Source organism: Streptomyces durmitorensis (assembly GCF_023498005.1).
GTDB classification, from domain to species: Bacteria; Actinomycetota; Actinomycetes; order Streptomycetales; family Streptomycetaceae; genus Streptomyces; species Streptomyces durmitorensis.
This window is the reverse complement of record NZ_CP097289.1, coordinates 3188839-3419524: the sequence shown is the minus strand read 5'-3', so window position 1 is coordinate 3419524 and position 230686 is coordinate 3188839. Positions and strand designations below refer to the sequence as shown.

The 230686-nt window shown below is 70.0% G+C and carries 206 protein-coding genes, 1 tRNA gene, 1 pseudogene and 2 riboswitches (2 of these 210 running past the window's edge); of the genes and pseudogenes, 115 read left to right on the top strand and 93 right to left on the bottom strand.

Annotated features, from left to right (window positions below; all coding sequences use genetic code 11):
• The 4 genes in view from M4V62_RS15125 to M4V62_RS15110 are tightly spaced (at most 39 nt apart) and all read left to right on the top strand, a layout consistent with a single transcriptional unit that may run on beyond the window.
• Positions 1-161, top strand: partial view of a roadblock/LC7 domain-containing protein gene (locus M4V62_RS15125; RefSeq protein WP_249587788.1) — the final stretch only. It extends 346 nt beyond the left edge of the window; the window shows 161 of its 507 coding nt (coding positions 347-507); its start codon lies beyond the left edge, outside the window; the stop codon is at positions 159-161.
• Entirely contained in the window at positions 158-562 is a 405-nt protein-coding gene (locus M4V62_RS15120) for a DUF742 domain-containing protein (RefSeq protein ID WP_249587787.1), read from the top strand. Before M4V62_RS15125 ends, M4V62_RS15120 begins: the two co-directional genes overlap by 4 nt.
• Positions 543-1172: a GTP-binding protein gene (locus M4V62_RS15115; protein WP_249587786.1), complete on the top strand. Its 630-nt coding sequence runs from the start codon at positions 543-545 to the stop codon at positions 1170-1172. The genes M4V62_RS15120 and M4V62_RS15115 overlap by 20 nt, the downstream gene beginning before the upstream one ends.
• A gap of 39 nt (positions 1173-1211) precedes the next feature.
• A complete protein-coding gene (locus M4V62_RS15110; RefSeq protein ID WP_249587785.1) occupies positions 1212-2444 on the top strand; it encodes a styrene monooxygenase/indole monooxygenase family protein in 1233 nt (410 codons plus the stop codon).
• Between the two features lie 55 nt (positions 2445-2499).
• Here the strand turns inward: M4V62_RS15110 and M4V62_RS15105 are convergent, their stop codons facing one another.
• The 4 genes from M4V62_RS15105 to M4V62_RS15090 all read right to left on the bottom strand — a co-directional run bounded on the left by M4V62_RS15105 (position 2500) and on the right by M4V62_RS15090 (position 5853).
• Positions 2500-3666, bottom strand: coding sequence for a C40 family peptidase (locus M4V62_RS15105; RefSeq protein WP_249587784.1), 1167 nt, complete (start codon positions 3664-3666; stop codon positions 2500-2502).
• A gap of 171 nt (positions 3667-3837) precedes the next feature.
• The gene (locus tag M4V62_RS15100) at positions 3838-4116 is read right to left on the bottom strand and encodes a hypothetical protein (protein WP_249587783.1); all 279 of its coding nucleotides are present in this window, start codon (positions 4114-4116) and stop codon (positions 3838-3840) included.
• A gap of 10 nt (positions 4117-4126) precedes the next feature.
• Positions 4127-4855 carry a TetR/AcrR family transcriptional regulator gene (locus M4V62_RS15095; protein ID WP_249587782.1) on the bottom strand — a complete coding sequence of 243 codons (729 nt, stop codon included), beginning with the start codon at positions 4853-4855 and terminating at the stop codon, positions 4127-4129.
• A 59-nt stretch (positions 4856-4914) separates the two neighbouring features.
• Positions 4915-5853: an AurF N-oxygenase family protein gene (locus M4V62_RS15090; RefSeq protein WP_249587781.1), complete on the bottom strand. Its 939-nt coding sequence runs from the start codon at positions 5851-5853 to the stop codon at positions 4915-4917.
• Positions 5854-6070: 217 nt separating this feature from the next.
• Between M4V62_RS15090 and M4V62_RS15085 the strand changes: the two genes are divergently transcribed.
• The gene (locus tag M4V62_RS15085) at positions 6071-7183 is read left to right on the top strand and encodes a ferritin-like domain-containing protein (protein WP_249587780.1); all 1113 of its coding nucleotides are present in this window, start codon (positions 6071-6073) and stop codon (positions 7181-7183) included.
• A gap of 35 nt (positions 7184-7218) precedes the next feature.
• Here M4V62_RS15085 and M4V62_RS15080 read toward each other — a convergent pair whose 3' ends face one another.
• From M4V62_RS15080 to M4V62_RS15050, 7 genes are all read right to left on the bottom strand, one after another.
• Positions 7219-8679: a penicillin-binding transpeptidase domain-containing protein gene (locus M4V62_RS15080; RefSeq protein WP_249587779.1), complete on the bottom strand. Its 1461-nt coding sequence runs from the start codon at positions 8677-8679 to the stop codon at positions 7219-7221.
• On the bottom strand, positions 8676-10040 hold the full coding sequence (locus M4V62_RS15075) for an FtsW/RodA/SpoVE family cell cycle protein (protein WP_249587778.1): 1365 nt from the start codon (positions 10038-10040) through the stop codon (positions 8676-8678). The genes M4V62_RS15080 and M4V62_RS15075 overlap by 4 nt, the downstream gene beginning before the upstream one ends.
• A 63-nt stretch (positions 10041-10103) precedes the next feature.
• Complete coding sequence (locus M4V62_RS15070; RefSeq protein WP_249587777.1) at positions 10104-10466, bottom strand: SH3 domain-containing protein; 363 nt, start codon at positions 10464-10466, stop codon at positions 10104-10106.
• A 128-nt stretch (positions 10467-10594) separates the two neighbouring features.
• A complete protein-coding gene (locus tag M4V62_RS15065; protein WP_249587776.1) occupies positions 10595-11896 on the bottom strand; it encodes a sensor histidine kinase in 1302 nt (433 codons plus the stop codon).
• On the bottom strand, positions 11893-12648 hold the full coding sequence (locus M4V62_RS15060) for a hypothetical protein (protein ID WP_249587775.1): 756 nt from the start codon (positions 12646-12648) through the stop codon (positions 11893-11895). The genes M4V62_RS15065 and M4V62_RS15060 overlap by 4 nt, the downstream gene beginning before the upstream one ends.
• A 102-nt stretch (positions 12649-12750) precedes the next feature.
• Positions 12751-13404, bottom strand: coding sequence for a class F sortase (locus tag M4V62_RS15055; protein WP_249587774.1), 654 nt, complete (start codon positions 13402-13404; stop codon positions 12751-12753).
• 39 nt (positions 13405-13443) lie between these two features.
• The gene (locus M4V62_RS15050) at positions 13444-13737 is read right to left on the bottom strand and encodes a hypothetical protein (protein WP_249587773.1); all 294 of its coding nucleotides are present in this window, start codon (positions 13735-13737) and stop codon (positions 13444-13446) included.
• Positions 13738-13955: 218 nt separating this feature from the next.
• On the opposite strand from M4V62_RS15050, the gene M4V62_RS15045 reads away from it, so the two are divergent.
• Positions 13956-14759: an NERD domain-containing protein gene (locus M4V62_RS15045; RefSeq protein ID WP_249587772.1), complete on the top strand. Its 804-nt coding sequence runs from the start codon at positions 13956-13958 to the stop codon at positions 14757-14759.
• Positions 14760-14789: 30 nt separating this feature from the next.
• Here the strand turns inward: M4V62_RS15045 and M4V62_RS15040 are convergent, their stop codons facing one another.
• The 3 genes from M4V62_RS15040 to ligD form a co-directional block, all read right to left on the bottom strand.
• Positions 14790-15227: a nuclear transport factor 2 family protein gene (locus M4V62_RS15040; RefSeq protein ID WP_249587771.1), complete on the bottom strand. Its 438-nt coding sequence runs from the start codon at positions 15225-15227 to the stop codon at positions 14790-14792.
• A gap of 129 nt (positions 15228-15356) precedes the next feature.
• Entirely contained in the window at positions 15357-16238 is an 882-nt protein-coding gene (locus M4V62_RS15035) for an ATP-dependent DNA ligase (RefSeq protein WP_249587770.1), read from the bottom strand.
• Positions 16235-17170: a non-homologous end-joining DNA ligase gene (ligD, locus tag M4V62_RS15030; protein WP_249587769.1), complete on the bottom strand. Its 936-nt coding sequence runs from the start codon at positions 17168-17170 to the stop codon at positions 16235-16237. Before ligD ends, M4V62_RS15035 begins: the two co-directional genes overlap by 4 nt.
• 96 nt (positions 17171-17266) lie before the next feature.
• Here ligD and ku point away from each other — a divergent pair, with 96 nt between their 5' ends.
• From ku to M4V62_RS15010, 4 genes are all read left to right on the top strand, one after another.
• A complete protein-coding gene (ku, locus tag M4V62_RS15025; RefSeq protein WP_249587768.1) occupies positions 17267-18247 on the top strand; it encodes a non-homologous end joining protein Ku in 981 nt (326 codons plus the stop codon).
• A gap of 319 nt (positions 18248-18566) precedes the next feature.
• The gene (locus M4V62_RS15020; protein WP_249587767.1) at positions 18567-19250 is read left to right on the top strand and encodes a hypothetical protein; all 684 of its coding nucleotides are present in this window, start codon (positions 18567-18569) and stop codon (positions 19248-19250) included.
• Positions 19251-19372: 122 nt separating this feature from the next.
• Positions 19373-19642: a type B 50S ribosomal protein L31 gene (locus M4V62_RS15015; RefSeq protein WP_249587766.1), complete on the top strand. Its 270-nt coding sequence runs from the start codon at positions 19373-19375 to the stop codon at positions 19640-19642.
• Positions 19643-19785: 143 nt separating this feature from the next.
• Positions 19786-21132 (top strand): DUF1254 domain-containing protein, encoded by a 1347-nt coding sequence (locus M4V62_RS15010; RefSeq protein ID WP_249587765.1) that lies wholly within the window; start codon positions 19786-19788, stop codon positions 21130-21132.
• Here the strand turns inward: M4V62_RS15010 and M4V62_RS15005 are convergent, their stop codons facing one another.
• The 4 genes from M4V62_RS15005 to M4V62_RS14990 all read right to left on the bottom strand — a co-directional run bounded on the left by M4V62_RS15005 (position 21133) and on the right by M4V62_RS14990 (position 23413).
• On the bottom strand, positions 21133-21786 hold the full coding sequence (locus M4V62_RS15005; protein ID WP_249587764.1) for an Rv1733c family protein: 654 nt from the start codon (positions 21784-21786) through the stop codon (positions 21133-21135).
• 46 nt (positions 21787-21832) lie between these two features.
• Positions 21833-22633: a rod shape-determining protein gene (locus tag M4V62_RS15000; RefSeq protein WP_249587763.1), complete on the bottom strand. Its 801-nt coding sequence runs from the start codon at positions 22631-22633 to the stop codon at positions 21833-21835.
• A complete protein-coding gene (locus tag M4V62_RS14995) occupies positions 22630-23019 on the bottom strand; it encodes a TraR/DksA family transcriptional regulator (protein WP_249587762.1) in 390 nt (129 codons plus the stop codon). Before M4V62_RS14995 ends, M4V62_RS15000 begins: the two co-directional genes overlap by 4 nt.
• 61 nt (positions 23020-23080) lie before the next feature.
• Positions 23081-23413: a TraR/DksA family transcriptional regulator gene (locus M4V62_RS14990; protein WP_249587761.1), complete on the bottom strand. Its 333-nt coding sequence runs from the start codon at positions 23411-23413 to the stop codon at positions 23081-23083.
• Between the two features lie 297 nt (positions 23414-23710).
• On the opposite strand from M4V62_RS14990, the gene M4V62_RS14985 reads away from it, so the two are divergent.
• Together M4V62_RS14985 and M4V62_RS14980 are read left to right on the top strand one after the other, a co-directional pair.
• Positions 23711-24673 carry a HAMP domain-containing sensor histidine kinase gene (locus M4V62_RS14985; RefSeq protein WP_249587760.1) on the top strand — a complete coding sequence of 321 codons (963 nt, stop codon included), beginning with the start codon at positions 23711-23713 and terminating at the stop codon, positions 24671-24673.
• Positions 24670-25362 (top strand): response regulator transcription factor, encoded by a 693-nt coding sequence (locus M4V62_RS14980; RefSeq protein ID WP_249587759.1) that lies wholly within the window; start codon positions 24670-24672, stop codon positions 25360-25362. The genes M4V62_RS14985 and M4V62_RS14980 overlap by 4 nt, the downstream gene beginning before the upstream one ends.
• 67 nt (positions 25363-25429) lie before the next feature.
• Here M4V62_RS14980 and M4V62_RS14975 read toward each other — a convergent pair whose 3' ends face one another.
• Positions 25430-27043 carry a HEAT repeat domain-containing protein gene (locus tag M4V62_RS14975; RefSeq protein ID WP_249587758.1) on the bottom strand — a complete coding sequence of 538 codons (1614 nt, stop codon included), beginning with the start codon at positions 27041-27043 and terminating at the stop codon, positions 25430-25432.
• Positions 27044-27430: 387 nt separating this feature from the next.
• Between M4V62_RS14975 and M4V62_RS14970 the strand changes: the two genes are divergently transcribed.
• On the top strand, positions 27431-27661 hold the full coding sequence (locus M4V62_RS14970; RefSeq protein ID WP_249587757.1) for a hypothetical protein: 231 nt from the start codon (positions 27431-27433) through the stop codon (positions 27659-27661).
• A gap of 83 nt (positions 27662-27744) precedes the next feature.
• On the opposite strand, the gene M4V62_RS14965 is transcribed toward M4V62_RS14970, so the two are convergent.
• Positions 27745-27816: transfer RNA gene (locus M4V62_RS14965), tRNA-Arg, on the bottom strand.
• 200 nt (positions 27817-28016) lie between these two features.
• Here M4V62_RS14965 and M4V62_RS14960 point away from each other — a divergent pair.
• From M4V62_RS14960 to M4V62_RS14840, 25 genes are all read left to right on the top strand, one after another.
• Positions 28017-28532 carry a response regulator gene (locus M4V62_RS14960; protein ID WP_249587756.1) on the top strand — a complete coding sequence of 172 codons (516 nt, stop codon included), beginning with the start codon at positions 28017-28019 and terminating at the stop codon, positions 28530-28532.
• Positions 28533-28726: 194 nt separating this feature from the next.
• Complete coding sequence (gene nrtL, locus M4V62_RS14955; RefSeq protein WP_249587755.1) at positions 28727-29818, top strand: ArgS-related anticodon-binding protein NrtL; 1092 nt, start codon at positions 28727-28729, stop codon at positions 29816-29818.
• 44 nt (positions 29819-29862) lie between these two features.
• Positions 29863-31254, top strand: a complete 1392-nt coding sequence (lysA, locus tag M4V62_RS14950) for a diaminopimelate decarboxylase (RefSeq protein ID WP_249587754.1) — start codon at positions 29863-29865, stop codon at positions 31252-31254.
• A gap of 138 nt (positions 31255-31392) precedes the next feature.
• Positions 31393-32685 carry a homoserine dehydrogenase gene (locus tag M4V62_RS14945; RefSeq protein ID WP_249587753.1) on the top strand — a complete coding sequence of 431 codons (1293 nt, stop codon included), beginning with the start codon at positions 31393-31395 and terminating at the stop codon, positions 32683-32685.
• 6 nt (positions 32686-32691) lie between these two features.
• Entirely contained in the window at positions 32692-33750 is a 1059-nt protein-coding gene (thrC, locus tag M4V62_RS14940; protein WP_249587752.1) for a threonine synthase, read from the top strand.
• A gap of 268 nt (positions 33751-34018) precedes the next feature.
• On the top strand, positions 34019-34936 hold the full coding sequence (gene thrB / locus M4V62_RS14935) for a homoserine kinase (protein ID WP_249587751.1): 918 nt from the start codon (positions 34019-34021) through the stop codon (positions 34934-34936).
• Positions 34937-35309: 373 nt separating this feature from the next.
• Positions 35310-37385 (top strand): transcription termination factor Rho, encoded by a 2076-nt coding sequence (gene rho / locus M4V62_RS14930; protein WP_249587750.1) that lies wholly within the window; start codon positions 35310-35312, stop codon positions 37383-37385.
• A 343-nt stretch (positions 37386-37728) separates the two neighbouring features.
• A complete protein-coding gene (locus tag M4V62_RS14925; protein WP_249587749.1) occupies positions 37729-38850 on the top strand; it encodes an LCP family protein in 1122 nt (373 codons plus the stop codon).
• A gap of 160 nt (positions 38851-39010) precedes the next feature.
• Positions 39011-39232: a 50S ribosomal protein L31 gene (rpmE, locus tag M4V62_RS14920; protein WP_249587748.1), complete on the top strand. Its 222-nt coding sequence runs from the start codon at positions 39011-39013 to the stop codon at positions 39230-39232.
• Positions 39233-39379: 147 nt separating this feature from the next.
• On the top strand, positions 39380-40456 hold the full coding sequence (gene prfA, locus M4V62_RS14915) for a peptide chain release factor 1 (protein WP_249587747.1): 1077 nt from the start codon (positions 39380-39382) through the stop codon (positions 40454-40456).
• A gap of 48 nt (positions 40457-40504) precedes the next feature.
• The gene (gene prmC, locus M4V62_RS14910) at positions 40505-41350 is read left to right on the top strand and encodes a peptide chain release factor N(5)-glutamine methyltransferase (RefSeq protein ID WP_249587746.1); all 846 of its coding nucleotides are present in this window, start codon (positions 40505-40507) and stop codon (positions 41348-41350) included.
• 47 nt (positions 41351-41397) lie between these two features.
• Positions 41398-42045, top strand: a complete 648-nt coding sequence (locus tag M4V62_RS14905; protein WP_249587745.1) for an L-threonylcarbamoyladenylate synthase — start codon at positions 41398-41400, stop codon at positions 42043-42045.
• On the top strand, positions 42042-42683 hold the full coding sequence (locus M4V62_RS14900; protein WP_249587744.1) for an arsenate reductase/protein-tyrosine-phosphatase family protein: 642 nt from the start codon (positions 42042-42044) through the stop codon (positions 42681-42683). Before M4V62_RS14905 ends, M4V62_RS14900 begins: the two co-directional genes overlap by 4 nt.
• 118 nt (positions 42684-42801) lie before the next feature.
• Positions 42802-44073 carry a serine hydroxymethyltransferase gene (locus M4V62_RS14895; RefSeq protein ID WP_249587743.1) on the top strand — a complete coding sequence of 424 codons (1272 nt, stop codon included), beginning with the start codon at positions 42802-42804 and terminating at the stop codon, positions 44071-44073.
• Positions 44074-44203: 130 nt separating this feature from the next.
• Complete coding sequence (locus M4V62_RS14890; RefSeq protein ID WP_249587742.1) at positions 44204-45538, top strand: MraY family glycosyltransferase; 1335 nt, start codon at positions 44204-44206, stop codon at positions 45536-45538.
• A gap of 259 nt (positions 45539-45797) precedes the next feature.
• Entirely contained in the window at positions 45798-46235 is a 438-nt protein-coding gene (locus M4V62_RS14885) for a Cg1360 family ATP-synthase-associated protein (protein WP_249587741.1), read from the top strand.
• 228 nt (positions 46236-46463) lie between these two features.
• Positions 46464-47282 (top strand): F0F1 ATP synthase subunit A, encoded by an 819-nt coding sequence (gene atpB, locus M4V62_RS14880; RefSeq protein ID WP_486388579.1) that lies wholly within the window; start codon positions 46464-46466, stop codon positions 47280-47282.
• An 81-nt stretch (positions 47283-47363) separates the two neighbouring features.
• Positions 47364-47603, top strand: coding sequence for an ATP synthase F0 subunit C (gene atpE / locus M4V62_RS14875; protein ID WP_249587740.1), 240 nt, complete (start codon positions 47364-47366; stop codon positions 47601-47603).
• 36 nt (positions 47604-47639) lie between these two features.
• Entirely contained in the window at positions 47640-48188 is a 549-nt protein-coding gene (locus M4V62_RS14870; protein ID WP_249587739.1) for a F0F1 ATP synthase subunit B, read from the top strand.
• Positions 48185-49006 carry a F0F1 ATP synthase subunit delta gene (locus M4V62_RS14865; protein ID WP_249587738.1) on the top strand — a complete coding sequence of 274 codons (822 nt, stop codon included), beginning with the start codon at positions 48185-48187 and terminating at the stop codon, positions 49004-49006. The genes M4V62_RS14870 and M4V62_RS14865 overlap by 4 nt, the downstream gene beginning before the upstream one ends.
• Positions 49007-49133: 127 nt before the next feature.
• Positions 49134-50732 carry a F0F1 ATP synthase subunit alpha gene (gene atpA / locus M4V62_RS14860; RefSeq protein ID WP_249587737.1) on the top strand — a complete coding sequence of 533 codons (1599 nt, stop codon included), beginning with the start codon at positions 49134-49136 and terminating at the stop codon, positions 50730-50732.
• Between the two features lie 20 nt (positions 50733-50752).
• A complete protein-coding gene (locus M4V62_RS14855; RefSeq protein WP_249587736.1) occupies positions 50753-51670 on the top strand; it encodes a F0F1 ATP synthase subunit gamma in 918 nt (305 codons plus the stop codon).
• The gene (atpD, locus tag M4V62_RS14850; RefSeq protein ID WP_249587735.1) at positions 51670-53112 is read left to right on the top strand and encodes a F0F1 ATP synthase subunit beta; all 1443 of its coding nucleotides are present in this window, start codon (positions 51670-51672) and stop codon (positions 53110-53112) included. Before M4V62_RS14855 ends, atpD begins: the two co-directional genes overlap by 1 nt.
• A 109-nt stretch (positions 53113-53221) precedes the next feature.
• Positions 53222-53596, top strand: coding sequence for a F0F1 ATP synthase subunit epsilon (locus M4V62_RS14845; protein WP_160507238.1), 375 nt, complete (start codon positions 53222-53224; stop codon positions 53594-53596).
• 129 nt (positions 53597-53725) lie between these two features.
• Positions 53726-54175 (top strand): DUF2550 domain-containing protein, encoded by a 450-nt coding sequence (locus M4V62_RS14840; protein WP_249587734.1) that lies wholly within the window; start codon positions 53726-53728, stop codon positions 54173-54175.
• Between the two features lie 128 nt (positions 54176-54303).
• Here M4V62_RS14840 and M4V62_RS14835 read toward each other — a convergent pair whose 3' ends face one another.
• The 3 genes from M4V62_RS14835 to M4V62_RS14825 all read right to left on the bottom strand — a co-directional run bounded on the left by M4V62_RS14835 (position 54304) and on the right by M4V62_RS14825 (position 58181).
• Positions 54304-56139, bottom strand: coding sequence for a glycoside hydrolase family 18 chitinase (locus M4V62_RS14835; RefSeq protein ID WP_249587733.1), 1836 nt, complete (start codon positions 56137-56139; stop codon positions 54304-54306).
• A 192-nt stretch (positions 56140-56331) separates the two neighbouring features.
• The gene (locus M4V62_RS14830; protein ID WP_249587732.1) at positions 56332-56988 is read right to left on the bottom strand and encodes a response regulator; all 657 of its coding nucleotides are present in this window, start codon (positions 56986-56988) and stop codon (positions 56332-56334) included.
• Positions 56985-58181 carry a sensor histidine kinase gene (locus M4V62_RS14825; RefSeq protein WP_249587731.1) on the bottom strand — a complete coding sequence of 399 codons (1197 nt, stop codon included), beginning with the start codon at positions 58179-58181 and terminating at the stop codon, positions 56985-56987. The genes M4V62_RS14830 and M4V62_RS14825 overlap by 4 nt, the downstream gene beginning before the upstream one ends.
• Positions 58182-58327: 146 nt before the next feature.
• Here M4V62_RS14825 and M4V62_RS14820 point away from each other — a divergent pair, with 146 nt between their 5' ends.
• Positions 58328-58945: a hypothetical protein gene (locus tag M4V62_RS14820; protein ID WP_249587730.1), complete on the top strand. Its 618-nt coding sequence runs from the start codon at positions 58328-58330 to the stop codon at positions 58943-58945.
• On the opposite strand, the gene M4V62_RS14815 is transcribed toward M4V62_RS14820, so the two are convergent.
• The 3 genes from M4V62_RS14815 to M4V62_RS14805 are packed head-to-tail and all read right to left on the bottom strand — an operon-like array spanning position 58942 to position 61082.
• Positions 58942-59514: a cob(I)yrinic acid a,c-diamide adenosyltransferase gene (locus M4V62_RS14815; protein ID WP_249587729.1), complete on the bottom strand. Its 573-nt coding sequence runs from the start codon at positions 59512-59514 to the stop codon at positions 58942-58944. The two genes, M4V62_RS14820 and M4V62_RS14815, sit on opposite strands and share 4 nt — an antisense overlap.
• A gap of 13 nt (positions 59515-59527) precedes the next feature.
• Positions 59528-60283 carry an ABC transporter permease gene (locus M4V62_RS14810; RefSeq protein ID WP_249587728.1) on the bottom strand — a complete coding sequence of 252 codons (756 nt, stop codon included), beginning with the start codon at positions 60281-60283 and terminating at the stop codon, positions 59528-59530.
• 16 nt (positions 60284-60299) lie between these two features.
• Positions 60300-61082 (bottom strand): ABC transporter ATP-binding protein, encoded by a 783-nt coding sequence (locus M4V62_RS14805; RefSeq protein WP_249587727.1) that lies wholly within the window; start codon positions 61080-61082, stop codon positions 60300-60302.
• Between the two features lie 84 nt (positions 61083-61166).
• On the opposite strand from M4V62_RS14805, the gene M4V62_RS14800 reads away from it, so the two are divergent.
• The 4 genes from M4V62_RS14800 to M4V62_RS14785 all read left to right on the top strand — a co-directional run bounded on the left by M4V62_RS14800 (position 61167) and on the right by M4V62_RS14785 (position 65996).
• Positions 61167-61808 (top strand): TetR/AcrR family transcriptional regulator, encoded by a 642-nt coding sequence (locus M4V62_RS14800; RefSeq protein WP_249587726.1) that lies wholly within the window; start codon positions 61167-61169, stop codon positions 61806-61808.
• Positions 61809-61955: 147 nt separating this feature from the next.
• Entirely contained in the window at positions 61956-62804 is an 849-nt protein-coding gene (locus tag M4V62_RS14795) for a 3-hydroxyacyl-CoA dehydrogenase family protein (RefSeq protein WP_249587725.1), read from the top strand.
• Between the two features lie 163 nt (positions 62805-62967).
• Positions 62968-63291 carry an STAS domain-containing protein gene (locus tag M4V62_RS14790; RefSeq protein WP_160507247.1) on the top strand — a complete coding sequence of 108 codons (324 nt, stop codon included), beginning with the start codon at positions 62968-62970 and terminating at the stop codon, positions 63289-63291.
• A gap of 215 nt (positions 63292-63506) precedes the next feature.
• Positions 63507-65996, top strand: a complete 2490-nt coding sequence (locus M4V62_RS14785; protein ID WP_249587724.1) for an ATP-binding protein — start codon at positions 63507-63509, stop codon at positions 65994-65996.
• A gap of 64 nt (positions 65997-66060) precedes the next feature.
• Here M4V62_RS14785 and nucS read toward each other — a convergent pair whose 3' ends face one another.
• Complete coding sequence (gene nucS, locus M4V62_RS14780) at positions 66061-66732, bottom strand: endonuclease NucS (protein ID WP_249587723.1); 672 nt, start codon at positions 66730-66732, stop codon at positions 66061-66063.
• A gap of 212 nt (positions 66733-66944) precedes the next feature.
• On the opposite strand from nucS, the gene M4V62_RS14775 reads away from it, so the two are divergent.
• Entirely contained in the window at positions 66945-67337 is a 393-nt protein-coding gene (locus tag M4V62_RS14775) for an SCO5389 family protein (RefSeq protein ID WP_249587722.1), read from the top strand.
• 70 nt (positions 67338-67407) lie between these two features.
• Here the strand turns inward: M4V62_RS14775 and M4V62_RS14770 are convergent, their stop codons facing one another.
• Positions 67408-68460: an LLM class flavin-dependent oxidoreductase gene (locus tag M4V62_RS14770; protein WP_249587721.1), complete on the bottom strand. Its 1053-nt coding sequence runs from the start codon at positions 68458-68460 to the stop codon at positions 67408-67410.
• Between the two features lie 211 nt (positions 68461-68671).
• Here M4V62_RS14770 and M4V62_RS14765 point away from each other — a divergent pair, with 211 nt between their 5' ends.
• Positions 68672-69004, top strand: a complete 333-nt coding sequence (locus M4V62_RS14765) for an ATP/GTP-binding protein (RefSeq protein ID WP_249587720.1) — start codon at positions 68672-68674, stop codon at positions 69002-69004.
• Positions 69005-69007: 3 nt separating this feature from the next.
• On the opposite strand, the gene M4V62_RS14760 is transcribed toward M4V62_RS14765, so the two are convergent.
• The 8 genes from M4V62_RS14760 to mce form a co-directional block, all read right to left on the bottom strand.
• A complete protein-coding gene (locus M4V62_RS14760) occupies positions 69008-69844 on the bottom strand; it encodes an ABC transporter permease (RefSeq protein WP_425575229.1) in 837 nt (278 codons plus the stop codon).
• A 119-nt stretch (positions 69845-69963) separates the two neighbouring features.
• On the bottom strand, positions 69964-71163 hold the full coding sequence (locus tag M4V62_RS14755) for an ABC transporter ATP-binding protein (RefSeq protein WP_249587719.1): 1200 nt from the start codon (positions 71161-71163) through the stop codon (positions 69964-69966).
• A gap of 110 nt (positions 71164-71273) precedes the next feature.
• On the bottom strand, positions 71274-72071 hold the full coding sequence (locus tag M4V62_RS14750) for a hypothetical protein (RefSeq protein WP_249587718.1): 798 nt from the start codon (positions 72069-72071) through the stop codon (positions 71274-71276).
• Between the two features lie 19 nt (positions 72072-72090).
• Positions 72091-72861, bottom strand: a complete 771-nt coding sequence (locus M4V62_RS14745; protein ID WP_249587717.1) for an ABC transporter permease — start codon at positions 72859-72861, stop codon at positions 72091-72093.
• A gap of 3 nt (positions 72862-72864) precedes the next feature.
• Positions 72865-73857 (bottom strand): ABC transporter ATP-binding protein, encoded by a 993-nt coding sequence (locus M4V62_RS14740; protein WP_249587716.1) that lies wholly within the window; start codon positions 73855-73857, stop codon positions 72865-72867.
• A gap of 123 nt (positions 73858-73980) precedes the next feature.
• Entirely contained in the window at positions 73981-74916 is a 936-nt protein-coding gene (locus M4V62_RS14735) for a coiled-coil domain-containing protein (RefSeq protein WP_249587715.1), read from the bottom strand.
• Positions 74917-75098: 182 nt separating this feature from the next.
• Positions 75099-79016, bottom strand: a complete 3918-nt coding sequence (gene scy, locus M4V62_RS14730; protein WP_249587714.1) for a polarized growth protein Scy — start codon at positions 79014-79016, stop codon at positions 75099-75101.
• Positions 79017-79248: 232 nt separating this feature from the next.
• A complete protein-coding gene (gene mce, locus M4V62_RS14725; protein ID WP_249587713.1) occupies positions 79249-79689 on the bottom strand; it encodes a methylmalonyl-CoA epimerase in 441 nt (146 codons plus the stop codon).
• Between the two features lie 136 nt (positions 79690-79825).
• Here mce and M4V62_RS14720 point away from each other — a divergent pair, with 136 nt between their 5' ends.
• Both M4V62_RS14720 and meaB read left to right on the top strand, forming a co-directional pair.
• Positions 79826-81028: an acetyl-CoA C-acetyltransferase gene (locus M4V62_RS14720; protein WP_249587712.1), complete on the top strand. Its 1203-nt coding sequence runs from the start codon at positions 79826-79828 to the stop codon at positions 81026-81028.
• A gap of 52 nt (positions 81029-81080) precedes the next feature.
• Positions 81081-82037, top strand: coding sequence for a methylmalonyl Co-A mutase-associated GTPase MeaB (meaB, locus tag M4V62_RS14715; protein WP_249587711.1), 957 nt, complete (start codon positions 81081-81083; stop codon positions 82035-82037).
• Between the two features lie 271 nt (positions 82038-82308).
• Here the strand turns inward: meaB and M4V62_RS14710 are convergent, their stop codons facing one another.
• Positions 82309-83004, bottom strand: a complete 696-nt coding sequence (locus M4V62_RS14710) for a PepSY domain-containing protein (protein ID WP_249587710.1) — start codon at positions 83002-83004, stop codon at positions 82309-82311.
• A gap of 145 nt (positions 83005-83149) precedes the next feature.
• Between M4V62_RS14710 and M4V62_RS14705 the strand changes: the two genes are divergently transcribed.
• Positions 83150-83845, top strand: coding sequence for a response regulator transcription factor (locus M4V62_RS14705; RefSeq protein WP_249587709.1), 696 nt, complete (start codon positions 83150-83152; stop codon positions 83843-83845).
• Positions 83842-85278 carry a sensor histidine kinase gene (locus M4V62_RS14700; RefSeq protein ID WP_249587708.1) on the top strand — a complete coding sequence of 479 codons (1437 nt, stop codon included), beginning with the start codon at positions 83842-83844 and terminating at the stop codon, positions 85276-85278. Before M4V62_RS14705 ends, M4V62_RS14700 begins: the two co-directional genes overlap by 4 nt.
• 3 nt (positions 85279-85281) lie before the next feature.
• On the opposite strand, the gene M4V62_RS14695 is transcribed toward M4V62_RS14700, so the two are convergent.
• The 4 genes from M4V62_RS14695 to M4V62_RS14680 form a co-directional block, all read right to left on the bottom strand.
• Positions 85282-85758 carry a MarR family winged helix-turn-helix transcriptional regulator gene (locus tag M4V62_RS14695; RefSeq protein WP_249587707.1) on the bottom strand — a complete coding sequence of 159 codons (477 nt, stop codon included), beginning with the start codon at positions 85756-85758 and terminating at the stop codon, positions 85282-85284.
• A 120-nt stretch (positions 85759-85878) separates the two neighbouring features.
• Positions 85879-86667 (bottom strand): AIM24 family protein, encoded by a 789-nt coding sequence (locus M4V62_RS14690; RefSeq protein ID WP_249592836.1) that lies wholly within the window; start codon positions 86665-86667, stop codon positions 85879-85881.
• Positions 86668-86687: 20 nt separating this feature from the next.
• Positions 86688-87338, bottom strand: coding sequence for an AIM24 family protein (locus M4V62_RS14685; RefSeq protein ID WP_249587706.1), 651 nt, complete (start codon positions 87336-87338; stop codon positions 86688-86690).
• A gap of 1 nt (position 87339) precedes the next feature.
• Positions 87340-87978 carry an AIM24 family protein gene (locus tag M4V62_RS14680; protein WP_249587705.1) on the bottom strand — a complete coding sequence of 213 codons (639 nt, stop codon included), beginning with the start codon at positions 87976-87978 and terminating at the stop codon, positions 87340-87342.
• A gap of 168 nt (positions 87979-88146) precedes the next feature.
• Here M4V62_RS14680 and M4V62_RS14675 point away from each other — a divergent pair, with 168 nt between their 5' ends.
• The 7 genes from M4V62_RS14675 (at position 88147) to glxA (ending at position 95089) form a co-directional block, all read left to right on the top strand.
• Complete coding sequence (locus tag M4V62_RS14675) at positions 88147-88491, top strand: DUF3817 domain-containing protein (protein WP_249587704.1); 345 nt, start codon at positions 88147-88149, stop codon at positions 88489-88491.
• Positions 88488-88781 (top strand): MTH1187 family thiamine-binding protein, encoded by a 294-nt coding sequence (locus M4V62_RS14670; RefSeq protein ID WP_249587703.1) that lies wholly within the window; start codon positions 88488-88490, stop codon positions 88779-88781. Before M4V62_RS14675 ends, M4V62_RS14670 begins: the two co-directional genes overlap by 4 nt.
• A gap of 148 nt (positions 88782-88929) precedes the next feature.
• Positions 88930-89622, top strand: a complete 693-nt coding sequence (locus M4V62_RS14665) for a hypothetical protein (protein WP_249587702.1) — start codon at positions 88930-88932, stop codon at positions 89620-89622.
• Positions 89622-90305: a DUF4166 domain-containing protein gene (locus tag M4V62_RS14660; protein ID WP_249587701.1), complete on the top strand. Its 684-nt coding sequence runs from the start codon at positions 89622-89624 to the stop codon at positions 90303-90305. Before M4V62_RS14665 ends, M4V62_RS14660 begins: the two co-directional genes overlap by 1 nt.
• The gene (locus tag M4V62_RS14655; protein WP_249587700.1) at positions 90302-90934 is read left to right on the top strand and encodes a TetR/AcrR family transcriptional regulator; all 633 of its coding nucleotides are present in this window, start codon (positions 90302-90304) and stop codon (positions 90932-90934) included. The genes M4V62_RS14660 and M4V62_RS14655 overlap by 4 nt, the downstream gene beginning before the upstream one ends.
• 357 nt (positions 90935-91291) lie before the next feature.
• A complete protein-coding gene (locus M4V62_RS14650; RefSeq protein WP_249587699.1) occupies positions 91292-93121 on the top strand; it encodes a glycosyltransferase family 2 protein in 1830 nt (609 codons plus the stop codon).
• 3 nt (positions 93122-93124) lie between these two features.
• Complete coding sequence (gene glxA, locus M4V62_RS14645) at positions 93125-95089, top strand: radical copper oxidase GlxA (RefSeq protein WP_249587698.1); 1965 nt, start codon at positions 93125-93127, stop codon at positions 95087-95089.
• A gap of 7 nt (positions 95090-95096) precedes the next feature.
• Here glxA and M4V62_RS14640 read toward each other — a convergent pair whose 3' ends face one another.
• Together M4V62_RS14640 and M4V62_RS14635 are read right to left on the bottom strand one after the other, a co-directional pair.
• Positions 95097-96125 carry a glycoside hydrolase family 6 protein gene (locus M4V62_RS14640; protein ID WP_249587697.1) on the bottom strand — a complete coding sequence of 343 codons (1029 nt, stop codon included), beginning with the start codon at positions 96123-96125 and terminating at the stop codon, positions 95097-95099.
• A 91-nt stretch (positions 96126-96216) separates the two neighbouring features.
• Complete coding sequence (locus tag M4V62_RS14635; RefSeq protein WP_249587696.1) at positions 96217-97203, bottom strand: ArsR/SmtB family transcription factor; 987 nt, start codon at positions 97201-97203, stop codon at positions 96217-96219.
• A gap of 73 nt (positions 97204-97276) precedes the next feature.
• On the opposite strand from M4V62_RS14635, the gene M4V62_RS14630 reads away from it, so the two are divergent.
• From M4V62_RS14630 to M4V62_RS14610, 5 genes are all read left to right on the top strand, one after another.
• Positions 97277-98686: an MFS transporter gene (locus M4V62_RS14630; protein ID WP_249587695.1), complete on the top strand. Its 1410-nt coding sequence runs from the start codon at positions 97277-97279 to the stop codon at positions 98684-98686.
• A gap of 10 nt (positions 98687-98696) precedes the next feature.
• Positions 98697-99209 (top strand): MarR family winged helix-turn-helix transcriptional regulator, encoded by a 513-nt coding sequence (locus tag M4V62_RS14625; protein ID WP_249587694.1) that lies wholly within the window; start codon positions 98697-98699, stop codon positions 99207-99209.
• A 142-nt stretch (positions 99210-99351) separates the two neighbouring features.
• On the top strand, positions 99352-99684 hold the full coding sequence (locus M4V62_RS14620) for a DUF3817 domain-containing protein (RefSeq protein ID WP_249587693.1): 333 nt from the start codon (positions 99352-99354) through the stop codon (positions 99682-99684).
• A 223-nt stretch (positions 99685-99907) separates the two neighbouring features.
• The gene (icmA, locus tag M4V62_RS14615; RefSeq protein WP_249587692.1) at positions 99908-101608 is read left to right on the top strand and encodes a coenzyme B12-dependent isobutyryl-CoA mutase large subunit; all 1701 of its coding nucleotides are present in this window, start codon (positions 99908-99910) and stop codon (positions 101606-101608) included.
• 212 nt (positions 101609-101820) lie between these two features.
• Positions 101821-102879 (top strand): alpha/beta fold hydrolase, encoded by a 1059-nt coding sequence (locus tag M4V62_RS14610; protein WP_249587691.1) that lies wholly within the window; start codon positions 101821-101823, stop codon positions 102877-102879.
• Between the two features lie 32 nt (positions 102880-102911).
• Here M4V62_RS14610 and M4V62_RS14605 read toward each other — a convergent pair whose 3' ends face one another.
• Positions 102912-104300: a sensor histidine kinase gene (locus M4V62_RS14605; protein WP_249587690.1), complete on the bottom strand. Its 1389-nt coding sequence runs from the start codon at positions 104298-104300 to the stop codon at positions 102912-102914.
• The gene (locus M4V62_RS14600) at positions 104297-105001 is read right to left on the bottom strand and encodes a response regulator transcription factor (protein ID WP_249587689.1); all 705 of its coding nucleotides are present in this window, start codon (positions 104999-105001) and stop codon (positions 104297-104299) included. The genes M4V62_RS14605 and M4V62_RS14600 overlap by 4 nt, the downstream gene beginning before the upstream one ends.
• A gap of 132 nt (positions 105002-105133) precedes the next feature.
• On the opposite strand from M4V62_RS14600, the gene M4V62_RS14595 reads away from it, so the two are divergent.
• Positions 105134-106315, top strand: a complete 1182-nt coding sequence (locus M4V62_RS14595; protein ID WP_249587688.1) for a UDP-N-acetylglucosamine--N-acetylmuramyl-(pentapeptide) pyrophosphoryl-undecaprenol N-acetylglucosamine transferase — start codon at positions 105134-105136, stop codon at positions 106313-106315.
• Positions 106312-107328, top strand: a complete 1017-nt coding sequence (locus M4V62_RS14590) for an SDR family NAD(P)-dependent oxidoreductase (RefSeq protein WP_249587687.1) — start codon at positions 106312-106314, stop codon at positions 107326-107328. Before M4V62_RS14595 ends, M4V62_RS14590 begins: the two co-directional genes overlap by 4 nt.
• Before the next feature lie 361 nt (positions 107329-107689).
• Here M4V62_RS14590 and M4V62_RS14585 read toward each other — a convergent pair whose 3' ends face one another.
• Complete coding sequence (locus M4V62_RS14585) at positions 107690-108346, bottom strand: TetR/AcrR family transcriptional regulator (protein ID WP_249587686.1); 657 nt, start codon at positions 108344-108346, stop codon at positions 107690-107692.
• 409 nt (positions 108347-108755) lie between these two features.
• Here M4V62_RS14585 and M4V62_RS14580 point away from each other — a divergent pair, with 409 nt between their 5' ends.
• From M4V62_RS14580 to M4V62_RS14565, 4 genes are all read left to right on the top strand, one after another.
• Entirely contained in the window at positions 108756-109742 is a 987-nt protein-coding gene (locus M4V62_RS14580) for a tetratricopeptide repeat protein (protein ID WP_249587685.1), read from the top strand.
• Positions 109743-110370: 628 nt separating this feature from the next.
• Positions 110371-110988: a DUF6230 family protein gene (locus tag M4V62_RS14575; RefSeq protein ID WP_249587684.1), complete on the top strand. Its 618-nt coding sequence runs from the start codon at positions 110371-110373 to the stop codon at positions 110986-110988.
• A 143-nt stretch (positions 110989-111131) separates the two neighbouring features.
• On the top strand, positions 111132-111686 hold the full coding sequence (locus M4V62_RS14570; RefSeq protein WP_249587683.1) for a DUF6114 domain-containing protein: 555 nt from the start codon (positions 111132-111134) through the stop codon (positions 111684-111686).
• Positions 111676-113025 (top strand): hypothetical protein, encoded by a 1350-nt coding sequence (locus M4V62_RS14565; protein ID WP_249587682.1) that lies wholly within the window; start codon positions 111676-111678, stop codon positions 113023-113025. Before M4V62_RS14570 ends, M4V62_RS14565 begins: the two co-directional genes overlap by 11 nt.
• Positions 113026-113159: 134 nt before the next feature.
• On the opposite strand, the gene pyk is transcribed toward M4V62_RS14565, so the two are convergent.
• The 3 genes from pyk to pta all read right to left on the bottom strand — a co-directional run bounded on the left by pyk (position 113160) and on the right by pta (position 118043).
• Positions 113160-114590, bottom strand: coding sequence for a pyruvate kinase (pyk, locus tag M4V62_RS14560; RefSeq protein WP_249587681.1), 1431 nt, complete (start codon positions 114588-114590; stop codon positions 113160-113162).
• Positions 114591-114701: 111 nt separating this feature from the next.
• On the bottom strand, positions 114702-115940 hold the full coding sequence (locus M4V62_RS14555) for an acetate kinase (protein ID WP_425575225.1): 1239 nt from the start codon (positions 115938-115940) through the stop codon (positions 114702-114704).
• A gap of 18 nt (positions 115941-115958) precedes the next feature.
• On the bottom strand, positions 115959-118043 hold the full coding sequence (gene pta, locus M4V62_RS14550; protein WP_249587679.1) for a phosphate acetyltransferase: 2085 nt from the start codon (positions 118041-118043) through the stop codon (positions 115959-115961).
• Positions 118044-118355: 312 nt separating this feature from the next.
• Here pta and M4V62_RS14545 point away from each other — a divergent pair, with 312 nt between their 5' ends.
• Positions 118356-119381, top strand: coding sequence for a 6-phosphofructokinase (locus tag M4V62_RS14545; protein ID WP_249587678.1), 1026 nt, complete (start codon positions 118356-118358; stop codon positions 119379-119381).
• Between the two features lie 62 nt (positions 119382-119443).
• Here M4V62_RS14545 and M4V62_RS14540 read toward each other — a convergent pair whose 3' ends face one another.
• The 5 genes from M4V62_RS14540 to M4V62_RS14520 form a co-directional block, all read right to left on the bottom strand.
• Positions 119444-120184 (bottom strand): helix-turn-helix domain-containing protein, encoded by a 741-nt coding sequence (locus M4V62_RS14540; RefSeq protein WP_249587677.1) that lies wholly within the window; start codon positions 120182-120184, stop codon positions 119444-119446.
• Between the two features lie 217 nt (positions 120185-120401).
• Positions 120402-120875, bottom strand: a complete 474-nt coding sequence (locus M4V62_RS14535; RefSeq protein ID WP_249587676.1) for a hypothetical protein — start codon at positions 120873-120875, stop codon at positions 120402-120404.
• Positions 120872-125359 carry an RHS repeat-associated core domain-containing protein gene (locus M4V62_RS14530; protein WP_344646383.1) on the bottom strand — a complete coding sequence of 1496 codons (4488 nt, stop codon included), beginning with the start codon at positions 125357-125359 and terminating at the stop codon, positions 120872-120874. Before M4V62_RS14530 ends, M4V62_RS14535 begins: the two co-directional genes overlap by 4 nt.
• 149 nt (positions 125360-125508) lie before the next feature.
• Positions 125509-126546, bottom strand: a complete 1038-nt coding sequence (locus tag M4V62_RS14525) for a hypothetical protein (protein ID WP_425575224.1) — start codon at positions 126544-126546, stop codon at positions 125509-125511.
• Positions 126534-127184, bottom strand: a complete 651-nt coding sequence (locus tag M4V62_RS14520; protein ID WP_249587674.1) for a hypothetical protein — start codon at positions 127182-127184, stop codon at positions 126534-126536. The genes M4V62_RS14525 and M4V62_RS14520 overlap by 13 nt, the downstream gene beginning before the upstream one ends.
• 246 nt (positions 127185-127430) lie before the next feature.
• On the opposite strand from M4V62_RS14520, the gene M4V62_RS14515 reads away from it, so the two are divergent.
• The gene (locus M4V62_RS14515; protein ID WP_249587673.1) at positions 127431-127931 is read left to right on the top strand and encodes an HIT family protein; all 501 of its coding nucleotides are present in this window, start codon (positions 127431-127433) and stop codon (positions 127929-127931) included.
• A 17-nt stretch (positions 127932-127948) separates the two neighbouring features.
• Here the strand turns inward: M4V62_RS14515 and M4V62_RS14510 are convergent, their stop codons facing one another.
• Positions 127949-130210: a serine/threonine-protein kinase gene (locus M4V62_RS14510; RefSeq protein WP_249587672.1), complete on the bottom strand. Its 2262-nt coding sequence runs from the start codon at positions 130208-130210 to the stop codon at positions 127949-127951.
• Between the two features lie 75 nt (positions 130211-130285).
• Here M4V62_RS14510 and aac(3) point away from each other — a divergent pair, with 75 nt between their 5' ends.
• Positions 130286-131152 carry an aminoglycoside 3-N-acetyltransferase gene (gene aac(3), locus M4V62_RS14505; protein WP_249587671.1) on the top strand — a complete coding sequence of 289 codons (867 nt, stop codon included), beginning with the start codon at positions 130286-130288 and terminating at the stop codon, positions 131150-131152.
• 33 nt (positions 131153-131185) lie between these two features.
• Here the strand turns inward: aac(3) and M4V62_RS14500 are convergent, their stop codons facing one another.
• The 5 genes from M4V62_RS14500 to M4V62_RS14480 form a co-directional block, all read right to left on the bottom strand.
• Entirely contained in the window at positions 131186-132013 is an 828-nt protein-coding gene (locus M4V62_RS14500; protein ID WP_249592834.1) for a carbohydrate ABC transporter permease, read from the bottom strand.
• Positions 132014-132049: 36 nt separating this feature from the next.
• A complete protein-coding gene (locus tag M4V62_RS14495; protein ID WP_425575223.1) occupies positions 132050-132997 on the bottom strand; it encodes a carbohydrate ABC transporter permease in 948 nt (315 codons plus the stop codon).
• Positions 132998-133061: 64 nt separating this feature from the next.
• Positions 133062-134423: an extracellular solute-binding protein gene (locus tag M4V62_RS14490; RefSeq protein WP_249587670.1), complete on the bottom strand. Its 1362-nt coding sequence runs from the start codon at positions 134421-134423 to the stop codon at positions 133062-133064.
• A 217-nt stretch (positions 134424-134640) separates the two neighbouring features.
• Positions 134641-135327: a response regulator gene (locus M4V62_RS14485; protein WP_249587669.1), complete on the bottom strand. Its 687-nt coding sequence runs from the start codon at positions 135325-135327 to the stop codon at positions 134641-134643.
• The gene (locus M4V62_RS14480; protein ID WP_249587668.1) at positions 135324-137003 is read right to left on the bottom strand and encodes a sensor histidine kinase; all 1680 of its coding nucleotides are present in this window, start codon (positions 137001-137003) and stop codon (positions 135324-135326) included. The genes M4V62_RS14485 and M4V62_RS14480 overlap by 4 nt, the downstream gene beginning before the upstream one ends.
• A gap of 196 nt (positions 137004-137199) precedes the next feature.
• Between M4V62_RS14480 and M4V62_RS14475 the strand changes: the two genes are divergently transcribed.
• The gene (locus M4V62_RS14475; protein WP_425575222.1) at positions 137200-138612 is read left to right on the top strand and encodes a cation:dicarboxylate symporter family transporter; all 1413 of its coding nucleotides are present in this window, start codon (positions 137200-137202) and stop codon (positions 138610-138612) included.
• On the opposite strand, the gene M4V62_RS14470 is transcribed toward M4V62_RS14475, so the two are convergent.
• Entirely contained in the window at positions 138609-139247 is a 639-nt protein-coding gene (locus M4V62_RS14470) for a TetR/AcrR family transcriptional regulator (protein WP_249587667.1), read from the bottom strand. The genes M4V62_RS14475 and M4V62_RS14470 overlap by 4 nt on opposite strands.
• 127 nt (positions 139248-139374) lie before the next feature.
• Between M4V62_RS14470 and M4V62_RS14465 the strand changes: the two genes are divergently transcribed.
• The gene (locus tag M4V62_RS14465) at positions 139375-141084 is read left to right on the top strand and encodes an MFS transporter (RefSeq protein WP_249587666.1); all 1710 of its coding nucleotides are present in this window, start codon (positions 139375-139377) and stop codon (positions 141082-141084) included.
• A gap of 2049 nt (positions 141085-143133) precedes the next feature.
• On the opposite strand, the gene M4V62_RS14460 is transcribed toward M4V62_RS14465, so the two are convergent.
• Positions 143134-143370, bottom strand: coding sequence for a DUF397 domain-containing protein (locus M4V62_RS14460; RefSeq protein ID WP_249587665.1), 237 nt, complete (start codon positions 143368-143370; stop codon positions 143134-143136).
• A 4-nt stretch (positions 143371-143374) separates the two neighbouring features.
• A complete protein-coding gene (locus M4V62_RS14455) occupies positions 143375-144256 on the bottom strand; it encodes a helix-turn-helix domain-containing protein (RefSeq protein WP_249587664.1) in 882 nt (293 codons plus the stop codon).
• A gap of 230 nt (positions 144257-144486) precedes the next feature.
• Here M4V62_RS14455 and M4V62_RS14450 point away from each other — a divergent pair, with 230 nt between their 5' ends.
• From M4V62_RS14450 to M4V62_RS14440, 3 genes are all read left to right on the top strand, one after another.
• Positions 144487-144921 (top strand): ATP-binding protein, encoded by a 435-nt coding sequence (locus M4V62_RS14450; RefSeq protein WP_249587663.1) that lies wholly within the window; start codon positions 144487-144489, stop codon positions 144919-144921.
• Positions 144922-145069: 148 nt separating this feature from the next.
• The gene (locus M4V62_RS14445) at positions 145070-145555 is read left to right on the top strand and encodes an HIT family protein (RefSeq protein ID WP_249587662.1); all 486 of its coding nucleotides are present in this window, start codon (positions 145070-145072) and stop codon (positions 145553-145555) included.
• Positions 145556-145836: 281 nt separating this feature from the next.
• Positions 145837-146688, top strand: coding sequence for an SGNH/GDSL hydrolase family protein (locus tag M4V62_RS14440; RefSeq protein WP_249592831.1), 852 nt, complete (start codon positions 145837-145839; stop codon positions 146686-146688).
• A 37-nt stretch (positions 146689-146725) separates the two neighbouring features.
• On the opposite strand, the pseudogene M4V62_RS14435 reads toward M4V62_RS14440, so the two are convergent.
• A pseudogene (locus tag M4V62_RS14435) lies at positions 146726-147583 on the bottom strand (glycoside hydrolase family 16 protein); the annotation flags it as partial.
• A gap of 281 nt (positions 147584-147864) precedes the next feature.
• Between M4V62_RS14435 and M4V62_RS14430 the strand changes: the two are divergent.
• The 6 genes from M4V62_RS14430 to M4V62_RS14405 all read left to right on the top strand — a co-directional run bounded on the left by M4V62_RS14430 (position 147865) and on the right by M4V62_RS14405 (position 153206).
• The gene (locus M4V62_RS14430) at positions 147865-148470 is read left to right on the top strand and encodes a mycothiol-dependent nitroreductase Rv2466c family protein (RefSeq protein WP_249587661.1); all 606 of its coding nucleotides are present in this window, start codon (positions 147865-147867) and stop codon (positions 148468-148470) included.
• A 129-nt stretch (positions 148471-148599) separates the two neighbouring features.
• On the top strand, positions 148600-149511 hold the full coding sequence (locus M4V62_RS14425; RefSeq protein ID WP_249587660.1) for an NAD(P)-dependent oxidoreductase: 912 nt from the start codon (positions 148600-148602) through the stop codon (positions 149509-149511).
• Positions 149512-149581: 70 nt separating this feature from the next.
• On the top strand, positions 149582-149944 hold the full coding sequence (locus M4V62_RS14420) for a VOC family protein (protein WP_249587659.1): 363 nt from the start codon (positions 149582-149584) through the stop codon (positions 149942-149944).
• 68 nt (positions 149945-150012) lie between these two features.
• The gene (locus M4V62_RS14415; protein WP_249587658.1) at positions 150013-150405 is read left to right on the top strand and encodes a MerR family transcriptional regulator; all 393 of its coding nucleotides are present in this window, start codon (positions 150013-150015) and stop codon (positions 150403-150405) included.
• A 40-nt stretch (positions 150406-150445) separates the two neighbouring features.
• Positions 150446-150784 (top strand): thioredoxin, encoded by a 339-nt coding sequence (gene trxA, locus M4V62_RS14410; protein WP_283779157.1) that lies wholly within the window; start codon positions 150446-150448, stop codon positions 150782-150784.
• A gap of 172 nt (positions 150785-150956) precedes the next feature.
• Positions 150957-153206 carry a HelD family protein gene (locus M4V62_RS14405; protein WP_249587657.1) on the top strand — a complete coding sequence of 750 codons (2250 nt, stop codon included), beginning with the start codon at positions 150957-150959 and terminating at the stop codon, positions 153204-153206.
• On the opposite strand, the gene glgB is transcribed toward M4V62_RS14405, so the two are convergent.
• From glgB to M4V62_RS14380, 5 genes are all read right to left on the bottom strand, one after another.
• Positions 153181-155406 (bottom strand): 1,4-alpha-glucan branching enzyme, encoded by a 2226-nt coding sequence (gene glgB, locus M4V62_RS14400; RefSeq protein ID WP_249592829.1) that lies wholly within the window; start codon positions 155404-155406, stop codon positions 153181-153183. The two genes, M4V62_RS14405 and glgB, sit on opposite strands and share 26 nt — an antisense overlap.
• Before the next feature lie 116 nt (positions 155407-155522).
• Positions 155523-156941 carry a maltokinase N-terminal cap-like domain-containing protein gene (locus M4V62_RS14395; RefSeq protein ID WP_249587656.1) on the bottom strand — a complete coding sequence of 473 codons (1419 nt, stop codon included), beginning with the start codon at positions 156939-156941 and terminating at the stop codon, positions 155523-155525.
• Between the two features lie 119 nt (positions 156942-157060).
• On the bottom strand, positions 157061-158761 hold the full coding sequence (gene treS / locus M4V62_RS14390; protein WP_249587655.1) for a maltose alpha-D-glucosyltransferase: 1701 nt from the start codon (positions 158759-158761) through the stop codon (positions 157061-157063).
• Positions 158758-160914, bottom strand: coding sequence for an alpha-1,4-glucan--maltose-1-phosphate maltosyltransferase (locus M4V62_RS14385; protein ID WP_249587654.1), 2157 nt, complete (start codon positions 160912-160914; stop codon positions 158758-158760). The genes treS and M4V62_RS14385 overlap by 4 nt, the downstream gene beginning before the upstream one ends.
• Before the next feature lie 385 nt (positions 160915-161299).
• Positions 161300-162514 (bottom strand): S8 family peptidase, encoded by a 1215-nt coding sequence (locus tag M4V62_RS14380; RefSeq protein WP_249587653.1) that lies wholly within the window; start codon positions 162512-162514, stop codon positions 161300-161302.
• Between the two features lie 295 nt (positions 162515-162809).
• Here M4V62_RS14380 and M4V62_RS14375 point away from each other — a divergent pair, with 295 nt between their 5' ends.
• Positions 162810-163253 carry a nuclear transport factor 2 family protein gene (locus M4V62_RS14375; RefSeq protein WP_249587652.1) on the top strand — a complete coding sequence of 148 codons (444 nt, stop codon included), beginning with the start codon at positions 162810-162812 and terminating at the stop codon, positions 163251-163253.
• A gap of 241 nt (positions 163254-163494) precedes the next feature.
• Positions 163495-166128: an alpha-glucan family phosphorylase gene (gene glgP / locus M4V62_RS14370; RefSeq protein WP_249587651.1), complete on the top strand. Its 2634-nt coding sequence runs from the start codon at positions 163495-163497 to the stop codon at positions 166126-166128.
• Between the two features lie 74 nt (positions 166129-166202).
• Here glgP and M4V62_RS14365 read toward each other — a convergent pair whose 3' ends face one another.
• The 6 genes from M4V62_RS14365 to M4V62_RS14340 all read right to left on the bottom strand — a co-directional run bounded on the left by M4V62_RS14365 (position 166203) and on the right by M4V62_RS14340 (position 178897).
• On the bottom strand, positions 166203-167837 hold the full coding sequence (locus tag M4V62_RS14365) for a M4 family metallopeptidase (protein WP_249587650.1): 1635 nt from the start codon (positions 167835-167837) through the stop codon (positions 166203-166205).
• A gap of 285 nt (positions 167838-168122) precedes the next feature.
• Positions 168123-170180 carry a M4 family metallopeptidase gene (locus tag M4V62_RS14360; RefSeq protein WP_425575296.1) on the bottom strand — a complete coding sequence of 686 codons (2058 nt, stop codon included), beginning with the start codon at positions 170178-170180 and terminating at the stop codon, positions 168123-168125.
• 397 nt (positions 170181-170577) lie between these two features.
• Positions 170578-171270: a DUF4232 domain-containing protein gene (locus M4V62_RS14355; protein WP_249587648.1), complete on the bottom strand. Its 693-nt coding sequence runs from the start codon at positions 171268-171270 to the stop codon at positions 170578-170580.
• A 446-nt stretch (positions 171271-171716) separates the two neighbouring features.
• Positions 171717-174452, bottom strand: coding sequence for an AfsR/SARP family transcriptional regulator (locus M4V62_RS14350; RefSeq protein ID WP_249587647.1), 2736 nt, complete (start codon positions 174450-174452; stop codon positions 171717-171719).
• A 78-nt stretch (positions 174453-174530) separates the two neighbouring features.
• Positions 174531-176438 (bottom strand): ABC transporter ATP-binding protein, encoded by a 1908-nt coding sequence (locus M4V62_RS14345; protein ID WP_249587646.1) that lies wholly within the window; start codon positions 176436-176438, stop codon positions 174531-174533.
• Positions 176435-178897: an ABC transporter ATP-binding protein gene (locus M4V62_RS14340; RefSeq protein WP_425575295.1), complete on the bottom strand. Its 2463-nt coding sequence runs from the start codon at positions 178895-178897 to the stop codon at positions 176435-176437. Before M4V62_RS14340 ends, M4V62_RS14345 begins: the two co-directional genes overlap by 4 nt.
• Before the next feature lie 186 nt (positions 178898-179083).
• Here M4V62_RS14340 and M4V62_RS14335 point away from each other — a divergent pair, with 186 nt between their 5' ends.
• The 4 genes from M4V62_RS14335 to M4V62_RS14320 all read left to right on the top strand — a co-directional run bounded on the left by M4V62_RS14335 (position 179084) and on the right by M4V62_RS14320 (position 182693).
• Positions 179084-179986, top strand: coding sequence for an ABC transporter ATP-binding protein (locus M4V62_RS14335; RefSeq protein ID WP_249587645.1), 903 nt, complete (start codon positions 179084-179086; stop codon positions 179984-179986).
• The gene (locus tag M4V62_RS14330; RefSeq protein WP_249587644.1) at positions 179983-180768 is read left to right on the top strand and encodes an ABC transporter permease; all 786 of its coding nucleotides are present in this window, start codon (positions 179983-179985) and stop codon (positions 180766-180768) included. Before M4V62_RS14335 ends, M4V62_RS14330 begins: the two co-directional genes overlap by 4 nt.
• Before the next feature lie 67 nt (positions 180769-180835).
• Positions 180836-182071: a sensor histidine kinase gene (locus tag M4V62_RS14325; RefSeq protein WP_249592828.1), complete on the top strand. Its 1236-nt coding sequence runs from the start codon at positions 180836-180838 to the stop codon at positions 182069-182071.
• Entirely contained in the window at positions 182064-182693 is a 630-nt protein-coding gene (locus M4V62_RS14320) for a response regulator (RefSeq protein WP_283779083.1), read from the top strand. Before M4V62_RS14325 ends, M4V62_RS14320 begins: the two co-directional genes overlap by 8 nt.
• Positions 182694-182758: 65 nt before the next feature.
• Here M4V62_RS14320 and M4V62_RS14315 read toward each other — a convergent pair whose 3' ends face one another.
• The 3 genes from M4V62_RS14315 to glgX all read right to left on the bottom strand — a co-directional run bounded on the left by M4V62_RS14315 (position 182759) and on the right by glgX (position 187679).
• Complete coding sequence (locus tag M4V62_RS14315; protein WP_249587643.1) at positions 182759-184132, bottom strand: carbohydrate-binding protein; 1374 nt, start codon at positions 184130-184132, stop codon at positions 182759-182761.
• 168 nt (positions 184133-184300) lie between these two features.
• Positions 184301-185254, bottom strand: a complete 954-nt coding sequence (locus M4V62_RS14310) for a LysR family transcriptional regulator (RefSeq protein WP_249587642.1) — start codon at positions 185252-185254, stop codon at positions 184301-184303.
• Positions 185255-185342: 88 nt separating this feature from the next.
• Entirely contained in the window at positions 185343-187679 is a 2337-nt protein-coding gene (glgX, locus tag M4V62_RS14305) for a glycogen debranching protein GlgX (protein WP_249587641.1), read from the bottom strand.
• Positions 187680-187968: 289 nt separating this feature from the next.
• Here glgX and M4V62_RS14300 point away from each other — a divergent pair, with 289 nt between their 5' ends.
• The 7 genes from M4V62_RS14300 to M4V62_RS14270 all read left to right on the top strand — a co-directional run bounded on the left by M4V62_RS14300 (position 187969) and on the right by M4V62_RS14270 (position 195087).
• Positions 187969-189099 carry a L,D-transpeptidase gene (locus tag M4V62_RS14300; protein WP_249587640.1) on the top strand — a complete coding sequence of 377 codons (1131 nt, stop codon included), beginning with the start codon at positions 187969-187971 and terminating at the stop codon, positions 189097-189099.
• A 157-nt stretch (positions 189100-189256) separates the two neighbouring features.
• Positions 189257-190501, top strand: a complete 1245-nt coding sequence (locus tag M4V62_RS14295) for a L,D-transpeptidase (protein WP_249587639.1) — start codon at positions 189257-189259, stop codon at positions 190499-190501.
• 42 nt (positions 190502-190543) lie between these two features.
• Positions 190544-191314 carry an enoyl-CoA hydratase/isomerase family protein gene (locus M4V62_RS14290; protein ID WP_249587638.1) on the top strand — a complete coding sequence of 257 codons (771 nt, stop codon included), beginning with the start codon at positions 190544-190546 and terminating at the stop codon, positions 191312-191314.
• Positions 191315-191483: 169 nt separating this feature from the next.
• Positions 191484-192092: an ATP-binding protein gene (locus M4V62_RS14285; protein WP_425575297.1), complete on the top strand. Its 609-nt coding sequence runs from the start codon at positions 191484-191486 to the stop codon at positions 192090-192092.
• 390 nt (positions 192093-192482) lie between these two features.
• The gene (locus M4V62_RS14280) at positions 192483-193265 is read left to right on the top strand and encodes a polysaccharide deacetylase family protein (RefSeq protein WP_249587636.1); all 783 of its coding nucleotides are present in this window, start codon (positions 192483-192485) and stop codon (positions 193263-193265) included.
• Positions 193265-194452, top strand: coding sequence for a YncE family protein (locus M4V62_RS14275; protein WP_249587635.1), 1188 nt, complete (start codon positions 193265-193267; stop codon positions 194450-194452). Before M4V62_RS14280 ends, M4V62_RS14275 begins: the two co-directional genes overlap by 1 nt.
• An 83-nt stretch (positions 194453-194535) precedes the next feature.
• Complete coding sequence (locus tag M4V62_RS14270; protein ID WP_249587634.1) at positions 194536-195087, top strand: glycoside hydrolase family 25 protein; 552 nt, start codon at positions 194536-194538, stop codon at positions 195085-195087.
• A 27-nt stretch (positions 195088-195114) separates the two neighbouring features.
• Here the strand turns inward: M4V62_RS14270 and M4V62_RS14265 are convergent, their stop codons facing one another.
• Together M4V62_RS14265 and M4V62_RS14260 are read right to left on the bottom strand one after the other, a co-directional pair.
• Positions 195115-195861, bottom strand: a complete 747-nt coding sequence (locus tag M4V62_RS14265; protein ID WP_283779156.1) for an NADPH-dependent F420 reductase — start codon at positions 195859-195861, stop codon at positions 195115-195117.
• Between the two features lie 32 nt (positions 195862-195893).
• Entirely contained in the window at positions 195894-196907 is a 1014-nt protein-coding gene (locus M4V62_RS14260; protein ID WP_249587632.1) for a zinc-dependent alcohol dehydrogenase family protein, read from the bottom strand.
• Between the two features lie 101 nt (positions 196908-197008).
• Here M4V62_RS14260 and M4V62_RS14255 point away from each other — a divergent pair, with 101 nt between their 5' ends.
• The 3 genes from M4V62_RS14255 (at position 197009) to M4V62_RS14245 (ending at position 199803) form a co-directional block, all read left to right on the top strand.
• The gene (locus M4V62_RS14255) at positions 197009-197968 is read left to right on the top strand and encodes an AraC family transcriptional regulator (RefSeq protein ID WP_249587631.1); all 960 of its coding nucleotides are present in this window, start codon (positions 197009-197011) and stop codon (positions 197966-197968) included.
• 72 nt (positions 197969-198040) lie between these two features.
• Entirely contained in the window at positions 198041-198691 is a 651-nt protein-coding gene (locus tag M4V62_RS14250) for an RNA polymerase sigma factor (protein ID WP_249592826.1), read from the top strand.
• Positions 198688-199803 carry a CU044_5270 family protein gene (locus M4V62_RS14245; protein ID WP_249587630.1) on the top strand — a complete coding sequence of 372 codons (1116 nt, stop codon included), beginning with the start codon at positions 198688-198690 and terminating at the stop codon, positions 199801-199803. The genes M4V62_RS14250 and M4V62_RS14245 overlap by 4 nt, the downstream gene beginning before the upstream one ends.
• Here M4V62_RS14245 and M4V62_RS14240 read toward each other — a convergent pair.
• Positions 199767-200231, bottom strand: a complete 465-nt coding sequence (locus tag M4V62_RS14240) for an ABA4-like family protein (protein ID WP_249587629.1) — start codon at positions 200229-200231, stop codon at positions 199767-199769. The two genes, M4V62_RS14245 and M4V62_RS14240, sit on opposite strands and share 37 nt — an antisense overlap.
• A complete protein-coding gene (locus tag M4V62_RS14235; protein WP_249587628.1) occupies positions 200228-201244 on the bottom strand; it encodes a hypothetical protein in 1017 nt (338 codons plus the stop codon). Before M4V62_RS14235 ends, M4V62_RS14240 begins: the two co-directional genes overlap by 4 nt.
• A 151-nt stretch (positions 201245-201395) precedes the next feature.
• On the opposite strand from M4V62_RS14235, the gene M4V62_RS14230 reads away from it, so the two are divergent.
• On the top strand, positions 201396-202049 hold the full coding sequence (locus tag M4V62_RS14230; protein ID WP_249587627.1) for a MerR family transcriptional regulator: 654 nt from the start codon (positions 201396-201398) through the stop codon (positions 202047-202049).
• A gap of 214 nt (positions 202050-202263) precedes the next feature.
• Here M4V62_RS14230 and M4V62_RS14225 read toward each other — a convergent pair whose 3' ends face one another.
• Positions 202264-203613, bottom strand: coding sequence for an NsdA family TPR-like regulatory protein (locus tag M4V62_RS14225; protein ID WP_249587626.1), 1350 nt, complete (start codon positions 203611-203613; stop codon positions 202264-202266).
• Positions 203614-203764: 151 nt separating this feature from the next.
• Between M4V62_RS14225 and M4V62_RS14220 the strand changes: the two genes are divergently transcribed.
• Positions 203765-203959: a hypothetical protein gene (locus M4V62_RS14220; RefSeq protein WP_249587625.1), complete on the top strand. Its 195-nt coding sequence runs from the start codon at positions 203765-203767 to the stop codon at positions 203957-203959.
• 380 nt (positions 203960-204339) lie between these two features.
• Here the strand turns inward: M4V62_RS14220 and M4V62_RS14215 are convergent, their stop codons facing one another.
• On the bottom strand, positions 204340-205032 hold the full coding sequence (locus tag M4V62_RS14215) for a FadR/GntR family transcriptional regulator (protein ID WP_249587624.1): 693 nt from the start codon (positions 205030-205032) through the stop codon (positions 204340-204342).
• A 270-nt stretch (positions 205033-205302) separates the two neighbouring features.
• On the opposite strand from M4V62_RS14215, the gene leuA reads away from it, so the two are divergent.
• On the top strand, positions 205303-207084 hold the full coding sequence (leuA, locus tag M4V62_RS14210) for a 2-isopropylmalate synthase (protein ID WP_249587623.1): 1782 nt from the start codon (positions 205303-205305) through the stop codon (positions 207082-207084).
• Positions 207081-207872, top strand: a complete 792-nt coding sequence (locus M4V62_RS14205; RefSeq protein WP_249587622.1) for an ABC transporter ATP-binding protein — start codon at positions 207081-207083, stop codon at positions 207870-207872. The genes leuA and M4V62_RS14205 overlap by 4 nt, the downstream gene beginning before the upstream one ends.
• Positions 207873-207946: 74 nt before the next feature.
• Here M4V62_RS14205 and M4V62_RS14200 read toward each other — a convergent pair whose 3' ends face one another.
• Complete coding sequence (locus M4V62_RS14200) at positions 207947-208159, bottom strand: EF-hand domain-containing protein (RefSeq protein ID WP_249587621.1); 213 nt, start codon at positions 208157-208159, stop codon at positions 207947-207949.
• Positions 208160-208240: 81 nt separating this feature from the next.
• Here M4V62_RS14200 and M4V62_RS14195 point away from each other — a divergent pair, with 81 nt between their 5' ends.
• Positions 208241-208900 (top strand): GNAT family N-acetyltransferase, encoded by a 660-nt coding sequence (locus M4V62_RS14195; RefSeq protein ID WP_249587620.1) that lies wholly within the window; start codon positions 208241-208243, stop codon positions 208898-208900.
• A 180-nt stretch (positions 208901-209080) separates the two neighbouring features.
• Complete coding sequence (locus tag M4V62_RS14190) at positions 209081-209227, top strand: alpha/beta hydrolase (protein WP_249592825.1); 147 nt, start codon at positions 209081-209083, stop codon at positions 209225-209227.
• Between the two features lie 42 nt (positions 209228-209269).
• Here M4V62_RS14190 and M4V62_RS14185 read toward each other — a convergent pair whose 3' ends face one another.
• From M4V62_RS14185 to gcvT, 4 genes are all read right to left on the bottom strand, one after another.
• A complete protein-coding gene (locus M4V62_RS14185) occupies positions 209270-210655 on the bottom strand; it encodes an L-serine ammonia-lyase (RefSeq protein WP_249592824.1) in 1386 nt (461 codons plus the stop codon).
• A gap of 158 nt (positions 210656-210813) precedes the next feature.
• Entirely contained in the window at positions 210814-212076 is a 1263-nt protein-coding gene (glyA, locus tag M4V62_RS14180; RefSeq protein WP_249587619.1) for a serine hydroxymethyltransferase, read from the bottom strand.
• Positions 212077-212106: 30 nt separating this feature from the next.
• A complete protein-coding gene (gcvH, locus tag M4V62_RS14175; RefSeq protein WP_249587618.1) occupies positions 212107-212484 on the bottom strand; it encodes a glycine cleavage system protein GcvH in 378 nt (125 codons plus the stop codon).
• Positions 212485-212542: 58 nt separating this feature from the next.
• On the bottom strand, positions 212543-213676 hold the full coding sequence (gene gcvT / locus M4V62_RS14170; RefSeq protein ID WP_249587617.1) for a glycine cleavage system aminomethyltransferase GcvT: 1134 nt from the start codon (positions 213674-213676) through the stop codon (positions 212543-212545).
• A 35-nt stretch (positions 213677-213711) separates the two neighbouring features.
• Positions 213712-213823, bottom strand: a riboswitch (glycine riboswitch).
• Positions 213824-213937: riboswitch (glycine riboswitch) on the bottom strand.
• 141 nt (positions 213938-214078) lie between these two features.
• On the opposite strand from gcvT, the gene M4V62_RS14165 reads away from it, so the two are divergent.
• The 11 genes from M4V62_RS14165 (at position 214079) to M4V62_RS14115 (ending at position 226438) form a co-directional block, all read left to right on the top strand.
• Positions 214079-214765 carry an AAA family ATPase gene (locus M4V62_RS14165; protein WP_249592823.1) on the top strand — a complete coding sequence of 229 codons (687 nt, stop codon included), beginning with the start codon at positions 214079-214081 and terminating at the stop codon, positions 214763-214765.
• A gap of 63 nt (positions 214766-214828) precedes the next feature.
• Complete coding sequence (locus M4V62_RS14160) at positions 214829-215638, top strand: enhanced serine sensitivity protein SseB (protein ID WP_249587616.1); 810 nt, start codon at positions 214829-214831, stop codon at positions 215636-215638.
• 123 nt (positions 215639-215761) lie between these two features.
• A complete protein-coding gene (locus tag M4V62_RS14155; protein ID WP_249587615.1) occupies positions 215762-216535 on the top strand; it encodes an enhanced serine sensitivity protein SseB C-terminal domain-containing protein in 774 nt (257 codons plus the stop codon).
• A gap of 364 nt (positions 216536-216899) precedes the next feature.
• Positions 216900-217904, top strand: a complete 1005-nt coding sequence (locus M4V62_RS14150; protein ID WP_249587614.1) for an ABC transporter permease — start codon at positions 216900-216902, stop codon at positions 217902-217904.
• A 102-nt stretch (positions 217905-218006) separates the two neighbouring features.
• Positions 218007-219776 (top strand): ABC transporter substrate-binding protein, encoded by a 1770-nt coding sequence (locus M4V62_RS14145; RefSeq protein ID WP_249587613.1) that lies wholly within the window; start codon positions 218007-218009, stop codon positions 219774-219776.
• 119 nt (positions 219777-219895) lie between these two features.
• A complete protein-coding gene (locus M4V62_RS14140) occupies positions 219896-220897 on the top strand; it encodes an ABC transporter permease (RefSeq protein WP_249592822.1) in 1002 nt (333 codons plus the stop codon).
• Complete coding sequence (locus M4V62_RS14135) at positions 220894-221991, top strand: ABC transporter ATP-binding protein (RefSeq protein ID WP_249587612.1); 1098 nt, start codon at positions 220894-220896, stop codon at positions 221989-221991. Before M4V62_RS14140 ends, M4V62_RS14135 begins: the two co-directional genes overlap by 4 nt.
• A 35-nt stretch (positions 221992-222026) precedes the next feature.
• Positions 222027-223262: an ABC transporter ATP-binding protein gene (locus M4V62_RS14130; RefSeq protein ID WP_249587611.1), complete on the top strand. Its 1236-nt coding sequence runs from the start codon at positions 222027-222029 to the stop codon at positions 223260-223262.
• A gap of 108 nt (positions 223263-223370) precedes the next feature.
• Entirely contained in the window at positions 223371-224762 is a 1392-nt protein-coding gene (locus M4V62_RS14125; RefSeq protein WP_249587610.1) for a M1 family metallopeptidase, read from the top strand.
• A gap of 70 nt (positions 224763-224832) precedes the next feature.
• The gene (locus M4V62_RS14120; RefSeq protein WP_249587609.1) at positions 224833-225507 is read left to right on the top strand and encodes a trimeric intracellular cation channel family protein; all 675 of its coding nucleotides are present in this window, start codon (positions 224833-224835) and stop codon (positions 225505-225507) included.
• 61 nt (positions 225508-225568) lie between these two features.
• Positions 225569-226438, top strand: a complete 870-nt coding sequence (locus tag M4V62_RS14115) for a thioesterase family protein (RefSeq protein ID WP_249587608.1) — start codon at positions 225569-225571, stop codon at positions 226436-226438.
• Between the two features lie 101 nt (positions 226439-226539).
• On the opposite strand, the gene M4V62_RS14110 is transcribed toward M4V62_RS14115, so the two are convergent.
• The 3 genes from M4V62_RS14110 to M4V62_RS14100 all read right to left on the bottom strand — a co-directional run bounded on the left by M4V62_RS14110 (position 226540) and on the right by M4V62_RS14100 (position 229168).
• Positions 226540-227589: a YeiH family protein gene (locus M4V62_RS14110; RefSeq protein ID WP_249587607.1), complete on the bottom strand. Its 1050-nt coding sequence runs from the start codon at positions 227587-227589 to the stop codon at positions 226540-226542.
• Positions 227589-228158, bottom strand: coding sequence for a cysteine dioxygenase family protein (locus M4V62_RS14105; RefSeq protein ID WP_249587606.1), 570 nt, complete (start codon positions 228156-228158; stop codon positions 227589-227591). The genes M4V62_RS14110 and M4V62_RS14105 overlap by 1 nt, the downstream gene beginning before the upstream one ends.
• 104 nt (positions 228159-228262) lie before the next feature.
• Positions 228263-229168: a LysR family transcriptional regulator gene (locus M4V62_RS14100; RefSeq protein WP_249587605.1), complete on the bottom strand. Its 906-nt coding sequence runs from the start codon at positions 229166-229168 to the stop codon at positions 228263-228265.
• A gap of 97 nt (positions 229169-229265) precedes the next feature.
• Between M4V62_RS14100 and M4V62_RS14095 the strand changes: the two genes are divergently transcribed.
• Positions 229266-230255, top strand: coding sequence for a helix-turn-helix transcriptional regulator (locus M4V62_RS14095; RefSeq protein ID WP_249587604.1), 990 nt, complete (start codon positions 229266-229268; stop codon positions 230253-230255).
• Here M4V62_RS14095 and M4V62_RS14090 read toward each other — a convergent pair.
• On the bottom strand, positions 230215-230686 hold the 3' portion of the coding sequence (locus tag M4V62_RS14090; protein WP_249587603.1) for an alpha/beta fold hydrolase. 371 nt of this gene lie beyond the right edge of the window; the window shows 472 of its 843 coding nt (coding positions 372-843); its start codon lies beyond the right edge, outside the window; it ends in the stop codon at positions 230215-230217. The genes M4V62_RS14095 and M4V62_RS14090 overlap by 41 nt on opposite strands.

Genomic DNA, 230686 nt, shown 5'->3' with positions numbered 1-230686 from the left:
TGTCGATCAGCGACGGCTCGCTGCTCGGCGTGCACGCCACCCCGGACTGCGACATGAGCGTCGTCGCGTACCACATGGCGCTCTTCGTCGGCCGCGCCGGGCATGTCCTCACCCCCGAACTCCGCAGCGAGCTGCGCCAGTCGATGGAGAGCGTCCGATGAGCAGTAAGCCCGGCAAGCTGCCCCAGCGCGGCGGCGACCGCAAACCCGCCCGCGTACGGCCTTACTCGCTCACCGGCGGGCGCACCCGCTTCGGCCACGTCCTGCTCGTGGAGACGTTCGTCGCCGCCCTCGAAGCCCCCGAGGAGCGCCTCGAACTGCCGCAGGGCAATGCCACCGCGCGTGTCATGCCGGAGATGCGGGCCATCGTCGAGATCTGCCGCCGTATGCGTACGGTCGCGGAGATCGCCGCGCTTCTGAAGATGCCGCTCGGCGTGGTCCGCGTCCTGCTGAGCGACCTCGCAGACCAGGGAAAGATCCGCGTGTACGGAACGGGCCACGGCCCGGGACAGCCGGACCGCGCACTGCTGGAAAGGGTGCTGAGTGGACTCCGCCGTCTCTGAACTCCGCCACCCGGGCCCCGACCCGGACGAGAACCTCCAAGCCTGGCAGACGGACCGCACCCGGGCCCCGATCGCGACGAAGATCGTGGTGGCGGGCGGCTTCGGCGTGGGCAAGACGACCCTGGTCACCGCGGTCTCCGAGATCACGCCCCTCCAGACGGAGGCGCTGATGACGCAGGCGAGCGAGGATACGGACGACCTCACGTCGACCCCGGACAAGACCACGACCACGGTCGCCATGGACTTCGGCCGGATCACGCTCGACGACGACCTCGTGCTGTACCTCTTCGGTACGCCGGGGCAGCAGCGCTTCTGGTTCATGTGGGACGACCTGGTGCGCGGCGCGATCGGCGCCGTGGTCCTCGCCGACACCCGCAGGCTCTCCGACTGCTTCCCCGCGCTCGACTACTTCGAGAGCTGCGGTCTGCCGTACATCGTCGCCGTCAACCACTTCGACGGCACCGAGGAGTTCGAGCCCGCGGACGTCCGTGAGGCGCTGACGATCCCGCCGCACATACCGGTGCTGATCATGGACGCGCGGCAGCGGATCTCGGTCATCGAGTCGCTGCTCTCGCTGGTGGGCCACGCCCTGGCAGCAACCCCCGAATAACTCTTCAGTTCTCAGTACCCCCGTAGGAGAAGCAGCCGCATGCGGAAGATACTCGTCGTCGGAGCCGGTCAGGCCGGGCTCCAGATCGCCCTCGGACTCCAGTCGCAGGGGTACGAGGTCACCCTGATGTCCAACCGCACGGCGGACGAGGTCAGGTCCGGCCGTGTGATGTCCACGCAGTGCATGTTCCACACGGCGCTGCAGCACGAGCGGGACCTGAAGGTGAACTTCTGGGAGTCCCAGGCCCCGAAGATCGAGGGCGTCGGCGTCTCGGTCGCCGGGCCCGACTCCTCGCGTGTCATCGACTGGGTCGGCAAGCTGGACGGGTACGCCCAGTCCGTCGACCAGCGCGTGAAGATGGCGGGCTGGATGGAGACGTTCGCGCAGCGGGGCGGCCAGCTGGTCATCCACGGCGCGGCGGTCTCGGACCTCGACTACTTCTCCCGTACGTACGACCTGGTGCTCGTCTCCGCGGGCAAGGGCGAACTGGTCTCGATGTTCGAGCGCGACGCCGCTCGCTCCCCCTACGACACCCCGCAGCGCGCGCTGGCCGTCGCGTACGTCCACGGGATGGGCCCGCGGCCCGAGCACCCCGAGTTCGACGCGGTGCGGTGCAACCTGGTGCCGGGCGTGGGCGAACTCTTCGTCATGCCGACCCTCACCACGTCCGGGCGCGCCGACATCCTGTTCTGGGAGGGTGTGCCGGGCGGCCCGCTGGACGTGTTCCAGGGCGTCAAGGACCCCTCGGAACACCTGGCGCTGACCCTCGAACTCCTTGAGAAGTTCACGCCGTGGGAGTACGCGCGGGCGACCAAGGTCGAACTGACGGACGCGGGCGGCACGTTGTCCGGCCGCTACGCGCCGACGGTCCGCAAGCCGATCGGGCAGCTGCCGGGCGGCGGCCTCGTCCTGGGCGTCGCGGACGTGGTGGTCGCGAACGACCCGATCACGGGCCAGGGGTCCAACTCGGCGTCGAAGTGCGCGGCTTCGTACCTCGCCTCGATCATCGAGCACGGAGACAAGCCGTTCGACGCGGACTGGATGCAGTCGACGTTCGACCGGTACTGGGAGACGGCTCAGCACGTCACCAAGTGGACGAACGCGATGCTGTCGCCGCCGCCGGAGCACGTCCTGAACCTGATCGGCGCGGCGGGCCAACTCCAGCCGGCGGCAGACCGCTTCGCGAACGGCTTCAACGACCCGTCGGACTTCGAGAACTTCTTCTATGAGCCGGAGAAGACGGGCGCGTACCTGGCGGGTCTGGCGGGTTAGTCCGCGCTACGGGGCGTTCGGGCGGGTGGCCGGGCGGAAGTCTGTGCGGCAGAGGCTACGCACGGGGCGCGCCCGCCCTCCCGTATCCCTTGTCCCCGCCCTTCATCGCCCCGCGCGGCAGCTTCGGTGGGACGTAGTTCTTCATGGGGTCCGCCTTGGGGTCCGGGCGTACCGCGCCCAGGAGCGGGTTCGCCGCGATGGGGGAGACCTTGATCCGGGTCCCGGGGCGCGGGGCCTGGATGACCATGCCGTCGCCCAGGTACAGCGCCACATGCGTGGCCTTGGGGAAGTAGACGACCAGGTCACCCGGCCGCAGCTTCCGCAGCGAGACCCGCCGGAGCTGCGCCCACTGCTCCTGCGAGGTACGCGGGATCTCCTTGCCCGCCGCCGCCCACGCCTGTTGGGTGAGCCCCGAGCAGTCGAAGGACGCGGGGCCCTCCGCGCCCCACTTGTACGGCTTCCCGATCTGCCGCACGGCGTAGTCCAGCGCCTCGTCCCCTCGCCGGGACGGCGGCCGGGACGGCGCGGAGCCCGCGGAACCCGCAGCTCCGCTCAGTGCGCCCGACGCCAGGAACTTGCGCTGCGCCGCGGCCATCCCCTCCTCCTCGGCCCGCGCCAGTTCCGCAAGCTGCTCCGTGCTCAGCGAGGCCAGCAGCTCCTCGACCTCCTTCAGCTGCCCCTTGACCGTGTCGCGCGCCTCCTTCTGCCGTGCGGCGAGGGCGACTTGGGTCTCCAGGGCGCTCCTGGCACCGGCCGCGAGCGTGGCCGCCGTCTTCTCGCCGCCGACCAGACGCTGCACCGTCGCGGCCCGCTCCGCCGCCACCCGCCCGATCACATGCCCTTGGTCGAGCGCCTGCTGCGGGTTGCGGGCGAGCAGGAGGTGCACGTAGGGGGAGATGTTCGTCCTGCCCTGGTACTGCTGGCGCGCGAAGCGGCCCGCCGCGCCCCGGCTGTCCCGCACCGAGGTCCTCGCGCGCGCCAGGCTGCCGTTCAGGCGGGTGACCTCGGCGCGCTGTTCCTTCAGCTTCTCCGCGGTGGCGTTGTACGTCTCCGTCGACTCCTCGGCCTTCCGGTACAGCTCCTGAAGGTCCGTCAGGAGCTCGGAGACCGGGCGCTCCCCGGGTCCTGAGGGCTCCGGCACGGCGTACGCCGGTGAAGCCGTCGTCAGCAACGCCCCGACCGCCGCTCCCGTACCGACCCACCGCAGCAGCCTGCCTGACATGCCATCACCTCCGGCGCGCGGCGGCCCCTCCGCCCCGCACCGCGAGCATCAGCCGCCCCGGCGCGGCCCGCCTCCGGAGGGTGCGCGGGTTGGCGCAATGCGGTCACTCGTCCAGGGGCCCACGGCGCGCCGCCCTTGCCCCGGCGGCGACCGGGCGGGAGCCCGCGGAGCTCAGCCCGCTGCCCCGCCCGGCTTCGACCACGGCCACTTCAGTCCTGATCCGGCCTTGTCGCCCTCGGGGTCGTACGCGTACGTCCAGCCCTGGTGCAGCCCGAGCCGCTTCCCCGCCTTGGCCACCCGGCGGTAGACGAGCACGGTCGGCGGGCCGCCCGCCTCGTCCGGCACCGGGACCCGGTACACCTTCGGGGGGTGGCCGGTCGGGCCGAGCAGGATGGGCAGGACGCGGCCGTCCAGGGGGCCACCCTCGAAGGGGGTGTCTTCGCTCTTCACCCGGCCAGTGTCACAGCAGGTGCGCCGCGTCGCTCACCACGGGCAGCACACGCCGGGCGAGCGAGCCCGCTGGTCCATCGGCCGTCTCCAGGGCCAGCGCGCCCCGTACCGCCTCCGCGGTCTGCGGGTCGCGCCCTGCGGAGGCCACCAGGACCGCCATGAACTGCTCGACCAGCCAGTCCCGCAGCTCGTCGAGCGGCGGCTGCTTCTCCTCGTCCAGCCAGATCAGGGACGCCGCCTCGACGGAGGTGATCCACATCCGCACGGTCATCCTCAGCCGCGGGCCCCTGGCCCCCACGACCTCCAGGTGGGCGAGTATGTGCTCGGCGGCCGTCCTGCGCACCTCGTCCACTATGGCGGTCGTGCGCGAGGTCTCCACGACGCTGCCGCCCTGGAGCAGCGCGCTGAACCCCGCGTCGTGCTGGTCGACGAAGGCGAGGTAGCGGTCGAGCGCGTTCGCCAGGCGCTGGGTGAGCGGGCCCTCGGGCGGCTCGGCGAAGCACTGCTCCAGCTCGTCGGCGGCGGAGCGCAGCGCGGCCTCGTACAACTGCTGCTTGCCGCCGGGGAAGTAGCGGTAGACGAGCGGCCGTGACACCCCGGCCGCCTCCGCCACGTCGTCGAGGGACACCTCGTCGGGTGCGCGCACCGCGAAGAGGGACAGGGCGGCCTCTTTGAGCTGCCGCTGCCGCTCTTCGACACTGAGCCGCCGGTACGCGCGGGTGGGAGCAGGCGAGGTCATGCCTCGCAGCGTAACCGCCCTTTCGAACAAGCGCCCCGGAACCCCGCGCACCCTCTTAGCTACGCCAGCAGTCCCGAGCTCTTCCACAGCCGCCGCCCGGCGCCCCTCAGCACCCCGATGTCGTCCAAGAAGTCCGTCAGGCGCTTGGCTCCCGTCTGCATGATCTCGCGGCGGTGGGCGCTCGCCTTGACCTGGGCCATGGCCTCACGCCTGTCCAGGCCCACGTTCGTGTAGACCTCGGGGTTGATGAAGGCGATGGAGAAGACGCGGGCGAACTCGCCGGAGGTGAGGCGGGTGAACTCCTGGGACCAGCGCGGCGCGGTCACCATCTGGCGGCGCAGCTCCTCACGGGCGTACCGCACATGGCGCGCCTCCTCCACGACGTGGATCCGCGTGACGCCGCGCACCAGCGTCTGGACGCGCTCGTCCGGGAACGTCAGGCGCTGCATCCAGTCGAGGATCTCCTCGCCGAGCAGCGTCGCCGTGAACGAACCGGGCGTCGTCGAGATCGTCTTGAAGAGGCGGCCGAGGTTCCGGTGCACGGTGCTGACCGGGTAGTACGGCGTGTCCCCGCGCTGGATCAGGCGCGCGAACATCTTCGAGTGCCGGCACTCGTCCTCGATCTCCGTCAGGGCATACCGCACGTGCGCGCTCGTGGCCGGCTTGTCGTAGATGTGCCGTACGAGCAGCTGCATCAGGATCAGTTCGAACCAGATGCCCAGGGACGCGAGCGCGGCGGCCTCGTGCTGGGAGAGCGCGATGCGCTGCTCCTCGCTCATCCGCCGCCACATCGGCGTGCCGTACAGCGAGACGAGCTCCGGGGGCCAGAACCACTTGCCCTCCTCGAAGGGCGCCTCCCAGTCCAGCTCCTTGTCGGGGTCGAAGGAGTGCTTGGCGGAGGAGTCGAGCAGCCGCTCGGCCACCTGCTCCCGGTCCTTGAGCAGTCCCAGCGCGTCCCGCAGCCCTTCGATCGCCGCGTCCTCCGTGATGGTCGTCATGACTCTGCCCCTGCCTCGTGGTCACAGTTACCGGCGGTCACGACTTATGAGACTGCCTGTCAGCAAGGCAGTCAATCCCTTGCGCACGACTTGTTGACCCCGCATCTACGAACGTGTGAGCCTGCCAACTACCGACTGGTACAAGGCAGTCGAAGGCCGACGACAGCAGCACGAGGCGATTACGGAGAAGCTCAAGGCCAATTCTTAGGAGCCGTCAGTGTCCACGCACGAGCTGTACACGCACGCCCCCGACGAGACCATCTGGCAGATACCGGCGAGCGGCGCGGCCCGCTTCAGCTGGGAGTACGACGAGGGCCGCGCCCGGCTGCTCGCCCTCTACCAGAAGGGCAAGGACAAGCAGTGGGACGGTGCCAAACGCATCGCCTGGGACCTTGAGGTCGACCCGTACGACCCGCTCGGCACCCCCGACGAGTCCATGTCGCTCTACGGCACCCGCCACTGGGCGAAGATGACCGACCGCGACAAGGGTGAGCTGCGCAAGCACTACGCCTCCTGGCAGTTCAGCCAGTTCCTGCACGGCGAGCAGGGCGCGATGGTGTGCGCGGCGCGCATCGTGGAGTCGGTCCCCGACCTGGACGCGAAGTTCTATTCGGCGACCCAGACCATGGACGAGGCGCGGCACGCGGAGGTCTACGGCCGCTTCCTGCACGACAAGATCGGCATGCTCTACCCGATCAACGACAACCTCCAGTCGCTGCTCGGCGACACCCTGCGCGACTCCCGCTGGGACATGCCCTACCTCGGCATGCAGGTCCTGATCGAGGGCCTCGCGCTCGCCGCCTTCGGCATGATCCGCGACACGACGGACAAGCCGCTGCCGAAGCAGATCCTCGCGTACGTCATGCAGGACGAGGCCCGGCACGTGGCCTTCGGCCGCATGGCCCTGCGCGACTACTACAAACAGCTCTCCGACGCGGAACTGCGCGAGCGCGAGGAATTCGTCATCGAGGGCTGCTACTTGATGCGCGACCGCCTGCGCGGCGTCGAGGTCCTGGAGAACTTCGGCATCCCGAAGGCGGAGGCCGAGGAGGCCAGCGAGAACTCCGAGTTCCTCGCCATCTTCCGGCAGCTGCTCTTCAGCCGCATCGTGCCGTGCGTCAAGGACATCGGCCTGTGGGGCAAGCGCCTTCAGGAGGCGTACGTCGACATGGGCGTCTTCGAGATGGGCAACGCCAACCTCGACCAGCTGATGGCCCAGGACGAGGAGATCGCCGAGAAGCTGGACGCGGAGCGGTTCGCGGCGGAGGAGGGCGAGCGCGTCGCGGAGGTCGAGGACATGATCGCCTCGGGCGGTGCCCCGAACCCCTGACCCCCGGCCACGTGATGGAGACGGCTGTTGGCGCCCTACGGTCCGTCGAGCACCGCCTCCATCACCGCCTTCGCGATGGGCGCCGCGCTCCCGCCGCCGCTGATGTCGCCCCGGTCGGCCGCCGCGTCCTCGACCACCACCGCCACCGCCACCGAGGGCTGCGCCTCGCCGGACTTCTGGGCCCAGGAGATGAACCAGGCATAGGGCGTACCGGAGTTGTCGATGCCGTGCTGGGCCGTGCCCGTCTTGCCGCCCACCGTCACGTCCGGGATCGCCGCGTTCGAGCCGGTGCCCTCCTCGACCACGCCGGTCATCAGCTCCCGCAGCTGCATCGCCGTGGCCGGGTTCATCGCCTGGTGGAGGGAGTGGTTGCCGGTGTTCTCCACCACGTCGCCGTCGTCCGTCGTGGTCTCGTCCACCAGGTGCGGGGACTCGACCTGGCCGCCGTTGGCCACCGCCGCCGAGACCATCGCCATCTGGAGCGGAGTCGCCCTCGTGTCGTACTGGCCGATCGAGGAGAGTGCCAGCTGTGCGTCGTCCATCGCGGTGTCGAAGTTGCTCGCCGCCACCGACGACGGGATCTTCAGGCCGCTGTCGTTGAAGCCGAAGTTCCGTGCCGTGCCCAGCATGTCGCCCAGGCCGGTGTCCGCGCCCAGCTTGGCGAAGACCGTGTTGCAGGACCACTCGAAGGCATAGCGCAGGGTCGCGTTCGTACAGCCGTCGACCTCGTTCGTCAGCTGCGTGCTCGTGCCGGGCAGCGTGTAGGGGCTCGGCGACTTCGTGGCGGCGTCCAGGTCCGTGACCGTGCCCGCGTCCAGGGCCGCCGCCGCCGTCACCACCTTGAAGGTCGAACCGGGCGGATACGTCTGGCGGATCGCGCGGTTCAGCATCGGCTTGTCGGCGCTGGCGTTCAGCGCCGCCCAGGACCGCGCCACCGACCCACTGGTGCCCGAGAGCCGCTCGGGATCGTACGAAGGGGTGCTGACCAGGGCGAGGATCTTCCCGGTCGACGGCTCGATCGCGGCCACCGCCCCCTTCTTGCCGCCGAGCCCGGCGTACGCGGCCTGCTGCGCCGCCGCCCTGATCGTGGTCCGCACCTTGCCGCCGGGGTTCTGGGCGCGGCTGATGTCGTTCCACAGGGGGAGCGGGGCGAGCATCGGGTCGGTGCCGGAGAGGATGTCGTCCTCGGCGTTCTCCAGGAAGGTCGTGCCGTAGACCTGCGAGGCGTAGCCGGTCACCGGGGCGTACAACGGGCCGTTCTTGTACGTCCGTTCATAGCGGAGCTGCTCCCCGGTGTCCTGGGAGCCGGTCACCGCGCGTCCTTCGACCATGATGTCGCCGCGCGGCTGGCCGAAGCGGGCGATGGCCTGGCGGCGGTTGGCGGGGTTGTCGTCGAAGTGCCCGGACTGCACGACCTGGACGCGGGTCGCGTTCACAAGGAGGGCGATGAGGAGCAGCGCGCAGAACGCGGCGGCGTGCCGGATGTACCTGGTCACGCGTCCTCCTTCGGTGGGCCGACCGGCTGGCCGCGCGCCGAGTCGCTGAGCCGGATGAGCAGCGCCACGATGATCCAGTTGGTGACGACCGACGAGCCGCCCTGCGCGAGGAACGGCATCGCCATGCCGGTCAGCGGGATGAGCCCGCTCACGCCGCCCGCGATCACGAACACCTGGAGCGCGACGATCGAGGCGAGCCCGACCGCGAGCAGCCGCCCGAAGGCGTCCCGCAGCGCGAGCCCGGCGCGGTAGCCGCGCTCCACCAGGAGTGCGTAGAGAAGGAAGATCGCCGTCAGGCCCGCGAGGCCCAGCTCCTCGCCCGCCGTCGCCAGGATGAAGTCGGACTTGGCGGCGAAGCCGATGAGGATGGAGTGCCCGAGGCCGAGCCCGGTGCCGAGCATCCCGCCGGCCGCGAACGCGAAGAGGGACTGGGCCAGTTGGTTGGGCCCCTCGCCCGCGTCGATGGAGGCGAAGGGGTGCAGCCAGTCCTCGACGCGGCTGTGCACATGGGGTTCGAGCGAGCCCACCGTGTACGCCCCGACCCCGGCGAGCACCAGGCCGACGGCGATCCAGCCGGTGCGCCCGGTGGCGACGTACAGCAGGATCACGAAGAGGCCGAAGAAGAGCAGCGAGGTGCCGAGGTCCCGTTCGAGGACCAGGACCCCGACGCTCAGGAGCCAGATCGCGACGATCGGCCCGAGCACGCGGCCGGTCGGCAGCTGGAGCTTGGTCAGCTTCCAGACCGTGCGGCCGGTGTAGGCCAGCGCGTTGCGGTTGGCGGAGAGATAGCTGGCGAAGAAGATCGCGAGCAGGATCTTCGCGAACTCACCGGGCTGGATGGAGAATCCGCCGATCCTGATCCAGATCCGGGCGCCGTTCACGGCCGGGAAGAAGATCGGCACGATCATCAGGACAAGCGCGGTGACGACGCAGATGTACGCGTATCGCTGGAGCACCCGGTGGTCGCGCAGCAGGACCACGACGCCGATGAAGAGCGCCACGCCGACGGTGGACCAGACGAGTTGCGTGGGCGCCGCCTCGTCCCCGGGGGTCTCCAGGTCGAGCCGGTAGATCAGGACGAGTCCCAGGCCGTTGAGGAGCACGGCGATCGGCAGGAGCAGCGGATCGGCGTACGGCGCGCGGAAGCGGACCGCGAGATGGGCCAGGAGCGCGAGCACGCCGAGCCCGGCGCCGTAACCTGCGGCGCCGGGCGGGACGGTGCCGTTCTTGGCGAGGCCGACGTCGCAGTAGCCGTAGACCGAGAGAAGGACGGCCACGACGATCAGGGCGACTTCGGTGCCACGGCGCCGGGGTACGCGAACAGCGGGGACGGACGGGGGCGCCGCTGCTGTTCCGGTCATGCCCGGAACGTAGCAAGCGATAGGCCTCAATGTCCGTTTATGTCACCGTGTGCTTGTGGTGCGTCAGCACCAGCGCGGTGCGGGCCCGATGTTCGCGATGTAGTGCGCGGCACCCCATGCCCAGGTGCCGTTGGTGAGCAGGTACCAGCGGTTGTTGCCCTGCACGTGGTCGCCGGTCGTCTTGCAGTAGATCGAGACGATCTTGCCGTACGGCACGCTGCGGATCACGTGGCTGCCCCGGGTGGGGGCGGTGCGCAGCAGCAGTCCCGTCTTGGCCGTGACGCGGCCCTTGTAGATGTGCGGGTGGCTGCCCGCGCTCGTGTCGTCGGCCGCGAAGGCGGGGCCGGTGACGGTGAGGGCTGCGAGCGCGCCGCCGGCGGCGAGTATGCCGAGCCGGGTCCTGGTCGCGGTGGGCCGAAGGGACATGGGGCCTCCTCTGGAGAAGGGCGGGTGTGGTGCGACCCGCCGTCCCTGAAACCTGGGGCGTAGGCCGCAATTCACACTAAAATCGGCACGCTGTGCGCGCAAAAGCTCACGCGGCGTCAAACCGCCCGTCAAGCCGCCCCGTCGGAGCCTCTCGCGCCGTTCCCCGCGGTCTCCTCGTAGGGCAGCGTCAGTGTCGCCACCGCCCCGCCGTCCGCCGCGTTCGCGAACGTGAGCCGCGCGCCGAGCACCGCCGTCTGGCCCAGCGCGATGGTCAGGCCGAGCCCGTGCCCCCGGGTCGTGCCCTCCGTGCGGAACCGCTGCGGCCCGTGTTCCACCAGGTAGTCCGGGTATCCGTCGCCGTGGTCGCGCACCGAGACCACCGGCCCGTCGACGGTCAGCACGATGGGCGGCCGCCCGTGCTTGTCCGCGTTGGCGATGAGGTTCCCGAGCACCCGCTCCAGGCGCCGCCGGTCGGTCACCACGCAGACGTCGCGTACGACGACGAGCTCGGCACCGACTCCCGAACCCCGCACCGCGCGCTCGGCCAGTGGGGCGAGATGGTGGTCGTCCAGGTCGACGCGCTCGCTCTTCGCGTCGAGCCGGGAGATCTCCAGGAGGTCCTCGGTGAGGGTGCGAAGCGCGGCGACCCGGTCGCGCACCAGCTCCGTGGGGCGGCCCGGTTCGAGCAGCTCGGCCGCCGCGTGCAGACCGGTCAACGGCGTGCGCAGCTCGTGCGCCACGTCCGCGGTGAACCGCTGCTCGCTCTGGAGCTTGCCCTGCAGCGAGGACGCCATCGTGTCGAGTGCGCCGGCCACCGCCGCCACCTCGTCCTGACGGCGCGAGGGATCGCGGGTGCGCGGGTCGTTCACGCGGGCGTCGAGGTCACCCGCGCTGATCCGGCGCGCCACCGTCGCCGTCTGGTGCAGGCGCCGCGTCACGCGCGTCACGGCGAACGCCCCGACCAGGAGCGTCGCCCCGATCGCGAGCACGGACGAGCCGAGGATGGCCCGGTCGAGTCCGTCGATGGTGCGGGCGCCCTGGGCGTAGTCGACCCGTACGGCGATGGCGCGCCCGTCCGTGGCGGGACCCGCGGCCCACATCGTCGGCCGGGAGTCCCGCGTGTCGACCATCGTCCCGCGCTCCCCGCCCGCCGCGAGCTTCCGCAGCCGCTCGGGAAGGCCCGCCGGGTCGACGCCCGCGCCGGGGCCGAGGTCGTCGCCCGCCTCGAACGCCTCGGTGGCGTCGTCGAGCCGGGTGAGGGCGTGGTCGCGGGCCTGGCCCACGGTCTGGTTGGTCACCGAGACATGGACGAGCGCGCCGAGCAGCGCGGCGAGCGCGCAGCACATGACGGTGATGAAGACCGCTGCCTTCCAGGTCAGCGTCGCCGTCCAGGCGGGAAGCCGCGGCCCGCGCGGCAGCCGGTGGCTCATCGGCTCTCGTCCGGTGACGGCGTGGCGCGGGCACTGGCCGCCGGCTCGGGCTTGCGCTCGGGCTTCCTCGACGGCGCGTTCGGGGAGCGCACGATCTCGTCGGTCGTCGGCAGCATGGTCTTCTGGTGGGAGTCCCAGGACCACACGGTGCGGTACTCGTACCCGGGCATGCCGGAGACGGCGCGGACGATCACCTCGTGACCGGCGAGCTCGACGCCGAGCACCGCGTCCCCCATCTCCATGATCTGCGTCAAGTGCTGCTTCTCCACGGCGTAGGCGCGGATGTCGAGGTTCTCGGCGTGCCCCCGGGGCAGCCGGATGCCGACGATGAGGTCGTCCTTGCCGTCGCCGGTGAGATCCCGGTAGTAGGCGTCGAGGACGGGGCACTTGTCGTCGCCCGCGTGGCTGGTGTCGCAGGTGGCCAGCTGCTGGACGGTCTCCTTGTAGACGTCGTCCGAGCGGCTGTACATCCCCGGGTTCTCGTCGAAATCGGCCTTGGCGACGCTGACCGGATTCACCTTGCGCAGGTTGCCGCCCGGGACGTCCACGCCCTTGACCGGCACGCTCTCTATCGTTCCGTAGTCCTCGGCGGGCGCGGAGGGAGGCGGCAGCTTCGGCCACAGGCGCGTGGGTGCCTCGGCGGTGGGTGTCGATCCCGCGCCGCGCAGGTCGCCCGGGTCGCCGCAGCCGCCGGCCAGCAGGCCTGCGGACAGGACGAGGCCCGCGGCGAGCGCGAGACGGCTGCGGTGCACTGCACTCCTGCCTGCCGGGGGAGCGGCCCGGGGGGCTGCTCGACTGCGGCGCGAGGTTCGGTTGCGGCGCCGCAGGGTCCGGGTCCCGTTGCCCGGGTCCGGCTACGGCGCGAGGTCGGCGTAGAGAATGATGTTGTCGGTGCGGTGGCCGTCCTTGATCGGGCCGCCACAGGTCAGCAGGCGCAGCTCGGGCCGGTCGGTCGCCCCATACACCTTATGGGTGGGGAAGTTCTTTTTGTCCACCTGCTCGATCTCGCGCACCTTGAACGTCGCGGTACTCCCGTCCGCTCGCGGCACCTCGATCTCGTCCCCCATTCTCACCTTCGCCACGTTCTTCATCAGCGCGGGCCCCTTCGCGGTGTCGTAGTGCGCCACCAGAACGGCCGCCCCCTTCTCGCCCGGGGTGACACCTCCGGTCCACCAGCCGGGCTCCTCCGCCTTGTCCACGGGCGGCACCTCGAGCGCGTCGTCCGCGCCCACCCCGAGGTCGAGCATCGACGTGGCGTCGACGCCGGCCGCCGGGATCCGCAGGCCGGTGGGCCGGGACCTCTCCAGCGGGGCGTGGGGCTCGGCGGCCGGTGCGGCGGCGGCGTTGTGGACCTTGACGTCGGGTGCCGGGTCGCCGGAGCCCTGGCCGCAGGCGATCAGGGCGACGCCGAGGGCGGCGGTCAGCGTGGCCGCGGCCGCGATGCGGGTGGTGTGGCGGCGCTTGGCGGGCGCGGGGACGGGGGCTTCTTCGGCGGGGGTGGTGCTCACGGCGACTCCTGCGGGTGCGTGGGGGCGGGGGGCGGGGGCTCAGGCGTCGGTGCGGCCGCGGCGCAGCATCGCGTACCCGAGACCGGCCGCGCCGGCCGCCGCCATGGCCCCACCCGCGGCGATGAAGATCGGGTCCCCGCTGTGGAATCCCTCGGTGCCTGCCTTGACGCCGCCCTTGGGCGCGACGGGGGCGACGGTCCGCGTGCCCTCGGAGTGCGGGGGCCGCGCAGGTGAGTCCGCGACCGCGGCGACGGCCGGCGTGAGGAGCGCGCCGCCCGCGACGGCGGTCACGGCGGCGGTGCGGAGGAGGGAGCGGCGGCGACGGATGCTCACGGGCGGTCCTTACGGCTGGCGGCTGATCGCTCCGAGGAAGCGAAAGGGGCACCCCTCAACCTAGATGTCCGCCATTGCGGCAATTCATCGACTATGTAACAGCGGGCCATACCTGCGGAGGCGGTGCCGTTACGAGTGGCTCAACTTCCTTCCGCGTCGCCCAGGTTCTTGCCGTAGGCATGTCCTTGCTGCTCCCATGGTCGGTGGGGTGATGGTGCATGACCGGACTGCGCGTCATACCGGCCTGGCGGCACGGGCAGGAGCGGCTGTACGTCTGTCTCACGGACGGCAGGAACGTGGCGTGGTACGAGAGGGAGTCGTCCCGCGTGAACCTGCTCAGCGAGGATCACAGGGAAGCCGTCCTGAGGGCCCTCGCACCCTTCCTGACCGGCGGTTTCTCGGTCGGCCCACCACCCGTCCCGACCCCCGCCGAGCTGGCCCGCCTCGCCCTCCACCCGGACGACGACCTGGCGCCGAACCGCCCCGGCGAGGCCCTCCTGATCGCCCTGGACCGCGACCCGGCGCCCGCCCGCAGGCTGCGCGCCGACCCCAGGCAGCGGGCCCTCGCCGCCGAGCAGGCCATCGGCGCGGTGCTCGACGGACTCGAAGGCGCGGGCTGGCACACCCTGCACTCGGTGCCGCTGCCGGGCGGCGCCCGCATCCACCACCTCCTGATCGGCTCCGGGGGTCTCTTCAGCGTCCACACGCTCGCCGCCCGCAAGCAGCGGGTCCGCGTCGCCGACCCGATGGTCACGGTCGGCCGCGCGGACCCGCGTCCACTCCTGAGGGAGATCCGCGCCGACGCGGACCGGGCGTCCTTCGCGCTGACGGCAGAGATCCGCCCGGTGCTCGCCCTCTGCGGCCCGGCGGACCTCGACGTGACCGCCCCGCCGCGCGAGGTGCGGATCGTGCGTGACGGGGAGGTGTCGGCCGTGGCGGGCATCGGCGGCGTACTGAAACCGGCCGATGTGGAGGCGCTGCACGCGATGGCGCGCGACCGGCGCACGTGGCTGCGGGTGTAGTCCGTCAGGCCGCTCCCTGGGTGCCGCCGGTCAGAGGTTGTCGCCCCAGCCGCCCTGGATCATGGTCTGGAACGCCCAGGCCCCGCCGCGCCTCAGCAGGATGTCGGCGTACCGCAGCTGCTGCGTCTCGCCGTTCGCGGTCATCACCGAGTCGGTGAAGACCACGGCCATGGCGGGGGAGAGGAAGACGGGCGTGCGCGTGGACTCGAAGGTGATGTCCTCGCCGCCCTCCCCCATCACGTGCGTCATGGTCGCGACGAACTGCTCCCGGTCCCACTGCGCGGAGCGTCCGTCGCCCGCGGAGTCGTCGCTGACCAGGTTGAGCGGGAACACGGCCAGGTCGGCCATGCGCTCCACATCGCGCTTCGCGCTGTGCGCGTCGTACTCGGCGAACCAGGCGGCCAGGCTCGCCCGGTCCTCGTCGGTCGGGACGTATCCGGTCGCGGGCAGTACGGTCTCGTCGGCCACGTGGGCTCCTAATCAAGTTTGACTATTGGGTGTGTGCAGGAAAGGTATGCTCGATCCGTCCGCTAGTCAAACTTGATTAGATGTGATGCCGGTCACGCTGGCTGGGGAGGGGTGAGGGTCGGTCAAGGATCAGCGGAAGCGGACGACCACCGCGGTCGCGTGCCGGGTGGTGTTCTGCCGCACCTCCACCGTGACGGGCGGCGCGGCCGGCAGGGCGGCATAGGTGACCTCGCCGATCCCGATGGCGACCGCGGTCCCTTCCCCCTTGGCCTCCGGCAGCGCGGCCCCGGCCGCCGTGCGCAGCGCCGGGGTGAGCGGGGACGACACCACGGGCGTGCCGTCCCCCGGCAGGACGAGCACGAGCGCCTGCGGGCGCGCCCTGCCCCCGGTGAACCCGACGACCACCGCGTCCCGGGTGTCGCTGTGCCGCAGCTTCAGCCACGCGCGCGTGCCACCCCGGTAAGCCCCGTCGAGCCGCTTGACCACCAGCCCTTCGATGCCGGTGGCGGGCAGGGTCTCGTACCAGGTCAGGGCGAGGTCGCGGTCGGTCGTCATCGGTACGGCCTGGAGCGGCGGGCCGAGCGGTTCGAGGATGCGTACGAGGCGTGCGCGCCGTTCCTCGTAGGGCAGTGCGCGGCAGTCCTCGCCCCGGTCGGCGAGCAGATCGAAGGCGGCGTACGAAGCGGGGAGCGTGCGCGCGAGGTGCGTGGCGTGCGCGCGGGTGGCGGCGGCGCGCTGCTGGACCGCGCTGAAGTCGATGCGGCCGTCGGCCCAGACGACGACCTCGCCGTCCAGCACGGTCCCGTCGGGCAGCTGCCGCGCGGCCTCGGCGAGGTCGGGGAAGGCGGTGGTGACGAGGCGGCCGGAGCGGGCCTGGAGCCGCACGCGGTGGCCGTCGGCGAAGAGGATCAGGCGGTGTCCGTCGAACTTCGGCTCGTAGGCCCAGCCGGTGCCCTGCGGCAGTGCGGTGACGGATTCGGCGAGGGCGACCCGGAGGGGCGGGCCGATCACGGGCGGCCCTTGCGCTCGCCCTTGGCTTCGTTCTTGCGGGGGAGGAGGGGGCGGGCGCGGGTTCGGTCGGTGAGCGGGCCCAGGAGGTCGCCGTACCGCTGGAGGCGGGGCGCGATGTCGGTGGCGAGGAAGACGAGCTGTGACGGCTCGCTGCACGCTTCGATCTCCTCCCAGGTCACGGGCGTGGAGGCCGTCGGTTCCCGGCGGGCGCGGAGGGTGTAGGGGGTGGCGGTCGTCTTGGCCGCCGCGTTCTGGCTGAAGTCGACGAAGACCTTGCCGGGGCGCAGGCTGCGCGTCATCCGGTGGACGACCAGGGCGGGCAGCTCGGCCTCGGCCTCCTTCGCGAGTTCCTTCGCGTACGCGGTGACCTGCTCGGAGGGCGTCGGTTCCAGGGGGCAGAGCAGGTGCAGGCCCTTGGAGCCCGAGGTCTTCGCGTAGGCGTGCAGGCCGTCCGCCTGGAGGCGCTCGCGCAGCCAGAGGCCTGCCCGGCAGCACTCGACGATGGTGGCGGGGTCGCCGGGATCCAGGTCGAGCACGAGCTGGTCGGCCATGGCGGGGGCGTCGGCCTGCCACTGGGGGGTGTGGAACTCGGTCACGAGATTGGCCGCCCACATCAGGCTGGCCAGGTCGTCCACGACGATCTGCCGGGCGCTTCCGTCGGAGTGGGGTACGTCGGTGGTGTGCACCCAGTCGGGGGCGCCCGGGGGCACGTTCTTGGCGAAGAAGCGCTGGCCGTCGGGCCCGTCGGGGAAGCGGAGGAAGGAGACGGGCCGGTTGCGGAGATGGGGGAGGAGGGCCTCGGCCGTACTGGCGTAGTAGTGCAGCATCTCGCCCTTGGTGAAGCCGGGGGCGGATGCGGATGCGGTGTAGAGGACCTTGTCGAGGTTGCTGAGGGTCAGCCGCCGCCCCTCCACCTCGGTGATCGGCGTCATACGATGAGAATCCCACGAATGCGGACGAACCACCGTGAAACGGGGTTGGACCGGTAGCGGTCAACCCCGAGGTGTGGCTGCTGAGAGGTGCCTGACGTGCGATCCATATGGAACGGTGCGATCTCCTTCGGCTTGGTCAGCATCCCGATCAAGCTCATGAACGCCACCGAGAACCACTCGGTCTCCTTCCGGCAGATCCATACGGAGGACGGGGGCCGGGTCCGCTATCGCAAGGTGTGTGAGCTGGAGGAGCGGGAGGTGACGTCCGCCGAGATCGGCAAGGGGTACGAGGACGCGGACGGCTCGACGATCCCGATCACGGACGAGGATCTGGCGGCCCTGCCGATTCCGACGGCCAAGACGATCGAGATCGTCGCCTTCGTGCCGGCGGACGGGATCGACCCGATGCAGATGGACACGGCGTACTACTTGTCGGCCAACGGAGTGCCCGCGGCGAAGCCGTACACGCTGCTGCGGGAGGCGCTGAAGCGGAGCCAGAAGGTGGCGATCGCCCGGTTCGCGCTGCGGGGGCGGGAGCGGCTGGGGATGCTGCGGGTGGTGGACGACGTGATCGCGATGCACGGGTTGCTCTGGCCGGACGAGATCCGCACGTCGGAGGGGGTGGCCCCGGATTCCCAGGTCAAGGTGCGGGAGGCGGAGCTCGACCTCGCGGACGCGCTGATGGACACGCTGGGGGAGGTCGACATCACCTCCCTCCACGACGACTACCGCAAGGCGGTGGAGGAACTCATCGCGGCCAAGGCCGAGGGCAAGGGGCCCGCGGAGCCGGCGGCGGAGGCGGATGCGGGTGGGGGCAAGGTGATTGACCTGATGGCGGCGTTGGAGAGCAGCGTGCGGGCGGCGAAGTCGGGGCGGGGCGGGGGGAAGGGGGGCAAGGTGGCGGAGGTGACGCCGCTGGGGAGGGGCGGTGGCCGGAAGCGGGCTGCGGCGAAGACGGCTTCGAAGTCGACGCCGAAGGAGGTGGGGGGCAAGAAGTCGACGGCGGCAGCAAAGAAGTCCTCCGCGAAGAAGTCCCCGGCAAAGAAGACGACCGCGAAGAAGCGCACTTCGGCTTAGGTCGCGGACGCGGTGGCCGCGGTGGCGCGGTGCTGGTCGCGGTGCTGGCTGTCTTGGGGGCGGGGCCGCGCCGGTATGTCCGTCCTCGCTATCGTCCGGTGGCCGCCGGGCCACTTCGGCTCCGGAGCGCCGGGAACCGTGCTCCGGGCGGACATACCGGCACGTCCCCTCAGGCGCGCTGCCGACCGCGGGCGTGTGGGGCCTGAACTCGCGCGACAAGGGCGGCGGACTCCCCCGCAGAGCGGGGCTATGCCCTTGGGGGGCGGGTGGGACAGACTGGGCCGGCCTGGGCCAGCGACTACCACGGGGAGCACGTCGGATGAGCAGCAACGTACTGACCATGTACGGAGGGCCGAAACGAGCCGACGGACAGGGTCAGGCGCGGGTGGCGGACATGGTCAGCTTCTCCGACGGGTCGGGGCCGGCGCCGTCGGCCGTGTACGTGGAGCGCGAACTGCCGCCGGGAGGGACGTCCGCGTACCTCGCGGCCCGGCGCGGCGGGGCCCGTTCCTTCGCCTTGTGGGCCGACGATCAGCGCCGGGAGCGGGTGGCCACCGTGGTGACCCTGTCGGCCCGCCGCGGCGTCGCGAGGTTTCAGGTGCTCGGCGCGCACGGCGAGGTCATCGGCACGCTCATGCGCGAGAAGGCGCTCCGGGGCAGGCGCCTGCGCACCCGCTGGACCGTGCACCAGCCCGGCGGCGTGGAAGCGGTCGGCTTCAAGGGGAGGATCGTGTGGTGGTGGATGTGGTGGCTCCTGCTGCCCCTGATGACGGTGGTCCTCGTGGTCAGCGTCTTCGACAGCGTCCCTAACAACGAGGGTGGCTTCGCACGCGCACCCCGGCGCATCCGGTGGCGCGCGAACGGGCAGGTCCCGCTGGAGTTCAGGTCCAAGGGCGACAAACTGCACGTACACGCACCGGGTGTGGACTGGCGGCTCGCGGCCGCGATGATCGCTCTCCTGCGCAGCTTCCACGCCGGTGCGTGGGACTCGGCGAAGCGCTGACCCGGAGGACGACGCTCCGGCGTGGTGTGTGCTGTGGCGGCGGAGCCCGGTGGTGGGCCCTGCACCCCCCGCCTGGCGCCCCCAGGCTCGCCGGAGGTTGTCTCTCCGGTGAACCTGGGGGAATGACCCAGGACAAGAACGAAGACAGCAACTACCGCCCCGTGGTCTTCCGGGACCGCTCGGCGGGCTACGCCTTCCTCACCCGCTCCACCGCCGAGAGCGACCAGACCATCGAGTGGGACGACGGCCAGACGTACCCCCTGGTCGAAGTGGAGATCTCCTCCGAGAGCCACCCCTTCTACACGGGCCGCGCCCGCGTCGTGGACTCCGAGGGCCAGGTGGCCAAGTTCGAGCGCCGCTACGGCGATCAGCCCCCGGCCACACCGGAGTGACCGCGCCACGCCGCGTGAGCGGCAGGAGTGGCAGGAGGGCCACGGCGGCCCGACGATGTCCGTAGAACCTTGATCACGAACGACGCACGGCGAACGACGCACGACGATCGACGAACGAGCTTGATCACGAGAAGGCGGCGGGCATGACCGACGGCACGACCGATCTCCAGGCGCTGGCGGCCGAGGCGTACATCTACGGCTACCCGATGGTGTTCAACCTCGACGAAGTCGACCGCTTCTCCCGCAAGGGCATGGGCTCCCTCGCCCCCGCCCCGTTCAACGAGTTCAGCCACGCGAGCAAGCTGGCGGGCCCCGACGACCCCTTCGTGAGCGTCAACAACGACACCATCTACTCGGTGGCCCAGCTCGACCTCTCCGGCGGCGCCCTGCTCCTGACGGTGCCGGACACGGACGGCCGCTACTACGTCCTGCAGTTCGTGGACGCGTGGACCAACAACTTCGCGTACGTGGGCCGCCGAGCCACCGGCACAGGTGCCGCCAGCTACCTCCTCACGCCGCCCGGCTGGGACGAGGAGGTCCCGCTGGGCGCCACCCGGATCGCCGTGCCGACGGACGTGGCGTCGATCGTCGGCCGCTGGGCCTGCGCGGGACCGGACGACGTGCCGGCGGTACGCGCGCTCCAGGAGGACACGCACCTGGAGCCCTACTGGACGGCATCCGGCGAGCCCCGCGGGCTGCCGACCCACACGTACATCCCCGACGACCAACCGGAGCTCCTCTTCTACGAGAAGCTGCGGGCGAGGATGGCCGCCTTCCCGCCCGCGCCCGCGGACCTGACGTACCAACAGCAATTCGCCCCCCTGGGGCTGTTGGACCTCCAGACCCCCTACGCCCAGCCGGAGCCCGAGCTCGCCGCAGCCCTGCGCGCGGGATTCGCCGCGGGCAAGGAGAAGGTCGAGCACGAGTCGACCCACGGCGACAGCCCGGAGCAGAACGGCTGGAAGCTGACGTATCACGCCTTCGACTACAACGCCGACCACTTCGAGGTCGGCACCCTCAAGGATCCCCAATGGATCTACACCGACCGGGAGTTGGGCCGCATGGGCCGCGCCACATCGGCCCGCACCGCGCTCTGGGGCAACCACGCCTACGAAGCGGCGTACGCGATGGCGTGGAACGACGGCGACGGACAGCCCCTGGAGGGCGAGCAGTCGTACACCCTGCGCTTCGAGAAACCGCCGCCGGTGGACGCATTTTGGTCGATCACGATGTACGACCTGCCGGACTACTACCTCGTCCCCAACCCCATCGACCGTTACTCCATCGGCGACCGCACCCCGGGCCTGAGCTACGACGACGACGGCTCCCTCACCCTCCGCCTCCAGCCGCAGCGCCCCACGGACGACAAGACGGCGGCGAACTGGCTGCCCACCCCCACCGGCCGTTTCCGCCCGGTCCTGCGGATGTACACGCCCCACGCCGCGGTCTTCGACGGGACGTACGAGCTGCCGCCGATCCGCCGGAGTTAGTCAGGGAGAGGTGGACCATCGAGGGGCGGTACGGGCCCAAGCCGCGCCCCATTGGGCGAGGTTGTGCCGCTCGATCCTGCGATGGGCGCAGGCGTAGGCGGCGGCGCCCACGAGGGGGACGGCTATGGCGGCCAGGACGGCGTAGCCCTTGGTGTGGTCGCGTACCTCCTCCTTGGTGAGAGGCGGGCCGGTGAGCTTCCCCTCGTCGCTGACCCATACGGGGATGGTGTTCCCGGCGGTCAGGGCGGGTTCGACGTCCGCTTCCGCGGTGCGGGTGTGTCCGTGGCGGTCGGTGAAGCGGACGGCGACCGGGTAGAGGGACTTCTTCGCCTCGACCGACCCGGGCTCGGGGTGGCGAGGGGCGTCGTGGACGAGGACCGCGGTGGTGCGGTGCCGGGTGCCGGCCTGGTGCCGGGCGCTCTGTTCGAAGTGGCGGTGCGCCGCGTCGCCGACCAGGACGACCGCGGCCGGGGTGGCGGTCAGGACGGCCAGGAACAGACCGACGGCGATCCATGCCTGTACGAGGTCGGTGCGGCGGCGCAGGGGGTTGCGACGCCAGCGCCACAGCAGGGGATGGGTGTGGGGATGCTGCGGAACGCGCGGGGGTCGGGGTTCTTCGGGGGGCGGCTGCGCCGGGGGGATGGGGCCGGCCACGGGGGCTCTCCTTGGGGGTTGGCGGTGGGGGCGGGGCCAGCGAGGCCTATGGGTGGGCGGAGGGGTGGCCGTGGGCGGCCCGGAGAAGCTTCGCGGCGCCGCGGACCGCTGCGGTGTGCGGGGCGGGTACGGGCTTGACGGGAGCGTGCAGTTGGGCGGCGAGGCCGCAGCTGATGTCGGGGATCAGCGCGCCGCCTCCGGCGAGGAGCGCGCCCCGCCGGAGGGCTTCGCGGGTCCGGGGGCTGCGGTCCTGTTCGAGCATGGCGGTCACCATCGCGGCGACGCAGTCGGTGATGTGGCCGGACGGGGACGGGTCCGGGGACGGGGATGAGAGCGGGGGCGCGGGCGATGTGCGACGGTCCAGGTCGCTAGTGCCCAGGGCGGTGTGCCGGGCATCGACCACCGCGCCTTCGGCGAGGAGGGCGACCTCGGTGAGATGCGCCCCGATGTCCACGACGAGCAGGGGGCGGGCCAGATCGGCGTCCGCGGCCGAGGCGACGGCTCGCGCGGTGGGGACGGTCAGCACGGCGCGCGGGCGGAGGACCTCGACGGCGACGCGGGCCTCGGCCCGGTAGGCGACTCCGCCAAGGACGGGCGCGGTCAGGATGAGCAGGGGACGGCCGAAGCGGGGCAGACGGTGGCCGAGCAGCCGGTCGAGCATCCGGGCCGTTCCGGGGGTGTCGACGATCGCCCCGCGCCGGATGGGGTACACCGCGCCACCCCCGTGGAAGGTCACCGTAGGGACGTCGAGAATCATGCGGCGCCCGGACGTCCAGGCACGGCTCCGGGCGCTGCCCAGGTCGAGGGCGATGCCCGCGAAGAGGCGGCGAGACGGTGTCGGGATCATCGGTCGGCCCCCTGGACCTGCTGGCAGCGGGCGCAGTAGCGGGCCTGCGGCACGATCGTCAGGCGCTCGCGGTCGATGGGCCGGCGGCACAGGTGACAGGAGCCGTAGCCGCCGAGGTCCATACGCCTCAGCGCGGCCTCGACGTCGGCGAGGACCATGCGGGCCGAGGCGGCGAGCTTGACGCGGACCTCGGTCCGGGCGGCGCTCTGCCGGTCGAGTAGCGCGTCGGCGCGGGTCATCGCGGGGGCGGAGAGCTGCTGAAGCTGTTCCCTGCGGAAGAGGAACTGCTCGTGCAGGTTCGCGCGCAGGGCGGCGAGGTCTTCGGAGGACAGACGCGCGCTGTCCGTGGCGCTGCGATCGTCGATGGTCTGCTGCTGGTTCACCACTTCACCCCTAAGGCAGGGCGGGAGACGGAGGAGGGAGAGAGGGCGGGCGGGCGTGCGGCGGTCAGTCGGCCTTGCGCTGGCAGGGAACGCAGAACTTCGTGTAGGGCAGGATCTCCAGGCGCTCGACCGGGATGGGCCTCGAGCAGCCGGGGCAGGTTCCGTAGCTGCCGTCCCGGACACGGTCGAGGGCGGCCCCGATCTCTTTGAGGACCCGTTCAAGGGTGTCCTTCTGCGCCGCCATCACCTGCTCGTCCGCCTCATGCCCGGTCTCACCGATGGCCCGCAACTGCGCCAGCCGGGAGCCACGTTCGTGTTCCAGGCGGCGACGGGCCTCGCGCGGGGTCAGCCGTCCGGGGTGGGCTTCGGCCGGGGGAGTGTGGGTGGGGAGCGACATGGCGGGTCCTTCTTCAGAGGGCAAGGGGGCGGGGCTTGTACGACACCCCCACGGTCGCCGGTGGGCCGCGGGAAACCCATCGGGCGCGATACCCATCTGCGGCGGGGCAAGGACCGACGCCATCGCGGAAATGGGCATTGGACCCCATAGACGGACGGAAGGGCAGAGGGCAGGCTGGCCGGGAGGCCGATCAAGCTCCGGCAAGTGGCCGATCAAGCTCCAGCAAGTGGCCGACCAGGCCCAGCGACAAGCCGACCAAGCCGACCAGGCCCGGCAACAAGAGGAAGGCATCACCCGTTGTCCCTGTTCTGGCGGATCTTCGCGCTCAACGCGGTGGTGCTGGGGAGCGCCACCGCCCTGCTGCTGTGGGCGCCGGTGACCGTCTCCGTGCCGGTGGTGCTGACCGAGGCGGTCATCCTCATCGCAGGACTGGCCGTCATGCTGGTCGCCAACGCGGCGCTGCTGCGGATCGGCCTCGCCCCACTTGACCGCCTCACCCGCCTGATGACGACGGTCGACCTGCTGCGCCCGGGACACCGCCTGCCGGAACAGGGTTACGGCGAGACCGCCGAGCTGATCCGCACCTTCAACGCGATGCTCGAACGGCTGGAGCAGGAACGGGCCGCGAGCACCGCCCGAGTCCTGCTCGCGCAGGAATCCGAACGGCGCCGCATCGCCCAGGAACTCCACGACGAGGTCGGCCAGACCATGACGGCGGTCCTGCTGTCCCTGAAGCGGGCGTCGGACGAGGCGGACGAACCCCTGCGCGGCGAGCTGCAACAGGCGCAGGAGATCACCAGGGGGAGCCTGGACGAAGTACGCCGCCTGGTGCGCAGGCTGCGCCCGGGAGTCCTGGACGACCTGGGCCTGATCAGCGCTCTCACCTCCCTGACCACGGAGTTCGCGACGCACGCGGGACTGCGGGTGGTGCGCGGCTTCGACTCCGAGCTGCCACCGCTGGACCCACAGGCGGAGTTGGTCCTGTACCGAGTGGCCCAGGAGGCCCTGACCAACGCGGCCCGCCACGCCGAGGCCGACCGGGTCGAGCTGAGCCTGCGCCGGTCCGAAGGCGCGGTGGTGCTGACCGTCGTGGACGACGGCCGCGGTACGGGGGTGGCCCACGAGGGCGCGGGAATCCGCGGAATGCGGGAACGGGCCCTGTTCATAGGGGCAACGCTCGACGTCACCTCAAGCCCACGGACAGGCACACAGATCAGCCTCCAGCTACCTCCACCCCCCACCCCGGAAACCAACAAATGAGCACGACCACCACGACCACCACGACCAGCGAGAAACCAACGCCCAGGATCCGCATACTCCTGGCGGACGACCACGCACTGGTGCGACGCGGGGTGAGACTGATCCTCGACGGCGAACAGGACCTACAGGTCGTGGCCGAGGCGGGCGACGGCGCGGAAGCGATAGCCCTGGCCCGCACCCACGAGGTCGACCTGGCGGTCCTGGACATAGCGATGCCCCGCATGACGGGCTTGCAGGCCGCACGCGAACTGGCAGCGCTGAAGCCAGGCGTACGCGTACTGATGCTGACGATGCACGACAACGAGCAGTACTTCTTCCAGGCACTGAAGGCAGGCGCCAGCGGCTACGTACTGAAATCGGTGGCAGACCGCGACCTGGTAGCAGCCTGCAGAGCGGCAATGCGGGACGAGCCCTTCCTCTACCCGGGCGCGGTGACGGCCCTGATCCGCAACTACTTGGACCGGGTCCACCACGGCGAGGAGCCACCCGACCAGGTACTGACGGCACGCGAGGAGGAGGTCCTCAAACTGGTGGCAGAGGCCCACTCGTCAAAGGAAATAGCCGAGATGCTCTTCATCAGCATAAAAACGGTCCACAGACACCGAGCGAACCTGCTCCACAAACTGGGCCTACGAAACCGCTTGGAACTGACGCGCTACGCAATAAGGGCGGGCCTGATCGAGCCCTGATTCCGGACAGGTTCGAAGAGCTGGACCAAGGCGTTCGGGAGCCCCTGCTGCCGCCAAGGGCCCTCGGTCAGGTCTGTGGCCAACCTTGTTTCAGTGCCCGTGCGGCAATGGTCGGCAGCTTCCTCTCCTTGTCGTGGCAAAGGCGGACGACGGCCTCGCGCGCGACGGGGTCACCCCTCCATCCGTCCGGCAGCGACATCGCGGCACTGAGCCGGGTGAGGTAGCTGCTGTCCCGCGCGAGCGCGACGACGAGGTCCCGGGCGACGGGATCTCCGGTCCATCCACTCGCCAGCGTCCCAGGGAGGGTGCCCCGGACGTCCGCATCGGGATCATGCCCGAGAGAGGTCACCGCATCACGCGCGACCGTGTCCCGCGCCCACCCCCTGGCAAGGCTGCCGGCGGCCCGAGCCCGCAACGGCTGACGCCAGGTGTTCTCCTCATATGGCCACTCGCTGTGGTCACCCGCCACAACGACCACGGCGTCCCGGGCGACGACATCCCCCGCCCACCCGTCGGCGAGTGCCTCCACGACTGCGCAGCGGACGCGCAGATCGACGTCGTGGATGAGGCCGATGAGGGCGTCCCGTGCCTCGGCATGACCCGCCCACCCCTGGGCAGTCACCTCGGCGGCTGTTGCACGCACCCCTTCGTCGCTGTCCAGGAAGAGTGCCAGGACGGCGGTCAACGCGGTGAGATCTCCTGCCCAATGAACGGCCAGCGCTTCGGCGGCCGTCTGCCGGAGGTCCCGCTCCGGGTCAGCCGTGAGACGGATCACGACGCCCTGGGCTTCCGGGCGATGCAGCCACGTGGCTAGCAAGGTGGTCAGGGCGGACCGCCTGTTGTCCGGATCGGTGAGGTGAGTGGCCGCCACCAGCACAGTGAACTCGCCTCCCGCCGGAGCCATGCCCGCGGGTGTGACGTCGTGCTCGAAGCCGACGACGGCGAGTTCTTCTTGAGCGTTGACCATATGGACGCGATGCAACGCGGCGGCGATGTCGTCAAGGGCCGGCTGGGCGAGGAGCTCGTGCGGGATGACGATCCGCGACGGCCGGGACGGCTGGGGCGGATCGTCGGACGGTGCGGGCAGACCGGCTGCTTCGGGGTGGAGGGAGAGACGGCGCAACTCGGTGCCGGCCTGTTCCCAGAGCGTCTCCAACGTGCGGATACGGGACTCGACCCTGGTGGCTTCGGCGTCTGCGGACTGCTTGTGGCTGATGGCCAGTCGGGTCTCGTCGTGCAGCCGGGCGCGTTCGCCGGGACCGGCACCATCGCGCTGTGCACAGGCGGCGAGCACCGCATGATCGGAAATGATGTCCCGCAGCGCACTGATGATGGACCACAAGGTGGCCATCAGGAACTGAGCGTCCCGCAGCGCGTAGCGCAACCGCGTCTCGGTGTGGCGGGCGCGCTCCAGGTCGACTTCGAGACGCAGGGCCGCGACCGCTGCCTCATGTTCGCTCTCGGCGGGCGTGGCGCCGTCGTGTACGAGTTCGGCGGAGCGGGCGTTCTCGACGTCCTGTACCAGGGCTTTCGCCGTGCTCAGGCGTTCTCGGTGCTCCTCGGCCGTCAGCCCGGCGGCCCTGCTGGTGATCATCAGGAACTGCTGGGTGAACGGCCAGACCGGCGCGGGCAGGGTCTGCGCCTTGAGTACCCGGTCGATGTGGGACTTGGAGTGGGGCATACCGCTGACCGCACATCCGTCCGCCCTCCGTGACCGGCTCCCCCCGTGCCGGTCCTGCTCCTGCTGTGCCTGCGCGAAGCGCACAGCCAACTCCCTGGCTCCCAGACCAGCGTTGTGGGCCTGTCGCCGCAGGAACCGTGCGTACGCCTGACGCGAGTCGACCTCCGCCGTCATCCCCCCGGCCCTTCCGTCGTACGAAGTCCCACAGGAGCCCACCACGTCCCGCGGTCCGTGCTCACCCCGGTACCGGCGAACAGGAGCGCGTCCCCCTGCGTCCCAGGCTGTCCCGCGCCTGCTGGGCCACCGCCCCCGGGCAGCCCATTGTCTCCGCGACGGCCACCTGAAAACAGGACGGGACCGAAAGACCGAAAAGGGGAGGGGACCGTCATGGCACGACAGTCCAACTTTGGAGCACCATCACTCGACACTGCCGCCGCTCTCGACGTACCGAGCACGGTGCTGGACATCCTGGAAGCCGCGCTGCCCGAGTTCTGCGGCTCTCTGGCCGCGGCGCTCGTGATCGGCCTCATCCGGTGGGCGGTACGGCGCGGTTGGGGTCACCCACGAACGGGAGACCCAGCCCGCACCACCGACCGCTCACAGCCCGACGAACAGTGAACGGACAGTCGCCTGCACATACGCCAAGACCCCGCCCTCAGCGAAAGCGCTGATGGCGGGGTCTTGGGACACCTACTACAAGGTGCCCCCGGCAGGATTCGAACCTGCGCACACGGCTCCGGAGGCCGTTGCTCTATCCCCTGAGCTACGGGGGCGTATCGGCGCGGCTTGCGCGGCGACGTGTAGAACCCTACCAGCTCCTAACGGCTCCCCATGAACAGGTATTTCCCCACCTCCGTGCCGTACTCCGTGGCCCTAGCGCCGCCGCATCCGCACCCTGCGTCCCAGAGGTCACCCTTGGTCCGCCGGACGCTCTACGTCCGCCCCGCCGCACAGTCCCCCGCACGGGGCGGAAGTGGGGAAAACCCGGACGCGGTGGCGGGCGCGGACCTACTCTCGAGTTGTGTCAGGCGTGTCCGGCCGCGTGCTTGTTGTGGACGACAACAAGGTCATCCGGCAACTGATCAGGGTCAACCTCGAGCTGGAGGGCTTCGAGGTCGTGACCGCGGCCGATGGTGCCGAGTGCCTGGATGTGGTGAACCAGGTCAGGCCCGATGTCGTCACGCTCGACGTGGTGATGCCCCGCCTCGACGGGCTGCGTGCCGCCGCTCGGCTGCGCTCCGATCCGCGGACCCGGGATCTGCCCATCGTCATCGTCAGTGCCTGCACCCAGTACGAGGTGGAGGGCGGGCTTGAGGTAGGGGTGGACGCCTTCCTTGCCAAGCCCTTCGAACCTGCCGAACTGCTGGGGATCGTAAGGCAGTTGATGGAGCACGGCAGCGAGCGTGGCGGGTCTGGTGGGCGTGGCGCCCTCGGCAATGAGTGCGGGGCCACCGGCGAGGCCTCCCGCGCCGGCCGTTCCGGCGGCTGACCCGGCGGCTGGCCCCCAGCGACTGGCCCCCAGCGGCTGACCCAGCCGCCGATCTGCTCGTCCGCCGCGCCGACCTCGTAAGCCGTGCCCGCCTCGCCGGCGGAGGGGCCACATAGCCCTCTCCCCGTCCACATCCCGGACCATCCGGGAAACCGGGTCGCGTCCCCACCCCCCTCCTCCCATACGCTTGTCCCGTGACCCCCGTCGAGCTCTCCCGCACCGTGCTGCGCGCCATGCGCCGTGCCGTCGATGACGGGGAGCTCAGCGGCCTGGACGACCTCGATGACGTGGGCACGGCCGGGAGGGTCCTCGTCGAGCGGCCCCGGCCCGGCGGCTGCGGGGATTACGCCACCAACGTCGCCCTACAGGTCGCCCGCGCCGCAGGGCGCTCGCCGCTCCAGGTGGCCGAAGTGTTGTCCCCGCGCCTCGCCCGGGAGCCCGGCATCGCGGCCATCGACATCACCGGGCCCGGTTTCCTCAACATCACTCTCGACCAGAGCGGTGACAAGAGCGGCAAGAGTGGCAGCGCCTCCGCCGGTTTCGTAAGGGACGTACTCACCCGCGGCGTCTCCTACGGGCACGTCGAGGCCACCGGCGAAGCCCGACAGCTCCACTTCCCCCGCGAAGTCCGCGCCGCCGTGCTCGCCGACTCGCTGCGCCGGATCCTCGTATCCCAGGGCGTTCTCGCACGCCTCACCTGCGACGAAGCGCCCGACCCCGGCTGGGGCTCCCTGGGTGTCCACCTCGACGCCCAGGAAGAGCCTGCCGCGCAGACGGAGACCCTCCGCCCCGTCCCCGCCCCGCAGGACCCCACCCCCCTCGGCCGTGACGCCGCCCGCTGGGCCCTCCTGTACCCCGCCGCCCACGACCGGCCCCGCATCGGCGACGAGCACGAGCACCTGGTCCAGCGCGCCGCCAACCCCCTCTTCCGCGTGCGGTACGCCCACTCCCGCACCCGCGCCCTCACCCGCAACGCCGCCGCCCTCGGCTTCGACAGCGCCCCCGGGGACCTAGCCGGGCCAGAGGCCCAGGCCCTCCTCGACGCCCTCGCCGACCACCCCCGCGTCCTCGCCGCAGCCGCCCGCCACCGCGCCCCCGACCGCCTCGCCCGGCATCTCGTCACCACCGCCGATGCCTTCCTCGCCTTCAAGCCCGCCGTCCTGCCGCTTGGTGACGAGAAACCCTCGGCCGCCCACCGCGCCCGGCTCGCGCTCGCCGAAGCCGCCGGGACGGTGCTCGCAGGCGGCCTGTCCCTGCTCGGCATCAGTGCCCCCGAGTACTTGTGACACGTGAAGACAGACGTGAATGAAGTGAGAGAGACGACCGCGACATGAGCCGTTCCGCACACCCCGCCGGGCCCCGCCACGCCGACGTACTGCCCGAAGGGCACTACACCGCCCCGGCCGCCGATCTGAACTCCCTCGACCCCAAGGTCTGGTCGCAGACCGTCGGCCGGAGCGCCGACGGCGTTGTCACCGTCGGCGGGATCGAAGTGACCCGGCTCGCCGAGGAGTTCGGCACGCCCGCCTACTTCCTCGACGAGGCCGACTTCCGTGCCCGCTGCCACGCCTGGCGCGGTGCCTTCGGCTCCGACGCCGATGTCTTCTACGCCGGGAAGGCCTTCCTCTCGCGTGCCGTCGTGCGGTGGCTGCACGAGGAAGGGCTCAACCTCGACGTCTGCAGCGGTGGTGAGCTCGCCACCGCCCTCGCCGCCGGCATGCCCGCCGACCGCATCGCCTTCCACGGCAACAACAAGACCGAGGACGAGATCGAGCGGGCCGTCGAAGCCGGCGTGGGACGCATCGTGCTCGACTCCTTCCAGGAGATCGCGCGCGTCGCTCACATCGCCGAGCGGCTCGGGGTCCGTCAGCGTGTGCAGATCCGGGTGACCGTCGGCGTCGAGGCCCACACCCACGAGTTCATCGCCACCGCCCACGAGGACCAGAAGTTCGGCATCGCCCTCGCCGGAGGACAGGCCGCCGAGGCGGTGCGGCGGGCGCTCCAGCTCGACGGGCTCGAGCTCATCGGCGTGCACTCGCACATCGGGTCGCAGATCTTCGACATGGCCGGGTTCGAGGTCTCCGCGCGGCGCGTGGTGCAGTTGCTCGCCGAGATCCGTGACGAGCACGGCGTCGAGCTTCCCGAGATCGACCTCGGAGGCGGGCTCGGCATCGCCTACACCTCCGAGGACGACCCCCGCGAGCCGCACGAGATCGCCAAGGCGCTCGGCGAGATCGTGACGCGCGAGTGCGAGGCCGCCGATCTGCGGACCCCTCGTATCTCCGTCGAGCCGGGGCGCGCCATCGTCGGGCCCACCGCCTTCACCCTCTATGAGGTCGGCACCGTCAAGCCGCTCGAAGGACTGCGTACGTACGTCTCCGTCGACGGCGGCATGTCCGACAACATCCGTACCGCTCTCTACGACGCCGAGTACAGCGTCGCGCTCGTCTCGCGCGAGTCCGACGCCGAGCCCATGCTCGTCCGCGTCGTCGGCAAGCACTGCGAGAGCGGGGACATCGTGGTGAAGGACGCGTTCCTGCCGGCCGACCTCGCTCCCGGAGATCTGATCGCCGTGCCCGCGACCGGTGCGTACTGCCGTTCCATGGCGAGCAACTACAACCACGCCCTCCGTCCGCCGGTCGTCGCCGTGCGGGATGGTGAGGCGCGGGTCATCGTCCGGCGCGAGACGGAGGAAGATCTCCTGCGTCTGGATGTCGGCTGAGGAAAAATCGGCCGAGAAGCAAGGGCCGGCAAAGTATCGGCCAGTGAAATAGGTGTCTCACGATCCGGACAGTGGATAGAAACTGCGATCCGGTGGGTGAGACTGGTCCCACTGTAGATGTATGAGAAGTGAGGTCGGATGATGCGTACGCGTCCGCTGAAGGTGGCGCTGCTGGGCTGTGGGGTTGTCGGCTCAGAGGTGGCGCGCATCATGACGACGCATGCCGACGACCTCACGGCCCGGATCGGTGCCCCGGTCGAGCTCGCCGGGGTCGCCGTCCGCCGCCCGTCGAAGGTGCGGGACGGGATCGACCCCTCGCTGGTCACCACGGACGCGACCGCGCTGGTCAAACGTGGTGACATTGATGTGGTCGTCGAGGTCATCGGGGGCATCGAGCCTGCCAGGACCCTCATCACCACCGCTTTCGAGCACGGTGCGTCCGTCGTCTCCGCCAACAAGGCGCTCATCGCCCAGGACGGCGCCGCGCTGCACGCCGCCGCCCTGGAGCACGGCCGGGATCTGTACTACGAGGCTGCCGTCGCCGGTGCCATTCCGCTGATCCGGCCGCTGCGCGAGTCCCTGGTCGGTGACAAGGTCAACCGCGTCCTCGGAATCGTGAACGGCACGACCAACTTCATCCTCGATGCCATGGACACCACCGGTGCCGGCTATCAGGAAGCCCTCGACGAGGCCACCGCCCTCGGATACGCGGAAGCCGACCCGACCGCCGACGTCGAAGGCTTCGACGCCGCCGCCAAGGCCGCGATCCTCGCCGGTATCGCCTTCCACACGCGCGTGCGTCTCGACGACGTGTACCGCGAGGGCATGACCGAGGTGACCGGCGCCGACTTCGCCTCCGCGAAGCGCATGGGCTGCACCATCAAGCTGCTCGCCATCTGTGAGCGGGCCGCCGACGGCGGGTCCGTCACCGCGCGCGTGCACCCCGCGATGATTCCGCTCAGCCATCCGCTGGCGTCGGTGCGCGAGGCGTACAACGCCGTGTTCGTGGAGGCGGAGGCCGCGGGCCAGCTCATGTTCTACGGTCCCGGCGCGGGCGGCGCCCCCACCGCGTCGGCCGTTCTCGGCGACCTCGTCGCCGTCTGCCGGAACAAGCTCGCCGAGGCCACCGGGCCCGGCGAATCCGCGTACACCCAGCTGCCCGTGAACTCCATGGGCGCGGTCGTCACGCGCTACCACATCAGCCTCGACGTAGCCGACAAGCCGGGTGTACTCGCCCAGGTCGCGACGGTCTTCGCCGAGCACGGCGTATCGATCGATACGGTCCGTCAGACGGGCAAGGACGGCGAGGCCTCCCTCGTCGTCGTCACCCACCGCGCGCCCGACGCAGCCCTCACCGGCACCGTCGAGGCGCTGCGGAATCTCGACACCGTGCGTGGTGTCGCCAGCATCATGCGGGTTGAAGGGGAGTAGGCAGCAATGACCCACCAATGGCGCGGAATCATCGAGGAGTACCGGGACCGTCTTCCCGTCTCCGACACGACGCCGGTCGTGACGCTCCGCGAGGGCGGCACGCCGCTCGTGCCCGCGCAGGTGCTCTCCGAGCGCACGGGCTGCGAGGTGCATCTCAAGGTCGAGGGCGCCAACCCGACCGGGTCCTTCAAGGACCGCGGCATGACGATGGCGATCACGAAGGCCAAGGAGGAGGGCGCGAAGGCCGTCATCTGCGCCTCCACCGGCAACACGTCGGCCTCGGCCGCCGCCTATGCCGTACGCGCGGGAATGGTCTGCGCCGTCCTCGTACCGCAGGGCAAGATCGCGCTCGGCAAGATGGGCCAGGCGCTCGTCTACGGCTCGAAGATCCTCCAGGTCGACGGCAACTTCGACGACTGCCTGAACCTCGCCCGCGCCCTCTCCGAGAACTACCCGGTGGCGCTGGTCAATTCGGTCAACCCGTTCCGCATCGAGGGCCAGAAGACCGCGTCCTTCGAGATCGTGGACGCGCTCGGCGACGCCCCCGACATCCACGTCCTGCCGGTCGGCAACGCGGGCAACATCACGGCCTACTGGAAGGGCTACAAGGAGTACGCCGCCGACTCGATCTCGACGCGCACTCCCCGCATGTGGGGCTTCCAGGCTTCCGGTTCCGCGCCCATCGTGCGCGGCGAGATCGTCAAGGACCCGTCGACGATCGCCACCGCGATTCGCATCGGCAACCCCGCGTCGTGGCAGTTCGCCCTCGACGCGCGCGACGAGTCGGACGGCTTCATCGACGAGGTGACGGACCGTGAGATCCTGCGCGCCTACAAGCTGTTGGCCTCCCAGGAGGGTGTCTTCGTCGAGCCGGCGTCGGCCGCTTCGGTCGCCGGTCTGCTGAAGGCCGCCGAGCAGGGCAAGGTCGACAAGGGGCAGCGCATCGTCTGCACCGTCACCGGAAACGGCCTCAAGGACCCGGACTGGGCCGTCGCCGGCGCGCCGCAGCCGGTCACGGTCCCGGTCGACTCGGCCGCCGCGGCCGAGCGACTCGGTCTGGCCTGATCACGCCGTTCGGCGTTATCGCAGGCGGCAGGGCGGGCATACCCGTCCGGAAAACCCGCAACTCCGCATAGGGGGTGCACAGGGGGCTTACGACACGCATCGTGCGCCTCCTGTGCGCCCTATGTCGCCACAGAACCTTCCTTCGATAGGCTGTACCGAACCCGCCCCGCCGCATATGCCGCGGTGCTGCCGCAGAGCGGCCTTCGGGTAGTGCCTCATCACGTGGCAAGTCCTCAAAAGATCGCAGCTCAAGGAGAGTCATCGAGCGATGGCCGGTCCCGCGTTCCGCGCCGCCGCCGTCCGGGTGCGCGTCCCCGCCACCAGCGCCAACCTCGGCCCGGGCTTCGACGCCCTCGGCCTGTCGCTGGGGCTGTACGACGACGTCGTCGTGCGGGTGGCCGACACCGGACTGAACATCGACATCGCAGGTGAGGGCAGCGAGACGCTCCCGCGCGACGAGTCGCATCTGCTCGTACGTTCCCTGCGTACCGCCTTCGACCTGCTCGGCGGACAGCCGCGCGGGCTCGAAATCGTCTGCGCCAACCGCATTCCGCACGGCCGGGGCCTCGGCTCCTCGTCCGCCGCCATCTGCGCGGGCATCGTCGCCGCGCGCGCCGTGACGATAGGCGGGGACGCCCGTCTGGACGACAACGCCCTGCTTGAGCTCGCCACCGAGATCGAGGGCCACCCGGACAACGTCGCCGCCTGTCTGCTCGGCGGTTTCACGCTCTCCTGGATGGACGGCGGATCGGCGCGGGCGATCAGGATGGAGCCCGCCGGTTCCATCGTTCCGGTGGTTTTCGTACCGGGAAAGCCCGTCCTCACCGAGACCGCGCGCGGACTGCTCCCGCGCACCGTCCCGCACGTCGACGCGGCCGCCAACGCGGGCCGGGCCGCACTGCTCGTCGAGGCCCTGACCAGGCGCCCCGAGCTGCTGCTTCCCGCAACCGAGGACCGGCTCCACCAGGAGTACCGCGCACCCGCCATGCCGGAGAGCGCCGCCCTGGTGGAACGCCTGCGCGCGGACGGTGTCCCGGCAATGATCTCCGGCGCGGGACCCACGGTCCTCGCGCTGGCCGATGAGAGTGCGGCGGACAAGGTCGCACGCCTTGCGGGAGAGGGCTGGGCGGCCAACCGTCTGGCGCTCGACGCGACCGGCGCGAGCGTGCTGCCGCTTGCGCCCTGACAGCTGGTAGCCGGATGAGAAGAGGGGGAATGTTTGTTGGATCCGGTAGTGTTAACCTCAAGTCTGCACCCGACCCCACCATGGCGAGGTGCTTTGTGTCCCCGTCCGGGACATCCATCCTTCCGGGAGCCTCCCAAACTGCTCTGTGCCTCGCATTGAGCAGCGCCGAGCACGCTCCGGAACCGGCGTGACCGAGCCGAGTGACACCGCACCTCAGTGGCACCTCACCGGGACTCGCCATCACCAGTGAATTCTTCCGCCGCGCGTTGGCGGACCACCGCCCCGGCACGGTCCACACACCAGAGGACCTCCGGACAGCACAACCGGTCGCCGAGCCAGACAGGCCGACGTCCGCTCCAGGGAAGGACCCTTCGTGAGCGACACCACCGATCTGATGGGCGTGACTGCCGACACGCCCGCCACGGACGCCTCTGCGGCGCCTGCCACCGGTGCTTCGGCCGGGTCCCGGCGGCGCCGCGGCACCGGCCTCGATGGCATGGTGCTGGCGGAACTGCAGCAGGTCGCATCCGGCCTCGGTATCAAGGGCACCGCGCGGATGCGCAAGAGCCAGCTGATCGAGGTCATCAAGGAGGCGCAGGCCGGGGGCAGTGCCCCCGCCAAGAGTGCCGCGCCGTCCGCGTCCGCCACGGACGCCGAGACCAAGCCCAAGCGACGCGCAACCTCGAAGGCCCGGACGGGCGAGGACACCGCAGCGAGCACGGACAAGGGCACCAAGGCGAGCAAGGCCGACAAGGCCGAGCAGACCGCGGGCGCCAAGGCCGAAGAGGCCACCGCCCAGCAGCAGATCGACATCCCGGGCCAGCCCGCGGGTGCCGACAAGGGCGAGCGTCGCGGCCGTCGCCGTGCCACCGCCGACGCGGGCAGCCCCGAGACGGTCACCGCCGAGGCGAAGAGCGAGCCGAAGAACGACGCCAAGAACGAGGCCAGGACGGACGGTTCGTCCGAGGCCAAGGGCGACGGCTCGGGTGACAACGCCGACGGCCGCCGTGAGCGCCGTGACCGCGACCGTCAGGGCCGTGGCCGCGACCGTGACCGCCGTGGCAACAAGGGCGACGACCAGCCGCAGGGCGGCAACCGCCAGCAGGGCGGCGGCCGTCAGGACCGCCAGGACCGTGGCGACCGCCAGGACCGTCAGCAGCGCGACCAGCGGGACAACGGCCCGCAGGACGACTTCGACGACGAGGCGGGTGGCCGTCGCGGCCGCCGTGGCCGCTACCGCGACCGCCGTGGCCGTCGTGGCCGCGACGAGTTCGGCGGCGCCAACGAGCCGCAGGTCGCCGACGACGACGTACTGATCCCCGTCGCGGGCATCCTGGACATCCTCGACAACTACGCGTTCATCCGGACCTCGGGTTACCTCCCGGGCCCGAACGACGTGTACGTGTCGCTCGCCCAGGTCCGCAAGAACGGTCTGCGCAAGGGTGACCACGTCACCGGCGCCGTCCGTCAGCCCAAGGACGGCGAGCGCCGCGAGAAGTTCAACGCGCTCGTCCGCCTCGACTCGGCGAACGGCATGGCGGCCGAATCCGGGCGCGGGCGACCGGAGTTCAACAAGCTGACGCCCCTTTACCCGCAGGACCGGCTCCGTCTGGAGACCGACCCGGGCGTGCTCACCACCCGCATCATCGACCTCGTGTCGCCGATCGGTAAGGGCCAGCGCGGTCTGATCGTGGCTCCGCCGAAGACCGGCAAGACCATGATCATGCAGGCGGTCGCGAACGCGATCACCACGAACAGCCCCGAGTGCCACCTGATGGTCGTCCTGGTCGACGAGCGTCCGGAAGAGGTCACCGACATGCAGCGGTCGGTGAAGGGCGAGGTCATCTCCTCGACCTTCGACCGTCCCGCCGAGGACCACACCACGGTCGCCGAGCTGGCCATCGAGCGCGCCAAGCGTCTCGTGGAGCTGGGTCACGACGTGGTCGTGCTCCTCGACTCGATCACCCGCCTGGGCCGTGCGTACAACCTGGCGGCCCCGGCCTCCGGCCGCATCCTGTCCGGTGGTGTCGACTCGACCGCGCTCTACCCGCCGAAGCGCTTCTTCGGTGCGGCGCGCAACATCGAGGACGGCGGCTCGCTGACCATCCTCGCCACCGCGCTCGTCGACACCGGTTCGCGCATGGACGAGGTGATCTTCGAGGAGTTCAAGGGCACCGGCAACATGGAGCTCAAGCTCGACCGGAAGCTCTCGGACAAGCGCATCTTCCCGGCGGTGGACGTCGACGCGTCCTCCACCCGCAAGGAAGAGATCCTCCTCAACGCGGAGGAGCTCGCGATCGTCTGGAAGCTGCGCCGGGTGCTGCACGCGCTCGACTCGCAGCAGGCCATCGAGCTGCTTCTCGACAAGATGAAGCAGACGAAGTCGAACGCCGAGTTCCTCATGCAGATCGCGAAGACGACCCCGACGCCGGGCAACGGCAACGACTAGTCCTCGTGTAGTCCTCGCGCGACTCGCGCACGCAAAGGGCCGCCCCCGTCATCCGACGGGGGCGGCCCTTTGCGCTGAATGACCTTGGCCACACACCTAAGAGATTCTTACGGTCACGGGCAGTAGCCCCGTGACGGAAAAAACCGCAGGTGAGAAGCTGGAAGGGCGGGACGGGAGTGCACGATGCGTCACGAGCGCGCGCCGGGGCGCCCACAAAGCGCTGTGCAACCCTTCTTTCGGTTTCCACGTCTGACCAGTGACGACAAAACGCTGACTACCGACGCCAAACCGTGCCTGACCCTGAAAGCAGGGGGTAACCGACCCGACGAGGACTGAGGAGCACATGACCGACGAGAGCGCACCCGCGGATACGGCACCGAAGCGCCCCAAGGGCGGTGGCGGTCGTCGTCGCAAGCCCCGCGACAAGCGCAGCAAGGTCCTCGTCGTCACCGCGTGGACCGCGGCATCGGTGGTCGTCCTCGGCGGTGCGGGCCTCGGCTTCGTGTACTTCAAGCTCAACGGCAACATCAAGGGCGTCGACATCAACGCGGCGCTCGGCACGGACCGCCCCGAGAACGTCGACAACGGCTCGCAGGACATCCTCGTCCTCGGCTCGGACTCCCGCTCCGGCGACAACGCCAAGTACGGCAAGGACGAGGGCGCCGCCCGCTCGGACACGGCGATGGTCGTGCACGTGAACAAGGGCCACAAGACGGCCAGCGTCGTCTCGATACCCCGCGACACCCTCATATCCCGCCCCGAGTGCAAGACGAACGACGGCGAGACGGATCCCGGCGGCCAGCGGCAGATGTTCAACACGGCGTACGAGGTCGGCGGCCCCGCCTGTGCCGTCAAGACCGTGGAGAAAATGTCCGGCATCCGGATGGATCACTATGTGGAAGTCGACTTCACGGGCTTCAAGAAGCTGATCAACACCCTCGGTGGCGTCGAGATCACCACCAAGAAGGCGATCAACGACAAGGACAGCCACCTCAACCTCAAGGCCGGCACGCACCAGCTCACCGGCGAGCAGGCCCTCGGCCTCGTCCGCACCCGGCACGCCGTCGGCGACGGCAGCGACCTCGGCCGCATCCAGCTTCAGCAGGCCTTCATCAAGGCCCTGATCAACCAGGTCAAGGACGTCGGCGTCTTCAGCAACCCGAAGAAGCTCTACGACCTGGCGAACGACGCGACCAGCGCCATCACCACCGACTCCGAGCTGAACGACGTCAAGAGCCTCGCGGGCTTCGCGAGCGGCCTCAAGGGCATCGGCGCGGGCGACATGAAGATGGTGACCCTGCCCATCCAGTACGACCCCGCCGACCCCAACCGCGTCCTTCCCCTGGAGAAGGCCGACCGGCAGGTCTGGGCGGCGCTCAAGGCCGACAAGCCGATCCCCAAGTCCGCCACCGAGAAGTCCGCGGGCGACAAGGGCGACGCGAGCGATGTCGTGACCAGCGACTGACGGCGTTCCCGGCCCGCGGCACAGCCCGCCGGGAATAGAACAGGACCCACCCCGGTTTGGGCAGATGCGACCGGTCCTGGCAGACTGGTACGTCGGCCCCGGTTCACGTACGAGCAATCCGCGCGTACGACCCGGCGCCCTCCCGAAACTAGGAGACACCTTGAAGCGCGAGATCCACCCCGAGTACGTCGAGACCCAGGTCAGCTGCACCTGTGGCGCCGAATTCACCACCCGCAGCACGATCTCCAGCGGCACCGTCCGCGCCGAGGTCTGCTCCGAGTGCCACCCGTTCTACACGGGCAAGCAGAAGATCCTCGACACCGGTGGCCGCGTGGCCCGCTTCGAGGCCCGCTTCGGCAAGGCTGCCGCCGCCAACAAGTAGCGAGCCACTGCGCCGGTCTTCGGCCGCCCCCGGGAGGGGGCGGTTGGGACCGGCGCTTTGCCGTCTGATCGCAGCAGCCATGCCGCGTCGCCATGTCGCGCAGAACCTTCGCGCAGAACCTTCGTGCAGAAAACTCAGGAGACCCCGATGTTCGAGGCGGTCGAGGAACTGATCGGCGAGCACGCCGATCTGGAGACAAAGCTCGCGGACCCCTCGGTCCACGCCGACCAGGCCAACGCGCGCAAGCTCAACAAGCGCTACGCCGAGCTGACCCCGATCGTCTCGACGTACCGCGCCTGGAAGCAGACCGGCGACGACATCGCGACGGCCCGTGAACTGGCCGCGGAGGACCCGGAGTTCGCCGCTGAGGTCAAGGACATGGAGAAGCAGCGCGAGGAGATCACCGAGAAGCTGCGGCTCCTCCTGGTGCCCCGGGACCCCAACGACGACAAGGACGTCATCCTTGAGGTCAAGGCGGGCGCGGGCGGCGACGAGTCGGCGCTCTTCGCCGGCGACCTCCTTCGCATGTACCTGCGGTACGCGGAGCGCGTCGGCTGGAAGACCGAGATCATCGACGCCACCGAGTCCGAGCTCGGCGGCTACAAGGACGTCCAGGTCGCCGTGAAGACCAAGGGCGGCAACGGCGCGACCGAGCCAGGACAGGGCGTCTGGGCGCGGCTGAAGTACGAGGGCGGCGTGCACCGCGTGCAGCGCGTGCCCTCGACCGAGTCGCAGGGCCGGATCCACACCTCCGCGGCCGGCGTCCTGGTGACGCCCGAGGCCGAGGAGGTCGACGTGGAGATCCACGCCAACGACCTGCGCATCGACGTCTACCGCTCCTCGGGCCCCGGCGGCCAGTCGGTCAACACCACCGACTCCGCGGTGCGCATCACGCACCTGCCCACCGGCGTCGTGGCGTCCTGCCAGAACGAGAAGAGCCAGCTGCAGAACAAGGAGCAGGCGATGCGTATCCTGCGCTCCAGGCTCCTTGCCGCGGCTCAGGAGGAAGCGGAGAGCAAGGCTGCGGACGCCCGTCGCAGCCAGGTCCGCACGGTTGACCGCTCCGAGAAGATCCGTACGTACAACTTCCCGGAAAACCGGATCTCGGACCACCGCGTCGGCTTCAAGGCGTACAACTTGGACCAGGTGCTCGACGGAGACCTCGACGCGGTCATCCAGGCCTGCGTCGACGCGGACTCCGCAGCCAAGCTCGCGGCAGCCTGAGCCACGACCGCACCCGCCCATCGCTCAGCTCAGCCCCGGAGGACCAGCGTGAACCTGCTGCTCGCGGAAGTGGCCCAGGCCACCCAGCGGCTGGCCGACGCCGGCGTGCCCTCGCCGCGCAACGACGCGGAGGAGCTCGCCGCCTTCGTGCACGGCGTGAAGCGGGGCGAGCTGCACTCCGTCAAGGACACGGACTTCGACGCCCGGTACTGGGAGACGATCGCGCGCCGCGAGGCCCGCGAGCCGCTCCAGCACATCACCGGGCGTGCGTTCTTCCGCTACCTCGAACTGCAGGTCGGCCCCGGTGTCTTCGTGCCGCGCCCGGAGACCGAGTCGGTCGTCGGCTGGGCCATAGACGCCGTGCGCGCGATGGACGTCGTCGAGCCGCTCATCGTCGATCTCTGTACGGGCTCCGGGGCCATCGCCCTGGCCATGGCGCAGGAGGTCCCGCGCTCGCGTGTGCACGCCGTGGAGCTGTCCGAGGACGCCCTGAAGTGGACGCGCAAGAACGTCGAGGGGTCCAGGGTCAAGCTCTCCCAGGGCGACGCGCGCGACGCCCTGCCGGAGCTGGACGGCCAGGTCGACCTCCTCATCTCGAACCCGCCGTACATCCCGCTCACCGAGTGGGAGTACGTCGCTCCGGAAGCCCGGGACTACGACCCGGAACTGTCGCTCTTCTCCGGCGAGGACGGCCTCGACCTGATCCGCGGCATCGAGCGCACCGCACACCGCCTCCTGCGGCCCGGCGGAGTCGTCGTCATCGAGCACGCCGACACCCAGGGCGGCCAGGTGCCGTGGATCTTCACCGAGGAGCGGGGCTGGGCCGACGCGGCCGACCACCCCGACCTCAACAACCGGCCGAGGTTCGCGACCGCCCGCAAGGCGATGCCGTGAGCACACCCACTTCAAGCCAGCAGTACGTGTACGAGGAGGCCAGCTAGATGGCACGGCGATACGACACCAATGACGCGACCGACCGTACGACCGGTCTGCGCGAGGCCGCGTCGGCCGTCCGCCGTGGCGAGCTGGTCGTCCTGCCCACCGACACCGTCTACGGCATCGGTGCCGACGCCTTCACGCCGGAGGCCTGCGCCGACCTGCTCGACGCCAAGGGCCGTGGCCGCAATATGCCCACCCCTGTCCTCATCGGCTCCCCGAACACGCTGCACGGCCTGGTCACCGACTTCTCCGAGTCGGCCTGGGAGCTCGTCGACGCCTTCTGGCCCGGTGCGCTGACCCTGGTCGCCAAGCAGCAGCCCTCGCTCCAGTGGGACCTCGGGGACACCCGTGGGACCGTCGCGATCCGGATGCCGCTGCACCCCGTGGCCATCGAACTGCTCACCGAGGTCGGCCCCATGGCGGTCTCCTCGGCGAACCTCACCGGGCACCCCGCCCCGGAGGACTGTGACGCCGCGCAGGAGATGCTCGGCGACTCCGTCTCCGTGTACCTGGACGGCGGCCCGACGCCGGGCATCGTCCCCTCCTCGATCGTGGACGTCACCGGGAAGGTGCCGGTACTGCTGCGCGCGGGTGCCCTGGACGCGGAGGAGCTCCGCAAGGTGGTACCCGACCTCGAGGTGGCGAATTGACAGCCCCTGAGACGGGGCGTGGCATAGCGGCTTATCCCGGTTCGTTCCGCATCCTCCACGTCAGCACCGGCAATGTGTGCCGCTCGCCCATCACCGAGCGGCTGACCAGGCATGCCCTGGCCGACCGCCTGGGTGATCCCTTCACCGGCGGCCTGATCGTGGAGAGCGCGGGCACGTGGGGGCACGAGGGCGCCCCCATGGAGACCAACGCCGAGGCGGTGCTCGCGGACTTCGGGGCGGACGCCTCCGGCTTCAAAGGGCGCGAACTCCTCGACGAGCACGTCATCCGCGCGGACCTCGTCCTGACGGCGACCCGGGACCACCGGGCGCAGGTCATCTCGATGGGCCACTCGGCGGGTCTTCGCACGTTCACGCTCAAGGAGTTCACGCGGCTCGTGCGGGCCATAGACCCGGCGACGCTGCCCGACGTCGACGGAGGTGTCGTCGAGCGGGCCAGGGCCCTCGTGCGGGCCGCCGCGGCGCTGCGGGGCTGGCTCCTGGCGCCCACGGCAGAGGCGGACGAGGTGTACGACCCCTACGGGGCGCCGCTGCCCTTCTTCCGCTCGGTGGGCGACGAGATCAATGAAGCGCTTGATCCGGTGGTGACGGCGCTGACGGGCGTGCGGGCCAAGGCGTAAACCTTTCTCTTCCTGTCGCCTCGCATCTCGCGGAAAGATCGAGCCGACGCCGCGCGGGCACCGTGTGGCAGGCCTACATTGGAGGGACCCTCACCCCTCGCGAGGCCCGGAGCCCAAGATGCCGGTCAGCACCGCACCCACCGCCGCCGCGACGGCGCCCGCTGACTTCGCCGCGCTCCGCGGCGCGGACCCCCAGATGGCGGAGGTCCTCCTGGCCGAGCAGGACCGCCAGGCGTCGTCCCTCCAGCTCATCGCCGCCGAGAACTTCACCTCACCGGCGGTCCTGGCGGCCCTGGGCTCGCCGCTGGCCAACAAGTACGCCGAGGGCTACCCCGGCGCCCGCCACCACGGCGGCTGCGAGCTGGTGGACGTCGCCGAGCGCATCGCCATCGACCGCGCCAAGGCGCTCTTCGGCGCCGAGCACGCCAATGTGCAGCCGCACTCCGGCTCCTCCGCGGTCCTGGCCGCGTACGCCGCCCTGCTGCGCCCCGGCGACACCGTGCTCGCCATGGGCCTGCCGTACGGCGGCCACCTCACGCACGGCTCGCCCGCGAACTTCTCGGGGCGCTGGTTCGACTTCGTGGGCTACGGCGTCGACCCGGAGAGCGGCCTCATCGACTACGACCAGGTCCGCGTCCTGGCCCGCTCGCACCGGCCGAAGGCGATCGTCTGCGGCTCCATCGCCTACCCCCGGCACATCGACTACGCGGCCTTCCGCGACATCGCCGACGACGTGGGGGCGTACCTCATCGCCGACGCGGCCCACCCGATCGGCCTGGTCGCCGGGGGAGCGGCCCCGAGCCCCGTGCCGTACGCCGACGTCGTCTGCGCCACGACCCACAAGGTGCTCCGCGGCCCGCGCGGCGGCCTGATCCTGTGCGGGTCCGAGCTCGCCTCCCGTATCGACCGGGCGGTGTTCCCCTTCACCCAGGGCGGCGCGCAGATGCACACGATCGCCGCCAAGGCGGTGGCGTTCGGCGAGGCGGAGACCCCGGCCTTCACCGCGTACGCCCATCAGGTCGTCACCAACGCCCGCATCCTCGCCCAGGCCCTGGCCGCCGCGGGCTGCGCGATCACCACCGGCGGCACCGACACGCACCTGATCCTGGCCGACACCACGCCCCTGGGCCTCGACGCGCACACCGCCCGCGGCCGACTCGCCGCCTGCGGCCTCGTCCTCGACACGTGCGCCCTGCCCCACGCCGACGGGCGCGGCCTGCGGCTCGGCACCGCGGCCGTGACCACGCAGGGCATGGGGGACGCGGAGATGGTGCGGATCGCGGGGCTCTTCGCCGACGCGGTGGGCGAGCAGTCCAAGGAGGCGAACGACTCGAAAGTACGAGAGGAAGTGCGTGAACTGGTGGGCAGATTTCCGCCGTATACGGACTAGGTCGGGGTAGACGCGTCAGGGGAAGGCGCGTACTCGTGCAACCATCGTCGCTACCCGGAAGTCCCCAACCGTATGCACGCAGAGCTAGGGTGTGGGGCTGAGATGGCCAGCGATACCTGTGGGGAAGCCCGTGCGTGAATACCTGCTGACGCTCTGCATCACGGCCGCGGTGACTTACTTGCTGACCGGCCCGGTGCGGAAGTTCGCGATCGTGGCCGGCGCCATGCCGGAGATCCGCGCCCGCGACGTGCACCGGGAGCCAACGCCCCGGCTCGGCGGTATCGCGATGTTCTTCGGGCTGTGCGCCGGTCTCCTTGTCGCCGACCACCTGCCGAACCTGAACGACGTCTTCGAGCGGTCCAACGAACCGCGCGCCCTGCTCTCCGGTGCCGCGCTGATCTGGCTGATCGGTGTCCTGGACGACAAGTTCGAGATCGACGCCCTGATCAAGCTGGGCGGCCAGATGATCGCCGCGGGCGTCATGGTCCTCCAGGGCCTGACGATCCTGTGGATCCCGGTCCCGGGCTACGGCATGGTCCTCCTGGACCAGGGCCAGGGCACGCTCCTGACGGTCGCGCTCGTCGTGATCACCATCAACGCGGTGAACTTCGTGGACGGCCTCGACGGCCTCGCGGCGGGCATGGTGTGCATCGCGGCCACGGCGTTCTTCCTGTACGCCTACCGCCTCTGGTACGGCTACGGCATCGAGGCCGCGGCCCCCGCGACCCTCTTCGCCGCGATCCTGATCGGCATGTGCCTGGGCTTCCTGCCGCACAACATCCATCCCGCCCGGATCTTCATGGGGGACTCGGGCTCGATGCTGATCGGCCTGGTCCTCGCGGCGGGTGCGATCTCCGCCACAGGGCAGATCGACGGCGACGCCCTGAAGCTGAATTTCGGCGGCACCCGCGATGCCACGCACGCGATGCTCCCGGTCTTCATCCCGCTCCTGATGCCGCTGACGATCATCGCGATCCCGTTCGCCGACCTGGTCCTCGCGATCGTGAGGCGTACGTGGAACGGCAAGTCGCCGTTCGCCGCCGACCGCGGCCACCTCCACCACCGCCTCCTGGAGATCGGCCACTCCCACAGCCGTGCGGTGCTGATCATGTACTTCTGGTCGGCCCTTATCGGCTTCGGAACGGTGGCCTACTCGGTCCACTCGGCCAGCATGTGGATCTTGTTCGCGATCGTCGCCCTGAGCGCGGTGGGCCTCGTGCTGCTCCTGCTGCCGCGGTTCACCCCGCACATCCCGCGCTGGGCCGAGTCCTTCGTGCCGCCGCGCTACCGGCGGCGCAAGGGAGCGGCCTCGACCGCCCCCGCGGCCGACGAGGCGGATGCGACGGACGCGACGGACGCGGAAGCGGAGGACCGTCCGCCGGTCGGGTCAGGCGTCAACGGGGCGACGGCCGTTGGCACCCGCTCGCGCTTCGAGGATCGGCACAAGGCCGAGTCGTCGAGCTGACGCCTGCGTCAAACTCGCCCAATACCAGACAAGTTGCCTCGCTGCATGCACAGACGCGCGGGTTAACTCTCATGTGTGACAGCGAGCACACCTAGCAGGTAAAGACCTCATCAAATAGTTTGTGATACCGTTCACGAAACCAGGGGATAGAGCCGAAGGACCGTAGTGCGACGGTCCATTGGCCCGAGGGACACTCTCGACCCCGGACTACGCTCGTCCATGACGACACCCTGCCCCCATCAGTAAGCGGAGCGCCGCCATGCCGTCTCAAGACACCCGAACTCTTCTCCAGACCGCTGTGCCCACGGCTGCCGCCGGTGCGATTGTCGCCGTCGTCAGTGGTGTGGTCGCGGGCGGCAAGGGGGCGCTCGGTGGGGTCGTCGGCACGGTGGTGGTCATCGCCTTCATGGGGCTCGGGATGTTCGCGCTGCAGCGAACGGCGAAAGCGCTCCCTCATCTGTTCCAGATGATGGGACTGCTGCTTTACGTCCTCCAACTCCTGCTGCTTCTCGTCTTCGTGGCCCTTTTCAAGGACACCACGCTGTTCAACCCCAAGGCCTTCGCCGTGGGTCTTGTGGTGTCGACCGTCGTATGGATGGCGTCGCAGGCGCGCGCGCACATGAAGGCCAAGATCCTTTACGTTGATCCCGAGCCCGAGAACCACGACAAGCCCGAGAAGTCGGGGTCGTCGCAGTGAAGGGTAGGGCCGGGATAAATGCGCGTTCGAGATGCTGCTATCGTCCGGTGCCAACTGCGGCACTGCTGGCGCGGGCATCTGAGCTGACGCCTGCACGATCGCGAGGCTCGATGCCTGAACGCCGCGCCCACATCCGAAACACCAGTCTGGTGCCGAACCGCGGCTGCGCGCCGCGCCGACACGACAACGAGGTTGCCGTACCTATGCGTCACGCCGAAGGAGCCCGCGGTGAGTGCTGACCAAACTGAGCTCGCCTTTGACTGGAGCTGTCGGATCATGTCCGACAACGGCTGTGGCTTCCCGGCTCCTGGCCTGCACTCGTTCCTCTTCAAGCCGATCTTCGAGGTCGGCGGGTTCGAGTTCAACAAGGTCATGCTGCTCGCCCTGCTGACGACCCTCGTCGTGGTCAGCTTCTTCTATCTGGCGTTCGGCAAGGCCAAGGTCGTCCCGGGCAAGCTGCAGATGATCGGTGAGGCCGGCTACGACTTCGTACGCCGCGGCATCGTCTACGAGACGATGGGCAAGAAGGAGGGCGAGAAGTACGTCCCCCTGATGGTCTCGATGTTCTTCTTCATCTGGATCATGAACATCTGGTCCGTGATCCCGCTGACCCAGTTCCCGGTCTCGTCGATCTTCGCGTACCCGGTCGTGCTCGCCGCGATCGTCTACCTGATCTGGGTGCCCCTCACCTTCAAGCGGCACGGCTTCGTCGGCGGCTGGAAGAACATCACGGGCTACGACAACTCGCTCGGCCCGATCAAGTGGCTCGTGTCGTTCATCGAGTTCTTCTCGAACCTGCTGGTGCGCCCGTTCACGCACTCGGTGCGACTCTTCGCCAACATGTTCGCCGGTCACCTGATGCTGGTGATGTTCACCGTCGCCTCCTGGTACCTGCTGAACAGCTTCATGATCCCGGCGGCCGGCGTCTCCTTCGTGATGACGATCGCCATGATCCTCTTCGAGCTTTTCGTCCAGGCGGTTCAGGCGTACGTCTTCGTGCTCCTCTCCGCCACCTACATTCAGGGCGCCATCGCCGAGCACCACTGAGTGGCGGCCCCGGCTTTCAAGCCCCCCAGATCGCCCGGTGGCCAACCCCCACCGGTCCATGAAAGAGAAGGAAGTAACGGCATGTCCGCGACCCTCGAACTCGCCGCAGGCGTCACCGGCTCCCTCGGCTCCATCGGCTACGGCCTCGCCGCGATCGGTCCCGGCATCGGTGTTGGCATCGTCTTCGGTAAGGGCACCGAGGCCCTTGCCCGTCAGCCCGAAGCTGCCGGCCTGATCCGCTCCAACCAGATCCTGGGCTTCGCCTTCTGTGAGGCGCTCGCCCTTATCGGCATCGTTATGCCGTTCGTGTTCGGTCAGTAATTACTGCTTACCGACACTTCGACGAAAGGCACTGATGTGATCGCCAACCTGGTGCAGCTGGCGGCCGAGGAGAAGCAGAACCCGCTGATCCCGCCCGGCCCCGAGCTGCTCGTCGGCGCACTGGCCTTCGCCATCGTCTTCTTCTTCTTCTGGAAGAAGCTCCTCCCGAACATCAACAAGGTTCTGGAAGAGCGTCGCGAGTCGATCGAAGGCGGTATCGAGAAGGCCGAGGCCGCTCAGACCGAGGCCCAGAGCGTGCTTGAGCAGTACAAGGCTCAGCTCGCCGAGGCTCGGCACGAGGCCGCGCGTCTGCGCCAGGAGGCGCAGGAGCAGGGCGCCACGCTCATCGCTGAGATGCGCGCCGAAGGCCAGCGGCAGCGCGAGGAGATCGTCGCCGCAGGTCACACGCAGCTCGCTGCCGACCGCAAGGCCGCCGCGCAGTCGCTGCGTCAGGACGTGGGCCAGCTGGCCACCGACCTGGCCGGCAAGCTCGTCGGTGAGTCCCTCGAGGACTCCGCACGGCAGAGCCGCACCATCGACCGTTTCCTCGACGAGCTCGAGGAGAAGGCCGAGGCCGCTCGATGACAGCCCACGGAGCTAGCCGCGAGGCCCTGGCCGCCGCGCGCGAGCGTCTTGACGCGCTGACCGACAACACGTCGGTCGACGCCAAGCAGCTCGCGGACGAGCTGGCCTCTGTCACCGCGCTGTTCAACCGCGAGGTCTCGCTGCGCCGGGTCCTGACCGACCCGTCGCAGTCCGGTGAGGCCAAGGCCGAGCTCGCCGGGCGGCTGCTCGGCGGGCAGGTGGGCGGCGAGACCGCCGACCTGGTGGCCGGCCTGGTCCGCTCGCGCTGGTCGCAGTCGCGTGACCTGGTGGACGCCCTTGAGGAGCTCACCAACCTCGCCGAGTTGACCAGTGCGCAGAAGGCGGGCGCGCTGGACGACGTCGAGGACGAGCTGTTCCGGTTCGGCCGGATCGTCTCGTCGGACACCGGTCTCCGGGCCGCGCTGACCGACCGCGCCGCCTCAGGTGCGGCCAAGAGCGAGCTGCTGCGCAGCCTGCTCGGTGGCCGGGCCAACGCGGTGACGGAGCGGCTCGTCGAGCGCCTTGTGACCGCGCCCCGTGGACGTAGCCTGGAATCGGGACTCGAGTCCCTGTCCAAGCTGGCCGCGGACCGCCGTGACCGGATGGTCGCCGTCGTCACTTCGGCTGTGCCCCTCTCGGACCAGCAGAAGCAGCGCCTCGGTGCCGCCCTCGCGAAGTTCTACGGCCGCCAGATGCACCTGAACCTCGACGTGGACCCCGAGGTCCTCGGCGGGATCACGGTGCAGGTCGGCGACGAGATCATCAACGGCAGCATCGCGGACCGTCTTGAGGACGCGCACCGCCGCATGGCGCGCTAGCAGTAACGCAAAACGTTGTAATTACGGCCCTAGTTGGGCCGTGCAGAGGATTCACCTCTTACTTGGGGGGAGTCCCCAGACCCCCAAAGTGAAACTTCGGGCCCAACAAGGAGAGCAGGGAACCCAGATGGCGGAGCTCACGATCCGGCCGGAGGAGATCCGGGACGCACTGGAGAACTTTGTCCAGGCGTACAAGCCGGACGCGGCCTCGCGCGAGGAGGTCGGTTCGGTCACCGTTGCCGGTGACGGCATCGCGAAGGTCGAGGGCCTGCCCTCGGCCATGGCCAACGAGCTGCTGAAGTTCGAGGACGGCACCCTCGGTCTCGCCCTCAACCTTGAGGAGCGCGAGATCGGCGCCGTCGTACTCGGCGAGTTCAGCGGCATCGAAGAGGGCCAGCCGGTCACCCGTACCGGCGAGGTCCTGTCCGTCGCGGTGGGCGAGGGCTACCTCGGCCGCGTCGTCGACCCGCTCGGCGCCCCGATCGACGGACTCGGCGAGATCGAGACGTCCGGCCGCCGCGCCCTCGAGCTGCAGGCCCCCACGGTCATGGACCGCAAGTCGGTCCACGAGCCGATGGAGACCGGCTACAAGGCCGTCGACGCGATGACCCCGATCGGCCGTGGCCAGCGTCAGCTGATCATCGGCGACCGCCAGACGGGCAAGACCGCCCTGGCCGTCGACACGATCATCAACCAGCGCGACAACTGGCGCTCGGGCGACGTGAACAAGCAGGTGCGCTGCATCTACGTCGCCGTCGGTCAGAAGGGTTCCACCATCGCCTCCGTGCGCGGTGCCCTGGAAGAGGCCGGCGCGCTCGAGTACACGACCATCGTCGCCGCCCCGGCGTCCGACCCGGCGGGCTTCAAGTACCTGGCGCCCTACACCGGTTCGGCCATCGGCCAGCAGTGGATGTACGAGGGCAAGCACGTCCTCATCATCTTCGACGACCTCTCGAAGCAGGCCGACGCCTACCGCGCCGTGTCCCTGCTGCTCCGCCGCCCGCCGGGGCGCGAGGCCTACCCGGGTGACGTCTTCTACCTGCACTCGCGTCTGCTCGAGCGCTGCGCGAAGCTCTCGGACGAGATGGGCAAGGGCTCGATGACGGGTCTGCCGATCGTCGAGACCAAGGCGAACGACGTGTCGGCGTTCATTCCGACCAACGTCATCTCCATCACCGACGGTCAGTGCTTCCTGGAGTCCGACCTGTTCAACGCCGGTCAGCGTCCGGCCCTGAACGTCGGTATCTCGGTCTCCCGTGTCGGTGGCTCCGCCCAGCACAAGGCGATCCGTCAGGTCTCGGGCCGTCTGCGCGTGGACCTCGCCCAGTACCGCGAGCTGGAGGCGTTCGCCGCCTTCGGTTCCGACCTGGACGCCGCCTCGAAGGCCTCCCTCGAGCGCGGTCAGCGGATGGTCGAGCTGCTCAAGCAGGCTCAGTACCAGCCGATGGCCACCGAGGACCAGGTCATCTCCATCTGGGCCGGCACCACGGGCCGCATGGACGAGGTACCGGTCGTCGACATCCGGCGTTTCGAGCGCGAGCTGCTCGACTACCTGCACCGCAAGGAGCAGGGCCTGATGACCTCCATCAAGGAGGGCGGCAAGATGTCCGACGACACGATCACGGCCATCACCGACGCCGTCGCCGAGTTCAAGAAGCAGTTCGAGACCTCGGACGGCAAGCTGCTCGGCGAGGACGCTCCGGCTGCCGTCGACGCGTCCAAGTGACGACGGAAGGGACCTGACTCATGGGAGCCCAGCTCCGGGTCTACAAGCGTCGCATCAAATCCGTCACCGCGACCAAGAAGATCACCAAGGCGATGGAGATGATCGCCGCCTCGCGTGTCGTCAAGGCACAGCGCAAGGTGACCGCCTCCACTCCGTACGCGACCGAGCTGACCCGCGCGGTCACCGCGGTGGCCACGGGTGCGAACGACAAGCACCCGCTGACCACCGAGGCCGAGGCTCCGACCCGGGCCGCTGTCCTGCTCCTCTCGAGCGACCGCGGTCTGGCCGGCGCCTTCAACTCCAACGCCATCAAGGGTGCGGAGAAGCTCACCAAGAAGTTGCAAGACGAGGGCAAGGAGGTCGACACGTACATCGTCGGCCGCCGTGGCATCGCGCACTACAACTTCCGTGAGCGGAAGATCTCCGGGCAGTGGACGGGCTTCACCGATGCCCCTTCCTACGCGGACGCCAAGACGATCGCGGCCCCCCTGATCGAGGCCATCGAGACGGAGACGGCTGAGGGCGGCGTGGATGAACTCCACATCGTCTACACCGAGTTCATCTCGATGATGACGCAGGAAGCAACCGATGACCGGCTGCTCCCGCTCAGCCTCGACAAGGTCGCGAAGGAGGCGGGCACGACGGACGAGGCCCGCCCGCTGTACGACTTCGAGCCGTCGGCGGAGGACGTCCTGGACGCCCTTCTGCCGCGCTACGTCGAGAGCCGTATCTACAACGCGCTGCTCCAGTCGGCTGCTTCCAAGCACGCCGCCACGCGCCGCGCGATGAAGTCGGCGACCGACAACGCGGGTGACCTGATCAACGCTCTCACCCGTTCTGCCAACGCGGCCCGCCAGGCCGAAATCACCCAGGAAATCAGCGAGATCGTCGGTGGCTCCAGTGCCCTGGCCGACGCTTCTGCGGGGAGTGACAAGTAATGACGACCACTGTTGATACGGCCGTTGCCACGGGCCGCGTCGCCCGGGTGATCGGCCCGGTCGTCGACGTGGAGTTCCCCGTCGACGCGATGCCGGAGATCTACAACGCCCTTCACGTCGAGGTGGCCGACCCGGCCAAGGACGGCGAGAAGAAGACGCTGACGCTCGAGGTCGCCCAGCACCTCGGCGACGGCATCGTCCGCGCCATCTCCATGCAGCCCACCGACGGTCTGGTCCGCCAGGCCGCGGTGACCGACACGGGCTCGGGCATCACCGTGCCCGTCGGTGACATCACCAAGGGCAAGGTGTTCAACACCCTCGGTGCGATCCTGAACCACCCCGAGGCCGAGGCCGACGTCACCGAGCGCTGGCCCATCCACCGCAAGGCCCCGGCCTTCGACCAGCTCGAGTCCAAGACCGAGATGTTCGAGACCGGCCTGAAGGTCGTCGACCTTCTCACCCCGTACGTCAAGGGTGGAAAGATCGGTCTGTTCGGTGGAGCGGGCGTCGGCAAGACCGTCCTCATCCAGGAAATGATCATGCGTGTGGCCAAGCTGCACGAGGGCGTTTCCGTGTTCGCCGGTGTCGGCGAGCGCACCCGTGAGGGCAACGACCTCATCGACGAGATGGAAGAGTCGGGCGTTCTGGACAAGACCGCCCTGGTCTTCGGCCAGATGGACGAGCCGCCGGGCACGCGTCTGCGTGTCGCCCTCGCCGGTCTGACCATGGCGGAGTACTTCCGCGATGTGCAGAAGCAGGACGTGCTGTTCTTCATCGACAACATCTTCCGCTTCACGCAGGCCGGTTCCGAGGTCTCGACGCTGCTCGGCCGTATGCCCTCCGCGGTGGGCTACCAGCCGAACCTCGCCGACGAGATGGGCCTCCTCCAGGAGCGCATCACCTCGACGCGTGGTCACTCGATCACCTCGATGCAGGCGATCTACGTCCCCGCGGACGACCTCACCGACCCGGCCCCGGCCACGACCTTCGCGCACCTCGACGCGACGACCGTGCTGTCGCGTCCGATCTCGGAGAAGGGCATCTACCCGGCGGTGGACCCGCTGGACTCGACGTCCCGCATCCTGGACCCGCGCTACATCGCGCAGGACCACTACGACGCCGCCATGCGCGTCAAGGGAATCCTGCAGAAGTACAAGGACCTCCAGGACATCATCGCGATCCTCGGCATCGACGAGCTCAGCGAAGAGGACAAGCTGGTCGTTCAGCGCGCCCGTCGCGTCGAGCGCTTCCTGTCGCAGAACACCCACGCCGCCAAGCAGTTCACCGGCCTGGACGGTTCGGACGTGCCGCTCGACGAGTCGATCGCCGCGTTCAACTCGATCATCGACGGTGAGTACGACCACTTCCCCGAGCAGGCGTTCTTCATGTGCGGTGGCATCGAGGACCTGAAGGCGAAGGCCAAGGAGCTCGGCGTCTCCTGAGTCCGTGACTCACGGGAGGGGTGGGCGAGTCCCGCCCCTCCCGATACGCCCACTAGAATTTGACCCAACACCCGGCGAAGCCGCCGGGTGGTGACCCGAGGAGCCACCCTTGGCTGCTGAGCTGCATGTCGAGCTGGTCGCCGCGGACCGCAGTGTCTGGTCCGGCGAGGCCACCCTGGTCGTCGCGCGCACCACGTCCGGCGACATCGGCGTCATGCCCGGTCACCAGCCGCTTCTCGGTGTGCTGGAGTCGGGCCCTGTGACCATTCGTACGAGCGACGGCAACACTGTCGTCGCCGCAGTCCACGGAGGATTCATCTCCTTCGCGGACAACAAGCTGTCACTGCTTGCTGAGATCGTCGAGCTGTCGGACGAGATCGATGTCCAGCGTGCGGAGCGGGCGCTCGAGCGCGCGAAGTCGGAGGCCGACGCCTCCGCCGAGCGTCGTGCGGACGTCCGACTGCGGGCGGTGTCGTCGCGCTGAAACCAGCGTGTCGGCGTTGACGTGACTCAGCCGCGGCCAGGTCCGGAGCAATCCGGACCGGGTCGCGGCTGAGGCAATGCGGGTGCAATTCTGTTGGTCCGTTTCGAACAGGCGAGGAGGTCGGTGCCGATGATCCTCACTCTGCTCGTGTGCGGACTCGTATTGGTCGCGCTGGTGTTGGTGGGGCTCTTCGTCTTCGGACTGCGGCGCCGGCTCATCCAGCGGTCCGGCGGCACCTTCGACTGCAGCCTGCGCTGGAACGCCCCGGAGAAGGGCGACACCTCCGGCAAGGGCTGGGGGTACGGGGTTGCCCGCTACAACGGCGACCGGATCGAGTGGTACCGCGTCTTCTCGTACGCTCCCCGTCCTCGGCGGACCCTGGAGCGCTCGGCCATCGAGGTCGTCGACCGCCGCGCTCCGGACGGCGAGGAGGAGCTCGCGCTGCTCTCGGACGCGATCGTCCTCGGCTGTCTGCACCGCGGCGTCCGCCTTGAGCTGGCGATGGGCGAGGACGCGCTGACGGGTTTCCTGGCCTGGCTGGAGGCAGCGCCGCCGGGCCAGCGAGTGAACGTGGCCTAGCTGAGACGCCCCTTCAGGGGCGCGGGGAACTGCGCGACCAGCCACATACGGCCTGCGGACCAAGACAACAAGAAGCCGGGAAGACAAGGGGCGTACTCGTCTTCCCGGCTTCGTCTATGCGGGACGGGCTACTTCAGACCGTCATTGATGGCAGACACCAACTCACCGTTGGTTGTGTCACCGCTGAACTCCCAGAAGAAGGCGCCTCCCAGGCCCTGCTGCTTCGACCAGGCCATCTTGCTCTTGACCGTGGCCGGGGTGTCGTACGACCACCAGTTGTTGCCGCAGTGGGCGTAGGCCGTACCGGCGATGGTGCCGTTGGAGGGGCAGCTGTTCTTGAGGACCTTGTAGTCCTCGATGCCCGCTTCGTACGTCCCGGGCGCCGCGCCAGTCGCCGTCCCGCCCGGTTCCTTCTGAGTGACGCCCGTCCAGCCGCGGCCGTAGAAACCGATGCCGAGCAGGAGCTTGGCGGCGGGGACGCCCTTCGCCTTCAGCTTCGAGATCGCGTCGGCGGAGTTGAAGCCGTCCTGCGGGATGCCGGCGTAGGAGGTGAGCGGGGAGTGCGGGGCCGTCGGGCCCTTGGCCGCCCAGGCGCCGAAGAAGTCGTACGTCATCACGTTGTACCAGTCGGCGTACTGCGACGCGCCGCCGTAGTCGGCCGCGTCGATCTTGCCGCCGCTCGATCCGTCGGCGGTGATCGCGGCGGTGACCAGGGCGTCCTTGCCGAACTCGGTGCGGAACGCCTGCATCATGTTCTTCATCGACGCGGGGCCGCTGGTGTCGCAGGTCAGGCCGCAGGCGTTGGGGTACTCCCAGTCCAGGTCGATGCCGTCGAAGACGTCGGCCCAGCGCGGGTCCTCCACGAGGTCGTGGCAGGACTTGGCGAAGGCGGCCGGGTTCTTCATCGCGTCGGTGAAGCCGCCGGACCAGGTCCAGCCGCCGAAGGACCACAGGACCTTGAGGTTCGGGTGCTTGGCCTTGAGCTTGCGCAGCTGGTTGAAGTTGCCGCGCAGGGGCTGGTCCCAGGTGTCGGCCTTGCCGTCGACGGACTGGTCGGCGGTGTAGGCCTTGTCGTAGTCGGCGTAGGCGTCGCCGATCGTGCACTTGCCGCCCTGGACGTTGCCGAAGGCGTAGTTGATGTGCGTGATCTTGGAGGCGGAGGCCGAGGTGTCGATGTTCTTCACGTGGTAGTTGCGGCCGTAGACGCCCCACTGGGTGAAGTAGCCGAGCTTGACCTTGTCACCGGGCCCTGGACCCGGGTCGCCGCCGCCCGTCGTGTGCACCTTGACGGCGCCGGACGCCGGTCCTGTCTGGTCCGCGGTGTCGCGGGCCTGGACCGTGTACGAGTAGTCGGTGCCCGCGGTGAGGCCGCTGTCGGCGTACGTGGTGCCGGTGACCGTCGCGACCTTGGAGCCGTCGCGCAGGACGTCGTAGTTCTTGACGCCCTTGTCGTCGGTGGCCGCGCTCCAGGAGAGCTTCACCGAGGTGTTGGTGATGTCGGACGCGGTGGGGGTGCCCGGCGCCGAGGGAGGGTTGTCGCCGGGGACGCTGCCGCCGTCACAACTGCCGCCGTTGAGCGTGCAGTTGGAGGGCGAGCCGGGACCCGATCCGTTGAAGCCGAAGGAGACGGAGGCGCCGGGGGCGAGCGTCCCGTTCCAGCCGAGGTTCTTGGCAGTCCAGCGGTTGCCGGAGTTGGTGACGGTGGCGTCCCAGGCGGAGGTCACCTTGGTGCCGGTGGGGAAGTCCCACGCGACGTTCCAGGAGCTGATGGAGGTGGTGCCGGTGTTCTTGACGGTCCACTTGCCCTCGAAGCCGCTGCCCCAGTCCTGGGTCTTGGCGTACGTGGCGGTGGCCGCGGGGGCGGCTTCCGGTGCGGCTTCGGCGGGGGCGCCGAGCGCGACCAGGGTGGCGAGCGGGAGCAGCAGGGTGGTGAAGCCTGCCACGGCTCTGTGTCTGAAGCGCAAGGTGCGCAAGGTGTGCTCCTCGGGTGAGATCCGGGGGGTCTTAGGGGGTGGATCCCTGCGCCGCCCGTGAGCACGTGGAACACGTGGGGGAGTGCTCACCGCAGTGCGGTGAGAATAGAAAGGTCTGGACCAGCGGTCAAGAGGTCTGAACCATTGGCCGGATTGCGTCGGTCCGGCCCGCGATCTCGCGACTTATACGCCCAACTCCTGCGCCAGGACGGCGGCTTGGACCCTGCTGCGCAGCTCCAGCTTGGCGAGCAGTCGGCTGACGTGCGTCTTCACCGTCGCCTCCGCCATGTCCAGACGGCCCGCGATCTCCGCGTTCGAGAGCCCTTCGCCGAGGCACGCGAGAACCTCGCGCTCGCGGCGGGTGAGGGCGTCGAGGATGGCGGGATCGGGTCCGTTCTCGCGGCGGACGGGCCGCGTGTTCTTCGGGGCCGCGAACTCGGCGATCAGCCGCCGTGTGACGGCAGGGGCGATCAGGCCCTCGCCGCGGCCGACCGCACGGACCGCCTCCAGGAGATCCTTGGCCTCGGTGTTCTTCAGGAGGAACCCGGAGGCGCCCGCGCGCAGCGCCCCGAAGACGTACTCGTCGAGGTCGAAGGTGGTCAGGACGAGCACGTCCGAGAGCCCCTCGGTGACGACCTGACGGGTCGCCGACACCCCGTCGAGGCGCGGCATCTGGATGTCCATGAGCACCAGATCGGGCCGCAGTTCACGGGCGAGGGCGACCGCCTCCTCGCCGTCCGACGCCTCGCCGACCACCTCTATGTCGGGCGCGCTGCGCAGGATCAGGACAAGTCCCGCCCGTACGGCGGACTGGTCCTCGGCGACGAGCACTCGGATCATGCGGAAGCTCCTTGGTCTGCTGGGTCGACCGGCAAGGTGGCGCGGACGTTCCAGACCTTGCGGTCTGCGGTGCTCTCGGGGCCCGACTCGAAGGTGCCGCCGAGGAGTTCGGTGCGCTCCCGCATGCCGACGAGGCCGGCTCCCGAACCGGGAGCGCGGGGGCCGGAGGGTGAGCCGTAAGGGCTGGTCACCTGGACGTCCAGGGCGCGGGCGCGCCGGGCGAGGGCCACCGTGACCAGGCCGGGCGACGCGTGCTTGAGTGCGTTGGTCAGGGACTCCTGGACGATGCGGTACGCCGCGAGCTCGACGGGCGCCGGAAGCTTGGGGCCCTCCGGGTCGCGACCGTCGTCGAGCATGACGTCCAGACCATTGGTACGGGCGCCCGCGATCAGGGCGCCGAGGCCGTCGAGGGTGGGTGCGGCCGTCGGCTCCCGGTCGTCACTGGAGTCCCGGAGGATCCCGATGAGGCGGCGCATCTCGGCCAGGCCCTCGACGCTGTTCTCGCGGATGACGGCGAGCGCGTCGTGGGTGGTCTTCGGGTCGTCCAGGGAGAGCGCCGCCGTGGAGTGGATGGCGATCGCCGAGAGGTGGTTGGCGACCATGTCGTGCAGCTCGCGGGCCATCCGGGCGCGCTCGGCGGTGATGGCCTGCACGCGGTCCATCTCGGCGAGCAGCGCGGTCTGTTCGGCGCGCAGCCGGGCGGCGACGGCGGCCTCGCGGTGGTTGCGCACGAGAACGCCGGTGGTGGCGGGACCGAAGGACACGAGGCCGGTGACGACGCCGATCAGGATCGCCTCCGGCTCACGGAACCAGGCGAGGAACCCGATCGTCACGGCCACCGTGATCGCCCCCGTGGTGACCGGGATGCGGCGGGCGGAGGCGGGTGTCCCGTACACGACGGCCGCGTACACGATGTCCGTGAACATCATGACCGAGGCGAGATTGCCCGTCGTGAACTGGTCGGCGACCAGCGCGAGCGTGCCGAGGGTCAGCGCGGTCCGCGGCATGCTGCTGCGCAGCAGCTGGAGCCCGCCGAGGACGAAGAGCGGGATCAGTGCCCAGGTGTCGCCGAGCGGCCGGTCGGTCTGCATGCGGAGCCCGAGGCCCCACCACGCGAGTCCGGCGAGCACGCAGACCACGGAGATCTGTACGTCGACGCGCTGGGGGCGGGGAGGGGCGGGGCCATGCCTCAATACAACACGGCGCGCCGTGGCGATGCCTGATCCTGAGGGAGGAACCGCGCGCTACATCGAACGATGCAGTGCCACTTCGTCACTGGCGACGATGATCCGCGGCCGGTCCGGCGGGAGCCTGGAAAGGTGACCGAGAGGAGCGAACCGTGATCGTCACACTGATCATCATCTGCGAGGTCGGCTTCTGGCTGCTGCTGGCGGGCGGCCTCGCCCTGCGGTACTGGGCGAAGATGCCGCGAGCGAGCATCGCCGTACTGCTGTGCGAGCCGATCCTGGAGGTCGTCCTCTTCGTCGTCACCGCGATCGACCTGAGGAACGGCGCGGAGCCGGACTGGAAGCACGGTCTGGCCGCCGTCTACATCGGCTACTCCGTCGCGCTGGGCCACTACACGATCAAGTGGGTGGACGTCCGCGTCGCCCACCGCTTCGCGGGCGGCCCGCCGCCCTCGACCCCCAAGTACGGCGTGGCCCGCGCGATCCACGAGTGGAAGATCGCCGCCCGCTGGATCCTGGCAGGACTCATCGCGATGGCCCTGCTGCAGGGCGCGATCCTCTACGTCGGGGACGACGGCGACATCGGTTCGCTGCGGGGGTGGCAGCAGAGGATGCTGTGGCTGATCGGCATCAACATCATCATCGCCGGGACTTACACGCTCTTCCCGAAGAAGTCACCGCCGGTGGCGCCCCATAGGGGCGCGGGGAACGGCGCGATCAGCCACGACGCACCCGCAGAGGACCGACCGGCTCCTCAGCGGAGCGCCTAGCGCTCGCCGCCGGGCACCCACAGCACATCGCCGACGGCCTTGTTCGCCGTACGCGCCAGGATGAAGAGAAGGTCGGAGAGGCGGTTGAGATAAGTCGCCGTCAGAGGATTCATGACCTCGCCGTGCATCTCGAAAGCGGCCCAAGTGGACCGCTCGGCCCGCCGCACCACCGTGCACGCCTGGTGCAGCAGCGCCGCGCCCGGCGTGCCCCCCGGCAGGATGAAGCTGCGGAGCTTCTCCAGCTCCTCGTTGAAGCGGTCGCAGTCAGCCTCCAGCTTGTCGACGTAGAACTGCTCGACCCGCAGCGGCGGGTACTCCGGGTTCTCGGCGACCGGCGTCGAGAGGTCGGCGCCCACGTCGAAGAGGTCGTTCTGGACCCGGACCAGGACCTTCACGACCTCTTCGTCGAGCCCGCCGAGCGCGATCGCGGTGCCGATCGCGGCGTTGGCCTCGTTGGCGTCGGCGTACGCCGAGATCCGCAGATCGGTCTTGGCGGTCCTGCTCATGTCGCCGAGGGCCGTCGTGCCCTGGTCGCCGGTCCGGGTGTAGATGCGCGTCAGATTGACCATGGGGCCAGCCTAGTTACGCGCCCGCCTTCCGGAAGACACGTGTGCCCACCGTCACGGACCCGAGCGTGAGCGCGGCCGCCATCAGGACGCCGTACAGCATCGCCGTACTCGCGTAGTCGCCCACGAAGGCGGCCCGCACGGCGTCCACGAGATAGCGGAACGGCATGAAGTGCGAGAGCACGTCCAGCCAGCCCGGTGCGAGCGCCATCGGCAGCATCAGGCCGGAGAGGAGCATCGAGGGCATGCTCACCGCGTTGATGACGGGGCCGAACTCGTGCGGCTTGGAGACGAGCAGCGCGAGCGCGTACGAGAGGGAGGCGAGGACGACCGTCAGGACCCCCACGAACGCGAAGCCGATGAGGATGCCGGCCAGCGGCGCCCGCAGCCCCATCACCACGGCCGCCAGGACCAGCAGCACCGCCTGGAAGACGAAGAGCGCGGCATCGCGGAGCACCCGCCCGAGAAGGAGCGCGAGCCGGCTGACCGGCGTCACCCGCATCCGCTCCACCACGCCGAACTGCTTCTCGATGATGATCGCGAATCCGCTGTACGAGGCGCCGAACAGGCCGAGTTGGAGCAGCAGGCCCGGCACGAGCACCTGCCAGGAGTCGCCGCGCGAGCCGAGCGGCAGATCGGTCAGGAGCGGGCCGAAGAAGAGCAGGTAGAGCAGCGGCATCAGGACGCCGAAGAGGATCTGGAACTTGGAGCGCAGGGTCTGACGGGCGTACCGCCCGAAGATCAGCGCGGTGTCGGAGAGAAACGCAGACATAAGGGGGTCCTTTGGTTCAGACGGCGACGGGTGCCGTCTCCTTGGGGGCGAGGTCGCGTCCGGTGACGGCGAGGAACGTGTCCTGGAGCGAGGCGTCGATCGAGCCGCCGTACCGGAGCTTGAGCGCGCTCGGCGTGCCCTCGGCGACCACGACGCCCTTGTCGATGACTACGAGGCGGTCACAGAGCGCGTCGGCCTCGTCGAGGTAGTGCGTGGTCAGGACGACGGTGGTGCCGTGGTCGTCGCGCAGCCGCCGCACCAGCGCCCACAGGTCGGCCCTGCTGCCCGGGTCGAGGCCCGTCGTCGGTTCGTCGAGGAAGAGCACCTCGGGCCGGTGCATCAGGCCCATGGCGATGTCGAGCCGCCGCCGCTGGCCGCCGGAGAGGGTCGCGCACTTGCGGTCGAGGAGGTCGCCGAGGCCCAGGTCGGCGGCCAGCTCCACGGCTCGGGCCGTCGCCTGAGGCTTCGTCAGGCGGTAGAGGCGGCCCTGGGTGACCAGCTCCTCGCGCAGGGAGATGTTGAGGTCGACGCCGCCGGACTGGGCGACGTACCCGATCCTGCGCCGGACGGCGGCCGGGTCGCCCGCCAGGTCGCAGCCCGCGACGGTGGCGGCGCCGCCGGTGGGCGCCAGGAGCGTGGTGAGCATGCGCAGCGTCGTCGTCTTGCCCGCGCCGTTGGGTCCGAGGAAGCCGAGGATCTCGCCGGGGGCGACGGTCAGGTCGATGCCGCGCACGGCTTCGACGGTGCCGCGCTTGGTCCGGAAGGTCTGGGTGAGGCCTGCCGTGCTGATGATTGCCATGGCGACCACAAAAACAGAGTCTCTTAAATTTTGCAATGACACCAAGTTTTCAGTTGCCCTAGCCAGTGGTCGTAGGGTGGACCCATGGCTGAAGGACTCAGGGAGCGCAAGAAGCGGCAGACCAAGCAGCGGATCTCGGACATCGCGACGGGGCTCTTCCTGGAGCACGGCTTCGTCACGGTGACCGTCGCGGAGGTCGCGGAAGCCGCGGACGTCTCCGTGAACACCGTCTACAACTACTTCCCGGTCAAGGAGGACCTCTTCCTCGACCGGGGCGAGGCCGTCGTCGACCGGCTCTCCGGCTACGTACGGGGCCGGCGCGAGGGAGAGTCCGCCGCTGCCGCGGTCCTGCGTGCCCTGCGCCAGGACGTGGAGGGTGTGTCGCCCCATGTCGGCCTCTTCCCGGGCTGGGCCGACTTCATGAAGGTCATCACCGAGGCCCACGCCCTGCGCTCCCGGCTCTGGGAGATCCAGCAGCAGGCGCTCGGCCACCTCACGAAGACCCTCGCCGAGGAGGCCGGGGCCGCCGACGGCGACCCCATGCCCGGACTGATCGCGGGTCAGCTCTCGTGGGTCCACAGCACGCTCATGGCCTGGATCGGCGACGAGATGACCAAGTGCCGCAAGCCCGCCGAAGTCTCCCGCGACGTCCTCGTCCTGCTCGACGAGATGGAGGACCTGCTGGGCGAAAAGGTCCTCAACTACGCGGTGCGCGGCGCCGAATGAGGCGTACCAGTGTGATGTCCGTCATCTGAGACGTGACGCGCATCTCTTCACCGCCACAGGCGCGCTCACGACCGCTAATGTCCGCCGGAAGGGCAAACGTAAACAGCGTGTAAGCCAGGCGTGATAAGCGGTAGGGGAGTCGGAACAGTGGCACGGAAGCTCGCCGTCATCGGAGCCGGACTCATGGGGTCCGGCATCGCACAGGTCTCCGCCCAGGCGGGCTGGGACGTCGTCCTGCGGGACGTCACCGATGAGGCCCTGACCCGTGGCACCGACGGGATCAAGGCGTCGTACGACAAGTTCGTGAGCAAGGGCAAGCTCGCCGCGCAGGACGCCGAGGCGGCGCTCGGGCGCATCACGACGAGCACCGACATGGACGCCGTCGCCGACGCGGACATCGTCGTCGAGGCCGTCTTCGAGAAGCTCGAGGTCAAGCACGAGATCTTCCGTACGCTCGACAAGATCGTGCGCGAGGACGCCGTGCTCGCGTCGAACACCTCCGCCATCCCGATCACGAAGATCGCGGCCGTGACGGAGCGTCCGGAGCGTGTCGTGGGCGCCCACTTCTTTTCGCCGGTGCCGATGATGCAGCTGTGCGAACTGGTGCGCGGCTACAAGACCAGCGACGAAACCCTCGCCCGCACGCGTGAGTTCGCCGAGTCCGTCGGCAAGACCTGCATCGTCGTGAACCGCGACGTCGCCGGCTTCGTGACGACCCGTCTGATCTCGGCGCTCGTCGTCGAGGCCGCGAAGCTCTACGAGTCGGGCGTCGCCACCGCCGAGGACATCGACATCGCCTGCAAGCTCGGCTTCGGGCACGCCATGGGGCCGCTCGCGACCGCCGATCTGACGGGCGTCGACATCCTGCTGCACGCCACGAGCAACATCTACACGGAGTCCCAGGACGAGAAGTTCGCACCGCCCGAGCTGATGCGCCGGATGGTTGACGCCGGTGACATCGGCCGCAAGAGCGGGCAGGGGTTCTACAAGCACTGACGTCTGCTCCCTCCCTTGCGGGGTCACCCCTCGGAGTGAATTCGGTATCGGTTCGCTTACAGACGGCAACTTCCTTGCCCATGCGGCAGTCAGTTGCAGTGACATACGCAGACGCCTTACGGAACAGACGTCACAGGAAACTCAGCACTCTCGGGGAGCGCATATGCACATCAGGGGCGACCAGGCCCAGCTGGTCGTCGGGGGACGCCTCGACGTACGCAGCGCGGCGGACGCCCGAACGGTCCTGCACTCGGCCGTCGACGACGGAGCCGGAGACCTGGTGCTCGACCTGTCCGAACTCGACTCGTGGGACGCCACGGGACTCGGCGTCATCATGGGCGCACACCGGCGCGCGGGACGGTGCGGACGCCGCCTCGTGCTGCGCAGTGTGCCGCCCCAGATGCAGCGCCTGCTCGTGGCCACCCGGCTGCACCGGATCCTTGCCATCGAGGGCGGCATCGGGGTCGAATCGCTTCCCCGGGTGTGAGACACGTCTCGCGCACAATCCTCACGAAGCTGTGACGTCTCGGACGGCGCGGTACCCCGCCCGTTCGGAGATACTGAGCGAAGGTCTAGGGTTCGGTCGCCCACCGTCATGACGAAGACAGACGCCCGAGCGGGGGCACCGGACCAGAAGCGACAGCGCAGTGTGCACAAGGCCGGAGGGGGCTGTGTACACGACGCATCTGGGGGGCTTTGACCATGGACCCGATGAACCGGGGACCGGAAGAGTACGGCCATGACGGCATCAACGACGACGATTCGGCGCGTCCCGTGCGTCCACCGCGTGATCCTCTGACACCCGACTTCGGGCAGCCCACGCCCGTACTCGCCCGCACCGTCCAGCTCGTATCGGGCGACTTCCTGCTCACCGTGAACCCCGTCGACGGCAGCGAGATCGAAGCCTGCCCGCCGGGCGAGCTGCCCGCACGACCCGTCAAGCGCACCGCCGCCGAGCGTGCCGAGCTGCGCCGCGCCGCCGCGCCGCCCGTGCCGCCGGGGCCCGCACTGCCCCGGATGCCGCTCATCGAGCGGCAGGAGGATCGCGAGCGGCTCGTGCGCCTGCTCGCACGCGGGCGCTCGGTGCGGCTCACCGGACCCGCGGGCTCGGGGCGCACAGCGCTCCTGAACGCCGTCGCGGAGGACTGCGCGGACCTCGCACCGGACGGCGTCGTCCGGCTCTCCGGGTACCACAAGACGCCCGGCGACCTGCTCCAGGACCTCTTCGGGACGGTCTACAACGCACCCCTGCACCGCCCCGACCGTGCCCTGCTGCTCGAACTCGTCCACGAGATCGGCGCGGTCGTCGTCCTGGACGACCTGGAGTTCGGCGCGGCCGCCCTGGAGGAGCTCCTCGAGGCCACGCCCGAGTGCGCCTTCCTGATCGCCGCGACGCCCGACGTCGCCGCGCCGTCACCCGATTCGCACCTCGAAGAGGTCTTCCTCGGCGGCCTGGGCCGCAGTGGCGGCCTCGAACTCCTGGAGCGCGCCGTCGGCCGCGTCCTCACCGACGACGAGGCGAGCTGGGCGGGCGACCTGTGGTTCGAGTCGGAGGGGCTGCCCCTGCGCTTCGTCCAGGCGGGCGCCCTGCTGCGCCAGCGCGACCAGCTGCGCGCCGACCCGAACGCCTTCGACGAGTACGGCTACTACACCGAAGCCCCGGTCGACGCGCCCTTCGGCGCCGAGGGCCACGACGTCCCGCTGCCCTCGCTCGCCGACGGAGCGGCGCCCGCGGTGCTGCTCGCGTCCCGGCTGAGCCCGTCGGCGCGCACCACGCTGCGGTTCGCCGTCGCGCTCGGCGGCGAGCTGCCGCACCAGGCGCATCTGCCCGCCCTCGTGGGGGACACCCACGCGGACGCGGCTCTCGCCGAGCTCGTCTCCACCGCGCTCGTCACGGCGGTCGGCTCCCACTACCGACTCGCCGCAGGGGTGCGCACGCAACTGGAGGCGTCCGGGTACGCGGACGACGCCGCCGAGCGCGCCCAGAGCGCCGCCCAGCACTACGCCTGGTGGGCAGGGCACCCCTCGGTCGGCCCTGAGCGGGTCGTGGCCGAGGCGGACGCGGTGCTCGCGGCGCTGGGCGTCCTGGTCGCGGGGCAGTCCGCGTCGGGGGCTTCCGTCGCCGGTGAGGAGAGCGCCGCGGTGCTGCTCGCCCGCACCGTCGCGCCGGCCTTCGCGGGAGGGCTCGACTGGGGCGCGTGGGAGCGTGCCCTGCGGTCGGGCCAGGAGGCGGCACGGACCGCGGGAGAGGTCGCCGAAGAGGCGTACTTCCACCACGAGCTCGGCATCCTCGCGCTCTGCGGCGGACAGCTCGACCGGGCCCGCGTCGAGCTCGAGGCCTCCATCGGCCTGCGCGGCGCGCTCGCCGACAAGCGGGGCATGATCGCGGGCCGCAGGGCGCTGGCCCTGGTCGCCGACCGCTCGGGCGGCGTGCTGTCCGGCGGGAGCACGGCCGCGGGCGAAGAGGTGCCCGACGCGCGCTACGAGGAGTCGGCATCGCCCCCCGGCGGCGTACCGGCGGCGTTCGCGCTGCCCACACCGCCTCCGGAGCCCGAGACCCTGGTCACCCGCAAGGCCTCGCCCGCCGCGGGCGCGGGCGGCCCCGCACCGACCCGCCGCTCCATCGTGCACGGCACCCGGCGCAATCTCGTGGCGGCGGGCGCGGGAGCCCTCCTCGCCGCCGTGCTCGGCACGGTGGTCACGCTTGGCGCGACGTCCGACGGCAACGACGACCCGCCGGACAAGGTCAAGACGGAGCAGTCGGCGAGCGAGGACCAGGGCGACGACGGTCTGACCGCCGACAAGCCGGCGAAGGACTCGACGAGCCGCCCGGACAGCGACGGCCCGGACAACGTCCCCGGCACCGAGGACGACGGCACGCCGAGCGAGAGCGGCGAACCGTCGGACGAGCCGAGCGACAGCGGCAAGCCGTCCGACAAGCCCACGGACAAGCCGACGACGAAGCCGCCGACGACGAAACCGCCCACGACCAAGCCGCCGACCACGAAGCCGCCGACGACCAAGCCGCCCACGACGAAGCCGCCGACGACCCCGCCGCCGACGACTCCGCCGCCGAGCACGGACCCGACGCCGGACCCGCCGTCGTCCCCGGACACGTCGGACTCGGCGAGCGGACCGGCGAGCGGACCGGCGAGCGGCCCCGCGAGCAGCAGCCCGGCGTCGACGATCTGACGCCCGTACGGAAAAGTGAGGGCCGGGTCCACAGGACCCGGCCCTCACGTACGTAACCGAACTTCTAGAACAGCCGCAGCTTGTCGTCCTCGATGCCGCGCATCGCGTTGTAGTCCAGGACGGCGCAGCCGATGCCGCGGTCCGTGGCCAGCACGCGGGCCTGCGGCTTGATCTCCTGGGCGGCGAAGATGCCCTTGACCGGGGCCAGGTGCGGGTCGCGGTTCAACAGCTCGAGATAGCGGGTGAGTTGCTCGACACCGTCGATCTCGCCGCGCCGCTTGATCTCGACGGCGACGGTCTGTCCGTCGGCGTCGCGGCAGAGGATGTCCACCGGGCCGATCGCCGTCATGTACTCGCGCCGGATCAGTGAGTAGCCCTCTCCGAGCGTCTCGATCCGGTCGGCGAGCAGCTCCTGAAGGTGTGCTTCCACGCCGTCCTTGATGAGGCCGGGATCGACGCCCAATTCATGCGAGGAGTCGTGCAGGATCTCCTCCATCGTGATGATGAGTTTCTCGCCCGCCTTGTTCACGACGGTCCAGACACCTGAGTCGTCCCCCGTCCCCTCCTTCAAGGTGCAGGGCGGGGACATCCAGTTGAGGGGTTTGTAGGCCCGGTCGTCGGCGTGGATCGAGACACTGCCGTCCGCCTTCACAAGGATCAGGCGAGGGGCCGACGGGAGATGGGCGGTGAGCCGGCCCGCGTAATCCACGGAGCATCGGGCAATGACGAGACGCATGGGGCGCAACGCTACTCGACCCCAGGTGGTGCGCGCGATTCCTCCGGCGATGAACCTGTTCGATCCTGGCCGGTTATGTTCCCAATCTCCTGGTGCAGCGCGGGTCCGGTGCTTACCGTATAAGCAGGAGGTCGTCATGCGTGCACGCTGCGTGTGCGGGCTTCTTCCCTGTCCGGAAGCCCCCGCTCCCCGGGGGTGCGAGAGGAGAACCCATGTCGCTCGACGTCTCACCGGCGCTGTTGGAACAGGCCGAGCGAGGCGAGGTCGATGAAGCGGAATTCGTCGACTGCGTCCGGACCTCCCTGCCTTACGCATGGGAGATGATCAGCTCTCTGGTGGCCCAGCTGAAGGTTGACGGCGGCGAGTTCGCCGACAACCAGACGCCGCCGCCCAGCGAGCAGGCGCGCGGCCAGCTCCTGCGGGCGCTCGCGAGTGACGCGATTCGCGGTGCTCTGCAGCGCCACTTCGGAGTGCGTCTCGCATTCCAGAACTGCCACCGTGTGGCGGTTTTCCCGCTCGATGCGTCCGTGGACGAGAGGCTCGCCCGGTTCACCTCGATCCGGGGGCAGCTGCTCAACCAGTCGCCCGAACTGCGGGACTGCTGACGCTTCTTGCTGCCGCTCCGTACGCGGGAGGTGTTCTAGTACCGGAGCGGCAGCTCCCCGCCCCAGCGGCTCAGCCGAGCTGGGGCAGCACTTCGGCCCCCAGCCTTCGGACGTTCTCCTCCGTCGTCGCCAGGTCGCCCGAGCCCTCGACGAGCAGCGCGAAGCGTGTGATCCCGGTGCGCTCCGAGGTGGCCGCGATCCGGTCCGCGCACAGCTGCGGGGTACCCACCGGATGCAGTCCGCAGAGCAGTTCGGTGTACGCGAGCGGGTCCCGCATGGACCGCGCGCGGCCGTCGACCGTGACGTGAGCGTCAAGTCCCTGCTTGAGCCACCCCGGCATCGCCTTCTGCAGTGTCTCCGCCGCGTCCAGGCGCCGGTCCGCGATCTGCGCGACCCCCGCGGAGACGTGCGGCGCCCGGTGGACCTCCTCCGGCGTACGCCCCGCGGCGCGCGCGTGCCTGCGCCACAACGCCACCATTTCGGCCTTCTCCTCGTCGCCGACGTGCATGCCGAGCAGCATCGGCAGACCGCGTTCCGCCGCGAGCCGCACGCTGGACGGCGAGGTGCAGGCGACGATCACCTCCGGGCCGCAGGACGACTCCTCGGTGTCCGTGCCCGAGCCGGTCAGTGCCTCCTGCGGCCGTGGCACCACGGCGACCTCGCGGAAGGAGAAGCGGCCCCCTTCGCTCGCGACCCGGGGTTCGCTCAGCCACCGCAGCAGCAGGTCGAGGGAGTCCGGGAAGTCCTTCTCGTACGCGTCGAGACCGGACCCGAAGACCTCCAGGTCCACCCACGGACCGCCGCGCCCCACGCCCAGCGAGAAGCGTCCGCCGGACGTCAGGTGCAGCAGCGCCGCCTGCTCGCCCAGGGCGACCGGATGAACGGTCGGCAGGACGCTCACGGCGGTGCCGACGCGGATGTGCCGTGTGCGCCCGAGAAGGAGCGCGGCGAGGGTCACGGCGGACGGACACGTGCCGTACGGCACGAAGTGGTGCTCGGCGAGCCAGACCGAGTCGAGGCCCGCCTCCTCGGCCACCTCGGCGGACCGCACCGCTCGGTGCAGCGCCTCCCCCTGTCCCTGTCCCGGGAACTGGGCGGCCAGCACAAAACTACCTACACGCATCGTTCTCCTGCCTCCTTGGCGCCGACGCAGGCACTCCCCCTACGGGCAACAACGCATGACACGTGCCAAAGGCACGGCTTGGCATGAAGATTGACGGATTTTCTGCGGAATGCAGGGGGGATCTGTGGGGGTTGGTGACGTACGCCTACCCCTGCGCGTGCCGCGTAGGCTGGAGACACCCCTGGCCCCCGTACATCCCGTGAGGTGTCTCGTGTCCCCGCGTCGTAACCGCCCGAAGGGCGCCGGAGAAGACGGTCCGCGCCCGGACGGTGAACCGGCGGGCCGCTACGGCGGCTTCCAGTCCACCGAGAGCTGGCGGGGCGAGCAGTGGAGCATGCGCCACGTCGCGGGTGCCAGCTCGGTGGGCAAGACGTACCGCTGCCCCGGCTGCGACCAGGAGATCCCCTCCGGCGTCGCGCACGTGGTGGCCTGGCCCGAGCACTCGGGCGTCGACGAGCGCAGACACTGGCACAAGGCCTGCTGGAACGCGAAGGACCGCCGCACCACGCGGGTGCAGCGGTCCCGTAACGCGCCGAGGTACTGACGGCTACACGTCGCGCTTCTCCAGGAGGGCGAAGGCGCCGACGATCGCTGCCGCCGTCACGCCGACGAGCAGCAGCAGCTGCGAGGTGCCGCCGCCCGTCCCGTCCATCTCGAAGATCTTGGCGAGGGAATTGATGGCGTTGTAGTCCATCATCTTCTCGCCAAGCGGACGCGTGCCCTCGGAGATCATCAGGAACACGGGCAGGATCGCGGGCACCAGGACCACGCCGAGCATCGCGGTGATCGCACCCGCCGAGTGGCGCAGCATCGATCCTGCGGCGAGCGCGAGGACGCCCAGGAGCGAGACGTAGAGACCGCCCTTGAGGACCGTGCCCGACCAGTCGACGTCGCCCGCCTCGGGGCCGCTGTGCATCCCCGACGTCATCAGGCCCACGAGCAGGATGGAGCCCGCCGAGACGACGAAGGCGATCACGAAGAAGATCAGGATCTTGGCGGCGAGCACGCGATAGCGCTGGGGCGAGGCCGTGAACGTCGTACGGATCATGCCCGTGCCGTACTCGGACGACGTCACCAGGACGCCCAGCGTGATCAGGCAGATCTGGCCGAGCACGAGACCGAAGAACGCCGGGATCGTGAACGGCACGTCCGCGTAGTCGCGGTCCTGCGTGTTCCCGGCGACGAGCAGTCCGATGCCGACGACCAGCAGGAAGAAGACGCCGAGGGTCCACATCGTCGAGCGGACCGACTTGATCTTCGTCCACTCGGACGCCAGGGCGTTGCCGAGGTGGGTCTTCTTGACCGGGATCGGCGAGGTGTAGGCGTTGTTCATCGCCTGCTGCCAGGCGGAGGGCGGCGCGGGGGCGGCCGGCGGGGGAGCCATCGGGGCGCCTTGCGGCATCGGGGCACCCTGGGGAACGGGAGCGCCTTGAGGCACGGGGGCACCGGCCTGTGCGTACGCCTGCTGGGGCTGCGCCTGCGGCTGCGGAGTCGGAGGCGTGGTCATCGCGGGTCCTCGCTGTCGCGCTTGGTCATCTCGGGGGCGGGGGCGGAGGCGGGCGCCTGCGGGGCGGCGGCCGCGTACGGGTTGGGCATGGCACCCTGCGGTGCGCCAGGGGCCACAGGAGCTCCCTGCGGCGCGCCCTGCGGCATCGCGAACGGCTGGCCGCCCTGCTGGGGCGGCGGCGGTGCGTACCACCCGGGCTGGCCCTGTCCTGCCACCGGCATCGGCTGCTGCGGCATCGCACCCGGCGGCAGCTGCTGCTGGAGACCCGCGCGCTGGTCGACCGTCGAGCGGTAGTCGACGGCGCCCTGCGTCATCCGCATGTACGCCTCTTCCAGCGAGGCCTGGTGCGGCGAGAGCTCCCACACGCGGACGTCCGCGCCGTGCGCGAGGTCGCTGATGCGGGGGAGCGGAAGACCGGTCACGCGCAGCGCGCCGTCCTGCTCGGGCATGACCTGGCCGCCCGCCTCGGTCAGCGCGGCCGAGAGCTTCTCGCGCTGCTGCGGGTCGGTGTCCGGCGTACGCACCCGGGCGAAGTCGGCGGAGTTGTGCGAGATGAAGTCCTTGACGCTCATGTCCGCGAGCAGCTGCCCGCGGCCGATCACGATCAGGTGCTCGGCGGTGAGGGCCATCTCGCTCATCAGGTGCGAGGAGACGAAGACCGTGCGCCCCTCGGCCGCGAGCGACTTCATCAGGTTCCTGACCCAGAGGATGCCCTCGGGGTCGAGGCCGTTGACCGGCTCGTCGAAGAGCAGCACCTGCGGGTCGCCGAGCAGGGCGGCGGCGATACCGAGCCGCTGGCCCATGCCGAGCGAGAAGCCCTTGGAGCGCTTCTTCGCGACCTCCTGGAGGCCCACGACGCCGAGCACCTCGTCCACCCGGCGGGCCGGGATGCCGGAGAGCTGGGCGAGGCACAGAAGGTGGTTGCGGGCGTGCCTGCCGCCGTGCACCGCCTTGGCGTCGAGCAGCGCGCCGACCTGGCGGGGGGCGTTGGGGAGCTTGCGGTACGGGTAGCCGCCGATCGTCACCTGGCCCGTGGTGGGTTGGTCGAGCCCGAGGATCATGCGCATGGTCGTCGACTTGCCGGAGCCGTTCGGGCCCAGGAAGCCGGTGACCGTGCCGGGTCGCACCTGAAAGGAAAGGTTGTACACGGCTGTCTTGGCGCCGTAGCGCTTCGTCAGGCCGACTGCCTCGATCATTCTCCGCACCCATCGAATGGTTCAGGACGTCGGGGCACACGCCCCCGTAAGGGTTAGGAGGATATCGGGGAGCTGACGGTTCCAGCCAAGAGCGGGTAAAACTCTCCCCGTCAAGGGAAGCCCGGCTGCGGCAGCGCCCAGCCCGCGTCGGCGAAGGCGCGCGTCCCCAGCTCGCGCAGCGTACGGTCCCCGGCGGCCGTGCGCACCCAGTCGGCTGGACCGGGCCCGAGCAGGCGCCGCAGCGCGGCCGAAGCCCCGAGGAGCGAGGCGAGCAGCGCCGCCTGGTTGCCGCCGCCGGGGCGCGGCAGGCCGGTGTCCGGATCGACGAGGACGCCGTACGAGCTGACGTAGAGGTGGGCGCCGTCGAGCTTCTCGCCGGACGGCATGGCGAGCGCGAAGCCGTCGCCCGGGATCAGCGCCCGCCGGTAGTTGGGGAACTCGGTTTCGTCGACCGCCCGGAACTGGTCCTGATCGAGCCAGCTCACGACGAGGGAGGTTTCGGCCACCGGATCGAGATACGGGGCCGCCGCCACATAACCGGCGCGCCCGATGTGCGCCGAGCAGCCGACGGCGATGCCGCGCACCCGCACCGGCACCATCGGCACAGCGGCGGAGATGCCGCGCCGCATGAGCTTGTACGCGACCTGCGCGGGCGAGGCGTTCGACCCGACGGCGATGACGGCGTGGCGGCGGCCGACAGGGACCACGCCCCGCTCACCCAAGGCCTCGTCGAGCGGCTGCCCCGCCACGTGCCACTGACCGAGCGGCAGCGGACGTACATCGAGGGGGAGAAGCTCGTCGCCGGTCAGGAGCGAGGGGCCACGGACGGGCCGCCCCGGATAGACCAGCGGCTCCAGGGCGGGCACGACATCAAGCCCGAGCGCGGCCAGACTCCGGTCCTCCGCCATCGCGCTCCCCGTGGCGGGCCTAGGCGTCCCGCTTCTTCAGCAGCGTATAGCCACCGATCAGCGCCACCACGACCCACACCACCATGATCGCGAGCCCGCCCCAGGGCCCGTACGGGGTGTCGTCGTCCAGCGGTGTCTTCACCTGCATGATCTTGCTTCCGGCCTGGTCGGGCAGGAAGCGGCCGATCTTCTTCGTCGCCGAGACGTTGCCCAGGATGCTGGAGATCAGGAAGAAGAACGGCATCAGGATGCCCAGCGACAGCATCGGGCTGCGCAGCATCGTGGCGACGCCCATCGAGAACATCGCGATGAGCGTCATGTAGAGCCCGCCGCCGATCACCGCGCGCAGCACGCCCGGATCGCTGATCACGGCCTTGTGCTCGCCGAGCATCGCCTGCCCCACGAAGAACGCGATGAAGCTCGTGACCAGGCCGACCACCAGACAGAGCAGGGTGGCGACCGCGACCTTGCTCGCCATGAAGGTGGCGCGCTGCGGCACCGCGGAGAGCGAGGTGCGGATCATTCCGGTGCTGTACTCGTTCGAGACGACGAGCACCCCGAAGACGATCATCGCGAGCTGGCCGAGGCTCATGCCGGCGAAGCTGGTGAAGGTCGGATCGAAGACCCTGCGGTCCTGGGCGTTGAGACTGTCGTAGTCGTTCTTCGCCAGAATGCTGATCAGCAGGCCGAGCCCGACCGTGACGACCACGGCGAGACCCAGCGTCCACACGGTCGACGAGACCGAGCGGATCTTGGTCCACTCCGACTTCAGTACCTGCGTCGCGGCCATCGCTCAGGACCCCTTCTTCTGCTGCTGCCAGCTCTCGCCCCAGCCCTCGGCCTGCGTGGGCGGTGGCGGGGCGGCGCCGGGGGCCGCGTGGTCGGCGTGCGCGTGATACTCGACCGACTCCGCGGTGAGCTGCATGAACGCCTCTTCGAGCGAGGCCCGCTGGGGGCTCAGTTCATGGAGTACGAGCTGATGGCGGGCGGCGAGTTCACCGAGGTCCTCAGAGGTGGTGCCGTCGACCTCAAGGGTGCCGTTGCCCGCCTCGACGGCGGTGACGCCCTCCTGGTGCAGCACGTCGAGGAGGCGCTCGCGCTGCGGGGAGCGCAGCCGGACGTAGCTGCGCGAGTTCTGGTGGATGAAGTCCGCCATGGAGGTGTCGGCGAGGAGCCGCCCCTGCCCGATGACGACGAGGTGGTCGGCGGTCAGCGCCATCTCGCTCATCAGGTGGGAGGAGACGAAGACCGTACGGCCCTGCGAGGCGAGGGACTTCATCAGATTCCGGATCCAGTGGATGCCCTCGGGGTCGAGTCCGTTGACCGGCTCGTCGAACATCAGGATCTCGGGGTCGCCGAGCAGCGCGCCCGCGATGCCGAGCCGCTGGCCCATGCCGAGCGAGAAGCCCTTGGCCTTCTTCTTGGCGACCTGCGTCAGGCCGACGGTGTCGAGGACCTCGTGGACGCGGGCGCGCGGGATGCCGTTGCTCTGCGCGAGGCACAGAAGGTGATTGAAGGCGCTGCGCCCGCCGTGCATGGCCTTGGCGTCGAGCAGGGCGCCGATGTACTTGAGGGGATCCTTCAGCTGGGCGTAGCGCTTGCCGTCGATCCGCGCGGCCCCCGCCGTGGGGTTGTCGAGCCCGAGCATCATCCGCATCGTCGTGGACTTGCCCGCGCCGTTGGGCCCGAGGAAGCCGGTGACGATGCCCGGATGCACGGTGAAGGTGAGGTTGTTGACGGCCAGTTTCTCGCCGTACCGCTTGGTCAGCCCCTCGAGCTCGATCATGCGGCAACGCTAAAACGGGACAGAGCCCCCTGCCACTTGGACAGAGGGCTCTGAAAGCGTCCCGTGAGGGGCGCGGGGAACTGCGCGCTCAGCCACGACGCGCCCGCAGGTCTCCCCGGTGCTTCAGCGGGTCTGCTGAGCCGGAACCCCGCGGGAGACCGGCTCGTCCTCGGCGGGCGAACCGGCGGCAGCCACCGCCGCACCCGTGAGGGTGGCCAGCATCTCGCGCACGTTGGTGAGCTGAGCGTTGATCGAGTCCCGGCGGTTGGTGAGCGCCGCGAGCTCGCGCTCCGATTCCGAACGGATCCGGTCGGCCTTGGCGTTCGCATCGGCGACGATGTCCTCGGCCTGACGCTGAGCGGTCTCCACCGTCTGACGGGCGCGACGCTCGGCGTCGGTACGAAGCTTCTCGGCCTCAAGCCGAAGCTGCTCCGCACGGTGCTCGATCTCCGCGAGACGCTTCTCGGCCTTGGCCTGACGCGAGGCCAGGTCACGCTCCGACTGCTCGCGGCGCTTGGCGAGGTTCGTCTCGAAGTCGGCCGCGGCCTGGGCGGCCTTGGCGCGGGTCTCCTCGAAGAGGGCGTCCGCCTCCTCGCGCTTCTGCTGGGCGTCCTTCTGAGCCTCGCTGCGCAGCGTGCCCGCCTCGCCCTTGGCCTTCTCGACGATCCGGACGCCCTCGTCCTCCGCCTTGGCCTTGCGCTCGGCCGCGAACGACTCGGCGTCGTTGCGCACCTGCTGGGCCGCCGACTCGGCGAGCTCGCGGTGCTGCTCGGCTGCGCGACGGGCCTCCTCGCGCAGGTCCTTCGCCTCCTCCTCGGCGAGGCGGAGGATCTTCTCGACACGCGCGCCGAGACCCGCGTACGACGGTTCGGCGTCGGCTACCTGCGCCTGCGCGTTCTGCGTCTCGAGGTGCAGCTCTTCAATGCGCTTTTCCAGAGCAGTGATACGAGCAAGAGCGCTGTCACGGTCGGAGACGAGCTTGGAGATACGTTCGTCCACCTGAGCGCGGTCGTACCCACGCCGCACAAGCTCGAAGCCGTAGGGGGAAGTGTCGCTCATGGGGTTCCTGTCGAATGAGACCGGTGAGGTGATAGGGGGAATCCTAGGGGTCCAAGCGGCGTGTCATCGAGCGGATGCCCGTTTGATCTGGAGAATGACACCCCTTTTGAGTGGCTAACCGCCAGAGCACTTGCCAGCGACAGTGCCGAAGGTCCTTACAAAGCACGCGAGATGTTCTTTGGCTAGCCCTCAGACGGCTTGCCACCCGATCGAGTTGACCCTGCCGCCGCACCAGCCTTGACGCCACCGTCCTTCGCGCCGGGGACCGGTGGGGCCTCAAAAGACTCCAACGCCTCCAGCACGTCCTGGACACGGGAAATCTCGGCGTTGATGTCCTCACGGCGCCGGACCAGGACTTCGAGCTCCCGTTTGCCCTCGTCAACCGTACGCTCGGCTTCCGCCTGGGCCTCCGCCTTGACGCGCTCGGCGTCGCGCACCAGCTCGGCCACCTTCGTCTCGGCCTCCTTGAGCAGCGCCTCGGCCCGCTTCACGGCGGAGATCCGTACCTTGCCGGCCTCGGAACTCGCGTCCGACACCAGCTCCTTGGCCTTCGCCTCAGCCTCGGCGAGCTGCTCCTCCGCGGCCTTCACCAGGGCGTCGCAGCGCTCACCGGCGGTCTTCATCGCCTCGGCGGACTCGCGGCGCGCACGCTCGTGCAGCTCCTCGATCTCGGCGGTGAGCCGGTCACGCTGCTCCTCGGAGCGCTCCCTTATGGCCGTGGCGTCCCTGCGGGCGCCGATGAGCAGTTCGTCCGCGTCCGTACGGGCCTTCTCCACCAGGGAGTTGCCCTCGACCGTCGCCTCGGAGACAAGGCGGTCGGCCTCCGTGCGGGCCGCGCCGACCATCGTGTCGGCCTGCGCCTCCGCGTCCGTGGTGGCCTTGAGGGCCTTCTCCTGGGCGTCCTTCGTCAGCTTGTCGGCCTCGGCAGCCGTCTCCGAGATGAGCGTGTCGACCTGCTCGGCAGCCTCGGAGCGGCGCTTGTTGGCGGCCTGGCGTGCCTCGTCCTGGATCCGCTCGGCCTCCTCCCGCGCCTGCGAGGTGAGCCGCTCGGCCTCGGCCGCAGCCTCCGCCTTGACGCGCTCGGCGTCGGAGCGGATCCGCTCGGCGTGCTGCTGGGCGGAGCCGACCGTCTCGGCCGCGTCCGCGCGAAGCCGCTCGGCGTCGCCCGTCGCGTCCGAGATGAGCTTCTCGGCCTTGGCCACCGACTCCGCGCGCACCCGCTCGGCCTCGGCGGTCGTCTCGGCCTTGAGGCGCTCGGCTTCCGCGACCGTGTCGGCCTTGAGCCGCTCGGCCTCCGCGACCGTTTCGGTCTGCAGCCGTTCCGCCTCGCTGCGCGCCTCGCCGATCAACTGGTCGGCCTGGCTCGCCGCGTCGCTGCGGATGCGGTTGGCGTCCTCGCGGGCGTCGGCACGGGTGCGGGACGCGTCCTGCTCGGCCGAAGCGATCGCGTCCGAGGCCTCTGTGCGCGAACGCTGGGCGTACTCGGAAGCGTCCGAACGCAGCCGCTCGGCCTCCGCGATCGCCTCCGAAACGGTGCGCTCGGCAAGCGACTTGGCGGCCTCGGCTTCTTCGTTTGCCTCGCGCCGGGTGCGGCCCGCGTCCTCGGTGGCACGCTCCCGCTCGGCATACGCGTCGGCGCGGACGCGGTCCGCCTCCTCCTGTGCCTCGGTCCGGGTGCGCTCCGCCGCGTGCTCGGCGGCGCTGCGCAGACCCGCGATCTCCTCCTGCGCGGCCTCCTGAAGGCCCGACACGGAGTCCCGTACGGACTGGGCGGTCTGCTCGGCGCTGGAGACCATCTCGGTCGCCCTGCGGTCGGCCTCCTCGACGAGGCGGACGGCCTCGGCCTGGGCCTCCTCGACGCGCTTGCGGGCGGAGGCGAGGAGTTCCTCGCTCTGCTCGCGGGCCCGCTCGCGCTCCTGGTCGGCCTCCGCGCGCGCGGAGCTGAGGGTCTCCTCGGCCTCCCGGCGGCGCCGCGCGGCCTCCTCCTGGGCGGCGGACAGGGCCTCGGCGGCCTCCGTGCCCACGCGCTCGGCGGCTGCCGCGGCCTCCGAGCGGAGACGGTCGGCCGACTCCTGGGCCTCGGTCTTGAGCCGCTCGGCCTCGGCCGCGGCGTCCGAACGCAGCCGCACGGCGATGTTCTCGCCCTCGGCGCGCGCCTGCGAGGCGTCGGCCGCGGCCTCGGTGCGCAGCCGCTCGGCCTCGGTCTCGGCCTGCGACTGAAGGGTGCGGATCCGCTCGGCGGACTCCGCACGCAGGCGGTCCGTCTCGTCCGACGCCTCCTTGCGGATGCGCTCGGCCTCCGCGCGGGCGTCGGTCAGGGCCTGCTCGGCGGAGGCGACACGCTCCTCGGCCTCCGCGTGCAGGCGCGTCAGCTCGTCGGCTGCCTCGGCCTGACGCGCCGCTATGGCCCGCTCGGTCTCCTCGTGCAGGGCGCGCGCGGCGTCCTTTGCCTCGGACTTCGTGGCCTCGGCCTGCTCGGCGGCCTCCTCGCGGTGCCGCTCGGCCTCCGCGCGGGTGCGCTCCAGGGTCTCCTCGGCCTGCTTGCGCAGGCTCGTGGCGCGCTCGATCGCCTCGGTGCGCAGCCGCTCGCTCTCGGCGGTCGCCGCCGTCTTCAGCTCGTCGCCGTCGGCCTTCGCCTTGGCGAGGAGCTCCTCGGCGGACTTGGCCGCCTCCTCGATCTGCTGGACGGCCTCGCGCCGGGCCTCGCTGCGGATCCGCTCGCCCTCGGCGACCGCGTCGGCCCGCAGCTGCTCGGCCTCGCCGCGCAGCCGGCGCGCCTCCTCCTGCAGCTCGACGGTCTTGGCGCGGTACTCCTTGGTGTCGTCCTTCGCCGTGCCCTTGAGCTGCTCGGCGATGTCGTGCGCCTCGGCGCGCAGCCGGTCCGCCTCGGTCTCGGCCTCGGTGCGGATCCGCTCGGCCTCCTCCGTGGCGGCCTTCGTCGTCTCCTTGGCGTCCTTGGACGCCTTGTCCAGGACGTCCTCCGCGGTGCGCGCGGCCTTGGCGAGCTGGCCCGCGGTCTCCTCGGCGGTGATCGTGCGCGCCTTCTCGGCGGCTTCCTTGATCAGCTGCTCGGCCTCGGCGCGGGCGTCGGCGACGAGCTGCTCGGCCTCGGCCTTGGTGGCCTCGGCCTCCTTCGTGGCCTCGCCGACCAGGCGGGCGACCTGCTCCTTGGCGGTGCGCGTGCGCTGTTCGTTGGCGCCCTCGGCGGCCGAGAGCTGTTTGGACGCGGTGTCCTTGGCCTCGGAGAGGACCTTCTCCGCCTCCGCGCGCGCCTCGCGCAGAGCCGTCTCGGCCTCCGTCATGCGCTGCTCGGCGGCCCGGCTCGCCTCGGTGGCCTGACGGCGGGCCTGCTCGGACTCGGTGGCCGTGCTGGAGCGCAGCTGCTCCGCGTGGTCGGTGGCCTCCTGGGCCTGCGTGGACGCGGCGTTCAGGAGGCGCTCGGCGTCCGAGCGGGCCCGGCGCAGGATCGCTTCGGCCTCGGCTCGGGCGGCCTCGGCGTCGCTCGTCAGGCGCTGGCGGGCCTCTTCGGCCACGCGCTCGGCCTCGGCGCGGGCGGCGGCCAGGGCCTGATCGGCCTCGGCACGCGACTCGTCGAGCAGGCGGCGCGCCTGCTGTTCCGTGCGGGCCCGCAGCTGCTCGGCCCACGCCACGTTCTCGTTGACGTGCGACTCGACGGTCTGGCGGCGCTCGGACAGCTCCTGGTCGAGCTGCTGACGGCGTGACACCGCCTCGGAGTGCAGCTCGGACTGGAGCCTGGCCTGCTGCTCGGCGTGCTCCTGGAGGATGCGCTGGGTCTGCGCACGGGCCTCGCGCAGCTCGCGCTCCGCGTCCTGGCGCAGCTGGTCGGCCTGGATCTGGGCATTACGGAGCAACTGCTCGGCCTGGTAGCCGATGTCCGCGCCGTCGTAGGCAGGGCGGGACGCGAGGTTGCGGCGCGCCTCGTGAAGCTTGGCGCGCAACACCTCGACCTGGTAGCCGAGGTCTTCGGCGTGCTGAACAGCCTTCTCTCGTTCGGTCTTCAGCCGGTCCATCTCGGCCTCGAACCGCGAAAGATGGTCCGTCTCAGCCCGCGAGCTCTCTTGGCGTTCGTAGCCCCGCACTGCGCGGTCCCATCCGTCCCCTGGTCGCAAGTCTCTTCGTACGAGCCCTGTCCATCCGCCGAACGGGGCCCACGGGGAATGGTGTCAGATCAACAGCAGAGCATGGGCTGCTGCCCTGACGCTCGTCCCCCGAAACCCGGACCCCGGCAAGCGGCCGCCCAGCGTACGGACGACCGGCCGCCCCATACTTCGGACGGCCGACCCCAACCCTACCGGCCCAAGTATGCGGAGGTCAGTGCTCCGGTGACTCCTGAGCTGCCGAGGTGACGAGTTCGGTCAGTACGCCGTGGCAGTCCTTGGGGTGCAGGAAGGTGATGCGGGATCCCATGGAGCCGATTCGGGGCTCCTGATAAAGGACGCGTACGCCCTTGTCCTTGATGGCGGCGGCGTCGCCGTCCACGTCCGCGGTGCCGAAGGCGATGTGGTGCACGCCCTCGCCGTTCTTGGCCAGCCACTTGCCCACGGCGGAGTCGTCGCGAGTGGGTTCGAGGAGCTGCAGGTAGGAAGCGCCGCCGTCGCTCGTCTCGTTGATCTTGAGCATGGCCTCGCGCACCCCCTGCTCTTCATTGACTTCGGTGTGGAACACCGTGAAGCCGTACGTCTCCCGGTAGAACTCGACGGTCTTGTCGAGGTCGAAACAGGCGATCCCGATGTGATCGATTCGCGTCAGCATGTCTTAAGTCCAGCCCTTCCGGCGCTGATTACGCAACGTGCGCGCGATCACACCGAACTCCCGATGACGCCCGGCGTACCGCTCAGTACATTCAAGTAAACCCTCATTAACTCCTCCTCCCAAGGGGCCGTGGCACATGTCTGGAACGACCGGTACCACCTCAGTGATCGTCGCGGGCGCCCGAACGCCCATGGGCCGCCTGCTGGGCTCCCTCAAGTCCTTCTCAGGCGCCGACCTGGGCGGTTTCGCGATCAAGGCCGCCCTCGACCGGGCCGGGATCGGCGGCGACCAGGTGCAGTACGTGATCATGGGGCAGGTCCTCACGGCCGGGGCAGGGCAGATCCCGGCACGTCAGGCCGCCGTCAAGGCGGGCATCCCCATGAACGTCCCGGCGCTCACCGTCAACAAGGTGTGTCTCTCCGGGCTCGACGCGATCGCGCTCGCCGACCAGCTGATCCGCGCGGGCGAGTTCGACGTCGTCGTCGCCGGCGGCCAGGAGTCGATGACGAACGCGCCGCACCTCCTCCCGAAGTCGCGCGAGGGCTTCAAGTACGGCGCCATCGAGATGCTCGACTCCATGGCGTACGACGGCCTGACCGACTCCTTCGAGAACATCGCCATGGGCGAGTCCACGGAGAAGCACAACACCCGCCTGGGCATCGCACGCCCCGAGCAGGACGCGATCGCCGCCGCCTCCCACCAGCGGGCCGCAGCGGCGCAGAAGAACGGCATCTTCGAGGCCGAGATCACCCCGGTCGAGATCCCGCAGCGCAAGGGCGACCCGGTCCTGTTCTCCAAGGACGAGGGCATCCGCGCCGAGACGACCGCCGAGTCCCTCGGCAAGCTGCGCCCCGCCTTCACCAAGGACGGCACGATCACGGCGGGCACGTCCTCGCAGATCTCCGACGGCGCCGCGGCGGTCGTGGTGATGTCCAAGGCCAAGGCCGAGGAGCTGGGCCTTGACTGGATCGCCGAGATCGGGGCCCACGGCAACGTGGCGGGCCCGGACAACTCGCTCCAGTCGCAGCCGTCGAACGCGATCCAGCACGCCCTGAAGAAGGAGGGCCTTGACGTCGCCGACCTCGACCTGATCGAGATCAACGAGGCCTTCGCCGCGGTCGCGGTGCAGTCAATGAAGGACCTCGGGGTGTCCTCGGAAAAGGTGAACGTCAACGGCGGAGCCATCGCCCTGGGTCATCCGATCGGGATGTCCGGCGCGCGCGTGGTGCTGCACCTCGCCCTTGAGCTGAAGCGCCGTGGCGGCGGCGTGGGCGCTGCCGCGCTGTGCGGTGGCGGCGGGCAGGGCGACGCGCTGATCGTGAAGGTGGCGAAGGCCTGACGCGTTTCGCGCGTGCGAGCCTTCCCTACGTCTTGGAACGGAGCTGTCTGACATGCAGGACGTCCCCTCCCTGGTGGCACAGGCCCGCGAGGGCAGGCCACGGGCCGTGGCCCGGCTGATCTCACTGGTCGAGGGGGCGTCACCGCAGCTCCGCGAGGTCATGGCGGCGCTGGCTCCGCTGGCGGGCCATGCGTACGTGGTGGGCCTCACGGGATCTCCCGGTGTCGGCAAGTCGACTTCGACGTCGGCGCTCGTGTCCGCGTACCGCAGGGCGGGCAAGCGGGTCGGCGTCCTGGCCGTCGACCCCTCGTCCCCCTTCTCCGGGGGCGCGCTGCTCGGCGACCGGGTCCGGATGTCGGAGCACGCGTCCGACCCCGGGGTCTACATCCGCTCCATGGCGACGCGCGGCCACCTCGGCGGCCTCGCGTGGTCGGCCCCGCAGGCGATCCGTGTCCTGGACGCGGCGGGCTGCGACGTCATCCTGGTCGAGACGGTCGGCGTGGGCCAGTCCGAGGTGGAGATCGCCTCGCAGGCGGACACGTCGGTGGTGCTTCTCGCCCCCGGGATGGGGGACGGGATCCAGGCGGCGAAGGCCGGAATCCTGGAGATCGGCGATGTGTACGTCGTGAACAAGGCGGACCGGGACGGCGCGGACGCGACCGCGCGCGAGCTGAACCACATGCTGGGGCTCGGGGAATCGCGCGGCGCCGGTGACTGGCGCCCGCCCATCGTGAAGACGGTGGCCGCACGGGGCGAGGGGATCGACGAGGTCGTCGAGGCCCTGGAGAAGCACCGGGCGTGGATGGAGGAGCGGGGGGTCCTCGCGGAGCGTCGTGCGGCGCGGGCGGCGCGGGAGGTGGAGACCATCGCGGTCACGGCCTTGCGGGAGCGTATTGCTGATCTCCATGGTGATGCGCGGCTGTCCGCTCTGGCGGAGCGGATCGTTGCCGGGGAGCTGGACCCTTACGCGGCGGCGGATGAGCTGGTGGCCAGCCTGACCTCGGGGTGAGGGCCTGGATCGGCTCGGTGAACCGGTGGGTTCACGGATCCCCCGCTTCTGGTGGCCCCGCAGCCGAACGAGCCGCCGCTTCGCGGCGAATCTTTCCCGCCCACCCACCCGTTACTCCGGGGTAATCGGGTGGGTGGGCGGGAAAAATCGCCGCGAAGCGGCGGTTCAGGCTGTGACGGGCCGGCGAAGCGGCGGTTCAGGCACACGCACGACGCGAGCCGGCCCCGCAGGACATTCCTGCGGGGCCGGCTCTCCGGGGGGACGGGGCCAATTAGTCGTCGGAGCCGTCAGCGTCGTCGTCGTCCGAGTCGTGGTCCGAGTCGTCGTGGCTGTCCGACTTGTCGGCCGTGACCTTGCCCGACTGCAGGTCGACCTTCCAGTCGGACTCCGCACCCTTGGAGTTGGACGTCTCCGCCTCCCAGGCACCGGCCGCACCGTCGTCGTCCAGGTCCACGGACGTGACCGTGCCCTTGGCCGCAGCGGCCTCAGCCGCGTCCTGCGCCGAGGTGGACGCACCGTTCAGGGCGGCGGCCACGCGCTTCGCGTCGCCGTCCTCGTCCTGCTCGGTGTGCGAGCCAAGGACCTTGCCCGTGCCGGGGTCGACCTGCACGCTGTGCCAGGTGCTGCCCTTGCCGAGCACGTCGACGTCCCAGACCAGGCCGCCGTTGTCCTCGTCGTCCAGCTCGGCGGAGACCGCCGTACCGGACTGGTTCGCGAGGGCCGCCTTGATCGCGTCGGCCGCGGTCACCTTGGCGGCCTTCACCTCGGTGGTGTTCTCCTTGGCGTCGTCGCGGTCGTCGTACCGGTCGTCCCGGTCGTCGTCCCGGTCGTTGTCCTTCAGCTGAACGCTGGACTTCTTGGCGGCAGCCGACGACTCGTCGTCGCCGGAGGCGGCGAGCGCTGTCGCCGTGCCGCCCCCGACCAGGGCGATGGCCGCGACAGTGGCGATGACGATGTTGCGCTTCATAAGGGGTTCCTCCCGAGACGGTGGCTGTGCGGCCCGGGGGCCGCTGCCGTTCGCTTTCGACAAGAACCAATCTGGCTGAGCGATGCTGAAGCCAGCCTGAAGCCGCCTGAAGAACTCTTCAGGTTCGCTCTGTCACCCTGAACGCATGCGCCTGTTGATCGTGGAAGACGAAAAGCGCCTCGCGCTGTCCCTGGCCAAGGGCCTGACGGCCGAGGGCTACGCCGTGGACGTCGTCCACGACGGCGTCGACGGGCTGCACCGGGCGAGCGAGGGAACGTACGACCTGGTCATCCTCGACATCATGCTGCCCGGCATGAACGGCTACCGCGTCTGCTCCACCCTGCGTGCCGCGGGCCACGACGTACCGATCCTGATGCTCACGGCCAAGGACGGCGAGTACGACGAGGCGGAGGGGCTCGACACGGGCGCCGACGACTACCTGACCAAGCCCTTCTCGTACGTCGTGCTCGTTGCCCGTGTGAAGGCGCTCCTGCGCCGCCGCGGCAACGCGGGTCCTTCCCCGGTCCACACGCTCGGCGACCTCACGGTCGACACCGCGGCGCGCCGCGTCTTCCGCGGCAAGGACGGCAAGGACGGCAAGGACGGCGAGGGCAGTGAAGTGACGCTCACCGCCAAGGAGTTCGCGGTCCTGGAACAGCTCGTCCTGCGGGCGGGCGAGGTGGTCTCCAAGGGCGACATCCTGGAGCACGTCTGGGACTTCGCCTACGAGGGGGACCCCAACATCGTCGAGGTCTACATCAGCGCCCTGCGGCGCAAGCTGGGAGCGCCGCTCATCAAGACCGTGCGCGGCGCCGGATACCGCCTGGAGGCCCCCCGATGAGGCGCTTCTTCAGTTCCGTACGGGCCAGGGCGACCCTCGGCGCCTCCCTCGTCGTCGCCGTCGCGCTGGTCGCCGCCGGAGCCGCCGTGCTGCTCTCGCTGCGCGCCAATCTGGTGGACCAGGCGGGCGGTCAGGCCGAGTCCTCCGCCCGCGGGGTGGCCTCGCAGCTCGCCGCGAACAAGGCGTACGGCGAGCTGGACCTGGACGACGAGGAAACCCCGGTCCAGGTCGTCGACGGCGACAAGCGGCTCGTCGCAGCCAGCGAGGAGCTGGAGGCCATCAGCGGCACGGCGACCGACGCCGTCAAGCCCCGGCCCGCGTCCACCACGCCGCCCGCCAAGGGTGACGACGATGACGACGACGAGAGCGAGGGCGAAGCGCTCGAAGCCGGGGAGATCTCCGATGACCGGCCGCGCCTCACCACCGGCTCCGCCACCGTCGACGGCGAGACGGAGGACTACCGCTTCGCCGCCGTCGAGGTGAACGTCGAGAACAAGGGCGACCTCACCGTCTACGCGGGCGCGTCCCTCGCCGCCCAACAGAGCGCGGTGTCCACGGCGTTGACGTCCATGCTCATCGGCTTCCCGCTGCTCCTTGCCGTCATCGCCGGGGTGACCTGGCTGGTGACGCGGCGCGCACTGCGCCCGGTGGACGCGATCCGCTCCGAGATGGCGGCCATCACCGCGTCCGAGGACCTCGCGCGCCGCGTGCCCGAGCCGGACACGCACGACGAGATCGCCCGCCTTGCCACGACCACGAACGAGACGCTCGCCGCCCTGCAGAGCTCGGTGGAGCGCCAGCGCCGCTTCGTGGCCGACGCCTCGCACGAACTGCGCAGCCCCATCGCCTCCTTGCGCACACAGCTCGAAGTGGGCGCGGCCCACCCGGAGTTGCTGGATGTGGACGGTGCGGTCGAGGACACCGTACGACTTCAGGAACTGGCCGCCGACCTGCTTCTCCTGGCCCGCCTCGACGCGGGGGAGAAGCCGGGCGGGGGACACGTGGACCTGGCGGCGCTGGCCCGTGAGGAGCTCTCGCAGCGCACACGGGACCGTGCCGATGTCCGCATGGATCTGAAGAACGTCGAAGTCGTCGGCTCCCGGAGCCAGTTGGCGCGCGTGCTCGGCAACCTCGTGAACAACGCGCAGCGTCACGCGCGCTCGCACGTCACGGTCGCCACCCGCGCCGAGGGCCCATGGGCGGTCCTTGAGGTCTCCGACGACGGGGACGGCGTACCGGAGAGCGAACGCGACCGGATCTTCGAGCGCTTCGTCCGCCTCGACGACGCCCGCACCCGGGATGACGGCGGGGCGGGTCTTGGCCTCGCCATCGCGCGCGACGTCGCCGCACGCCACGGCGGGACCCTCACGGTCGAAGAGGCCCCCGGTGGGGGAGCGCTCTTCGAGCTCAGGATCCCTGCCGCTTCCCGGTGAGGGTCAGGGCTTGCCCCGCTGGGCGCGGAGGTGTTCCGCGATCGGCGTCAGGGCCTTGTGGAGTTCGCCGAGCGCCTCGGGTGAGATCAGGTCGACGAAGTGCTGGCGGACCGAGGCCACGTGGTGCGGGGCGACCCGCTGCATGGTCTCCATGCCCTCGTCCGTGAGGACGGTGTAGAGCCCGCGCCGGTCGGACTCGCAGTTCTCCCGGCGGACCAGGCCCGCGTTCTCCATACGGGTGATCTGATGGGACAGGCGGCTCTTGGACTGCAGTGTGGCGGCCGCGAGATCGCTCATACGCATCCGCTTCTCCTCCGATTCGGAGAGATGCACGAGGATGTCGTAGTCGTTCATGGTCAGGTTGAACGGCTGGAGGTCTTTCTCGAGCTGATATGTCAGCATCCTGTTGACCTCCACGTGGGTGCGCCAGGCGCACTGTTCCTCGTTGGTCAGCCACTGCGGGGCCGTATCGGTCTCCATGGAATCGATTCTACCTAAGAAGTTGAAAGGTGAACGAATGTCGGTGTGTGACACGCGCCTCTCACCCCCCAGGTGACAGAGGGGCACAGACGTTCGCCGTCACACTCCGCAGACTACCGCTCACAGGCCGAAGCGACGCTGGAGGTCCCCCAGTTGTCCGGGAAGGCGCGGTTGCCCCGGCTGCTGCCCGTGTTGACCCGGTGCGCCCTGGCCCCCCGGCACGCCCGCCTGCTGCGGCACCGCACCCATCGCCTGCTCGGCCATGAGCGCCTCCGAGGACTGCAGGAGCACCGTGCCCGCCCCCACGAACTCGAACTGGTGCTCCTCGCCCGAGGTGCCACCGATCCCGGTCAGCGCCCGTACGCCCCCGATGACTCCGGTCAGATATCCGTGGTCGTAGTGATGGCAGGGCGAGGGGCAGTCGGCCCAGCCCACCAGGGCCTGCGGGTCGACCCGGATCGGCGGCTCCATGAACACCACGGGGCCGTTCGAAGCGGCCACGAACTTTCCGGTCCCGATCAGGGTCAGAAAGCCCGGAACGATGGATTGCTTCAGCGCGAGAGTTGGCTGAAAAGCGAGGAGGTTGCCCGAGCGAATGGTGAGGTTGCCGTCTTCGAGGTCGTACGAATTCACGTCGAAGGCCCGGTCGGCGAGGAGCATCTTGCCCTGGCCGTCGGCCACGACCCAGTCGCTCGCGTGCAGGGGCGAATGAAAACTCGTGCGCACCAGGCGGTCCAGGCGGCCGTGCCCGATGCCGTTGAACTCGATCGACCCGTAATAGGCGATCATCTTCCCCTTCTGCAGGAACCACTGGCTCCCCTTGAGCTCCACGCAGAAGGTGTACGCGTTCACGCTGTCGTCGCTCGGCAGCGTCATCGGGTCGAGGGCCGCGGGCGCTCCCGCGGGCATCGAGGGGTTCACACCGGGATTCACAGCTTCTCCTCCGACGCCTGGACGTACACCGCACCGCTTCCGGACAGCTCCAGCTGGAAGGCCTCGCCCGAGCCCCGCCCCACCATGTCGCGCCAGCCGAGCGCGGTGGAGAGCTTGTTGCGTACGTCGCCGTGGTGCGCCACATACGCCTGCGGGTCCACATGGACCGGGCGCTGCGGGGTGATCGGCACCTCGATGACCCCGCCGTGCGCCATGACGGCGACCGCGCCCTGGCCCTTGAGGGTGGTCGTGAAGAGGCCCTGCCCTGTGACCTGGCCGCGCACCATGCCCATGACGCCGCCCTGCGAGCCCATGAACATCGTGCCCTGCTGGAGTGTGCCGTCGAAGGCGAGCAGTCGGTCCGCCTCCACATAGAGGGTGTCCCCGGCGAGGGTGATCACCTGGATGTGGTGGCCGCAGTGTCCGAACAGGACGGTGCCGCTGCCCTCGACGGTTATCAGGGGGGTCGCCTCATTGGCGATCCGGCGCCCGAGCATGGAGGCCAGGCCGCCCTGCCCGCCCTGGATGTTGGGGGTGAACGCGACGTCTCCCTTGTAGGCGAGCATGGCGCCGCGCTGGCTGAACAGGCGCTGGCCCGGAAGGACGGTCGCCTCGACCATCTTCGAGTTGATCTCTCGGAAGGGCATGTCAGACGTCCCCCGCGATCGTGGTCCGCTCGCTGGGCTGGACATAGACGAGTCCCTCGCCCTCGAAGCGGATCTGGAAGGCTTCGCCGCCGCCCTCGCCGAGCAACGTACGGAAAGTGACGCCCGACTGGAGGTTCTGGCGGAGGTCTCCTTGATGCGCGACATACGCCCCCGGGTCCACCGTGAGGGGATACTGCCGGCTCACGCGCAGGACCACCGCGGGGCCGTCGGACATGATCGCCGCCTGGCCCGAGCCCTCGACGGTCGTGGTGAACAGGCCGTTGCCCTGTGAGGCGCCGCGCACGCCCGTGAAGTGGGTGCCGGTGTGCAGGCCCGCGTCCGTGCACAGGAGATTGCCTGCCTCGACGAAGAGCTTCTCGCCGCGCAGCTCCACGAGGTTGATCTCCGTGGCGCGGTCGGCGAACCAGCATGTGCCGTGCCCCTTCACCTCCATCACCGTCATCTGCTCGCCGGTGAGGCGGCGGGTCACCATGCCCCGCACGCCCTCGCCGCCGCCGGTCATCTTTTTGAAGGCCATCTGGCCGTCGTACGCGACCATCGAGCCGTTCTTCGCCTTGACGGCGTCGCCGGACATGTCCACGGCGAGCACCCTGCTGCCTTGCAGTCGGAACGTTGCCACGTATCGACGGTAGCCGTCGGATATGGGGTCGGAACAGGGCATCGGCCCCTGAGCGAACCCGGAGAACACCCCGATGTCACAATGGGGGTCGCTTGTGCGCGCATTCACAAGATCGATGCCGTCGAGCGGCCCCGCCCCTCGCTCCCGCCCTCCCACCGAAGGTGATCCGTGGACATCAAGACCGCTTCCGCACTCCGCCGCCTCCGCCTGGTCTCGGCCCCCGAGGCCGTCTCCTTCCTGCTCCTGATCATCTGCTCGGTGCTCAAGCGGACCACGGACTTCAACGCCGTGCCGGTGATGGGCATGGTCCACGGCGTGCTCTTCATCCTGTACGTGCTGTTCTGGCTCGACGCCTGGAACCGCACGAAGTGGAACGTGAAGACGGCCGCTCTCTACTTCATCCTCTCCGTCCTGCCGGCCGGCGGTTTCTTCGCCGAGCGGAAGCTGAAGCGTGAGGCCGAGGCCGCCGTGATCGCGTCGCGCGCCCGCCGCGAAGGTGTCGTGAGCGCATGATCGTCGCCTTCTCCGTGACGCCGCTGGGCGTCGGCGAGGACGTGGGCGAGTACGTCGCCGACGCGGTCCGCGTCGTCCGCGAATCCGGCCTGCCCAACCGGACCGACGCGATGTTCACCTCCGTCGAGGGCGAGTGGGACGAGGTGATGGACGTCGTCAAGCGCGCCGTCGCCGCGGTCGAGGCGCGGGCGCCGCGCGTCTCCGTCGTCATGAAGGCGGACATCCGCCCCGGGGTGACGGACGGGATGACATCGAAGGTCGAGACGGTGGAGCGGCACCTTTCCGAGTAGCCGCGCACAGCCGCCTCCTGTACGGAGAGAAGCCCCCGCCGGAAGTCGGCGGGGGCTTCTTCTTGTACGCGGACTTGAGCGAGTGCTCAAAAGTATCTACGATCCTCTTGAGCACTCGCTCAAAACCGCACTGACATGGGGGTATGTCGTGAGCCTGTACGTCGAAGCGCGTATAGACGCCGACCTCGACGAGCTCTGGGCACGCACCCAGGAGCCGTCCCAGCACCAGCGCTGGGACCTCCGCTTCACCGAGATCGACTACCTTCCGCAGGTGCCCGGCGAGCCGCAGCACTTCCGGTACGGCACGCGCGTACTGCCCTTCCTCACCATCGCGGGCACCGGGATCTCCGCCGGCGAGAAGCGCCGCGAGGACGGCACCCGGACATCGGCGCTGCGCTTCTCCTCGCCGCACCCGCTCTCGTTCCTCCAGGAGGGCTCGGGCTACTGGCGCTACGTCCCCGCCCCGGACGGCGGCATCCGCTTCCTCACCGGCTACGACTACCGGCCGCGCTGGGGCCGCTTCGGCGCGCTCGCCGACCGGCTCGTCCTGCGCCCCCTGATGGGCTGGGCCACGGCCTGGTCCTTCGACCGGCTGCGCCTCTGGCTGGAGCGGGGGATCACGCCCGAGCGCCAGCTGCTGCACGGTCTCGCCGAGGTGGCCGTGCGCGTCGGGTGCGTGGTCGCGGCCGTCGTCGCCGCCCCGATGGTGGCACTGGCGACCCTGGCGCTCGCCTTCGTCCTGCCGCCCCTGCCGACGACACCGGCGGCGCGCCGCTGCCTGCGGAAGCCGCCGCCACGCGCGCGTGCACCGCGCGTCCTGACGACCCTCCAGGAGCGGTGATGCAGCCGTCGATCTTCCGCACGGTGATGGGATCCGACTTCGACCGCCTGCACCCCCAGCTGCAACGCCGCTTCTCCGTGGGCCTGGCGAGCGGCGAGGCATGCACAGGACGGGGGGTCATGGACCGGATCTGGCACGGCGCGGGCTTCGTGAAACCGTTCCTGGCGCTGGGCGGCACCCGCAACATCCTCGTCCCGCGCGCGGGACGCGATGTCCCCTTCACCATCGAGAACGTGCCGTACGCCGACACGTTCGGCCGTGAGACGGTGAGCTTCGTGCGCACCTTCGATCTTCCCGGCCGCTCGCGCCGCTTCGACGCCCAGATGGTCCTCGGTCCCCAGGGCGACCGGATCCTCGACTACCTCGGCACCCACCAGCACCTCGCGAGCGATCTCCACCTCCGGGCGGAGCCGGACGGTTCCCTGCTGATCCGCTCCGGAGAGCACCGATTCCGGGAGGGTCCTGTGGACGTCAGGGTCCCCGAACTGATCGGCGGGGACGCCGAGGTGCGGGAGTCGTACGACGACTCGACGGGCCGCTTCCGTATCCGGGTCCGTGTGGTGAACCGGTACTTCGGACCGCTCTTCGGGTACGAGGGTTCCTTCACGGCGGCGTACACGGACGTCCGTGGCTGTGGCGTGCGCCCGGGGCTGCGGCCCGTCCGTGAGGAGGCGAGGGCGTGAGCGCCGACACGAAGCAGAAACTCCTCGAAGGGGCCCTGCGCACGCTGACGGAGCAGGGCATCGCGAAGACGTCCGCCCGGACGATCGCGGCTGCCGCCGGGGTCAATCAGGCGCTGGTCTTCTACCACTTCGGATCGGTCGACGAGCTCCTCGCCGCGGCCTGCCGCCACGGCTCGGAGCAGCGGGTCTCCCGCTATCGGGAGCGGCTCGACGCGGTGTCCTCGCTGGCCGAACTCCTCGAATTCGGGCGCGAGATGCACGAGGAGGAGCGGGCCGCGGGACATGTGGCGGTCCTCGGCCAGCTCCTGGCCGGGGCGCAGACGCAGCCGCGGCTGGCGCCCGCGACGGCCGCGGGCCTCGCCCTGTGGATCGAGGAGATCGAGAAGGTCCTGGTCCGGGTCCTCTCGGCGACGCCGCTCGGGGAGTTCGCTGACCCCGTGGGGCTTGCGCGGGCCGTGGCGGCGTCGTTCGTGGGCATCGAGCTGTACGAGGGCGTGGACGCCGCCGGTGCGGGCAGGGCGCTGGATGCCCTGGAGCAACTGTCCGTCCTGGTGACGGCGGTTGAGAATCTGGGGCCGCTTGCGCAGCGGGCCATGCGGCATCGGCTGCGGCGGGCCAAGCAGTCCTGAGCCTTTTCCTCGGGGTGCCCTTGCCCGGCGGTGGGCCCTCCGGACGGGCCTCTCCCTCCCGCCCGCCCGATTGCCCCGCATCCGACTCCGGGCGAACAAGCTCTCCCGCCCACCCACCCGATTGCCCCGTGGTGCCAAGAGGGAGGCGCGGCAGTGGGGTGGGCGGGAGGGAGGGCGTACGTACCAGCCCCGCATCCCCCAGCGTCTCCCGCAACCGCAGCCAAACCGCTCACCCTAAAACCGCCCGCTCGGACGCACCCGGTTCGACACGCCGAAGAAACTCCCCTTTTGTGTGGGTATCGGCTTGTTCGCACCTGAACCTGCCATTACCAGATCACCCAAGACCTGGAGGGCGCTGTGCGGCCGGAGGGCTACGACTACGACACCCACAGCACACTCGCCGGACCGCTCACCGAGCCGGACGGCGACGGCGGCAGCAGTGATCGCTATCGGGTGCGGTACAGCAAGCTGCTCTCCCGTGAGCCCCACCGAATACGAGCCGTCATCCTCATGACGCTCGCGCCCGTCCTCACCGGTCTCCTCCTCGTCTACCTCGTCTGGCCCACCCACTGGACGCAGCGCGAGGGCGCCGACCGCTGGCTCATCGGACTCGACGTCACGATGCTCGTCGCGATCGGGCTCATCGAGCTCTTCATGCTCGTCAACGTCATCTCGATCGCCCACGCGACGATGGTGGCGAGGGACCCGATACCGGTCACCCCCGAGCCCGGCACCCGCGTCGCGTTCCTCACGACGTACGTCCCCGGCAAGGAACCCCTCAGCATGGTCCGCGCCACCCTCGAAGGGGCCAAGCGGATACACCACACAGGACCCCTCGACGTCTGGCTCCTGGACGAAGGGGACAGCGAGGACGCCAAGGCGCTCTGCGGCGAACTCGGCGTCCTCCACTTCACCCGCAACGGTGTCCCCGAGTGGAACCGCAAGAAGGGTGTCCACAAGGCCCGCACCAAGCACGGCAACTACAACGCCTGGCTCGCGATGCACGGCGGCGACTACGACTTCTTCGCCTCGGTGGACACCGACCACGTCCCCCTCCCCAACTTCCTTGAGCGGATGATGGGTTACTTCCGGGACGAGGACGTGGCGTTCGTCGTCGGGCCCCAGGTCTACGGGAACTACGACTCTCCCGTCACCAAGGCCGCCGAGTCCCAGCAGTTCCTCTTCCACGCCCTGATCCAGCGCGCCGGCAACCGCTATCGCGCGCCCATGTTCGTCGGCACCAACAACGTCGTACGCATCCAGGCGCTCCGTCAGGTCGGCGGCCTGTACGACTCCATCACCGAGGACATGGCGACCGGCTTCGAGCTGCACCGCCACAAGAACCCCCTCACCAGGAAGCACTGGCGGTCCGTCTACACCCCGGACGTGCTCGCCGTCGGTGAGGGGCCCGCCTCCTGGACGGACTTCTTCACCCAGCAGATGCGCTGGTCGCGCGGGACGTACGAGACGCTGTTCAAGCAGTACTGGAAGGCGCCGTTCACGATGCCGCCAGGACGGCTGTTCTCGTACACGATGATGCTCGTCTACTACCCGATGACGGCCGTCAACTGGCTTCTGGGTGTGTTGAGTTGTGTGCTCTTCCTCTGGTTCGGGGCCTCCGGGACCCAAGTCGCTGCCTCCGTCTGGCTTATGCTCTACAGCGACGCGGCAGCCCTCCAGGTCGGGCTCTACCTCTGGAACCGCCGCCACAACGTCTCCCCGCACGAACCGGAAGGCTCCGGAGGCCTCGCGGGCATGGCGATGTCCGCGCTCTCCGCGCCCATCTACGCCAAGTCGCTCGGCGCCGCCGTCCTGCGCCGCCCGAGCCGCTTCGTGGTCACGCCCAAGGGCGGCGACGCCAGTCCGGACCGGGTGATGACCTTCCGGATCCATCTCTTCTGGGCGGCGGTGCTCGCCAGTTCGCTGGCCGCCTCGTTCGTGCTCGGCCACACCCACGCGGCGATGCGCACCTGGGCCGTCCTCGCGATGGTCATCTCGCTCGCGCCGATCGCGATCTGGAGCTTCACGCTGGTCAAGGAGCGCAAGGAAAGCAAGGTGCACGGCGAGGCCCGCCAGAGGGCGCGGCAGCGCGGCAGGCAGGACGCGGAAGGCCTGGGCGCACCGGGCGGCGCGGACGGCGAGCCGGAGCCGGCGTTCGCCACCGGTACGACGACAGGAGGGAACTGACCCATGGCTTACCGGCCCTCTAAGCGGACCAAGAAGACGCTCCTCGGAGTCGGTGCGGGCGCTCTGCTCGTCGGACTCAACGCACCGGCGGCACTCTCCTTCGCCGAGGAGAGGTACTACGCGTACAAGATCGCCCAGCCCGGCTACAAGGCGAAGTACGGCTCCTGGAAGCAGATCGGCATCCCCGACGAGTACCGCACGAACGCCATCCACGCCGCGCTCCTGCACACCGGCAAGGTCCTGATCGTCGCGGGCTCCGGGAACGAGCAGAAGAAGTTCGACAAGGGGTCGTTCGACACGATCCTCTGGGACCCGAGGACGGACACCTTCAAGAAGGTCGCGACCCCGGAGGACTTCTTCTGCTCGGGGCACGCCCAACTCCCCGACGGGCGCCTGCTGGTGGCGGGCGGCACGGCGCGCTACGAACTCCTCGACGGAGAGATCAACCGCGCCGGCGGCGGCATGCGCGTCAAGAACGAGAACCCCGACAAGGCCATCGTCCTCAAGAAGGGCACCCGTTTCCGCTCCCCGTCGGGCGTCGAGTACGTGAGCAAGTTCGACGTCAACGTCCCCAAGGCCAAGCGGGACTACAAGATCACGTACAACAAGGCTGGTGTGATGCAGCCCTGGAAGACGACGGTCAAGGCGAGCGAGTCCCGCGTCTTCGTCGAAGCCGCGCAGGAGGGCGAGGAGTTCGTCAACGAGAAGTCCGCGCAGTACGAGATCGAGGGCCTCACCGGCAAGGACGCGGACAACGCCTACGGGATCGCCGAGAAGATCACCATGGACAAGCAGGACTTCCAGGGGATCAAGGCGGCGTACGAGTTCGACCCGAAGGCCGAGAAATACGTCCCCGTGGAGCCGATGGAGAAGGCCCGCTGGTACCCCACGCTCGTCGGTCTCGACGACGGCAAGGTGCTCGCCGTCTCCGGCCTCGACGACGTGGGCATGATCGACCCGGGCGACAACGAGATCTACGACCCGAAGACGAAGAAGTGGACCAACGGCCCCAAGCGCTACTTCCCGACCTACCCCGCGCTCTTCCTCACCAAGGGCGGCAAGCTCTTCTACCCGGCGTCGAACGCGGGCTACGGGCCCGCCGACAAGGGGCGTGACCCGGGCCTGTGGGACCTGAAGACCAACAAGTTCGAGAAGATCCCCGGCCTCGTCGACCTCGACCAGACCGAGACGTCCGCGTCCGTCCTGCTGCCCCCGGCGCAGGACCAGAAGGTGATGATCCTGGGCGGCGGAGGCGTCGGCGAGTCCGACAAGGCGACCCGGCGCACGGCCGTGGTGGACCTCAAGGAGGACAGCCCCGCCTTCAGGACCGGGCCCGAACTCCCGCAGGGCACGCGCTACTTGAACAGCGTGATCCTGCCGGACGACTCGGTGTTCACGTCCAACGGCTCCAAGGACTACCGGGGGCGCGGCGGCAGCAACATCCTCAAGGCGCAGTTCTACGACCCCAGGACGAACAGCTTCCGCGAGGCGGCGTCCCCCAAGGTGGGCCGCAACTACCACTCGGAGGCGCTGCTCCTGCCCGACGGACGGGTCGTCACCTTCGGCTCCGACCCGCTCTTCGACAACCAGGAGAACACCAAGCTCGGCCACTTCGAGCAGCGCATGGAGGTCTTCACGCCGCCCACGCTGCACAAGGCGGGCAACAACCGTCCGGTCCTGGGCGAGGGCCCCGAACAGCTGGCGGCGGACGGCCGCGCGACGTTCCGCACGAAGACCCCCGACAAGATCGCCTCGGCCCGCCTGATGCGTCCCAGCGCGGTGACGCACACGACGGACGTCGAGCAGCGGTCGATCGCGCTCGGCCTCACCAAGGGCAAGGGCGAGGTGACGGTGGACGTACCCAAGGGCGACACCGCTCTGGTGCCGCCCGGCTGGTACATGCTCTTCGTGACGGACCAGGACGGCACGTCGTCAGAGGCGAAGTGGATCCACGTCGGGCAGAAGTGAGTGCCGGTCAGGTGGCCTTGGCGTTGCGCGCGAGACCGAGCGCGTAGTCGGGCCACCACTGGCCCGCCGCCGGGCCGCCGCGGCACGGTCCGTCCGAGTCGCCGGGCCGCTTGATCCACAGGACCGCGTCGAGCAGCGCGTCACCGGTCTTGTCCGTGGGCGGGGTGCCGAGGCCGCGGCCCGGCGGATTGCACCAGGCGTCGGCGCGGTCCCCGGCGAGCGGGCCCTTGCCGTTGCGGCTGGTGTCCATCACGAAGTGCTTGCCGTCGACGATCCCCGAGAGGCTGCGGCCGTACGCCTTGATGGTCTCGTCGCTCTGGAAGTTCGACACGTTCAGCGAGAAGCCGTCGGCCTGGGCGATCCCGGCCTGCTGGAGCGGCTGCGCGAGCTTGCCCGCCTCGGTGATCCAGCTCGGGTTGCCCGCGTCCAGATAGACCTTCGTCCTTGGCTGCTCCTTGAGCCGTTGGATGCCTTTGGAGAGCAGTTGGTAGCGGTCGGCGTGGTACTCGGCGGGGGTGCAGCCGTCCACGATGTGCGGGATCGCGTCCGGCTCCAGGATGACGACGGCCGGGCTCTCGCCGATGGCGCCCGCGAACTTGTCGATCCACTGCCGGTAGAAGTCCGAGCTGTGCGCGCCGCCGGCGGAGTGCTGGCCGCAGTCGCGGTGCGGGATGTTGTACGCGACGAGTACGGCGGTGCGGTCGGCCTGCGCGGCGCCGTCGACGGCCGCCTTGATGTCCGGCACCGGGTCGTCGCCCGCGGGCCACACGGCCATGGGCTGCTCGGAGATCCGCTTCAGGGCGGCGGCGTCCTGGGTGCGGCCTTCCTGCTCCCACTGCCTGACCTGCCGGGCGGCGGCGCTCTGCGGGTCGACCCAGAAGGCGCTCTGCGTCTTCTTCGCGGCCTCGGTGGAGGGACCTGCCTCGGAGGCCGTCCTCTCCTTGCCCTGGGAGCCGGAGTCGGAGGAGCACCCTGCCGTGAGCCCGAGGGCCGTGAGGGCCGTGAGTGCGGTGAACGTACGGACCAGGCGGTGCATCCAGCCCCCTTGGGCGACGGTAACGACGGCAATCGTTACATAAGGGGCCAATCACCCTTGGTTACGACACCGGGCCGGACGCCGGGCGATGTCAGATGCCGCCGCCGCTCGCCAGCGCGATGCCCAGCGGGGTGCGTTCGTAGAGCACCTGGTGCCCGTACCGCCGCGAGACCAGCAGCCCGGCGCCGCGCAGGGCGCCGAGGTGCGCGGAGACGGACGAGGGGGCGAGCCCCAGGCGATGCGCGAGGGCCGAGGTGGTGGCCGGGTCGGTGAGCGCGGCCAGGACGTTCGCCCTGCCTCGCCCCAGGAGCCGTACGAGCGCTTCGGACGTACGGTCGCTCGGCTCGGCCCAGAGGCCGCCGATCCCGCGGGCGGGATAGACGAGGGTCGGCTGCCAGGGCGGCTCGTGGCCGCCCACCACGTCGGGCCAGGTGAAGACGCTGGGCATCAGGACGAGGCCCTGCCCCGCCAACTGCCTTACGTGGTCGCCCCTGCGCGCGACGGTCAGGGTCTCCGCGTCCCAGGCGAACCTCGGGTCGAGCTCGGCGACGAGCGCGCCGAGGCCGACCTCCGCGAGCCGCCGCGAATGGAAGGCGACGTCCGCCTCGAGGAGCGCGCGGAGCCGGGGCCAGTCCGGCTCGACGAGGGTGTGCCAGGCGGCCTCCATGGCGTCGGCGAGATCCCGCACCGCGCGCGCCGGATCGGCGAGCAGCGCGCGCCCCTGCGGCGATTCGGCGGCTCCCGCGGTGCAGGCGAGCGCCCGCGTCAGCTCCTCGCGCGCGGCTTCGGGGTCGGCGGCGCGCACGGCCGCGATCTCCTCCTCGAAGGTGGCGGCGGGGCCGATGGGGGGAGGGCCGATGAAGTCGGGGGAGTAGCCGCGCTGCGGCATCAGCAGCCACAGCGTCCGGAGTTCGAGCCCGGCACTCGCGTCGCGGATCCGCCGGAGCCACTGCGGGTGGTAGCCGTGCCGGTCGGGCCGCTTGAGGGTGCGTACGGCTTCCTGCGTCTCCCACAGCGGCGAGACGGCGAACCGGCACCGCAAGAGATCGTCGGGCCCGAAGTGCAACCGGTCCGGCACGCTCCCGCCCCCCACGATTCGCCTGGAGCCGAAACTCTAGGGCGACCGGCGCGGGCCCGTGCAGGGTGCGGACATGTCCGACGAGCACACCTCAGACAACTGCACCTCAGACAAGTGCACCCCCTGCCCGCACACCTCAGACAACTGCACCTCAGACAAGCGCACCCCCTGCCCGCACACCTCAGACAAGTGCATCTCCGAACCCCCGGGCTACCTCCGCCTCTTCAAGATCCGCGAGTTCCGTGCCGTCTTCCTCGCCCACGCCCTCTCGCTGCTCGGCGTCGTCGTCAGCGAGGTCGCGCTCACCGTGCTCGTGTACGGGCTCACCGGGTCGCCGCTGCTCAGCGCGCTCACCTTCGCGCTGGGGATGCTGCCCTACCTCGTGGGCGGGACCCTGCTGTCCGGGATCGCCGACCGGTATCCGCCGCGCCGGGTGCTCGTCGTGTGCGACGTCGTGTGTGCCGTGTGCGCCGCCCTCATGGCTCTGCCCGTCACGCCCGTCTTCGGGCTGCTCGCGCTGCGGTGCGTCATCGCCGTCGTCTCGCCCGTGTTCAACGGGACGCGGATGGCGACCCTCGCCGACATCCTCGGGGACGGCGACCTGTTCGTCCTCGGGCGTTCCCTGCTGCGGATCGTCTCGCAGAGCTCCGTGCTCGTCGGCTTCGGGCTCGGCGGCGCCCTGCTCACCGTCGTGTCGCCGCGCGAGGCGCTCCTCATCACCGTGGGCACGTTCGCCGCGTCCGCGCTGTTCCTGCGGTGCGGGACGCAGCGCCGGCCCGCGCGCGGGGGCGGCGGCTCCGCGCTGGTGAAGTACTCGCTCGGCGGCGCGCGGCAGGTGCTCGGCGACCGGCGGATCAGGGCGCTGCTGCTCCTCCTGTGGGCGCCGCCCATGTTCATGGTCGCCCCGGAGGCGCTCGCCGCTCCGTACGCCGATCAGATCGGCGTCGGTGTCGCGGGCGTCGGACTCCTGATGTGCGCGCTGCCGGTCGGCACGATCGCGGCGGAGCTGTACGCCGGGTCCGCGCTCTCCGCCACCACCCGGGCCCGCATCGCCCTGCCGCTCGCCTCCTTCACGCTCCTGCCGCTCACGGTGTACGCCGTCACCCCGGGCCTCATGTGGGCGATGCTCGCGCTCGCGCTCGCCGGCGCGGGATCCGCGTACACGCTGGGCGTCGACCGGTGGTTCGTCGACGCCGTGCCCCAGGAGCTGCGCGGGCGGGCCATGACCGTGCACACGGCGGGGCTCATGACGATCCAGGGGATCGGGATGGCGCTCGCCGGGCTCGCGGCGGAGTTCTTCGCGGTGAGCACCGTCGTCGCCGCGTCGGGGGTGCTCGGCACGGTCTGCTGCCTGGTCCTGGCCGCCGAGGTCCGCGCCACGCACCGTACGGACGGCGGAGGGGAAGAGGGTAAACCCGCCAACCTACGGGAACACGTGACCGAATCGCGAGACGGGGCTGACCACCATATGACCGGCGGGTAAGGTCTTTGGCGTGCCGAAGCCGCTCAGCCTCCCCTTCGATCCCATCGCCCGCGCCGACGAACTCTGGAAGCAGCGCTGGGGATCCGTACCGGCCATGGGCGCGATCACCTCGATCATGCGGGCGCACCAGATCCTGCTCGCCGAGGTCGACGCCGTCGTCAAGCCGTACGGACTGACCTTCGCTCGGTACGAGGCGCTGGTGCTTCTCACCTTCTCGCAGGCGGGCGAGTTGCCGATGTCCAAGATCGGCGAGCGTCTGATGGTCCATCCCACCTCCGTCACCAACACCGTCGACCGGCTGGTCAAGTCCGGCCTCGTCGACAAGCGCCCCAATCCGAACGACGGGCGCGGCACCCTCGCCTCCATCACGGAGAAGGGCCGCGAGGTCGTCGAGGCGGCCACGCGCGAGCTGATGGCCATGGACTTCGGGCTCGGGGTCTACGACGCCGAGGAGTGCGCGGAGATCTTCGCGATGCTCAGACCCTTGCGGGTGGCTGCGGAGGATTTCGAGGACAAGGGCTGAGCGGGCGCGTTAGCGTTTGCGCGGGTCAGTACGGTGCTCCCCACCGGTGTGGGGATGGCCCGCATGCGGGTGCAGAGCATGAGCAGCATGATGTGTGATCCCCGTGTACGCGGGGATTTTTCGGACGGTTACGCTCGTAGCCATGAAATCCAGCGTGCTGACCCGCTACCGGGTGATGGCTTACGTCACCGCCGTCATGCTCCTCATCCTGTGCGCGTGCATGGTGGCCAAGTACGGCTTCGACAAGGGCGAGGGCCTGACCCTGGTGGTCTCGCAGGTCCATGGCGTCCTCTACATCATTTACTTGATCTTCGCCTTCGACCTCGGCTCCAAGGCCAAGTGGTCGTTCGGCAAGCTTCTGTGGGTGTTGATTTCGGGGACGATCCCGACGGCGGCTTTCGTGGTCGAGCGCAAGGTGGCCCGCGAAGTCGAGCCGCTGATCGTCGACGGTTCCCCGGCCACCGCCAAGGCGTAAGCGCTCCGCTGGGAAGTGCGGTGATGGACCCGCGGGCCGGTGGGGGCCGGTCGCGCAGTTCCCCGCGCCCCTTACGGGGCGCGGTATCGCGCCCCTGTATGCGTCGAGTCCGCCTGGCCCCTCGCCTCGAAGTGCCGCCACGGACATACCCGTGGCCCCGCTGCGGAGCAGCTAATGTCGCAGCGCCTCGACATTTACTAGGACGTCCTAGTAAATTCGAGGTATGGACGCTGACGCCATCGAGGAGGGCCGCCGTCGCTGGCAGGCCCGGTACGACACCGCGAAGAAGCGCGACGCGGATTTCACCACGCTCTCCGGAGACCCGGTCGAGCCGGTCTACGGGCCACGGCCCGGGGACACGTACGAGGGTTTCGAGCGGATCGGATGGCCCGGCGAGTACCCCTTCACCCGCGGACTGCACGCCACCGGCTACCGCGGCCGGACCTGGACCATCCGCCAGTTCGCGGGCTTCGGCAACGCCGAGCAGACGAACGAGCGCTACAAGATGATCCTGGCCAACGGCGGCGGAGGTCTCTCCGTGGCCTTCGACATGCCGACCCTGATGGGCCGGGACTCCGACGAGCCCCAGTCACTCGGCGAGGTCGGGCACTGCGGGGTCGCCATCGACTCGGCCGCCGACATGGAGGTCCTGTTCAAGGACATCCCGCTCGGTGACGTCACGACGTCGATGACGATCTCCGGACCCGCCGTCCCCGTCTTCTGCATGTATCTGGTCGCCGCCGAGCGGCAGGGCATCGACCCGGCCGTCCTGAACGGCACGCTCCAGACGGACATCTTCAAGGAGTACATCGCGCAGAAGGAGTGGCTCTTCCAGCCCGAGCCGCACCTGCGCCTCATCGGCGACCTGATGGAGCACTGCGCGCGCGACATCCCCGCGTACAAGCCCCTGTCCGTCTCCGGCTACCACATCCGTGAGGCCGGTGCGACGGCCGCGCAGGAGCTCGCGTACACGCTCGCGGACGGATTCGGGTACGTCGAGCTCGGCCTGAGCCGCGGCATGGACGTGGACGTCTTCGCGCCCGGACTCAGCTTCTTCTTCGACGCGCACCTGGACTTCTTCGAGGAGATCGCCAAGTTCCGTGCCGCGCGCCGGATCTGGGCCCGCTGGATGCGCGACGTGTACGGAGCGAAGACCGACAAGGCCCAGTGGCTGCGCTTCCACACGCAGACCGCGGGCGTCTCGCTGACGGCACAGCAGCCCTACAACAACGTCGTACGCACCGCTGTCGAGGCACTCTCCGCGGTCCTCGGCGGCACGAACTCCCTGCACACGAACGCCCTCGACGAGACCCTCGCGCTGCCGAGCGAGCAGGCCGCCGAGATCGCGCTGCGCACGCAGCAGGTGCTCATGGAGGAGACGGGCGTCGCCAACGTGGCGGACCCGCTGGGCGGCTCCTGGTACGTCGAGCAGCTCACCGACCGCATCGAGGCCGACGCCGAGAAGATCTTCGAGCAGATCAAGGAGCGGGGGCGCAGGGCGCACCCCGACGGGCAGCACCCCATCGGGCCCATCACCTCCGGGATCCTGCGCGGCATCGAGGACGGCTGGTTCACCGGGGAGATCGCCGAGTCGGCGTTCCAGTACCAGCAGTCCCTGGAGAAGGGCGACAAGCGCGTCGTGGGCGTCAATGTCCACCACGGCTCCGTCACCGGCGACCTGGAGATCCTGCGGGTCTCCCACGAGGTGGAGCGGGAGCAGGTCAAGGTCCTGGGCGCGCGCCGCTCGGCGCGGGGCGATGAGCGGGTGCGGGGCGCGCTGGACGCGATGGTTGCGGCTGCGCGGGACGGGTCGAACATGATCGGCCCCATGTTGGAGGCGGTTCGGGCCGAGGCGACCCTCGGGGAGATCTGTAATGCCCTGCGGGGCGAGTGGGGGATCTACACCGAGCCGCCGGGGTTCTAGTTCGGTTGCCTGTGGTGCGTGGGGATCTGCGGATCTGTTTTGGCTGGTCGCGCAGTTCCCCGCGCCCCTACGGGGGCGCCCGTCGGGGTTCGGCTGAAAGTTGTTGGTGTCAGATGCAAGGAGCTGGGTAGGCGCGCGCTCGCGTCAGTCCCTCCTTCCCCTGGAGTCACCCTGTGTCACCCGTGAGCCTGCCCGGCCCCACTCGTACCGCTGTGATCGCCATTGGAGCCGCCACGCTCACGCTGCTCGGTGCGCTGACGGTGTACGGCTCCGGTGAGGTGAGCGCGAGCCCGCCGGCCGAGCCGAAGGTCCAGGACACCTTCGACTCGCTGGGCCCGGAGGTGCACGCGGCGAAGCTGTCGAACGGCCGGACGGCCCACTACTCCGACACCGGGAACAAGAAGGGCAAGCCCGTCCTCTTCATAGGCGGCACCGGCACGAGCGCCCGCGCCGCGCACATGACGGACTTCTTCCGCACGACCCGCGAGGACCTGGGTCTGCGCCTCATCTCCGTCGAGCGCAACGGCTTCGGCGACACGGAGTACGACGAGAAGCTCGGCAAGGCCGACTTCGCCGACGACACCCTCGAAGTCCTCGACAAGCTCGGCGTGGACGACGTGAGCGTGATCGCGATCTCGGGCGGCGGTCCGTACGCCGCGGAGCTCGCCGGGCGCGCCCCCGAGCGGATCTCGGCCCTGCACCTCGCGGCGGCCCTGCCGCCCTACGGCGCGAAGCCCGCGTACTGCTCGATGTCCGACGACGAGCTGGCCGACACCGTCAAGGACTCCATCCGGGACCCGCGCAAGTGGTGGGCCTTCCCCGACGACAGCCCCGTGAAGTCGATACCGGGCTTCGCCGACACGGCGTACGAGGAAGGCGCGCGCACCTACAACCAGCGCGGCCAGCAGGCGGACCCCGCGCCGCAGGTGCACGAGCAGAAGCTGTACTGCGGACGGCCGGGCCCGGACCTGAAGAAGCTCGACGCGCCCGTGTACCTCTACGGCGGCGAGAAGGACACGACGGTGCCGCCGGCGACGCTCAAGACCTGGCAGGACGCGCTGCCCGGCAAGGCGAAGGTGCGGACGTACGCGGACTCCGGGCACGACGTGCAGTACCGCCACTGGGACCAGATCCTGGTCGACCTGGCCGGACACGGTGACCGCACGGTCATCTGCCGTGGCAAGCACAGCCGCGTCCTGCCCGCGCGGGAAGCGGACAGCCTCGTTGCCAAGGAGCGGGCCACTCTTGGCAGTTGCGCCTGGTCTCGCTAGCGGTCACCAATGTCCTCAATCGCCGGACGGGCTTAATTCTGGCCCAGCGTCAGTCTGAACAGCGCGCCCCCGCCCGGCGCCCTCTCCGCCGAGAGCTCAGCTCCGTGCGCGTGGGCGATCTGGCGGGCCATCGCGAGACCCAGGCCCGAGCCCGGCAGGGCGCGGGCCTTCTCCGCGCGGTAGAAGCGGTCGAAGACGTAGGGAAGGTCCTCCTCCGCGATGCCGGGCCCGTGGTCGCGGACCGTCAGGGCGGTGGCCGTGAGGGAGGCCTCCACGGGGGTGCCCGGCGGGCTGAACTTGGCCGCGTTGTCCAGGAGGTTGGTGACCAGGCGCGAGAGGCGCGCGGGGACCCCGGGGATGCTCAGGTCCGCCGCTTCCGGGGTCACCTGGAGCGTGAAGGGCACCTGCGGCCAGTGGCCGCGCGCCGCGTCCACGACATGGGCGACCAGGGGAGCGAGCCGTACTTCCTCCAGGAGGGGCTGCGGCTCCTCGTCGCGGGCCAGCTCGATCAAGTCGTTGACCATGCCGGTGACTTCGCGCAGCTGGCGGGCGAGGGCGCCGGACGCCCGTTCGCGCTGGGCCTCGTTCAACCGGTCGGCGCGGGCGAGCAGTTCGGCGTTCGTACGCAGTGCCGTCAGCGGAGTACGCAGCTCGTGCGAGGCGTCGGCGACCAGGCGGCGCTGCGCGGTGACCGACTTCTCCAGCTCGGCCAGCATCGCGTTGAACGAGGCGGCCAGGCGCGTCACTTCGTCCTCGCGGCCCGGTGGCCCCGGCGGCAGCTCGATGCGGTGACGGGCGTCGCGGGTCGCCGCGATGCGTTCCGCCGTGGCGGTGAGGCGGGCGACCGGGGCGAGGCCGGTGCGCGAGACCCAGTAGCCGCCGAGCCCCGACAGGAGCACCCCGGCGCCGCCCACCGCCGACAGGAGCCCGGCGGCCTGCCGCACGCCGCGCTCGGCGATGTCGGCGCGCAGGGCGACCTGGACGGCGTCGCCCTTGCCGTAGTGGGTGGTGTACATCCGGGTCGGCCGCCCCTGGAGCGTGAGGCTCGTGTAGTACGGAGACGCCTTGCCGCCCGCGACCAGCCGCGTGGAGTGGGTGACCGGGAGCAGATAGGGCTTCGACGGATCGTCGGCCGGGTCGGCGGGGACGATCTGCGAGCAGGCGGGGGCGCCCAGGAAGCGGCACTCGCCCGTCACGACGCCCGGCTCGGCGTCGTAGTTCCGCTGCTGGGCGATGAGGGTCGCCGACTGGGCGAGGTTCTGGTCGAGCTGCTGGTAGAGCTTGTAGCGGATGACGAGGAACGCGGCCACGCACACCCCGACCGCGACCAGCGCGACGGCCGCCGCCGCGGCCAGCGCCAGCCGGGTGCGCAGCGGACGCCTGCGCCGCCACCGGGCACCGAGCCTGCGCCGGGCGCTCACGGGCTGCCGAGCCGGTAGCCGACGCCGTGCACGGTGTGCACGAGGCGGGGCTCGCCGCCCGACTCCAGCTTGCGGCGCAGGTAACCGACGTACACGGCAAGGGAGTTGGAGTCGGGCCCGAAGTCGCGTCCCCAGACCGACTCCTGGATGAGCTCGCGCGGGAGCACCTGTCCCGCGTTGCGCAGGAGCAGTTCGAGCAGGGCGAACTCGGTGCGGCTGAACTCGACCGCGCGGTGGCCGCGGCGGCCGGTGCGGGTCGCCGGGTCCAGGACGAGATCGGCGTACGCGAGGTCGTCGCCGTCGGCGGGGGAGCGCTGCTCGGGTGCGGCGCGGCGCAGGAGGGCGCGGACGCGGGCAACGAGCTCGTCCAGGGCGAAGGGCTTCACCAGATAGTCGTCGGCGCCCGCGTCGAGGCCGTCGACGCGTTCGCTGACGGAGCCGAGGGCGGTGAGGACGAGGACCGGGGTGCGGTCGCCGATGGCGCGCATCTGGCGGCAGACGGCGAGGCCGTCCATCACCGGCATCATCACGTCAAGGACCACGAGGTCCGGCTCCCACCGGGCGATGGCGCCGAGCGCGCGGCTGCCGTCGGCGGCGCCGCGGACGGAGTGGCCCTCGATCGTGAGGGCGTCCTCCACCGCCGCGCGGACTTCCGGGTCGTCGTCGACCACGAGGATCTTGGGCGCGGGGGGTGTGGTCACGCCGGACCTGCCTGGGTGCGACGGGGGCGGCCTGGCTGCCCGCAGGGCGAGCTCCTCGGAGATCTCATGGTCCAAAGGTGCCAAACGCGGCTCTTAAAACCCTCTTAGACCTGCTCGTGATGCTCCATTGCCATGCGAACACCCGATATGCGATCTCCCGAGTCAGGGGCCCGTGCCCCTCTCTCCGTCGTCATCGGCGCGGGCGGCACCGGTGGACACATCTATCCCGGGCTCGCCCTCGCCGACGCCCTGCGCCGTGCCGTGCCGGGCGCGGTCGTCTCCTTCGTCGGTACGCAGCGAGGTCTTGAGACCCGGCTGATACCGGACGCCGGGTACCGCCTGCACACCGTCGACATGATCCCCTTCGACCCGTCGCTCGGCGCCAAGCGGTATCTCCTGCCCGCCGCCCTGGTGAAGTCCGGCGCCCAGTGCCGGGCGATCCTGCGGGCGCAGGGCGCGCAGGTCGCCGTCGGGATGGGCGGCTATCCCAGCGCTCCCGTCATCGTCGGCGCCAGGATGGCCGGTCTTCCGAGCCTCATCCACGAGTCCAACGCCGTCCCCGGCCGCGCCAACCGGTTCGCGGCCCGCCTCACCCCGAACATCGCGGTGGCCTTCGACCGCAGCCGGGAGCATCTGCCGGGCGGCGAGCGCGCGTACACCACCGGGATGCCCATCGCGGCGCCGCTCGCCGTGCTCGACCGCAGGGCGCTGCGGGCCGAGGCCCGCCGGGAGTTCGGGGTGCCGGACGGGGCCCGGATGCTGCTCTTCAACGGCGGCAGTCTCGGCGCGGCCCGTCTCACCGAGGCGGCGGTGGGGCTCGCGGCGAGCTGGCGGCACCGCTCCGACGTCCATCTGCTGATCAAGACGGGGCCCGCAGCGCTCGACGAGACGCGGCGGCGGCTCGTGGAGTCGGGCGGGGACGCGGTCGCCAAGGCCGTGCCCTATCTCGACCGGATGGACCTCGCGTACGCCGCGGCCGACCTGGTGGTCTGCCGTGCCGGTTCGGCGACGGTGGCCGAACTCGCGGCCACCGGGGTCCCCGCCGTCCTGGTCCCCTACCCGCACGCACCCGGCGACCACCAGACGCACAACGCGCGGGTCCTCTCCGACGCGGGCGCGGGCCTGCTCCTGCCCGACGGCGAGACGACGGCGGCGCGGCTCGCCGAGCTCGTCGGGCCGCTCCTTGCCGATCCGGCGCGGCTCGCCGCGATGAGCGGGGCGGCCGATCCGGGCACGCATGCGCACGCCGCCGATCTGCTCGCCGAGCGGGTCATCCAACTCACCCACCACACAGCGCACTTGGAGTACGCATGAGTACGAGTACGAGCAGTAACAGCACCTTCGGCTGGGCCGGTCGCACGGTCCTCGTCACCGGGGCCGAGGGCTTCATCGGCTCGACGCTCGTCGACCTGCTCCTGGAGCAGGGCGCGAAGGTCCGCGCCTTCGTGCACTACAAGCCGTACGCGGAGAAGGGCCACCTCGCGCATCTCCTCGGGGACCCGCGGGTCGAGATGCTCGCGGGCGACGTACGGGACGCGGGGCGTGTGATGGACGCGGTGGAGGGCTGCGACACGGTCTTCCATCTGGCCGCGCTGATCGGGATCCCGTACTCGTACGACTCCCCGGGGGCGTACGTCCAGACGAACGTCGTCGGCACGGAGAACGTGGCGGAGGCGTGCCGGCGGCATGTGGTGCGGCGGCTCGTTCACACGTCGACGAGCGAGGTGTACGGGACGGCGCTGACCGCCCCCATCTCGGAGGAGCACCCGCTCCAGCCGCAATCTCCCTACTCCGCGTCGAAGATAGGCGCCGACATGATGGCGCTGTCGCACTGGCACGCCTTCGAGCTGCCGGTGACGGTGGTGCGCCCCTTCAACACGTATGGTCCGCGGCAGTCGGCCCGCGCGGTGATCCCCACGATCCTTGCCCAACTGCACTCCGGGGCGCGGGAGATCAAGCTGGGCTCGCTCACGCCGACGCGTGACTTCACGTACGTGACGGACACCGCGCGGGGTTTCATGGCGCTGGCGGAGTGCGAGGCGGCCGTGGGCCACGCGGTGAACCTGGGAGTGGGGCAGGAGATCTCGATCGGCGACCTGGCGGAGGCGCTGATCGAGGCGTCGGGGCGTGCGGCGAAGGTGGTCGTGGACCCGGCGCGGCTGCGTCCCTCGGGCAGCGAGGTCCAGCGGCTTCTGTCGGACAACTCCCGGGCGAGAGAGTGGGCCGGGTGGACTCCGGAGGTCTCCTTGGCGGAGGGCCTGAAGCGGACGTCGGAGTGGGTCGCGGAAAACCTCCGCCTCTTCGCGGCGGAGCGGTACCAGGTCTGAGGGTCACCTGCGGTGGGCTGGAGCAGTGCCTTCCTCTGACCGGTGGTTCGCCGCTGCGCGGCGCCCTTCCCGCCCACCCACCCGATTGCCCCGGGTCTTATGGGCGGGCTTCGGGGCTTGGCTGGTGACCTCGGCGTGCGGATCAGTTCGCCGCTGCGCGGCGGATTCCCCCACCCGCCCGCCCGATTGCCCGGCGGTGTGTGCTGCGGGGTGATCGGGTGGGTGGGTGGGGGGGACTCGCCGCGAAGCGGCGGCTCAGGGTTTGTTGCAGCCGCAGGCACGCTGCCCCGCAGGGCGGAGGAAGCCGTGGCCCGGGGTCAGCCGCAGTCGCAGGCACGCTGCCCCCGCAGGGGGGGTGACGTCAGGGGGTGGTGGAGGCCTCCGGCCCGGCCGCTGCCGCTGCCGCGGCCAAACCGCCCAGCAAGAGCAACGTGAAGCGCGCGGCCCAGTCCTCGTCGACCGGCTCCGCGCTGACCAGGGCGCGGTGCACCACCGCTCCGGCGATCACGTCGAAGATGAGGTCCGCCGTCCGCCCGGCAGCGGCGGGGTCCGGCTCCGGAGGGAGTTCGCCCCGCTCCTGCGCCCGCTTCCGCCCCGCGAGGACAAGCCGCTTCTGGCGGTTCACGATCGACGTACGGATCCGCTCCCGCAGCGGTTCGTCCGACGTCGACTCCGCCACCACCGCCATCAGCGCCGTTTTCGTCTCGGGACGGCCGAGCAGCGCCGCGAACTGGAGCACCACACCCTCGATGTCCGCCGCGAGGCTGCCGCGGTCCGGCAGCTCCAGCTCGTCGAACAGCTCCGCCACCGCGTCCACGACCAGCTCGCTCTTGCCCGCCCAGCGCCGGTACAGCGTCGTCTTGGCGACCCCCGCGCGCGTGGCGACATCGCCGAGCGTCAGCTTGGACCAGCCCAGTTCGACCAGGGCCTGGCGGGTCGACTCCAGGATCGCGGTGTCCGCCGCGGCGTTGCGGGGGCGGCCGCCGGTGCGGGCGTGAGGGGGGATGCGGCTCTGCATCCCGTGACCATACCGGCCAGTACGGAAGAGGCCGGAGCGGCGGCCGAGTGAGGCAGATCACCGAAGTTCGCGCAGGTCCGCCTCCCGCACGGCAGCGCACGGCAGTTACGCTACGACTCGTAGCGAAAGAGATGTGGGCGGGACGAACGGCAATTCCTCCTCGGCGCCCACGCTCCTTCGCCGAGCGGCAACCAGCGACACAGCACAGCGGCAAAGCACAGCAACACAGCACAGCAACACAGCACGGCGACAACCACAGCAGCGGCACCGGCACGGGGTGGGGACCCCGCGCCACAACCATCGGTCCTCCTCGGGACCTTGGCGCCACGGCCGTCCGCGGCCCCGCAATCCGGCGGGGGGGGGCTCCGGACGGGCGCGGTTCCCGCACGGCTTGGGGGAGGATGTACTCATGCAGCCACGGAACATGTCCATGAGCGGAGTCGTCGACCTCGCCGCCGTGAAGGCGGCCCAGGAGGCCAAGGCGAAGGCGGAGCAGGCGCGCGCCGAAGCGGCCAGGCAGGGCGGGGGCGCGGTCCCCGCGGTCTCCCCGTCGAGCCTCGTCATCGACGTCGACGAGGCGGGCTTCGAGCGCGAGGTCCTCCAGCGCTCCACCGAAGTGCCCGTAGTCATCGACTTCTGGGCCGAGTGGTGCGAGCCGTGCAAGCAGCTGAGCCCGCTGCTCGAAGGCCTCGCGCGGGAGTACAACGGCCGCTTCGTCCTCGCCAAGATCGACGTAGACGCCAATCAGATGCTGATGCAGCAGTTCGGGGTCCAGGGGATCCCGGCCGTCTTCGCGGTGGTGGCCGGACAGGCCCTGCCGCTCTTCCAGGGCGCCGCACCGGTGGAGCAGATCCGCCAGACCCTGGACCAGCTGATCCAGGTCGGCGAGGAGCGCTTCGGTCTCACCGGTCTCGCCGTCGACGCGGACGCCCAGGGCGGGGAGCAGCAGGAAGCCCCCGTCGCCGAGGTGCCCGCCGGTCCGTACGACGCCCTGCTCGAAGCCGCCGTCCAGGCGCTGGACGCGGGCGACTTGGCCGGCGCCGTGCAGGCCTACCGCAATGTGCTGAGCGACGACCCGGGCAACACGGAGGCCAAGCTCGGCCTCGCCCAGGCCGAACTGCTGCAGCGTGTCCAGGGTCTGGACGCGCAGCAGGTCCGCAAGGACGCCGCCGACCGTCCCGGCGATGTGGCCGCGCAGATCGCCGCCGCCGACCTCGACCTGGTGGGCGGTCATGTGGAGGACGCGTTCGGGCGGCTCATCGAGGCGGTCCGGCGTACGGCGGGCGAGGACCGGGACGCCGCGCGCGTGCGGCTGCTCGAACTCCTCGAAGTGGTCGGCTCGGACGACCCGCGGGTGACCGCGGCGCGCACGCAGCTCGCACGGGTGCTCTTCTGACACAGCCGTACGGCCACTCCGTGCGCCAGGCTGTTCGACCCCTCGCGAGCCGTTCGCTGACCAGTCGTTAAACACTGGGGCTTGTGATGCCCGAGTGAAAAAATCGCTTCCAAGGCGTCACAGTGGCCGCGCTTTACCAAATCTTGGTAAACGCGGCCACTGTTACTTGGAGTAAGCCCAGGCCAGCCTTCTGTCCTGTTGTGCCCTTCAACATCCCGGTCTGTTCCTGGTCATGGGGACACCGTCTGTGGCCGACCGATACCGCGCGGTCGTGGTTCGGTTATCGCGCCGTTACTAGCCAGTAACGAACCCCCTTGTGCGGGGGCCGAGAATGCACCACGATCGGCGACGCTCGGTCCAATAACCCGCAGCCCGAAAGCCAGTCGGGAGCGGGGTTTCTGGGTCCCCACCGAGCAGGCCGGAGACACCCCGTCACCGGTCTTGGACAGGGGGGTCTCTGCCATCCGGCAGGGCCTGTCCGGCAGGTTGTGCGTGTCGCGTGCGACCAGTGGTTGTCGCTCGGGGGTGATCTCCCGAGGACGTAGCGCTTCTCCCATCCCTGCCCGGCTGAGCCGCCCGAACGGCAGCAGCCAGGGCCGGAGATGTACGTCCGAGAAGGAGGAAAGTCATGGAGTCCGTGGCTCGTGGCGGAACCAGATGGAAGCGGTTCGCCGTAGTCATGGTGCCGAGCGTCGCGGCGACTGCCGCGATAGGCGTGGCCCTTTCGCAGGGTGCACTCGCGGCATCGTTCAGTGTGTCCGGTCAGCAGTTCAAGGTGACTGCCAAGCAGCTCGACGGTACGGGATTCGTCCAGTACGGGGCGCTTGACAGCGGCAAGTCGGGTAACCACCCGGTCGCCGTCGTCGGCCTCAACTCGGCCAAGATCACCAACCTGTGTCAGTCCGTCGTCGTTCCGGTCCCCGTCTTCGGCGATGTGTCGATGACCCTCAAGGCCGGCGGCGAGGGCGGCCCGAGGGTCGAGGCGAAGAAGCTCTACATCGACGCCGATGACCTGAAGGCGGATGCGACGTTCACCAACGTCGACATCGGTGTCTCGATCGACCAGACCACCAAGGGTCCCGGCCCGTCGAAGGGCGACAAGTACGCCCCGGACTCGTTCGCGCAGCAGGCTGACAAGGTGCGGTTCACCGACGTCAAGCAGCGCGCGTGGGCGACCACCGCCGGCACCTTCAAGCTCTCCGGTCTGGCCATGTCGGTCAAGAAGGGCAAGCACGAGTGCTACTGAGGCAATTGATGCCTTGACAGCGGTACTTGTTGCGCAGCACGGCCGGGCGCGGGGGCGCGACGGAATCTTGACCTCACACCGTCCCCGTGCCCGAATCCGCAGCACACACAGAACCAACGCCATTCCCCGAGGAGCTGTACGACATGAGCGCCGAAGCGCAAGTGGGACTGGGCGACAAGCTCGGTCGGATGCGCCAATCGTTCCGAGGGTGGCGCGGTCAGCGCCCGTTCTGGGGTGGTCTGCTGACATTGCTCGGCGGCATCCCGATCATGTACTTCCCGTACGCGAACCTCACGCTCGGCACGATGACGATCCGGATGGCGACGACCGCCGGTGCCGGCTCGCTGATCATCGGCGTCCTGCTTGTCGTGCTCGGCCTGACCATGTGGTTCCAGCCGCATTCCCGGATCTTCGCGGGTGTCGCGGCGATTCTGCTCGCCCTGGTCTCTCTGGTGGTCTCCAACTTCGGCGGCTTCGTCATCGGCTTCCTGCTCGCCCTGCTCGGCGGTGCCCTCGGCATCTCCTGGGCGGCGGACAAGCCCGCGAAGGGATCCGCGAAGGGACGGGCCGACAGGTCCGACGACGGGGCGCCGGAGCCCGCGGCCGCGGGGGCCGCGAACGGGGTGAGCGGCACTACGGACGATCTGTCAGGAACGAGCCCGGACAACGGGACGAACGGGAGGCACCGTGCCGGCTGACGAGGTGCACCAACTGGACTCCGCGGGTGAGCCCCGCGTGAGATCCGGGCCGCGCCACGCGGCACCCAGAAAGCCGCTCCTCACCCGCCTGCACGTGCCGGCGGGCAAGGCGATAGCCATCGCGGCCATGCCGACCGCCGTCCTCATGGGCATGGGCCTGACCCCCCAGCTCGCGCAGGCCAAGCCGCTGCCGAAGAACCCCTTCCAGGACGGCCCGTGCGTCACGGCGCCGGACGATGCATCCGAGGCCACCAAGGACGCAGAGAAGGAAGCCGACGAGGCTGCCGCTCAGAAGGCGGAGAAGGAGAAGGCCGAGCAGGCGGAGAAGGACGCCGCCGAGAAGGCCGACAAGAGCGGCAAGGACGACTCCGGCGAGGCCACCGCCGAGCCGACGCCCTCGCCCTCCGCCGGTGACGACGCGGGCTCGGACGGCGACAAGGCCGAGCCGGATTCGTCCGCTTCGAAGGACGACGAGGCCGACAAGGCCGAAGAGCCTGCTCCGGAGCCCTCCGAGACCAAGAACCCGCTGGACCCGCTGGGCGTCGGTCCCGCTCTCAAGGACCTCTTCACGCCCGACGAGAAGGAATCCGCGAGCCCCACGCCGACCCCCTCCGCCTCGGAGGAGGCCGAGTCTTCGGAGTCCGCCGAGGACACGGCGAAGGACACCGTCGACGACGTCACCAAGCCCGTCAAGGACACGGTCGACGGAGTCACTGACGGCGTCAAGGACGGTGCCGACAAGGCCGAGGACACGGTCGACAAGGCCAAGGAAGAGGCCGAGAAGGCAGCTGAAGAGGCTGCCGACAAGGCCGAGGCCGAGGAGTCCGCGGACCCGATGGCACCGGACGAGAACGGCAAGAAGCCGTTCCCGTGCGTGGTCGAGAAGAAGGTCGACGGAAAGGCCGAGCAGACGCCCGCGCCGATCCCGAACCAGCCGTGGAACCTGGAAGCAAGCTCGCTGACCCTCAAGGGCGCGGACTACCAGGGGGTCGTGAACCTGACGATGCCCAACGGCCAGTCCAAGCAGGCACTGAAGTACGTCGTCCAGAACACGGACATCGGCGACCTGCACCAGATCGTCGAGGGCCCGGCCGGCAAGAAGTACCACGTCCAGGCCGAGAAGGGCTCCACGTCCACGATCCGTGGCGGGGAGACGACGATGTACACCGAGTCGATCTCCGGCAAGCTCTTCGGCCTGATCCCGATCACGTTCGACCCGGAGCACCCGCCGCCCCTGAACATCCCGCTGATCTACTTCACGGACGTGAAGGTCAAGCAGGCGGGCCAGTTCGGCGGCAACCTGCACGTACCCGGCCTGAGCCAGACGATCACCGACTGACCGTCCTGCGATCAGCCGCCGGTCATCAAGACCCCACCGGGAGCTCAAACCCCACCGGGAGCCGCACAAGCGCTGAGGGCGCCCCCTGAACCAGGGGGCGCCCTCAGTGTCGTACCAGGTCGTACGGAGGAACCTCAGTCGCGCTCTCCGCCGCCCAGGTGGTGCACCCGGACCATGTTGGTGGTGCCGGGGACGCCGGGGGGCGAACCGGCCGTGATGACCACGGTGTCGCCGTCGTTGAAGCGGTTGAGACGGACCAGCTCGGCGTCGACGAGCTCGACCATCGCGTCGGTGTTGTCGACGTGCGGCACGACGTACGAGTCCACGCCCCAGCTCAGGGTGAGCTGGTTGCGGGTGGCCTGGTCGGTGGTGAAGGCCAGGATCGGCTGGGCCGCGCGGTAGCGGGACAGCCGGCGGGCCGTGTCACCGGACTGCGTGAAGGCGATCAGCGCCTCGCCGCCCAGGAAGTCCGCGATCTCGCACGCGGCACGGGCCACCGAACCACCCTGCGTACGCGGCTTCTTGCCGGGCACGAGCGGCTGCAACCCCTTGGCGAGCAGCTCCTCCTCGGCCGCGACGACGATCTTCGACATCGTCTTGACGGTCTCGATCGGGTAGGCGCCCACGGACGACTCGGCGGAGAGCATGACCGCGTCCGCGCCGTCCAGGATCGCGTTGGCGACATCCGACGCCTCGGCGCGCGTGGGGCGCGAGTTGGTGATCATCGACTCCATCATCTGGGTCGCGACGATCACCGGCTTGGCGTTGCGGCGGCACATCTCCACGAGGCGCTTCTGCACCATCGGGACCTTCTCGAGCGGGTACTCGACGGCCAGGTCACCACGGGCGACCATGACGGCGTCGAAGGCCGCGACGACGCCCTCCATGTTGTCGACGGCCTGCGGCTTCTCCACCTTGGCGATGACGGGGACCCGGCGGCCCTCCTCGTCCATCACCTTGTGGACGTCCTTGACGTCGCCGGCGTCGCGCACGAAGGACAGGGCGACCATGTCGCAGCCCATCTTCAGGGCGAAGCGCAGGTCCTCGACGTCCTTCTCGGAGAGCGCGGGCACGTTCACGGCCGCGCCGGGCAGGTTGATGCCCTTGTGGTCGGAGATGACACCGCCCTCGACGACGATCGTCTTCACGCGCGGGCCGTCGACCTCGACGACGCGCAGCTCGACGTTGCCGTCGTTGATCAGGACCTGGTCGCCCTTGGAGACGTCTCCGGGCAGGCCCTTGTAGGTGGTGCCGCAGATGGACTTGTCGCCGGGGACGTCCTCGGTGGTGATGGTGAACTCGTCACCGCGCACCAGCTCGACGGGTCCCTCGGCGAAGGTCTCCAGACGGATCTTCGGACCCTGCAGGTCGGCGAGGACGCCGACGGCACGGCCGGTCTTGTCGGCAGCGGCACGGACACGGTCGTACCGGCCCTGGTGCTCGGCGTGCGTGCCGTGGCTGAAGTTGAAGCGGGCCACATTCATGCCGGCTTCGATCAGCGAGACGAGCTGCTCTTCGGAGTCGACGGCGGGGCCCAGCGTGCAGACGATTTTGGAACGGCGCATGGGGGCGATCCTATCGGTTTGTTTCGCTTCGGAATATTCCGTCTGGTGGAATCTACAAATGGGCGGAAGGGCGCTCAGGCGTTGCGGTAATGAATTGCTGATGTATTGCGTTTATGACGGGTTTCCGACCAGTGCGTAGGTCTGCCGCGCGATCTCCAGCTCCTCGTCCGTGGGGACGACGGCGACCGCGACCCGTGCGTACTCCGGTGAGATCAGCCGAGCCTCGTCGGAACGTACAGCGTTGAGTTCTCCGTCGACCGCGAGCCCCAGCTCCTCCAGACCCGCGACGGCAGCCTCCCGCACCGGCGCCGCGTTCTCACCGACCCCCGCCGTGAACGCGATGGCGTCCACCCGGCCGAGCACCGCGTAGTAGGCGCCGATGTACTTCTTCAGACGGTGGATGTAGATGTCGAAGGCGAGCGCGGCAGCCTCGTCGCCCTCGTCGATACGGCGCCGGATCTCCCGCATGTCGTTGTCGCCGCAGAGACCGACCAGACCGCTCTTCTTGTTGAGCAGGGTGTCGACCTCGTCGATCGACATCCCGCCGACGCGGGCCAGGTGGAAGACGACCGCCGGATCCACGTCACCGGAACGGGTACCCATCACGAGCCCCTCAAGCGGCGTGAGCCCCATCGAGGTCTCCACGCACCTGCCGCCCCGTACCGCGCTCGCGGAGGCGCCGTTGCCCAGGTGCAGCACGATGACGTTCATGTCCTCGGGCGCCTTGCCGAGCAGCCCGGCGGTCTCGCGGGACACGTACGCGTGCGACGTCCCGTGGAAGCCGTAGCGCCGCACGCGGTGCTGGTCGGCGGTGGCCACGTCGATCGCGTAGCGGGCCGCCGACTCCGGCATCGTCGTGTGGAACGCCGTGTCGAAGACGGCGACCTGGGGGAGGTCGGGGCGCAGCGCCTGGGCCGTGCGGATCCCGGTGATGTTGGCCGGGTTGTGCAGCGGGGCCACCGGGACGAGCCGCTGGATCTCCGCGAGCACCTCGTCCGTGACGACCGTCGGCGCGGTGAACTTCAGGCCGCCGTGCACCACGCGGTGACCGATCGCGGCCAGCTCGGGGGAGTCCAGGCCGAGCCCGTCCGCGGTCAGCTCGGCGGAGACCGCCTTCAGGGCGGCCTCGTGGTCGGCGATCGGCTCCTCGCGCTCACGCTCCTCGCCGCCGCCCGTCAGCGGGGTGTGCTTGAGCCGCGAGGTCTCCTCGCCGATGCGCTCGACCAGGCCGACCGCGAGACGGGAGCTGTCGCGCATGTCGAGCAACTGGTACTTCACCGACGAGGAGCCGGAGTTGAGGACGAGGACGCGGGTGGCGGTCACAGGAGGAATGCTTTCTGTAGACGTCATACGGGAGGTGCGGGACTGCTAGGCGGAGGTGGCCGGGCCGCCCTGGGCCTGGATCGCGGTGATCACGACGGTGTTCACGATGTCCTGCACGAGAGCGCCGCGGGACAGGTCGTTCACCGGCTTGCGCAGGCCCTGGAGGACCGGCCCGACGGCGATCGCGCCGGCCGAGCGCTGGACGGCCTTGTAGGTGTTGTTGCCGGTGTTCAGGTCCGGGAAGATCAGCACGCTCGCCTGGCCCGCGACCTCCGACTCGGGCAGCTTCGTCGCCGCGACCGAGGGCTCCACGGCGGCGTCGTACTGGATCGGCCCCTCGATCTTCAGGTCGCCGCGGCTCGCGCGCACCAGCTCGGTCGCCTCGCGCACCTTGTCGACGTCGGCGCCCGAACCCGACGTACCCGTCGAGTACGACAGCATCGCGATCCGCGGCTCCACACCGAACTGCTCGGCGGTGGCCGCCGCCTGGACGGCGATGTCGGCGAGCTGCTCGGCGTTCGGGTCCGGGTTCACGGCGCAGTCGCCGTAGACGAGCACCTTGTCGGCCAGGCACATGAAGAAGACGGAACTGACGATCGAGGCATCGGGCTTCGTCTTGATGATCTCGAAGGCGGGCCGGATGGTGGCGGCCGTGGAGTGAACAGAACCCGAAACCATGCCGTCGGCGAACCCTTCCTGCACCATCAGGGTGCCGAAGTAGTTCACGTCCGCGACGACGTCGTACGCGAGCTCGACGGTGACGCCCTTGTGGGCGCGCAGCTCGGCGTACTTGGTGGCGAAGGCGTCCCGCAGCTCCGAGGTCTGCGGGTCGATGACCTGCGAGTCGGCGAGGTCGATGCCGAGGTCCGCGGCCTTCTTGCGGATCTGTTCGGCGGGGCCGAGCAGCGTCAGGTCGCAGACACCGCGGCGCAGGAGCACGTCGGCGGCGCGCAGGACGCGCTCCTCGGTGCCTTCGGGAAGCACGACGCGGCGCTTGTCGGAGCGCGCCTGCTCCAGGAGCTTGTGCTCGAACATCATCGGCGTGACGCGGTCGCTGCTGGGGGCCTGTACGCGGCTGCGCAGCCCGGCCGTGTCCACGTACCGCTCGAAGAGACCGAGGGCCGTCTCCGCCTTGCGGGGCGTGGCGGCGTTCAACTTCCCCTCCAGGGCGAAGAGTTCACCCGCCGTGGGGAAGGAGCCGCCGGTCACGGCGATGACCGGGGTGCCCGGCGCGAGGCGGTCGGCGAGCTTCAGGATCGCCTCGCCTGGCTGTTCGTTGAGGGTGAGCAGGACGCCCGCGATGGGCGGCGTACCGGCGCTGTGCGCGGCGAGCGAGCCCACCACGAGGTCGGCGCGGTCGCCGGGGGTGACCACCAGGCAGCCCGGGGTCAGGGCGTTCAGGAAGTTCGGCAGCATCGCGCCGCCGAAGACGAAGTCGAGCGCGTCACGGGCCAGGCCCGCGTCGTCGCCGAGCACGACGCGGCCGCCGAGCGCGTGGGTGATCTGGGCGACCGTGGGGGCGGCGAGCGCGGGCTCGTCGGGCAGTACGTAGCTGGGCACGGGGAGGCCGGACGCGAGGCCCTCGTGGATCTCGTCGCGGTCGGCGGGCGCCACGCGGTTGGTGACCATCGCGAGGACGTCGCAGCCCAGGGACTCGTACGCGCGGTAGGCGTTGCGCGTCTCGGCGCGGACGGATTCGGCGGTCTGGTCCTTGCCGCCGACGACGGGTATCACCGACGCCCCGAACTCGTTGGCGAGGCGGGCGTTGAGGGAGAGCTCGTCCGGGAGCTGGGTGTCGGCGAAGTCCGTGCCGAGCACGAGGACGACCTCGTAGTCCCTGGCCACCCGGTGAAAACGGTCGACGAGCTGGGAGACCAGCTCGTCGGTGCCCTGCTCGGCCTGGATCGCGGAGGCCTCGTGGTAATCCATCCCGTACCCGGAGGCCGCGTCCTGCGCGAGCCGGTAGCGGGCCCGCAGGAGGTCGAAGAGCCGGTCGGGCCCGTCGTGGACCAGCGGACGGAAGACCCCCACCCGGTCGACCTGACGGGTCAGGAGCTCCATGACTCCCAGCTCGATGACCTGGCGGCCGTCGCCCCGGTCGATCCCGGTCACGTACACGCTGCGCGTCACGCGTGCTCTCCCCTTCTTCGCTGCGGTGTCCCTGCGCGCCCGGTGAGACCGGGCGAGGTGCCTCAGGGCCGGACAAATGACCCGATATGGTTGCCGTGCCCTCTTGACAATACCTCTGTGGCTGGCTAGGTCGCCCGCCGGACGAAAGGCCTCGTGGAGCGGGCCCAAAGGCCTCCTCCCCAGGACCGGACGGAACAGCCGTGAGCGGTGTCGCTCGGTGCGACGCTTGATGTGTGAGCGGCGACCGGTTCGCGGCCGTGGAACAATCAGACCGGCTCACAAGCATCAACAGCGAGCAGGAGACACAGCGCGATGCGTATCGGAATTCTCACCGCAGGCGGCGACTGCCCCGGCCTCAACGCAGTGATCCGGTCGGTCGTGCACCGAGCCGTGACGCACTACGGCGACGAGGTCATCGGCTTCGAGGACGGTTACGCCGGCCTGCTCGACGGCCGCTACCGCTCGCTCGGCCTGAACGAGGTCAGCGGCATCCTGGCCCGTGGCGGAACGATTCTCGGCTCATCGCGCCTGGAGCGCGACCGCTTCCGCGCGGCCTGCGAGGACGCGCCCGCGCTCGCCAAGGAGATCGGCTTCGACGTCCTGATCCCCATCGGCGGCGAGGGCACGCTCACGGCCGCGAAGATGCTGTCGGACGCGGGTCTGTCGGTGGTGGGCGTCCCGAAGACGATCGACAACGACATCTCGTCGACGGACCGCACCTTCGGCTTCGACACGGCGGTGGGCGTGGCCACCGAGGCGATGGACCGCCTCAAGACGACGGCCGAGTCCCACCAGCGCGTGATGGTGGTCGAGGTCATGGGCCGCCACGCGGGCTGGATCGCCCTGGAGTCGGGCATGGCGGGCGGAGCCCACGGCATCTGCCTCCCCGAGCGCCCCTTCGACCCCGCTGACCTGGTCAAACTGGTCGAGGAGCGGTTCTCGCGCGGCAAGAAGTTCGCGGTGATCTGCGTGGCCGAGGGCGCGCACCCGCAGGAGGGCACCATGAATTACGGTGTCGGCGCGATCGACCAGTTCGGCCACGAGCGCTTCCAGGGCATCGGTACGGCGCTCGCGTACGAACTGGAGACCCGCCTCGGCAAGGAGGCCAAGCCGGTCATCCTGGGCCACGTCCAGCGAGGCGGCACCCCGACGGCGTACGACCGCGTCCTGGCGACCCGCTTCGGCTGGCACGCGGTGGAGGCGGCGCACCGCCAGGACTTCGGCCGCATGACGGCGCTGCGGGGCACGGACATCACGATGGTGCCGCTGGCGGAGGCGGTCACCGAGCTGAAGACGGTGCCGAAGGACCGGATGGACGAGGCGGAGTCGGTCTTCTAGGGGCTTTTCGGCAGCGGCTTGAGCGGCTTGAGCGGCTTTTCGGCGGGCCGGGGGGAGGGTGATTACCCCCCGGTGCTGCTGCCGCCACCGCCTCCCGTCCCCCGGACCTGAGCCCAGAAATGCTCAAGGATCTTGTCCAGGAAGTCCCGCCCGGCACTCCCTGACGCATCGGCCCCGGCACCGCCGCCCCAGCTGAGCGTGCGCACCATGCGGGCCTGATAGTCGGCGTGCAGCTGCTGGAGCACGTCCTCAAGGTGCCGCTTCGGCACCGGCAGCATCTTGCTGACGGGCCGGACGTACCCCTGCCAGCGCGAGGTCACGGCGCTGCGCAGCAGCTCGGCGAGGTCGTCGGCGCGTCCGGTGACGGTGATGAAGTCGGGCAGGGGGAGCTGCAGCACCTCGGCGAGGGCGGCGGACTGCCGCTCGTTTCCGCGCCAGGTGTTGGTCTCCTCCATGCGCAGATACGCCTGGAGCTCGACCCCGGACCCGCGGGCCACGTCGTCGGGAGCGAGCCCCCGGGCGATCCGATGCTCGCGCAGGGTGGTCGCGGCGCCCATGAGCTCCCCCGGCGAGCACCACAACGTCCCGGCGAGGGCGGTGAGCTCGGCGGAAGTGGGCGAGGCGAGCCCGCGTTCCCAGGCGGCGATGGTCTCGGGGGTGATGTAGGAGAGCCCATAGCTCGCCCGCATCCCGTAGGCGACGTGCCCGTGCGCCATCCCCAGCGCCTCACGAAGGCGCCGGGCGGCGGGGAAGTTGAACGGGGGTGTGGGCTGGTGCGGCGGTTGGCTCGGTTGCACGGGCACACGGTATGGGTGCGGGGGGCTGGCGACTACGGTGCGTTCATACGAGGTTGCGGATTGGTGCGAAGCTACGGGGGTGGTCCTGACGTGTGAGCCGTCCTGCGGACGGTTCCCCAGAGGTGGAAGTTCGACTCCTCCAGATGCACGACCTACCCGAGCCGCCCGTCCTGGTCGACCCTGGAGTTCACGGGTGACGTCGAAGGGCGTGATCCAGTTCGGGTCATGTGCCCTGGATTTCCGCCCAGGTCGCGGTCAGGTCCGCACAGTGCACCGTGATCGTTGCGTCGGTCAGTTCGATCTCATGCACGATGCCACCCTCGTGTGGCAGAACTTCATCGAGCAGTACCGTGATCGCTGCCGTCCAGTCGATCGACGACTCATAGTCGACCGAGAAGTGCGAGACGTCGGCATACTCGATGCGCAGACCGGCGGAGTGCTTCCACTGGTTCGGCCGGAAGTCGAGGGATGCTGTGCCGGACCGGCCCGCGGTGGTCGTGGGCAGGGAGATCTCCGCGAGCTCCAGGTCTTTGACGCACCGTTCGCTTGCGTAGTCGTAATGTCCGGCGTCGGACGCGAAGGCCATTGCTCCTGACGGAAGTGCGTCCTTCAGCTCCGGCAGGACCGCCAGGTAGTCGCGTGCGTCAGTCCGGAAACCGCGTAGCTCGAGGTCCCAGTCGACCTTCACGTACCTCATCCACAGGATCCCTTCAGGCGGGGCCGCTTCCATTTGTCGCCGGAGACGTCTTCAGTACCACGAGGACCAATGCGCCCGGTTCTGCGCATGAACTTTACCGCCTCACCCTTGAGCCGGTTCTCCACGCTCTGCGGCACTTCTACATTGGAATCCAAGCGGTGCTTGTCGAACCACCCGTTACTTCCGTAGAGGCCGACCTCGCGGCCGTTCTTGTCGTATACGTGCATCTCGAAGTCCGTGGCATGTCCGATGTCAAAGGTGTCCATCCGCCCCCGGTACCCGTCGCTCAGGTTGATCGGGTCCTTCGGACCCCGGCGGGCAAGGCCTAGCGGGTCCTGCCAGGTCAGCGGATTCGGTACGTAGGCATGGTGATTGGGCGCTGGTTCCAGGCCGAGCGGATCAGCTGATACATACCGGGCAGCTTCCGGATCGTAATGCCGGGCATAGTTGTAATTAAGCCCGGATTCCGAGTCGTGGTATTGACCCGGGAAGCGCAGTGGGCACTCCACGTCCGTCGTGCCCTCGTGCGGAATTTCCACGCCCCAGAGCGTGGTGCGCGCCTGCCATGCGATATTGCCATCAGCAGTGACGAGTTCTGTGGGCGTGCCCACCAGATCGGTGACGATGGCGTGGAACCGCGCGTCGTAGTCGGCTTGGGAGTGGTCGGTCTGGACCAGGGGACGGTGAGAGTCCGGCTCGTAGTCCCAGGTCGTCACCGTGCCATCGGTGGCGGTCCGCTCCGCCAGAATGCTGCCGTCCCAAGCGAATTCGGTCCGCTCCATGACCATCCCGTCGGCATCCAATAGATGCTTGGCGATGCGACGTCCCAAGGGGTCGTACAGATATCGCCAGGCCGCTCCGCCTGGAGTCGTCACACCGATGAGCCGGTCCTCGGCATCCCAGGTGTATCGCCACACCTGCCGCTGCCCGTTGAGGAGGCGGCGGCTGCGGCGAACGAGCCGTCCCTGGACGTCGTGCTGGTGACGGACACGTCCGGACCGATGCATGAGAGTCCCGGTGGCCTCCCAGGAGCCGGTACTCTCCGCGGCCGTGGTGTCGGAGTTGCTGCGCATGGCTGCCGCGGGGGTCACTTCGGCGTGGCTGAGATTGCCCGCGCTGTCATACGCGTATCGCTCGGTCCAGTCGCCGCTGTACACACCTGTGACCCGGCCGACTGCGTCGAGGTCGAAACGCCGACTGCTCGCATCCGACCCGCGGATCTCCTTGAGCTGTGCGTCGGCCCTGTAGGCGTATGTGCGGCGTCGCAGGACACGCTCGGTCGCGTCGGAGCGCGTGCTGATCGTCTGGTCGGCAAGCCGGCCGACGGCATCCCAGCTCTGAGCGAGTGTGACCCCTTCACCGTAGTGGCGACTCGTCTCGTATCCGGCGGAGTTGTGCTGGAACTCCATCCGGTGACGGCCCAGCACAAGCACCGTCGGCCGGTCGGCCGCGTCGTACTCCCACCGGGAGACTTTTCCGGACGGTGTGCTGCGAGTCGTCCGCCGTCCGGCAAGGTCGTAGGTGTACGACATCACCTCACCGTTCACGCTCTCGCGCACGACCTGGCCCTGTGCGTCGTAGGTCAGCTCGACCGATGCATCCCGATTGGTGGCACGGGTCAGACGGCCGTAGGCGTCGTAACTGTATGAGGTGACCGTGTCGTCGTCCGCCTGTGCCACCAGGGTCTGGCCGAAGACGTCCCGCTCGTAGCGGATGAACTCGCCCGCACCATTTGTACGTGAAGTGAGCCGACCCGATGCGTCGTGTGTGTAGGTGAGGGAACGCCCGTTGAAATCGTTCTCGGCAACGAGACGCCCAGCCGCATCGAATTCGTAACGCCAGGAAAGCTGCTGCGGGTTGACCACGGAAGTCAGCTGTAGCTCGGTGTCATACGTGAAGGTGTGGACCGTGCCGTCGGGGTCTTGCCGGCTCGTCGGCAAAGCGAAGTGCGTGTAGGCATGTTGCGTGGTGTGACCGGCTGGATCGACGTACTTGAGGATGTTGCCCTCGCCGTCCCACTCCCAGGACTCGACCGAGCCATTCGCCAATTCGCGTCGCGCGATGAGACCCTCGACCGTCCATGTCAGGCGGGTGACAGCGCCGGAAGGATCGGTGACGGTGCAGATCCGGCCGAAGGCGTCGCGTTCGGCCTCGGTTGTCTGTCCAAGCGGATCGGTGATCGCCACCGTAAGCCCGGCGGAATCACACACAGCGCGTTGGACCCTGCCCAGGGGATCGGTGACGGAGACCGGACGCCCCGCCTCGTCGTACGTGAAGTGTGTCTCGGCGCCCACCGGGTCGGTCACCGTCAGCCGGTTGCCGCGCTCGTCATAGGAGTGGTGCCAGACCAGGCCGTCGTGATCGGTGATGGTCAGCGGCTGGTGCAGTTCGTTGAAGACCGCAGTGGCGGCATTGCCGTCAGGCTGCGTGACCTTGGTCAGGTTCCCGGCCTCGTCGTATGCGTACCGGGTGGTGTGCCCGAGCGGGTCGGTCCACGACAGGAGCTGGTCACGGCTGTTCCACGCCGTGCGCGTGGTGTTCTCCAGCGGGTCGGTCTCGGCAGTGAGTTGCAGCCGTTCGCTGTACTCGTACCGGGTGGTGTGGCCGAGCGAGTCCGTGTAGAGGGTGGTGCGGTTATCAGTGTCGTAGTTGATGGTGCAGTCGAGGAAGCCGTCAGCGCCTTCGCCCTGTATGCAGCGGTCCTGGTCGTCGTAGGTGAATCGGTACCAGGAGCTGTTGCGGTCGGTCCAGGAGGTGATTCGGGCACGGTCGTCGTAGTTCAGCTGGTACGGCGTTTCGCTCGAGTTGTAGATCTCGGCGAGGTGACCTTCGGTGTTGTACTGATAGCGGACCAGTTCGGTGCTGGTGTCCTCAGGCCCAGGGGTGTGCAGCCGCAGACCTGTGATGCGGTCGCCGCCGGTTTCGACGCGCAGGTGGTATCCGCCGGAGTGCCGCACTGCCGTGGGCGCGCCGGACGCATCGCGCTCGAATGTCACCCGGTGGCCGTTGCGGTCACTGATCGCAGCGAGCGGCAGGACGGCGGGACCGTCGGTCGGTGGAATGCCCGGCAGGGGCATGAAGTGGCGGGTACGCCCGGTGACAGAGTCGCTGATCCGTATCTCCCCGCTTGCATCGCCGTCCCAGTTCAGTGGCCACAGTGGCCCTTCGACGGGCAGAATCGGCGTGCCGGGTCGCGGCACCGGATAAGTGAGGATCATGCCGTCCTCGGAGGCGAACAACACGCCCGCGCTGTCGATTTCCAGCCGCTCGTCGAGGGTGGACGCCCAGGAGTCCCCGTACCACTGGCCCCACCTGTAGGTGGACAGATGAGTACGCCGCAGGATCAGCGGAAGCAGCCCAGGCAACTCGACGTCGGTCTGCTCCATGAGCATTTCGCCGGAGACCATGTCGATGGGGTCGCCGTTCTTGCAGCGGCCCTTGGCCGGCTTGCTCTTGGCAAGGGCGTCGTCCGCGCCGCGCCGTAGCCCGCCCTTGCCGAGGCCCTTGAGCCCGGCCTTGAGGCCCTTCATGCCCTTGGCGAGGCCGCGGAGGCTGGTGAGGGCCTTCATGCCGGGGATGCAGTCGAGGGCGGCGAAGGCGACGTCGAGTAGGCCCGCTTCCCCGTTGGCGTATTTGTGGAGGGTGTCGGCGAGGACGACGAGGGCGGCGATGAGGACGATGGCGCCCAGGATCGGGCCACCGATGATCATGGCGATGATGCCGAGTACGGCGACGACGACCTTGCAGACGGCGACGATGGTGTCCCAGTTGTCGGTGACCCAGTCCCCGACCTCCTCCCACCACTTGCGATTCTGAATACCCGCGTCGGAAGCGTCTTCCAGCTTCTTCTTCGCGGTCCCGGCGGCGTCCTGGCGCATCTTGCGGGCGTCCTCGGCCATCTTCTTGGCGGCATCGAGGTTGCTTTTCGCGGCGGAGACGTCCGACTTGGCCGCCGTCTGCGCTTTTTCGGCGGAGTTGGCGTTGCGGGTGGCGGCCTTGACCTTGTCCGGGTCCGGCTTGGGGACGTCCTTGCCGGAGTCTTTGTCGTCCTTGTACTTGTCGGCTTCCTTGCCCGCCTTGTCCATCCAGGAGTCGGCGGAGGTCAGCCGGGTCTGGGCGGAGGACAGATCGCCCTGCGCCTCACGGCCCTTGACCAGGGCCTTGTCGGCGAGGGCCTGGGCGCGTTCCAGCTCGGGCCAGTAGGTGGAGAGGGCGTCGCCGGCCATCTCGTAGCTCTTCTTGAGCTTCCTCAGCTTGCCCGGCGCGTCCTCGAACTCCGCCGTGAAGGACTCCGCCGTCTTGCCCGCCCAGGTGAGGATGGCGTCCTCACCCGCCATCCCCTTGATGTCACGAAGAACCTTCGACACGTCGTCGGCGAAGTCATGCAGATTCTTCGCCAGGTTCCGCACCCGGTCCGGATCGCCGGGCGTCGGATCCTTGTCCAGGTCCAGGACATGCCAGTCTGCTGGGCGGTTGCCCCCCACTTCGTAACCCCCGTCACGTTCAACACTTCAAGCACCGTACGCGGGTGCGAATTTACCGGAAGTGACCGACTGACGTCATGGGGGACCCAGCCTCGCTGTGCTTCCGGCGGGCGGCTTCCACGACCACTGCTCTCCACCGGAGATGTCGGCTATCGGTTGATCGACTGGACCTCCTCGACCACCACGTCCTGATCCGCGCCGAACTCGCCGTCAGGTAGCGGCTTTTCGCCGTTGACTCCTGTGCCGGTCCAGTGGATCTTCCAGGTGACCGTTGCCTTGAGCGGGTACGAGCCGTCGCCCGAGGAGCGGAGGTACCTCACGCCGCAGGGCGGGTCCTGCTTGGACTTGCCCTTGGCGTACGGTTCGCCGATCTTGCCGTTCTTGATGGGGCAGGCACCGGAGGCGGGGTAGGTCTCCGCGTCCTTCGTGCCCGGGTCGATCTTGAGGGAGACCGGCTCCGCGGTTGTCGTCGCCTCGATGCCGATGTCGGGGACGGACGCCGTCACCGACACCGGCTTGAACTCCGTCTCGTCCAGCCAGGCCCAGGTCGGCAGATTGACCTTCGTCTCGCCTTCAGGGGCGAGGGTCACCTCGGTGCCGGGTACGCGGATCTCGGCGTACGCGAGCTTGGAGAGCATCTCCGGAGTTATCGCTTCGGGGATGTCGGCCGGGGGCGGGTCGCCCTTGTCCACCCAGAAGGTGGGCTCGTCGCAGCCGTCCCAGCCGGGTGGGAAGCTCTTGTTGGGGAAGGACGTCCACCAGAAGCCCTTGCCCGCCTTGTCCAGGTTGAAGTTCTTGTAGGGCTCGCCGTCCACGTACCGCTTCTTCTGCTCCAAGTCCCACTGGGGGCCGGTCGATTCGGCCTGCCAGATCGGCTCGACGTACTTCTTGAACTCCGCCGGCGAGTACGTGGGTGCGTACCAGCAGGGGGGCGGGGTCCAGTTCGTGGCGGGGGTCACGGCTCCGGTCTTGGGGCCGGAGCCGTTCTTGGAGCGGTCGTAGACGATGCCGGATGCGGTGGCGGACAGTTCGTCGCCGTCCGCGTTGCCCGAGGCGTCGCTGTCAGATCCGGGATTCTGGGCGCCGCCGCCGATCTCGTTGTCAGCCGCCGCCGGGACGGCGCTGAGGAACATGCAGCCGAGGGCCGCGACGGTCAGTACTTTCAAGCGGAGTTTCACGGTTGGCACTTGGCACTCCCCCGAGTGGAATTCAATTGTGTGGTGACCCAGACGCCCGCGTCGTTCCTTTGCAGCTTGGCTGCGTAGAGAACGTAGCTGTTCTTCGTCGCGGGAGTCTTGTTGACCTTGTCCTTCTTGAGGTACTTGTCGTAGGCCTTGCTCTGGTCCTCGCAGTAGACGAGGGAGGCGAAGGCGCCATCGCCGGATACGGCCGGGTTGTAGTACCGATAGGCGCCGGTGGTGCGCGCCTTGGCGTCGACGTAGGCCTTGATGAACTTCTGCGTCTGAGCGGCGGCTTCCCCTTCGTAGTAGAAGCGGTACGCCTTGTTCGCCGGGTCCTGCTCGGCGATGGCCATGTCGACGGCCTTGATGGACTGCTCACTGTCGGCCAGGATCGCGTCATCGGCCTTCTTGCCCGTCTTCGGCCAGTCGAAGGTGTACGTCAGGTCCGCGGGCAGCTCGATCTTCGGGCGGTCCGCACTCCCCGAGTCCGATGCGCTGGGCGAAGCCGATTTCTTCGCGCCGTCCTGCTCTGCCCCGGCGATCTTGTCGTTGTCCTTGGACTCGTCGCCGCTTCCGCAGGAAGTCAGCAGCAACGCTGCGGACGCGGTGAGGGCGACCGTCGCGAGACGGAGAGGGCGGTTCACTGAGCGGCTCCTGGTGAGGGTGAGAGTTGGCGCGAGCTAAGCACGCTAGTGGGCGCTGATCGGTGGCACCAGAGAGATATCTGGTGAGTAATGGGGCGCGCGGGGCTTATCCCGGTGAATCCGGACGACGTTTTCAATCCCCCCACGGCTCGCGAACCAGAGATGCTTGGTCTGCTCAATGCCATCGACGGCGCCAACGTCGACTGCGGAGCACCGGAGCGAGTCAGAAGTGGGGAAGGAGTGCTCATGGGGATCGGGCGGCGGAAAGCCATGGACCTTGAGGGGTATATGGAGCGGGCGCGGAACGGGCCCTGTTTTGTCTGTGCGTTCCTTGCCGGGGATCCCGGCTATCCGCATCACACCATCCACGAGGACGACGATCACGTCGCCTTTCTCGATCGGTGGCCCACCCTTCCCGGCAAAGTTCTCGTCGCGCCGAAAGCCCACGTCGAGCACGTCGTCCGTGATCTGGACGCGGCGGCGTACGCGCGGCTCATGCTCTTCGTGCGGGAAGTCGCCCTCGCCGTCGAGCAGGTCTTCGACTCCGAGCGGACCTATCTCTACTCCCTCGGCAGTCAGGAGGGGAACAGCCACATCCACTGGCACATCGCCGCCCTGCCGCCCGGAGTCCCGTACGAGGAGCAGCAGTTCCACGTCCTGATGACCGAGAACGGTGTACTGGACGTGGCGCCGGACGACATGGCCGACATCGCCGCGCGGCTCCGGCGCGCCATCGCCTCGCCGTAGCCCCCGACCGGGGCGCGCTACTGCCGCGTCGCCTCGAACTCCTTGTCCACCTTGCCGACTTCGGTCCACTTGCCGTCCTCACGGCGGTCGAACCACACCGGGCGCTCGCGAGCGGAACGGCGCTTCTCGAAGGAGACCTCGTCGAGTACGCCGTTGACGGAGACACCCTGGATCTCGCGGTCCAGGGTGTGCCGCAACGAACTCGCCGAGGTGGCCGAGCCCTCGGCCGGGAGCTTCTTGAGCGCCGTCGCAAGGGCCAGGGCGCCGTCGTACAGCTCCTGGTTGCCGCGCGCCGGGAGGTTCTCGTCGGGTTCACCGGAGTAGTTGCGGGCGCGCAGGACGCCGTCGGGGACGGTCTTGTCCCTCCTCTCCGCCGTGGACCGCTCCTTCGAGTCCTCGCAGACACCCTCCGGATCGCTCTGGGTCAGCACCGGTCCCTTGAAGCCGTCGGCCCACAGCTTCTTGGCCCACACGTTGATGTCCGCGCCCGTGGGCACCACCACCGCGTCCGCCCGTGCCCTGCCGACCAATGCCGGGATCTGCGACGTCTTTATCTCGTTGGGCGACGTGTCCAGCGACTTGGTGGTCACGCCTGCCCTGCGCAGCGCGGTGCCGATGCCGTCCTCGCGGTCCGTCCAGATCTTGTCCTCGGCCACGAACACCCGGCGCGCCTTGGTCCGCGTCAGGAGGTAGTCCGCCATCGCCTCGCCCTGCCGCGCCTCGTCGGCCGGGATTGCGAACGCCCCTGCCGCATGGGCGACTTCGGAGCACGTGCTGATCTCCGGCAGGAACGCCTCGTCCGTGTCGTGCACCCAGGAGAAGTCGACGGTGTCACCGATGACGGCGAGCATCTCCGGATGCTTGGCGAGGAGCTTGCGGGACGTCGTGTCCGGATTGGCGGACACGGGGACGACGCGGAAGCGGCTGCCGCCTTTCGCGCCGAGCGTCTCGGCGAACGCGGACTCGACGGTGCGCTTCTGCTGCGTCGTGAACTGCTTGAACTCCGACTTCTCGTACGTGTCCCCGGCGCCGGTCGAGCGTTCGGCGCCGACGTGGGTGTAGCTGTGTGCGACACCGATCGTGTAAACGGCGGCCGGAGTGTCCTTGGCGTCCGACGCGGACTCGGTGTCGGGTGCGGTGAGAGAACGTATGCCCAGGACCGCCGGGATGCCGACCGCCGCCAGGACGAGGGCCGTGGTCATCAATACGCGCTTGCGTGAGCGCCGTTGGCGGCCCGGCGCGTCCAGGGGCGTGGGTTCCTTGCGGACACCCGGCGAGTGGGATGACTGGGGGCGGGCGTCCTCGACGACCAGGGAGTCCGCCGCGGGGACGGAGTCCTGTACGTCCGGCGTCGGAGTGCCGTACGCGGCACCAGCCTTTGCCCCCTCCGCCTCCTCCGCCCCTGCTGCCCCCGCCGCCAGGATCCGCTCCAGCACCTTCGCCGCGTCCGCGGGCCGGTCTGCGGGGGACTTGGCCAGGAGGTCGAGTACGAGGCGCTCCACCGGAGGCGTCACCTCGGGCCGTGCCCGCGAGGGCCTCAGCGGTGCGTCGTTGACGTGGTTGTACATGACGCCGGCCGCCGATCCGGTGAACGGCGGTCTGCCGACGAGGAGTTCGTAGAGGACGCAGCCGAGCGCGTACAGGTCGGTACGTCCGTCGCCCGCCTCCTGGCGGAACCGTTCCGGCGCCAGGTACGGCACGCTGCCGAACGGCAGTTGCCCGGTCTGCGTGAGGCGGGCGTCTCCCGCGGCGCGCTCCATGAACGTCGCGATGCCGAAGTCGACGACCTTGGCGGTGCCGTCCTGCGCGATCATCACGTTGCCGGGTTTGATGTCGCGGTGCACGACGCCCGCCGAGTGCGCCGCGTCCAGGGCGCGGCAGATGTCCGCCGCCCAGCGCAGCGCGTCCGCCACCGGTACGCGGACGCTCCCGCGCAGCACCTGGTCGAGCGAGCGCCCCTGCACCAGGGCCATCACCAGGTACGGGGTGCCGTCGTCCGTGCCGTGGTCGTGGACGGCGACGATGTACGGGCTGTCCAGCGAGGCCGCCGCGCGGGCCTCCTGCCGGAACCTGGCCAGGAGTTGGTCCTGATCGTCCCCACCCGTTGATCCCGTTGATCCCGCTGATCCCGCCGTGCCCGCCGAGCCCGTCGCCGTGAGCAGCTTGACCGCCACCTCCCGGCCCAGGCTCCGGTCACGGGCCCGCCAGACCTGCCCCATGCCCCCGGAGCCGATCGGCGCCAGCAACTCGTACCGATCGTTCAGCAACCGCCCGTGCACGGCGTTCCCCCTTCGACGCCGATGATCCTAGCCACGGCCCTCCGGCGCCCGTCCGCCCCTGGGTAGGTTCGCCTAATGGACGAAATGGCCCTGCTCAAGCGTTCCGGCGGTCCTGTCACCCGTGGTCGGCTCAGGCGTGAGCTTGTGGACCTCGGCCTGCGTGCCGGGGACACCGTGATGTTCCATACCGAGATGTCGGCGATCGGGTACGTGGCGGGCGGTCCGCCGACCGTCATCGGCGCCCTGCGCGACGTCGTCGGCGAGCGCGGCACCCTCATGGTCACCTGCGGCTGGAACGACGCCCCGCCCTACGACCTCACCGCCTGGCCGCAGGCCTGGCAGGACGCCGTGCGTGCGGAACACCCCGCGTACGACCCCGTTCTCAGCGAGGCCGACCACAACTACGGTCGGCTCCCCGAGGCCCTTCGCCGCTGGCCGGGTGCCGTACGCAGCCGTCACCCCGATGCCGGCTTCGCGGCGCTCGGCCCGGCCGCGGACGCGCTGATGGCCGACCACCCCTGGGACGATCCGCACGGCCCCGACAGCCCGCTGGGGCACCTGGTCGCCATGGGTGGGCGGGTCCTCCTGCTGGGGGCTCCGCTGGACTCCCTCACGCTGCTGCACCACGCGGAGGCGCTCGCCGATGCGCCCGGCAAGCGGTTCGTAGAGTACGAGCAGCCGATCATCGAGGAGGGGAAGCGGGTCTGGCGGCGCTTCCGCGACATCGACTCGTCGGACGGCGCCTTCGACTACTCCTCCGTGGTGCCGGAAGGACTATGGCCCTTCGAGGTCATCGCGCGGGACATGCTCGCGGCCGGGATCGGCGTCGAAGGGGTGGTCGGGGCGGCCAGGAGTCATCTCTTCGAGGCCGGGGACGTGGCGAGCTTCGGTGTCGCCTGGATCGAGGAGAAGCTGGGCGGAGGGCGGGGCGTCGAGCGGTAGTACGCGGCGTCCACCCTTTCCGCCCTGGACGGATCACCCCTTCACCGCACCCCCCAACGCGAACCCGCCCCCCAGCCGGCGCGAGATCAGAACGTACAAGAGGATCACCGGCGTCGAGTAGATGATCGAGAAGGCCGCCAACTGGCCATACACGACCGTCCCCTTGTTGCCGAAGAAGTCGTTGATGCTGACCGACGCCGGCATCTGCTCCGGGGTCAGGAGCAGCATGAACGGGACGAAGAAGTTGCCCCACATCATGACGAACGAGAAGACCGTGACCACGGCCACTCCCGGGCCCATCAGCGGCAGCACGATACGGATCAGCGACTGGAAGGACGACGCGCCGTCCGTCCATGCCGCCTCCTCGAGCTCCTTCGGGACGCCGTCCATGAAGTTCTTCATCAGCCAGATGGCGAAGGGGAGTTGGGACGCGGCGAAGAAGAAGATCGTGCCCTGCATCGTGTCGATCAGGTCGACCTGGACGAACAGCGCGTACACCGGGACCATGATCGCCGTGATCGGCAGGCTCGTCGCGAAGAGGATCGTCAGCATGAAGGGGCGGTTCAGGCGGGACTTGAAGCGGGACAGGGGGTACGCGGCGAGTGCCGCGCAGACCACCGTCAGGAGCGTGCCCCCGCCGCACAGCAGCAGGCTGTTGAGGAGGGGCGTGAAGGTGATCTCCGGGGTCAGGACCGCGTCGTAGTTGTCCAGGGTGATGCCGTCGGGGACCTTCACCTTGAGGTCGGCCTTGGTGTCGAGCGAGGACAGGATCACCCAGGCCAGCGGCAGGACGAACGCGGCGGCGACCACGAGCAGGCCCGCGTCCGCCGCGAGCCGGCGCGTCGTACGGCGTGAACGCATGGTACGGGCAGGGGAGTTGACGGTGTTCGCGGACACTCAGACCTCCGTGCGGAGCAGGCGCATATAGACGAGGGAGAAGAGTGAGCCGACGACCAGGAGCAGAAGCGCCACCGCCGTGCCGTAGCCGATCATGCTCTTCTGGAAGGCCTGTTCGTACATGAACAGAGGGAGGGTCTGGCTGCGGTTTCCCGGGCCGCCTCGCGTCATCACCCAGATCAGACCGAAGACGGAGAGGGTCTGGAGGGTGTTCAGCATCAGGTTCGTGCCGATGGACCTGCGGATCATCGGCAGCGTGATGTGCCACATGCGGCGCCAGCCGCCCGCGCCGTCCACCTCGGCCGCCTCGGTGATCTCCTTGGGGATCTCGTTCAGGGCCGCCGAGTAGACCAGCATCGAGAACGCCGTCCCCCGCCAGACGTTGGCGAACGACACCGCCAGGATCGGCAGTGTGTACATCCAGTTCTGGGACGGGAGATGGAGGAAGTCGAGGACCGCGTTGAGCGTGCCCTCGCGGCGGAAGAACGCGTACAGGAGGAAGGCCGCCACCACCTCGGGAAGCACCCACGCCGTGATCACGATCGCACCGGTGAGCGTACGGACCGGCTTGGACGCCCGCTGCATCAGGGACGCGAGGGCGAGGCCGATGGTGTTCTGCCCGATGAGCGAGGACACGACCGTGAAGACCAGGGTCAGCCAGACCGCGTTGAGGAACGCCTCGTCGCCGAAGGCCTTACGGAAGTTGTCGAACCCGACGAAGCTCGACTCCGCCTGGCCGGTGAGCTGGAGGTCGGTGAAGGCGATGTACGCGCAGTAGCCGATGGGTCCTGCCAGGAAGAGGAGCAGCAGGATCACGGCGGGCGAGACGGGCAGTGCGCGGGACAGCGCCCGGCCCGTCAGCTTGCGGCGGGACGGTGGATGAGAGGAGGACGGGCCCGGCGCTGTCTTGACGATGTCGCCGGGCCCGGCGGGGGGTGCGGTGGTCACCTCGGGGCACTCACTTCCCTTGCGTATCCCTTGCGTACGGACGACAACTACCGCGCGCCGGCGGTCACTTCTCGACGACCTCGCCGTCCGTCGCCGCCTTGACCTCGTCGTCGTATCCGCTCGCCGCGTCCTCCACGGAGGCGTCACCCGTCGTGACCTTCTCCATGGCCTCCTGCACCGCGGTGGAGACCTTCGGGTACGCCGGGTACGCCGGGCGGTAGTGGGTCGAGGGCACCAGGTCGGTGAAGAACTTCAGGCCGGGCTGCGCCTTGAGGTACGCGGGGTCGGCGGCGACGTCCTTGCGGACCGCGATGCCCGAGTTGGCCACGTACCACTTCTGGGCGTTGGCCTTGGTCTGCATCTGCTCGATGAACTTGAAGGCCAGGTCGGGGTTGGACGCCTTGGTCGGGATGGCCCAGGTCCAGCCGCCGGACATGCTCACCTTGCCGGGAGCCTCGCCGTTCTGGGTGGGCATGTGGGCGAGGCCCAGCTTCTTCGACCACTCGGGCCACTCGTGACCCGCGCCCTTGCCCCAGTCCTGCGGCAGCCAGGAGCCGTCGAGGTTGATGCCGAGCTTGTCCTCGGGCAGGAGCTCGCCGCGCACCCGGGTGGCGAAGTTCGGGTCGAGGGCGTCGGTGACGTCAGGGCCGAGCTTCTCCTTGTAGACCGTCTCGACGAACTTCAGGGAGTCCTTGAAACCCTGGCTTCCCGTGACCCACTTCTTCGACTTCGGGTCGTACATCGGGTCCTGGCCCGTGCCGTACAGGAGCATCTCCATGCCCTGCATGGTGGCGGCCTCGCCCGCGGGCTTGCCGGTGTAGACGTTCAGGGGTGTGACGCCCGGGACCTTCTTCTTGATGGTCCGCGCGGTCTCGAGGATGTCGTCCCACGACTTGGGCTGCCAGTCCGCCGGCAGACCGGCCTTCTTGAAGATGCCCTTGCTGAACCAGAGACCGCGGGTGTCGGTGCCGTCCGGCACGCCGTACGTCTTGCCGTCCGCCGCCTTCGCCGCCGACTTGGACGTGCCGATGAACTGGTTCCAGTCCTCCCACTTGTCCAGGTACGGGTCGAGGGGCTTCAAGTACCCGCTGGTGATGTCCGAGTTGATGAGGAAGGTGTCCTCGTAGACCAGGTCGGGCGCGGTCTTCGGGGAGCGCATCATCTGCTGGAGCTTGGTGTAGTACTCGGAGTCCGGCGCCTTGATCGGCACCAGTTTCACCTTCTTGCCGGGGTTCGCCTTCTCGAACTGCTTCTTGATGTCCGCCAGATAGGTGTCCATGACCTTGACCTGGTTGTCCGTGGACTGTTTGAAGGAGACCTTCACGGTGTCCGGATCGTCGCCGGAGTCCCCGCCGCACGCGGTGAGGGTGCCGGCGGCGACCAGGGCGGTGGCGAGGAGCAGAGGGGTGGTGGGACGCACGGGCACGACCTCCTACTGGCCGACGCGGCTGGGTTACCACGCAGGGCGCAACGCGGGGCTGCCCGGTGAACGTAAGGGCGGGCTCGGAGCAAGGTCAATGCTCGTGCATCGCCGCTTGTCATCAACGTGACAACGTTGTTATGGGAGGCCGCATCGGGCGTTAATCGGCGTACGCGGGTGGGGACTTGGGGCGCCAGGTGGCGTCGGGTGGCGCCAGGTCGCGTCAGGTGCCCGACGTCAGCCAGCGGTAGGCGTACTCGGGGCGGCCGACCTGGCCGTACTGCGGGGTGCGGGCGGCGCGGCCCGTGGTGACCAGGTGTTCCAGGTAGCGGCGCGCGGTGATGCGGGAGATCCCCACGGTCTCGGCGGCGACCGCGGCGGTGACGCCCTCGGGGGGTGCGTCGCGCAGGGTGCGGGTCACCCTCTCCAGGGTGGGGCCGCTGAGCCCTTTGGGCAGGGCGGCGGGGCTGGGCGCACGCAGGGTGGCCAGGGCGCGGTCCACCTCGTCCTGACCGGTGGCCTCGCCCGCGGCGGTGCGGAACTCGGCATAGCGGGTGAGGCGGTCGCGCAGGGTGGCGAAGGTGAAGGGCTTCAGTACGTACTGGACCACGCCGAGGGAGACACCCTCGCGTACGACCGCGAGATCGCGGGCCGATGTGACGGCGATGACGTCCGCGCGGTGGCCCGCGGCGCGCAGGGTGCGGGCCAGCTGGAGGCCGTGGCCGTCGGGCAGGTGGAGGTCGAGGAGGAGCAGGTCCACCTCGGTCCGGTCCAGGGCGCGTTTCGCCTCGGCGGCGCTGTGCGCCTTGCCCACGGCGTGGAAGCCGGGGATGCGGTTCACGTAGAGGACGTGGGCGTCCGCGGCGACGGGGTCGTCCTCGACGACCAGGACCCGGATCGGCTCTGTCACTTGGTGCCTCCGTCTGCTGCGTCCGGCGCACGGGACGCCTCGTCATCGGCACCCGGCACCGGGGAGTGCGCCCGGCGGCCCGCGCCGACGGCGGCCGTCCACAGGTGGACCTCGAACTCCGCGCCGCCCCCCGGCGCCTCCCGCACCGCGAGTGTCCCCTCGTGCTTGGTCACCGTCTGGTGGACCAGGGCCAGGCCGAGCCCCCGGCCCGCCGTGGCCTTGGTCGACCAGCCGCGTTCGAAGACCGCCTCGGTGTGGGCCGGGTCGACCCCGGGGCCGGTGTCCGACACTCGCAGCGTAAGGCCCGCCTCGTCGGCCCGCGCCGTCACCGTCACACGGGCCGCCGGTGAGCCCTGGGCCGCGTCCACCGCGTTGTCGATCAGGTTGCCGAGGACGGTCACGAGGTCGCGCGCGGGCAGGTCCGCGGGCAGCATGCCGTCGTCGATGCTGCTGTCGGGGGAGACGACGAGCTCCACGCCGTGCTCGTTGGCCTGGGCCGCCTTGCCCAGGAGCAGGGCCGCGAGGACCGGCTCGCTCACCGCGGCGACCACCTGGTCCGTCAGCGTCTGCGCCAGTTCCAGCTCGGCCGTGGCGAAGTCGACCGCCTCGTCGGCGCGGCCCAGCTCGATGAGGGACACCACCGTGTGGAGCCGGTTCGCCGCCTCGTGGGCCTGCGAGCGCAGCGCCCGCGTGAAACCGCGCTCCGAGTCCAACTCACCGGTCAGGGCCTGGAGTTCGGTGTGGTCGCGCAGGGTCACCACCGTGCCCCTGCGCTCACCGCTCGACACGGGGGACGTGTTGACGACGACCACGCGGTCCGCCGTCAGGTGCAGCTCGTCCACCCGCGGCTCGGCAGCGAGCAGCGCGCCGGTCAGCGGCGCGGGCAGTCCGAGCTCGGCGACGTTCCGGCCGACCAGGTCGCCCGATACGCCGAGCAGCTCGCGCCCTCCGTCGTTGATGAGGGCGATCCTGCGCTGTCCGTCCAGCATCAGGAGTCCCTCACGCACCGCGTGCAGCGCCGCCTCGTGGTAGTCGTGCATGCGGCTCAGCTCGGCGGCGTTCATGCCGTGGGTGTGGCGGCGCAGGCGGGCGTTGATGACGTACGTACCGAGTCCGCCGAGCGCGAGCGCCCCGGCCGCGACCCCGAGCAGGGCGAGGAGCTGGCCGCGCGCCTTCTGGCTGATCTCCTCGATGGTGATGCCCGCGCTGACCAGACCCGTGATGCGGTCACCGTCCCTGATGGGGGTGACCACGCGCACGGAGGGGCCGAGCGTTCCCGTGTACGTCTCGGTGAAGGTCTGGCCCCGCAGGGCGTCCGCCCGGTGGCCCAGGAAGCGCTCGCCGATCTGGTCCTCGTCGGGGTGCGTCCAGCGGATGCCGTCCGGGTCCATGATCGTCACGAAGTCGACCCCGGTGTGCAGGCGTACGTCCGTCGCGTACGGCTGGAGGGTCTTCGTCGGATTCTCGCCACGGGCGGCCTCGCGCACCGAGGGAGAGTCCGCCACCGCCCGCGCCGCGGCCGTCGCCTGGCGGCGCGCGCCCTCCTCGGCCTGCTGCCGGTCGCTCAGGAACGTGAAGAGCGCACATCCGGCCACCACGACGGTGACCAGCACGATCTGCATCGCGAAGAGCTGCCCGGCGAGGCTGCGCGGGCGGGGTGGACGGGCGAGGGACATGCTGCCAGTCTGCCTGGCCGTATAAGTGCGAACTAAATGAACGCAAGGGTGACCGCCCTCACAGGGCGAGAGATAGTCACCCGAGATTCGCCTGCCCAGGACGTGAGCCGCACGAGACGCACGCACGGGCCGAACCAGGACGTGAGCCGCACGCACTGGCCGAAAACGCCGACGTAGTCGTTCAAGGAGGGCCCTCGTGGCCGACACCACCGACAGCCAGGTGGCAAAGGCGCCCGCAGCCAAGCGGGACCGCACCCACTATCTGTACATCGCCGTCATCATCGCCGTCGTCCTCGGTATCGGTGTCGGCCTGCTCTTCCCCGACTTCGCCAAGGAGCTCAAGCCGGTCGGCACCGGCTTCGTGAACCTGATCAAGATGATGATCTCGCCCATCATCTTCTGCACGATCGTCCTCGGCGTCGGCTCGGTCCGTAAGGCCGCCAAGGTCGGCAAGGTCGGCGGCCTCGCACTGGCGTACTTCGTCGCGATGTCCGTCGTCGCGCTCGCCATCGGCCTGATCGTCGGCAACATCCTGCACCCGGGCTCCGGCATGGACATCTCCGACTCCGAGAAGGGCGCGGGCCACGACGCGGCCGAAGAGGCGAACAAGGGTCTCGTCGACTTCGCGCTCGGCATCATCCCGAAGACGCTCGTCTCCGCCTTCACCGAGGGCGAGGTGTTGCAGACGCTGCTCGTCGCGCTGCTCGTGGGCTTCGCGCTGCAGGCCATGGGCCGCTCCGGGGAGCCGATCCTGCGCGGCATCGGGCACATCCAGCGGCTGGTCTTCCGCGTGCTCGGCATGATCATGTGGGCCGCCCCGGTCGGCGCGTTCGGCGCGATGGCGGCGGTGGTCGGCGAGACCGGCACGGACGCCCTGAAGGCGCTTGCCACGATCATGATCGGGTTCTACGTCACCTGTGCGCTGTTCATCCTGATCGTGCTCGGCACGCTGCTGCGCCTGGTGACCGGCGTCAACCTCTTCAAGCTCCTGAAATACCTGGGCCGCGAGTTCCTGCTCATCCTCTCCACCTCCTCGTCCGAGTCCGCGCTGCCGCGGCTCATCGCGAAGATGGAGCACCTGGGCGTCAGCCGCCCGGTCGTCGGCATCACCGTCCCGACGGGCTACTCCTTCAACCTCGACGGCACGATGATCTACCTGACCATGTCGTCGCTCTTCATCGCCGAGGCGATGGACCAGCCGCTCGGCATCGGTGAGCAGATCTCCCTGCTCCTGTTCATGATGATCGCGTCCAAGGGCGCGGCCGGCGTCTCGGGCTCCGGCATCGCGGTCCTGGCCAGTGGCCTGCAGTCGCACAAGCCGGGCCTGGTGGACGGCGTCGGCCTGATCATCGGCGTCGACCGCTTCATGAGCGAGGCCCGCGCCCTGACCAACTTCGCGGGCAACGCGGTGGCGACGCTCCTGATCGGTACGTGGACCAAGGAGGTCGACCGGGAGCGGGTCGAGCTCGTGCTGGCCGGGAAGCTGCCGTTCGACGAGCGGACGCTGCTCGACGACAGCGCTCCCGAGCCCGACGACGCGGGCCGGGAGACGGTGGACGCCATCCCGCCGCAGCCGGAGGGCGCCGAGAAGAAGTCCCTGACGGCTTAGCCGTCGCTGGTCGCGGCCCTTCGGTCGGCGACCCTGGTCACCACCTCGGTGGCCTTGGAGGCGGGCAGGCCCGCCGCGGTCAGAATCGTGATCGCGGTGGACCTGCCCGCCTTTTCCGCTGGTACGACACCGTCGTTGACGGCCTCCATCACGGCGAACAGGATCCCTTCGAGTACGTAGCCGAGCGCCCGCGTCGGCAGCGGCGACACGAACGTGCCGCCGTCCAGGCCGCGTTGGAACGTCTCCAGGCCGGACTCGTGGACGCGGCCGAGCCGTTCGCGGATGCCGCCCATCGTGACGCTCCGATGGGAGAGCGAGAGCAGCAGGCGGTAGCGGTCGGCGACGTCCCAGACGGCGAGCAGTGAACCGGCCACCGCCTCCGCGGGGTCGTCGATGCCCTCGCGACCCGCGCTGTGCGCGCTCTCCACCGCCTCGACGGCCCGCTCCACGATCGCCTCGATCAGCGCGTCACGGCTGGGGAAGTGCCCGTACACCGTCCGGCGCACCACGCCCGCGGCGCGCGCGATCTGGTCCATGGACGCGTCGGGGTCGCGCAGCAGCTCGGCGACGGCGACGTCGAGGATGCGGCGGCGGTTGGCGTCGGCTCTGACGCTGCTCGCGGGGCGGGGATTCATGGCCCCATTCTGCCCACTCGCGCGGGCCCCCGCTCACCCACTTGCACATCACTGTGCAACATCGGGTATCTTGCACATCAGTGTGTAGTTACACAAGCTTGTGCAATACGGGATGGGTGAAATCCAGATGCCTCTGCTGATCAACGAACCGGTCGAACGGATGGACCGGCCGTACGCCCGCCGCTGGTGGGCCCTGGGTGTGCTCTGCCTGAGCCTCCTCATCGCCGTGATGGCGAACACCGCGCTGACCGTGGCCGCGCCCGACATGACCATGGACCTCGGCCTGTCCAGCTCCGACCTGCAGTGGGTCATCGACGCCTACACCGTCCCGTACGCCGCGCTGATGCTGCTGCTCGGCGCGATCGGCGACAAGTACAGCCGCAGGGGCGCGCTGGTGCTCGGCCTGGTGATCATGTCCGCCGGTGCCGGAGCGGGCGCGATGGTGGACAGCTCGACGGCGGTCATCGTGGTCCGCGCCGTGATGGGCGTGGGCGCGGCGCTGATCATGCCCGCGACGCTTTCACTCCTCGCGGCGACCTTCCCGCGTGCCGAGCGGGCCAAGGCGATCACCATCTGGGCGGCCACGTCCGGCATCGCGATCGCGGCGGGCCCGCTGATCGCGGGCGCGCTGCTTCGCGACAACGGCTGGCACTCGACGTTCCTGATCAACATCCCGGTGGCGGTGCTCGCGATCATCGGCGCGTTCGTCCTCGTGCCGCCCTCCAAGGCGGCGCAGCACGGCCGGATCGACTACGTGGGCGGTCTGCTCTCGGTCGTCTGGGTGGGCTCCCTGATCTTCATGATCATCGATGGCCCGCACTTCGGATGGGGCGTGCGCGCCATCTCCGCCGCGGTGGTGGCGGGCCTCGGCCTGATCGCCTTCGTGGTCTGGGAGTTGAAGCACCCGCGCCCGGTCCTCGACGTACGCAAGTTCACGCAGCGCGGCTTCGCGGGCTCGAACCTGGCCGTGGCGCTCTTCTTCCTCGCGGTGTTCGGCGCCTTCTACTACCTGACGCAGCACCTCCAGTTCGTCCTCGACTACGACCCGCTTGAGACCGGCATCCGCATGCTGCCGCTGGCCGGTGCGGTGTTCGTGGGCTCGGCGGTCACCGGGATCCTCGCGCCGCGCATCGGCGGCAAGATCATGGTGGTGGCGGGCATGGTCGGCGGCACGGTGGCCCTTGCCCTCCTGACACAGATCGAGGCGGGCTCCACGTACGGGGACTTCGTGGCACCGTTGATCATCCTTGGCATGTCCCTGGGCTTCGCGGTCTCGCCCTGCACGGACGCCATCATGGGCGCGTTCCCCGAGTCGGAGCTCGGCGTGGGCGGCGCGGTGAACGACACCTCGCTGGAGCTGGGCGGTTCGCTGGGGATCGCGGTCCTCGGCTCGGTCCTCGCGGGTTCGTACTCGTCGAAGCTGGCCGATGAGACGTCGGGCAGCAAGCTGCCCGCCTCCGCGCTCGACACGGCCCAGGACTCGGTGGGCGCGGGCAACGGTGTGGCCCAGGGCATCGCCGAGCAGGCACGCGAACTCACGGAGAAGGCGGCGAAGGCTTCATCGCCCCAGGAGGCGGCGCAGCTGAAGGCGCAGGCGCAGGAACTGGCCGGGGGCGCGCACCAGATGGCGGATGCGGTGGGCTCGGCGTTCTCTGGCGCGGTGGCCCACACGAGCCTGATCGGCGCGGTGATCCTCGGGGTGGGGACGATCGTGGTGGCGGTACTGCTGCCGCGGGCCGGGGCGCGCAAGGGGGCTGGGGTGGTCGTTGCTTCGGGGGCGGCGAGTGAGGGGGTTCGGGCTGAGGGAGAGTCTGAGTACGTGGATGGGGGCCGCTGACAGGTGAGTTCGGGGGGGGCAGGGTGTGCCGGGGCGGGGGCGTTGCTGGGCCGGTGGCTTTGACTTGTTGCCGGGGCCGCCCGGTTGTCCTGAGGTTGGCGGTTCCGGGCCGGGAGTCAAGGGCGCTCCGCTGCGCTGCGCGTCGGCTGCGCCGATTCCGCTTCGCTCCACCCTTGACACCCGTCCCTCCACCGCGCGAAGCGATATGACCGGGCGGCCACGGGGTGGGACTCTCGACCACTCCCGTCGAATCAGGGGGTCTCGCTGCCGGGTGCGGCCCGGCTCATTGCGCGTGACCCCCAGGGGGAGAAGGGCGGGCGCCCGGTCCGCGATCGCTTCGGTGGGGGGTGCCGGTCTCGTCAAGCGACCGTCGGCCGGTTCTTCCGGCGTGACCGTCACGGGGAGAAGGGGCGGGCGCCGGGTCCGCAGCCGGCTTGGGGAAGGGTGCCGGTTTCGTCAAGCGGCTGCGGGCTGGTTCTTCCGGCGTGGCCGTTACGCGGAGGAGGGGCGGACGCCCGGTTCGCAGCCGCTTCGGGGGTGGGTGCCGGTCTCGTCAAGTGGCCATCGACCGGATCTCCTGGGGTGGCCGTCACGCGGAGGGGGCGGGCGCCGGGTCCGCATCCGCTTCGGGGGTGGGTGCCGGTTTCGTCAAGCGGCTGCGGGCTGGTTCTTCCGGCGTGGCCGTTACGCGGAGGAGGGGCGGACGCCCGGTTCGCAGCCGCTTCGGGGGTGGGCGCCGGTCTCGTCAAGCGGCCATCGACCGGATCTCCTGGGGTGGCCGTCACGCGGAGGAGGGGCGGACGCCCGGTTCGCAGCCGCTTCGGGGGTGGGTGCCGGTCTCGTCAAGCGGCCATCGACCGGATCTCCTGGGGTGGCCGTCACGCGGAGGAGGGGCGGACGCCGGGTCCGCAGCCGCTCCGGGGAGGGGTGTCGGTCTCGTCAAGCGACAGCAGGCCGGGTCTTCCGGGGTGGCCGTCACGGTGGAGAAGGTGCGGGCGTCCGGTCCGCAGCCGCTCCGGGAATGGGTCCCGGTCTCGTCAGGCGACAGCAGGCCGGGTCTTTCGGGGTGGCCGCCAGGTGGAGGGGCAGACGAAGGCCTGCTGAAGGGCGCGGGTCTCGTCTCGTCACGCGCCTGCCGACCGGACGCGGGCCGGGGTGTGCAGGTCACGGCTGACGCGGGCCGGTTGACTCCGAGAGGGTGGGGGGTCCGGCACCTAATTCCGAGAAGGCGCATTACGCAATACGCGCGCCCCCCTTCTGCCAGAACACAACTTTGCCAAAGTAGGTGCCGCGCGGTCGGCGGAAGATCCCGCCGCCCCCGCCACGGCGGTGTAGCACGATCACCTCTGCGGACCCGCCCGCACCAACGCGGAGCTCAGCGCGGATACCGACGGGCAGCAAGATCGCGCCACTACACCGCTCTGCGGGACGCGCCCCCGTCACCTGAGGTGCCCACGGGTTGCAGGAAAATCCCACCCACCGGCGCCCGCGCCAGGCGTGGCGCAGGACTCTCCTGCACCCCACCCCACACCCCGCCCGAGGGGTGTCGCTTGTCGCTTGCCCTCAACTGAAGGAAAACGACACCCCCACCCCGCCCAGGAGCGTCACTTCTCTGCGACTCACCCACCAGACAGCCTCCGACCGACGCCCGCCCTCCGCGTGACGGCCACCCCGGGAGAACTGGTCCGCAGTCGCTTGACGAGACCGGCACCGATTCCCGGAGTGGCTGCGGACCGGGCGCCCGCCCCTGTCCGCGTGAGGGGCACCCGCAATGAGACGGGCCGCACCCGGCAGCGAGAGGGTGATGGCCCGACGGGAGTGGTCGAGAGTCCCGCCCCTCGGGCCGTCCGGTCGTCTTCCCTCGCGCGGTGGAGGGTTGGGTGTCAAGGGTGGAGCGCAGCGGAATCGGCGCAGCCGACGCGACGAAGGAGCGCCCTTGACTCCCGGCCCGGAACCGCCAACCTCAGGACAACCGGGCGGCCCCGGCAACAAGTCAAAGCCACCGGCCCAGCAAAGCCCCCGTTGGCCAGGCACCCTGCCCTGCCCGGATCAGATGCTCGTCGCGCGGACGTGAGTCACGAACGCCGACCAGGTTGAAGGGCGGAGGAGGAGGGCCGGGCCGGTGGGGTTCTTGGAGTCGCGCACGCCTATGCCAGGGCGGGGGGCGGTGGGGGTGGTCAGGTCGGCGACCTCGACGCAGTTGTTGCCGGTGCCGCCGCTGTACGACGACCTGTACCAAGCATCGTCGGGGGCGAGGTCGGCTGCGGTGAAGTAGTGGATAGTCATCGTCCTACAGCTCTCGTTCCAGTTCGTGCAGGAATTCCGGGGTGTCTTCGGGCGGCCACGCCGAGGCGGCCATGGCGTCGAACCGGCGGGTGAACCGGTCGACCTCTCGGGGTTTGTCCGAGGTGGAGACCGCGCCCCAAGCGTTGTCGATCTGAACTCGCGGAGGCAACTGATCGCCGAGATGGAGGATCGCGAAGTCGTTGGCTGACCGGTAGCCCCAGCGGAACGGCAGCACTTGAATGGTGACATGGCTCCACGCAGAGAGCTCAGCGATTTTCCTGTACTGCTCGCGCATCACGTCAGCGCCTCCAACCGGGTACCGGAGGGCGGCCTCGCCGAGGATGACGTGCAGTCGGACCGGATCGTTCCGCGTGAGGACTTCCTGACGCTTCATCCGTAGGTCCACGCTGTTCCGGATGAGTTCCGACGTCGTTTCCTCGATCGGCTTCTCAACCTCATGGATAGCCCGCGCGTACCGCTCCGTCTGAAGCAGGCCATACACCAACGTCGGGTGGTACGCCTTCATGCTGCGAGCCTCGGGTTCGATTCCGACGAAGCCCGGCATCCCGGCCGGCATCAGGCCCCGGTACTGCGTCAGCCAGTCCTGCGTAGATGACTCGCGGTTGAGGCTGATCAGGGACTCGATGACGTCCTCGTCGGTGACTCCATATTTGTCGAGGAGCTTGCGCAGGTCACCAACGTTGCGGAAGTTCAGAGATCCCGACTCGATCCGTTGCAGGCCTGCTTCGGAGATCCTCAGGCCCTGCGCCGCCTGCCTGCGTGTGAAACCACCTCCTCTCTCGCCGAGTCCGCAGTTCTCGCGCAACTGACGTAACTGCCAACCGAGTTCAAGCCGCTGTCCGGTCCGTCCGCGCTTGGCCGCCATGTGCACCGCCTTTGTGCCGCAGTACGAGATTCCTGTGCCGTCTGCCGAGTCTGGCATCCCTTGTTCCGCCTGCGCAGCCGCATGCGCAGAGTCGTGCATAGTCCAATTTCCGCTCACTGATTAATCAGTCGCGTTTCGATTGAACTCGAACGCCAAGCCGCGTCACGGTAGTTGGACTGCAAAAGCTCATGGCCAGGGGCACCGACCTACGCCTCCCGAGAGGGGCCACCATGTCCAACACCGAAGCCACCCCCACCCTCCCCACCCACCACTGGTCCATGGACTACCCCATGACCCCTGCCTCCGCGAGGCTCGCCCGCCTCCAGACCCGGCGGCGGCTCACGGCATGGCAATGGGGAGGCGACATCGACGACGCCGTGCTCGTCGTCTCGGAGCTCACCGCCAACGCGGCCCGCCACGGCAGAGCCGCGGGCCGCCACCTGTGGCTCCGCCTCGCCCTCGTGGAGGACGGGCAGCTCATCGTGGACGTGTCGGACCCGATCGCCGCCTTCCCCGGCTTCGGGCAGGTCGGCCCGGTGAGCGACGCCGATGAATGCGGGCGCGGTCTGGCCGTCGTACGTGAGGTCGCTCTGGAACTGGAGTGGTTCCTGCGTCCGGACAAAGGCAAGGTCGTCCGCGCGCGACTCGCGGCCCTCGACGGTTAGCCTCAACGTCATCGGCGTCGCACGACCCGCCTCGTCGATGGCCGTGGGTGAACGGCGAAACGGGGAAGGGAGTGCGGATGGCGTCCAGGCCGAAGAGTGCCGCCATTGGGGATCTGTTCCGGGAACTCCGGCTGTACCGGGCGGACAAGTGACAGCTGAGGACAGCGGAGGGTGCGTCGCCTGTGAGCTCGTCGCCGGCACCCGCCCGCTGCCCGGCGGCACCCTCCTGCGCACCACGCACTGGACCGTCGAGCACTGCGTCGGCCCCCTCGGCACCGGCACCCTCATCGTCAAGCCGCTGCGGCACATCACCGGCGTACACGAGATGAGTGCGGGCGAGAGTGCCGAGCTGGGGCCGTTGCTGACCCGGGTGACCTCCGCCCTGCGCACGGCAGTTGGCGACGCGTGCGAGCAGGTCTATGTCTGCCTCTGGTCGCATGCCGGGCGCGTGCCCGGTCACATCCACTTCGTCGTGCAGCCCGCCCGTACGTCTGACATCGACCGCCACGGCGGCGCGTACGGACCCGCCCTCCAGATGGCGATGTTCGCCGAGGGCGCGGAGTCGGAGCCGGGTGCCGTGGAGGAATTCTGCGGACTGATGCGCCGTGTGCTGGATGAGGATTCCGCCATCTAGGTGGGCGCGTGCGCAAACTGTTGACTGTTATTCAAACCTGCCAGTAACTTCAGCGTTGCACCACCGAGACCCGCCAAAAGCCGCTGAAGCCTGCCCAAATCCCTTGTACAGCACGGCTGTTGGCGCCTGCGGCTTGCTCGCTCCTCCCCGGGACCGACCCCCCCCATCGGATTCAAAGGAGACTCCAGATGGCAATCCGCACCCGCACCCGCACCCGCACCCGCACCCGCACCCGCACCCGCACCCGCACCCGCTCGCGCTCTCACTCCCGCGCCCTGCGCCTGGCAGCCGTACTCGCCGCCGCAGGCACCGCCACCCTCGGCCTGACCGCACCCGCCCAGGCGACCGGCGGTGACCCGCTCGACTACGTCGCCCTCGGCGACAGCTTCAGCGCCGGGTCCGGCATCCTGCCCCTCGACCTGACCGCGCCGCTCCTCTGCGCGCGCTCGACGGCCAACTACCCGCACGTCGTGGCCCAGCGCACCGGCGCCAAGCTCACCGACGTGACCTGCGGCGGAGCCCAGACCAAGGACTTCGCCGGGTCGCAGTACCCCGGCGTCGCCCCGCAGCTCGACGCCGTCGACGCCGACACCGACGTCGTGACGCTGACCATCGGCGGCAACGACAACAACACCTTCATCGGCGCGATCGTCGCCTGCGGCTCCGCCGGGGTGCTCTCCGGCGGCAAGGGCAGCCCCTGCAAGGACGCCAACGGGGACAAGTTCACCAAGGAGATCGACGCCAGTACGTACCCCGCGCTGAAGAACGCCCTGCGGGCGGTCAAGGCCAAGGCCCCGAACGCCCGCGTCGGCATCCTCGGTTACCCGTGGATCGTCCCGGCCAAGGCCGACCCCGGCTGCTTCGCCAAGATGCCGATCGCCACCGGGGACGTCCCCTACCTGCGCGACCTCCAGGCCCACCTGAACAAGACCGTGCAGCGTGCCGCCTCCGAGACGGGTGCGACGTTCGTCGACCTGGCTGCCGCCTCGGAGGGGCACGACGCCTGCAAGCCGCTGGGCACCCGCTGGATCGAGCCCGTGCTGTTCGGCACCAACTTCGTACCGGTGCACCCGAACGCCCTCGGCGAGAAGGGGATGGCCGATCAGGCCATCGGCGTGCTGAAGCTCAACTGACCAGCACGGAAACAAGGGTGACGGAGCATCATGGCCGCTTCGTCCACACCGCCACGTAGTCCACCGCCATCGCCTTCCCCGGCTCCGTCTGTGCGACCGGAGTCGCCCTGCCCGCGACGCCGTCGGGGAAGGCGCCGCCCATCGCGACGTTCAGCAGGATGAAGTACCCCGCGTGGTCGGTCATGTTGGACCACGTGGCGGCGGAGAAGCGGTCCTGGGAGAGGGTGTGGAACTGCTCTCCGTCCACGTACCAGCGCAGCTGGTTCGGGCTCGTCGAGCGGTCCCATTCGAAGCGGTACGTGTGGAACGCCGACTGGCAGCCGGCCCCCGGACACGCCCGGCTGGCGCCGAGGCCCTGCGTCTCGTTGCAGTCGCCGCCCGGGTTCACGCCGCAGTGCAGCACGCCCCAGACCGAGTTGATGCCGTTCACGTTCTCCATCACGTCGAACTCGCCTATCGCAGGCCAGTTCTGGTAGTTGCCGCGGTAGGGCGCGCCGAGCGCCCAGAAAGCGGGCCAGTAGCCGAGCGCGCTCTCGCCGGTGATGTCCGGCATCTGGATGCGGCCCTCGATGGCGAGCGTGCCGCCCTCCGGGGCCTTGAAGTCGGAGCGTTTCGTCTCGATGCGGGCCGACGTCCAGTTCCCGGCGCCGTCCTTGCGCGGGGTGATCCGCAGGCTGCCGTTTCCGTCGAGGGCGAGGTTGTCGGGGGAGTCCGTGTACGACTGGATCTCGCCGGTGCCCCAATTGGCGGGTCCGCCCGGGTAGTTGTGGCCGAGGTCGATCTGCCAGTTGTCGGCGGAGGGGCGGGAGCCCGCCGCGCCGTTGAAGTCGTCGCTCCACTCCAGCGACCAGCCGGGAGCAGGCGGGACGTCGCCGCGAGCCGTGCCCGGCGTCATCAGGGCGCCGAGCAGACCGACGGCGGCCAGACCGGCCAGGACGGGGCCGGTGCGGGGGGATCTGGCGAAGCGGCCGATGCGAGTGGCGCGAGGAGCGTGAGTGGTGCGAGGAGCGTGAGTGGTGCGAGCAGTGTGAGTGGTGCTCATGGAACACCTCCGTGGGGGGAGTGTGCGTACCGGTGAGAGCGCTCTCAGAAACGCTCTCCGGTTTTTGTAGTTGCAGACATGCCGAGCGTCAATGGCTCCGGACCGTCAACTTCCCGAACGCGTACGGTGGTTGGGTGAACGAGCCGCAGTACGCCGACTTCTGGTTCGACCCCGTGTGCCCGTACACCTGGCTCACCTCACGCTGGATCCGCGAGGTCGAACGCGTGCGGGACGTCACCGTGCGCTGGCGGGTGATGAGCCTCTCGGTGCTGAACGAAGACCTCGATGTCGACCCCGAGGACCCGGAGGGCCAGTGGGGTGACTACATGCGCGGCCCGGGCCGGGTCTGCGCGGCCGTGGCCGGGAAGCACGGGAGCGACGCGCTGGGGAGGTACCTCGACGCGCTCGGGGTGCGGCTGCACGAGCGGGGTGAGTGGGACGGCGCCGAGCGCGCCCTCGCCGACGCCGGACTGCCCGTGGAGCTGGCGGCGGTGGCCTGGACGGAGGAGTACGACGATGCCGTGCGGGCCTCGCACGAGCAGGGTGTCGCGCTGGTCGGCCCCGAGGTCGGGACGCCCGTGCTCTCCGTCCAGGGAGCGGGAGCCGTCTTCGGCCCGGTCGTCTCGCCCGCGCCGAAGGGGGAGGCGGCGGGGCGGCTGTGGGACGGGGTGGTGCTGATGGCGGGCGTCCGGGACTTCTGCGAGCTGAAGCGGCCGTACGGCGAACTCGACTTCGGCTGACCGCTGACCTTCGACTCCTCGGGCAGCCCCGCACCCGCCCAACTCCCGCTGCTCGCTTACCTTTTCGTAAGTACCTGACTAATTAGTCGGTACTTGTGAGGAATCCGGCGCCCGTCAAGCATGGTCCACATGACGAACCAGAGCCACAACCCTTCCGAATCCTCTGTCACCGTCCTCGGCCTCGGTGCCATGGGACAGGCCCTCGCCGGTGCCTTCCTCAAGGCCGGTCACCCCACCACCATCTGGAACCGCACGCCGAACAAGGGCGACGACCTGGTCGCCAGGGGTGCCGTGCGCACGGCCACGGCGGCCGAGGCCGTCCGCGCCTCGGACCTGGTGATCGTCTGCCTCTACGACTACGAAGCCTCGCAGGCCGTGCTCGGACCGATCGCCGCGGACCTGTCCGGGCGCGTCCTGGTCAACCTCACGTCGGACACCCCGGAGCGCTCGCGCGAGGCCGCCGCCTGGGCCGCCGAACACGGCGTCGCGTACCTGGACGGCGCCATCCTGGTGCCGGTGACCGTGATCGGCACCCCTGACGCGCTGCTCTTCCACAGCGGCCCGAAGTCCGTGTACGAGCGGCACGAGGGCACGCTCAAGGCGCTCGGCGGCAAAACCGTCTACCTCGGTGAGGACCACGGCCTCGCGGCCGTCTACGACAACGCCCTGCTCGACTTCTTCTGGACCAGCATGGCCGGCCTCGTGCACGCCTTCGCGCTGGCCGGGGCGGACGGCGTGAAGGGAGCGGACCTTGCCCCCTACCTGAGCGCCCTGCTCTCCATCTTCCCGCCGGCCATCGAGTCGACGGCGGTCGAGGTCGACTCCGGCGAGTACCCGGGCGAGCAGGCCCCACTCGCCACGGAGGCCGTCAACGTCGATCACATCATCCACGCCTCCGCACACCGCGGCCTGGACGTGCAGGCCCTGAACGGCGTCAAGGCCGTCCTGGACCGGGCCATCGCCAAGGGCCACGGCGCGGACGGCTGGACGGCCGTCATCGAGGCCATCCGCACGCCCGAGCCGCAGGCCCAGGCCCGCTGAACAACAGGCGGGCCTCGCCCCCTGCGGCGTACGGTGAAAGTGAGCGCCGTCATAGGTCAGGAGCCGTGCGATGACTGGTGAACCGAGCTTCTTCGAGATCGGCGTCGAGGACCCGGAGCGGGGGCGCGCCTTCTACGGGGAGCTGCTCGGCTGGTCCTTCGAGCCGGGGCCCTCCGGACAGGGATATGTGATCTCGACCCCGGGTGTGTCCGGAGGCATGCACGGCGGCGACGCGGGCGCCGCGCCCTACCTGTTCTTCCAGGTGGACGACCTGGACACGGCACTGGCCGCCGTCATCAGGCTGGGCGGCACGGTCGAGGCGCCCATCAGCGGCGAGAGCGAGGAGTCGGACGCCGCCTTCGGCCGGTTCCGGCTCTGCAAGGACGACCAGGGCTCCACCTTCGGCCTGCACCAGCCGCCGAAAGCCCGCTGACGGTCCACTGAAGAAGACCGCCCGGCACGCTGGCCTTGACGCCTGCGTCAAGGATTACCGTCGTACGCATGCGCATCGGCGAACTTGCGGAGCGGGCCGGCACCACCACGCGGACGCTTCGGTACTACGAGTCACGGGGGCTGCTGCCCGCCCGTCGCGGCAGCAACGGCTACCGCACCTACGACGAGGGCGACGTGCGTCTCCTTGAGCAGATCAGGACCCTCCAGGACTTCGGGTTCGACCTGGAGGAGACGCGGCCCTTCGTGGAGTGTCTGCGGTCGGGGCATCCGGCGGGCGACTCCTGCCCCGCGTCACTCGACGTATACCGCCGCAAGCTCGGTGAACTCGACGCGCTGATAGTTGAGTTGAGCGCGGTGCGCGAACAGGTCGGTGCGCAGCTCGTGCGCGCCGAGGCGGCGGTTGTGGGAGGCCCGGACCCGCAGTGCGAGCTGACGGGCTGAGGGGCTGACGGGCTGAGGGAGAGGGAGCACAAGCATGGCGATGGTCAAGGCCGACGGTGTGGCCGAGGTGACGGACGCGGACTTCGAGGGGGAGGTGCTCAACGCGGATCTGCCCGTGCTCGTGGAGTTCGGCGCGGAGTGGTGCGGCCCGTGCCGGCAGCTCGCGCCGGTGCTCAGTGAGATCTCGCGTGAGGAGGCGGAGCGGCTGAAGATCGTGCAGCTGGACGTGGACCACAATCCGCGTACGGCGATCGCGTACGGGATTCTCTCGGTGCCGTCCCTGCTGGTCTTCCGGGGCGGTGAGCCGGTGAAGTCCATGGTGGGCGCGCGGCCCAAGCGCAAGCTGCTCGCGGAGCTGGCCGAGGCCGAGGTGCTCTGACCTACGCGGGATCGACGCGGGGCTACGCGGGTGAAAAAGAAATACCCCGGACGAATTGACGTCCGGGGTATTTCTTCGCGTATATTGGATCCTTTCGCGACCCCTGACCCATTTGGGCAGACCGGAATCGCGAGAATCTGTATAAGAGCACTGTAACTGGCGAGGGGCTGAATTGTCAACCGAGGAATTGCGGGAAGAGCAGCAATTCGTCTCCGGGCTGTACGCGCGCCTCGACGCGCTGCGCGAGGAGGCGGAAGCTGCCGTGCGGGCGTCGTTGACGCAGGTCGGCAACGGTCTGCAGGCCAGGCTTGAGCGTGACGTCCTGGTGGCAGAGCGGTCCGGGCTGCTGGCCGCCTTCAACGCGGGAGAGAACGGCCTCTGCTTCGGGAGGCTCGAATTCCGCGACGGCCGTGATCACCACATCGGGCGCATCGGAATCCGCGCGTCCGACATCGAACGCACCCCACTCGTGATCGATTGGCGTGCCGAAGTCGCACGCCCCTTCTATCTCGCGACCGGTCATACGCCGATGGGGCTCCGCCGGCGCAGGCACATCACCACCGAGGGCCGTGACGTCACGGCCCTGCACGACGAGATCCTCGATCTCAGCGACACCACCCGCACCGGGCACGAGGGCGCGGACGCCGACGAGGTGCTGCTCGCCGCGCTCGACTCGGCCCGCACCGGACGCATGCACGACATCGTGCAGACCATCCAGGCCGAGCAGGACCGCATCATCCGGGCCCCGCACCACGGCGTCCTCGTCGTCGAGGGCGGCCCCGGCACCGGCAAGACGGTCGTGGCGCTGCACCGTGCCGCCTTCCTCCTCTACGCCCACCGCCAGCTGCTCGCCAAGCGCGCGGTCCTGATCGTCGGGCCGAACCCCGCCTTCCTCGGCTACATCGGAGAGGTTCTGCCCGCACTCGGCGAGACGGGCGTCCTGCTCTCGACGGTCGGCGAGCTGTTCCCCGGTGTGAGCGCCACCGGCACCGACACCCCCGAAGCCGCCGAGGTGAAGGGGCGCGCGGAGATGGCGGACGTGCTCGCCGCCGCCCTGCGCGACCGGCAGCGGACCCCCGAGCCCGGCGCCCCGGTGATCATCGAGCACGAAGACGGCGACCTCGTCCTCGACTGGACGATCGCCCAGGAAGCGCGCGAGGCGGCCCGTGAGGCGGACGTCCCGCACAACCTCGGCCGGCCGCACTTCGCCTTCCGCGTCATCGACATGCTCACTCAGCAGCTCGCCGATCGGCTCGGCGCCGACCCGTACGGCGGACCCAACTTCCTCGGCCCCGACGACATCGCCCAGCTCGGCAAGGCGATCGCCGCCAGCCCCGAAGTGCACGCGGCCATCGAGGAGCTGTGGCCCCAGCTCACCCCCGAGGGCTTCCTCGCGGACTTCCTTGAGGAGCCGACGCCGCATCTGCGGGACGAGGACGCCCTGCTCGTGCGGCGCCCGCGCGGCGCGGAGTGGACGGCCGCCGACGTCCCGCTGCTCGACGAGGCCGCCGAACTGCTCGGCAGCGACGACAGCGCGGCGCGGGCGATGGCGGAGGCCGAACGGGCCAAGCAGATCGCTTACGCGCAGGGCGTGTTGGACGTCTCGTACGCGTCCCGTACGTACGAGTTCGAGGACAAGGACGACGACGAGTCCGAGGTCCTGCTCGCGCACGACATCATCGACGCCGAGCGCATGGCCGAGCGCCAGGAGGAGGACGACCACCGCAGCGCCGCCGAGCGTGCGGCGGCGGACCGGACGTGGGCGTTCGGGCACATCATCGTGGACGAGGCGCAGGAACTCTCCGCCATGGCCTGGCGGTTGCTGATGCGGCGCTGTCCGACCCGCTCCATGACGCTGGTCGGCGATCCCGCACAGACGGCGGAGGCGGGCGGCTGCGGCTCCTGGGAGTCGATCCTGTCCCCGTACGTCGAGGACCGCTGGGAGTACACACGGCTCGGCGTCAACTACCGCACGCCGGTGGAGATCATGGACGTGGCCGCCGAGGTGCCCCGCGTCGAGCACCCCGATTTCCAGCCGCCCAGCTCCGTGCGGTCCACGGGTGTGGTGCCGTGGGCCCGCCGCGCCGACGACCTCGCGGCGGCCGTGGCCGACGCGGTGGCCGCCGAGACACGGGACGACGGCCGCCTCGCGGTGATCGCCCCGCGCGAGCTGCATGACGAGCTCGCCGGAAAGCTCCCCGGGGTGACGGCCGGGGAGGCCCTGGACCTGACGCGGCCGGTCGTCCTGATCGACCCGCGTCAGGCGAAGGGCCTGGAGTTCGACACGGTCCTGGTGGTGGAGCCGGGCCGCTATGGAACGAGCGACCTGTACGTGGCCCTGACCCGGGCCACGCAGCGGCTCGGCATCCTGCACGCGCAGGAGCTTCCGGTGGCGCTCAAACAGGTCGCAGCCACACCGTAGCCAGGGGTGGCAGGGTCAGGCGCAGGGACGCGGGGCGGCCGTGCGACGCCACCGGCTCGGTCTTGACCGGGTCCGGGTTGGTGACGTCGCCGCCGCCGTAGCGTGCCAGGTCCGTGTTCAGGACCTCCTGCCAGGCGGTGAACTCGCCGGGGACGCCCAGGCGGTACTCGTGCCGCACCACCGGCGAGAAGTGCGAGATGGCCAGGAGCGGTGCGCCGTCCGTGTCCTTGCTGTCCGTGTTCCCGTAGCGCAGGAACGCGAAGACGTTGTCCTCGGCCGCGTCGCCCTCGACCCAGGCGAAGCCGCCGGGGTCGGTGTCGCGCTGCCAGAGGCACGGCTCGCGGCGGTAGACGGTGTTCAGGTCGCGTACGAGGTCGCGCACGCCCCGGTGGTCGGCCTCGGCCCCGTACGCGGGGTCGAGCAGCCACCAGTCGGGGCCGTGCCCCTCCGACCACTCGGCGCCCTGCGCGAACTCCTGTCCCATGAAGATGAGTTGCTTGCCGGGGTGGGCCCACATGAAGCCCAGGTAGGCGCGGTGGTTGGCGCGCTGCTGCCACCAGTCGCCCGGCATCTTCGACACCAGGGACCGCTTGCCGTGCACGACCTCGTCGTGCGAGATCGGCAGGACGTAGTTCTCGCTGTACGCGTACACCATCGAGAACGTCATCTCGTTGTGGTGGAACTTGCGGTGCACGGGTTCCTTCGACACGTAGTCGAGGGAGTCGTGCATCCACCCCATGTTCCACTTCAGGCCGAAGCCGAGCCCGCCGAAGCCGCCCGGTCCCTCGTGGTGCGTCGCGCGGGTCACGCCGTCCCAGGCCGTGGACTCCTCGGCGATCGTGACGACGCCGGGGGCACGCCGGTAGACGGTGGCGTTCATCTCCTGGAGGAAGGCCACGGCGTCCAGATTCTCGCGGCCGCCGTGCACGTTCGGCGTCCATTCGCCGTTCTCGCGCGAGTAGTCCAGATACAGCATCGAGGCGACGGCGTCGACGCGCAGGCCGTCGATGTGGAACTCCTCGCACCAGTAACTGGCGTTGGCGACAAGGAAGTTGCGGACCTCCTTGCGGCCGTAGTCGAACTCCAGGGTGCCCCAGTCGGGGTGCGCGGCCCGGTCCGGGTCCTCGTGCTCGTACAGCGTCCGTCCGTCGAACTCCGCGAGCGCCCAGTCGTCGCGCGGGAAGTGCGCGGGCACCCAGTCCATCAGGACGCCGATGCCCGCCCTGTGCAGGGCGTCGACCAGGTACTTGAAGTCGTCGGGGGAGCCGAGGCGTGCCGTCGGCGCGTAGAAGCCGGTGACCTGATAGCCCCAGGAGCCGCCGAAGGGGTGCTCGGCCACGGGCATCAGCTCGACGTGCGTGAACCCCAGGTCGGCGACGTACGCGGGCAGTTGCTCGGCCAGCTGGCGGTACGTCAGGCCCGGTCGCCAGGATGCCAGATGCATCTCGTACACGGAGAACGGCGCCTCATGGACCGGCACCTCCGCACGGCGCGCGAGCCACTCCTCGTCATGCCACTCGTGGTGCGACTCGTGCACGACCGAGGAGTTCGCGGGCGGGATCTCCGTGCGCCGGGCCAGCGGGTCGGCGCGCAGCGTCTTCGAGCCGTCGGGCCGCGTGATCTCGTACTTGTAGAGCTCGCCCTCGCCGACCGAGGGCACGAACAGCTCCCAGACACCGCTGCCGCCCAGTGAGCGCATCGGGAATCCGGTGCCGTCCCAGAAGTTGAAGTTCCCCACCACGCGCACGCCCAGGGCGTTGGGCGCCCACACCGTGAAGCGCGTCCCGGTCGCCCCCTCGTGCACCATCGGGCGTGAGCCGAGCGCGTGCCACAGCTGCTCGTGCCGGCCCTCGCCGATCAGATGCAGATCGAACTCGCCGAGCGCGGGCAGGAAGCGATACGCGTCGTGGATCTCCAGCTCGGTGTCCTCGTACGTGATCCGGAGCCGGTAGTCGTCGGGAATCTCCCGGAGCGGAAGCACCCCGGAGAAGAACCCTTCCCCGTCGTCCTGCAGCTCCGCCCGCAGATCCTTGGCGACGACGGCGACGGAGCGCGCGTACGGCCGCAGCGCGCGGAAGGCTATGCCCTCGCGCACGACGTGGGCGCCGAGCACCCCGTGCGGGTCGTGGTGCGTGCCGCCCAGGAGACGGGCACGGTCGGCCCGGGGGACGGGCGACGTGGGGCGGCTGCTCTTCTTCAGCCGGGGCTTCGGGCGGTCGGGCTCCGGTTTCCGCTTGCCCTTCTTGCTGGCCTCGTCGGACGGTTTGCGCGGCTGCGGGCGGGGGGTCACGGGGGAGCCTCCTCGGCGATGGCAGGTCAGTGGGGTTCGGTGGCGGGGCCGTTCGTGGCGAGGCGCTTGATGGCGGCGAGGGGCACGGGGAGCCAGTCGGGGCGGTGGCGGGCCTCGTAGAGGACTTCGTAGACCGCCTTGTCCGTTTCGTAGGCGCGCAGCAGCACCGGGTCCATACGGGGATCGCGGCCGGAGACCTCCGCGTACCCCGTGCAGTACGCGGCCCGGCAGTCGCCCGCCCAGTCGGTGGCCCACGGCTCGCGGGAGCGCGCCGCGTAGTCGAAGGACCGGAGCATGCCCGCCACGTCGCGCACCGGCGGCTGCGGCATCCTGCGCTCGGACAGCGCGCGCGAGGGCTCGCCCTCGAAGTCGATGAGCGACCACTCCCCGGCGGGCGAGCGCAGGCACTGCCCCAGGTGCAGGTCACCGTGGATGCGCTGGGCCGTCCACCGGGCCTCGCCCCGGCCCAGGTCGGCGAGGGCCTCGAAGGTCGTGCGCAGGGCGGCGGCGTACGGCTGAAGGGCGGGCACCGCCTTCGCCGCCGCGTCCAGGCGCTCCGCCATGCCTTCGGCGATCAGCTCCATCTGGGCGCGGCCCAGCGTGACGGTGGGCAGCGCACGGGCGAGCGCCAGGTGTACGTCGGCCGTCGCGCGGCCCAGCGCCCGCGCCTCGCCGCTGAAGTCCCGGCCGGCGGCGAGCTCCCGCAGGGCCATCTCCCAGCCGTCCGCCGTGCCCTTCAGATAGGGCTGGAGCACACCGAGGACGTTCAGGTCGTCCGCGACGTCCGCCAGAAGCCAGGCGGCGGGCGCGGGCACCTGCGCACAGCCTTCGCGGGCCAGCATCAGGGGCAGTTCCAGGTCGGGGTTGACCCCGGGGACGATGCGGCGGAACAGCTTCAGTATGAACGTGTCGCCGTACACGAGCGAGGAGTTGGACTGCTCGGCGGCGAGCACACGTGGCGCGAGGTCGTCGCCGATGTCCTTGCGCGGGTCGCGCTCGAAGCGGAGCTTCCCGACCCGCGCCTGCATCCGCAGCGCCTCAAGGAGGAACGCGGACATGCGGGCGTCGTGCATCGCTTCGTAGACCGTGAACCCGGCGAGGGGCCCGCGCGTCACATGGCCGATCAGGGCGGGAGCGAGCCGTGGCGGCAGCTCGCGCCGTACGCCCAGGAGGAGTTGGTAGCAGTCGGCGGGCAGTGCGGGAGCGGCGCCGCCGGTGACCTGCGCGGGCACCTGCGGCTGCCGCACCCGTACGAGCAGGTGGAGAAGGCCCAACTCGGAGGTTGGCGGCAGCAGTTCGGTCGCCGCGACCAGGGTGAAGTCGGTGATGGGATGGCCCTTGCCCGCGAACCAGCGCTGCCGTGGCAGCCACGCGCGCAGCAGCGGATCGAGCGAGGCGAGCAGCGCGTCCGTGGTGATGCCCGGGCGGGTGACGGCTTCCGACATGGCGTCGCGTCCTTTCCGCGGTGCGGACAAGGGAGGAGTGCGGGAGTGCCGGTTGTGCGGGAGAGTGCCCAGGGCGGGACGGTGGAAACCGCCCCGCACAGGAGTAGCAGGGGTGGAGCCTACGCCGCGTCCCTGCGCAGCCGGAACCAGTAGAAGCCATGTCCTGCCAGAGTCAGCAGATACGGCAGCTCGCCGATGGCCGGGAAGCGCACACCACCGATCAGCTCCACCGGGTGGCGGCCGTTGAAGGTCTGCAGATCCAGTTCGGTGGGCTGCGCGAACCGCGAGAAGTTGTGCACGCACAGCACGAGGTCGTCCTTGTACTCGCGCAGGAAGGCGATCACCGCCGGGTTCGAGGACGGTAGTTCCGTGTACGAGCCGAGTCCGAAGGCCGGGTTCTGCTTGCGGATCTCGATCATCCGGCGGGTCCAGTGCAGCAGCGAGGACGGCGATGACATGGACGCCTCGACGTTGGTGACCTGGTAGCCGTAGACCGGATCCATGATCGTGGGGAGGTAGAGCCGTCCCGGGTCGCAGGAGGAGAAGCCCGCGTTGCGGTCGGGTGTCCACTGCATCGGGGTGCGCACCGCGTCGCGGTCACCGAGCCAGATGTTGTCGCCCATGCCGATCTCGTCGCCGTAGTACAGGATCGGTGATCCGGGCAGTGACAGGAGCAGGGCGGTGAACAGTTCGATCTGGTTGCGGTCGTTGTCCAGGAGGGTGGCCAGGCGCCGCCGGATGCCGATGTTGGCGCGCATCCGCGGGTCCTTGGCGTATTCCGCGTACATGTAGTCGCGCTCTTCGTCGGTGACCATTTCGAGGGTGAGCTCGTCGTGGTTGCGCAGGAAGATGCCCCACTGGCAGCCGGAGGGGATGGCGGGGGTCTTGGCGAGGATCTCGGAGACCGGATAGCGCGACTCGCGGCGCACGGCCATGAAGATGCGCGGCATGACGGGGAAGTGGAAGGCCATGTGGCATTCGTCGCCGCCGTCCTTGAAGTCGCCGAAGTAGTCGACGACGTCCTCGGGCCACTGGTTGGCCTCGGCCAGCAGCACGGTGTCGGGGTAGTGGGCGTCGATCTCGGCCCGGACGCGTTTGAGCAGGCCGTGCGAGCGGGGCAGGTTCTCGCAGTTGGTGCCCTCCTCGGCGAAGAGGTAGGGCACGGCGTCCAGGCGGAAGCCGTCGATGCCCAGGTCGAGCCAGAAGCGCAGGGCCGAGATGATCTCTTCCTGGACGGCCGGGTTCTCGTAGTTGAGGTCGGGCTGGTGGGAGAAGAAGCGGTGCCAGAAGTACTGCTTGCGCACCGGGTCGAAGGTCCAGTTGGAGGCCTCGGTGTCGACGAAGATGATGCGGGCGTCCTGGTATTGCTTGTCGTCGTCCGCCCAGACGTAGTAGTCGCCGTAGGGCCCCTGGGGGTCGCTGCGGGATTCCTTGAACCACGGGTGCTGGTCGCTGGTGTGGTTCATCACGAAGTCGATGATCACGCGCATGCCGCGCTGGTGGGCGGAGTCCACGAACTCCACGAAGTCGGCGAGGTCGCCGAACTCGGGCAGGACCGCGGTGTAGTCCGACACGTCGTAACCGCCGTCGCGCAGCGGTGACTTGAAGAACGGCGGCAGCCACAGGCAGTCCACGCCCAGCCACTGCAGGTAGTCCAGCTTGGCGGTGATGCCCTTGAGGTCGCCGATGCCGTCGCCGTTGCTGTCCTGGAAGGACCGCACCAGGACTTCGTAGAACACGGCGCGTTTGAACCACTCGGGGTCGCGGTCCTTGGCGGGCGTGTCCTCGAATGTGTCCTGGACGGGCTCGTTGATGATCATGGTGTGGGTGACCCTCCGATCAACGGTGAGGACGGTCGCAGGACACGGAGGATGTGCGCGGGCGCGCGGCCCGGCTCGAGGCGCACATAGTTGGTCCTGCCCCAGTGATAGGTGTCGCCGGTGAGCTCGTCGCGCACCGGCACGGTCTCGTGCCACTGGAGGCCGAGTTCCGGCATGTCCAACGAGACCGTCGCCTCCTGGGTGTGGTGGGCGTCGAGGTTCGCGACCACCAGAACCGTGTTCGATCCGTCCGTGTCGTCGGCCGTCTTCGAGTACGCGATCACCGCTTCCTGGTCCGTGGGGTGGAAGTGCAGGTCACGCAGTTGCCGCAGGGCGGGGTTGGCGCGTCGCACGCGGTTCAGCGTGGTGATGAGGGGCGCGATGGTGGAGCCGGTGCGCTCTGCCGACTTCCAGTCACGCGGGCGCAGTTGATACTTCTCCGAGTTCAGATACTCCTCGCTGTCGGCCCGTGCGGGGGCGTTCTCGCACAGCTCGTATCCGCTGTAGACGCCCCACGTCGGCGAGAGGGTTGCGGCGAGCACGGCGCGGGCCTCGAAGGCGGGTCGTCCGCCGTTCTGGAGGTAGGCGTGCAGGATGTCCGGGGTGTTGACGAAGAAGTTCGGCCGGAGATAGTGGGCGGTCTCAGTCGACAACTCCCTTAGGTAATCGGTCAGTTCGGCCTTGTCGTTGCGCCAGGTGAAGTACGTGTAGGACTGCTGGAAGCCGATCGCGGCCAGGGTGCGCATCATCGCCGGGCGCGTGAAGGCCTCCGCCAGGAAGATGACGTCCGGGTCGGTCCTGTTGATGTCGCCGAGCACTTCCTCCCAGAAGCGGACGGGCTTGGTGTGCGGATTGTCCACGCGGAAGATACGCACGCCGTGGGCCATCCAGAACCGCAGCAGACGTAGGGTCTCGGCGATCAGGCCCGGCATGTCGCGGTCGAAGGCCAGGGGGTAGATGTCCTGGTACTTCTTCGGCGGGTTCTCCGCGTACGCGATGGAGCCGTCGGCGCGGTGCGCGAACCACTCGGGGTGCTTGTCCACCCAGGGGTGGTCGGGGGAGCACTGGAGCGCGAAGTCGAGGGCGACTTCCAGGTCCAGGGCGGTGGCGCGGCGCACGAAGGCGTCGAAGTCCTCCAGCGTGCCGAGGTCCGGGTGGACCGTGTCGTGGCCGCCCTCGGGGGAGCCGATCGCCCAGGGCACGCCGACGTCGTGCGGCCCGGGGGAGAGGGAGTTGTTCGGACCCTTGCGGAACGTGCTCCCGATCGGATGGATCGGCGGCAGATAGACGACGTCGAAGCCCATCGCGGCGATGGCCGGGAGCCGCTCGGCGGCGGTGCGGAAGGTGCCCGACCTCGGTGGCTCGCCCTCGCGGACGACGGCGCCCTCCGAGCGCGGGAAGAATTCGTACCAGGATCCGAAGAGGGCGCGCGGCCGCTCCACGCGCAGCGGCAACCGGTCCGACTCCGTGACGAGTTCGCGCAGCGGGTGCTCGGCCAGGACCGCGTCCACCTCTGGTGTGAGGGCGGCGGCCAGGCGGGCTGCGACGGGGCGGTCCGTGTCGCGCAGGGACTCGGCGGCGGTGCGCAGGGTGGCGCGGCGGCCCTTGCTCACGGGGGCGTCGGCGGCGGCGCGCTCGTGCAGCCGGGCGCCTTCCTCCAGGACGAGCTCGGTGTCGATGCCCGCCGGGATCTTGATGTGCGCGTGGTGCCGCCACTGGGCGAGGGGATCGCCCCACGCCTCGACGCAGTACGTCCAGTTCCCCTCGGCGTCCGCGGTGACGTCCGCGCCCCACCGGTCGGTGCCGGGGGCGAGTTCGCGCATCGGTGTCCACGGCCCCGGGCGCCCTGCCGGGTCCCGCAGGACGACATTGGCGGCGACCGCCTCGTGCCCTTCGCGGAAGACGGTGGCGGTGACCTGGAAGGTCTCGCCCACCACGGCCTTGGCGGGCCTGCGTCCGCCGTGGACGAGGGGCGCGATGTCGAGGACGGGTATGCGGCCGGTGAGGGTGACCGGCCGGGCGCGCTGAGAGGGTGGATCCTGCGGATGTCGCGCTTCTTCCTGGGGCTGCGGGTCCTGCTGTGGTGCCGGGGATGTGGGCACCCTTGTGGGGGCCTTTCCCGAGGGCGTCGCCGACGGGCGAGTTGAGGGCATGACCGCTCCTGTCCGCGTTACATAAGTGGGGCGGATACGGGGGTGTGGAGGGGTTCTGCGACTGCGTGCCGCGCTGTGCTGGCCGTTCTGAGCCGTGACTGAACGTACTGAGCCGTGTGCGTACGGGGGAGCCTTCCCACCAACTTTGGGTGGGCAATCCGGCGCTTTGTTAACTACTGGTGCGTAAGGCTCAAACAAGGCCGTGCGTGTATCGGGAGTGATCCCGGACGGCGGGCAAGGCAGCACTACTGGTGCGTAAGGCTCAAACAAGGCCGTTGCCCTATCGAGGGTGCTTCGGGTCGGCGCCAGAGGCAAGGCCGAAGCTCGGGCACGCAGAACGGGCCCCGCCGTGTGCGGCGGGGCCCGTTCCGTGATGCGCAGTGCCTCAAGGGTTGTTGACCTGCAGCAACTTGTTCGGTGAGCCGAGACCGGCGCCCGTCACCTTGCCCGGCACCGCCCGATCGGTCAGTGCCTTGCTCACCTCGGCCGGTGTGGCCGAGGGGTGGTCGGCGAGGTAGAGCGCCGCCGCGCCCGCCACGTGCGGCGAGGCCATCGACGTACCCGAGATGGTGTCCGTGGCGGCGTCGTCCGTGTTCCAGGCGGAGGTGATGCCGACGCCCGGCGCGAACAGATCGAGGCTGCCGCCCCAGTTGGAGAAGCTGGCCTTGGCGTCCTTGACGTCACTCGCGCCGACCGTGACCGCTTCCTTCACGCGGGCCGGTGAGAACAGGAAGGCGGGCAGGCCGTCGTTCCCCGCGGCGACCGTGTAAGTGACCCCGGACGCGATCGAGTTGCGCACGGCCGCGTCAAGTTGGGCGTTGGCCGTGCCGCCGAGGCTCAGGTTGGCGACGGCGGGCTTCTGGGCGTTCTTGGTCACCCAGTCGATGCCGGCGATGACCTGGGCGGTCGTCCCCGAACCCGCGTCGTCGAGCACCCGCACGCCGACGACGTCCGCCTTCTTGGCGACGCCGTGGCTCTCGCCCGCGACCGTCGCGGAGACGTGCGTGCCGTGTCCGTTGCCGTCCTGCGCGGTGGCGTCGTTGTCGATGAAGTCCCAGCCGCTGCTTGCACGGCCGCCGAAGTCCTTGTGCGTGGTGCGGACGCCGGTGTCGATGACGTACGCGGTCACGCCCTGCCCGGCGGATTCGGGATAGGTGTAGGACTTGTCGAGCGGCAGACCCTTCTGGTCGATCCGGTCGAGCCCCCAGGAGGGCGGATTCTGCTGGGTGTGGTCCAGGGACACGATGCTGTCCTGGACCACGGTGGCGACCCGGGAGTCGCCCGCGAGCTTCTTGGCCTCGGCCGAACCCGCCTTCACCGCATAGCCGTTGAGCGCGGTGCTGTAGGTGTGACGTATGTCCGCCCCGTACTTGGCGGCTATGCCCTTGCCCGCGTCCGACGGGGCCGATGTCCCGCCCTTGAGCGTGACGATGTAACTCCCGCTAATGGAACCGGGCTCACCGGCGCCGAGTATCTCCCCGAGCGGGGCATCGGCGGGAGCGGCGTGTGCGGGCAGCGTGATGGCCGAAAGCACCGCTGCCGTGGTGGCGGCGGTGACGGCTCCCGCCCACCGCAAACGCTTTGTTCGCGTAAGAGTCATACGCTGGTTTCCCTCCCCAACTTGACGTGCCCACCGCAGAGTTGGCCGGTCAGTGCCGGATCCCCTGTATCTGCACGGGCGTCACTTGGCAGCCTCTCGTGCGGTGTGAGGGCCTACAAGACCACAGGGCAGGGGGGAATCGGCCATATCGCCCGTGGGGGTGCTGTGAGGGTTGCGCCGATTTTCGGACGGGTTCAGGATGCCTCCGTCAGGTGCGGGGCCACGGGGTGACCGTCGGTACGTCGACGTCCGATTACCGCCGGTGGACCAGCGCCGCAGCCGTCACGCTGACGGCATGACCACCCAGCACGAACCATCCGCGCCGGACTCCCTCACTGTCCTCACCGGCATGTACGAGGCGGAGTCCCGCTACCTGGCGGCCGGCGGCCCCGGCCGAGCCACATTCGACCTGCTCGCCCCCTATTTCGCCCCCGACGTCGTGATGCACCAGGCCGAGGCTCTCCCGTACGGCGGCACCTGGCGCGGCCACGACGGCATGACCCGCTTCTTCCTCGCCATGAGCCGGACGTGGAAGTCCTTCGAGATCGGCGAACAGGAATTCCTGGCCACGGGCGAGACGGCGGTCGTACACACCCAGGTCCGCGCACGGGCCCGCGCCACGGGGCGTGAACTCGCCTTCCCCGTACTGCAGACGATCACGGTGCGGGGCGGGCGGATCGCGGAGGTGCGGCCGTTCTACTGGGACACGGCGGCGATCGTGGCGGCGACGACGGCTTAGGGGCTCAAGGGCGCGGCCGACGGGGCGGCCCTCGCCGGAACGGGGCGGGCCGACGCGAAACGGCCATCGCCGGACCGGCGAGGACGGCGAGTGTGCTCCCTGTGCGCCGTGGTGACAGGGGCGGCGCACCGCTAACGTCGATGCGACACGTCGATGCGCACGTCGGTACGCACGTCGGTACGCGAGGTACGAACGCCCCCGTCATACGCCCCGTCGGACACCCTGACAGAGGTGCACCGTGATGAAGGCCATCCGTCGATTCACCGTACGACCCGCCCTTCCCGACCCTCTCACCCCGCTCTCGGAGCTTGCGCGCAACCTGCGGTGGTCCTGGCACACCGGAACCCGTGAGCTGTTCGAGGCCATCGACCCCGAGCAGTGGGCCGCTTCGGACTGCGACCCCATGCGGCTGCTCGGCAGTGTGCCGCCCGCGCGGCTCACGCAGCTGGCCGGGGACGGGGCCTTTCTGCGCCGCCTCGCCGAGGCCTCGGACGGTCTTCGGGAGTACGTCACCGGGGCCCGCTGGTATCAGGACCAGTCCGCCGAGCGCGGCGGTGAACTGCCGGGAGCCGTCGCCTACTTCTCGCCCGAGTTCGGCATCACCGCCGCCCTTCCGCAGTACTCGGGCGGGCTCGGCATCCTCGCGGGCGACCATTTGAAGGCGGCCAGCGACCTAGGGCTTCCGCTCATCGGGGTCGGGCTGCTCTACCGGCACGGCTACTTCCACCAGTCGCTGTCCCGCGACGGCTGGCAGCAGGAGACCTACCCGGTGCTCGACCCGAACGAGCTGCCCCTGTCCCTCCTGCGGGAGGCGGACGGCACCCCGAGCCTGGTGTCGATCGCGCTGCCCGGCGGACGACAGCTGCGCGCGCACGTCTGGCAGGCCGGCGTCGGGCGCGTACCGCTCCTCATGCTCGACTCGGACGTCGAGGAGAACGACGCGGGCGCCCGCGAGGTGACCGACCGGCTCTACGGCGGCGGCAGCGAGCACCGGCTGCTCCAGGAGATGCTGCTCGGCATCGGCGGGGTGCGCGCCATCAGGACGTACTGCCGCCTGAGCGGGCATGCCGAGCCCGAGGTCTTCCACACGAACGAAGGCCACGCGGGCTTCCTGGGGCTTGAGCGGATCCATGAACTGGCCGCGCAGGGTGTCGAGTTCGATGCCGCGCTGGAAGCCGTACGGGCCGGGACCGTCTTCACCACCCACACCCCCGTCCCCGCCGGGATCGACCGCTTCGACCGCGAGCTGGTCGCCCGGCACTTCGGCCCGCACGCCGAGCTGCCCCGCATCGACGTCGAACGCATACTGCGGCTCGGCATGGAGACGTATCCCGGCGGTGAGCCCAACCTCTTCAACATGGCGGTGATGGGCCTCAGGCTCGGGCGGTGCGCGAACGGCGTCTCCACCCTGCACGGCAAGGTGAGCCGCGAGATGTTCGCGGGCCTGTGGCCCGGATTCGACGCCGAGGAGATCCCGATCTCCTCCGTCACGAACGGCGTGCACGCCCCGACCTGGGTGGCCCCCGAGGTGTTCCGGCTCGGCGCCCGGCAGATCGGCGCCCAGCGGACGGAGGAGGCGCTTTCGGTGGGCGGCTCGGAGCGGTGGGACGCGGTCGCCGAGATTCAGGACGTGGACATCTGGGAGCTGCGGCGGGAGCTGCGCGGGCAGCTGGTGACGGAGGTCAGGCGGCGGCTGTACGCGTCGTGGCGTCAACGGGGCGCCGCGAGCGCGGAGTTGGGGTGGATCGACGACGTACTCGATCCGGACGTCCTGACGATCGGCTTCGCGCGCCGTGTCCCGTCCTACAAGCGCCTGACACTGATGCTGCGCGACAGGGACCGCCTGATGGAGCTCCTTACGCACGAGGAGCGGCCGATCCAGATCGTCGTGGCCGGAAAGGCGCATCCCGCGGACGACGGCGGCAAGCGCCTCATCCAGGAGCTGGTGCGCTTCACGGACGATCCGCGGGTGCGGCACCGCATCGTGTTCCTGCCGGACTACGGCATGGCGATGGCGCAGAAGCTGTATCCGGGGTGCGATGTGTGGCTGAACAATCCTCTCCGTCCGCTGGAGGCCTGTGGGACGAGCGGGATGAAGGCCGCGTTGAACGGCTGTCTCAACCTGTCGGTCCTCGACGGCTGGTGGGACGAATGGTTCGAGCCCGACTTCGGCTGGGCGATCCCCACGGCGGACGGCGCGGCGACGGACGACGACCGGCGGGACGAGCTGGAGGCCGCGGCGCTGTACGACCTCCTTGAGCGCCGGATCGCCCCCCGCTTCTACGAGCAGGGACCGGCAGGCCTGCCCGACCGGTGGATCGAGATGGTGCGGCGGACGCTGACCCGACTGGGCCCGAAGGTGCTCGCGGGGCGGATGGTGCGTGACTACGTGGAGCAGCTGTACGTTCCCGCCGCGCGGGCGCAGCGCACGCTGGGCGGCGTGGACGCGGCGGGGGAGCTGGCTGCCTGGAAGGCGCGGGTGCGTGCTGCCTGGCCGCGGGTGGCCGTCGACCATGTCGAGGCATCGGCGACGGGGGCCACGGCCGAGCTGGGCGCCACGCTGTCGTTGCGGGTCCGCGTGCATCTGGGGGAGCTGACGCCGGACGACGTGGAGGTCCAGACGATCGCGGGCCGGGTCGACCCCGAGGACTTCATCGCCGACGCGAGTCCGATGCCGCTGAAGCTGGTGGGCGGCCCCGACGCGGAGGGCCGCCGCCTCTACGAAGGCCCCCTGGCCCTCGACCGCACGGGCCCGTTCGGCTACACGGTGCGGATCCTGCCCGCGCACCGGCTGCTGGCGAGCGGGGCGGAGCTGGGGCTCGTGGCGGTGCCGTCGCAGGGGACGGGGGAGGCTGCGGGGGTGTTGTTGCGGTAGGGGCGATCCGGCACGACGACAGGCGGCACCCGGGGAGAACGAGAACCCCGGGTGCCGCCTGGTCGTGAAGGGAGTTACTTGACGTTCACGCCGGCCCAGGCCGCGTCCACGCCCTTGTACTCCGCGGAGTCCGCGCCGTACAGGTCCTTCGCGGCGCTCAGCGTGCCCTCGCGGGCCGCCTTGTAGTCCGTCGTCGTCGTGAAGTACGACGTCAGCGCCTTGAACCAGATCTTCTCGGCCTTGTCGCGTCCGATGCCCTCGACCTTGGAGCCGTCCGCGGTCGGGGAGTCGTACTTGACGCCGTTGATCTCCTTCGCGCCGCTGCCCTCGGACAGCAGGTAGAAGAAGTGGTTGGCGATGCCGGAGGAGTAGTGGACGTCCACGTTGCCCGCGTCCGCGCTCCAGTTGTCCAGGGACGAGCCGTCCTTGGAGGGCTTGTCCATGTAGCGCAGCGGCGATCCGTCGCCGTTGATGTCGATCTTCTCGCCGACCATGTAGTCGCCGATGTCCTCGGGGTTCTTGGCGTTGAACTCGACCGCCGCCGCGAAGATGTCGGAGGTGGCCTCGTTCAGGCCGCCGGACTCACCGCTGTACTCCATGTTGCCGGTCGCCGACGTGACGCCGTGCGTCATCTCGTGCGCGGCCACGTCCATCGACGTGAGGGGCTTCTTGTCGCCCTCGCCGTCGCCGTACGTCATGCAGAAGCAGCTGTCGTCCCAGAACGCGTTGACGTACGCGTTGCCGTAGTGGACGCGCGAGGTGGCGCCCTTGCCGTCGCCCTTGATGCCCTCGCGGCCGTGCACGGCCTTGTAGTAGTCCCACGTCAACTGCGCGCCGTAGGCGGCGTCGACGGCGGCGGTCTGGACGTCCTCCGGCTTTCCGGTGCCCCACGTGTCGTCGTCGTCCGTGACGAGCTTGCCCTCGCCGCTCTGGCCGTGGGCCAGGTCGTACGTGGAGTGGCCGCCGCGCGTGTCGTCGGTCAGGTCGAAGCCGCTGGTGCCCTTCTTGGAGCCGACCTCGACGTCGCCGCTGTACTGGCTGTGGCCCGCGCCGTTCTCGATGGCCTGGTACTGGAAGAGCTTCTTGCCCGTGGCCGCGTCGGTGATGACGTGCAGCTTGCTGGGCGTGCCGTCCTTCTGGACGCCGGTGACGACGGTCTCGTGGGCGAGGACCGGCTTGCCGGACGCGGCCCAGACGACCTTGCGGGGAGTCTGCGCGTCGGCCTTCTTGGTGTCGCCGGACTTCGACGCGGTCGACTCGGCGGACTTCGCGGCCGACTTGGCCCCGACCTTCGCGGAGGTGGAGGCGACCTTGATGGTGGCCTTGGCCGCCTTGGTCACGCTCTTGACCGAGCCGCTCTTGGCGGTGTGGACGACGAGGTCGCCGCCGAGGACGGGCAGGCCGTCGTAGGTGCGCTCGTAGCGGGTGTGCGTGGTGCCGTCGCGGTCCTTGACGACGTCGCGTACGACGAGCTTCTCCTTGGCGCCGAGGCCGATCTTCTCGGCGGTGGCGGCCTTCTCCGTGTTCGCGTCCTGCAGCAGGTCCGCACGGGCCGTCGAGGAGAGCGCGACGGGCGCCCCCGAGGGCGCGGCCGCCCGGTCGGGCTGCGCGGAGGCGCCGGTGGCAAGTCCGCCCGCGAGCAGGGCACCTGCGGCAACAGCGGTGGCGATGGCCAGCGTCGAGCGCTTCCGGGATATGTGGGGGGTCACGCATGCTCCTTCTGTGGGGGGCCCGGACGGCATGGGGACTGTCCGGGCTGAAAGATGCGGTGCGGGTGTACTGGTGTGACTGATCGAGGGAAGAGTGTCAGTTGGGCCAGGTTCATGTCAGGTCCCTGACCGCAGGTTGGCCAGAAATCGTCCGTTGAGCGATGGTCCATGTACGCAATGCGAACGGGGAGTTACGCGGCCGGCGCCACGCATGGGTGCGCCGCCCCGGGGAGTGGATCCACCCGGAGCGGCGCAGTCTGCATGTGTCTCAAGCCTGGTCAGGGCTTACGGGAAGGTCAGCTTCCAGCTGTTGATGCGGCCGACGTCCTGCGCGGCCACGTCCTGGACCTTCAGCTTCCAGGTGCCGTTGGCCACCTCGGACGAGGCGTTGACCGTGTACGTCTCGACGATGTTGTCCGCCGAGTCGTTCGCGCTCGAGTTCTTCAGGCGGTACGTCGAGCCGTCCGGGGCCACCAGGTCGACGACCAGGTCGCCGCGCCAGGTGTGCACGATGTCGACGCCGACCTTCAGCGCGGCGGGCGCGTTGCCCGTGCGTCCGGTGACGTTGACCGACGAGGTGACGGCCGCGCCCCGGTCCGGGATGGCCACGTCGGTGGTGTTCTCGAAGTCCGTGCCGCCGCCGCCACCGGGCCGCGCGCCGACGTTGACCGCTGCCCAGGCGTGGGCCACCGCGTTGTACTCGGGGCTCGTGGTGCCGTACAGCTCACCGGCCGCCGCGAGGGTCCCGGTGCGGGCCGCCGCGTAGTTGGTGGTCGTGGTGAACTTCGTCGTCAGCGCCTTGAACCAGATGAGCGACGCCTTGTCACGACCAATTCCGGTCACCGGCAGACCGTCCGAGGTCGGGGAGTCGTACGAGACGCCGTTGATCACCTTGGCGCCGCTGCCCTCGCTCAGCATGTAGTAGAAGTGGTTGGCGACGCCGGACGAGTAGTGGACGTCGATGCTGCCGATGCCCGAGTACCAGGAGTCCTTGGACGAGCCGTCCTTGCTGGGCTTGTCCATGTAGCGCAGCGGGGTGCCGTTGCCCCGGATGTCGATCTTCTCGCCGACGTTGTAGTCGCCGACGTCCTGCGCGTTGTTGGCGTGGAACTCCACGGCCGCCGCGAAGATGTCGGAGGTGGCCTCGTTCAGGCCACCGGACTCGCCGCTGTACGTCATGTTGCCGGTGGCCGCGGTGACGCCGTGCGTCATCTCGTGGGCCGCCACGTCGATGGACGTCAGCGGCTTGGCGTTGCCCGCGCCGTCGCCGTACGTCATGCAGAAGCAGCTGTCGGACCAGAACGCGTTGACGTAGTTGTTGCCGTAGTGGACGCGTGACGACGCGCCGACGCCGTCACCCCGGATACCGGAACGGCCGTGCACGTTCTTGTAGTAGTCCCAGGTCAGCGCGGCCCCGTAGTGGGCGTCCGCGCCCGCGGTCTCCAGGTTGGAGGGCTGGCCGTTGCCCCACACGTCGTCCGGGCCCGAGAAGAGCGTGCCGGTGCCGGACGTGGCGCGGTTGAGGTTGTACGTCTTGTGGTTGCCGCGAGCGGTGTCCGTCAGGTTGTAGCTGGACCCCGACTGGGCCGATCCCAGGGTGACTTGACCGCTGTACTGGGTGTTGCCCGTGCCGTTCTCGATGCCCTGCCACTGGAAGATCTTCTTGCCGGTGGCCGCGTCCGTGATGACGTGCAGCTCGTTCGGGGTGCCGTCGTGCTGCAGCCCGCCGACCACCGTCTCGTACGCGAGCGTCGGCTCGCCCTTGGCCATCCAGACGACCTTGCGCGGTGCGCGGTCCGCGTCGGTCTTCTTCGAGCCCTCGGCCTTCGCCGCGCCGAGCGCCTGCTTCTCGGCGGCCGACGCCTTCACGTCGGCGCTGGTGTCGACGCCCTTGAGCTCGGCCTTCGCGGCCTTGGTGACGCCCTCGGTCTTCCCGGACTTCGCCTCGTCGACGACCATGTCGCCGCCGAGGACGGGCAGGCCGTCGTAGGTGCGCTCGTAGCGGGTGTGCGTCGTGCCGTCGACGTCCTTGATGACGTCACGTACGACGAGCTTCTCCTTGGCGCCGAGCCCGAGGTCCTTGGCCGTGTCCGCCTTGGTGGCGTTGGCGTCCTTGAGGAGCGCGGCACGCTGGGCGGGGGAGAGCTTCACGGGCAGGGAACCGGGGTCGGCCTTGCCTATCTTGGCCGCGGCCGGGGCCTTGGCCTTGGATATCCCGGGGTCGTCGGCCGATGCCGGGCCCGTCTGGAAGGCCACCGCGACAAGGGCGGCGACGGCGGTCAGGGCGCCCGCGGCGGTGGCGCGTCTGTGGGAGGCAGGTCTGTGAGAGGTGCTTCTCAACACGGACTCCTTCTGCGTGGCCGCGGGATACGCGGCCAGGGGGACCGGTCGGCGCGGTCGTGCCGTCCGGGCAGAACAAGGCAGAACGTGGAGCGTTGTGGAGCCTGGTGGAGCTGGGAATCGAGGGGAAGAGTGGCACCGGGCCGCTCTGTTTGTCAGGAGTGCGTCAAGAGTTGGCCGGAACTGGTCCGCTGCCCGGTGGACCACGTTCGATATACGGAGGGGTCGCTCAACGCCAAGGGCTCGCGATTGTTCGAGGTGAAACTTCGTGGGGTGTCCGAAGGGGTGTGGCCGATTCCGCACCCCAACCAGCGCTGGATATCGCCGAGTTCAGGCAGCACGAAAGCCGGCCTGGAGCGCTGCGTCGCTCCAGACCGGTGCTCGGGTGATGGCTCGTTGATCAGAAGTCGTAGGGCTTCGTGGTGTTCCAGTTGGTGACCTCGGCGTCGGACCAGGTGAACTCCGACGGCGCGCCCTTGCCGTCGAAGGCGCCCGTCCCCGCGCCCGGGCCGGTGTCGCCGGTCTGGTCGCGCAGGGCGACGGAGAGCTCCGTCGCGGTGTGGGTCCTGTCGCTGTCGGTGAACAGGGCCACGGCGGAGTAGACCTTGCCGCCGGGCTTGACCGTGATCCGGGCGGTGCCGCCCGGGGCGTCCTTGGCCGCGTGGGGCAGGACGTCCGAGGTGTCGCCGAGCATCACGGACGGGTAGGAAGTGACCCAGCAGGGCTTGGAGTCGGCGTTCGTCGCGGTGATCAGGAGGTGCTCGCCCTCCTGTGCGGGGAAGCGGTGCAGCACGGCGTACGAGATCTCGTCGCCCGTGCACGGCTGGGCCGCGGCGGCGCGTGCGGGGGCGGCCTTGCCCGCACCGGAGCCTGTCGTGCCCTGCTCGCCGCCGCCGCCCGTCTCCGTCGTGACCGTCGTCCCGGACGCCTTCTCGGAGCCCTTCGCGCCGTCGGCCGTGGCGACGCTCCGGCCCGAACCGGCCTTCGACGCGCTGCCGCCGGAGCCGTCCGAGCCGCCACAGGCGGTCAGGGTCAGGGCGAGCGCGGCGGTGGTGGCGGCGAGGACGGTGGTGCGGATCCGGGTCGTACGCATGTGAGGTTCCCCCGTGCGGTGGTGGTGGGTGCGGAACGGGTTGGTCGTTCCCGCTGTTGACACCACTGTGTCCGCCCCCGCTGGCGTTCCGCTCACGCCGCGCTGACGTCCCGCTGACGCGGGGGGTCGCGCCGCGGAGGGGGGATGAGCTGGGGGTTCGTGGGGGTGTGCGTCCGGGCCTGGAGCGTGGGAGCGGGAGCCGCGGCGCGGATCGGGTCCGAGCCGTGGAGCGCCGTGGAGCGCCGTGGGGCTCGGTGCGCGTTTCCGTGTGTGGTGTGGGGGGCGGGGCGCGAGCGCGCTGTGGAGCCGGGTCCGCGTGGGTGTGCACGGGGGGCCCGTCGCCCGCGCTCACGTGCTCACGGCTGAGGCATGCCGGGGTGCAGGCTGACCGCATCGTGAGGCGCGGTGCAGCTGGACCACGCCATGAGCCGTGTCGCAGGCTCCCCTCAGGTCCGTTCCGCGAGCCGCACCATCGCCGTGTCGTAGCGCGCCCGCAGCCCCACGTCCGCCGACACCCGCAGCAGCGCACCGAGGGCCCGCACCGCGCCCTCGTCGTAGCCGGACGCCTCCGCCTCGCTCGCCGCGCCCTCCAGGCGGCGGATTCCCTCGGCCTCGTCGCCCATGCCGATGAGGGCCTCGCCGCCCGCGGTGAGCAGCAGGACGCGGGAGGTCGCCGGGGCCTTCGGGGAGCTCTCGATGTCCAGGGCCGCGACCGACGTGTCCAGGGCCGACTGCCACTGCCTGGTGTCCAGTTGATGCCGGGCGAGGTGGTGCAGGGCCAGGCGTTCGGTGTGGCGGTCGCCTGCCTCGCGGGCCAGGTGCGCCGCCTGTACGCAGCCCTCCGCCGCCTCCTCCGGGCTGCCGAGCGCGGCCTGGGCGAGGGAGAGATTGATCAGGGCCGTCGCCTCGCCGCGCCGGTCGCCCGCGCGGGCGGCGATCACCGGGGCGGCCTCCAGGTGCACGAGGGCCTCCTCGGTGCGTCCCTCCTCGGTGAGCACCCACCCGAGCAGGGCGAGGACCCGCGACTCCGCGCGGGCGTCCGATTCGGCCCTCGCCGCCTCAAGCGCCTTGTGGAGCAAGGGAGTCCAGCCGTCAAGGACCCGCCACACCATCTGCGGCCACAGCCCGAGGACGATCCGCCACGTCCTGCCGGGCAGCCCGGCCGCGTCCGCCGCGGCCGCGGCGAGCATCAGGTCGTCACGCTCGGCCGCGTACCACTCCATGGCCTCGTCGCGGTCCGCGAACGTCCGTATCGCGTGCGGCGGACGGAAGTCCGCGGGCAGCGTGAAGCACGACTCGTCGCCGGGCTCGGCCGCGTCGGCCGCCGCCAGGGCGGTGGCCACGCTGTGGTCGAGCACCCGGATCAGGGCGTCGGGCCCCGCGTCCAGGTCGCGCGCGTAGAGGCGTACGAGATCGTGCAGGGTCCAGCGCCCCGGCGCGGTCCGGGTGACGAGATGGGCGGCGGTAAGCCGGTCGAGGGCGGCCTCGGCCGTGTCCGGGTCCGTGCCCGCGAGGGCGGCTGCCGTGAAGCGGTCGACGTGCGTGCCCGGATGGCGGCCCAGGTGCGCGAAGTGGTGCGCGACGTCATCGGGCAGCCGCCGCACGGTGAGCCGCAGCGCCGCGCGTACGCCCGTGTCCTCCACGTCGAGCAGGGTCAACCGGCGTGATTCGTCGGCCAGTTCGGTGCTCATCGCCCGCAGGGACCAGTCCGGCTGGTCCGCCAGGCGGGCCGCGGCCACGCGCAGCGCGAGGGGAAGCCCGCCGCACAGCTCCACGAGCCGCCGGGCGCCCACCGCCTCCGCGAGGACCCGCTCCTTGCCGAGCACCGCGGCGAGCAGGGCCGTGCTGTCGTCCGGTTCCAGTACGTCCACCGGGACGGGCCGGGCGGCGTCGGACGCGATCAGGCCACGCAGGCGGTAGCGGCTGGTGACCACGGTGACGCAGCGCGTGCCTCCCGGAAGGAGCTCCCTGACCTGCTCGGAGCCGCGCGCGTTGTCCAGGACGACGAGGAGCTGCCGGTCGGCGGCGAGCGAGCGGTACAGCGCGGACGCGCCGTTCGCCGACTCCGGGATCCGGCGCGGCGCGACCCCGAGGGCGAGCAGGAACTCGCGCAGCACTTCGAGGTGCGTCGGCTCGCCCGTGTCGCTGAAGCCGCGCAGGTCGGCGTAGAGCAGACCGCCGGGGAACGCGGCGCGGTTGCGGTGCGCCCAGTGCACGACCAGGGCCGTCTTGCCCACGCCCGCGGGCCCGGTGACCAGGCACACAGGGGCTTCGCCCGCGGCCGCGCGGGACAGGTCGGTCAGTTCGCCCGCCCGCCCGTGGAAGCCGCGGGGCATGCGCGGCAGCAGGTCGACCGTGTCCGCCACGGGGGCGGTGGGCGCACCGTGTGCCGGGACGGGCGCGGGGGCAGCCGCGGCCGGGGCCGCCGCCCCCGCGTCGTCATCCTCCCCGCGCAGCGCGACCCCGTAGGCGTCCGCGAGCTCACGGCCCGGGTCGACGCCCAGTTCGTCGGCCAGCAGCCGCCGGGTGCGGTGGAACCAGTCGAGCGCCTCCGAACGGCGCCCCGCACGCTGGAGTTCGCGCATGAGCGCCGCGGCCAGCGATTCCCGCAGCGGGTGTGCCTCGGCCTCCGCGCGCAGGACGGCCGCCGCGCGGTTGTGCTCGCCGAGGCGCGCGTAGGCCCCGGCCAGCATCTCCACGGAGGCGAGCCGGAGTTCGTCCAAGGCATGGGCTGCGGCCTGGAGCGGCGGGCTCGGATAGGTGCCGCTCAGCGCGGGCCCCTGCCACAGGGACAGCGCCTCCTGGTACATCGCCACGGCGTCGGCCGGCGCGCGCTGGCCGCGGGCCAGCGTCACCAGCTCCTCGAACCGGTGGGCGTCCAGGAGGCTCTCCGGCATCCGCAGGACGTAGGAGGTGCCCTGGGTGACCAGCTCCACGCCGAACATCTCGGCGTCCGCGCCCGCGAACAGGACCCGCAGCCGCGACACATGGCCCTGGATGACGCTCCGGGCACGCGGCGGAGGTTCGTGATCCCACAGCGTGGCCGTCAACTGGTCCACCGGCACCGGGCGGTTGGGCCGCAGGAGCAGGGCGGCGAGGAGGCTGCGCCGCTTGGCCGGACCGAGGGGCAGTTCGCCGCTCTCGGTGGCGACGGAAACCGCTCCGAGCAGCCGGAACTCCACTGATGCATCTCCTTCTGGGGGAAAAGTCCAGATTACCGGAGGTGCCCGTGCGGACCGCGCGGCGGCCTGCCCCTGCGCCTACCCCACCACGCTGTCCCGCCACGCCCGGTGCAGGTCCGCGAACGACCCGCTCCCGGCGATCAGTTCGTCCGGTGTGCCGTCCTCCACGACGCGCCCGTGCTCCATCACGAGCACCCGGTCGGCGATCTCCACCGTGGAGAGCCGGTGGGCGATCACGACGGCGGTACGTCCGCGAAGCACCGTGTGCATGGCGCGCTGCACGGCCCGCTCGCCGGGGATGTCGAGCGAGCTGGTCGCCTCGTCGAGGATCAGCACCGCAGGGTCGGCGAGCAGCGCCCGCGCGAAGGCGACGAGCTGGCGCTGACCGGCGGAGATTCGGCCGCCCCTCTTGCGTACGTCGGTGTCGTAGCCGTCGGGCAGTGACGTGATGAAGTCGTGGGCGCCGATGGCTTTCGCCGCCCGCTCGATGTCCTCGCGGGTGGCGTCGGGGCGGCCGATGGCGATGTTCTCGGCGACCGTGCCGGAGAAGAGGAAGGCCTCCTGGGTCACCATGACGACGCCGCGCCTCAGCTCGGCGTTGGCGAGGTCCCGCAGGTCGACCCCGTCGAGCAGGACCCGGCCCGCCGTCGGGTCGTAGAAGCGGGCGAGCAGCTTGGCGAGCGTCGACTTGCCCGCGCCGGTGGAGCCGACGACGGCGACGGTCTGCCCGGCGGGCAGCGTCAGGTCGAAGCGGGGCAGGACCTCGCCGCCGGTCCGGTAGGCGAACCGCACGCCGTCGAAGTCGACCTCGCGGCCCGGGTGTTCGGAGGCGAGGGCGGGCAGCGGGCGGGCGCGGTCGGGGTGGGGCTCGGGCACGGAGGGCGTCTGGGCAAGGAGTCCGGCGACCTTCTCCAGGGAGGCGGCGGCCGACTGGTAGGAGTTCAGGAACATCCCGAGCCGGTCGATTGGGTCGTACAGGCGCCGCAGATAGAGCACGGCCGCGGCGAGGACGCCGAGCGCGAGGGTGCCGTCGGTGACGCGGTAGGCGCCCCACAGGACGATGCCGGCGACGGCCGTGTTGGCGACGAGCCGGGAGCCGACCACATAGCGGGCCATCTCCAGCATGGCGTCGCCGTTCGACCGCTCGTGGTGGCGGTTGAGCACGCCGAACTCGGCCTCGTTGGCGCGCTCGCGCCGGAAGGCGCGGACCGGCCGGATGCCGTTCATCGTCTCGGCGAACTTCACGATGACGGCGGCGATGGCGGTGGACCGCTTCCCGAAGAGGGGCCCGGCGCGATGCTGATATCGGCGCACCAGCAGATACAGCGGCACGAACGACACGACCGCCGCCGCGCCGAGGCTCAGGTCGAGCCAGAGCAGCATCGCCGAGATGTAGACGAAGGACAGGATGACGGTGACCAGCTCCTGAAGCCCCTCGCTGAGGAGTTCCCGCAGGGATTCCACGTCGGTGGTGGACCGGGAGATGAGCCGCCCCGAGGTGTACTGCTCGTGGAAGTCCACGCTGAGTGCCTGCGCATGGCGGAAGATCCGCCCCCGCAGATCGAGCAGTACGTCCTGGTTGACGCGGGCGGAGGCCACGATGAACGCGTACTGGAACCCGCCGGATGCCGCCGCGCAGAGCAGATATCCGATGCCGATGGCGACGAGCGGCCCGTAGTCGTCGGCACGGACGGCGGGCACGCCACGGTCGATGGCGTACGCGACGAGCAGCGGCCCGCCCTGCACGGCGGCCTGCTGGAGAAGAAGCAGCACGGCCGCGAGAACAACGCGCCCACGCAACGGCGAGAGCAGCGAACGCAGCAGGGCGGAGGTGGCGCCGGGGGGCGCGGGGAGGGTGTCCTTGTCGAAGTGGTCGGCGGGGGAGGGGAGTTCGGGGTGCGGGTCGGCGGAAGCGGCGCGCTCGGCTGAGAGGAGGTCTCCCTCGTCAGGCCCCGTGGTACGTGAGGCGGGTGTCGACGCGCTCATCGTGCGGCCTCACCTTCCGCGGACGCGGGGCCCGCTGCTGTCTGTGGGGGTGTGGGTGGGGGTGCGTGTGGGGCTGGGGCCGAGGGCACGGTGGCGGCCTCCGGTTCCACTTCCCCGGCCGCGGGGTCGGCGTCTGCCTTCGCCGGGCCGTGGGTGGGCGCAGGGTCTGCTTCCCTTGCTGCGGGGCTGGCGTCTGCTTTTGTCGGTCCGTGGGCGGGTGCAGGGTTTGCTTTCCCTGCCGTGGGGTCGGCGTCTGGCTTTGCCGGGCTGGGTGCGGGTGCAGGGTCTGCTTTCCTTGCTGCGGGGCTGGCGTCTGCTTTTGTCGGTCCGTGGGCGGGTGCAGGGTTTGCTTTCCCGGCCGCGGGGTCGGCGTCTGCCTTTGCCGGGCCGTGGGTGGGCGCAGGGTCCGCTTTCCTTGGCGCGGGCGCGGCGTCCGCCTGCCCTGTCGCGGGGTCGGCCTTCGCCCTCGTCCGCCCGTTCGCGGGCTCCGCGGCCGTTTCCCCTGTCGCGGGAGCGGCGTCCGCGCTCGTCCGGCCGTTCGTGGGTGTCGTGTCCACTTCCCCTGCCGTGCGGTCGGCCTCCGTCTTCGTCGGGCCTTGGGCGGACGCCTGGTCCGCTCCCCCCGCCGTAGGGGCGCCGTCCGGACCCGGGGCCGCTTCCCCTGTCGCGGGAGCGACCCCCGCCCCCGACATCAGCCACGCGTACTCCGCGTTCCCCCGCAGCAGTTCCTGGTGGGTGCCCACCGCGGTGATTCTGCCGTCGGAGAGCAGGGCCACCCGGTCGGCGAGCAGGACCGTGGAGGGGCGGTGGGCCACCACCAGGGCCGTCGTGTCCTTCAGGACGCGCCGCAGAGCCGCCTCCACCAGGGTCTCCGTGTGGACGTCCAGCGCCGAGAGCGGGTCGTCCAGGACCAGGAAGCGCGGGCGGCCCACCACCGCGCGGGCCAGGGCGAGGCGCTGGCGCTGGCCGCCGGAGAGGCTCAGGCCCTGTTCGCCGACCTGGGTGGCCGTGCCCTGGGGGAGTGCGTGGGCGAAGTCGGCCTGGGCGACCTCCAGGGCGCGCTCCAACTCCGCGTCGCCCGCGGCTTCCCCGGCCCCCATGAGGACGTTCTCGCCCACCGTCGCGGAGAAGAGCGTCGGCTCCTCGAAGGCGACCGCCACCAGCGTGCGCAGCCGCTCGCGGTCCATCTCCGTGATGTCCTCGCCGTCCAGCGTGATGCGGCCCCCGCTCACCTCGTGCAGCCGGGGCACCAGCGCCGTCAGCGTCGTCTTGCCGCTGCCCGTCGCGCCCACGAGGGCGAGCGTCTCGCCGGGGCGAATGTGCAGGTCGATCCGGTCGAGCGCGGGCGGCGCATCGGGCGGCGCGTCCGGGTAGCGGAACTCCACGCCGTGGAAGCGGAGTCCGGCCGCAGCACCGGAGCCCGGCCCCTCGTCGGCGGCCACCATCACCGAGGACTCCGGCTCCGCGTCCATCACCTCGAAGTACCGCTCCGTGGCCGTCGCCGACTCCTGGCTCATCGCGAGCAGGAACCCGATCGACTCCACCGGCCAGCGCAGCGCGAGCGCCGTGGAGAGGAACGCGACCAGCGTGCCCGTCGACAGATCGCCGTCCGCCACCTGCACCGTCCCGAGGACGAGCGCCGCACCGAGCGCGATCTCCGGCAGCGTCATGATCACCGCGTAGATCGCCGCGAGCAGCCGCGCCTTGACCAGTTCCGTGCCCCGCAGCGTGTGCGAAAGCTCGCGGAACGCGTGCGCCTGACTGCGGTGGCGGCCGAAGCCCTTGATGATGCGGATACCGAGCACGCTCTCCTCGACGACCGTCGTCAGATCGCCGACCTGGTCCTGCGCCCGCCGCGCCACCGCCATGTACCGGCCCTCGAAGTACGCGCAGGCGACCACCAGCGGCAGCAGCGGGGTCAGCAGGACGAGACCGAGCGCCCAGTCCTGCGCCAGCAGGATCGCCATGCCGACCACGATCGTCGTCCCGTTCACGATCAGGAACGTCAGCGGGAAGGCGAGGAACATCCGGAGCAGCATCAGATCCGTCGTGCCGCGCGACAGGAGCTGGCCCGAGGCCCAGCGGTCGTGGAACGCCACGGGAAGCCGCTGCAGATGGCGGTAGAGATCCGCCCGCATCGCCGCCTCGACGGAGGCGAGCGGCCGGGCCACGAGCCACCGCCGCAGGCCGAAGAGCAGCGCCTCCGCGACACCGAGCAGCAGCAGGAGCAGCGCCCCGAGCCACACACCCGCCAGGTCCCGGTCCGCCACAGGCCCGTCCACGAGCCACTTCAGGACGAGGGGGAAGACTAGCCCCGTACAGGAGGCGATGATCGCGACAAATGCCGCGCCGAACAGGCGAGTTCGTACGGGTCGGACATACGGCCACAGCCGCAGCAGAGTCCGCGCCGCTGACCCTTCCCGGGTCGGTTCCTTGGTCGGTGCATCTGGTTTCGGCATCAGGAGCGAGCCTACGGACGGCCACCCGCACAGCCCACTGAGTTTTGGCCCGTCCCTGCTCGTCCGCTGGTCCTAAGCCCCAGGGACATGACGCCAAGTCGTACCCCGCCATCAACCGATCGGCCGATGCCGCTTCGAGCGCGATGGGCGATGCAGGGACCCCCGCCCACCGGCGAGGCTCGACCCATGCCCATCATCGAAGTGCGGGACCTGCGCAAGGCCTACGGCGGACGTGCCGTCGTCGACGGTGTCTCCTTCGCCGTCGAGGAGGGCGAGATCTTCGGCGTCCTCGGGCCCAACGGCGCGGGCAAGACCACCACCGTGGAGTGCGTCGAGGGCCTGCGCCTGCCCGACAGCGGAACCGTCCGCGTCGCCGGGCACGACCCCGTCGCCGACCACGACCGGGTCACCCAGCTCCTCGGCGCCCAGCTCCAGGAGAGCGAGCTCCAGGCGAAGCTCACCGTGCGCGAGGCCCTTGAGCTGTACGCCGCGTTCTACCCGAACCCCGCGAACTGGCGCCCCCTCGCCGAACGCCTGCGCCTGACCGACAAGCTGGACAGCCGCTTCGGCAAGCTCTCCGGAGGCCAGAAGCAGCGCCTGTTCATCGCGCTCGCGCTGATCGGCAACCCGAGGGTCGTCGTGCTCGACGAGCTGACCACCGGGCTCGACCCGCGCGCCCGCCGCGATACCTGGGAGCTCATCGAGGACGTACGCGACAGCGGCGTCACCGTCCTCCTGGTCACCCACTTCATGGAGGAGGCCCAGCGCCTCTGCGACCGCATCGCGGTCATCGACCAGGGGCGGATCGCCGCGCTCGACAGCCCGGCGGGCCTCATCAGCCGCGCCGCCGGATCCACCGTCATGTCCTTCACCCCGTCCGCGCCCCTCGACGAGCGGGAGCTCGCCGCCCTGCCGCGGGTGATCTCCGTCGACCAGCGCGACGGCCGCTACACCCTGGGCGGCACCGACGAGACCGTCAACGCCGCCATCACGCTGCTCGCCCGGCACCACATCACCGCCCACCAACTTCGGGTATCCGACGCCACGTTGGACGACGCGTTCCTCGACCTGACGGGAGCCACGGCATGACCACGACCACCGCCGTCGCCGCGCCGCACGCCACCGCGAGGAGCAAGGCCTCGGCCGCCGTCCTCAAGGCCGAGTTCCGGATCTTCCGCCGCGAGCCGGGCGCCCTCTTCTGGATCATGGCGTTCCCCACGGTCCTCCTGGTGATCCTCGGCTCCATCCCCTCCTTCCGGGAGACCGACGCCTCGCTGGGCGGCGTCCGCCTCGTCGACGCGTACGTCCCCGTGACGGTGCTGCTCTCGCTGATCATGGCGGGCCTCCAGGCCATGCCGCCGATGATCACCGGCTACCGCGAACGCGGCATCCTGCGCCGCATGTCGACCACGCCGGTCCGCCCCTCCGCCGTCCTCGGCGCGCAGATGGGCATCCACGGCGCCGCCGCGCTCGTCTCGGCCCTGCTCTCCCTGACCGTGGGCCGCCTGGTCTTCGACGTGCCCCTGCCGCGCCAGGCCTTCGGCTACGCGATCGCGCTGCTTCTCGCCATCCTGTGCGGGCTCGCACTCGGCGCCGTGGTCTCCGCGATCTCGCGCACGACCAAGGCCGCGACCGCGATCGGCTCCGCCGTCTTCTTCCCGATGATGTTCAGCGCGGGTGTCTGGCTGCCGGTGCAGGCGATGCCGGACGCGCTCGCCCGCGTCGTGGAGATCGCCCCGCTCGGCGCCGCGGCCCAGGCCCTGGGCGAGGCCGCGGCCGGCGACTGGCCAGGACTGTCCCACCTCGGCGTGCTCGCGGTGTGGACCGTGGTCCTCTCGGCGGCGGCCGCGCGGTGGTTCCGGTGGGAGTGACCCGGACCCGGCCCGGCGCGTGACCGACACTGGGGGCGTGAGTGCGACCACGGCGGACGCCACGCAGATGATCGAGCGGCGATGGGGCATGTTCCACCGCTGGGGCCCCTACGTCCTGCTCGGGTTCGGCATCCTCATGTCGGCCGCCACGAGCGGCGTCGTCGGCATGGGCCGCGACGCGTGGTACGTGGCGGGGGCCCTGGTCGTCGCCGCGGTGGCGCTCCAGCTGTGGTGGGGCCGCCTGGCCCCCGCCCACCCCGGCCCCTCGCGCACGGGCGCCGTCTACTACGCCCTGCGCTGGGCGATCGCCTTCGTCCTCACCTGGATCAACCCGTTCTTCGCGTTCTACGCCGTCGTCGGCTACTTCGGCGCCGAACGGCTGCTGTCCCCGCGTCTGGTCAAGCCCGGCCTCTTCGCCACCGCCGTCATCATGGCGGGCTCCCAGTCGGGCGGACTTCCGCCCGACGAGGAACTCGGCTGGTCCGTCTTCGGCGGGCTGCTCGCCGTGAACATCGCGCTGCTCACCGTCTTCGCCCACCTCGCGGAGCAGGAGGAACAGCGCGCCCGCGACGCCGCTGCCACCATCGTCGAACTGGAACGCACCAACACCGCACTCCAGCAGGCCATGGACGAGAACGCCGCCCTGCACGACCAACTCCTCGTCCAGGCAAGGGAGGCGGGCGTCGCCGACGAGCGGCGCAGGCTCGCCGCCGAGATCCACGACACCATCGCGCAGGGCCTGACCGGCATCATCGCCCAGCTCCAGGTCGTCTCCACCGCCTCCGACGAGACCCTGGCCCGCGAACACCTTGGCCGCGCCGCCGACCTGGCCCGGCACAGCCTCGGCGAGGCCCGCCGCTCCGTCCACAACCTCTCCCCGACGGCCCTGGAGCACGACGCGCTGCCCGAAGCGCTGAAGAAGACGGTCGCCCAGTGGGCCGAACGCACCGGCGTCCGCGCCGACTTCACGGTCACCGGACCCGCCGAGCCGCTCCACGAAGAGATCGAGGCGACCCTCCTGCGCATCGTCCAGGAGGCCCTGTCCAACGCCGCCCGGCACGCGGAAGCCGACCGCCTCGGCGTCACCCTCTCCTACATGGAGGGCGAGGTCGCCCTGGACGTACGCGACGACGGCCGCGGCTTCGACCCGCTGACCCTGGTGCGGCGCAGCGGCTCCGGCGGCTTCGGCCTGGACGGCATGCGGGCCCGCGCCGAACGCATCGCGGGCTCGTTCACCGTCGAATCGGAGCCGGGCAACGGCACCGCGCTCTCGGCTCGCGTACCGTTGGTCCGCCATGGCTGACCTGATCACCCTGCTCATCGTCGATGACCATCCCGTCGTACGGGACGGTCTGCGCGGCATGTTCCGGTCGGACCCGTGCTTCGAGGTGCTCGGCGAGGCCGCCGACGGCGTCGAGGCGCTCGCCCTGGTGGAGCGCCTGGACCCGGACGTCGTCCTGATGGACCTGCGCATGCCGGGCGGGGGCGGCGTCGACGCGATCGCCGAGCTGGGCCGGCGCGGCGCCCGGGCCCGGGTCCTGGTCCTCACCACGTACGACACGGACTCGGACACGCTGCCCGCGATCGAGGCGGGCGCGACCGGCTATCTCCTCAAGGACGCGCCCCGCGACGACCTGTTCACCGCGGTCCGCGCGGCGGCCCAGGGCCGCACGGTCCTCTCGCCCGCCGTCGCGTCCCGGCTCGTCTCACGCGTGCGTGCCCCCGGCAACGAGCCGCTGAGCACCCGCGAACGGGAAGTGCTCGCGCTCGTCGCCAAGGGCACGTCGAACCGTGCGATCGCCGTCGAACTCTTCATCAGCGAGGCCACGGTCAAGACGCACCTCACCCACATCTACGGCAAGCTGGGCGTCAAGGACCGGGCGGCGGCGGTGGCCACGGCGTACAGCAGAGGCATCCTGGGCTGAGACCGCGCCCCGTAAGGGGCGCGGGGAACTGCGCGCTCAGCCACATGCGGCCCGCGGCCGAGCGATCAGGCGGACTGCCACAGCGCAGGGGTGTTGGGCGGCTGCCACCCAGGCTGAGCCTGATGCCCCTGCAGGCACCGGTAGGTCGACCCGCCGTAGGTGACGGTGTCTCCGGGGGCATAGACCTTGCCCGCGGCCCAAGTGCCGCCGGGCTCAGGGTCACCGGGGCCGGGCCCGGGGCCACCCCCAGTGGTTTTGAGCGTCAAGCCAAACTGCTGGAGCAGCGGATTGATCGGCTGGTGGAAGGTCGTCCCGCCGCTTGAGCAGTTGCCCGAGCCGCCCGACGTGACGCCCTGCGCCTGGCTCCCGGATATGTAGGAGCCGCCCGAGTCGCCCGGCTCCGCGCAGACCGTCGTCCGCGTCACGCCGCTGATGGTGCCCTCGGGGTAGGTGACACTGGTGTTGTGCTGCTGGATCGTGCCGCAGTGCCACCCCGTAGTGGAGCCGGACCGGCAGATCGACGCACCCACCGGGGACTGCGTGGAGCCCCCGACGCCGACCCGTTGCCCGCCCTGGCCCTTCACGTACGGGGTGGCGGTCCACTGGGAGTTGACGGCGACCCAGGCCATGTCCCTGCCGGGGAAGATCGACGCCTGGAACGTGCCCTGGGCCACCTGGTTGTAGCCGCTGGTCGCGGTGCCCGCGCGCCCGCAGTGGCCCGCCGTGGCGAAGCCCTGCTGGGTGCCCTTGGTGACCGGGAAGCCGATGGAACACCGGCCGCCCATGTAGTACGCCTCGCCGCCCACGAGGTCGTACAGCGGGCGCGGCCGTTCCTTGGTCCTCTCGATCCGTACGAGGGAGGAAGCAACACCCGCGGCGGAGACGAGGGACTTGGCGGCGGCGGTGTGCACGGCACGCACCACGATCGCGTTGGAGCGCACGTCGACGTACCAGACGGGCGCGTCGCGCGTCGCCGCCTTCTTCGCGGCGCGGTCCAACTTCGCCTTGGCCGCGTCCAGTTGGGCCGTGGAGTGCCGCACGACCTCGGCCCGCGCACCCCCCGCCTCGATCGCGGGGACGTCGGAGGCGTCGGTGGTGGCCACGGTGAGCCGCGCCGACGTGGCGCCGTGCACCCAGGCGCCCGCGAAGTCACGGCCGAGGGCGGCCCGCAGGGCTCCCGCGGCGGCGCCGGCCTCGGCCTCGTTGACCAGACGGGCCTCGGCCTGCGCCGACGTGAGGCCGAGGTCCCGCTGCATGGCCTTCAGGACCTCGGGCGATGTCCTGTCGACGGCGGCGGTCTCGGCGGGGGATGGCAGAGAGGCGCGAGCGGGATCGGCCTGGGCGTTCGCGGTGCCGGGCAGACCCGCGAGGACCAGGGCGCAGGACGCGGCGAGTGCGGCGCACGCCGCCGCGGCGCGTCTGTGGTGGGTGGGGAGCATGGGGGCGTCTCCTCGGTTGCGAGGGGGTGAGCGGACCGGTGAGGGGGTCGGTCAGCGGATCGCCCACACCGTAGAAGCCTCAACTGCCGCCCAGTAGCTGTCAGTCGACCCCCTGCCCCGGCGTTATGGAACCCGCCACGAGGTCTCGCCGAGGCCCCACCGGGCAGGTCAGGGAAGGCGGGTCGAAGGCGCCGCGAGCCATGCCGTGTAGCTCTCGCTGCGCGCCGCGGCCTCGGCGTGCGCCGCGCGGGCCTGCGCGAAGACGGCGGGCGCGGTGTCGTGGGCCGGGGCCGTCGGATGCCAGCCGAGCAGATGCCGCCAGTACAGCGGCGCCCCGGCGAGCGGCCGGGTCACCAGGCCGTGCGTCGGCGGGAACGTCGCCCGGCAGAGCCCCACCGCCCGCCCCACCTGGACCAGATGGACACAGGACGCGACATCCGTCTCGTAGACGGACGACGGGGTGAACCCCGCGCGGGCGCACGCGGCGGTGAAGCAGTCCGCGAAGCAGCCGTCGCCCGGCACGTCCGTCCACGCCTCGCCCGCGAGCGCCGCCAGGTCGATCTCCTGGCGGCCGGCCAGCGGATGCCCGGTGGGCAGCATGACGAAGACGGGGTCACGGGCGACCTCACGCCACACAAGGAGTTCGCTCTCCGGCGGTGTGCTCGCCCCGCACGTCCCCACCAGCGCGAAGTCAAGGCGGCCGTCGGCCGTGCGGGAGGCGATCTCCCGCTCCGACCAGGAGGTGTGGGTCGTCACCGGCACCCCCGGGTGCGCGGCGGCGAGCCGGTCCACCAGGGCGCCGAGCAGCGGCCCGTGCGTCGCGCCGAGCCGGAACCCCGCCCCGCCCTCCCAGGCCCGGCCGAACCGCAGCGCCTCCTCGCGCAGGCCGCTGACCGCGGGCAGGACGACCCGGGCGCGGGCGAGCACGAACTCCCCGAGCGGAGTGGCCCGCACGCCGTGCCGCCCCCGCTCGAAGAGCTCCCCTCCCAGGGCGCGCTCGATCCGCTTCAACTGCGCGCTCAGGGCGGGCTGCGCGAGCCCGAGCACGGTGGCGGCCTTGGTCAGGCTGCCCGCGTCGGCGATCGCCCGGATCGTCTTGAGGTGCCGCAACTCCAGGTCCATGGGCCGAGCTTGACCCGTGGCCGGGAGCCCGGCAATGGGCAGGTACGGACCAATGCGGGTCCGTCCCGCGGGCCACCCCCGGCCAAGATCAGCCACCCCCGCCCGTCACGTCGTCGCGCACCCGCAGCAACAGCACCGACCGCGCGTCCATCGTGACCGTCGTGTCCGCGCGCAGGACGGTGCCGGGCGCGGCCCCCTGCTCCTCCAGGGAGGTGTCCACCACCACCTCGTACGCCTGGGCCCACGGCGCACCCGGCAGCACGAAGCTTCCCGCGCGGTCCGCCGCGTGCAGGACCGCGAGGAAACTGTCGTCGACGACCGGCGCGCCCCTGGCGTCACGCCCGGGGATGTCGCGGCCCGACAGATACATGCCGAGCGTCGCCGCCGGCGCGTACCAGTCGCCCTCCGTCATCTCCGCCCCGCGCGCCGTGAACCACGCCAGGTCCCGAAGCCCGTCCGCCGAATGCGCACGCCCCGAGAAGAACGCCCGCCGCCGCAGCACGGGATGCTGGTGCCGCAGAGCGATCAGACGGGACGTCAGGTCGTACAGAGCCCGCCACCCCGGATCCTCAAGCAGCCCCCAGTCCACCCAGCTGACCTCGTTGTCCTGGCAGTACGCGTTGTTGCTGCCCCCTTGCGTACGCCCCATCTCGTCCCCGGCCACCAGCATCGGCACCCCCGTCGAGAGCAGCAGCGTCGTCAGCAGATTGCGCAGCTGCCGCCGCCGCAGCTCCGTCACCCGCTGGTCCGCCGTCTCGCCCTCCACGCCGCAGTTCCAGGCCCGGTTGTCGTCCGAACCGTCCCTGTTTCCCTCGCCGTTGGCCTCGTTGTGCTTGCGCTCGTACGTGACCAGGTCCCGCAGCGTGAACCCGTCGTGCGCCGTCACGAAGTTCACCGACGCGTACGGACGCCGCCCGCCCCACGCGTACAGGTCGCTCGACCCGGAGAGCCGGTACCCCAGATCCCGCACATCGGGCAGCGCGCCCCGCCAGAAGTCCCGCACCGCGCCCCGATAACGGTCGTTCCACTCCGTCCACAGCGGCGGGAACGCCCCCACCTGATAGCCGCCCGAGCCCACGTCCCACGGCTCGGCGATCAGCTTCACGCGCCGAAGCACCGGGTCCTGCGCGATCACCGCGAGAAAGGGGGAGAGCATGTCGACGTCGTGGAACGAGCGCGCGAGCGCCGCCGCGAGGTCGAAGCGGAAGCCGTCCACGCCCATCTCGGTCACCCAGTAGCGCAAGGAGTCCGTGATCAGGCGCAGGACGTGCGGCTGCACCACCTGGAGCGTGTTCCCGCAGCCCGTGTAGTCCGCGTACCGCCGCGCGTCGGACGGCTGAAGCCGGTAGTAGCCGCGGTTGTCTATGCCCTTGAGCGAGAACATCGGGCCCAGCTCGCCCGCCTCCGCCGTGTGGTTGTAGACCACGTCCAGGATCACCTCGATCCCGGCCTCGTGCAGCGCCCGCACCATCCGCTTGAACTCGCCGACCTGCCCGCCCGTCGTCCCCGACGCCGCGTACGCCGCGTGCGGTGCGAAGTAGCCGATCGAGTTGTAGCCCCAGTAGTTCCGCAGTCCACGCCGCAGCAGATGGTCCTCGTGCGCGAACTGGTGCACCGGCAGCAGCTCCACCGCCGTCACCCCCAGCCCGACGAGATGCTCGATCGCCGCCGGATGCGCGAGACCGGCGTACGTGCCCCGCAGCTCCTGGGGAATCCCCGGGTGCAGCTTGGTGAAGCCGCGTACGTGGACCTCGTAGATGACCGAGTCCGCCCACGGAGTCTTCGGGCGCCGGTCGTCGGTCCACTCGTCGTCCGGGGCGTCGTCGTGCACGACCACGCCCTTGGGGACGTACGCGGCCGAGTCCCTGTCGTCCCGCACCGTGTCGGCCACCTGCTGCTGGGGCCAGTCCCGCACATGGCCGTACACCTCGGGCGGCAGACCGGACGTGGCGAAGTCGCCGTCCACCGCACGCGCGTACGGATCAAGGAGCAGTTTCGCCGGGTTCCAGCGGGCGCCCGTCCACGGGTCCCAGCGGCCGTGCACGCGGTAGCCGTAGCGCTGCCCCGGACGGACGCCCGGCACGAAGCCGTGCCAGATCTCGTGCGTCAGCTCGGTAAGCGGCGAGCGCGTCTCGACGCCTTCGTCGTCGAACAGGCAGAGCTCGACGGCCTCCGCGCCCCCGGCCCACAGCGCGAAGTTGGTGCCCGCGACCCCGTCGGGCCCCACTCTGAACCGCGCGCCGAGCGGCGTCGGCGCCCCCGGCCACACGGTCGGGCCGCGCGTGCTCGCGGCGGCCCGCGGCGCGGCGCGCGCCTCCGTCCGCGTCGAGGGACCGTTCACGGCGGCGGTCTTCCCGTTCACGGCGGCCGCGCCCGTCCCGCGCCGCCCACCCCGAAGTGCTTCCTGTTCGGCTGCGCTGGACACCCATTCGCCTCCTGCGGCTCGACCCCTGCCGCGTCCCGGCGGCGGGGGCTTACCAGACCGGACGCACGCTGGGACCCGAGGGCCCGTGCCGTCCTCCCCACTGTTCTGCCCAGCGTGTGCGTCGCACTCACGTTTCCCCAGGAGGGGGACGGTCGTTGGGACGGACGTGAGACAGGTAGCGAGGCGCGCTCGGCGCGCAGGGGCCGCGCTGGCCGCCGCGGTGACATGGGCAGGACTGCTTGCCGGTGCCGCGGGGTGCAGTGGTGACGGCGGAGGCATCGACCGGCTGATGGGCAAACCACGCTCGCCCGCCGACGCGATCCGCGTGACGCCCGACGACGGCAGCAAGGGGGTCAAGGGCGACGAACCGCTCCAGGTGGAGGTCCCCGACGGACGCCTCGAATCGGTGAAGGTCGTCCGGGTGCAGGACGCGCAGGAGGCTCCGGTGCCCGGCCGCATCGACGAGGACGGCATGACCTGGAAGCCCGAGGACGAGGGCGACCTGGCGCTGGCCGCGAAGTACACGGTGGACGCCGTCGCCCTCGACGGCCACGGCCGCCGCTCGGCCCGGCACACGACGTTCACGACCCAGGTCCCCGACGAGCGGTTCATCGGCTACGTGTCACCGGAGAACCGGTCCACCGTCGGCACCGGCATGATCGTCTCCCTGGAGTTCAACCAGGAGATCGAGAACCGCGAGGCCGTCCAGCGCGCCATCAGCGTCACCGCCGACCCGGAAGTCGACGTGCGGCCCCACTGGTTCGGCAAGACCCGCGTGGACTTCCGCCCCGAGAAGTACTGGAAGCCCGGCACCAAGGTCACCGTCGGCCTGCGCCTGCGCGACGTCGAGGCCGCCCCCGGCGTCTACGGCCTCCAGGACAAGAGCTTCTCGTTCACCGTCGGCCGCAGCCAGACCTCCCTGGTCGACGCCGCCGAACACACCATGGAAGTACGCCGAGACGGCGAGGTCCTCTCCACCATCCCGATCACCGCGGGCGCCCCCAAGACCACGACGTACAACGGGAAAATGGTGGTCACCGAGATGCTGGAGGTGACCCGGATGAACAGCCGCACCGTCGGCTTCGGCGGGGAGTACAACATCCCCGACGTCCCGCACGCGATGCGCCTGACGACGTCCGGCACCTTCCTGCACGGCAACTACTGGTCGCCGAACGCCCCCGGCAACACGAATGTCAGCCACGGCTGCGTGGGCCTGCGCGATGTGAAGGGCGGCAGCTCACGGACCCCGGCGGGGTGGTTCTTCGACCGCACTCTGATCGGCGATGTGGTGGAAGTTGTCAACAGCGATGACAAGAAAGTCGCTCCTGACAACGGGCTCGGTGGCTGGAACATGGAGTGGAAGGACTGGACGGCACCGCCCGGCTCCAAGCCGGAAGCCAAGCCCGAGGGCCGGAACTGAGGCAGGGCCCGCACCTCATGCGCAGTTGGGACTGAACAGTGACATTGGCGGGGAGTCATCGGTCAGGGCCGTGTGGTTATCTAGCGCAGGCGCGTGTCTGTGCGCGCTGAGGCACTGGGGTGCGGGCCTGACCAGGCCGTGCGAGGGGAGACACATCTTGAACGGGCGACCGATATCGGGGACGTCGGTTGGTGCGCGGGGGCGCGCACGGCGACGGGGCACCAAGGGCCTCTTTGCGGTGGCATCGGGTGTGACGCTGCTGTTGGTCACGGCATGCGGCGGGGGAGGCGGCTCGGACGCGGGCGGCGACGGAAAGGGCAAGGCGGCCGACAAGAACGCGCCGTCGACCGCGGTGGTGAACATAGCGCCGAAGGACGGCGCCGACTCGGTGGCCACGAGCGGCGCACTGAAGATAGCCGCCGACAAGGGCAAGCTGTCCGAGGTCAAGGTCGAGGACAGCAAGGGCAATCCCGTCCCGGGCAAGATCACCTCGGGCGGAGCCTCGTGGGCGCCGGCGCATCACCTCGCCGCCTCCACGAAGTACAAGGTCCACGCGATAGCCAAGGACTCCGAGGGACGTGAGTCCGCCAAGGACACGTCGTTCACGACGCTGACGCCGAAGAACACCTTCATAGGCCAGTTCACGCCGGAGGACGGCTCCAAGGTCGGCGTAGGAATGCCGTTCTCGGTCCACTTCTCGCGCGGCATCACCGACCCGGAGGCCGTCGAGAAGGCCATCGAGGTCAAGACCGAGCCTGCCGTGGACGTCGAGCCGCACTGGTTCGGCAACGACCGCATCGACTTCCGCCCCGAGAAGTACTGGAAGGCGGGGACGAAGGTCACCGTCAACCTCAACCTCGACGGTGTCGAGGGCCGGCCGGGGGTCTACGGCGAGCAGGCCAAGACGCTGAAGTTCGAGATCGGCCGCAGCCAGGTCTCCACCGTCGACGCCAAGAAGCACCAGATGAAGGTCGTCCGGGACGGCAAGCAGATCAAGAAGATCCCGATCACCGCGGGTGCGCCGGGCACGACGACGTACAACGGCCAGATGGTCATCAGCGAGAAGCTGAAGGTCACCCGCATGAACGGCGAGACCGTCGGCTTCGGCGGCGAGTACGACATCAAGGACGTCCCGAACGCGATGCGCCTGTCCACCTCGGGCACGTTCATCCACGGCAACTACTGGTCGGGCGGCGCCTTCGGCAACACGAACGCCAGCCACGGCTGCATAGGCCTGAGCGACGTGCGCGGCGGCTACAGCAAGAAGACGCCCGCCGGATGGTTCTTCGAGAACTCCCTCGTCGGGGACCTCGTGGTCGTGAAGAACTCGGCGGACAAGACGATCCAGCCCGAGAACGGCTACAACGGCTGGAACATGTCCTGGGAGAAGTGGAAGGCCTGACCGGTCGGCAGACGCGTGCGAGGCACGGCTAACGTGCCTCGCATGACATCTGTGCATCTCGAAGTCGCCGAAGGCGTCGGCACGATCCGCCTCGACCGCCCCCCGATGAACGCGCTCGACATCGCCCTCCAGGACCGGCTCAAGGAGCTGGCCGAGGAGGCGACCCGGCGCGACGACGTACGCGCCGTGATCATCTACGGCGGCGAGAAGGTGTTCGCGGCGGGCGCGGACATCAAGGAGATGCAGGCCATGGACCACGCGGCGATGGTCGCGCGGTCCAGGGCGCTGCAGGACTCCTTCACCGCCGTCGCCCGCATCCCCAAGCCCGTCGTCGCCGCCGTCACCGGCTACGCCCTCGGCGGCGGCTGCGAGCTGGCCCTCTGCGCCGACTTCCGCATTGCCGCCGACAACGCCAAGCTCGGCCAGCCGGAGATCCTGCTCGGCCTGATCCCCGGCGCGGGCGGCACCCAGCGCCTGGCCCGTCTGGTCGGCCCGTCCAAGGCCAAGGACCTCATCTTCACCGGCCGCATGGTCAAGGCCGACGAGGCGCTCACCATCGGCCTGGTGGACCGGGTCGTGCCCGCCGCCGAGGTGTACGAGCAGGCGAAGCAGTGGGCCGCGCGGCTCGCGCAGGGGCCCGCGCTGGCGCTGCGCGCCGCCAAGGAGTCCGTGGACGCGGGCCTGGAGACGGACATCGACACCGGGCTCGCGATCGAGCGCACCTGGTTCGCGGGTCTGTTCGCCACCGAGGACCGCGAGCGGGGCATGCGCAGCTTCGTCGAGGAGGGTCCGGGCAAGGCGAAGTTCCTCTGAATTTCCGCCGTGGCGCGTGCAGTTGAGGACGCGTCAGCCAAAGTGTCCCCCGAAGGAGCGGATTATGCGCGGCTTAAGAGAACCTTAAGTCCGACTGCTTCGCGGCCGTAAGTGATCATCCGTAAGCGGGAAGTCATCGCAGGTCAGCAGGGGTGTCACCAGGTCCTGACTGCCGCTGGCATATGCCTACCCAGCCCCCCGGAACGGATGGTTCCGGGGGGCTTATTCCGTCGGAACGGCCCCGGAAGGCGTTCTGTGCGGCCATGATGGAGCCATGGCGGGGCTGGAGGGTATCGAACAGCCGCGGCGACACGGGAGTGCGACCGCGGCGCGCTGGTCGCCGGCGGTTGAGGACGAACACGCGCTCAAGGCGCTCGAGTTGTTCGGCAATCCGACGGACGCGGAGGTTCCGCTGCCGTCGCGCCCGGAGTCCGCCGCCATCGCGCGCAGGCTCACCCAGGTCGTCGTGCTCCGGCACTGGGGGCTCTCCCCGAAGTTGACCGAGGACGCGGTGCTCCTCACCTCCGAACTCGTCGGCAACGCCGTGCGGCACACCGGCGCCCGCGTCTTCGGGCTCCGGATGATGCGGCGGCGCGGCTGGATCAGGATCGAGGTGCGCGACCCCTCGCGCGGACTGCCCTGCCTGATGCCCGTCCAGGAACTCGACCTGAGTGGCCGCGGCCTCTTCCTCGTCGACAAGCTCTCCGACCGGTGGGGCGTGGACCTGCTGCCGCGCGGCAAGACGACGTGGTTCGAGATGCGGGTCGCCGACCGCTGAGGCGGTAAGGGGCGGTACGCGAAAGCCCCCGGTCGCCGACGTACGGCTCTGCGGGGGCCTTCGCGGAGCGCCGTGGACAAAGGGGTGTGGTCCACGGGCGCTGATGACGACCTGAGCCCGGGTCAATGGGGGTCGTGGTTTCGACTATGGCAGACAGGGGCCAGCGATCCAAAAGTCCCTATCCGGTCATACAGGTGCAAAACGCGACACTCCAAAAGTGAATCCTTGGTGAGCTGGGACACCTGCCTGGTAAACGCTGGTTAAGTTCAGGCTGTGGCAGGTGTTCCGTAAGAGGCCATGAAGGGGCCGAGTGCCGCCGCAGCCCCGACCCGCACAGTTCGAGGGCAGGCAATCAGCGGCTTTTGCCTGCTTTTACCATTAAATGGTCGCGTGATCGAGACTGACCGCCGCGGAGCCCTGCGCGCGGGCGCCGCACTGGCCGTCGCCGGCGCGCTCACCGCAGGCTGCTCCGCCTCCGGATCCGCCCCCACGGCACACCAGGCCGCACCCGCCGCCCGGCACCCCGCCGCAAAATCCCCCCGCGCCGCCCCCGCACCCCGCCGCTTCCCCGGCCTGCCCGACCAGATCGCGCACAGCCCCCGCGACCGCCCCCAGGTCGCCCTCACCTTCCACGGCCAGGGCGACCCCGCCACCGCGCGATCCCTGCTCACCATCGCCGAGAAGGCGGACGCCAGGATCACCGTCCTCGCCGTCGGCAGCTGGCTCGACGAACACCCCGAACTCGCCCGCCGCATCCTCGACGGCGGCCACGACCTCGGCAACCACACCCACCACCACCTCACGATCAACGAGATGACCGAGGCCGAAGCCACCGCCGAGATCACCGGCTGCGCCGACCGACTGCGCCGCCTCACCGGCTCCATCGGCACCTGGTTCCGCCCCTCGCGCGCCGAGACCGCGACCCCCCTCGTCGCCCGCCTCGCCCGCCGCGCGGGCTACCCGCACGTGCTCTCGTACGACGTCGACTCCCTCGACTTCACCTCGCCGGGCGCCCAGGCCGTCACCCGCAAGGTCGCCTCGGAGGTGCGCGCGGGCTCCGTGGTGAGCCTGCACTTCGGGTACGCCGACACGGTCGCCGCACTGCCCGCCGTCCTGGAAGCCCTCGACCGCCGCGGCCTGCGCGCGGTGACCACCACGGAGTTGCTGACCTGATGACCCTGCACCTGAACCTCACCAAGCGCACCGGAGCGGTCATCGCCGCCGGGGCCGTCGTCGCCGCCGCACTCGCCGGCTGCGGCACCGACGCACGCGAGAACGAAGCCCTCAGCACCCAGGGCATCCAGAAACCCGCCAAACCCAAGATCGCACCGGGCCTCCCGGGCATGCCGCCCGTCCTGGACGCGAAGGACGTCTACGCGGCGGACCGCCCCAACAAACTCTCCCCGGTGGTCAAGGACTTCCCCTCCCGGATCTACGTCCCCAACACCAACTCCAACACCGTCTCGGTCATCGACCCCAAGACGTACGAAGTCGTCGACACGATCGACGTCGGCGTCCAGCCCCAGCACGTCGTGCCCTCCTGGGACATGAAGACGCTCTGGGTCAACAACAACCGCGGCCACACGCTCACCCCCATCGACCCCAGGACCGGCAAGGCGGGCAAGCCGGTCGACGTCCACGACCCGTACAACCTCTACTTCACGCCCAACGGCAAGTACGCCATCGTGATGGCCTCGATGGACCGCGAGCTGGTCTTCCGCGACCCGCACACCATGAAGAAGGTCAAGACCGAACCGGTCAGCTGCTACGGCGTCAACCACGCCGACTTCTCGGCAGACGGGCGGTACTTCATCGTCTCCTGCGAGTTCTCCGGCGAACTCCTCAAGGTCGACACGGAGAAGATGAAGGTCATCGACCAGCAGAAGCTGCCCTTCGAGGGCGCCATGCCGCAGGACGTGAAGATCTCGCCCGACGGCAAGACGTTCTACGTGGCCGACATGATGGCCGACGGCATGTGGGTCCTGAACGGCGAGAAGTTCGGGAAGCCGAAGCTGCTGCCCACCGGCAAGGGCACCCACGGCCTGTACGTCAGCCGGGACTCACGCGAGATGTACGTGTCCAACCGAGGCGAGGGCACCGTCTCCGTCTTCGACTTCCCCAAGAACAAGCTCACCAAGAAGTGGAAGCTCCCCCAGGGCGGCAGCCCCGACATGGGCGGCGTCTCGGCGGACGGCAACACCCTCTGGCTGTCGGGGCGTTACGACTCCGAGGTGTACGCCATCGACACCCGCACCGGAGTCCAGACGGCCCGCATCCCCGTCGGCGGCGGCCCGCACGGCCTCGCGGTGTACCCGCAGCCCGGCCGCTACTCGCTCGGCCACACGGGGATCTTCCGCTGAGTCATTCAACGGTTGACCATCACGGCCACCGGGCACCAGAAGGGTAGATCGACCCCTCCCCTCTGCCACGCAGGAGGCCGCGCGTGCTCAAAGGCATCGACGTCAGCTCGTACCAGTCCACGTTCAACACGGACGGCATATCTTTCGTCATCATCAAGGCGACAGAGGGCCGTTCGTACGTCAACCCAAGACTGACCGCACAGACGAAGCGGGCCAGGGACGGCGGCTGCGTGGTCGGCTTCTACCACTTCCTGTGGCCGGGGAACATCACGGCCCAGGCGGCGTACTTCGTGAGCAAGGCCCCCGAGAAGGCGGGGGACTTGCTGGCGGTGGACTGGGAATGGACGGGCGAGCACACGCGCGCGAGCAACGCGGAGAAGGACCGGTTCATCCGCGAGGTGAAGCGGCTGCGCCCGAACCACAGGATCGTGCTCTATACGAACCGCGATTTCTGGCTGAACCACGACACCACGTCCTACGCGGGCGACGGCCTCTGGATCGCCGACTACGTCACGGCGGGCAAGCCCCGCATCCAGGCGAAGTGGCGGATCCATCAGTACACGTCGACGCCGCTGGACAAGAACGTCGCGGACTTCGCGAGCGAGGACGCGCTGCGGGACTGGGCCACGCCCTAGCCACCCCCGCCGCGCGACCCGTGGCGGTCAGGCGCGCCACTCCGCCGTGCGCTCCGAGGATGCCTCGGTCAGCGCCTTGGCGACTGCTTCGGTGTCCGCGGCCAGGCCGTAGACCGGGGTGCCCGGCTGCTGGCGCCACGACTCGTCCTGGCCGCCCGTGTCGACGGTGTCGAAGCCGATCTCGTCGATGAGGTCGCGTACGACCTTCTTGGCGGCCTCGTCGTCGCCGGACACCGGGAGGGCGACGCGGCCGGGGGTGCCGACCGGCTGCGGCTTGTCGAGGATGTCCTGGGCGTACGTGCCGTTGAAGGCCTTGATGACCGGGTGGCCGATCTGGCGCTCGGTCCAGCGGCTCTCGGTCAGGCCGTCCTCGATCTCGGCGATCTTGCCGTCACGCTGCTGCGGGTAGTAGTTGCCGGTGTCGATGACGGCGACGTTCTCGGCCGCGCCGTCGAGGAAACCGGACGGCAGGTCCGGCACGGCCTTCAGGGGGATCGTCACGACGACGACCTGGGCACCGCGTGCGGCCTCCTCGACCGTCACCGGCGTCGCTCCGGTCTCCTCGGCGAGGGCGGTGAGGGTCTGCGGGCCACGGGAGTTCGCGACGGAGACGTCGTGGCCGAGGGCCGTGAGGCGGCGCGTCAGGTTGCCGCCGATGTTGCCCGCGCCGATGATGCCGATCTTCATGACTGACCCTTCCGGGGTTGGTTCGCTGGTGTCGTAGCGGAGCCAACCTCCGGAACGGCTGAGGTATTCCGGCCGGGCGTTTCCGATCGGGTGTTTCCGGGTGGACGGGTCGGCCTCTCTCAGAGTTTCACCACGATCTTGCCGGTGTGTGTATTGGACTCCATCAGGCGGTGCGCGTCCCGGATGCGGTCGAGGCCCTCGAAGACCTCGGCGATCGGCGGCCGGAAGGCGCCGTCCCGCAGGCCCTGGTTGAGGAAGGCCGTGGAGCGGCGGCGGCCGCCCGGCGTGGTGGTCAGCTGGAGGTTGGCGTACACGTGGATCCTGAGCCCGGCGATCCAGGGGAGCTCGGCGGGGCGTGGGTCGAGCCAGCCGTAGGAGACGATGGTGCCGCCCTCCGGTACGAGTGTCTCGGCCAGGGTGCGGTAGCCGGGGCCGCCGATCGCGTCGAAGACGAGCTCGACGCCGCGTCCGCCGGTGTACCTCTTGGTCTCCTTCACGACATCCTCGTCGTCGGTGACCACGACGTGCGCCGCGCCCAGATCGAGGAGCCGCTGCTTCTTCGCCTCGGTGCGCGTCGTGGCGACGGGGACGGCGCCGATGCGCCGGGCCACCTGGATGGCTGCCGTACCCACCCCGCTGGACGCGCCGGTGATCAGGACGTGGTCGCCGGGCCGCAGGCCACCCGTCTCGATCATGCCGCCGTATGCCGTGGTGTAGGTGAGCCAGGCCGCGGCGCCGGTGACCGCGTCCACCTCGGCGGGGCGTGGCACGACGGCCGACTCGGGCAGGACGACGCGCTCGGCGTACACGCCCTGTGCGCTCATCTCGATGCCGGGGCCGGTGAACACCGTGTCGCCCACGGCGAATTCGGTGACTCCCTCGCCGATCTGCTCGACGGTGCCCGCGGCTTCGTAGCCGAGCCGTGAGCCGGGCAGGGTGGGCGGGTAGTAGTAGCCGCCGGAGCGGAAGAGGACTTCGGCGCGGTTGAGGCCCAGGGCCTCGACGCGGATGAGGAGTTCACCCGGGCCGGGGGCGGGCAGGTCCACCTCGCGGATCTGGAGGACCCCGGAGTCGCCGATCTCGTCGAAGAACACGGTGCGAGTGGTGGTTGTCGATACGCCGTTCGTTGTCATGCCGAGAACGCTAGGCGGGGCGCGCGAGACGAACCATGCTTGCCGGTCTCGGTTTTCTGTCCGTGCGTCTCGCTGCTCGCGCTTGGCGCTACCGTACGGACATGGACGTACTCAGCGACGTGATCGCGGCGATGCGGACGGGGCGCCCGCACTCCAGCATCCGGGACGCGTACGCCCCTTGGGGTGTGCACTTCGATACGCACGAGGGTGCCGGGTTCCATGTGGTGCTGCAGGGCTCGGCCTGGCTGATCCCGGACCGGGAGGGTGCCGAACCCGTCCAACTCGGCCCCGGTGACGTGGTGTTCCTCGCGCACGGCTACGGCCACGCGCTGGCCAGCGATCCGGGTGCGCCGCTGGAGCGGTTCGAGCTGGAGCCCGACGGGTCCTGGCCCGCGCCGCCGGAGCGGGGTTCCGTCACGGGCGAGGGGCCCGCCACCGTGCTGCTCTGCGGGGCCTACCGGCTCGACCGGGCCCGCGCGCACCCGCTTCTGTCGGAGCTTCCCGAGGTGGTTCATCTGCCTGCGAGGGTCGGCGCGCACCTCTCGTTGCGGGCCGCCGTCGAACTGCTCGGTGCCGAGCTGGAGGAGCCGCAGCCGGGCGCCGACATCATCGTCTCGGCGCTGCTCGACACGATGCTGCTCTACATCTTGCGGGCGTGGTGGCTCCGGGAGCGGCACGGCTCCGGGCACCCGACCGGCTGGTCCGCCGCGCTCGCCGACCCGGTGGTGGCGGCCGCGCTGGGGGCTGTCCACGGCGATCCGGCGCATCCCTGGACGGTGGAGGAACTCGGTGCGCTCGCGGGTCTGTCGCGGGCCCCGTTCGCGCGCCGGTTCGCGGCGACCGTGGGGTCGCCCCCGCTGGCGTATCTGACGTGGTGGCGGATGACGACGGCCGGGCGGCTGCTGCGCGAGGGTGATCTGCCGCTGCGGCAGGTCGCCGAGCGGGCGGGCTACACATCGGAGTTCGCGTTCTCCAAGGCGTTCAAGCGGGAGTTCGGGGTGGCGCCGGGGCAGTACCGGAGGCTGCGGCCCGTGGGGCAGCCGGTCAGTGAAGTGGTGTGACGAGGGGCACAGGAACTCGTCGGGGGGCGCGGAGAGATACGTGGTGTGAGGCCTACTGAACTGGGAGATGGCATCCATGCACGGATACGCGCAGGTGAGCGGGGAGCGTTCGGTGAGTTGTACGAGGCGTATGCGCGGACGGTCTACAACCACGCCCTGCGGCTGACCGGCGACTGGTCGACCGCCGAGGAGGTCATGTCCGAGACCTTCCTGGCGGCCTGGCGCACCCGTGACCGGCTCGAACCGGACGGTGGTTCGCTCAAGCCGTGGCTGCTCGGCATCGCGACGCACAAGGCGCAGAACGCCAACCGCGGTCTGAGACGGCGGCTCGCTTTTCTGTCCCGTCAGCCGTCCCCGCCCCAAGTGGCGGACTTCGCGGAGGAGTCGGCGGGGCGGATGGACGACGCGCGGCGGCTTGCGGCGGTGTATGGCGCGCTGCGCCGGCTGCGCCGTCAGGAGCGTGAGGTGCTAGTCCTGTGCGTGTGGTCCGGGCTCGACTACGCGCAGGCCGCCGAGGCGCTCGGCGTTCCGGTCGGCACGGTGCGGTCGCGGCTCTCGCGGGCCCGTGCGCGGCTGCGGCGGCTCAGCGACGACCGGAGCGCCGTGGCTGACGTGACCGGTGTGACGCGAGTGAAGAACGTGACGGAACCTCTCCGTGGCCGCGGAGAGGTAGAGAGTGAGGCCGCGTTCGCGGCCCTGCCCCTGCGGGAGGAATTCCGATGAGCGCCGCCACCCCGTCCCGGGGAGAGGCCGAGGCCGCTGAACTGGCGCGCCTGCTGCCGGATTCGGGCGAAGACGAATGGGACCTTCCGCCGGGGCGTCACCTTCACCACAAGGACGTCCTGATGCAGCAGATCGACCGCGACACCGCCCACGACCCCCGGGGTGTGAGCGCCCCCGCGTCCCCCCGCCGGCGGCTGCTGCGCCCCGCGGTGCTGATGCCCGCGGCCGCCGCGCTCGCGGTGGCCGGGGTCCTGGCAGCCACGCTCCCCTCCGGGGGCGCCGACGGCGTACGTGACATGGGCGCGGGCCGGGGCGCCACCCCCGGCGCGACCGTCACGCTCGACCGGATCGCCACCGCGTCCCTGAAGTCCGATACGGAGAGGGTGAAGGACAGCCAGTTCGTCTACGTACGCAGCCTGGTCCAGGAGAACGAGGGCGAGTTCAACGGCAAGGTGAAGCTCGGCACTCCGTTCGAGCGGCAGGTCTGGATGTCGCAGAACCCCGCCCCCGTCACGGACATCGGCATGATCCGGGAGAGTGGAGAGGGCGCGTCGATGCCCGGCCAGGACCTGCCCGTCGAGGCGTCCGCCGTGGACGGTTCCGAAGACACCGGGGCCATCCCGGAGGGGCCCGGCCGGCCCACGTACGACTGGCTCGCCTCGCTGCCCACCGACCCCGACGCCCTGCTGAAGAAGCTGTACGCCGAGACGCGGGTGAGCGACGGGCGGGAGACGAAGGCGCAGGCCGTCTTCGACAGGATCGGTGACCTGCTCGCCGAGACGATCATGCCGCCGGAGAACGCCGCCGCCTTCTACAAGGCCGTCGCGAAGCTCCCCGGTGTGACCGAGGTGCCCGACGCGGTGGACGCGGCGGGCCGGCACGGGATCGGCATCACTCTCGATGAGTCGTCGTACGCGACGCGCAGCGAATGGATCTTCGACAAGAAGTCCCTCGCCTACCTCGGCTCGCGCGGCTACATGACCAAGGACCACAAGCCGGGAGGCAAGCCGGGCAAGGCGGGCAACCCCGAGGTGCTCAACGGCAGCGTGGCCGTCCTGGAGCGCGCCGTCGTCGATCAGCGCGGCATGGAGCCCGCGGGCGAGAGCGGCTGATCGCGGTGCGTCCGCTGGGTCAGCACGGCTCGTATCGCCAGGAAGAGCAGCAGTCCGAACGGTGAGAGGAGAATCGTCAGGACCAGGAGCGGTCCCATCACCAGCGGGTGGATGCCGATGCGCCGCGCCTCGCGGTACATCCACTGTCCGATCAGCAGGTCCCAGGCGATGACCTGGGCCCAGATCGCGCCTGCCCCGTTGGCGAGGACGAGCAGGTCGCGGAATCCGTCGATGTCCGGGCTGCTGACGGCGGTCCAGAGTTCGGGCATGACGGGCAGCGCCATCGCGACGTAGACGGCGAGGACCGGTACGACGGTGAGGGGGGAGGCGGCGACGCGGGCGGTCGTCCGCCACCCCGGGGCGAAGATCATGAGCAGCCAGACCGGGGCGGCCAGCCAGAAGGAGAGTTCGAAGAGGAATCCGGTCATGACACAAGCTCCTTGTCGTTGTCTTCGTCTTCTTCGTCTATTTCGTCTATTTCGTTGCTTCCGGGCGTGTGAACCAGGCGCTGCTTGAGGTGAGTTGGGGTGCGCAAGGCTCCGTACGCGCCCGCGGCCGTGGCGGCGAGGATCAGTCCCGCCGCCGTCAGCGTCGCGCCGTCCGGGCGCAGGAGCGGCTGGCCGCGCAGGGCCTGCCAGGTGACCAGGGCGAAGAAGGCCGCGTACGCACCCGAGGCGACGAGCACGATCCGCAGCCGTGTCCGCTCGTCGCCAATGCGGTGGGGACGGCCTGGACGGGGGCGTGCCGCGAGTGTCGTGAGGACCATGAGGAGCAAGGGGAGCAACTGCAGCGCGTGCATGCCGACGAAGTGCGGGATGCGCAGATCGCCGCCGGTGGTCGACCAGCCCGTCAGCGGCATGGAGGGGCCGCCGTCCGGTACGCCGACGCTGTGGGCGCCGACGATCGACGAGGAGCCCCGCTCCTGATCGGGTGTCGGCTGCGTCATGAGGAAGCCGACGGCGGCGCCGGCGAGCGCGATGGCGATTCCGCAGCGCATCGCCCAGGCGGAGGCGCGGTCGGCGATGCGGGCGCGCAGCAGCAGGATCGCGATGAGCAGGGTGCCGAGCCACAGGATGACGACGGTGACGGCCATCGCGTTGAACAGCGCTTCGTCGAACGGGGTCTGATGGTTGAAGTGGCTGCGCTTCCCCCGCACCACCTGTCCGGTGATGATCACCATCTCGGCGAGGCTCGACACGGCGACGACCGTGCCCGCCCACCAGCCCGCCCTGTGGCCGCGGTCGAGCAGCGACAGCATCCAGGCGAGCGAGAGCCCGTAGGCGATGAACGAGACCGAGAACTTGAACGGCTTGAACCAGATCGGCGAGCCGGTGAGGACGCGGTCGTCGACGACCAGGCCGATGCCGGATAAGACGGCCAGAACGGCCATGGACGCGGAGAACGCCACGAGTGGCCGGTGCCATGTACGCCATGAAGACATAGGAATCCCCGAGATGGTGGTCGCTGAGAATGGATAGTGGAGCTGTCCACTATCCGATAGCGCCACTATCTATGATGGGGGTCGGGGATGGCAAGGGCGGAGCCGGTGGCAGAGTGGCGAGCGGGAGCGCGAACAGGAGAGTGGGCAGGCCGTGCGTATTGGCGAGTTGAGCCGCAGGACCGGCGTGCCGGTGCCGACGATCAAGTACTACGTCCGTGAAGGGCTGTTGCCGCCGGGCGAGCTGAGCAGCCCGAACCAGGCGCAGTACGGCGAGGCCCACGAGCGAAGGCTGCGCCTCATCCGTGCGCTGCTCGACGTGGGCGGCCTGAAGGTGGCCGCGATCGCGGACGTGCTCGGCGCGGTCGACGACCCCGGGCGCCCGCTGCACAAGGTGCTCGGCGCGGCCGCCGACCGGCTCGGTGCGGCGGGGGAGGCCGACGACGACGCCGAGGCGGCAGCCGCGCGTGCGGCGGTCGGGGAGCTGATCGCGCGCCGCGGCTGGCACACCAACGAATCGAACCCCGCCGCGGCCGACCTGTCACGGGCCCTGGCCGCCATGGGTCGCGTCGGCCACGGAGCGTTCGCGGAACTGCTCGACGAGTACGCCGACGCCGCCGAAATGGTCGCCCGCGCCGACCTCGGCTATGTGGACCGGCGGGTGGCGGTCGAGGACCTGGTGGAGAGCGTGGTGATCGGCACCGTGCTGGGGGAGGCGGTGTTCAACGCGATGCGGCGGATGGCGCATGTGAACGCGTCGGCGCGGCTGTACGGGGACGACGGTGAGGAGCGAGGCGGAAACCGGTAGGCACCCCGTACGTCCCCCGTCGGCGGGTGCCTTTCATCCAAGACTTCCCGGTCCGCGGCTGTGGTCGAGCTCTGCTTCGATCCGGTGCCCGTCGGGTGGCCAGACGGGCGGCCTGCGTCCAATGGCATGCGCCTCGACCTCCGGCCCACCGGCGGCGAGGAGCCCGGCAGTTTCCTCGCGAGTTTCCTCGCGGGCTTTCCGCGTCCTCGAGTCCTCAGGCTTTAAGGGCGGCGACTTCCCTGGCCCGTCCCGCCAGTTGCTTCACCGGCCGCGCGCCGGTGTGAGCGCGCATCTCCCTTCGCATCGTCCCGAAGTGCTCGTCGCCGCGAGCGGAGGAGACGAGCTCGTACTCGTCCAGGAACCGGTTCCAGGAGGCACACGCCGCGTCCAGATGCCCGTGGGCGAGCTGCCGTTGAGCCAGCAAGGCGTAGGAATGCACACGGCCCTGCCGCTCCTGTGCCGGCTGCACCTTGATGGAGTCCTGCAACGCCTTGATGCTGCCGGGCAGGTCCCGCTCCTCGTACAGGACGTGCGAGAGGTGGAAGAGCCATGCGGTGCGGTCGTATCCGCCCACGGCGTCCCGCCGGTTGTCGGCCTTCGACAGCGCGGCCTCGGCCTCGCTCAGCCGCGCGTGAGCCTGCCTGCGGTCCTTCACCATGGACGCGGCGTGGGCCTGCTGGCCTCGCAGGAACGCCACCAGACGAGGACCGGCCTGCGGTGCGGCTTCGGCGGCGCTGTCGGCGAACTCCAACCCTTTGCGGCCGTGGCGAAGGCTGGTCATCTGCAATGACATGCCCCGCAGTGTGCGGCAGTACGTCACATGGTCCCCGGCTTCGTCGGCGAGGGAGAGGGCTTTGAGGTACCAGCGCTGGGCGGCGGCGTGGTCTTTCTCGTACATCGCCATCCAGCCGGTCAGATACGTCAGATCCGAGGCCGCGGCCTTCATGTCGGCCGCGACCGTTCCTGATGCCTGGGCCTTCATCCACGGCCCCACCGTGTTCACGAGGAATGCGGCTGCCATCGGCCGTGCGTGACCTGCACCGTCCTCGTCCAGGATGTCCGCGATCCTGATGGTCGTACGCCGCACCGAGGCGACCTGCGAGCCGCCGATCCGCGTGGTGGCCTTGCCCGGCGAGACCGGCTCACTGGCGTGCGCTGTCGCTGTGCCGAAGACGGGCACGGCCAGCGCCGCAGTGAATACACCGGCTGCGAGAACGCCGCGTCGAGAGGGATCCATGTCCGCCCTTCCCAGGTCGATCAACTCCTCAACAGTGTCGAGGTGTTGAGAGCCTTCGGAGTACGTGGCGGGGGTCAGGCCCGCTTCCTCGTGGGTGATGGGCCTGTCGAGCTTCTCCGACAGGGCAGCCACCACTATCGCCCTGACCTGTTGCTTTGGCTGGTGTCCGCGAAGCCACATGGAGACGGACTGTCCGCTGTAGGTCAGTGGCATCCCGGCGAGGGTGCCGATGCGGTTCACGGCGCGGGCGAGCTCTTCGCGCTGGCATGGTCCCTGGTCAAGCAGGGTGGCCAGCCTGGTGTTCGGCGTACGCGGTGTGCCTGCCATGGGTGATTCTCCCGACAGCTCCGACTGCTTTTACGGCGTTTACGTGCGCGTTGTTCCTCCACGGTACCCGCGCTGCGTGACCGGTAGTTGGCTGTACGTAAGGAACAAGACGGAACCATCACGTCCAGCCAGGGAGCCCACGGTGACCCTCATGACCACACCTCACCCCCACCAGACCGGCGCCCCCGTGGACCTGGCCCTCGTCGACAACGCAGTCCACCGCGCCGAAGGACTCGCCGTCGCCCCCTGGGGCACGCCGCGCGGACCGGAAAGCTCTGGGTGCGGCGCGGCTGTGGACACCTGGGGCTGGTGGGCTACTACCGAGACCGTCAGGGCTTCGATCTGATCCACGAGACCGAGCGCGGAGGCCAACTCGCCTATCTCTTGGCCCGCAAGGCCGAGGAGCTCAGCCACCTGCCGGTCACCACCGACTCAACAGGAACTTGCATCTGACTCCTCGGGAGGCGCACGCATGCGCAGCGCTGTCGCCGAGCACGACGCCGCGTTCAACCGCAAAGCCTGGGACACCCTCGTCATGACCCGCACCGGCAAAGAACCCGCCTTGTACTGGCACTCTCGCGACGCACCCGGACCCGGTGTCGAACTCCTTGGTCCTCTGACCGGCGCGAGCGTCTCCGAGCTGGGGTGTGGCACCGGCCACCACCTTCGCCGCTGGACGCGGTGTTCACGGTGTTGGGCGGACTCTGGTTCGCCGACCCCCACCAGCTAGCCGCGGGCCAGCAACCGGCCCAGGGTGTCCTGGAGTTCGGCCTGCGCCACGCGTGCCGCTTCCTCGGCGTCCCTCGCCTCGACGGCCCGTACGAGCGCGGCGTGGGCGGCGTCCCCGTGGTTCGTCTCCTCCGTGCGTACGTCGATCAGGTCGAGCAGGCTGATCAGGCCCTCCCGGAGTACGGGGGCGAACTCCGCGAAGAGATCCGTGAGGACGGGGTTGCGGGCCGCCGCCACGACCGCCGCGTGCAGGGCGATGTCGGCGTCGATGAAGGCGGCGTCGCTCGCCGACGCGGTGGCCCTGCGGCCTTCGAGCGCGGCGCGCATCGCCGTGATGTCCTCGTCGGTGCGCCGCATCGCCGCGAGCCGCGCGGCCTGCACCTCCACCAGCATCCGCACCTCGTACACGTCCGACACCGCCGCCCGCCGCAACCGCGTCGGCCAGTCCGCGACCGGCTGCGTCGCGATGACGAAGACGCCGGCGCCCTGCCGCGGCTGGACGAGACCGGCTCCGGCGAGGGAGCGCAGTGCCTCGCGGACGGTGGAGCGGCCGATGCCGAGCTCCTTGGCGAGGGTCGTCTCGCCGGGGAGTCTGCTGCCGATGGGCCAGTGGCCGCCGGTGATCTGCTCGCGCAGGCGCTTGGTGGCCTGTTCGACCAGGGGGCTGGGGCGCAGGGAGCCTAGCGGCATCCGGGGGACCTTTCGGGGTGGGGTCGGGGGAGGGGGCGGCTCCCGGGAGGAGTGACTCCTCTGAGGGGCGACTCCTCGGAGGAGCGGAGGATCAACTTGTCTGAGGAGTACTTGTCTGAGGAGCTGAGGTGTGGCTAGTCTACCGCCATGATCTTCTGCGGTCTCCTTCTTCTCGGCTGCCGCGGCGGGGCCTGAAGCGACCGGCACCCCGCCGCGGGGTGCCGTGCTGCCGGTCGGCAACCGATCGCGAGCCGAAGGACACCGCTTCCGATGAGCGCCACCGCGTACGACATCGCGTACGACTGGAACCCGCAGCGCCCCGGCCCCATGCCGCACCACCGCTACCGCCCGTACCAAGACCGGGTCAACGTCCCCTCGATCCAGCGCAGTTGGCCCAGCTCCCGCATCGAGCGCGCCCCCCTCTGGGTCCCCGTCGACCTGCGCGACGGCAATCAGGCGCTCGCCGAGCCGATGGACACCGGTCGCAAGCGGCGCTTCTTCGATCTGCTCGTCTCGATGGGCTTCAAGGAGATCGAGGTCGGCTATCCGTCGGCCAGCCGCGCCGACTTCGACTTCGTGCGCGACCTCGCCGCGCTGAGCGCGAGCGGCGGTCTCCCCGAAGACGTCAGCATCGTCGTCTTCACCCCCGCCAAGCCCGAACTCATCGACCGCACCTTCGAGTCGATCGAGGGACTGCCCCGCGCGGTCGTGCACCTGTACATCCCCACCTCGCCCGTCTGGCGCGACGTCGTGCTCGGCCGGTCGCGCGCGCAGGTGCACGATGTCGTCACGGAGGCCGCCACGCACATGGCCCGCCTGGCCGACGCGCGGCCGGGCGCGGACATCCGGTTCCAGTTCTCGCCGGAGACCTTCAACCTCACCGAGCCCGACTACGTACTCGAAGTCTGCGACGGTCTGACCGAGCTGTGGGACGCGAGCCCCGACCGGCCCGTCACCCACAACCTGCCCGCGACCGTGGAGATCGCGACCCCGAACGTGTACGCCGACCAGATCGAGTACCTGCACCGCAACCTCTCCCGGCGCGGCTCTGTCATCCTCTCCGTCCACCCCCACAACGACCGCGGAACGGGCGTAGCCTGCGCCGAACTCGCCGTCCTGGCCGGGGCCCAGCGCGTCGAGGGCTGTCTCTTCGGCAACGGCGAGCGCACCGGCAACGTGGACCTGGTGACCCTCGCCCTGAACCTGTACGCCCAAGGCGTCGACCCCATGGTCGACTTCTCCGACATTGACGCCGTGCGCGAGGTCGTCGAGCACTGCAACCGGCTGCCCGTGCACCCCCGCCACCCGTACGCGGGCGACCTCGTCCACACCGCCTTCTCCGGCACCCACCAGGACGCCATCAGCAAGGGATTCGCCCATCACGCCCGCCGCGCGGCCGAGTTGGGGGTCCCGGAGAGCCAGGCGCCGTGGGACGTGCCGTATCTGCCCATCGATCCCGCCGACATCGGCCGGTCCTACGAAGCCGTCATCCGGGTCAACTCCCAGTCCGGCAAGGGTGGAATGGCGTACCTGCTGCAGACCCGGCACGGCCTCGACCTCCCGCAGCGCATGCGGCCCGACTTCTCGCGCGTGGTGCAGGAGGCCACCGACGACAGCGGGCGGGAGGCGAGCGCCAAGGAGCTGTACGAGCTGTTCCGCGCGACCTACGTCGCACCGGGACAGGGCGGTGGCGGCGACGTGGAGCTGAGTTCCTGGACCACCGACCGGGCCCCTGACGGAGCCCACCGCTTCGTCTGCACCCTCCAAGTCGGCGACCGCACAGGGGACTTCGAAGGCGTGGGCAACGGCCCGCTGTCCGCGTTCGTCGAGGCGCTCGCCGCGGCCGGGATCACCGTCGGCATCCTCGACTACTCCGAACACGCCACCGAGGCGGGCGGCGGCAGCGAGGCCATCGCGTACGCGGAGTGCCGGGTGGGCGATGCCGTGCGCTGGGGCGCGGGCCTGGACACCTCGGTCCTGACCGCGTCCGTGCAGGCCGTGCTCGCGGCGGTCAACCGAGCGGCGGTCAACCGAGCGGCGGTCGCCCGATGACCCCGGTCCTGCACGCCGACACCGTCACCGTCGTGCGCGAGGGGCGCCCCATCCTCGAAGAGGTCACCCTCACCGTCCGCCCCGGCGAGCACTGGGCGCTGCTCGGCGCGAACGGCGCGGGCAAGTCGACCCTGCTCGGCCTCTGCGGCGCCGTCACCCACCCCACGCACGGCACGGTCGAGGTGCTCGGCCGTCGCCTGGGCAGCGTCGACCTGCGCGAACTCCGCGCGTACGTAGGTCATGTGAACCCGCGTCACCCGCTGCGCTCACCCCTGCGCGTGCGCGACGTCGTCCTCACCGGGCTCACCAACAGCGTGGAACCGCTGCCCCGTTGGCGCCCCACACCCGAGCAGGAGGAGCAGGCCGACCGCCTGATCGCCATGCTCGGCCTCGCGCACCGCACGGACGCGCGCTGGCCCACGCTCTCGCAGGGCGAGCGCGGACGGACCCTGATCGCGCGCTCGCTGATGCCGAGGCCGCGGCTCGTGCTGCTCGACGAACCGGCCACCGGGCTGGACCTCGCGGGCCGCGAACGCCTCCTCGACAGCCTGGACACCCTGCGCGAGACACACCCCGAGCTCGCCACGGTCCTGGTCACGCACCACCTGGAGGAGCTCCCGGCCGGTACGACGCACGCGCTGCTGCTTCGCGACGGCCGCGCGCTCGCCTCCGGCGCCGTGGACGACGTACTGACCAGCGATCAGATCAGCAAGTGCTTCGACCACCCGGTGCGGCTCGAGCGCACCGAGGGCCGGTGGAGCGTGCGGGCGGCGCGGCGCGCCCGCTGAGGTACGCGGAAGGGGCCCGGCGCTCGCGCGTGCCGGACCCCTTCCGCGTCGTGTCCCGCTAATTGTTCAGGCCGCTACTTGTTAAGGCTCGCCCAGAACTCGTCGAAGGAGAGACGCTTGTCCTTGTCGGTGTCCTTCGTGCCGATCACGGCCTCGGCCACCGTCTCGGTGACGTAGAAGTCCCCCATCTTCGCCATCGCCGACTTCCACTCGGCCGCCGTGATGAAGCCGTCGCCGTCCGCGTCGAACTGGTCGAACGTCTTGCGCGCTTCCTCGATGTCCGCCACCGGATCCACCCCTTCTTGGTGCACTACTGACGAGGGCTAGGGTATCGGCCGTCCGGGGACGCGATCACAAGGAGTACGCCCATGGCCAGCACCCCTGCCACGCTCGGGGCGATCCTCGACGCGGCGGCCCACGGGCGGTTCCCGCCGCCCGACGGCACCACCACCGTCGTGCCGCAGCCCTGCCACCGCGACGCGGGCGTGATCGCCTTCACCGCGCACTCGGTGGTCTTCACGGACGAGGACCCGGCATGGGTGCACGACACCCTCGCCGCGCTCGACTGCGATCCGCTGGCCGCCACGATGAACCCCCTGTTCCTCGCCGCCTTCCTGGCGCGCACGGGACGCGCGACGGACACCACCGACCTCCTGACCGTGGCCGACGCCCTGCCGGGCGGCCCCGAACCGGCCCTCGGCCTGCGCGAGATCGACGACCCGGACCACCCCCGGGTGGTACGGGCCCGCAAGCGCCGCGACGACGTGCGGGTATGGGCCTGCGCGGGCGGCGGCGTCCTCGTGCTCGGGCGCGGGCTCGCCGGGCGCTGGGAGGCAGCGATCGAGGTCGAGGAGGACGTACGGCACCGGGGGCTCGGCCGGGCGCTCGCGCTCGCCGCCCGGCATCTGGTGCCCGGCGGATCCCCGGTGTGGTCGCAGCAGTCCGCGGGCAACGCACGCAGTGTGCGGGCCTTTCAGGCGGCGGGGTACCGGCCGGTGGGCGCGGAGGCGTTGTTCTTCGCGCGGTGAGCACGGTGCTGGGTGCTGGGGGCAGGGGGCACAGGGCGGGGCCGACGGGCCTCGGCCTCTCCATCGCGGCCTGGGCGGCCCACGGCTACGGCACCACGAGCGTGACCGACGAACTCTCCTGCGAGGACTGGCCTCGGCACCACCGGCGACCCGGCCACCCCGTACGAGGAGGCCGAGAGCCTGGCGGACCAGTTCCCCGGCGGGATGCTCCTGACCTACGAGGGCCTGGGCCACACCGCGTACGGCCGCAGCAGCGCCTGCGTCACGGACGCCGTCGACGCCTACCTCACCGACCTGAAGCCGGTCCGCCCCGACGCCACCTGCTAGGAGAGCCCTGTCGCCACCTGCTAGGCGAGCCCTGTCGCAGGCTCAGCACTCGATGATGTTCACCGCGAGCCCGCCCCGCGCCGTCTCCTTGTACTTGACGCTCATGTCGGCCCCGGTCTCCTTCATGGTCTTGATGACCTTGTCGAGGGAGACCTTGTGGCTGCCGTCGCCGCGCATCGCCATCTTCGCCGCGGTCACGGCCTTCACGGCCGCCATGCCGTTGCGCTCGATGCACGGGATCTGGACGAGCCCGCCGACCGGGTCGCAGGTCAGGCCGAGGTTGTGCTCCATGCCGATCTCCGCGGCGTTCTCGACCTGCTCGGGGCTGCCGCCGAGCACCTCGGCGAAGGCGCCCGCCGCCATCGAGCAGGCGGAGCCGACCTCGCCCTGGCAGCCGACCTCGGCGCCGGAGATCGAGGCGTTCTCCTTGAAGAGCATGCCGATCGCGCCGGCCGCGAGCAGGAAGCGGACCACGCCGTCCTCCCGCTCCTCCTGGGAGGACCCGCCGGCCACGAAGTTCATGTAGTAGTGCAGGACCGCCGGGATGATCCCCGCGGCGCCGTTCGTCGGGGCGGTCACGACACGGCCGCCCGCGGCGTTCTCCTCGTTCACCGCCATCGCGTACAGCGTGATCCACTCCATGGCGCGGGCCTGCGGATCGCCCTCGGCGCGCAGCTGGCGCGCGGAGTTGGCCGCGCGGCGGCGGACCTTGAGGCCGCCCGGCAGGATGCCCTCGCGGGACATGCCGCGCGAGACGCACGCCTGCATCACGCGCCAGATGTCGAGCAGGCCCTCGCGGATCTCCGCCTCGGTGCGCCAGGCCTTCTCGTTCTCCAGCATCAGAGCGGAGATGGAAAGGCCGGTCTCGGAGGCCAGGCGCAGGAGCTCGTCACCCGTGCGGAAGGGGTGCTTCAGCACCGTGTCGTCCGGCACGATCGGGTTCTCGCCGGCCACCGCGTCCTCGTCGACCACGAAGCCGCCGCCCACGGAGTAGTACGTCTTCTCCAGGACGAGGGCGCCCTCACGGTCGTACGCGAAGATCGTCATGCCGTTGGCGTGGTACGGCAGGGCCTTGCGGCGGTGCAGGACCAGGTCCTCGTCGAAGTCGAAGTCGATCTCGTGCATGCCGAGGAGGTTGAGGCGGCCCGTGCTCTTGATCTGTTCGATGCGGTCGTCGGCGGACTCGACGTCGACCTCGCGCGGGGACTCGCCCTCCAGGCCGAGAAGGACCGCCTTCGGGGTGCCGTGGCCGTGGCCCGTCGCGCCGAGGGAGCCGTAGAGCTCGGCGCGTATGGCGGTGGTGTGGGCCATCAGGCCCTCGTTCTTGAGGCGGCTCGCGAAGATGCGGGCGGCGCGCATGGGACCGACCGTGTGGGAGCTGGACGGGCCGATGCCGATCGAGAACAGGTCGAAGACCGAGAGGGCCACGAGAAACTCCAATGGTGGTTGGTAGACGCCGTTGTCTGCCGGGGTGGTGCAGAAAACTACGAACGCGGGGCATGAGCCGGGGCACCGCACTCACTGTCTTCACTGTCCAGTGTGCGCGGTGCCCCGAAGATTCGTACGAAGGAAAGCGTACGAAAATGCTACAGGTTGGGGTACAGCGGGTGCTTGGCTGCCAAGGCCGAGACGCGGGCCTTGAGCGACTCCGTGTCGACGTCGCCCGGCTTCAGCGCCTCGGCGATGACGTCGGCGACCTCACGGAAGTCGTCCTCCTGGAAGCCACGGGTCGCGAGCGCGGGCGTACCGATCCGCAGGCCCGAGGTGACCATCGGGGGGCGCGGGTCGTTCGGGACCGCGTTGCGGTTGACCGTGATGCCGACCTCGTGGAGGCGGTCCTCGGCCTGCTGGCCGTCGAGCTCGGAGTTGCGCAGGTCCACCAGGACCAGGTGCACGTCCGTGCCGCCGGACAGGACGTCGACGCCGACGGCCTTCGCGTCGTCCTGCACCAGGCGCTCGGCCAGGATGCGGGCGCCGTCCAGGGTGCGCTGCTGGCGCTCCTTGAACTCCTCGGAGGCCGCGACCTTGAAGGAGACGGCCTTGGCCGCGATCACGTGCTCCAGGGGGCCGCCCTGGAAGCCGGGGAAGACCGCGGAGTTCAGCTTCTTGGCGAACTCCTTGCTGCGGGCCAGGATGACGCCGCCGCGCGGGCCGCCGAGCGTCTTGTGCGTCGTGGAGGTGACCACGTCCGCGTACGGCACCGGGTTCGGGTGCAGCCCTGCGGCGACGAGCCCGGCGAAGTGCGCCATGTCGACCCACAGGTACGCGCCGACCTCGTCGGCGATCCGGCGGAACTCCGCGAAGTCCAGCTGGCGCGGGTAGGCGGACCAGCCCGCGATGATCACCTTCGGGCTGTTCTCCTTGGCCAGGCGCTCGACCTCGGCCATGTCCACCAGACCGGCCTCGTCCACGTGGTACGCGACCACGTTGAACTGCTTGCCGGAGAAGTTCAGGCGCATGCCGTGCGTGAGGTGGCCGCCGTGCGCCAGATCCAGGCCGAGGATCGTGTCGCCGGGCTTGGCGATGGCGAAGAGGGCGGCCTGGTTGGCGGAGGCGCCGGAGTGCGGCTGGACGTTGGCGTACTCGGCGCCGAACAGGTCCTTGATCCGGTCGATCGCGATCTGCTCGGTGACGTCGACGTGCTCGCAGCCGCCGTAGTAGCGGCGGCCGGGGTAGCCCTCGGCGTACTTGTTGGTCAGGACCGTGCCCTGGGCCTCCATGACGGCGACCGGAGCGAAGTTCTCCGAGGCGATCATTTCCAGGGTGGACTGCTGGCGGTGGAGCTCGGCGTCGACGGCGGCGGCGACGTCCGGGTCCAGCTCGTGGAGAGGGGTGTTGAGAAGCGACATCAGGTGGTCCCTAGGGGTCTTTAGGAGGCTTCAGCTGCCGGAAAACTCGGTGTACTCGTCGGCGGAGAGCAGGTCCTGCGGCTCATCCGCGACACGCACCTTGAACAGCCAGCCGCCCTCGAAGGGCGCGGAGTTGACCAGCGACGGGTCCTCCACGACGTCCTGGTTCGACTCGACGACCTCACCGGTCACCGGCGAGTACAGGTCGCTGACGGACTTCGTCGACTCGAGCTCGCCGCAGGTCTCGCCCGCGGTCACCGTCTCGCCGACCTCGGGGAGCTGGGCGAAGACGACGTCACCGAGCGCGTTGGCCGCGTGCTCGGTGATGCCGACGGTGGCCACACCTTCCACGACGGCCGAGAGCCACTCGTGCTCCTTGCTGTAACGCAGCTGCTGGGGGTTGCTCATGACCTGAATTCTCCTGTACGCGGGGGAGTGCTGATGAACGAGGCTGTTGTGCGGGGTGTCACTTCTGGCGCTTGTAGAACGGCAGCGCCACGACCTCGTACGGCTCGTGCGTGCCCCGGATGTCCACGCCCACGCCCTCGGTGCCGGGGGCGGCGTGCGCCGCGTCGACGTACGCGATGGCGATCGGCTTGCCAAGCGTCGGGGACGGGGCGCCGGAGGTGACCTCGCCGATGACCTTGCCGTCCGCCACCACGGAGAAGCCCGCGCGCGGGACGCGGCGGCCCGCGGCGACCAGGCCCACCAGCTTGCGCGGGGGAGCGGTCTCGGCGCGCTCGGCGGCGGCCGCGAGCGCGGCGCGCCCCACGAAGGTGTCGGACTGCGAGGTCTTCTCGAACTTCACGACCCGGCCGAGACCGGCGTCGAAGGGCGTCAGCTCAGCGGTCAGCTCGTGCCCGTACAGCGGCATGCCCGCCTCAAGGCGGAGCGTGTCGCGGCAGGAGAGCCCGGCCGGGACCAGGCCGACGGGCTCGCCGGCCTCCATGAGTGCGCCCCAGAGCTTCTCGGCGTCGCCGGGCGCGACGAAGAGCTCGAAGCCGTCCTCGCCGGTGTAGCCCGTGCGGGCGATCAGCGCGGGGACACCGGCGACCGTGCCGGGCAGGCCCGCGTAGTACTTCAGGCCGTCCAGGTCGGCGTCCGTGAGTGACTTCAGGATGCCGGGGGACTCGGGACCCTGGACGGCGAGCAGGGCGTACGCGTCGCGGTCGTCGCGGACCTCGGCGTCGAAGCCGTCGGCGCGGGCGGTGAGCGCGTCGAGCACGACCTGCGCGTTCGAGGCGTTGGCGACCACCATGTACTCGGGGGCCTCGGCCTCGCCGAGGCGGTAGACGATCAGGTCGTCCAGAATGCCGCCGTCCGCGTCGACGATCATCGTGTAGCGGGCGCGGCCGACACCGATGGAGCCGATGTTGCCGACCAGCGAGAAGTTCAGGAAGTCCACGGCCTCGGGGCCTGTGACCGTGATCTCGCCCATGTGGGAGAGGTCGAAGAGACCGGCCTTGGTGCGGACGGCGATGTGCTCGTCACGCTCGCTGCCGTAGCGCAGCGGCATGTCCCAGCCCGCGAAGTCGGTCATGGTCGCGCCGAGCGCGCGATGCACGGCATCGAGGGCAGTCAGACGGGGGGCGGTACTCATACGTGGAACTCCCAGGGCATGACGGGCGAGGTCGATCCTCCCCATCTGTCATCGGAACCTGAGAGGTTCACCACGACCCGCACGTACAGGGGGTCATGACTTGCACCTTGGGTGGAGCCGCCGGGGCGGCCCGCTTTTCAGATGTGCCTCGCCCGCGCGGTACGGGGCCTGAGAGATTCAAGGGAGGGACTTGCTCCTTCGGCGCCCCGGTGCGTCATAACGTCGTACGACGATGGCCGGGGACTCTCCCGCGCGGATTCAAACGGCCTGTATGGAGTTTGCGGGCACATCATTGCACGCGCCCGCGTCACAGGGCAGTGCCAGTCCAGTAATGCCCTTGTGCCGCATTACCTTCTCTTTACACTTGCCGGGGAAGCTGCGGGAAGCAGGTACGTGACCGCTATGGGGAGGCCGATCACGGTGCGCAGGACGAGTGTCTACGCGACCAACACAGGGGTGGCCCTGCCCAAACAGGCCGCCGCCCCCACCAGGGAGAGCTGCGGCGCCCTGCCGACGGCCGTCGTCCGCGACCTGCGGCAGCGGGCCGGTCACAGCCCGCACCGGCTGACGTTCGGCGACGGCGACCTGATCGTCGTCTCCGGGCTGCCGGGCAGCGGCAAGTCCACGCTGATGCGCAGAGCCGTCACGGGCCCGCGCATCGACTCGCAGGACACCCGCGACCGCTGGGCCCGGCGCATGCCGGGTCTGCTGCCGTACGCGGTGTACCGCCCCCTGGTGCGCCTCGCGCACTACGCGGGGCTGCGCAGGGCCCTGCGCTCCGGCGAGAGCGTCGTGGTGCACGACTGCGGCACCCAGACCTGGGTGCGCCGCTGGCTGGCCCGCGAGGCCGCGCGGCGCGGCACGACGCTGCACCTGCTGCTGCTCGACGTGCCGCCGGACACCGCCATAGAGGGCCAGCTCTCGCGCGGCCGCGGCGTGTCGCGGTACGCCTTCGCGCGCCACCGCAGGACGGTCGGCCGCCTGGTCGGCGCCGCCGAGCGGGGCGATCTGCCGCGCGGCTGCGGCTCGGCGGTGCTGCTCGACCGGACGGCGGCGGGCGTGCTGCGGGGGATCGGCTTCGGCGACTGAGCCGCCCGCCGCCACGTTAGGGTCGTGCCGCAGGCAGAGCGGGACCGAGCAGGGGTTAAAGAGATGGACTTTCCGGCGCAGGCACACGCCCATCCCTACGGAGGATGGCCGGGCAACGAACTCGAAGAGGTGCTGGCGGCATCGCTGGCCACGCCGGGGGCGCCCCCGACCGGTGCCTCCGCGGGGGCCCGCATCGTCGAGGTGCTCGGCCGCAGCCACGTCTGGGTCCCGCTGCCGAACGGCGGAGCCCCGGACAGCGGCACCCTGGACCTGCCCACGCTGGAGATCGAGGGCCAGGCCTACGTCCCCGTCTTCAGCTCCGAGCAGCAGTTCCAGCAGGCCACCGGCGGCCGGATGGGCTGCACCGTGGCGCCCGCCGTGGAGTTCGCGCGCGGCCTGCCCCCGCAGCTGGGCATCGCGGTCAACCCGGACGGCACGGTCGGGGTCCCGCTGCCGCCGCCTGCCGTCGCCGAGCTCTGCCGCGCCGGGCGCACCCCGCTGGACGGGCCCGCGAGCGGCGGCCGCGTACGCCTCTTCGAACCGGACTGGCAGGAGGACCCGGTGGACTTCCTGTCCGCCGCCGCCCGTGAGTTCGAGGCCACCGGGGTCGTCCTGAGCGCACGCCGCTGCCTGGCGAGCGTCGAGGGCGAGGACCCCACGCTGTTCGTCGGCGTCGAACTGACCTCCTGGGAGGGCAACGCGCGCGAGCTGCCGATGGAGGCCGTGGGTCGTGCTCTTGGCCAGGCCCCGGTGGCCTGGCCGGTGAACCTGGTGCTGCTCGACGTGGCCCAGGATCCGGTCGGGGACTGGCTGCGCGAGCGGGTCAGGCCTTTCTTCGGCCGGAGCCCGGGGCACGAGCACGGACCTGTGTAAGGACATGTGCAGGTACGTGTGTGAGGGTGCCGTACGTCAAGTCGGCGTCAGGATCGCCGCTTAAGCTGGTTTCATGACCCGGGGCCACCGGGTCAGCGGGTCATCGCGAAGGGGCGGTTAAGGGTGAGTGCGTCGGGCACGGCTGCGGCCGGGCAGGTCGAGCACATGCTGCGCCAGGTGACACCGGGGCGCTACGACGCCTACGAGGCGCTCCTGCGGGCGCTCGCCGCCGACCAGGTGTGGATGCTGCTCTGGCACGGCCAGGCCGGATCCCCCGACGCGCAGTACGGAAACATGGAGGTCGAGGGCCTCGGGTACGCGCCGTGCGTGACCTCCGCCCAGGAGCTCTCCGCCAGTGGCTGGAACCGCTCGTACGAGGTGGTCAGCGGCCTCGACATCTCCCGCACCCTCTACCCCGACCACTACGGCCTCTGGCTCAACCCGCACGCCCCCGGCGGCGGCGTCGGCATCCCCTGGCTCGACCTGCGGCGCATCGCGTCGGGCCTCGACCTGCTGCCCGCAGGACCGCTGCGGCTCACCGAGCCGGCCATCGAGATCCCCCAGTTCTACGCCCTGCTCACGCAGAACGCGCACCGCACCCCCGCGGTCCGCTCGCTGCGCCGCGCCTGGGTGCAGCCCGCGCTCGGCGCGCCGTACCTGGCCATCGGCCTCGATGTGTACGACACGTCGCCGTCGTCGGTCGACGGGGTGCGCACGATGATGCAGCAGTCGATCGCCGCCGTCCCCGACGGCCTGCCCGTGTCGACCGTCGCGATGTCGGACGCGTACGACCCCGTGGCCATGTGGCTGCGCGCCAACGTCAGGCCCTTCTACGACCGCGAGGCCCAGCCGGCCCCGGCACCCGCGGGCGGATACGGCTACCCCGCGCAGTACTGAAGCGGCCGCGACGCGGCGTTCGGAGGCCCCTGAAGGGGTCTTGAACCGGCCACCGCGGCTCGTATACCTGCCCTGACCGTCACGATGTCCGTTCTGATGGCGGAGGGGCCCTATGGGCTCTCGTGGCACCTTGCGACCCAACTGCCCCGTGTTCGCCCCTCGTTCACGTGCGTCCGGATAACGGAACACCTCGATCAGCATCACGGTTGCGCATCCATTCACCGTCAAGGCTGGTAACAGATCGCGACCCCGATGAAGACTCCCGCACCAGGGGCGCTTCGCCCCTGTGTACGACGGACTGATCACATCGCTACAGCGACAAGTGCGGGCCGGTCACCACCGGTTGAGAGGGGTCCCTGCCACGATGACGGCACCATTGCATGACACACCTGCGGACGCGGACCCGACAGCGGACGTCGCTCCCGCAGCTGATGCAGGGGTGAAGAAGGTCGAGGGGCGGTCCCTCAAGCAGATCGCCTGGAACCGCCTGAAGCGGGACAAGGTCGCCCTGGCCGGCGGCATCACCGTGCTCGTCCTGGTCCTTGTCGCCGTCTTCGCGCCCCTGATCGTCTCCCTGCTGGGCCACCCGCCCAACGAGTTCCACCAGGACGAGCTGGAAGACCTCACGAACCTGCCCAAGGGCGCGTTCGGCGGCATGAGTTGGGACTTCCTCTTCGGGGTGGAGCCCAACAAGGGACGCGACGTCTTCAGCCGGATCGTCTACGGCGCCCGGATCTCGCTCCTCGTGGCGTTCCTCGCCGCCGTGGTGGCCGTGGTGCTCGGCACCTTCTTCGGGATCATCGCCGGATACTTCGGCGGCTGGATCGACGCGCTGATCAGCCGGGTCATGGACGTGCTGCTCGCCTTCCCGCAGCTGCTCTTCGTGATCTCCCTGGTCTCGGTCCTGCCCGACGACCTGCTCGGGCTCACCGGCAGCGGCGTCCGCATCGCCGTACTGATCCTGGTGATCGGCTTCTTCGGTTGGCCCTACGTCGGGCGCATCGTCCGAGGCCAGACCCTCAGCCTGCGCGAACGCGAGTACGTCGAAGCGGCCCGCAGTCTCGGCGGCGGTCAACGGCACATCCTCTTCCGTGAGTTGCTGCCGAACCTGGTCGCTCCGATCACCGTGTACGCCACGCTCATGATCCCCACCAACATCCTCACCGAAGCGGCACTCAGCTTCCTCGGCGCAGGTGTACGCCCGCCGACGGCTTCCTGGGGCGGCATGCTCCGGGACGCGCTCGCGACGTACGAGCACGACCCGATGTTCATGGTCTTCCCCGGCCTGGCGATCTTCGTGACCGTGCTTGCCTTCAACCTCTTCGGTGACGGGCTGCGCGACGCCCTGGACCCCAAGGGAACTCGGTAAACAGCTCCAACTGGCTTGCCCCTGCCGCAGCGTCAGGTGGCTCTTCCCATGGTTCTTAAGGCAGTCAAAGCCAAGGACCGCGAATCTCGGAGGATGCGAGAAATGCCCACAGGTTCCTCTAAACGACGGTTGACCGCAGGCGCGGCCCTCGTCGTGGCGGCGCTGGTGACCACCACGGCGTGCGGCGGCGGCAGCGACGACGACGACAGCAAGGGTGCCGGCTACAACAAGGCGATCGGCAACGTCGCGAACAAGTCGGCGAAGAAGGGCGGAACGCTCAAGTTCATCGCCAAGCAGGACCTGGACTCGGCCGACCCGCAGCGCGCGTACTACGGCATGACGTGGGACTTCATGCGGTACTACACCCGCACGCTGATCACGTACGACACCAAGCCGGGTGCCGCGTCCAACAAGCTCGTCCCCGACCTCGCCGAGTCCACGGCGAAGATCAGCGACGACGGGAAGACCTACACGTACAAGCTGCGTTCCGGCCTCACCTGGGAGGACGGCTCGAAGCTGACCTCCAAGGACATCAAGTACGGCATCGAGCGCATCTGGGCGACCAAGGTCATCACCGGTGGGCCCGCGTACCTGAAGACGACGCTCGACCCCAAGGGCGAGTACAAGGGCCCCTACGAGGACAAGTCGAAGGACAAGCTGGGTCTGAAGGCGATCGAGACGCCGGACGACAACACCATCATCTTCAAGCTGCCCAAGAAGAACGGCGACTTCGAGCAGATGCTCGCGATGCCGTCGGGCACCCCGGTGAAGCAGTCCGAGGACACCGGCGCCAAGTACACCCAGCGCCCGTTCTCCTCCGGCCCGTACAAGTTCCAGAACTACAGCGCCGGCAAGAGCATCACGCTCGTGCGCAACCCGAACTGGAAGAAGTCGTCCGACCCGGTCCGTCCCGCCCTGCCGGACAAGATCTCGGTCACCATCTCGGCGAACCTCGAAGAGAACGACAAGCGCCTGATGGAAGGCGACTACGACATCGACATGAATGGCACCGGCATGACCCAGTCGGGTCGTACCACCGCCATTCAGGATCACAAGGACAACGTCGACAACATGCAGACGGACTTCGTCCGTTACGTCGCCCTGGTGACCAAGACGAAGCCGTTCGACAACGAGGCCTGCCGCAAGGCCGTCTTCTACGCCACGGACTTCGCGAGCCTGCAGAAGACCCGTGGCGGCGAGGTCGCCGCCGGTGAGATCGCCACCAACGTCTTCCCGAAGTCGATCAAGGGTCACGACGACTACGACCCGTACGGCATCAAGGAGCGCAAGGGCAAGCCGGACGTCGCCAAGGCGAAGGCTCAGCTCAAGGAGTGCGGCAAGCCGGACGGCTTCTCGACCAAGATCTCGGCGCGCACCAACCAGCCGGGTGAGGTGGACGCCGCCACGGCGCTCCAGGAGCAGCTGAAGAAGGTCAACATCAACGCCGACGTCGACCAGATCGACGGCGCCGACTCCTCCAGCATCACCGGCTCTCCCTCGGTGGTGAAGAAGCGCGGCATCGGCATGACGATGGCGGGCTGGGGTCCTGACTTCCCCACCGGCCAGGGCTACGCCCAGCCGCTGTTCGACAGCCGCTTCATCGCTGAGAACGGCAACTACAACGAGTCGCAGATCGACGAGCCGAAGATCGACAAGTACTTCGACGACGCGATCGCCACGGTCGACCCCAACAAGGCCGGTGAGATCTACACCGACCTGGCCCACGAGATCGTGGACAAGGCCTACTGGATGCCCTTCATCTACGAGAAGAACATCTCGTGGCGTTCCTCGCGGGCGACCAACGTCTACTCGTCCGCCGCTTACAGCGGTCGTTACGACTACGTCTCGCTCGGTGTGAACGACAAGAAGTAGTCCCCGCCACCAAGGCAGTCCCACCGCCGAATCCCGCCAGTCCGAAGGGCAGGTGATGGCCCCGGGCGGTGGCCGGGACCCCTCACAAGGGGGCCCCGGCCACCGCCGGGCCGCGCACAGTGCTTGCTTATCTCATCCGGCGCCTGATCGCCGTTGTCGTCATGGTGCTGGTCGTACTGCTCGCGACCTTCACCGTCTTCTTCATGCTGCCCAAGTGGGCGGGACAGGACATCGCCGTCCTCTTCGCCGGCAAGTCGTCCGGAGCCGAGCAGCTCGCTGGCATCCGGATCAAACTGGGTCTGGACGATCCTCTGCTCGTCCAGTTCTGGGACTTCGTCAAGGGCATCCCGATGGGGCGTGACTACGCCAACGGGGCCGACGTCACCCACTGTCCGGCCCCCTGCTTCGGATACTCCTTCCGTACCGAGGCGCCCGTCTGGGAGACCCTCAAGGACGCCCTGCCCGTCACCGCGGCGCTCGCCGCCGGTGCGTGTGTGCTGTGGCTGGTCGCCGGTGTCGCCACCGGTGTGCTCTCCGCGCTCAAGCGGGGCACCATCTGGGACCGTTCCGCGATGATCACCGCCCTCGGCGGCGTCTCGCTCCCGATCTTCTTCACCGGCATGATCGCGATGGGGCTCTTCGTCCACACGCTCGGCTGGGTGAAGATCGAGGACACCCTCACCACGGACGATCCGATCAACATCTGGTTCGAGACCCTGATCCTTCCCTGGATCGTGCTCGCGTTCCTCAACGCCGCCATGTACGCACGGCTCACCCGCGCGACCATGCTGGAAGTGCTCGGTGAGGACTACATCCGCACCGCGCGCGCCAAGGGGCTCGGCGAGGCCGTCGTCATCAGACGGCACGCGCTGCGCTCCGCCATGACGCCGATCCTCACGGTCTTCGGCCTCGACCTCGGTGTGCTCCTCGGTGGCGCCGTCCTCACCGAGTCCACGTTCAACCTGCCGGGGCTCGGCCTGGAGGCGGTCAAGGCCATCAGCAACAAGGACCTGCCGGTGATCCTCGGCGTGACCTTGTGCGCGTCGCTCGCGATCGCGCTCGCCAACCTCGTCGTCGACCTTCTGTACGCCGTCATCGACCCGCGAGTGAGGCTGGGATGACCGAACTGCACAAGACCGGAGCGGCGGTCGGAGAACCCGTCGCCACTGCGGTCGCTCCCACCGCCTTCCTCGAGGTGCGCGACCTCAAGGTGCACTTCCCGACCGACGACGGCCTGGTCAGGTCCGTCGACGGGCTCAGCTTCCAGCTGGAGAAGGGCAAGACCCTCGGCATCGTCGGCGAGTCAGGATCCGGCAAGTCGGTCACCTCGCTCGGCATCCTCGGCCTGCACACCGCGGGGCAGTACGGCAGCCGCAAGGCCCAGCTGTCCGGCGAGATCTGGCTGAACGGCACGGAGCTGCTCAGCGCGGACCCGAACCAGGTGCGCAAGCTGCGCGGCCGCGACATGGCGATGATCTTCCAGGACCCGCTGTCCGCGCTGCACCCGTACTACTCCATCGGCAAGCAGATCATGGAGGCGTACCGGGTCCACAACAACGTGGACAAGAAGGTCGCCCGCAAGCGCGCCATCGAGATGCTCGACCGGGTGGGCATTCCCCAGCCGGACAAGCGGGTCGACAGCTACCCGCACGAGTTCTCGGGCGGCATGCGCCAGCGCGCGATGATCGCGATGGCCCTGGTGAACAACCCCGAACTGCTCATCGCCGACGAGCCGACGACCGCCCTTGACGTCACCGTCCAGGCGCAGATCCTCGACCTCATCCGGGATCTGCAGAAGGAGTTCGGCTCCGCGGTCATCATGATCACGCACGACCTGGGCGTGGTCGCCGAGATGGCGGACGAGCTGCTCGTGATGTACGGCGGGCGCTGCGTCGAGCGCGGCACCGCCGAGAAGGTCTTCTACGAGCCCCAGCACCCCTACACCTGGGGCCTGTTGGGGTCGATGCCGCGCATCGACCGCGAGGAGACCGACCGTCTCGTGCCGGTCAAGGGCTCCCCGCCCAGCCTGATCAACCTGCCGGACGGCTGCGCCTTCAACCCGCGCTGCCCGTACGCCGACATCCCCAAGGACCAGATCACCCGCCGTGAGCGCCCCGACCTGCACGAGGTCGCGCCGGGTCACTTCACCGCCTGCCACATGTCGCAGGGTGAGCGCACCCGCATCTGGACCGAAGAGATTGCGCCGAAGCTGTGAAAGACGATGCGAAAGATCAGGCGAAGGGCCAGGAGATGACGATCCCGGCGCAGACGAAGAGTTCCTCCGGCTCGCCCGAGCCGCTGCTCAAGGTCGACGGCCTGGTGAAGCACTTCCCCATCAAGAAGGGGCTGTTGCAGCGCCAGGTGGCGGCGGTGCAGGCCGTCGACGGTCTCACCTTCGACGTACGTCCCGGTGAAACGCTCGGCGTCGTGGGCGAGTCGGGCTGCGGCAAGTCGACGATGGGCCGTCTGATCACGCGCCTGCTCGAACCGACCGCGGGCCGCGTGGAGTTCGAGGGCGTGGACATCACGCACCTGAACACCGGGAAGATGCGGCCGCTGCGCCGCGACGTCCAGATGATCTTCCAGGACCCGTACTCGTCGCTGAACCCGCGGCACACCATCGGCACGATCGTCGGTGCGCCGTTCAAGCTGCAGGGCGTCAAGCCCGAGGGCGGCCTGAAGAAGCACGTGCAGGAGATGCTGGAGCGCGTGGGGCTCAGCCCCGAGCACTACAACCGCTACCCGCACGAGTTCTCCGGCGGTCAGCGCCAGCGCATCGGCATCGCCCGTGCGCTCGCGCTGCGGCCCAAGCTGGTCGTGGCCGACGAGCCCGTCTCCGCCCTGGACGTCTCCATCCAGGCGCAGGTGGTCAACCTCCTGGACGACCTCCAGGACGAGCTCGGCCTCACGTACGTGATCATCGCGCACGACCTCTCGGTCATCCGGCACGTCTCTGACCGCATCGCGGTGATGTACCTCGGCAAGATCGTGGAGCTCGCGGACCGCAAGGACCTCTACTCCACACCGATGCACCCGTACACCAAGGCGCTCCTGTCCGCCGTTCCGGTGCCCGACCCCCGGCGACGCGGCGTCAAGAGCGAGCGCATCCTGCTGCGCGGTGACGTCCCCTCGCCGATCGACCCGCCCACCGGCTGCCGTTTCCACACGCGCTGCTGGAAGGCGACGGAGATCTGCGCGAAGACCGAGCCGCCGCTGATCGCCCTCGCCTCCGGCCACCAGGTGGCGTGCCACCACCCGGAGAACGCCGAGGACCAGCAGCCGGGCGACACCAAGCTGCTGCAGGTCGCCAAGGAGGCGATCGACGTGGTGTCGGTGGTGAGCAAGGCCGAGGAGACGGCCGAGGAGGCCGCGACCCCGAAGAAGACCGTCGCGAAGGACGAAGCCCCGAAGGCCGCCGCGAAGGACGAAGCCCCGAAGGCCGCCCCGGAAGCGGAAGTCGCGGGTCAGGAGCCAACTGGCAAGTAGTGCCTGATGACTTGGTAAAAATCAGTCACCAGGTCATGTACACGCCCATACGGGAGAGTGCAGAGTCTGCGTGTCCGTTTCATCGGAACATGCGCGAAGGGATGACTCATGGCACTCTCCCGTTCGGCACGTCTGGGGGCACTGGCCACCGCCGCCGCCTCCTTCTGCTTGATCGCCGCCGCACCCGGGCCCCACCCGGGCTCCGACGGCGTCGGAGACCCGTACTTCCCGCAGCTGGGCAACGGCGGATTCGACGTACGCCACTACGGCCTCGACGTGGCGTACAACCCCGACACCGACCGCCTCGACGGCCGCACCACCATCACCGCGCGCGCCACCCAGAACCTCTCCTCCTTCAACCTCGACCTCCAGAAGCTGGAGGTGACGAGAATCGAGGTGAACGGAAGACGGGCGCACTTCACGCGCAAGGGCGACGAGATCCGCATCAGCCCCCGCGACAGCCTGCGCAAGAACAAGAACTTCACCGCGAGCGTCACCTACGGCGGTGTGCCCGAGCCGCTGAGCGGCCCCATCGTCTTCGGCTCCGACTACGGCTGGATGAAGACCACCGACGGCGTCTTCGTCGCCTGCGAGCCCAACGCCGCGTCGACCTGGTTCCCCTCCAGCGACCACCCGATGGACAAGGCCGCCTTCGACATCCGCATCAAGGCGCCCAAGGGCCTGACCGGAGTCTCCAACGGCCGCCTCGTCGGCACGTACGACAAGGGCGGACAGACCGTCGCCCACTGGCGCGAGTCCAGGCCCATGGCGACCTACCTCGCGACCGCCACGATCGGGAAGTTCGACGTGAAGAGGGGCAAGACCCCGGCGGGGACCCCGATCTACGTCGCCATCGACCCGGTCCTGGAGAACAGCAACAACGTCGACGTGTACGGCGTCACCGCGGAGGTCACCGACTACTGGTCGAAGATCTTCGGCCCCTATCCCTTCGAGGAGACCGGCGCGATCGTCGACGACATGCCACAGGCCGGCTTCTCCCTGGAGACCCAGACCAAGCCGGTCTACTCCGCGATCCGCAGCGAGTCGACCATCGCCCACGAGCTCGCCCACCAGTGGTTCGGCGACTCCGTCACGCCCGACAAGTGGAACGACATCTGGCTCAACGAAGGCTTCGCCACCTACTCCCAGTGGCTGTGGAGCGAGCACAAGGGCACGCAGACCGCCCGTGACGCCTTCCTCGCGGGCTACAACTCGCGCCCCGCCGACGCGCCCTTCTGGCAGATCGTCGTCGGCGACCCGCAGCGCGACACGATGTTCGCCTCCGCCGTCTACCAGCGCGGCGCGATGACGCTCCAGGTCCTGCGCGAGCGCATCGGCGACAAGGCGTTCTTCAAGCTGCTCCCGGCCTGGGCCGAGCAGAACAAGTACGGGAACGCGAGCACCGCCGACTTCATCCGGCTCGCCGAGAAGATCTCGGGCAAGCAGCTCGACGCGCTGTTCGAGACGTGGCTGTTCACGAAGGGCAAGCCCGCCCTGTAGTCGCCGCGCGGTGCCGCCCTGCGGTGCCGCCCTGGTGAGGCCCGCGCCGGCGGGCAGGTAAGAATGTCGCGTGATTCAGGATCTGTTCAGTCCCTCCGTCCAGCACGCGCTCGACATCGTCGGGATCTTCGTCTTCGCGATCTCCGGGGCGCTGCTCGCCGTGCGGAAGAACTTCGACGTGTTCGGCATCGCCGTGCTCGCCGAGGTCACCGCGCTGGGCGGAGGGCTCATCCGTGACGTGGTCATCGGTGCGGTGCCGCCCGCGGCCTTCACCGACCTCGGCTACTTCATCACTCCGCTGTTCGCGGCCCTCCTGGTGTTCTTCCTGCACCCCGAGGTGGAGCGCACCCAGCTCGCGGTGAACGTCTTCGACGCGGCGGGCCTCGGCCTCTTCTGCGTCACGGGCACGACCAAGGCGTACGACTACGGCCTCGGGCTCACCGCGTCGGCCGCCCTGGGCCTGGCCACCGCGGTGGGCGGTGGCGTGCTGCGCGACATCATCGCCAACGAGGTGCCCTCACTGGTGCGCTGGGACCGCGACCTGTACGCCGTGCCCGCGATCGTCGGCTCCGCGATGGTCGCGCTCTGCATCAACTACGACATGGTGAACGCCTTCACCAGCAGCCTCGCCGTGGTCACGGCCTTCGTCCTGCGACTGCTCGCCCTGCGCTACCACTGGCGCGCGCCGCGTGCCTGGCACCGGCGGTCGACGGCGGTGGAGGTGGAGGACGTCGCGTCGTCGTGACGAAAAAGCCACCGCTCAGAAAAAGCTACCGCTCAGTAATTAGATGTTGTACGTTGCCGGTATGGCAGAGGCAGCATCCATACCGGCAGCGGTGCCCGCGAGCATCGGCGACAGCGAGTTCGACCGCGACACCGCGGTCACCCGGCGGGAGCCCGGTGTCTATGACATCGAGCTCTCCGCCGGGTGGACGATCATCAACGCCGTCAACGGCGGCTATCTCCTCGCGGTCATCGGCCGCGCGCTGGCCGACGCCCTGCCGCACGCGGATCCCTTCACGGTCTCCGCGCACTACCTCACGGCGTCCCACCCCGGGCCCGCCGTCATCCGCACGGACACGGCGCGGGCCGGGCGGACCCTGTCGACCGGGCAGGCCTCCCTCTTCCAGTACGACGACGAGGGGCGCGAGGTCGAGCGGATCCGCGTGCTCGCCTCGTACGGAGATCTGGCGGGGCTTCCCGACGACGTCCGCACGACGGCCAAGCCGCCCGCCCTGCCGCCGATCGAGCAGTGCTTCGGTCCGCAGGACGCTCCGGACCACCGCCCTGTGCCCGGCAGTTCGGCGATCAGTGACCGGCTCTTCCTGAAGCTGGACCCGTCCACCGTCGGGTGGGCCGTCGGCCAGCCCTCGGGCAAGGGGGAGATGCGGGCCTGGTTCGGCCTCGCGGACGGCCGTGACGCCGACCCGCTGTCGCTGCTGCTCGCGGTGGACGCGCTGCCGCCGACGGCCTTCGAGCTCGGCCTCTCCGGCTGGGTCCCCACCGTGGAGCTGACGGTGCATGTGCGGGCCAGGCCCGCGCCCGGTCCCCTGCGGGTTTCCATCACCACGCGGAACCTCGCCGGGGGCTTCCTGGAGGAGGACGCGGAGGTCTGGGACGCGGCGGATCGCCTGGTCGCCCAGTCGCGCCAGCTTGCCCGGGTCCGGCTCTCCTGACGGGGGTCCACTAGACGGGGTCTGTCCGGCGGGTCGGCGCCGGACAGGCCTTCTTTCCCCGGGCGGGCCTTCTTTCCCCCGGGCGGGCCTTCCTGCCCCGGTCAGGCCGTGAGGACGACGCCCACGTAGGAAACCCCCGCCACCACCACCCAGGCGGACAGCCCAAGTGCCGCCACGCGCCCGCCCGTTCGGGTGAGCGAGGGCAGGTCCACCGCGGCGCCGAGCCCGAACAGGGCCGCCGCGAGGAGCAGTTCCTGGACGTGACCCGCCAGGTCCAGGGCGGATCCCGGCACCCAGCCGGTGCTCCGCACCGCGACCATCCCCAGGAACCCCGCCACGAACAGCGGCAGCACCGGCGGCCTGCGTTTCCCCGCAGTCGCCCCCGCCCCGCGCGCGGCGGACCGCGCCCGCAGGGAGAGACCCACCGCCGCCACCAGCGGCGCGAGCACCGCCACCCGCATCAGCTTCACCAGGACCGCGTCACCCAGCGCCCCCGCCCCTGCGGTCTGCGCGGTGGCCACCACCTGCCCCACGTCGTGCACGCTCGCACCGGCCCACCGCCCGAACTCCGCGTCGCTCAGCCCCAACGGCCCCTGCAACAGGGGCAGTACGGCGATGGCGAGCGTCCCGCAGAGCGTCACGAGGGCCACCGAGACCGCCGCGTCCCGCTCCTCGCTCTCGGACACCTCGCTGACCGCGCCGATCGCGGACGCACCGCAGATCGAGTAGCCGGTGGCGATCAGGAGCGGCTGGTCGCCGGGCAGGCCGAGCCTGCGGCCAAGCCACCACGTACCGAAGAACGTCGCCGCGACCACTCCGAGCACCATCGCCACCGTCGCCCAGCCGAGGCCAAGGACGTCGTCCAGGCTCAGCTTCAGGCCGAGCAGCACGATGCCGAGCCGCATCAGCCGCTTGCCCGCGAGGGAGAGCCCCGCCCTGCCCCGGCCGCGTACGACGGCACGCACACCCGGGACATGCGCCGCCGCGAGGCCCAGCACCACCGCCGCCGTCAGCATCGGGACGGCGGGGAGCAGCGCATGCGTCGCCCAGGCCGCCGCGACGCCGAGGGCTGCGAGAGCGAGTCCCGGCAGGGGGCCGCTGGGGCGGGGCGGCGTGGTGGCGGCGCGCGGCCGCTGCCCGAGCAGCGCCATCAGCGGTCGGCCGGCAGCTCGTACACCCGGCGCACGCTGGTGCCCAGGCGGGATATGTCCGCGCCGTACACGTGGAGCGAGATCGCCCGCTCCGTACCGGCGTTCCAGACCCGGTGGATGTCGCCGGGCGGTGCGAAGCCGCACACCGCGCCCTGCGGGTTGACCAGGTCCTCGGTGGCGACGAGCCGCGCCGGGGAGCCGGACGCGGCCGGGACGAGGCGGTAGCGCCGCTCGTGCTCCGCGCCCTCGTGGACGCCGGTGACGCACCAGGAGACATGGTCGTGGACCGGCGTGTGCTGGCCCGGCAGCCAGACCAGGCCGACCACCGAGAAGCTGCCGTCGTGCTCGGCGTGCAGCAGATGCTGCCGGTAGCGCTCGTCGTCGCCCTCGCACTGCTCGTCGGTGAGCAGATCGGCCGCGCCCAGGTGGGGCGCGAGCCGCTCGCCGACGAGATACGCGGTCAGGTCCGGCGGCAGGCCACGGCCGACGGCCTCGCGGACGCCGGCGACGAGGTCGTCCAGACGCCCGGTGGTGCGGGCTGCGCGGTACGCGGTGATGGAGGCACTCATAAAGGCAGCGTCCTGCCGCGCTTCCATCACGTCCAACGACAGTTTCTAAGCCTCGCCCCAACTTCCGCTTATGGATCGGGGTGTTCGGAGGGCCGCCGAGCGCCTCAGCAGCCGATCCGGTTCGCCGCGACCGCCTTCAACTCCTCAAGGACCAGCGCCGTCGCGGGAATCCGCAGGTGCTCCCGGAGCGCGTACGCCGAGACCTGCCGCCGCGACGCCGGATCGAGGGCCCGGCCCGTCACCTCCCGGTGGCGCAGGAAGTTGAGGACGAGCCCCGGCATCATCGCGATGCCGAGCCCCTCGGCGACCAGGCTCTGGATGACGAGGTTGTCGTCCGTGGTGAAGGCGATGTCCGGCGCGAAGCCCTGCTCGGCGCACTCGTGCAGGAAGTTGGCGCGGCAGCGCAGGCAGCCCGCGATCCAGCGCTCGTCCGCGAGGTCGACGAGCCGGACGGAGCGGCGCCGGGCGAGCGGGTGGCGGGCCGGCATGAGGACCGTCAACTGGTCTTCCATCAGCGGGATCTCCATCACCTCGTCCGGCACGTCCTCGTGCAGGCCGGGGTAGTGGAAGGCCAGCGTGATGTCGCAGTCGCCGTCCACCAGGCGCTGGAGCGACTCGGGCGGTTCGTTCTCCTGGAGCTCGACGCGCACACCGGGATGGCTCTTCGCGAGCCGGGCCAGCGCCTCGGGGATGAGGGTGGCGTTGGCGCTGGGGAAGGCGCAGATGCGGACGCGTCCGGTGCGCAGGCCCGTGATGGCGTTCATCTGCTGCTCGGCGGCGTTGATGTTCCCGAGGATGATCCCCGCGTGCCGGGACAGCGCCTCGCCCGCCTCGGTCAGCCGCATCCTGCGGCCGACGCGGGTGAACAGGACCGTGCCGACGGACCGTTCGAGCGCCTTCATCTGCTGGGTGATCGCCGGCTGCGTATAGCCGAGCGAGCGGGCGGCGGCGGAGTAGGAACCGGTGCGGACCACTTCATGGAATGACCTGATGTGCCGGGAATCGAACACGCCTGAATCATAGGCAGGCCCCGGGAGGAGCCGACAGGTCCCCCTTCCCGGCATCACCTGACAGCCGTCGACGCCGTCGTCCGCCATCCTTGGCTGCGTGAAATCCGACCGGCTGCTCTCGATCCTGCTGCTGCTCCAGACCCGCGGGCAGGTCCCCGCCCATGAACTCGCCGACCGTCTCGAAGTCTCGGTGCGCACCATCTACCGCGACATCGAGGCGCTCTCGGCCTCCGGCGTCCCGGTGTACGCCGAGCGCGGGCGGCACGGGGGCATCGCGCTCCTGCCCGGGTTCCGCACCGACGTCACGGGGCTCACGGCGGACGAGTCGCGGGCGCTGTTCATCCTGGCCGCCCAGGGCGCGCACGCCGCGCTCGGACTCGGGGACGCGATCGGCTCCGCGCTGCGCAAGGTCATGGCGGCCCTGCCCGCACCGCACCGTCCCGCCGCCGAGCTGACGAGCCGGCGCATCCTCGTCGACGCGGCGCGCTGGATGCCGGGGCCGCGCGGATCGGATCCGGTCACCGCCGACCTCGACGTGCTGCAGGACGCCGTGTTCTCCGACCGTCGGCTGCGCCTGCGCTACCGGCACAGCGGCGACGCGGAGCCGAGCACGTACACGGTGGACCCCTACGGCCTCGTCTCCAAGGCGGGCGTCTGGTATCTGGTCGCCGACCGGCGCGGCACGCCCCAGCTCTTCCGCGCCGACCGGGTGCGGGCCGCGACGCTCACGGATGTGCCCGTGCGGCGCAGGCCCGGTGTCGAACTCGCCGACGTCTGGCGTGTGCTGAAGCGCCAGGTCGAGGACCGTCCGGTCGGCGTCGACGTGACGGCGCGGGTCGCGCGCGATCGTTTCGCCCAGTTCCTGCGCCTGAAGGGGCAGTTCCTCAGCGCACGTCCCGAGGACGACGGGGAGAGCGAGTGGATCACCGTCCGGCTTGGTTTCGGTGTCGTCGGTGACGCCCGCACGCTGCTCCCGTTCGCCGCGAGTGTGGAGGTGCTCTCGCCGCCCGAGGTGCGGGCCGAGCTGGAGGGCGCCGCCGCCGCGGTCACCGATCTGTACGCAGGAAACGGCTCAGCTCGCCGGTGAGTTCGGCGGGCGCGTCCTCCTGTACGAGATGTCCCGCGCCCTCGATCAGACGCAGCCGGGCGCCGGGGATCAGCTTGGCGAGCTCGTGGCCGCGCTCGACCGGGATCCAGGTGTCGTCCGTGCCCCAGCAGATGAGGACGGGCAGCGCCAACTCCCCGTATCGGCCCTGGATCTCGTCGGTGAACCGCTGGTCGTTCTGCTCGATCTGCCGGTAGAAGGCGGGCCTGCCCTCCTGCGTGCACCAGGGCTCCACCAGGCGGTCGAGCACCGCGGGGTGCAGGCCGCGGTGGCTCGCGGAACCGACGTAACTGCGCACCAGTGCCTCGTGCAGGGCGGGCGGCAGCTGGGCGAAGACGTCGGCGTTCGCGCCGAGCAGGCGGTAGGCGGGGGAGCCCCAGGGGGCGAGGGCCACCGGGTCGACGACGGCGAGG

Bases quoted from the DNA above. Each gene is read 5' to 3' on its own strand.
- M4V62_RS15120 (WP_249587787.1), top strand. From the start codon at position 158: ATGAGCAGTAAGCCCGGCAAGCTGCCCCAGCGCGGCGGCGACCGCAAA.
- M4V62_RS15110 (WP_249587785.1), top strand. From the start codon at position 1,212: ATGCGGAAGATACTCGTCGTCGGAGCCGGTCAGGCCGGGCTCCAGATC.
- M4V62_RS15105 (WP_249587784.1), bottom strand. From the start codon at position 3,666: ATGTCAGGCAGGCTGCTGCGGTGGGTCGGTACGGGAGCGGCGGTCGGG.
- M4V62_RS15095 (WP_249587782.1), bottom strand. From the start codon at position 4,855: ATGACCTCGCCTGCTCCCACCCGCGCGTACCGGCGGCTCAGTGTCGAA.
- M4V62_RS15090 (WP_249587781.1), bottom strand. From the start codon at position 5,853: ATGACGACCATCACGGAGGACGCGGCGATCGAAGGGCTGCGGGACGCG.
- M4V62_RS15075 (WP_249587778.1), bottom strand. From the start codon at position 10,040: ATGACCGGAACAGCAGCGGCGCCCCCGTCCGTCCCCGCTGTTCGCGTA.
- M4V62_RS15070 (WP_249587777.1), bottom strand. From the start codon at position 10,466: ATGTCCCTTCGGCCCACCGCGACCAGGACCCGGCTCGGCATACTCGCC.
- M4V62_RS15065 (WP_249587776.1), bottom strand. From the start codon at position 11,896: ATGAGCCACCGGCTGCCGCGCGGGCCGCGGCTTCCCGCCTGGACGGCG.
- M4V62_RS15045 (WP_249587772.1), top strand. From the start codon at position 13,956: ATGACCGGACTGCGCGTCATACCGGCCTGGCGGCACGGGCAGGAGCGG.
- ligD (WP_249587769.1), bottom strand. From the start codon at position 17,170: ATGACGCCGATCACCGAGGTGGAGGGGCGGCGGCTGACCCTCAGCAAC.
- M4V62_RS15020 (WP_249587767.1), top strand. From the start codon at position 18,567: ATGAGCAGCAACGTACTGACCATGTACGGAGGGCCGAAACGAGCCGAC.
- M4V62_RS15015 (WP_249587766.1), top strand. From the start codon at position 19,373: ATGACCCAGGACAAGAACGAAGACAGCAACTACCGCCCCGTGGTCTTC.
- M4V62_RS15010 (WP_249587765.1), top strand. From the start codon at position 19,786: ATGACCGACGGCACGACCGATCTCCAGGCGCTGGCGGCCGAGGCGTAC.
- M4V62_RS15000 (WP_249587763.1), bottom strand. From the start codon at position 22,633: ATGATCCCGACACCGTCTCGCCGCCTCTTCGCGGGCATCGCCCTCGAC.
- M4V62_RS14990 (WP_249587761.1), bottom strand. From the start codon at position 23,413: ATGTCGCTCCCCACCCACACTCCCCCGGCCGAAGCCCACCCCGGACGG.
- M4V62_RS14980 (WP_249587759.1), top strand. From the start codon at position 24,670: ATGAGCACGACCACCACGACCACCACGACCAGCGAGAAACCAACGCCC.
- M4V62_RS14975 (WP_249587758.1), bottom strand. From the start codon at position 27,043: ATGCCCCACTCCAAGTCCCACATCGACCGGGTACTCAAGGCGCAGACC.
- M4V62_RS14970 (WP_249587757.1), top strand. From the start codon at position 27,431: ATGGCACGACAGTCCAACTTTGGAGCACCATCACTCGACACTGCCGCC.
- lysA (WP_249587754.1), top strand. From the start codon at position 29,863: ATGAGCCGTTCCGCACACCCCGCCGGGCCCCGCCACGCCGACGTACTG.
- M4V62_RS14945 (WP_249587753.1), top strand. From the start codon at position 31,393: ATGATGCGTACGCGTCCGCTGAAGGTGGCGCTGCTGGGCTGTGGGGTT.
- thrC (WP_249587752.1), top strand. From the start codon at position 32,692: ATGACCCACCAATGGCGCGGAATCATCGAGGAGTACCGGGACCGTCTT.
- thrB (WP_249587751.1), top strand. From the start codon at position 34,019: ATGGCCGGTCCCGCGTTCCGCGCCGCCGCCGTCCGGGTGCGCGTCCCC.
- M4V62_RS14925 (WP_249587749.1), top strand. From the start codon at position 37,729: ATGACCGACGAGAGCGCACCCGCGGATACGGCACCGAAGCGCCCCAAG.
- prfA (WP_249587747.1), top strand. From the start codon at position 39,380: ATGTTCGAGGCGGTCGAGGAACTGATCGGCGAGCACGCCGATCTGGAG.
- M4V62_RS14905 (WP_249587745.1), top strand. From the start codon at position 41,398: ATGGCACGGCGATACGACACCAATGACGCGACCGACCGTACGACCGGT.
- M4V62_RS14895 (WP_249587743.1), top strand. From the start codon at position 42,802: ATGCCGGTCAGCACCGCACCCACCGCCGCCGCGACGGCGCCCGCTGAC.
- M4V62_RS14885 (WP_249587741.1), top strand. From the start codon at position 45,798: ATGCCGTCTCAAGACACCCGAACTCTTCTCCAGACCGCTGTGCCCACG.
- atpE (WP_249587740.1), top strand. From the start codon at position 47,364: ATGTCCGCGACCCTCGAACTCGCCGCAGGCGTCACCGGCTCCCTCGGC.
- M4V62_RS14865 (WP_249587738.1), top strand. From the start codon at position 48,185: ATGACAGCCCACGGAGCTAGCCGCGAGGCCCTGGCCGCCGCGCGCGAG.
- atpA (WP_249587737.1), top strand. From the start codon at position 49,134: ATGGCGGAGCTCACGATCCGGCCGGAGGAGATCCGGGACGCACTGGAG.
- M4V62_RS14855 (WP_249587736.1), top strand. From the start codon at position 50,753: ATGGGAGCCCAGCTCCGGGTCTACAAGCGTCGCATCAAATCCGTCACC.
- atpD (WP_249587735.1), top strand. From the start codon at position 51,670: ATGACGACCACTGTTGATACGGCCGTTGCCACGGGCCGCGTCGCCCGG.
- M4V62_RS14840 (WP_249587734.1), top strand. From the start codon at position 53,726: ATGATCCTCACTCTGCTCGTGTGCGGACTCGTATTGGTCGCGCTGGTG.
- M4V62_RS14830 (WP_249587732.1), bottom strand. From the start codon at position 56,988: ATGATCCGAGTGCTCGTCGCCGAGGACCAGTCCGCCGTACGGGCGGGA.
- M4V62_RS14815 (WP_249587729.1), bottom strand. From the start codon at position 59,514: ATGGTCAATCTGACGCGCATCTACACCCGGACCGGCGACCAGGGCACG.
- M4V62_RS14810 (WP_249587728.1), bottom strand. From the start codon at position 60,283: ATGTCTGCGTTTCTCTCCGACACCGCGCTGATCTTCGGGCGGTACGCC.
- M4V62_RS14805 (WP_249587727.1), bottom strand. From the start codon at position 61,082: ATGGCAATCATCAGCACGGCAGGCCTCACCCAGACCTTCCGGACCAAG.
- M4V62_RS14800 (WP_249587726.1), top strand. From the start codon at position 61,167: ATGGCTGAAGGACTCAGGGAGCGCAAGAAGCGGCAGACCAAGCAGCGG.
- M4V62_RS14790 (WP_160507247.1), top strand. From the start codon at position 62,968: ATGCACATCAGGGGCGACCAGGCCCAGCTGGTCGTCGGGGGACGCCTC.
- M4V62_RS14785 (WP_249587724.1), top strand. From the start codon at position 63,507: ATGGACCCGATGAACCGGGGACCGGAAGAGTACGGCCATGACGGCATC.
- nucS (WP_249587723.1), bottom strand. From the start codon at position 66,732: ATGCGTCTCGTCATTGCCCGATGCTCCGTGGATTACGCGGGCCGGCTC.
- M4V62_RS14775 (WP_249587722.1), top strand. From the start codon at position 66,945: ATGTCGCTCGACGTCTCACCGGCGCTGTTGGAACAGGCCGAGCGAGGC.
- M4V62_RS14770 (WP_249587721.1), bottom strand. From the start codon at position 68,460: ATGCGTGTAGGTAGTTTTGTGCTGGCCGCCCAGTTCCCGGGACAGGGA.
- M4V62_RS14760 (WP_425575229.1), bottom strand. From the start codon at position 69,844: ATGGCTCCCCCGCCGGCCGCCCCCGCGCCGCCCTCCGCCTGGCAGCAG.
- M4V62_RS14755 (WP_249587719.1), bottom strand. From the start codon at position 71,163: ATGATCGAGGCAGTCGGCCTGACGAAGCGCTACGGCGCCAAGACAGCC.
- M4V62_RS14750 (WP_249587718.1), bottom strand. From the start codon at position 72,071: ATGGCGGAGGACCGGAGTCTGGCCGCGCTCGGGCTTGATGTCGTGCCC.
- M4V62_RS14745 (WP_249587717.1), bottom strand. From the start codon at position 72,861: ATGGCCGCGACGCAGGTACTGAAGTCGGAGTGGACCAAGATCCGCTCG.
- M4V62_RS14740 (WP_249587716.1), bottom strand. From the start codon at position 73,857: ATGATCGAGCTCGAGGGGCTGACCAAGCGGTACGGCGAGAAACTGGCC.
- M4V62_RS14735 (WP_249587715.1), bottom strand. From the start codon at position 74,916: ATGAGCGACACTTCCCCCTACGGCTTCGAGCTTGTGCGGCGTGGGTAC.
- mce (WP_249587713.1), bottom strand. From the start codon at position 79,689: ATGCTGACGCGAATCGATCACATCGGGATCGCCTGTTTCGACCTCGAC.
- M4V62_RS14720 (WP_249587712.1), top strand. From the start codon at position 79,826: ATGTCTGGAACGACCGGTACCACCTCAGTGATCGTCGCGGGCGCCCGA.
- meaB (WP_249587711.1), top strand. From the start codon at position 81,081: ATGCAGGACGTCCCCTCCCTGGTGGCACAGGCCCGCGAGGGCAGGCCA.
- M4V62_RS14710 (WP_249587710.1), bottom strand. From the start codon at position 83,004: ATGAAGCGCAACATCGTCATCGCCACTGTCGCGGCCATCGCCCTGGTC.
- M4V62_RS14705 (WP_249587709.1), top strand. From the start codon at position 83,150: ATGCGCCTGTTGATCGTGGAAGACGAAAAGCGCCTCGCGCTGTCCCTG.
- M4V62_RS14700 (WP_249587708.1), top strand. From the start codon at position 83,842: ATGAGGCGCTTCTTCAGTTCCGTACGGGCCAGGGCGACCCTCGGCGCC.
- M4V62_RS14695 (WP_249587707.1), bottom strand. From the start codon at position 85,758: ATGGAGACCGATACGGCCCCGCAGTGGCTGACCAACGAGGAACAGTGC.
- M4V62_RS14690 (WP_249592836.1), bottom strand. From the start codon at position 86,667: ATGCCCGCGGGAGCGCCCGCGGCCCTCGACCCGATGACGCTGCCGAGC.
- M4V62_RS14685 (WP_249587706.1), bottom strand. From the start codon at position 87,338: ATGCCCTTCCGAGAGATCAACTCGAAGATGGTCGAGGCGACCGTCCTT.
- M4V62_RS14670 (WP_249587703.1), top strand. From the start codon at position 88,488: ATGATCGTCGCCTTCTCCGTGACGCCGCTGGGCGTCGGCGAGGACGTG.
- M4V62_RS14660 (WP_249587701.1), top strand. From the start codon at position 89,622: ATGCAGCCGTCGATCTTCCGCACGGTGATGGGATCCGACTTCGACCGC.
- glxA (WP_249587698.1), top strand. From the start codon at position 93,125: ATGGCTTACCGGCCCTCTAAGCGGACCAAGAAGACGCTCCTCGGAGTC.
- M4V62_RS14640 (WP_249587697.1), bottom strand. From the start codon at position 96,125: ATGCACCGCCTGGTCCGTACGTTCACCGCACTCACGGCCCTCACGGCC.
- M4V62_RS14630 (WP_249587695.1), top strand. From the start codon at position 97,277: ATGTCCGACGAGCACACCTCAGACAACTGCACCTCAGACAAGTGCACC.
- M4V62_RS14620 (WP_249587693.1), top strand. From the start codon at position 99,352: ATGAAATCCAGCGTGCTGACCCGCTACCGGGTGATGGCTTACGTCACC.
- icmA (WP_249587692.1), top strand. From the start codon at position 99,908: ATGGACGCTGACGCCATCGAGGAGGGCCGCCGTCGCTGGCAGGCCCGG.
- M4V62_RS14595 (WP_249587688.1), top strand. From the start codon at position 105,134: ATGCGAACACCCGATATGCGATCTCCCGAGTCAGGGGCCCGTGCCCCT.
- M4V62_RS14590 (WP_249587687.1), top strand. From the start codon at position 106,312: ATGAGTACGAGTACGAGCAGTAACAGCACCTTCGGCTGGGCCGGTCGC.
- M4V62_RS14585 (WP_249587686.1), bottom strand. From the start codon at position 108,346: ATGCAGAGCCGCATCCCCCCTCACGCCCGCACCGGCGGCCGCCCCCGC.
- M4V62_RS14580 (WP_249587685.1), top strand. From the start codon at position 108,756: ATGCAGCCACGGAACATGTCCATGAGCGGAGTCGTCGACCTCGCCGCC.
- M4V62_RS14575 (WP_249587684.1), top strand. From the start codon at position 110,371: ATGGAGTCCGTGGCTCGTGGCGGAACCAGATGGAAGCGGTTCGCCGTA.
- M4V62_RS14570 (WP_249587683.1), top strand. From the start codon at position 111,132: ATGAGCGCCGAAGCGCAAGTGGGACTGGGCGACAAGCTCGGTCGGATG.
- pyk (WP_249587681.1), bottom strand. From the start codon at position 114,590: ATGCGCCGTTCCAAAATCGTCTGCACGCTGGGCCCCGCCGTCGACTCC.
- M4V62_RS14555 (WP_425575225.1), bottom strand. From the start codon at position 115,940: ATGACGTCTACAGAAAGCATTCCTCCTGTGACCGCCACCCGCGTCCTC.
- M4V62_RS14545 (WP_249587678.1), top strand. From the start codon at position 118,356: ATGCGTATCGGAATTCTCACCGCAGGCGGCGACTGCCCCGGCCTCAAC.
- M4V62_RS14535 (WP_249587676.1), bottom strand. From the start codon at position 120,875: ATGAGGTACGTGAAGGTCGACTGGGACCTCGAGCTACGCGGTTTCCGG.
- M4V62_RS14515 (WP_249587673.1), top strand. From the start codon at position 127,431: ATGGGGATCGGGCGGCGGAAAGCCATGGACCTTGAGGGGTATATGGAG.
- M4V62_RS14500 (WP_249592834.1), bottom strand. From the start codon at position 132,013: ATGCGTTCACGCCGTACGACGCGCCGGCTCGCGGCGGACGCGGGCCTG.
- M4V62_RS14480 (WP_249587668.1), bottom strand. From the start codon at position 137,003: ATGTCCCTCGCCCGTCCACCCCGCCCGCGCAGCCTCGCCGGGCAGCTC.
- M4V62_RS14470 (WP_249587667.1), bottom strand. From the start codon at position 139,247: ATGAATCCCCGCCCCGCGAGCAGCGTCAGAGCCGACGCCAACCGCCGC.
- M4V62_RS14465 (WP_249587666.1), top strand. From the start codon at position 139,375: ATGCCTCTGCTGATCAACGAACCGGTCGAACGGATGGACCGGCCGTAC.
- M4V62_RS14460 (WP_249587665.1), bottom strand. From the start codon at position 143,370: ATGACTATCCACTACTTCACCGCAGCCGACCTCGCCCCCGACGATGCT.
- M4V62_RS14455 (WP_249587664.1), bottom strand. From the start codon at position 144,256: ATGGCGGCCAAGCGCGGACGGACCGGACAGCGGCTTGAACTCGGTTGG.
- M4V62_RS14450 (WP_249587663.1), top strand. From the start codon at position 144,487: ATGTCCAACACCGAAGCCACCCCCACCCTCCCCACCCACCACTGGTCC.
- M4V62_RS14425 (WP_249587660.1), top strand. From the start codon at position 148,600: ATGACGAACCAGAGCCACAACCCTTCCGAATCCTCTGTCACCGTCCTC.
- M4V62_RS14420 (WP_249587659.1), top strand. From the start codon at position 149,582: ATGACTGGTGAACCGAGCTTCTTCGAGATCGGCGTCGAGGACCCGGAG.
- M4V62_RS14415 (WP_249587658.1), top strand. From the start codon at position 150,013: ATGCGCATCGGCGAACTTGCGGAGCGGGCCGGCACCACCACGCGGACG.
- trxA (WP_283779157.1), top strand. From the start codon at position 150,446: ATGGTCAAGGCCGACGGTGTGGCCGAGGTGACGGACGCGGACTTCGAG.
- M4V62_RS14395 (WP_249587656.1), bottom strand. From the start codon at position 156,941: ATGTCGGAAGCCGTCACCCGCCCGGGCATCACCACGGACGCGCTGCTC.
- treS (WP_249587655.1), bottom strand. From the start codon at position 158,761: ATGATCATCAACGAGCCCGTCCAGGACACATTCGAGGACACGCCCGCC.
- M4V62_RS14385 (WP_249587654.1), bottom strand. From the start codon at position 160,914: ATGCCCTCAACTCGCCCGTCGGCGACGCCCTCGGGAAAGGCCCCCACA.
- M4V62_RS14380 (WP_249587653.1), bottom strand. From the start codon at position 162,514: ATGACTCTTACGCGAACAAAGCGTTTGCGGTGGGCGGGAGCCGTCACC.
- M4V62_RS14375 (WP_249587652.1), top strand. From the start codon at position 162,810: ATGACCACCCAGCACGAACCATCCGCGCCGGACTCCCTCACTGTCCTC.
- glgP (WP_249587651.1), top strand. From the start codon at position 163,495: ATGAAGGCCATCCGTCGATTCACCGTACGACCCGCCCTTCCCGACCCT.
- M4V62_RS14355 (WP_249587648.1), bottom strand. From the start codon at position 171,270: ATGCGTACGACCCGGATCCGCACCACCGTCCTCGCCGCCACCACCGCC.
- M4V62_RS14345 (WP_249587646.1), bottom strand. From the start codon at position 176,438: ATGAGCGCGTCGACACCCGCCTCACGTACCACGGGGCCTGACGAGGGA.
- M4V62_RS14340 (WP_425575295.1), bottom strand. From the start codon at position 178,897: ATGCCGAAACCAGATGCACCGACCAAGGAACCGACCCGGGAAGGGTCA.
- M4V62_RS14335 (WP_249587645.1), top strand. From the start codon at position 179,084: ATGCCCATCATCGAAGTGCGGGACCTGCGCAAGGCCTACGGCGGACGT.
- M4V62_RS14330 (WP_249587644.1), top strand. From the start codon at position 179,983: ATGACCACGACCACCGCCGTCGCCGCGCCGCACGCCACCGCGAGGAGC.
- M4V62_RS14325 (WP_249592828.1), top strand. From the start codon at position 180,836: ATGATCGAGCGGCGATGGGGCATGTTCCACCGCTGGGGCCCCTACGTC.
- M4V62_RS14320 (WP_283779083.1), top strand. From the start codon at position 182,064: ATGGCTGACCTGATCACCCTGCTCATCGTCGATGACCATCCCGTCGTA.
- M4V62_RS14315 (WP_249587643.1), bottom strand. From the start codon at position 184,132: ATGCTCCCCACCCACCACAGACGCGCCGCGGCGGCGTGCGCCGCACTC.
- M4V62_RS14310 (WP_249587642.1), bottom strand. From the start codon at position 185,254: ATGGACCTGGAGTTGCGGCACCTCAAGACGATCCGGGCGATCGCCGAC.
- M4V62_RS14300 (WP_249587640.1), top strand. From the start codon at position 187,969: ATGGGCAAACCACGCTCGCCCGCCGACGCGATCCGCGTGACGCCCGAC.
- M4V62_RS14290 (WP_249587638.1), top strand. From the start codon at position 190,544: ATGACATCTGTGCATCTCGAAGTCGCCGAAGGCGTCGGCACGATCCGC.
- M4V62_RS14275 (WP_249587635.1), top strand. From the start codon at position 193,265: ATGACCCTGCACCTGAACCTCACCAAGCGCACCGGAGCGGTCATCGCC.
- M4V62_RS14260 (WP_249587632.1), bottom strand. From the start codon at position 196,907: ATGACAACGAACGGCGTATCGACAACCACCACTCGCACCGTGTTCTTC.
- M4V62_RS14255 (WP_249587631.1), top strand. From the start codon at position 197,009: ATGGACGTACTCAGCGACGTGATCGCGGCGATGCGGACGGGGCGCCCG.
- M4V62_RS14245 (WP_249587630.1), top strand. From the start codon at position 198,688: ATGAGCGCCGCCACCCCGTCCCGGGGAGAGGCCGAGGCCGCTGAACTG.
- M4V62_RS14240 (WP_249587629.1), bottom strand. From the start codon at position 200,231: ATGACCGGATTCCTCTTCGAACTCTCCTTCTGGCTGGCCGCCCCGGTC.
- M4V62_RS14235 (WP_249587628.1), bottom strand. From the start codon at position 201,244: ATGTCTTCATGGCGTACATGGCACCGGCCACTCGTGGCGTTCTCCGCG.
- M4V62_RS14225 (WP_249587626.1), bottom strand. From the start codon at position 203,613: ATGGCAGGCACACCGCGTACGCCGAACACCAGGCTGGCCACCCTGCTT.
- M4V62_RS14220 (WP_249587625.1), top strand. From the start codon at position 203,765: ATGACCACACCTCACCCCCACCAGACCGGCGCCCCCGTGGACCTGGCC.
- M4V62_RS14215 (WP_249587624.1), bottom strand. From the start codon at position 205,032: ATGCCGCTAGGCTCCCTGCGCCCCAGCCCCCTGGTCGAACAGGCCACC.
- leuA (WP_249587623.1), top strand. From the start codon at position 205,303: ATGAGCGCCACCGCGTACGACATCGCGTACGACTGGAACCCGCAGCGC.
- M4V62_RS14205 (WP_249587622.1), top strand. From the start codon at position 207,081: ATGACCCCGGTCCTGCACGCCGACACCGTCACCGTCGTGCGCGAGGGG.
- M4V62_RS14195 (WP_249587620.1), top strand. From the start codon at position 208,241: ATGGCCAGCACCCCTGCCACGCTCGGGGCGATCCTCGACGCGGCGGCC.
- glyA (WP_249587619.1), bottom strand. From the start codon at position 212,076: ATGTCGCTTCTCAACACCCCTCTCCACGAGCTGGACCCGGACGTCGCC.
- gcvH (WP_249587618.1), bottom strand. From the start codon at position 212,484: ATGAGCAACCCCCAGCAGCTGCGTTACAGCAAGGAGCACGAGTGGCTC.
- gcvT (WP_249587617.1), bottom strand. From the start codon at position 213,676: ATGAGTACCGCCCCCCGTCTGACTGCCCTCGATGCCGTGCATCGCGCG.
- M4V62_RS14165 (WP_249592823.1), top strand. From the start codon at position 214,079: ATGGGGAGGCCGATCACGGTGCGCAGGACGAGTGTCTACGCGACCAAC.
- M4V62_RS14160 (WP_249587616.1), top strand. From the start codon at position 214,829: ATGGACTTTCCGGCGCAGGCACACGCCCATCCCTACGGAGGATGGCCG.
- M4V62_RS14150 (WP_249587614.1), top strand. From the start codon at position 216,900: ATGACGGCACCATTGCATGACACACCTGCGGACGCGGACCCGACAGCG.
- M4V62_RS14145 (WP_249587613.1), top strand. From the start codon at position 218,007: ATGCCCACAGGTTCCTCTAAACGACGGTTGACCGCAGGCGCGGCCCTC.
- M4V62_RS14135 (WP_249587612.1), top strand. From the start codon at position 220,894: ATGACCGAACTGCACAAGACCGGAGCGGCGGTCGGAGAACCCGTCGCC.
- M4V62_RS14130 (WP_249587611.1), top strand. From the start codon at position 222,027: ATGACGATCCCGGCGCAGACGAAGAGTTCCTCCGGCTCGCCCGAGCCG.
- M4V62_RS14125 (WP_249587610.1), top strand. From the start codon at position 223,371: ATGGCACTCTCCCGTTCGGCACGTCTGGGGGCACTGGCCACCGCCGCC.
- M4V62_RS14115 (WP_249587608.1), top strand. From the start codon at position 225,569: ATGGCAGAGGCAGCATCCATACCGGCAGCGGTGCCCGCGAGCATCGGC.
- M4V62_RS14110 (WP_249587607.1), bottom strand. From the start codon at position 227,589: ATGGCGCTGCTCGGGCAGCGGCCGCGCGCCGCCACCACGCCGCCCCGC.
- M4V62_RS14105 (WP_249587606.1), bottom strand. From the start codon at position 228,158: ATGAGTGCCTCCATCACCGCGTACCGCGCAGCCCGCACCACCGGGCGT.